We start from the raw sequence: 226,621 nt of genomic DNA on the forward strand, positions 1-226,621 counted from the left end.
CGCACCGTGACGGCCGCGCGAACCGGGCGCAGTCGCGGCCACGCGAACCACGCACCGCCGCGGGCACCCGATCCGCGCGCCGGGCGCACACCCCGCGTGGGCGGCGGCGCGGCACCTCCGCGCGCCGTTCGCGCACAGGGGCTGCGCCCGTGTCCCTTTGGCGCTGTAATGGCCAACGTGGTCGGTGAGGGCGCTGCGGGACGCAGCACGAGAACGCTGCGCGCCGAAGGCGCCCTGGGCGCGCTCGCGGCCGACCCCCACGCGCCCGACCGGCTGCGCCGCATCCTGGAGCAGGCCCTGGTCTTCGCCGGGGCCGCGTTCGCCGGCTTCTACACCCTCGGCGAGGACGGCGAGCTGCTGTGCCTGGCGGAGGCCGCCGGGGTGCCGCGCACCCTGTGCGGGGTGCGCGACTGCTACTCCGCCGCCGGCCGCGGTCCGGTCGCCGAGGCGCACCGCGGACGCGCGGTGTGGCTCGGCCCGGAGGACCTGGCCGCCCAGTCCCAGTCGCGGCGCACACCCCGCCGGGAGTTCCACCTCGCCGCCCTGCCCGTGCGCCACGACGGCGGCGGCTGTCTGCTCGCGGTGAGCGAGCGGCCCGGTGGCTTCGACGCCGACGACCGGACGTGCCTCGCCCTCGTCGCCGACGCCGTCGCCTTCCCCGCGCCGCCCGTCACCGCCGAGGGTGCGGACCTGCCGCCGGGCGGCTTCACCCTCGCCATGGACACCGGCCGGCTCCGGGTGCACGACGACGTCCTTGACCTCTTCGGACTCGACCCGGACGACTTCGACGGGCGGGTGGAGACCCTGCTGGGCCTCGCCGTCCCGGAGGACCTGCCCTCGCTGATGTCCGTGGTGGAGGCCGACCACATGACCATCGGCGACCGCGAGCTGGAGTTCCGGGTGCTCCAGCCCGCCGGCTCTCCCCGGTGGCTCCGGCTGCGCGGCCGGCTCGAGCACGGCGGTGAGGGACACCCGGCCCGCCTCGTCGGCACCGTCGCCGACGCCATCTCGCTGCGCGCCGACGTCACCGACGTGGCCCGGGTGCAGCGCCTGGCCGCCGCCCTGTCCACCGCCGTCACCGTGCGGGACGTCGGCAAGGCCGTGGTCGCCGCGCTGCGCCGCCCGCTGCGCGCCGACCGGATCGCGCTCGCCGAGCTGGAGAGCGACCGGCTGGTCGTCACCGTCCTCGACCCGCCCGAGCCGGAGGCGTGGCCGCAGGTGTGGCGGTCGGAGTGGCGCACCGAGTGGCCCGACGCCCCCGTGCGCACCATGCCGACCCTGGCCGCGGCGCTGCGCGAGGGGCGCCCCGCGACATGGCCGGCCGGCTCCCCGCTCGAACCGGCCCTCGCCGAGGTCGGCCCGGGCGGTCTGGCCGTGCTGCCGCTGCCCGCCGGCAACCGCATGGCCGGCGCCTGCCTCGTCGGCTGGGACGCGCCGCACGACATCGGCGCGGACGAGCGCACCCTGCTCACCGCCGCCGCCAACCTGGCCGGGCAGGCCCTGACCCGGGCCCGCGCCTTCGACGCCGAGCACGAGCTGGTCGGCATGCTCCAGCGGCAGCTGCTGCCACGCCGTCTGCCCCGGCTGCCGGGCGCGGTCGCCGTCGCCCGCTACCTGCCCAGCACCGCGGGACTGGAACTCGGCGGCGACTGGTACGACGTCATCCCGCTGCCCGACAACCACGTCGCCCTCGTCATCGGGGACGTGCAGGGCCACAGCGCCGGCGCCGCCACCCTCATGGGGCAGATGCGCACCGCCCTGCGCGCCTACGCCGTCGAGGGCCACCCCCCGGACGTGGTGGTCTCCCACGCCAACCGGCTCCTCGTCGACCTGGAGACCGACCTCTTCGCCACCTGCGCCTACGTCGACGTCGACATGGAGGCGGGCGCCGCCTGGTGCGTGCGCGCCGGGCATCTGCCGCCGGTGCTGCGCCACCCGGACGGACGCACCGAGATCGCGGAGGCGGAGGGCGGGCCGCCGCTCGGCGTGGTGCGGCAGTGCGAGTTCCCCATGAGCCCGCTGCGCCTCCAGCCCGGCACACTCATCGCCCTCACCACGGACGGCCTGGTCGAGACGCCCGACTCCGACATCGACGCGGGCATGGAGCGGTTCGCCCGGCAGGTGGCCGCCTCCGACCCCGCCGACCTCGGGCCGGTGGCGGACGCCCTGCTCGGCAAGGCGCTCCGCAGCGACGACGTGGCGCTGCTGCTGATGCGCTACGACGGCATGGACACCCGCCCGCTGCGGGAGAGCTGGACCGTGTGGCGGGTCCCGCAGGCGGTCGGGCACGCCCGCCGCTTCACCCGGCGCACGCTGCGTTCCTGGGGCGTCACCGAGGAGATCGACGCGCCGCTGCTCGCCGTGTCCGAGCTGGTCACCAACGCCCTGGTGCACACCGACGGCAAGGTCCGCCTCGACCTCACCCTGATCGGCGACCGACTGCGCCTCGCCGTCGCGGACGCCTCGCCGCGCTCGCCGGTGCGGCCCACCAGCATCGGCTGGGAGGCCACCGGGGGCCGCGGCATCCTCCTCGTCGAGGCGGTGTCGGCGGCCTGGGGCACCCTGCCGGTCAGCGGCGGCAAACAGGTCTGGGCGGAGTTCACCGTACGGCGCTGACGGACGGCAGGGTTCGCCCTCCGGCGGGTACCCGGTCCCCTCACCCGGGACAGCCGAGGGAAGGTGCACGCCATGACCCAGTACGTCCGCGACATCATGACCGCCGCGCCGGTGACCGTAGGACCGCAGACCTCCGTCGCGCAGGCCGCCCGCCTCATGCGGGACCACGACCTCGGTGCCGTGCTGGTCACCGACGACGGCCGGCTGCGGGGGCTGGTCACCGACCGGGACCTGGTGGTGCGTTCGGTCGCCGAGGGCGTCGACCCGGAGGAGACCACCGTGGTCCGCGCCTGCAGCGAGGACCTGGTGACCGTACGGCCTGACGACGAGGTGGACCTCGCGGTGCGGCTGATGCGGGAACACGCCGTGCGCCGCGTCCCGGTGGTCGACGGTGAACACGCGGTCGGCGTCCTGTCGTTGGGGGACGTGGCGATGGAGCGCGACCCGGACTCCGCCCTCGCCGACATCGCCGTCGCCCGCCCGCACACGTGAAGTCACCTTGTCCTCGAGCGAGTCGTACGTCTTCCATTGCGCGGGGTTTGACCGGCGCGGCACCGGGGACCCGGCCCGCCGGTGACCGTGGAAGGAAGATGATGTGACGTGATCACGAAGAGCACCGACACCCCCCGGACCCGGCGTCCGGAGACCGGCTGGGCCCGCGCACGGCGACTGCGCGACCAGGAGCCGCTGCGGACCTGCCTGCCGGCGGTCGACCGGCACACCACGCCGGCCGCCTGGGCCGAGGAGAACATCGTGCGGGGCGAGGACTGACCCCCGCAGGGGGCCACGCCGCCCTCTCGCCGTCACCGGGCCCGCATCCCCAGGGTGCGCGGCCCGGCGGCGTGCGAGCCTCCCTGACCGCACCCGGCGTCTAGGCTGCGAACCGTGCGTCTGCTCCTGATGTCCGACACCCATCTGCCGAAACGCGCCAAGCAGCTCCCCGGGCCGCTGCTGGAGGAGATCCCCCGTGCCGACATCGTCGTGCACGCGGGGGACTGGGTCGACACCGGCACCCTCGACCTGCTGGAGAGCCGCAGCCGCTCGCTCCTCGCCGTGTACGGCAACAACGACGGCCCCGCGTTGCGCGCCCGGCTGCCGGAGGTGGCCCGCGCGGAACTCGGCGGGCTGCGCCTCGGGGTGATCCATGAGACCGGCCCCGCGCAGGGGCGGGAGAAGCGGTGCGCCGCACGCTTCCCCGACCTGGACGTACTCGTGTTCGGGCATAGTCACATCCCGTGGGACACCACGGCTCCCACGGGACTTCGTCTGCTCAATCCGGGGTCCCCGACGGATCGCCGCCGGCAGCCCCACTGCACCTATATGACCGCCGCGATCACCGACGGCCGGCTCACGGAGGTGGCCCTCCACCCGCTGCCGCCGCGCTGACGGTCCGGGCCGCTTCGCCTCGGTGGAAACGGCCCGGGCGCTGCGAGTAGATGCGACTCTTCCACGGACCTCCTTCCAGCGATCGGAGGTGATACGTGGCGACTACCCGTACCCGCCGGGCTCACACACCTCGCACGGAATTTCCGGCGTTCCGGCGCCGACGGCACCCGCCGGCGCCGGAACGGCGGGTCAGCCGGCCGACGGGCCGGTCCAGCCCTCCCGCACGTGCCCGAGACGCACCCGCTGCGGGTGGTCGCCGACCGGGACGGACACGGTCTTCTCGCCGGTCGCGAAGTCGATCGCGGTGACCCGGTCGGCGCCGCTCTCGGAGACCACGCAGGACTCCCCGTCGCCGCTGACGGTCGCCCAGTACGGCTTCGAGGCGGGGACCAGCGGACCGTGCTCGAAGGTGTCGCGGTCGACGACGGTCGCGTAGTCGTCCATGGTGCCCGCCACGCACAGCTTGGCGCCGTCGGGCTTCATGGTGATGCCGTGGTGGCGCGAGTCGTTGACCCAGGTGGTGCGGTCCTCGCTGGTGTCCGGGTTCTTCGGCAGGGTCTTGACGCGGCTGATCCGGTCGGTGGCGACGTCGTACTCGAAGAAGCCGTTGAAGAACGACACCTGGAAGTACAGCTTCGACTCGTCGGGGGAGAAGGCGGCGGGGCGGACCGCGTCGGAGTGGTCCGCGAAGCCGGCCGCGTCCAGCCGCTCCCGCATGTCGATCACCTTGACCTGCTCGAACGTCCGGGCGTCCGTGACGGTGATCTTGCGGTCGCCCTTCGTCCAGTCCAGCCAGGGCGCGTCCAGGTCGGTGTTCACCTCGCCGATGGACATGTTCCAGATGTACCGCCCGTCGCGGCTGAACACGTTCTCGTGCGGCTTGTCGCCTGTGGTGAACCGGCCGGCCTCCTCGCCGGTCTCGATGTCCAGGACGTGCACGGTGTTGGAGGTCGAGGCGGAGACGGCGACGCGCGTGCCGTCCGGGGAGACCGCCATGTGGTCCGAGCGGTAACCGGAGACCGGGAAGCGCCAGTTGACCCGTCCGGTGGCCAGGTCGAGGGAGACGACGTCCGCGAAGCTGGGCCGGGAGACCACCACCGAGGTGCCGTCCGGGGTGGAGTACATGTCGTCGACGAACTGGTCGTGGCCCTCGCCGACGGTGTTGCGGATGGCCATGAAGTAGATCCAGCGGATCGGGTCGGCGTTGATCTCGGCCATCCGCTGGTCCTTGTCGGGGATCACGTTGATCCGGCCGATCCGCCCGAAGTCACCGCCGGACTCGATGACGTCGGCGGTGCCGTCCCAGTTGTTGCCCACGAACAGCACCTCCCGCAGGTCCGCGGAGGGGGCCTGTCCGGCGGCGCCCGCGACGGCGCCGGGGGCGGTGAGGGTCAGGGCGACGGCGGCGGCGAGGGTGCACAGATGCCTGCTGCGGATCGGCATGGCGGGGTCTCCTCTGCGGTGGGGCGCCATGATCGGGACATGCCAAATGAGGGGAGAGGAATCTGAACAGGCGTGCTTTCAGATTGAACTTACTGAAAAGTAGGGACGGTCGGGGGTTCTCCACAAGACCGCGGACACGACAAAATTGCCGGGCGCGGGGAGAGGAGAACGGGTGGCGGGCAGACTGAGCGCACCGAGCGGCCGGTACGCCGGGAAGTCCGCCGAGGAGCGGAAGGCCGAGCGGCGCCGGCGCTTCCTCGACGCGGCCCTCGAACTCTTCGGCGCCGGACCCGGCTACCGCGCCACCACCGTCGCCGCCCTCAGCGAGGCCGCCGGGCTCTCCACCCGCCAGTTCTACGAGGAGTTCCGCACCCTGGAGGACGTCCTCGCCGCGCTGCACCTCCAGGTCAACGACTGGGCCGAGGCGGCCGTGCTCGCAGCGGCGGCCGAGACGGCGAACGCCCCTCTCGCCGAGCGCGCCACCGCGATCTTCCGCGCCTACGCCGCCGACGTCACCCGCGACCCGCGCCGCATCCGCATCGCGTTCGTCGAGATCATCGGGGTGAGCCCGCGCCTGGAGGAACAGCGGCTGGCCCGCCGCGCCCGCTGGGTCGACCTGATCTGCGCCGAGGCGGACGCCGCCGTCGCCCGCGGCGAGGCCGCGCCCCGCGACCACCGCCTCGCCGCGACCGGCTTCATCGGCAGCGTCAACGGGCTGCTGCACGACTGGAACGCGGGGTGGGTCGAGGCCACCCTCGACGAGGTCGTGGACGAACTGGTCCGCCAGCTCCTGGCGATCCTCCGCCCGCCGGGGACGCCGGGGACGCCGGGGACGCCGGGGACGCCGGGGACGCCGGGGACGCCGGGGACGCCGGCGCCGCCCGCCTGACGGCGTCTCAGCCGGCCGGTGCGAGGTCCCCCGCGAAGACGATCATCTGGTCGATCAGTCCCCGCCGGAGATGGACGACATCGGTCCCGGCGAGCCGGGGACCACCACCCGGAGTGGCGAACACCCACCGGTACCGGGCCCACTCGTCGGGCATGTCCACCCCCGAGCAGCGGACCATCGTGCCCGGCCCCGCCGGGTGCCGCCGGATGTCCGGGGCGGCGTCTGCATGCATGCACCCAGTCGTACCAGCCCGGCTCACGCCCCCGCCCGGGTCCGGGGGGTGAGGAGGCCGGTGAGGCCGATGCGGGCGTAGAAGTCGGCGCGGACCCGGTCGGCCATGTCGCTGACCTGCTCCGAGCCGTCGTCGGCGGGGTCGATCGTCACCCGGAACGGGCGCTCGCCCTTCGGCGCGTCCACGACCGCCGCGATCGTGCGGGCGACCTCGCCGGCGTCCGCGTCCGGCGGCGAGAGGGCCGCGAGCCGCTCGCCGACCTCGTCCATCAGGCCCGCGTACAGCTCGTCGTACGCCTCGGCCGTCGCCGTGTCCGCGGGGTGCATGGCGTGCGCGAAATGGTTGGTGCCGGAGGTGAAGGAACCGGGCACCACGATCGACGTGTCGATGCCGAAGCGCGACAGCTCGACGGCGTAGCTCTTCGCCAGGTGGTCCATCGCCGCCTTGGCGCCGAAGTACGGGGCGAGATACGGGGGCGTCCCGCCGAAGGTGCTGGAGGAGCCCACCCACACCAGCAGCCCGTCCCGGCGCCGGCGCATCTGCGGCAGTACCGCCCGGTTGACGCGCTGCGCGGACAGCACGTTGGTGTCGTAGATCTCGGCGAGCTGCTCGGGGGTGAACGCCTCGGCGGGGCCGAGCACCATGTGCCCGGCGTTGTGCACGACCACGTCGACGCGGCCCGCCTCCTCGGTGACCGTCACGACGGCCGCGTCCACCGACTCCTGGCTCGAGACGTCGAGTTCGACGGTGCGCAGGTCGACGCCGTGCTCCTCCGCGTACGCGCGGGCGTCGGCGACCGCCGGGGCGTTGCGCCCCGTGGTGTGCCGCATGCCGGCGTACACGGTGTGCCCGGCGTCGGCGAGGGCGCGGGCGGTCAGCGCGCCGAAACCGCTGGACGCGCCGGTGATCAGAATGACGTACGAGGACATGAGGTGCTCCGTCGGAAGGAGGGGCGGGGTCAGGGGAAGACGATGACGCTGCGGCCCCGGGCGGTGCCCGCGTCCATCGCCTCCAGCACGGCCGGGGCCTCGTCCAGGCCGATCGGCGTGACGTCCGGGAGGATGCCGTGGGCGGCCGAGAAGGCCAGGGTGTCGCGCAGGTCGTGCGGCGAGCCGGACGGGGACGCGCCCACCCGCAGCCGGTTCAGCACCATCGGCTGGGTCGGCAGCACCAGCGGCTCGGGACCGTACCCGCACAGCATCAGCGTGCCGTCCGGGGCGAGCCCGCCCAGCGTCGCCGCGGCCGCCTCCGTGGACGGGGCCGCGTTCAGCACGAGGTCCGCGCCGCCCGCCCACTCCTTGAGCGCCTTCGCCGGGTCCGACTCCTGCGCCGCGACGAACAGTTCCGCGCCGAGCGCCTTCGCCGCGTCCTCCCCGCGCCGGGACCGGCCCACCACGGCGACCCGCGCCCCGAGGGCCACGGCGTACCGCACAGCCAGCGCGCCCACGCCTCCCGCGCCCACCACGGCCACGCGGGAGCCGGCCCGCAGCCCGCCCTGGCGCAGCCCGTTGAAGGCGGTCAGCCCCGCACACATCAGCGGCGCGGCGGCCACCGGGTCGAGCCCGTCCGGGAGCGGGGTGACGAACCCGGCCTTCATCAGCACGTACGGGGCGTAGCCGCCGTCGGCGACGATGCCGGTGATCACCTTGCGCGGGCACAGGATCTGGTCGCCGCGGACGCAGTAGTCGCAGTGACCGCACGAGTCGTACAGGAACTGCCCGCCCACGACGGCGCCGACCTCCGGGAAGGTGACGCCGGGGCCGCTGGCCGCGACCACGCCGGTGATCTCGTGGCCCGGCACCACCGGGAAACGGGCGAACGGGTAGTGGCCGCGCAGCAGATTCAGGTCGGTGAAGCAGACCCCGCACGCGGTGACCTTGACGAGTACCTCGCCCGGACCTGGTTCGGGGATCTCCAGGTCCTGGAGGGCGAGCGGGGCATGGGCCCCTACGGCGACGGCGGCACGCATCATGACGGACACTCCGTAAGAGGGGGGGGGACGGGCGGGCGCGGGATCGGTGGCGCCCGCGCTACGCACTCCAGCGTGACCTGGGCTTTCCCGCAGGTCCAATGCTTCCTTCGGCGCCTACGATGACGTCGGCGCATCGGTGCAGGCGGCAGGGGAGGCAACGGCATGGACGGCGGAGACACGGAACTGGACCTGCGCCGGCTGCGCTCCTTCGTCGCCGTCGCCGAACGGCTGCACTTCGGGCAGGCCGCGGCCGCCCTGCACGTCACCCAGCCCGCCCTGTCCCGGCAGATCCAGCAGCTGGAGCACGACCTCGGCGTGACCCTGTTCCACCGCAGCAGCCGCGAGGTCGCCCTGACGCCCGCGGGCGAGCAGTTGCTCCAGGACGCGCGGGATCTGCTGGCCGCCGCCCGCGCCGCGCGGAACCGCGCCCGGCGGATCGCGGCGGGCGAGGGCGTGCTCAAGGTCGGCTTCATGCTGAGCTCCGACATCACCGCGCCGCTGCACGCCTTCTCCGCGCGGGAGCCGCGGGTGCGCATCGAACTGGTCCGGCTGCGCTGGTGGAGCCAGTCCGCCGACCTCGTCGACGGCACCGCCGACGTCGGCTTCGTGCGCCTGCCCGTCGACGCCGGGCGGCTGCGGGTGCTGCCGCTGTACCAGGAGGGGCTCTGCGCCGTGCTGCCCGTACGGCACCCCTTGGCCGGCGAGGACACGGTCGGGCTGCGCGCCCTCGCCGACGAACCGCTGCTGCGCTACGCGGGCGCGTCCCCCGCGTGGTCCGCCGTGTGGAACGCCGACCCCCGCCCCGACGGCACCCCGTGGCTGCGGGGCCCGGACGTGCACGACATGGAGGAGATCCTGGCGTACGTCCGGGCCGGCAGCGGCGTGGTGATGGTGCCGGAGTCGGTCGCGGCGGTCTTCCCGCGCCCCGACATCGCCTATGTACCGCTCACCGACGTGCCGCCCGGCACGGTCGCGCTCGCCTGGGACGGCGAGCGCGCGTCCCCGCTCGTCGACACCTTCGTGGACGCGACGAGGTCGACGGCGGCGGATGTCACTCGTCCCACGCCTGGATCAGCACCTGCCCCGTGATCTTGCCGTCGCGCAGTGTCAGCATGGACTCCGAGAGCACCCGCATGCCGTCCGCGTAGCGGCAGCTCTCGCAGTAGGCGGCGTGATCGCCCTGCACCACGCACGCCTCCAGCGCGTGCGTCATGTCGCGGCTGTAGACGTCGTCCAGCATCGCGGCGATCTCGTCCTTGCCGTGCAGCACCTTCGGGTGGCTCGGCCCGCTGACGTGATCCACGACGCGCAGCTCCGCGTCGTCCGCGTAGAGCGACTTCAGCGTCTCCGGGGTGTCCGCCTCGATGCCCCGGCGCAAGGTGTCGGTGCCGAACACGGGCTGTGCCGCGGTCGTCATGATGACCCACCTCCTCGGAGGCCCTGGCCCACGGAACCGGGCCCTCGGGCCTCACCTACGAGCCTCCTCCCGGGGCCCGCCCGGGGCAAGCCCGGCGCCCGGCCGGCGGGGGGAGCGCCCCCGCGCGCCCCCGCGCCCCGCCCCGCTCAGCCCACCGTCGCCAGGAACTGCGTGGCCGCCAGCTCCGCGTACAGCGGGTCCGCCGCGACCAGTTCCCGGTGCGTGCCGACCGCGCGGACGCGGCCCGCGTCCATCACCACGATGCGGTCCGCCGCCGTCACCGTGGACAGACGGTGGGCGACCACCAGCACCGTCGTGGTGCGGGCGACGTCCGCCACGGTGTCCCGCAGCGCCGCCTCGTTCACCGCGTCGAGCTGGGACGTCGCCTCGTCGAGCAGCAGCAGACGCGGGCGGCGCAGCAGGGCGCGGGCGATGGCCACCCGCTGACGCTCGCCGCCGGACAGCTTGGTGCCGTGATGGCCGACGAGGGTGTCGAGCCCGTCCGGCAGCCGGGCGACCAGGCCGTCAAGGCGGGTCGTCTTCAGCACCCGCGCCAGCGTGCCCTCGTCCGCGTCCGGGTTGCCCAGCAGCAGGTTGTCCCGCAGGGAACCCGACAGCACGGGCGCGTCCTGCTCGACGTACCCGATCGCCGCCCGCAGCTCCGGCAGGTCCCAGTGCGCGAGGTCGCGGCCGTCGACGGTGATCACGCCGGACTCGGGGTCGTAGAACCGCTCGATGAGGGAGAACACCGTGGTCTTGCCCGCTCCGGACGGGCCGACGAACGCCGTCAGGCCCTGCGCCGGCACGGTGAACGTCACCCCGTGGTGGACGTACGGCAGGTCGTCGGCGTAGCGGAACCGCACGTCCGTGAAGGTGACGGCCGCGGGCGCGGCGCCGGGCGACGGCAACGCGGCGGGCGGCGCCGCCGGTTCGGCCGGCAGCCGCAGCGCCTCCTGGATGCGGGCGAGCGCGGCGCTGCCCGTCTGGTACTGCGTGACCGCGCCCACGACCTGCGAGATCGGCGACATCAGATAGAACACGAACAGCAGGAACGCCACCAGCGTCCCGATGTCGACGGCCCCGGTCGCCACCCGCGCCCCGCCCACCGCCAGCACCGTGATGAAGGCGAGCTGCATCGCGAGCCCCGCCGTGTTGCCCGCCGCGGCCGACCACTTGGCGGCCCGCACGCTCATCCGCCACGACTCGCGCGCCGCGTCGTGCAGCGCCCGCTCCTCCCGCGGCTCGGCGCCGGACGCCTTCACCGTGCGCAGCGCGCCCAGCACCCGCTCCAGCGACGCCCCCATCACGCCCACCGCGTCCTGCGCCTGCTTCGACGCCCGCCGGATCCGCGGCACGACCACCCCGAGCAGCGTCCCCGCCAGCGCCAGCACGCCGAGGGTGACCGCCAGCAGCACCGGCTCCACGTACCCCATCAGCGCCACGGTGGCGACCAGCGTCAGCCCGCCCGTGCCCAGCCCGATCAGCGAGTCGGTGGTCACCTCCCGCAGCAGCGTGGTGTCGGAGGTGACGCGGGCCATCAGATCGCCCGGCTCGGTCCGGTCCACGGCGGCGATCCGCAGCCGCAGCAGATACGACGACAGGGTGCGCCGTGCCCCGAGCACCACCGACTCCGCCGCGCGCCGCAGCACGTACGAACCGACCGCGCCCAGCACCGTGTTGCCGATCACCAGCGCCGACATCAGCAGCAGCGCCCCGGTGACGGCACGGTCGTGCGCGAGGTCGTCGATCAGCTCCCGGGCCACCAGCGGCAGCGCCAGCCCCGTCGCGCCGGTCGCCAGCGACAGCAGCGCGCCGCCCAGCAGCGCCCAGCGGTGCGGCCGCACGTACGACAGCAGCAGCCGCCAGGCGGGCGGGCCTGACCGGTCCTCGGTGATGCTCACATGCCCCCCTCGGCGTCGGACGGATGTTCAGGCTACGTCGCCGGGGCGGACGCACCGCACGGTGGGCGGCGGAGCCGATCATTCCCGCGTAGGGTCGGGGACGACGGGGGAGACGGACCCGGCCGACGAAGGAGTCAGCAGCATGGCGCAGGAAGTACGCGGCGTGATCGCACCCGGCAAGGACGAGCCGGTACGGATCGAGACGGTCGTCGTACCCGACCCGGGACCCGGCGAGGCGGTCGTACGCGTCCAGGCCTGCGGGGTGTGCCACACGGACCTGCACTACAAACAGGGCGGCATCAACGACGACTTCCCCTTCCTCCTCGGCCACGAGGCCGCGGGCGTCGTCGAGTCGGTGGGCGACGACGTCACCGACGTGGCGCCCGGCGACTTCGTGATCCTCAACTGGCGTGCCGTGTGCGGCAACTGCCGCGCCTGTCTGCGCGGACGCCCCTGGTACTGCTTCGCCACCCACAACGCCAAGCAGAAGATGACCCTGACCGACGGCACCGAGCTGTCCCCGGCGCTCGGCATCGGCGCCTTCGCGGAGAAGACCCTGGTCGCCGCCGGACAGTGCACCAAGGTCGACCCGGCCGTGGCCCCGCAGGTCGCCGGACTGCTCGGCTGCGGCGTCATGGCCGGCATCGGCGCCGCCATCAACACCGGCAACGTCGGCCGGGGCGACTCGGTCGCCGTCATCGGCTGCGGCGGCGTCGGCGACGCGGCGATCGCCGGCTCCCGGCTGGCCGGCGCGGCGAGGATCATCGCCGTGGACATCGACGACCGCAAGCTGGAGACCGCCCGCTCCATGGGCGCCACCCACACCGTCAACTCCCGTACGACCGACCCCGTCGAGGCGATCCGCGAGCTCACCGGGGGCTTCGGCGCCGACGTCGTCATCGAGGCCCTCGGCCGCCCCGAGACCTACCGGCAGGCGTTCTACGCCCGCGACCTGGCCGGCACCGTCGTCCTGGTCGGCGTCCCCACCCCGGACATGAAGATCGAACTGCCGCTCCTTGACGTCTTCGGACGCGGCGGCGCCCTCAAGTCGTCCTGGTACGGCGACTGTCTGCCGTCCCGCGACTTCCCTATGCTGATCGACCTCCATCTCCAGGGCCGCCTGGACCTCGGGGCGTTCGTCACCGAGACCATCCAACTGGACGAGGTGGAGAAGGCGTTCGAGCGGATGCACCAGGGCGACGTGCTGCGTTCGGTGGTGGTGCTCTGATGGCCGCCCGCATCGAACGCCTCGTCACCTCGGGCCAGTTCAGCCTCGACGGCGGCACCTGGGACGTCGACAACAACGTGTGGATCGTGGGCGACGACCACGAGGCCGTCGTCGTCGACGCCGCCCACGACGCCGACGCCATCGCCGAGGCGGTGGGCGGCCGGCGCCTGACCGCCATCGTGTGCACCCACGCCCACAACGACCACATCGACGCCGCCCCCGCCCTCGCCGAGCGCACCGGCGCCACCATCTGGCTGCACCCCGACGACCTGGGGCTGTGGAAGCAGACCCACCCCGACCGCGACCCCGACGCCTGGCTGGCCGACGGGCAGGTCATCGAGGCCGGCGGCGCCGACCTCACCGTGCTGCACACCCCGGGCCACGCGCCGGGCGCCGTCTGCCTGTACGACCCGGGACTCGCGACCGTGTTCACCGGCGACACCCTCTTCCAGGGCGGCCCCGGCGCCACCGGCCGCTCCTTCTCGCACTTCCCGACGATCATCGGCTCCATCCGGGACCGGCTGCTCACCCTGCCGCCCGACACCAAGGTGCTCACCGGCCACGGCGACCCGACCACCATCGGCGCCGAGGCCCCGAACCTGGACGAGTGGATCGCCCGGGGGCACTGAGCGGGACCTCCCTCCACGCGCCCGGACGCACCGGCGTCCGGGCGCGCCTGCCTCCGTGGGCGTCGGCGTCCGGGCGCGGCCGGGTGAACCCGAGGGCGTCCCGGGTGATCTTCATGGAAAAGGCGACAGAGGATGTCCGGCTTACCCGTCAGGATCTTCGTCGACGGACGGAACACGGGCACGGAAGGCCGGAGAACATGACACAGCCGTTGCGGGACAAGGTCGCGCTGGTGGCCGGGGCGACCCGGGGAGCCGGACGGGGCATCGCCGTGGAACTCGGCGCGGCGGGCGCCACGGTGTACGTCACCGGCCGCACCACCCGCGCCCGCCGCTCCGAGTACGACCGGCCCGAGACGATCGAGGACACCGCCGACCTGGTCACCGAGGCGGGCGGCCGGGGCATCGCCGTGCCCACCGACCACCTGGACCCGGCGCAGGTGAAGGCGCTCGTCGACCGGATCGCCGCCGAGCAGGGCCGCCTCGACGTCCTGGTCAACGACATCTGGGGCGGCGAGAAGCTCTTCGACTGGGAGGCGCCCGTCTGGGAGCACGACCTCGACAAGGGACTGCGGCTGCTGCGCCTCGCGGTGGAGACCCACGCGATCACCAGCCACCACGCCCTGCCGCTGCTGCTGCGCCACCCCGGCGGACTGGTCGTCGAGCTCACCGACGGCACCGCGGACTACAACCGCGACCACTACCGGGTCTCCTTCTTCTACGACCTCGCCAAGTCCTCCGTGCTGCGCATGGCCTTCGCCCTCGGCCAGGAACTCGGCCCCCGCGGCGCCACGGCCGTCGCCCTCACCCCCGGCTGGATGCGTTCGGAGATCATGCTCGACGAGTTCGGGGTGCGGGAGGACAACTGGCGCGACGCGCTGGAGAAGGAGCCGCACTTCGCCATCTCCGAGACCCCGCGCTACGTGGGCCGCGCCGTCGCCGCGCTCGCCGCCGACCCGGAGGTGGCCCGCTTCAACGGCGCGTCCCTGTCCAGCGGGAGCGTCGCCCAGGAGTACGGCTTCACCGACCTCGACGGCAGCCGCCCCGACGCCTGGCGCTACATGGTCGAGGTGCAGGACGCGGGCCGCCCGGCCGACGTCACCGGTTACCGCTGACCCACCGAGGCGCCGGCGGGACTCGGCGCGGGCGGGGCGAAAAGCACTTGCCGTGGTGATCGTCGTGGCGGCACCGTCGCCCCATGACGACGGACACAGGGCGATTCGCGGGGTACGGGGTTCTCGTCACGGGGGCGGCGCGCGGCATCGGCGCCGCCACCGCGGCTCGGTTCGCCGAGGAGGGCGCGCGCGTCCTGATCGCGGACGCCGACCCGGAGGCGGGGGAGCGCACGGCGGCGCGGCTGCGCGAGCGGGGACTCGCGGGGGAGGCCGTCGCCTGCGACGTGGCCGATGGCGCGTCGGTGGAGGCGGCGGTGGCCCACGCCGTGCGCCGCTTCGGCTCGCTGGACGTGCTGGTGAACAACGCCGCGCACTGCACCCCGGACGCGCCCCGCTTCGAGGACGAGCCGGAGGAGGAGTGGGCGGCGGACCTGGACGTCACCCTCACCGGCGCCTACCGCTGCTGCCGCGCCGCCCTGGCGCACCTGGAGGCGTCCGGGCGGGGCGCGATCGTCACCGTCGGCTCGGTCAACGGGCTCCAGGACTTCGGCAACCACGCCTACAGCGCCGCCAAGGCGGGCCTGATCTCCCTCACCCGCACCCTCGCCGGGCACGCGGGCCCCCGGGGCGTACGGGTCAACCTCGTCGCGCCCGGTACGGTCCGCACCCGCGCCTGGGACGGCCGCTCCGACGACCTGGCCGCGATCTCCGAGGTCTACCCCCTGCGCCGGGTCGGCGAGCCGGAGGACATCGCGGCGGCCGTGACCTTCCTCGCCTCCCGGGACGCCGCCTGGATCACCGGCGCCACTTTGGTCGTCGACGGCGGCATCACGGCCGTCAACAACGGCTTCCACCGGACCATGGACCACGACGGGCGGTGACCCGCTCCGCACCCCGGGTGGCGGCGCGTGACACGACTCACGCCCGGGGTGCCCGCCGTGTCGGACATAACGGTCCGGTCGCGCGTACAACCGATTTCCCCCGTTCGCCGTCTACCTGGCAGAGTGCGCGGGCCAGCGCACGTTTCCGCGGGAAAGGCAGAACGACCATGGGGGACATACGCAGACGGGGTGTCGTCGCCCTGGGGGTCACCGCTCTGGTGGCTCCGCTCACCCTCGCGCTCGGCGCGACGTCGGCGCAGGCCGCCAGTTGCACCACGTCGGCGGGGCCGTACCAGAAGAAGGTCGAGAAGTTCCTCGGCCGTCCGGTCGACGGCAAGCAGTCCGCCGCCGACTGCAAGGCCATCCGGGCCTTCCAGAACAAGCACGGCATCCGGCCCAACATCGGCTACGCGGGCCCCGTGACCTGGGGCGTGATGGACCTGATGAACAAGCAGAAGGCCGTCGGGAAGAACCCGAACAAAGCGGGCAAATGCCCCACCAGCAAAGGGCGCATCGCCTGCGTCGACCTCACCCTTCAGCTGAGCTGGATCCAGGACGGCAAGAAGCTCGTCTACGGCCCCGTCCCGGTCCGCACCGGGCGCAACGGCTACGAGACCCGCACCGGCCTGAAGAAGGTCTACTGGCGCAACATCGATCACGTCTCGACCATCTACGACGTGCCGATGCCGTACAGCCAGTTCTTCGACGGCGGCCAGGCGTTCCACTCGGTGGGCGTCAGCATGTGGAACCCGCCCGGCTCCCACGGCTGCGTCAACATGACGAAGACCGCCGCCAAGAAGTACTGGTCGCTGCTGAAGAAGGGCGACGACGTCTACGTGTACGGCCGCAAGCCGGGCACCTGAGGTCCCCTGGCGCCCGGCCCGCGGGCCGGGCGCTCCCGCATTCCCGCAAGGCCCCCTGGGGGTTCCCCCAGAGGTGTGAACTCGCCCACGTTGCACGGCAGATGGACGTGATCAGCGACACTGTCCGAATTGCCCGATGAGCGTGCGATTACTCACAGCGTCTTCACGTCGGGGGACGTATGCTTCACGGCATGTCCACCAGTGTTGAACCCTCCTCCGAGCGATCGGCTGCCGAGGTCAACGAGGAGATCCGGGCCCTGTGGCTCCGGTCGGGCGGGACACTCAGCGTCGAACAGCGCGAGGAGTACCAGCGCCTGGTCCAGGAGTGGGCCTCGGCCCTCCCGCAGGCGGCCACGGCGGCCTGACGACCGGCCTCGGCATCACGATCGGGCACCCGTGACCGCACGGGTGCCCTTCATGTCTCACCCCCAGCTCGCCGAGTACTGCCTCCGGTACGCCTTGCGGTCCTGCTCGGCCTTGATCCACCGCGACGCCACCAGCGCGACCAGGCTTCCGCCCATTACCAGCAGCCCCGGACCCACGTTCCGCGGGTCGGCCAGCCGCGACACCAGCGTCGACGGGTCCGGCAGGATGCCCCGCACCGGTGTCGAGGAGCCCGGCGTGGCCGCGTCCGGCGCCGTCACGCCCTGCGCCTGAGACGGTGCCGGGGAGGGGCTCCCGCCCCCGCCCTCCGCCCCGGGCGCCACGATCATCTTCAGGTCCAGGTCCGCCAGCGCCTTCGTCACCGGCTGGAAGTACGTGATGCCGCCCGAGCGGCAGTCGCCGCTGCCGCCGGAGGTGACGCCGAGCGCGATCCCCTCGGAGAACATCGGCCCGCCGCTGTCCCCGGGCTCCGCGCACACGTCCGACTCGATCAGCCCGCCGACCGTGCCCTCCGGGTAGTTGACCGTCACGTCCAGCGCGGTCACCTCCCCGTCGCGCAGCCCGCTGGTGCTGCCGCTGCGGAAGATCCGCTGCCCCACCGTCGGGTCGGCCACCCCGGTGATCCGCACGCCCTTGTTGCCGCCCACCGCGACGACCCCGGCGTTGTCACCCGCCTTGCCGCCGTCGTACGCGATCAGCGAGTAGTCGTCGCCGGGGAAGCTGCCGCCGACGGTGGTGCCGACCTTCTGCCGGGCCCCGCTGTCGGAGAACCACACCGACCCCTGCGGCCCGCAGTGCCCGGCGGTGAGGATGAACTCCCGCTCCCCGTCGGTGACGTTGAACCCGGCCGAGCAGCGGCCCGCCGTCGACAGCACGGGCAGCCCGCCGGCCAGGCGGGTGGTGAAGGCGCCCTCGATTCGCTCCATCCGTACGAAGTCACCGATGCCGTCGGCCACTTCGGTGAGCGACGACCAGTCGTCGGCGGACACCGTGCTGTCCCCGCGCACCACCACCTGGTTGGACCGGTAGTCCTTCATCCAGGCCGTGCCGGGCACCCGCGGCGCCGAACTCAGCGTCCTCGTCGCGGAGTCGAAGTCGTCCATGCTGTGCCGCACCATCTTCGGTTCGGCACCCGCGGCCCGCACCTCCTCGGCCGCCTCCTCGTCGGTGACCGCGACGACCGTCCGGCCGTCCTCGCCGACCCAGGTGCCCGCCGTGCGGGACGTGCCGAGCCGCTGCACCAGGGCGGCGCCCGGACCGGCCGCGGCCCCGTCCCCGGGGGAGGCGGTGGAGAACGGGACGGCGTCGGGCGTGCCGGGCTCACTCGCCACGGCGTGCGTGACCATCGTGCCGCCCAGCAGGAGTCCGCCGACGGCCGCCAGCCGTGTCACTCGCCGGACCACCCGTCGTCGTGCGTGCCTCATGCATGGCTCCAGAACCTCGACAGCGCGGTGCGCGCACCGCGGGGGCCTCCCTCGAGCAGAGCGCCCCTTGTCCATACGGCCCCGGAGCCCCTCGCGTTCAGCGCGGACCGGACCCCGGCCGGCTCAGTGGGCCGCGCGCGCCGAGGAGTTGGGCACGGACAGGCCCAGCGCCGGCGCCGTACGGCCGTCGCCCCACACCGACGCCGGGTCGACGTAGGGACGCAGCAGCGCCGTGAGCCCCGGGTCGCCGCTGCCGCGCAGCGCGTCGCCGGCCGCCTTGCGGGCGATCCCGGCGAGGAAGTCCGCCAGCTGCACCCGCGGGTCGTCCCGCGCGACGACCAGCCGCACCTCCGCCAGCGCGACCCCGGACCGGCGGGCGGTCTCCTCGATCCACGCGATGCGCTCGGGCGTCAGCAGGTTCTGCCGGTCGTGCACCAGCCGCACCGGCCGCCGCCCCGGCCCGCTCCAGTACGCGGCCGTGGCGACGATCGCCGGGAGCAGCGGATTGAGGACCGGGATGCGCACCGACGGGCCCTCCAGCAGCCCCGCCCGGTAGGCCTCGGCCCGCCCGCGCCCCGCCGCCAGCCGCTCCAGCACCGGGCCCGCGTCCGTGCCGGCGTGCGCCCGGCGCAGCTCGTCCAGGGTCGCGAAGAACAGCGGCACGGAGGACCCCGGCTCCGCCCCGTTACGGGTGCGCAGCAGCCGGTTCGCCGCGGACAGGAACCGCTGCCGGTCCTCCGGGCCGAGTGCGTCCCGGACCGCGCGGTACGCCTCCGCCGCCGCGCCCCGGTCGTCGAGCAGCACACCGGCCAGCCGGTCCACCACGAAGAACGACTTCTCCGTGAGATGCACGCGCGCCGCGCCGTGCAGCGGCCCGCCCGGCGCGAGGAACCACTCCAGCACCGCCCGGTGCTTCTCCCGCAGCAGATGGGTCGCCTTGTACTCGGTCGCCGGGGAGCGGATCCGGTCGCGGATCTCCCGCAGCGCGCCCGCCGCGTCCGCCACGGGGACGTGGACACCGGCGTGCGCGAAGACGTCGGTGTTCCCGCCGGTCAGGTTCTCGCCGTCCGACCCCGACTCGTCGCAGGCGATCTCCCGCACCGCCCCGTCGCCGTCACCGGGCGGCGCCCCGAAATTCCGATGTGGGTCCACACCACGCCCCCTATCGTGTGCTTCATGACCAGGATCCCGCACGATACGTCCGGTGAACCGAATCCCCTCAAGGCCTTTTCCCTGGATCAGCTGCGCCGCCGCACCAGCATGAAGTGGCGTACGTACCCCGAGGACGTCCTCCCGGTGTGGGTGGCCGAGATGGACGTGGCGCCGCCCGGACCGGTCGTGCGGGCGGTCACCGAGGCGATGGAGTCCGGCGACACCGGATACCCGGCCGGGACCGCCTACGCCGAGGCGCTGGCCGCCTTCGCCGACAAGCGGTGGGGCTGGTCCGGGCTCGCCGTGGAGCGCACCGCGATCGTGCCGGACGTGATGCTGGGCGTGGTCGAGATGCTCCGGCTGGTCACCGGGCCCGGCGACCCGGTTGTGATCAACCCGCCGGTCTACCCGCCCTTCTACGACTTCACGCGCCACGCGGAGCGCCGTGTCGTCGAAGCCCGGCTCGGCACGGACGGGCGGCTCGACCTCGACGTCCTGGAGCGCGCCTTCCGCGAGGCGACCACCGGCGGCGGGCGGGCCGCGTACCTGCTGTGCAGCCCGCACAACCCCACCGGCACCGTGCACACCGCCGAGGAGCTGACCGCGGTCGCGGCGCTCGCCGAGCGGTACGGCGTACGGGTCGTCGCCGACGAGATCCACGCGCCCCTGGTGTTCGGCGGCACCCGCTTCGTGCCGTACCTGAGCGTGCCCGGCGGCGAGCGCGGCCTGTCGCTGATGTCCGCGTCGAAGGCCTGGAACCTGGCCGGGCTCAAGGCGGCGCTCGCGGTCGCCGGGCCCGCCGCGGGCGACGACCTGGCCCGCATGCCGGAGGTGGTCGGCCACGGACCGAGCCACGTCGGCATCCTCGCCCACACCGCCGCCCTGCGCGACGCCACCGGCTGGCTGGACGCCCTCCTCGACGGCCTCGACGCCAACCGCCGGCTGCTCACCGCGCTCCTCGCCGAGCAGCTGCCGGCCGTCCGGTACCGCCCGGGCGACGCCACCTACCTCGCCTGGCTGGACTGCCGGAACCTCGGCCTGGGCGACGACCCCGCCGAGGCGTTCCTCCGGCACGGACGGGTGGCGCTCACCGGCGGACCGCCCTTCGGCGCCGGCGGCGCGGGCCACGCCCGGCTGAACCTCGCGACCTCGCCCGAGGTGCTCACCGAGGCGGTGCGGCGCATGGCGGCCGCCGTGCGCGCGGCGGGCGGCGCCCGTGCCTGACGCCTGCTACGCCCACCCCCGGCTCGCGGCCGTCTACGACCCGCTGGACCCCGACCGCGGCGACCTCGACGCCTATCTGCGCATGGCGCGGGAGTTCGGCGCCCGCCGGGTGCTGGACATCGGCTGCGGCACGGGCGTGTTCGCGCTGCTCCTCGCGGACCAGGGCATCGACGTCGTGGGCGTCGAACCGGCCGCCGCGTCCCTCGACGTCGCCCGCGCCAAGCCGGGCGCCGGGCGGGTGCGCTGGATCGAGGGCGACGCGACGGACCTGCCGCCGCTCACGGCCGACCTGGCCACCATGACGGCGAACGTCGCCCAGGCGATCGCGGACCCCGGCGACTGGCACGCCACCCTGCGCGGGGCCCGCTCGGCCCTGCGCCCCGGCGGCCGCCTGGTCTTCGAGACCCGCGACCCGGCCCGGCGCGCCTGGGAGACCTGGACCCGCGAGCACTCGTACGTCCGCGCCGACGTGCCCGGCGTCGGCGTGGTGCAGGGCTGGCACGAAGTGACCGCCGTGGACGGCCCGTTGGTGACCTTCCGCACGACGTACGTGTTCGCCTCGGACGGGGAGGTGCTGACCTCGGACTCGACCCTGCGGTTCCGGGAGCGCGAGGAGGTCGAGGCGGACCTCGCGGACCACGGCTACCTGCTGGAGGACGTACGGGACGCACCCGACCGCCCCGGCCGGGAGTTCGTGTTCGTGGCCCGCCACCCGTAAGGCCGGACGACTCCCGGCGGAATATGCCGCAGCGGGCCTAGACTTCACACATGGACGACGCGTTGCGGGACCGGCTCGGGGCGGGCAAGTACCTGCTGCTCACCAGCTACCGGAAGAACGGCACGCCCGTGGCCACCCCGGTGTGGGTGGTGCGCGACGGCGACGCGCTGGGTGTGTGGACCGCCGCCGACTCGTGGAAGGTCAAGCGCGTCCGTGCCCGCGGGGACGTCCTCGTCGGCCCCTGCGACGTGCGCGGCAACCCGACCGGCGACCAGGTCCCGGCCACCGCCGAGATCTGCGACGCGGCCACGACCGCCCGCTACCGGCAGCTGATCGCCCGCAAGTACGGCCTGATGGGCCGCCTCACCCTGCTGGGCAGCCGGCTGCGCCGGGGCGTGGACGGCACGGTGGGCATCCGCGTCACGCTCTGAACCCACGTCTGAACACGAGGGCCGGACCGGTCAGGTCGAGGCCCGCAGGGGCTCGTCCACCAGCTGGAACACCGGCTCGCCGCGCACCGGGTCCTCGGCCGTCGACAGCCGCACCCGGTCGCCGCTGTGGATGCCGATCGGCGGGCCCATGACCCGGCCCCGCACCACGAACCCCTCCGCCATCTCTATCAGCGACACGTTGCGCGCCGCCGGGGTGTTGCGGTGCAGCACCGTCGAGTGGCGCACCGTGCCGAGGCCCGCGCTGCGCTCCGTGCGCAGGTCGCTGCCCTGACAGACCGGGCACAGCAGCCGGTGGTACATCGCCGTGCCGCACCAGGTGCAGCGCTGGAAGAGCATCGCCTCCTGGTCGCTGCTCCGCGCTCCGGGCCCCTGCGGTTCGAGCAGGCGCGTGGAGCCGGCTGCCTGCTGAGCGACGCTCCCTGAGAAGTGGTACACGCTGGTCAACTCCCTGCACTCGGCCGGACGTCCACGTGCCCGGTCGCCCGGGCACGCGCCTGCCCGGTGGCCGTGCCACCGCGCACGGCCACAGAGTATGGCACTGAGTGCCACGCGTAAAGGCACTCAGTACCCCCTTCTGTGGGGTCGGGGCCCTTCCCCGGGGAACGCCGTCACGTGCACGGCACGTGACAGGTCTGCACCCGCCCAGGCCGGGCATACGGGCAACACCCCTAGGAAAAGGAGCCTGTTCATGGTCGGCATAGTGGCGGCGGTGCTGTTCTTCATCGCCTTCCTGATCAACGCGGCGGACATCACGACCAACGACGTCTTCTCCTCGGTGAACGTGATGCTGCTGGGGCTGACCGCCCTGGCCCTGCACGTCGCCGGCATCGGCGCGGGCCGGCCCCGCAGACGCTGACACGCCCCGGCCGGGGTGCGGAGACGGCCGACCTGGGAAACGGTGGCGGGCAGAGCGATGAGCTGCGCACGGCGACGGGGTCTCCCCTGTGTACCGGCCGCCACCGGGCCGGCCCCGCCGCACCCCCCGAGGAGAACCGCATGACCGCCACCTACACCTTCGACGTCTTCTCCAGCCTCGACGGCTACGGCGCCGCCGGCGGCGACTGGACCGGCTACTGGGGCAAACAGGGCCCGCAACTGCTCGACCACCGGCTCGCCCAGCACGCGGAGGAACAGCGCATGGTCTTCGGCGCGAACACCTACCGGGCCTTCGCCCGCATGCTGGCCGAGAGCACCGACGAGTCGGACGTCCGCGACCCCTGGGTCACCCGCATGCGCAACCTGCCGGCGATCGTCGTCTCGAACACGCTCCAGGAGCCCCTGGACTGGCCGGACGCCACGGTCGTCAAGGGCGACGCGGTCGACGTCGTGGCCCGCCTGAAGGAGGAGTCCGACGTGCCGCTGCGCTCGCACGGCAGCCTGTCGATGAACCGCGCCCTGATGGCGGCCGGCCTGGTCGACCGCCTCCAGGTGACGGTGTTCCCGGTCGTCACCGGCCGCACCGGCCTGGACCGCATCTTCGAGGGCGCGGCCGACTTCGACCTCGAACTGCTCGAACACCGCACCCTGGACGACCGCGTCCAGGAACTGATCTACCGGCCCACCCTGCACTGAGACCGCCGCCCGGAGCAGCGGCCCGAGCCGCGCGGGCCGGGGCGGCGCACGGCCCGAAAGGCCCCCTGCTTCCGCGCGCGGCCCGGCGCTACAGTGGTCGTCACTGCCGGCGCGGGGAAGGGGACCTGTCGTGACCGGAACCGCACCCGCGACCCAGGCGGTCCTGCTCCACCCCGACCGGGCGACGCGTCCCGCACCGCGCACCGGCGTCACCCGGATCGGCGTCACCGGCCACCGCGCGATCCCGGCCGCCGCGGAGCCCGTCGTACGGGCAGGGATGCGCGCGCTGTTCCACGGCGACGGACCGTTCCGATGCGACGGAGGCGAGGGTCCGTTCCACGGCGACGGAGGCGGCGGCCCGTTCCACGGCGACGGAGGCGGCGGCCCGCTGGAGGCGCTCACCAGCCTCGCCGCCGGAGCCGACCAGATCTTCGCCGACATCGCCCTGGCGAACGGGGTGCCCGTGACGGCCGTGATCCCCGGCACGGACTACGAGGCCGGCCTGGGCGACGCCGCGACCCTGCGCGCCTACCGGCGCATCCTGCGGTCCTGCGCCAAGCAGGAGCGGCTGCCGCCCGAGCCGACGCGCGAGGCGGCGTACCTCGCGGCGGGCCGGTGGATCGTCGACCACGCCGACCACCTGGTCGCCGTCTGGGACGGCCTGCCCGCGCGCGGAATCGGCGGCACCGGGGACGTGGTCGAGTACGCGCGCCGGAGCGGGGTCCCGGTGACGATACTGTGGAAGCCGGGCGTCGTACGCGACTGACCCCCGGCGTCGGCGCCTTCAGCGCCCTCACCGTCCGAAGGTGCCGAGCCAGTCCGAGTGCTGAGGGGAGACCAGCCGCTCCGCCTCGGCCACCGCGTCCGCCCAGCCGCTCTCCGTCACCGTCGTCGTCATGGCCACCCCCAGGGTGTCCAGGTCCTGCTCCACGAGCGAGTGCGCGTACGTGAGCGGCCGGTGCCGGCGCAGCTCCTGCCACGCCACGCCCGCCGCCGCGGCCGTACTGAACAGACCGGTCAGATCCCAGCCTTCCAGCATCCCGAGGGCCCGCAGCACGGCCGCGGTGAGGGCGAGCAGGGTGAGCAGCGCCGTGACCGACGACCACAGCGCCGCGGCATGCCGCGCCTGGGAGGCACGCCTCTTGTACCAGAGCTGCTGCTCCAGCAGCCGGTCCCGGAGGTAGATGTCCCGGCGCACCTCGAACGGCTTGGACCGCACCGCCCGCATCGTCGCCGTGATCTGCCCCGCGCCCCGGGTGGCGGGCCCGTTGCGGGGATCGACCCAGCCGACCTTGCGCAGCTCACGCAGCCGCGCCTCCAGCCGCTCCTCGAAGAGCGCTTCGGGGTGCGGCACGCGGGAGTGGAAGGGGCCGCCGTGCACCATGTACTGCCACGCCAGCGACTTCAGCAGCTCCGCCGCCGCCCGGTGCGCCTGCCAGTGGGTACGGGCCCGGCGCCGGGCGATGTGCAGACCCAGGGCGATGCTCGCGGCGTACAGGACCGCCGCGGCCACGGCGGGAGCGCGGCTGTCGAGACGTTCGGCCAGCATGGCGGCCGTGGTGGCGGCCAGCAGAACGAACAACTGCGTCCGCACGACGCGGAAGGACTCACTCTGACGGGCGATCGCCCATTGATCACTTGACTGGAACAGCGGCGGCAGGTCTCCGTCGCTGACCATGGTGCTCGGCCCAGGAACAGCGGCGCTCATCGACCACCCCCGAAGTCTTCGGCCGCGCCGGAGAGTCGAGTATGAATGGGAAGCGGCTCGGATGGCCATCCTTGTGACATGCGGCTGAGGTAGGGTCCGCCTCGAACCGTGCTGTCCCCTCATCAGTTGTCCGAGGACCAACCATGGCACTGGACCTCAGGTCCCCCTGGACCGGGGACAAGCCGGTGCCCATGGAAGGAGACATCGGAACGATGAACGAACCAATGATCGCCGAGCGCAGCCCTGCGTCCCGTCGACGCCTCACTCCTCTGGCGGCGATCGACTCGCGCGCCGCCGCCAGGACGGCCGCACGGGTCAAGGGCGGCGACGGCCGGCACCAGACGAAGCCGGTCACGTTCAACTCCGGAGTCTGAGCTCCGCTCGGATTTCGGACCGGACAACCGGAACACCGCCGTACGAGGTAGGTCCCGCCCGGTTCTTGTTCGCCGGGCGCGGCCCCTTTCGCGGTATCCGAGGGCCCCGACTGTGGAAACATCCCGTCAAAATCGCGAACTGCGGGAGAAATGACACACACTCCTGGGGTGGCGCGTAAGCACTGTGAGAATGGCGCATTCCGCGTGGCGGGCCGTAGTCTGTCGTGAATGAAGGCCCCCGCGGGCGCTCCGCTCCGCCAACTCGTGCTCAAGATTCACAGTCGCTGTGATCTGGCCTGCGATCACTGCTACGTGTACGAGCACGCGGACCGCAGCTGGGAAGCGCGGCCCAAGGTGATGGCCGAGGAGACGGCCGCGCAGACCGCCCGCAGGCTCGCCGACTACGCGCGCTCGCATCAGCTCGATACCGTCAGCGTGATCCTGCACGGCGGCGAGCCCCTCCTCGCGGGACCGGCCCGCATCCGTGCCATCTGCGCCGAGCTGCGCACCACGGTGGGTGCCGTCACCGATCTGGACCTGGCCATCCACACCAATGGCGTGCAGCTGAGCCGTCGTCACCTGGACGTCTTCAACGAGTTCGACGTCCGCGTCGGGATCTCGCTCGACGGCGACCGTGTCGCCAACGACCGGCACCGCCTCGACCGCCGGGGGCGCAGCAGCTACGACCGGGTCCTGCGCGCCGTCGCCCTGTTACGGACGCCCGAGTACCGCCATCTGTTCGGCGGGCTGCTCTGCACCGTCGACGTGGAGAACGACCCCCTCGCCGTCCATGAGGCGCTCACCGCGCTCGACCCGCCCCGCATCGACTACCTCCTGCCGCACTCCACGTGGGACACCCCGCCGCCCCGCGGCTCCTCGGGCTCGCCGACGCCCTACGCCGACTGGCTGCTCGCCGTCTTCGACCGCTGGCTGGAACAGGGGCAGAAGGTGCCGGTCAGAACCTTCGACTCCGTGCTCAGCACCCTGCGCGGCGGACCCAGCCTGACCGAGGCCATGGGCCTGGCGCCCTCCGACCTGGCCGTGGTCGAGACGGACGGCGCCTTCGAACAGGCCGACTCCCTCAAGGTCGCCTACGACGGCGCCCCGTCCACCGGGTACGACGTCTTCCGGCACGGCTTCGACGAATTCGTCCGGCACCCCGGCGTCCAGGCCCGACGGCTCGGCATCGCGGGCGTCTCCGAGACGTGCCGGCGATGCCCCGTCGTGCAGTCCTGCGGCGGCGGCCTGTACGCCCACCGCTACAGCAGCGAGCGCCTGTTCGACAATCCGTCCGTCTTCTGTGCCGACCTGCGCGCCCTCGTCGACGGCATCGCGGAACGCATCACCGAGCGGACCTACTTCCCGGGCGTCGCCGACCTCGGCGAACTGCGTCTCGCCCTGCTCGAACGGGACCGCGAACTCCTCGCCCACCTCAACGACCGCCTCGCGGGAGACGCCGACTGGGACGGGACCTGGCAGAGCCTGCTCCACCTGGACGCCGACGAACGCACTGCCGCTCACCTCGACCGGGTGCTGGCCCACAGCCATGTACGCGCCTCGCTGGCGCAAGCCCCGGTCGGCGCCGAGGTCACCGCCCGTGTCGCGGCCGTCGCGGTGGCCGCCGCCGTGCACGCCCGATCGTCCCTGCGCCTGTCCTGGCTCCACCACGACGACGTGCTGCACCTGCCGACGCTCGGCACGTTGAACCTGCCTTCCCCGGTACGCATCCAGGCGGAGGTGGACGGCGCACGGCTCACCGTCACCCTGCCGGACGGCACGCGGATCACGGTGAAGGGTGACGCTCCCGCCCCCGAGTGGCGGCCGTCGGTCCACGTGGACATGCCGGGACGCGAGCAGGTGCTCGTCGACGACACCGACCCGTGGCGCGACCGATTCCATGCCGAGGTCGCCGAGCCCTTGGAGCTTGCCGCGCTGGCCGCCTTCGCGGAACAGTTGCGCACGGCCCACCGCATCCTGTCCGAGCAGGACCCCGAGTGGGCCGACGGACCCAACGCCCTGCGCGCCGACACCGTCACCCCGCTCGCCCCCGGCGCCGGAGTGCGGCTCGACACCGACGGAACCGGCGCCCTCGGTGTGGCACTCGACGCGGATCCGGCCGACATCGCCGATGCCCTGCCCCGGCTGGGCCGTCTCGCCCGGCTGGCGAACCTCCGCCGGGCCACGGACGTCCATGTGCCGGGCACCCGGTCCGGAAGCCTGCTGACCGACGCCGTCGAGGCACTGGCCCACGGCGACAGGACGCGGGCGGAGGCCGCCCTCGAGAACCTGGCCGGCCCGGCGGCCCGGGACCTGACCGAGACCGGTGCCGCCCTGGTCGAGGAACTGCGAGCGGAGGCGGGGCTGTCCCGTGGCTGACCGGGCAGCGCTGCGGACCCTGTTCGAAAGAACGGGCGTTCCCCGGGGCGGCGTGCTCATGGTGCACGCGTCCCTCAGCGGCACCGGCGCGGCCCCCGAGACGGTGCGCGACGCGCTGCTGGACGCCCTCGGCCCCGGCGGAACGCTCGTGGTACCCGCCTTCACCCCGGAGAACTCCGACACCTCCCGCGCCCACCAGCAGCTCATCGAGGGATTGGACGAACGGGAGGTGCGCGAGTTCCGGACGGCGATGCCGCCCTATGACCCGGACTTCACTCCCTGCCCGACGATGGGCGCCCTCGCCGAATGCGTACGGACCACACCCGGCGCCGTGCGCAGCGCCCACCCGCAGACCTCGCTAGCCGGACTCGGCCCGCGCGCGGCCGAGTTGCTCGACGCCCACCATCCCCACTGCCACCTTGGCGAACGCTCCCCGCTCGCCCGGCTGTACGAGGCGGACGCCCACGTCCTTCTACTGCGCGTCGGTTTCGAGGTGTGCAGCGCCCTCCACCTCGCCGAGTACCGGACGACGCCGCCGCCTCCCCGCCGGACCTACCGGTGCGTGGTCGAAAAGCAGGGCAACTGGGTCGAGTACGAGGACGCGGCCCTGGACGACAGCGACTTCGGGGCGATCGGGGAGCGGCTGCCGAGTGATCTTCTCGTGCGGCGGGAATGGTCGGGGCGACCGGTCACGCAGTTCCGTATGCGTCCGGTCGTCGACGACGCGGTCCGTCAAATGTCCTGTCGAGTCTCACGATTGGCGTGAAACAGCCGGTTCGCACGGGGTAGTTGTCGGGCACATTTGTTGACCTCGGTCGGTGCCCGGACGGCGGGGGGCGGCAACGGGTGGGGGGATGCGTTGAACGTACCCGGAAGGGAACGGAGCCGGGCTTCGGACGACCAGCCCTATTTCTTCCTCAGTTACGCGCACACCCCGCGTGTGGGCAACGGCGGCGGTGACCCCGACCACTGGGTGTGCGTGCTCTACCAGGACCTGTGCAACACCATCATGCAGCTCACCGACCTGCCGGCCGACGTGCCCGCCGGGTTCATGGACCGCGAGATGAGCTCGGGCGACGGGTGGCCTCACGTCCTCAGCGAGAACCTCGCCCGGTGCCGGGTGTTCGTGCCGCTGCTGTCCCGGCGCTACTTCGCCAGCGAGATGTGCGGCCGCGAGTGGTACGCGTTCAACGAGCGGCAGTTGCAGGTTCAGGCCGTCGACGGCAGGGAGGTGTCCGCCATCGTGCCCGCCTTGTGGACCGGGGTCGACTACACCCAACTGCCGGACTCCGTACGCCACATCCACCTCGACCACTCCTCCTTCGGCGACCGCTACGCGACCAACGGCATCTACGGTCTGATCAAACTGAAGCGGCTGCGCGACGAATACGAGGAAACCGTGCACACGCTCGCCCAGCGCATCGTCCAGGTGGCCGAGCAGACCGCGCTCCCGCCCAGCAGACCCCGCGACTACGAACACACGCCCAGTGCCTTCCGGCCACGCGGTGCAGGGCCCCGGCGTATCCATCTCACCGTGGCCGCGCCCACCCGCCACACCCTCCCGGAGGACCGCGACCCCGGGCCCTACGGCGACGACGCCCAGGACTGGAACCCGTACCACTCGGAGTCCACGCGGCCGCTGCCCGCCATCGCCCAGGAACTCATCCGCTCGCTGGACTACCGGATCACCGTCTCCTCCTTCGACGACGAGGACACCGACACCACGCCCGGGGAGGCCGGCCCCGGTCCGGACGGCAAGGCGGAGGCCCGCCCCGGCATCCTGCTGGTCGACCGCTGGGCCCTCACCGACGACGAAAGGCGCCGTCGGCTGCGGGACTTCGACCGTGTGTCACGCCCCTGGATCAGCGCGATCGTGCCGTGGAACCGGGCGGACCTCCAGTGCCACAGCGAGCGGGGGAAGCAGCTGACCGCGACCCTGGAGGAGACGCTGCCGCACATCCTGGAGCGCGGCAGACGCACCGACTGCCGTATCGCGGTCAACGGCGTCCCCACGCTGAAGGCGTTCACCGACGTGCTCCCGCACGTCGTGGCGCACTCCACCCGGCAGTACCTCAAACACGCCGAGGCCCATCCGCCGCCCGGCCCGTACGTACCGAGGCCACGGCTCATGGGCCCCGTCCAGCCGCCGTACCCGGCAGGCGAACCCGACGACGAAGGAGAAGCATGACGGCCGCGCGGGACGGACGCATCATCACGTTCTACTCGTACAAAGGCGGCACCGGGCGGACCATGGCCCTGGCCAACACGGCGTGGATCCTCGCCGCCAACGGCAAACGCGTCCTGGCGGTCGACTGGGACCTGGAGGCGCCCGGACTCCACCGCTTCTTCCATCCGTTCATGGACCTCAAGGCGCTGGCGGCCACCCCCGGCGTCATCAACATCATTGAGGACTACGCCTGGGCCGCGACCACGGGCCCCCGCGAACGGCCCGACGACTGGCACCTGTCCTACGCGAGCGTCGAACAGCACGCGCTGTCCGTGAACCCCGAACGCTTCGACCTGACCTTCCCGGACGGAGGTTCGCTGGACTTCCTCTCCGCCGGACGCCAGGACCGGGCGTACTCGACCACGGTGACGTCCTTCGAGTGGGACAACTTCTACGAGCGTCTCGGCGGCGGGAAGTTCCTCGACGCCCTGCGCGCCGACATGAAGGCGACCTACGACTACGTCCTCATCGACAGCCGCACCGGCCTGTCCGACAACGCGGACATCTGCACCATGCAGATGCCGGACGTCCTGGTGGACTGCTTCACCCTCAGCGACCAGTCCCTCGAAGGCGCGGCCGCCGTCGCCCGGAACGTCGAGGAGGGCTACCGGCCACGCCGCATCAGGGTGCTGCCCGTGCCGATGCGCATCGACGAGGGCGAGAAGGAGAAGGTCGACGCGGGCCGGGCGCTCGCCCGGGCCCGGTTCGAGGGGCTGCCGAAGGGATCCGACGGGCGGGAACTCGGTCCCCAGGAACTGAGCGCCTACTGGGGGAACGTCGAGATCCCCTACCGCCCCTACTACGCCTACGAGGAGACCCTCGCCACGGTCGGGGACGAGAGCGGCATCGCCAACTCCCTGCTGTCCGCCTTCGAGCGGCTGACCGCCGTCATCACCGACCGCGAGGTCACCTCCCTGCCGCCCCTCCCCGAGTCCGTGCGCATCCGCTGCCGCGACGCCTACGTCAGACGGCGGCCGCACGCGGCGGCCGCCGGTTTCCTCGTCGCCTACGCCGCGGAGAACCGCACCTGGGCCGACTGGGTCCGCCACCTGCTGCGCAGGGCGGGCTGCGACGTCACCCTGCACGACATCTCGACCGGTCCCCTGGCCCCGCCCGACCCGTCCGTGCGCACCGTGGTGCTGCTGTCCAAGGTGTTCGAGAAGTCCCGGCACGCCGCCTCGGCACAGCACGCCCTCACCGGCTGGTCGGACGACACCGGCCGCCCCCCGGTCGTCGCGGTGCGCGTGGACGAGGTCCAGCACCTGCCGGAGAGCTTCGTCGACCTGCTCCGCCTCGACGAGGGGGAGTGCGTGACCGCCCTGCTGCGCGCCCTCGACCTGCCCCTCCAGCCGGTGGAGTCGGCGTCCTCCGCACCCCGCTTCCCCGGCAACACGCCGGCGATCTGGAACGCGCCGCAGCGCAGCGCCACCTTCACCGGCCGCAACACGATCCTGGAGCGGGTGCGCAACCAGCTCGGCGGAACCGGCGGACCACCGCAGCCGCAGGCCCTGTGGGGGCTCGGGGGAGTGGGCAAGACCCAGCTGGCCGTCGAGTACGTGCACCGCTTCATGGCCGACTACGACCTGGTGTGGTGGACGTCCGCCGAGCACATCGACGACGTCGTCGCCTCGCTCGCCGAACTGGGGGCGCAGATCGGCGTCCCCGCCGGCGACGACATCACCCTGGCCTGCCAGGAGACCGTGCACCGGCTGTCCCGCGGACTGCCCACGAAACGCTGGATACTCGTCTTCGACAACGCCGACTCCCCGGAGCAGCTGGCCCGCTACTTCCCCAAGGGCGGAGGCGGCCACATCCTCGTCACCTCCCGCAACCAGGGCTGGGCCCAGCAGGGACTGGCCGAGCAGATCGACGTCTTCCTGCGCGAGGAGAGCGTCGAGCACCTGATCCGCCGGACCGACGGAGGGCTGACGCCCGAGGAGGCCGAGCGGGTGGCGGAGGCCGTCGGTGACCTGCCGCTCGCGGTGGAACAGGCGGCGGCCTGGCTCGCCGAGACCGCCACCCCCATCGAGCACTACCTGGAGCAGTTGGCGCGGCAGACCACCGAGGTCCTCGCGCTGAGCCAGCCGGCCGACTACCCGAAGACCGTCGCCGCCACGTGGAACGTCTCGATCGCCCAGATGGAGGAACGCTCCCGCGCCGCCGTCAGGCTGCTTCAGCTGTGCGCCTTCCTCGGCCCCGAACCCATCTCCGCACAGCTGCTGTACAGCAAGGAGATGATCGAGGCACTCAAGCCGTACGACCCCGCGCTCCAGGAGAGCCTGCTGCTCGGGCGGATCATCCGCGAGATCGGCCGGTTCGCCCTCGCCAAGGTCGACCAGAAGACCAACAGCATCCAGGTGCACCGCCTGGTCCAGGCGGTCATCCGCTCCCAGATGTCGCAGGAGGAGCAGGAGGACGCCCGCCGCGTGGTGCACCAGGTGCTGGCCGGGGCACGCCCCGACGGCGACGAGCCCATCGACGACCCCGAGACCTACAAGCGCTTCGCACTCATCTGGCCGCACCTCACGGCCTCGGAGGCCCGCAGCAGTGAGGTGACCGAGACCCGCAGACTGCTCATCGACCGCGTCCGCTACCTGTGGAAGCGCGGCGACTTCCCCGCCGCGAGGCGGCTCGCCGAGGACGTGCTCGACCACTGGCGGACGATGCTGGGAGAGGAAGACATCCAGTACCTGTACCTGCGCTGCCAGCTCGCCAACATCCGGCGTTCGCAGGGACGTTACGTGGAGGCGCTGGACATCGACGAAGAGCTGCTCGAGAAGCAGACCCGGGTGCTCGGACCCACCCACCCGCACACCTACGTCACCATGTCGTCGCTCGCCATCGACCTCGCCGCCCTCGGCGAGTACCACAGGGCGGTGGAGCTCGCCCGCCAGGCGCACCATGGCTTCGGCCAGATCTTCAGTGAGTCCCACCGGCGCACCCTCAGCGCGGCCAACAACCTCGCCCTCGCCCTGCACATGATCGGCAAGTACGGCGAGGCGCGCAGGATCGACCAGGACACCCTGGACCGCCGCATGGACGTCCTCGGACCCGAGCACCCCTACACGCTGGCGTCCGCCGACCGTCTGGGCCGTGACCTCAGAGAGGTGGGCCAGTACGCCGAGTCCGTGGCGATGCTGGCGCGGGCCTACGACGCCCACAAACGCATCCTGGGCAAGGAGTTCCCCGGAACGCTGCGGTGCGCCAAGTCGCTGGCGGTGTCCCTGCGCAGGAACGGCCAGCTCGAGGACGCCCGCCGGCTGACGACGGCCACCCGGGAGCAGTACCGCGCGCAGTACTCCGCTGCGACGCCGGACTCACTGGCCTGCGATCTCAACATGGCGGCCGACCTGTTCGCGGCCGACGAGCGGGAGGCGGCACGCGAGGTGGCCCTCGAAGCACTCGCCGAGTACGTGAAGGTGCCGGGCGAGGCCCACCCCTACACCCAGGCGGCCCTCAACAACCTCGGCATCTACCACTGGGGTTGCGGCGACCTCGAGGACGCAGAGGCCGTGTTCCTGAAGGTGCTGACCCGGATGAGGGAAGTGCTCGGTGAGGAGCACCCCCACACGTTGTTCGCGGGTGTCAACTACTCCAACGTGCTCTTCGACAAGGGGCTGTTCGAGGAGACCCGGGCACGGGAGGAGAACGCGCTCACCGTGCTGCGGCGCGTCCTGGGCGAGCACCATCCCGAGACCTTGGCCGTGACCGCCAACCTCTCCCTCACCCTGCGGGCGTTGGGACGTGAGACGCAGGCACGGGCACTGCGGGACGAGGTGCTGACCGAACTGCGTCGGCTGCTCGGCGAGGACAACGGCATCACCCGGCTGGCCATGCGCGAGCAGCGCATCTACCGGGACCTCGAACCCCTGGCGGTGTGACGGGCGATCAGTCCGACAGCAGCCACTCGAGAACCCGGGGGAGGGCCCGCAGCGCGGCGAAGTGGGCCGCCGACGGTTCCAGGACGGCCGTGGCGCGCGGGATGCGCTCGGCCAGCCACGCCGAGTGCGACGCCGGTGAGAAGACGTCCTCCTGCCCGTGCCACAGCAGCACGGGCACCTTGATCGACGCGGGGTCGAAACCCCACGGCCCGGTCAGGGCGAGCGCGTCGTCGATCCAGCCGTACGGCGACGTGCCCAGCGCCTCGCGGTAGTTGCGCAGCAGCATCGAGCGGACGGTGTTGTCGGAGACGATCAGCCGGTCGTCGGCGGTGAGGTCCGCGCGCAGTTCCTCCAGCAGCCGGGCCGGGTCGTCCCGTATGCGGGCCGAGCGCGGAATGATGCCGGCGGCGAACCGCTCCGGATCGCTCACGGCCGTGCGGAACTCGGTGACGTTGGACGGCGCCATGCCCGCGAACCAGTTCAGTCCCCGGGCGTCGCGCGGCGCCAGCCCCACCATCGCGGCCGCCCTCGTCACCCGGTCGGGCATCAAGGCCGCGCAGGCCAGCGCGTGCGGGGCGCCTCCGGAGCGGCCGGCCACGGCGAAGCGGTCCAGGCCCAGGGCGTCGGCGACGCGGGCGACGTCCTCGGCGACGTCCGCGACCCGGCGGCCCGGGCGGCGGTCGGAGCCGCCGTAGCCGGGCCGGTCGTAGCTGATGAGCCGCGCGCCCCGCTGGTACAGGAAGAGGGAGCGGGGTCGGGGGCCGACACGGCTGCCCGGCATGCCGTGCAGCAGGAAGACGGGGCGTCCGCGGGGATCCCCCGCGATCTCGATCCGTAACCGCCGTCCGTCCGCCGTCCGCACATGGTCGGGCACCGCAGCAGCTCCCCCTCCCCGGATCCGCGGTCGAGGACCCGGCTGCCCGGACTCTGCCCGTGGCCGGTGCCGGCGAAACGACGGACAGGGGGCGGCGGGCCGGCCCCCGCCGCCGTTCCTATGATCGACACACACCGCCCCGAGGAGCCCCGATGCCCGCCACCCGCCCCCGCATCCTGTACGTCACCGATCTGGCCTACCCGGCCCGGGGGCGGCGGTACTGCGACGAGGACATCTTCCTCACCTCCCGGCTGCGTGAGGAGTTCGACCTGGCCCTGTGCCATCCCCGGGACGCCGCCGCCCTGATGGAAGGGTTCGACGCGGTCGTCGTCCGGAACAGCGGGCCCGTGCTCGGGTACCTGGACGCCTACGAGGAGTTCCGCGCGCGGGCCCTCGCCACCGGCACGCCCGTCTACAACCCGCTCACCGGGCGCGGGGACATGGCCGGCAAGCAGTATCTGCTGGACCTGACCGACGCGGGACTGCCGGTGATCCCCACCGTGGGCCGGCCCGAGGACCTGCACCGGCTGCCCCGCGCGGAACGGTACGTCGTCAAGCCGCGGCTCGGCGCCGACTCGCACGGCCTGCGGATCGTCCCCGCCGCCGAGGCGTCCGCGCCGCCTGCCGGCGGCGACGTCGGCGACGTCCTTGTCCAGCCGTACGTCGACTTCGCCTACGAGGTCTCGTTCTACTTCGTCGACCGGGACTTCCAGTACGCCCTCCACGCCCCGGACCCGGCCGCGCGCTGGCGGCTGGAGCCGTACCGGCCCACCTCCGCCGACCTGGACTTCGCCCGCCGGTTCGTCGTGTGGAACACCCTCGACCACGGCATCCAGCGGGTCGACGCCTGCCGGGCTCCCGGCGGGGAGCTGCTGCTCGTGGAGCTGGAGGACCTCAACCCCTACCTGTCGCTGGACGCCCTCGACGACGCGACCCGGCACGCGTTCGTCGCCGCGCTGACGGCGTCCCTGCACCGCTTCCTGCGGGCAAGCGAGGGCGCCCGCGGCTGAACCGGCCGGGCCCCGGTCACGTATCTCTCGCCGTAGGCGGCTCAACTCCCGCGTCAGGCACGGAAGGAGAGCGATGTGACCACCGCACCGGGGTCCGGGCCCCCCGAGGGGCCGCCGCCCCTCGAACCCGTCCGCGTGCTGCGCGCCCGCCGCACCGACGCGCTCGCGGAGCTGTTCCGGGACATCGAGCGCGGGGACGGGGAGCACGAGGAGGTGTCGCCGCCCCGGTCTCCGGCCGGGGCGGAGGACGTCACGCAGGAGCTTCCGCCGGTGCCGGCGTTCTCGCGGCCGTCACGGCTGCGCAGGGCGGCGCCGGCGCTGGTGGTGGCCGTCGCCGCGCTGGCCGGGTTCGGCGGGGCGCTGCTGTTCGCCGACCGCCCCGCCGACGACCGCGCCACCGCCCCGGTCCCGCCGCCCACGACCGCTGCTCCCACGCCGCCCAGCACGGCCGCCCCCGTCGAGGACGGCTTCCTGCGCGAGGGCGACTTCGGCCCCGAGGTGGCCGCACTCCAGGAACGCCTGCTGCGCATTCCCGACGTCTACCGCGACGGCCCGACCGACGGCCGCTACGACGCCACCCTCCGCGAAGCGGTCGCCCGCTTCCAGCTCTGGTACGGCATCCGCGGCGACGAGACAGGCGTCTACGGCGACGACACCCGCCAGGCCCTGGAGTCCCGCACGGGCGGGGCGGGGGGTGGGGGCATGGCGTAGACCGGGGGGAGCCCTCTCACAAGTCCCGCGGCACGCGAATGTCCAGCACGCACACGTCGTCCCTGCGCTCGTCCTCCAGCATCACGTCCAGGAGGGTGCTCAGGGAACCGGGGGTGTCCTCGGGGTGGGCGGCTGCCGCGTCGGCGAGGCGGGCCAGGCCGATGTCGATGTTCTCCGGGGCGCGTTCGACCAGGCCGTCGGTGTACATCAGCAGCCGGTCGCCCGGTTCGAGGCGGTGCTCGGTCTCGCCGAAGTACGGATCCGCGGTCGCGCCCAGCAGCATGCCCCGGGGGCGGCGCAGGTATGTCGCCGTGCCGTCGCGCAGCAGCAGGGGCGGCGTGTGGCCGGCCTGCGCCCACACCAGCCGGCGGTCCGCCGCGTGGTAGCGGGCGATGACCATCGTCGCCGTGCCGTGCGCGTCCCGGGAGTGCAGCAGCAGCGAGTTGAGCCGCGACAGCGCGCCCGTGAGCGACGAGCCGGTGCTGACCATGCCCTTCGCGGTGAAGCGCAGCTGCGCCATCGTGGCGACCGCGTCCACGCCGTGACCGGCCACGTCCCCGATGACGAACAGGGAGTCCCCGTCCGGCAGCTCCACCGCGCTGAACCAGTCCCCGCCGACGTGGATGCCGGCCTGCGCGGGCAGATACGCCACCTCGACGCGCAGCCCGGACAGATCGATCACCTTGTCGGGCAGCGGCAGCAGCGCGTTCTGCAGCCGGGCCACGAGGATCCGCTCCGACTGCAGCACGTCGTGCTGGGTGAGGATCGCCCGCTCGCTGTCCACCAGAGCCAGTTCCGCACGGCGCCGCGCGGTCAGGTCCTGCACGACCCCGTGCACCTCGAACGGGGTGCCGTGGCCGTCCGCCACCACCTCGGCGACCAGCCGCAGATGCCGTACGCCGCGCCCGCCGCGGATCCGGAACGACGCGTCGAACGGCCGCCCCTCGCGCAGCAGGGCCTCGACCGCGGCCCGCAGCGCCGGCCGGTCCTCGGGCAGCGCGAGGTCGGGGAGGGCGTCGAGCAGGACCGGACCGTCCGCCGGGTCCCGTTCGAGGATCGCGAAGACCTGCGCCGACCAGGACGCCTCGTCCCGCGCCAGGTTCCAGTTGGCCCAGCCGACGTTGCCCAGCCGCTGGAGTTCCGCCAGCCGCTGCTCCTGCCGGTCCGAGGAGTCGTGCCGCAGCCAGGCGACGACCAGCGCGTCCTCCAGGCGCGTCACCCGCACCGAGTAGGTGGCCAGCTCCAGGACGCCGTCCACGGACTCCTGGTGGGCGAACGGCTCGCTCTCGTACGGCCCGCCGCCCGTCAGGGCGTCGAGGCAGCCCTGCCACACCGGGAGGTCCGTGAGGTCGGGCCGCACCTCGCGCAGCCGCCGCCCGGTCGGGTCGCCGGAGGAGCCGCCGAGGAGGTCGGCCGCGTGGGCGGTGGCGGCGTCGACGCGCAGGTCCTCCACCTCGCCGGAGGACGAGGTGACAGGAGTCAGCAGCATCGCCGGGACCGGCAGCGCCGCGAACAGCGACCGGACGGCGTTCGTCTCGGCCTCGTGGACCTGGGCCGACGACGAGGTGAAGCTGCGCAGCCGGCCCGCGCACAGCCGGACGACGCCCCGCAGATGCGCGCGGTCACGCGAGGTGAAGGCGCCCGGGCGTCCGCGCAGCACGCCGATGCACACGTCGGAGCCGTCCCCGGCGCGCAGCGGCAGCCATGCCCGGGACTGCCAGCGCTCGGGCGGCTCACCGATCAGCAGATAGCGCGTGCTGTCCTCGGAGAAGTCCTCCAGCCAGCGCGGCTCACCGGTCTGCAGGGCGTCCACCACGGCCACCCCGCTGAAGGGCGGCACGTGACGCCAGCGGGCGGCCAGCCCGTCGTCGACGCCGGCGTACCCGGACAGCTCCAGGCCGCCGCCCGACCGGCGGACGTAGATCATCACCGATGCCGCGTCCAGGTCCGGGGCGAGGTGGTCCAGAAGGCACTGGGCCAGGGCCTGATGTGTGTCCACGTGGACCAGGACGCGGCCGAGGCGGCTCAGGGCGTCGGCGACGTCGCCGGGCGCGGCGAAGGGCGCCGGGGCGTCGTCGGCGGACGGAGCGGAGGTGGCGGACGCGGCGGCCGTCGCGGCCCCGGTGTCTTCCCGCGTGCCGGACGCGTCCGCGTCGTCGCACGGGCGGGAGGGCGTCAGCTCGCCCAGGGTGACCCAGCACTCCTCCAGCGCGGTGCGGCCGGCGGCCTTGGCCCGCCGGTGCAGGATGTCCTCGGCGGCGTCCGCGGTGCAGCCGGCCAGAGCCATCACGACGCCCTTGGCGCGCTCCACGACCACCGTGGTGGCGGCCTGCTCCCGCAGCCGGTCCATCTCGGCGCGCTGCTGGGCGACGACCCTCGCCAGTTCGACCACGTCCGGGACCGTGCCGGACTCGACCGGGGCAAAGCGATCGCTCTTCACGCACCGAGCATCGCACACCCGCGTGTCTTCGTTGACCTGCTTGTCGTCCCCGATCGGGGACGGGGACGGGAGGCGGCGGTCCGGGCGCGCCCGCGCGGGTCCGGTGCGTGCCGTACGGGGGCGGAACCGGCCCGGGCGGGCGCGTACGCAGGGTGTACGGGGCCGTGCGCTCCGTGCGCGGGCCGCGCGGGGACGGGAGCGCGGCCGCCGGGCCGGAGCGGTCAGCGGGCGCTCTCGCCGAGGGCCCTGGTGACCGCGCGCACGCTCCGCGCGATGTGCTGGAGCTGCATCAGCTCGGCGGCGTACAGCTTGATCGTGTGTTCGATGGCGCCCTCGTGCAGGCCCAGCCGGGGCAGGTCCGCGCGGGCGGTCTGCAGCGCGGTGCGCGCCACCCGTATCTCGTTCTCCACCTGGATCTGCGCGTGCCGGGCGAGCAGCACGGGGTGCCGGACGAACGCCGGGTAGCTCGCGTAGCGCGCGGGCACCAGCTCGCGCAGCCATTTGACGGCCGAGCGTTCCCAGTCGTAGCTCCCGGGGGTCTTGACCTGGCAGGGCCAGTCGGGTCCGAGGCGCGTGGACGTCACAGGCATGTTCTTCGCTTCCGGGTGTACGGCGTCGCCGGCACGGGCGACGAGGTGGGGCGGCCCCGGTCTAGGGGATGACCGGGACCGCCACGGTTGGCCGGGCAGGGGAAGCCCGGCCGAACACCCTGGCCGCCGCTGCGGGTGGAGGCCGACGGCCCCGGGCGTTCGTGCGGGTGGGTGCGGTGAGTGGAACGCGGTCCGGGAGCGGCCCGGCCCGCGATCCGTGAGCAGTATTTATATATGCCGTCTGCTTGGCAAGACGCATGAAAACATTCATGCCGTATCGAAAGCGCGTGAGGCGTGCCAGGACGCCTGGAATCGGGTCCCTGCCGAAGCGGGGGCTCAGTCCCGCAGGAAGAACTGGTGCTCGTCGGCGACCTGCTCGTAGTCCTCGAGCCGGGCCTGCGTCCGCTCCGGGTCGGCGTCCGTCATGGCCTGGAGCAGCGCCGCGCACATCACGCCGGGCGCCGCGTACGAGTCGAAGACCAGGCGGGAGCCGGTGCCGGTCGCGAAGACGACGTCCACCTCGTCCACCAGCGGCCCCAGCGCCAGGTCGGTGATCAGCGCGACCTTCAGCCCGGCGCTGCGCGCCACCCGCACCGCCGTCAGCGTCTCCTGGGCGTGCCGCGGCATGGAGAACGCCAGCACCCACGTCCCGCCCGCTTCCCGCGACTGCAACAGGGCGTCGTAGGCCACGCTGCCGCCGAGCGTCACCAGCCGCACGTCCGGGTGGATCCGGCGCGCGGCGTACGCGAAGTACTCGGCCAGCGACACGGAGATGCGCAGACCCAGGACGGTCAGCGGGGTGGAGGCCGACAGCGCACGGCCCGCCTCGATGACGCGGTCGGTGTCGGCGAGGTCGCGGCGCAGGTTCTCCAGGTTCTCGATCTCGGCGTCCACCGCCGCCTGGAGTTCGTTGCCCCGGTGCTCCTCGGCCGGGCCGGCGCCGCCGGACCGGGTGCCGAGGGTGATCGACTGGAGCTTCTCCCGCAGCGCCGGGTAGCCGCTGAATCCGACCGCCGACGCGAAGCGGGTCACCGAGGGCTGGCTCACCCCGACCCGGTCCGCGAGATCCGTGATCGACAGGAACGCCGCCTCGGCGATGTGCTCGATCAGGTACTGCGCGATGCGCCGCTGCCCGGGGGAGAGCCGGGGCTTGTCGAAGAGGGCGCGGAGCTGGGCCGTGGGGGACAGCTCCGTCTCCTCACCCGCCTTGGCCGAGGTGATCGCGGATGCCTGTGCGCGTGCCTGCTGCGGCGATGGCACCGGTGCGCCTCCCTTGTCTCCCACGATGGTTCAACATAGCCCAACCCCTCGCCCGACCAGCGGGGTCAGGGACGGGGACCGGCCACGGAAGATCACCCCCGCCTGCCGGGGGATATCCCCGCCCGCTCAGGGAACCCGGCGATTCGACGCCGTACAGCGGCACAGCCGCACAGCGACGTCGCACACCCCCGCAAGACGAGGAGCACCGCGGACATGACCGTCCCCGAGGAGAACCGGCCCAAGACGCACGACACCGACGAGACCCTCGAGCAGCGCCGCGAGGGGGGTGACGCGCAGGCGCAGGGCGGCACCGGCCGGACCATGCGCGAGGCGCTGGAGGAGGCCGAGATCAAGCCCGACGACTACGAGGAGCGGTAGGGCATGCCGCTCGGATCACGCCGCGGGCACGGGGACCGGCCGGTCCCCGGCCGCGCGGCCTGGTCCGAACGCCATGCCCGCCGCGGCCCCCGCCCCCGTCCCGACGCGACCGAGTTTCGGCAGGTGACAGCATGAGCGCCCTCAGCGCGCTGGAAACGGCACTGGAGAACCGATGGGAGGCCCTGTGGGCGCGGATGTCCGGGCGTGATCCGCTCGAACTCGTCGACGCGCTGCGGCGCGAGTGCGACAGCAACGCGGTCGTGTGCCGCGCGGGGCGGGTGATGGTCCCCAACGCCTACGACGTCGAACTGTCCGCCCCCGTGCACGAGGAGCTGACCCGGCGCGGCGACAGCGTGGGCCAGGTGCTCACCGACCGGCTGGCCCGGCACGCCGCCCGCAACGGCTACGAGTGGGCGGGCCCGCTCACCGTGCACGTCCGCCGCTCCGCCGAGGTGCTCAACGGCCGCTACCGCGTGGCCAGTACGGTGATGCGGCACGTGAGCGCGGTCGGCTTCCGGCGCGCCGCCCGGCCGGCGGACGGCTGAGTCACCCGAGGGCACCGGGCCCTGCGGTCGCCGCGCCCTCACCGCCGGTAGAGCGTGATCGAGTGACCCACCTCGTCGATCCGCCTGCTGCTGTCGAGGAGTTCGGCCAGCCGCCCGGTCGCCTTGGCCGCCGCGGAGTCCGACACCACCAGCACTCCGTGGACCGCCTCCGGCGCCACCCGGCGCGGGTCGCGGGCGTCGATCCCGTAGTACGCGGGCACCCCCGCCCCCTTGTAGACCAGCCAGATCCGCTCGCCCCGGTACCGCTCGTCCAGCCGGTCGGCGAGCCGCCCGAGGTCCTGGCCCCAGTCGACGTTGGAGTCGTGGAGCCGGTACCGGGTCCGCTCCGGCCCGCCGAACGCCTCGTTGGAGTACGGCAGATAGAAGGGGAACGTCCGCAGCGAGCTGACCGCGACGAACAGCGCCAGCGCGGCCGTCACCGCCGGCGTCCACCGCCACCGCACCAGGACCACGCACCCGGCGGCCACCGCGAGGAACATCGGCAGGAACACCGCGTACCGGGTGCCGAAGTCCCGCGACCCGTACATGGCCGCGGCCAGCAGCACCGCGGGCGCGGCCAGCAGGTACGGCGCCGCGGGCCGCAGCGGGCGCAGGACCGTCACCGTGACCGCGCCCGCCGTCCACAGCGCCAGCGCGCCCAGCGGTGTCTTCACCAGCAGCGCGGCCGGCAGATAGTACCAGAGCGACCCGGTGTAGAGCCTCCCGAAGAGGAAGCCCTGCCAGGGCCGGTTCTCCAGGCCGAACTGGAGCCGCATGCCGTCCCGGAACGGCTCCGGGAGCGGCAGGAGTTGGACGGCGAGGCCGCGCAGTCCGCCGACCGAGGGGATGTGCTGCGGGGGACCCCAGCGCAGCCGGGGATCGACGGCCAGGTACGCCACCCACACGGCGGCGCACGCGGTCAGCGCGAACACCGCGCCCCCGGCGACCGCCCGCATCACCCGGCGGGGAGCGGCGCACCACACCGACACGGCGGCGACGAGCACCAGCACCGGCAGCGCGGGCAGCACGCTCATCTTCGTGGCCAGCGCCGCCCCGAACGCCCCGCCGGCGAGCGGCACGTACAGGCGTGGCCGCGCCCGCGCCCGCCACAGCAGCCACGCCGACGTCAGCACGAACCCGGCCGCCGGCACGTCCAGCGTGGCCAGCGAGCCGTGCGCGATCACGTCGGGGGAGAGGGCGTAGAGCGCGAGCGCCACCGACGCGCCCGCGCGCCCGGCCAGTTCGCGCGCGAACGCGAACACCACCAGCCCGAACCCCAGCGTGAGCGCGATCACCGGCAGGCGCGCCCAGAACATCACGTGCCACGGGTCGTTGCCCGACTCGTACAGCAACCGCCGCCCCAGCGCGGTCTGGTCGCCGGCGAACCCCGGCTCCAGGCGCGGATCGGCGACCGCCACCCCGGCGGCGATCACCAGTTTGCCGAGCGGAGGATGCTCGGGGTTGAAGCGGAGGCTGTGCTCGTCCAGGTAGACCGCGGCCGTCCCCACGTACACGGGCTCGTCGATCGTCGGCGTCTGCCGGACGGCGGCGGTCACCATCGCCACGGCCATCTGACCCAGCAGCAGGGCGACCAGCGCGTGCACCCACCACCGCCGCGCCCACACCGTCACCCGACGCCTCACGCGCCCCGCTCCCGGCACCGAGGGGCGCCCCGGCGCGGGTCGCCCTGCCGTCTCCACGGACGTCACGTCAGCTGCTCCACCGGCACCACCAGGTCCGCGCGGTCCCGGGTCGCCGCCACCAGGGCCGCGTTGCGCTCGTCGGAGCGCTCCACCCAGGCGACCGCCTCCGCGTGCGACTTGCCGAACCGTTCATGACGGGCGATCAGCCGCCGCACCCGTCGCTCCTCGTCCGCCGCGCAGAACCACACCTCGTCCAGCAGCGGGCGTACCCGCGCCCACGCCCCGGTGTCCAGCAGCAGGTAGTTGCCCTCCGTGACCACCAGGCGCGCGGCCGGGAGCACGGGGATCGCCCCCGCCAGCGGCTGTTCAAGCTCCCGTTCGAAACCAGGCGCGTACACGACCTCGCCGGCCGCGTCCTCCTCCCGCAGGCGCCGTAGCAGGGCCGCGTACCCGGCCGCGTCGAAGGTGTCGGGGGCGCCCTTGCGGTCCCGGCGGCCCAGCCGTTCCAGCTCCGCGTCGGCCAGGTGGAAGCCGTCCATGGGGACGTGCGCCGCCCACGGCTCCCCGGAGCCGTTCAGCTCGCGCACCAGGCGTCCGGCGAGCGTGGACTTGCCCGCGCCGGGGCTTCCGGCGATGCCGAGGATCGCGCGCCGCCCGTCCCGGGGGAGGGCGCGGGCGCGGCGGAGAAGGTCGTCGAAGGTCGGCTCCACAGAGCAGAGTGTGTCACCCGGAAGGCCGCACCCCGCCACCCGTGCGGCCCGCGCCGCTCCCTGTTCCGCCTCGCACGGGGAACCGTGACGGTATGACGGATCTGGGCCTGCCCGACGGCATCGAGGCGTGCCTCTTCGACCTCGACGGCGTGGTGACGAACACGGCCGTGGTGCACGCCGCCGCGTGGAAGGCGATGTTCGACGCCTTCCTGCGCGAGCGGGACGGCGAGGGCTTCACGCCCTTCACCGCCGCCGACTACGACGCGTACGTGGACGGCAGGCCGCGCGCCGACGGGGTGCGCGCCTTTCTCGACTCCCGGGGCGTCCGGCTGCCCGAGGGCGCCCCTGACGACCCGCCGGCCGCCGCCACCGTGCACGGGCTGGGCAACCGCAAGAACGAGCTGCTGCTGGAGAGGATCCGCACCGACGGCGTGGAGCCCTACGACAGCACCCTGCGCTACCTGCGCGCCGTCCGCGCCCGCGGCCTGCGCACCGCGATCGTCTCCTCCAGCGCCAACTGCCGTGACGTGCTGCGCTCCGTCGGCGCCGCGGACCTCTTCGACGTACGGATCGACGGGGTGGTCGCCGCCGAGCGCGGCCTGCCGGGCAAGCCCGCGCCCGACACCTTCCTCGCCGCCGCCCGCGAGCTGGGGGTGGAGCCCGCCCGGGCCGCGGTGTTCGAGGACGCGCTGGCCGGCATGGACGCCGGACGCGCCGGAGGGTTCGGCCACGTCGTCGGCGTGGACCGCGTCGGACAGGCCGCCGCCCTGTACGCGCACGGCGCCGACCGGGTCGTCGGCGACCTGTCCGAGCTCTGGGGCGACGCGTGACCGCGAGGCGCTGACGGTGGGACAGGGGCGCACCTCTACGGCGCGCGGCCGAATAGCGCCTGCGCCGCCCACCGCTCCGGGTTAGCTTTGGCCATGATTCCCCCTTATCCGTATTCCTCAAGACGTGGGGCCCATGTGGCTCTTGAGAGACGTCACTCCACACCGGCGGCAGCGAAGGACGGACGATGACCCACGGCGCCGGCGCCCCGCCGACCGTCACCCGGCGGAGCGAGGACCGCTCACGGCCGGCCGGCCCGCGGCCCGCCCACGACACGCGGGCGCTCGCGGTGCTCGCCGCCGTCTTCACCCTGGCCCAGCTCGCCCTCGTCCGGCCCACCCTGGGCCTCGGCTGGGACGAGATCGTCTACACCAGCCAGGTCACCACCCACCACCCGGCCGCCTTCTTCAGCGCCCCCCGCTCCCGGGGCGTCTCCCTGCTGGTCGCGCCGGTCGCCTTCTGGTCCGACTCCACCGTGCTGCTGCGGATCTACCTCGCGCTGCTCTCCGGACTCGGCCTGTACCTCGCCCTGCGCGCCTGGCGCGGCCTGTTCCCCACCCGCGTCCTGGTCACCGCCGGCGCCTTCTTCGCCTTCCTGTGGGTGACCCTCTTCTACGGCCCGCAGGCCATGCCCAACTACTGGGTGGCGATCGGCGCGCTGATCGCCGTGGGGGCCTTCCTGCGCCACCGCCGGGCCCCCTCGTCCACGTCCACGCTGTGGGCCGTGGTCGCGGGGGCCGCGCTCATGGCGTGGATGCGGCCCACCGACGCCGTGTGGGTCTCGATCCCGCTGCTCGTCCTCGCGGCGGCGTGGCGGCGTCCCCGCCTCCTCGCGGCGGTCGTGGGCGGTCTGCTGGCCGGCGGCGTGCCCTGGGTGATCGAGGCGTACGCGTCCTTCGGCGGCCTCACCGAGCGGCTGGCCGAGGCGTCCCGCATCCAGGGCGGTCTCGGCCTGCACATGGCCGTCGACGACCAGCTCCGCAGCCTCGGCGGACGCGCCCTGTGCCGCCCCTGCACCGGGGAGATGCCCCACCCGGTGATCACCCTGTGGTGGTTCGTGCTGCCGCTGCTCGCGGTGCTCGGCCTGGTCGTCGCCGTCCGCGCCCGCCGCGCCCTGCGCACGGTCGTCCCGCTGGCCTGCGCCGTCACCGCCGCGCTGCCGTACCTGTTCACCATCGAGTACGCGGCGCCGCGCTTCCTCCAGCCCGCCTACGCGCTGCTCGCGCTCCCCGTCGCCGACGCCCTGTGGTACCTGGTGACGGCGCCGCGCGGGCGGTGGCGGCCGGTCCTGAGAGGGGTGGTCGCGGTGGGCCTCGCGGGCCATCTGGCGGTGCAGCTGACCGTGCTCGTGCACACCGTGAACCGCTCCGACGCGAGCCGGCAGGACTGGGCGCGCACCGCCGAGGGGCTGCACCGGCTCGGCGTCCGCCCGCCCTGTCTGGTCACCGGCCACGAGTCCATCCCCATCGGCTACTACACCGGCTGCTCCTCCGGCGCGACCGCCGGCAACAACGAGAACATGACCGCCGAGGACATCCGGCGCACCGCCGAGAGCGTCCCGGTCGCCGAGATCACCCGCGTCGGCGGCAGGCCCAACGCCTACGCGCGGACCTGGCCCGTCCACCGGGTCGAGGACTACGAGATCCGCGTCGCGCCCGGCCCTCGCACGCCACGGGAGTGAGATCCGGCGCCTTTCCCGCAGGCGGGGCGGCTGACGGGGTTAGACACCGGCTGACGGGAAACGCGAACCGCACACCTAGGACGGCGCGAGCCGACGCAGCGCGACAGGGAGGACGCCATGGGCTCCGAACCGATGGGGGACGACGTCTACCAGCCCACCGGGACCAACGAGCAGCAGGAGGACGGCGCCCCGCTCGACATGCAGGACGCCCTCGACGAGCGGGACTACGACGACATGCTCGACGAGGGCTACTCGCCGCCGGAGAAGGCGGCGGGCGTCACCAAGCACGGCGTCACCGCGGCCGAGCAGCACGACGGCGAGACCCTGGACGAACGGCTCGCCCAGGAGGTGCCGGACGCGAACGCGGCGGCCGGCGACGGAGTGGGCGACCTGCCGGGCGGCGAGGGCGAGCCGGTCGACCCGGAGGCGGGCGGCGCCCGCGCGGGACGCCTGGTCGCACCGGACGAGGGCGCGCACACCGACGTCACCAAGGAGTCCGTCGCCGACGACGTCGGCATCGACGGCGGCGCGGCGGGCGCGGAGGAGGCCGCGATGCACGTCGTGGAGGACGAGACGGAACTGCCCGACGACCGTTCCTAGGGTTCGTCCGGCGGACCAAGCCGGAGCCGCGCGGGCCGCCACGCCCCTCTGGGGTGTGGCGGCCCTGCTCGTCGCCGCCGAAAGGCCCGCGTCACCGGCCCGGCCGCCGGATATCCTCCCCTGATTCGATCACTGAGGTGACCCAGGGGAGGGCCCATGGAAGACCGTGCGGAGACCGCGGAGGGGGAGCGCGTCGAACTGGAGTACCAGGTGACGCGCGAGGACATGAGACAGGCGCTCGGAGCGCGGGCCAAGGCGTCGGACCGGGGCCGGCGGATCCGGCAGTTCGCCCTGATCGGCGCGGCCGTGTTCGTCGGAGCGTCGGTGGTGCCGCTGGCGGACGGGGAGACTCCCGACACGCAGTCGCTGGTGATCGCCGGCGTGCTCGTCGTGCTGCTGCTCGTGGCGCAGCCCTGGCTCACCGCCCGCCAGTTCCACAAGATCGCGTCTCGGCACGGGGCGTGCCGTGCCACGGTCGACGACGTCGGTGCCACAGTCAGCAACGCGGGCGGCTCCAGCCGGCTCAACTGGACCGCCGCCCCGTACTACGCCGAGACCCCGGACACCTTCGTCCTGCTCAGCGGGGACAAGGACCTCTCGTGCCTGACCGTGCTGCCCAAGCGCGGTGTGCGGGAACCGGAGGGCGTGGACGGCATACGGGCCCTGCTGGACCGGCACATCCGAAGGCTCTGACCCCGCAGGGCCTGCCGCCCGCGGCCTGACGAGCCCCGGGCGACACCACCCGCACAACGCCGTCGGGCCCGGTGCACGCGCGGTGCACCGGGCCCGACGGCGTCCCGCTGCCGAGGGAGCGGGGACCGGGCCGTGCGGTGGCTTACGGGAGGATCTTCTCCATCGCGGCGGGACCCTCCTCGTCGAGCTTCCGCCGGGCCCACTCGAGGTTCTGCGGGGTGAGGTCCTTGCCGCTGGCGAGAACCAGGTCTTCCGGCGACACCTCGCCGCCGGTGCGGGTGTGGAGCAGGCTGTCCGGGGTGGCGCGGTCCTCGCTCTGCCGGGACGCGTCGGGCTGGGACGTCGACATCTTCGGGCTCCTCGGGTCCGGATCGCTGGTACGGCCCGGCGCCGGGCGCCGGGTCCCGTATTCAGCCTTCACCGCGGAGGCCCGCCGTGCATCCGGAACGCCCTGGGCGCCCACCGCGGGCGCCCGGGGCCGTCCGGGTGCGGGGCCTCCCCGTGCATGCCGGGGTACCGTGCCCCGCCCCCGGGAAACCTGCTCCCCGCGCTCACTCGAAGGACGTGAGCGTCAGCCGCAGGCCGGTGGGCGCCGTGTCCTGGATGTACGAGGCGAAGTCCGCCACGTCGTCGAACGCGAACCCGTACGCCTTGCCGTCCTCCGTGGCCGCGTGCATGGCCTTGGAGTAGTGGTTGGTCAGCTCGGTCAGGTAGAACTGCGCGGGGTCGGCGGTCGGCTGCTCGGTGTGGCTGAGCAGCGTCGAGCGGTTGAAGCCCGCGCCCAGGATCGCGGCGACCGGACCCGTGGTGCCGTCGTTGGGCGCGGCCAGGGCGCCGTCGCAGAACAGCACGTCGCGGGTGGACGGCTTGCCGAACGCGACCTGGGCGGGCCCGTCGAAGGTGAACTGGTCCCCGCGCACCCGCCCGGTGAACGTGCCGGCGTTGGTGGTGACCTTCAGGTCCCGCCCGGTGTAGGTGCTCCACACCTCGTCGATGTACGGGGCGAAGTAGTCCTTGGCGAACAGCCCGGCGTCCAGGCCGTGGCCGGGCGCGATGATCCGGGTGTCGTCCACCACCAGCTTGTCGAAGCCCTCGGCCCCCTTGACGGCGGCGAACGCGGCCGCGCGGCCCCCGGCCCGGACCGTGCCCGTGGTCTGCTCCTTGGAGCCGGTGAGGCGGATGCTCAGCGGCACGCTGAACATGTCGACCATCGTGGTGTTGCAGAACATGCCGGCGGAGTTGAAGGTGAACTCCGCGCAGTCGTGCAGCACGCCGAAGTTGGGGTCCGAGGAGACCCACCCGGCCGGGAACTGGAGCGCGGGCGCGCCGTTGCCGTCCGCGACGGCCTTGAACTTCAGCTTCTCGCCCAGCGCGACGTAGATCCGGCCGGACATGTACGGCAGTGACAGCGTTGTCTCGGTGCCGGAGAGGCTGATCGCGTAGTCGGTGAAGCCGTCCGCGCCGTTGTCGGCCAGGTCGATCGGGGCGAGCGTGCCGTCGGGGGTGAGGCGGACCTGACGCCCGTCGGCGTTGCCCACGACGTACACGTGCACGGAGGCGTTGTCGAAGGAGCCGCTGTTGTTGACGATCGTCAGCGGCAGCGTGCCGGCCGCCTTCGTGCCGGACCCGCCGTCACCGGACTGGTCGGCGAGGGCGTGGGGGGCGATCGCCGCGGCCGCGGGGAGCGCCACGGCGGCTCCGCCGAGGGCGAAGAGCAGCTTGCGGCGGCCGAGGGTGCGCTGGTGCCGAGGAGTCATGTGGGGGGTCTCCAGAGTGCTCGTGCGGATTGCGGTGGGGCACACCGGCCGACCGGTCCGGGAGGCGAGTGAGAGCGCTCTCAGACCGTGCGTCGGGACCGGCACGCGGCACCGATGGTAGGGACCGCGGCCGGGTCCGCCAACGCGTCCGACTTGTCCCCAACACCCTCTGACCTGCGCCTACTTGAATGAACGACAAACCACGCACGATCGCTTAACCGGTCCTTAAGGATCGTTTAAGCCGGCCCGGACGGCCCGGACACGCAGCGCACCGGCCGCACTCCGCAGGGTGTCGGGCGACTGCTCCGCGGGGTGTCGGGGCGAGTGCTCCGCAGGGTGCCGGGCGCGCGGGCCGCCGTGTCGGCCACGCGGGCCGCGCCCGGCTCTCAGCGGGTGCCGCTGTGCAGCAGCGTCTCCGCGGTGGCGAGGATCCGGGTCACCGTGCAGGCGAACCGCACGTCGCACGGGTGCGGCCGGCCGGAGCCGGCCGCGGCGATCAGCGCGTCCGCGGCCCGGCCGAACGCCGCGACGGCGTCATGCCGGGCCTGAGGCAGCGCGGTCACCCCGGACACGCCCCGCAGCTCCACCATGGCGCCCGCGGCGGCCGGGGGAGCGGTCAGGCTCAGGGTCGTACTGCTCGACGCCCCGCCCGCGTGATCGAGGACGAGATGCACGGTGTCGCCGGGTCCGTACGCCGCCGCCGTCACCCGGCGCGGCTCGCCCAGCACCGGCAGCAGCACGGACAGGGCGTGCGGGCCGACGTCCCACAGCGCGCCCTTCTCCTGCCGCCAGGGCGAGGCGGCGAACGGGTTGTCCTCGACGGTGAACACCGCGCCCAGCCACTGCGCCCGCCCGGTGAACCACCCGCCCACGCGCGCCTGTTCCTCGATCCAGGCCTGCGGCTCGGGCTGGAAGCGGGTGGTGAAGAAGACCACGGAGGCCACCCCGGCCGCCTCCACCGCGTCCACGATCGCGCGCCCCTGCGCCACCGTCGTGGCGAGCGGCTTGTCCAGCAGCAGATGGCGGCCCGCCCGCGCGGCCCGCACCGCCAGCTCCGCCTGCACGGCCGGCGGCAGCGCCACGGCGACCGCGTCCACGTCGTCGAGCAGCGCGTCGACGTCCTCGTACGCCCGGACACCGTGCACCGCTGCCAGCTCCCCCGCCGCCTCGGGCCTGCGGCCCCACACGCCGGCGAAGTCCAGGCCGGGGTGTCCGCTCAGCGCGGGGGCGTGCGCCGCCCGCGCCCAGGGTCCGGTGCCGAGCAGTCCGATCCGCATGCCGCCGCCTCTCCCCGGGCCTCCGTCCGCCACCGGGCCGTCGTCCACCAACGGGCCGATGTCCGCGTCGCGCCCTGCCGGCGCGTGCCCGGCCTGCACGATGATCCCCGCCGTGACGCCGTGTCAACCGCCGGACCACCGCGCCCGGCCCGGTGCTCAGCCCTCCGGCGTGCTGATGTTCACCATCCACGGGACGCCGAACCGGTCCGTGCACATCCCGAAGATGTCGCCCCACATCTGCCGCTCCAGCGGCACCGACACCTGGCCCCCGTCGGACAGCTTCTCCCAGAAGCCGCGCAGCGTGTCCTCCTCCTCGCCGCTGAGGCTCACGGCGAAGTTGTTGCCGGAGGCGTACTCCATCCCGGGAGGCCCGTCCGAACCCATGACGGTGAAGCCGTCCGGGGTGGTGAGCATGCCGTGCATGATCTTGTCGGCGTATTCCTCCCCGGCGCCGCCGATCTCGCCGAAGGTGTGCATGTTCAGGTCCCCGCCGAAGACCTCCTTGTAGTACTCCATCGCCTCCCGGGCGTTGCCGTCGAAGTTGAGGTACGGATTGAGGAGCGGGGCCATCGGAACCTCCTGTGGGGGCGAAGGATCGGTCTCGCGGCAGCGTAACGCCGGGGGTGGGCGGGCGCGCGGTGAACAGGTCCGGGGCGGACGGGGCCTATTCAGCGACCGGCCCGATCAATCCGTTCGGATTTCCCTGTTGGATTTCCGGGCACCCGGCGGCGAGGCTGGAACGCGTTTTCCGCGATCGCCAGCACGACAGCCGGAAGGGGCTCCGCGCACATGCACACGCGTCGAATCGGTGAGGTCGAGGTCTCCGCGATCGGACTGGGCGGGATGCCCATGTCGATCGAGGGACGGCCCGACGAGTCCCGTTCGCTGGCCACCCTGCACGCCGCCCTGGACGCGGGCGTCACCCTGATCGACACCGCGGACTCCTACCACCGGGACGCCGGGGAGGTGGGGCACAACGAGAGCCTCATCGCCAAGGCGCTCTCCACCCACGAGCGGGGCGGCGACGTCCTGGTCGCCACCAAGGGCGGGCATCTGCGGCCCGGCGACGGCAGCTGGACCCTCGACGGCAGCCCCGAGCACCTGAAGCGGGCCTGCGAGGCGTCGCTGCGCCGGCTGGGCGTGGAGGCGATCGGCCTCTACCAGTTCCACCGGCCCGACCCCCGTGTCCCGTACGCCGAGTCCGTCGGCGCGGTCCGTGACCTGCTCGACGAGGGGAAGATCCGCATGGCGGGCATCTCCAACGCGAATCCCGAGCAGATCCGTCAGGCCCAGGAGATCCTCGGCGGGCGCCTCGTCTCCGTGCAGAACCAGTTCTCGCCCGCCTTCCGCTCCAGCGAGCCGGAGCTGGAGCTGTGCGACGAGCTCGGTGTCGCCTTCCTGCCCTGGAGCCCGTTCGGCGGCATCTCCCGGGCCGGTGAACTCGGCTCCTCCTACGCGCCGTTCGCGCGGGTGGCGCAGGCGCACGGGGTGAGCGCGCACCAGGTGTGCCTCGCCTGGATGCTCGCCAAGTCGCCGGTCGTCGTGCCGATCCCGGGAGCGAGCCGTCCCGAATCGATCCAGGACTCCGTGCGCGCCGCCGATCTCGTGCTGAGCGCCGAGGAGATCGCGGAGCTCGACGCGGCCTGAGCGGCCGTACCACCCGCGCCCGGCGCCCCCGACGGGCGCCGGGCGCCGTTCGCGCGCCGTCCCGGGGGCGGATCCGCGCCGGGTCGGCGCCTCTCAGGGCGCTCCTCAAGGCGCTTCTCAGGGGGAGGACCACCGCCCATGGCATCGCCGCAGATGAGACCGCTCGACCACCGCTACCGGGGCGAGCATCCGGTGCGCACGCTCGGTTACCTGTTCCGCGCGGACCGCGGCCGCCTGGCCGCGGCCGTCGTCGTCTTCACCGTCAAGCACAGCCCCGTCTGGCTGCTGCCGCTGATCACCGCGTCGATCATCGACACCGTCGTCCAGCACCAGCCGGTCTCCCGGCTGTGGACCAGCACCGGCTTCATCATGGTGATTCTGCTGGTCAACTACCCGCTGCACGTGCTGTACGTCCGTCTCCTGTACGGCAGCGTCCGCCGCATGGGCACCGCCCTGCGCTCCGCGCTGTGCACGCGCATGCAGCAGCTCTCCATCGGCTACCACTCCCGGGTCAGCGCGGGCGTGCTCCAGGCCAAGGTGGTCCGGGACGTCGAGACCGTCGAGCAGATGGTGCAGCAGACCGCGGAGACCGGGCTCGGCGCGCTCACCGTGCTGACCGGCGGACTGGTCATCATCGGCGTGCGTACCCCCGAGTTCCTGCCCGTCTTCCTCGTCGTCGTGCCCGCCGCGGCCCTGCTCGTCGCCCGGCTGAGGGCGCGGCTGCGCACCCACAACGAGCACTTCCGGCACGAGGTGGAGACCCTGTCCTCCCGCGTGACCGAGATGACCCGGCTGATCCCCGTCACCCGGGCCCACGGCCTCGAGGGCAAGGCGCTGCGCCGCATGCACGGCACCCTCGACCGGCTGCTCACCTCCGGGATGCGCCTCGACCTGGTCAACGGCCGGTTCGGCTCGCTGGCCTGGGTGGTCCTCAACGTGGTCGGCGTGACGGTGCTGGCCGGCGCAGCCCTCGTGTCGTACTACGACGTGTGGGGCGTCACCGCCGGCGACGTCGTGATGCTCAGCGCCTTCCTGACCACGCTCACCAACTCCACCACCACGCTGGCGGGTCTGGCCCCGGTCATCACCAAGGGCCTGGAGTCCGTGCGCTCGGTCGGCGAGGTGCTCCAGGCGCCGGAGCTGGAGGACAACGAGGGCAAGGCCGAACTCACCGCGCTGCGCGGCGCGGTGACCTTCGAGGGCGTCGCGCACGCCTACGACGGGGACGGCCGCCCGGCCGTACGGGACTTCACCCTCGACGTGGCCCCGGGCGAGACCGTCGCCCTGGTCGGCGCGTCCGGGGCGGGCAAGTCCACGGTGCTCAACCTCGTCATCGGGTTCATCCGCCCCACCTCCGGCCGGCTGCTGGTCGACGGCGTCGACATGAACACCCTGGACCTGCGCACCTACCGGCGCTTCCTGTCCGTGGTGCCCCAGGAGTCGATCCTGTTCGACGGCACCGTGCGGGAGAACGTCGCCTACGGCATGGACGACGCGGACGAGGAGACGGTCCGCGCCGCGCTGCGCGACGCCAACGCGCTGGAGTTCGTCGACCGGCTGCCCCAGGGCCTGGACACCCTCGTCGGGGAGCGCGGCGCGCGGCTGTCCGGCGGCCAGCGCCAGCGGCTGGCGATCGCCCGCGCCCTGATCCGGGACCCCAGGGTGCTGGTGCTGGACGAGGCGACGTCGGCGCTGGACACCCGCTCGGAGGCGCTGGTGCAGGAGGCGCTCGCCCGGCTGCTGCGCGGGCGGACCACGTTCGTCGTGGCGCACCGGCTGTCCACGGTGCGCGGGGCCGACCGGATCGTCGTGATGGCCGACGGGACCGTCCAGGAGGTCGGCACGCACGAGGAACTGCTGCGGCGGGGCGGCGCGTACACGGCGCTGCACAGCGGGCAGGTGGCCTGAGCGGTTTCCGCCCGAACGGTCGTCCGCCCTGACAGTCCGGTCGCAGAGCGAATGTTTTCGGTCAATTTCGATCAGCCGGGCGCGGGAAGTGCGTGCTTTCGTCGTCTTCGGGCATACGCAGCGAAAACACGAGAGGGGCGCTACGTGCTCGTACCGGATCCGAAGGTCGTCAGGCAGCTGCTGACGCGGTATGCGACGCTGCGGATCGCGCAGGCGGAAGGACGGACGGCGGCGGTCGCCGGGGAACTGGAGGACGTCACCCGCCGGCTCTGCGCGACGATGGGCACGACAAGCATCCACGACGCCGTCGCACGCGCCGACGACCTGCTCGCCCGGGCCCGGACGGATTGTGGCCGGTCACCCGAGGCGGACGGGGAGGGCGGCCTGTCGCTGGCCGTCTGAGCCAGGGGACCGGCCGTCCACGCGGACGGCCGCGGCGCGCCCGCCCCGGAACGACCTGCGATAGGCGTCCGGGGTCGTGCCCACCACCTTGCGGAACCGCTCGCGGAACGCGGTGGGGGAGCCGAAGCCGGCCTGCTGGGCGATCCGGTCGACCGTGTGGTCGCCGGACTCCAGCAGGTACTGGGCGCGCCGCACCCGGGCCCGCAGCAGCCACTGGAGCGGCGTGGTGCCGGTCTGCTCACGGAAGCGGCGGCTGAAGGTGCGCTCGCTCATCCCGGCCCGCGCCGCCATCGCGGCCAGCGTCACCTCGCGCGCGAGGTTGTCCTCGATCCACTCCAGCAGCGGCTCCAGGTCCGAGCCGCGCGGCACCGGCGGATGCTCGTGCACGATGAACTGGGCCTGCCCGCCCTCGCGTTCCAGCGGCATCACCGACATCCGCGCGGCGTTCGCCGCCACCGCCGACCCGAAGTCACGGCGGATCATGTGCAGGCACAGGTCCAGCGCGGCGGCGGCGCCGGCCGAGGTGAGGATCCGCCCGTTGTCCACGTAGAGCACGTCCGGCTCCACCTCCACCCGCGGATACGCGTGCGCGAACTCCTCGGCGGCCGCCCAGTGCGTGGTGGCGCGCAGCCCGTCGAGCAGGCCCGCCTCCGCCAGCACGAAGGCGCCGACGCACACCGACGCGATCCGGGTGCCCGACGCGGCGGCCTCCCGCAGCGCCGCGAGCACCGCGGGGGAGGGCGGCGGGGAGCCCGGGGCGCGCCCCGGCACGATCACCGTGTCGGCGTCCGCCAGCGCCTCCAGGCCGCGGTCGACGCGCAGCGCGAAGCCGCCGTCCGCGGCGACCTCCGGCCGCTCCGCGCACAGCCGGACGCGGTACGGGCGCCGGCCGTCGGGCAGCCGCGTGTAGTCGAACACCTGCATGGGGGCCGCCATGTCGAACGGCACCACACCATCCAGTACGAGGATCGCCACGGAGTGCATGGACGCCAGGGTAAACGGGTTCCCGCCAGCAGGTCCGACCTGGGTCGGTGCTCGATATGCCTGGTCAGGTCGGTTGGCGGGAATCCGTGGAGAACTGTCGATCCAGCCGCTGTCCGGCCGCCCCGACGGCCTTTAGCGTGATCACGGCATCCGCCGATCGCGGACCCCGTCGATCCCCTGTGCGGGCGTCCCGCCGTCACGTCAACGAAAGAGCCCCGGTGACCAAGCTGCTCCTGTCCCTCCACGTCCTGGCCGCCATCGTCGCCGTCGGTCCGGTGACCGTCGCCGCCAGCATGTTCCCGCCGGCCGCGCGCCGCGCCGCCCCGGCGGACGGGACGGACCCGGGCCCGCGCGCGGCCGGCACCGTGGAACTGCTCCACCGCATCTGCCGTGTCTACGCCGGACTCGGCGCGCTCGTGCCGGTGCTGGGCCTCGCCACCGGCCTCGCGATGGGCGTTCTCGGCGACGCCTGGCTCGTCACCTCGGTCTTCCTGACCGCGGTGGCCGCGGGCCTGCTCATCGCCCTTGTGCTCCCCCGCCAGGGCGAACTCGTCGCGCAGGTGACCGAGCGCCGGCCGGTCGACCCCCGGAGCACCGTCCAACTCGCCATGTTCACCGGCGTGTTCAACCTGCTCTGGGCGACCGTCACCGTCCTGATGATCGTCCGGCCCGGTTCCACGACGGGAGCCTGACGTCCGGAACGCCCACTTCACCCCCGTTGGCCGCATACACTCGGCAGTCGCGGCCCCGAACCGGGGACGCCGAGCAGAAAGGCACGTTGTCGGGTGTTCCAGGATTCCCCCATCTACGACCGACTCATCGCGGAGTGCGGCGACGTGCCCGCACAGGTCCGCCGCGAGGCCGAACGCGTGAGCAGGGAACTGGAGTCGGTCATGCGGCCCCTGCGGTCGCCCGGCTACGGCTCCGGACTCGACCTGCCGCAGCAGGCCCCCGGCAACGGCTGGCAGCGCGCCGCCCTGCTGCCCGGACCCAGGCCGCACTGATCCCGGCCGCACCGACCCTGGCCGGACTCACCCCGCACCCGCGCCGCTCCGCCGCTCTCTCGGCGCGGCGGCCGGCGCTCACCGCGCCGTGGTGATCGAACCGTCCAGCTCCGCGGGCTCCTCAGGCACGGGGCGGGACAGCCACTCCGCGATGGTCCGCGCGATCGGCTGTTCCGTCTCCACCTCGACGAACCCGAACTGCCCCGACTGGTTGCACTCCAGGAACCACCAGGTCCCGTCCGCGTCCTCGGCGAAGTCGAACGCTCCGTAAGCCAGTTGGGCCCGGCGCAGATAGTCGAGCACCGCGTCCGCGGTGCGCGGCGGGACCTCCACCGGCTCCCACGGCGGCCCGGGCGCGGCGAACCGCACGTCCACCACCTGCGGGTCCGCGTCCGGCACCGTCGCCTTGCGCGCCGCCAGCAGCACGTCGCCCACCGCGGTGAGCCGGATGTCCGCCCGCTTGGCGATACGCCGCTGGAGCAACGTCGGCCCGTAGGCCACCGCCGAGAAGTCCGTGTCCGGCGCCACCCTGCTGGTCGGCACGGCCCGCGGCGGATCCTGCGGATGCGCCCCCGACACCGGCTTGACCACCAGGTCCGGGAAGCGCTCCGCGAACTCCCGCGCCGCGCGCGGGAACGTCGTGATCACCGTCGCCGGCACGGGCAGCCCGCAGCGCTGGGCCAGGCGCAGCTGCCACGGCTTGTGGCGGGCCTGCCGCGCGGCGTCCGGATGGTTCATCCAGCGCGCGTCGCTGCCGCGCAGCATGCCGTAGAGGGCCTGCGACGCCTCCTCGGTGAGCCAGGCGGACGGCTGCGGGGCGCGCTCGGCCGGCGTGCCGGGGCGGCGCACCCACACCGACCGCAGCCCGCCGATGCTCACCAGCCGTCCGCCGACGGACAGATGGCCGCGGAACCGGCCGTGGACGTACTCGCCGGACAGCGAGACGCCCCCGGTGAGGTCGGCCGGGTCGAGACGGACCACCGGCACTCCTGCGCCGTTCAGATGGACCACCACCATGTCGGCGGTCACATCCTCCTCGCAGGTGAGGATCAGCACGGTCATGTTGACGGTCCGCGTTCAGTCGTCGAAGTGGGTCTTGGAGCCGGCGGTGGACGTGGTCGTCCCCAGCTCGCGCAACAGGGCGTGGTCGCTGGCCGCGATCCGCCCGTCACCGAGGACGTTCAACTGCAGTCCGGAGTCATACGCATACGGAGTGGCAACGGCCAACTCCACCGCCGGACGGGCGTAGTTGAGCGCGAACGGTTGCATCGTCTCTCCCTCGTCGGTGCTGCGCCGATCAGGCAACGGCCTTCTGTGCGCCGCCGCTTGGTCCGCCGACTTGCGTTGGCTTCCAGAGACTTATACGAATCGAACGGGTGGTTGGTTTCCTCACGGAGCGTAATCATCGGCGGGTTGTCGGCCCGGCCGCCGTCCGGACACTTCGGGCGCCCCCGCGCCGAGGGAGCCACGCATGGTGCGCAGAGCGAGGAGCAGGACGCCGATGTCGTCCAGGTACACCGGATCGGGCAGCAGATCGGCGGGCAGCACCAGGTAGAGCACCGCGCCCCAGAACACCCAGCGGGGCCCGGTGGGCAGCCCCGCGCGCCGCAACTCCCGCCGCGTGCGGACCAGACGGACCAGCACGGCCACGGCGCCGGCCAGCAGCAGGGCCGCGAGGACGGCGACGCCCCACACCACGGTCGTTGTGTCCAAGATCACTGCCCTCCTCCCGGTGGCCGCGTGCCGCGGCCCCCTCCCGCGACACGGTCCTCGAGGAAACGGATTCCCGCTCCGGGCCCCGGTATGGCGGCGGGGTCCGGCCATGCGCGCACGCGACCGTTGCCCCGTGAACACCACCCGAAACACGCAGTCGTCGCAGGTCATCCCTGCGGCTCAGTCAAGTGGCAGCACCCGGAGGGGGAGCCTAGTAATGGTGATCAGTCTTCCCCTGGAGTCGATCATGACCACTTTCTCCTCGTCCTCCTCCGGCGAACCCGGCATACCCGTCGACACGGCCGCGGCCCCGCCCGCCGGCACGACGGGCGCGGCGACCGGCGCGCACCGGGCCGGACCGGCCTGGGCACGCCACCTGACGGCGGACCACACGGCCCCGGCCGACCCTCGGTACGCGTCCGGCGCGGGCGCGGACACGGCGCCTTCGCGCGAGCCGTCCGGGGCGGACCGCCCGTCCCGTCCGGCCGGCGCGGGCCACTCCCGCGACCCCGTGCACGGCCGGCGTCCGCGCGACCCGGTCGACCGGCCCCGCGGCCCCGCCGAACCGGAGCGGCCCCGGGACCCGGTGGCGACGGTCGACCTCGTGGACCCCGTGGACGCCCCGGGAGAACCGGGGGAGCCGCACCGCCCGCGTGACGCCGAAGTCTTCGCCGGGCCGCCGGGCGCCGCGTCCGGGACGACCGGGCGGGTGTACGCCGATCCGGTCACCGACCTGGTGCACGCCGCCGTGTCGGACCGCCCCCTCGAAGAGGTCGTCGACCTCATCACCGCGCTCGAACGGTCGCCCGAGCACACCCGCGCCGTCGTCGCCGCGCTGCGCGCCGCCGGTGTCGACCGGCCCGTGGAGGACGTCACCCGGCTGGTCGCCCTGCTGACCCGCCCGCCCCGCGACCCCGCCGGCGCGGACGAGACGATCCGCGCGGCGGCCGCCCACCGCTCGGTGGAGGACGTCACCCTCCTCGTCGCCCTCCTGCACAACGAGCCCCTTCCGCCGCACTGCCGCGAGGAGGTCCTGCGCGCCGCCGCCACCGGCCGTTCCGTGGACGAGCTGGTCGAACTGATCGACCGTCTGGCCGCCCACCGGCCCCCCGAGCACCTCCTGCGTGCGGCCGTGGCGCAGGCTCGCACCGTTCAGGAGACGGACGCGCCCGGGAAGCTGCCGCAGCACCCCCGCCCCGAGCCGGAGCGCGCCCCGGCGTCCCGTGGCGGCGCGCCGCGGATCGGGCGCCGTCGCCCCGCCGTCCGCCGGACCCGGCGGCCGGTCCGCCGTCCCCGCAGCACGGCCCGCACCCGCGCCTCACGGCCCGTCGCCCGGCCGGCGATCTGGACGAGCTGGCTGGCGGCCGTGGCCCTCGCGGTGTGCGCGGTGACCCACTTCCCGCTGCGCCATGACGGCGTGTCGCTCGACGTGCACGCCCTCGCCGTCGGCGTGTCGGTGCTGTGCACGGTGCTGGCGCTGATCCTCGTCGTACGCCCCGCGGTGGTCGTGCTCGCCGCCGGGGTCGTGGCGGCGACCGTGCCGGCCGTCGCCCACGCCTACGGCGGCCCGTACTCCGAGGCCGCCCTGCCGAGGGCGGTCGAGCTGGCCCTCGCGCCGGACTGGCTCGCCACCTCGGCAGCCGTCGCGGCGGCGCTGCTGTCACTGGTGGCGCTGGTGGTCCGCGTGGCCGCCCCGGCCCCGGGCACCCGCTGGTCCCCGTGGCCCCCGGCGGAACCCCATCACGCCACGGACTGACGCCGGAGCCGTACCGGGCGGTGGACGGGGGGTGTCACCTGCGGCGAGGTGTCACCCCTTGTCCGAAGGCTCCGCTCCCGGCTCGGGCGTCGGCGCCGAGGCGGTCTCCTCCTCGGAGGACCGGCCGCGGCGCGACCCGCCCGGCTTCCAGCGCTCCAGCGTGCGCGTCAGCTGCTGCAACGGCGCGGGCGTCCGCGGCCGGGGCGGCTGGGCCGGGGACGGCGCGGCGCCTCCCGTCTCCCGGTACGCGGCCAGCGCCTCGTGGGCGCGTTCGGCGGCCTCGCGGTACAGGTCGCGGGACTTGGTCATGGCGTCCAGCGCCTCGGCGTACATCGCCACCAGCGCCCGCTCCCGCTCCAGTTCCTCGGCGAGGGTGAGCAGGTGCCAGTCCTCGCGCAGCGCGGTGAGCGCCTCCTCGGCCGGCCCCGGCAGTTCCCTCGGCAGCGCGTCGTGCCGCAGCACCGCGTCCACCAGGTCCGTGGGCTCCGTGCCGTCGAGGAACACCGCGCGCACGGCGAACGCGTCCGGCTCGTACCCCTGGGGGACCGGTCGGCCGGGCAGCACCGCCGCGCCGCCACGGGGGACCTCCACGCCGAACTCCCGCAGCGCCCAGTTCGTCACCCGCGCCTGCTGCGGGGCGGCCCGGTGCTCGACGACCCGGTGCCGCAGCCCCGGCGGCAGCCAGTGCGCGAGCGGGACGTGACCGCGCTCGTCCGGGGTCATCGCCTCGTGGACGACGACGTGGACGTACCAGGGGTCGCGCGCGCAGTCCCGCAGCCGGCGCCGTACGTCCTTGTCGTCCTCCGGCAGCGGGTTGATCTCGCCGGGACGCAGCCCGGACGCCGGGTCGTGGTTCCAGGCGGCGTCCGGCTCCGGCGGCCAGAACAGGGTGACCGGGGACGGCCAGGAGGGGTCCCAGGGGCGTTCCGCCTCGGCGACCAGGAGCCAGTCGCGCTCCTGTGCCCTGCCCTTGGCGGGGGAGAGGGCGAGCCGGGCGCGGACCGTGACGCCGACGCCGTCACCGAAACGCGTACGGGACTCGAACACCAGGTCGGGCTTGGTGTCGTCCGCCGGGAGTTCCAGGAAGTCGTCGATGCCGCCGGAGGCCCTGAGGGCGGCGAGGCTGCGCCGGAGCGTGTCGTCGGCCCCCTCCCCGACGTAGCGGCCGCGGGTCGTCCGGACGGTGGGAGGGACGGTGGGGCGGGCTGTGGCAGAGATCGGCATGGGTCCAGTCGTCAGCGGGGGCACGTGCTGCTCCCAGTATCGTCGCCCGCGCCGTGCGACCTGACTCCGGGTTCCGCCGTACGGCGGCCCGGTCCCCGGGCGGTCCGCCCGGACGGCCGACGCTCCGGGCCGCGCGCGGCGTGACGCGTGTGGGGTGACGCGTGTGGGGTGTGCGCGGCGCGCACGCGGTGGCGGCCTTTCACCCGTGGCCGTCCCCGGCACCCGGTCGCCACACTGGTGCGCGCGGGCGGGGGCGGTCCGCCATCCGCATCGGGGCCGGCCCCGCCCGTACATCTGTTCCTCGTGCGCGTGACGGAACCGCCCGTGCGAGCCGTGCGTCCCGCCCCGTACCGAGGGCGGAAGGCGCGGACCTTATCAGCGCCCCGACGGTCATGTCGCATATTCCACGGGAAATCGCCAAAGCCCTCACCTCGGTCGAGCACACACCGTAGCGTCGACGTCACGTTCGCGGTACAGCCGTGCGAGGAGGGGGATCCGGCGTGCCCGGAATCGACGAGAGTCTGCTGGAAGCCATGCGACTGCCCGGGGCCCGTGGCGCCCTGGTGGTCGACTGGATCAGCGGGCTCGCCCTGGGCGCGGTGGGGGAGGCGCCGGGCGGCGACGTGGAGGCGACCGCCGCCGAGACCGCCGAACTGGCCCGCCTGGCGATGGAGAGCGGCGCGCTCGCCCCCGCGCACGGCGGCCAGGGCGAGGACCCGCCCGTCGAGGACCTGATCCTCACCACCGCGGACGCCTTCCACCTGCTGCGGTTCGTCGTCACCCCCTTCGACAGCACGGTCTTCCTGTTCCTGTCGCTGGGCCGCGCCGACGGCAACCTCGCCCTGGCCCGCATCCGGCTGGCCGAGATGGCGGACCGGTTGGTGCTCGGATGACCGTGGCCGCCACCCGCGCGGACGGATCCGCCCCCGCACTGCTGGACACCCTCGCCGCCGACCGGGCCACCGGGGCGCTCACCACACGCTCCGGCGTCTTCTACCTCGCCGCCGGACACGTGGTCCACGTCGAGTCCGCCCACAGCCCCGCCCTCGGCGACCTGCTCACCCGCAGCGGCGCCCTCGCCCCGGCCGGCTGGTGGGAGGCCGTCGAGCGGGCCGGGGCCCGGCAGCGGGTGGGCCGCCAGCTCGTCGACAGCGGACGCCTCACCGCCGGCGCCCTCGAACTGGCTCACACGGGCGCGCTGTTCGACGCCGCGTACTTCGCGCTCGCCCACGACGGCACCGCCCTGCGCTTCCGCCCCGGCGTCGCGCACTGGCTCGGCGCGGTCCGCCCCGTGCCGGTCGCCACCGTGCTCCGCGAGTCCTGCCGCCGCCGCGCCCTGCTGGACCGCATCTGGCCCGACCCGGCCGTCGACACCGCGCCGCTCACCCGGACCCCCGACGCCGACCCGGCCGACCTGCCGCCCCGCAGAGGCCGCGCGCTCGCCCTGGTCGACGGCGGACGCACCGCGGCGCAGATCGCCGCCGCCCTCGCCCACCGCACCTTCCACACCCTCGTCGAACTGCGCCGGCTGGCCGCCGACGGACTGGTCGCCCCCGCACCCCCCGCGCCCGCCCCGCCCGTCCACCCCGTCCCCGGCGCGGGCCGCGCCGAGTGGGACGAGCCCGACACAGCGCTGCTGAGACGGCTCCTGGACGCCTTGGAGGCACTGTGATCCGCACGCGCCGGCAGCGTGCCGAAAGGAGACTGCTCATGGCCGTCGAGACCGACGTGCTGGACGAACTGCGCCGGCTCCGCACCCGCGTCCCCGGACTGGCGGGCTCCCTCGCGGCCACCGTCGACGGACTCGTGCTCGCCCACGACGTGCCCCGCACCGAACCCGAGGGGCTCGCCGCGCTCACCGCCGCCGCGCTCGGCGTCGCCCACCGCATGACGGACGCGGCCGGCCGCGGGGACTTCCGGGAACTCCTGGTCCGCGGCGCCCACGGCTACATCGCCACCTACGCGGCCGGCGCCACCGCCGTGCTCACCCTCCTCGCCGACGACCGGGTGAACGTCGGCCGGCTCCACCTGGAGGGCCGGCGCGGCGGCGCCCGGATCGCGGAACTGGTCGACGCCCGCATCGGCCCCGGCGGCGGACGCCACGCCGACCGGCCCGCCACCCGCGACGGCGCCCCGGACCCGGCGGACCGGGCCCGGCCCATCGGCACCCTCCCCGTACGGACCCCGCAGCGTCCCGCCCACCGGCCTCCCCGGACCGGCGGCTGACCGCGGCCGGCCCGCACCCACCGACCCCACCACCGGCCGGACGCCCGCGCATATCGCCGGCGCCGGCCCGCACCACCCTTCACGAATGGGAAAGGACACCACTCATGGCCAACACCGAGACCTCGCTCAAGGAATGCCTCAGCTCGATCGACGGCGCCACGGCCGCCGCGCTCGTCGACTACACCAGCGGCATGGCCCTCGGCACCCTGGGCGGCGGCAAGGACCTCAACCTGGAGGTCGCCGCCGCCGGCAACACCGACGTCGTGCGGTCCAAGCTGCGCACCATGGAGCTGCTGGGGCTCAAGGAGGAGATCGAGGACATCCTGATCACCCTCAACAACCAGTACCACCTGATCCGCCTGCTCAAGGGGCGCGGCGGCAACGGCCTGTTCCTGTACCTGGTGCTGGACTCCAACCGGGCCAACCTGGCCATGGCGCGCCATCAGATGCGCCGCATCGAGAACGAGCTGGAGGTCTGACACCCCGCCCGTCCGCGGCCCCGCCGCCCCGCCGCCCGGCCGATCGGCGCGCGGGGCCGCGGGGCGCTGCAATCGGGCGGTCCCGCCGGTCGCGCTGCCCGCCCGATGACGTACGGTCACGGTGACTGGACCGTCACCGGTGCCCGGCCCCCGCAGGACGCCGGGCGGACGGTGCCGCGGTACGGGGACAGGAGGCACACGGGTGACAGACGCCGGGCGGGACACGGCCCCGGAGCGGGACGAGGACGCGCGCGTACGGCTGCCGCAGCTCAGGCTGGACGAACTGCTGGAGGAGCTCCAGGCGCGCATCGACGCGGCCCGCGGCACCCGCGACCGGGTGCGCAGCCTCCTCGAGGCGGTCCTCTCCGTCGGCCGCGAGCTCGAACTGGAGCAGGCGCTGCGCTCCGTCGTGGAGGCCGCCGCCGCGCTCGTGGACGCCCGGTACGCCGCCCTCGGCGTGATCGGCCCGGACGGCAAGCGGCTGTCCGCCTTCCACACCGTCGGCGTCAGCGACGAGGAGATCGCCCGCATCGGCCACTTCCCGGAGGGCCACGGCATCCTCGGCGAGCTGATCCGCCACCCCGAGCCGCTGCGGGTGGCGAAGCTGTCCGAGCACCCCGCCTCCTACGGCTTCCCGCCGCACCACCCGCCGATGAACACCTTCCTCGGCGTCCCGATCCGCGTCCGCGACCAGGTGTTCGGCAACCTCTACCTGACCGAGAAGCGCGGCGGGGTCCAGTTCGACGAGGAGGACGAGTCGGTTCTGTCGACCCTCGCGGTCGCCGCCGGCGTCGCCATCGACAACGCCCGCCTCTACGAGGAGTCCCGGCTGCGGGAGCGCTGGCTCCAGGCCAACGCCGAGATCACCCACGGCCTGATGTCCGGCAGCGGGCGCGGCGAGGCGCTGCTGCTGGTCGCCGAGCGGGCCAGGGAGATCACCGGGGCCGCCCTCGCCGTCGTCGCCGTGCCCATGGAGGGCACCGGCTCGCTGACCGTGGAACTCGCCCTCGGACAGGACGCCGAGACCCACCGCGGGCTCGTCGTGCCGGTCAAGGGCAGCCTGCTGGGCCGGGCGTTCGCGTCCGCCGCCCCTGTCACGTCGGCGGACATCGCTCACGACGAACGGGTGTTCCAGGGCCCGCAGACCTTCACCGGGCTGGGTCCGGCCGTGGCGGTGCCGATCGGCGGCGACGACGGCGTGCGCGGCATCCTCCTGCTGGTCCGCGCCGCCGGCGCCCCCGTCCTCACGGACAAGGAGACCGAGCCGCTGCGGGGCTTCGCCGCCCAGGCCGCCGTGGCGATGGAGCTGGCCGAGCGCCGCCAGGACGCCGAACAGATCGCCGTGCTCGAGGACCGCGACCGCATCGCCCGTGACCTGCACGACCTGGCCATTCAGCGGCTGTTCGCCACCGGCATGACCCTGCAGAGCGCCGGCCGCCTCATCGAGCACAAGGAGGCCTCCGAGCGCGTGCTGCGGGCCGTCGACGACCTCGACGAGACCATCAAGATCATCCGCTCGACCATCTTCGGCCTGCGCTCCCGGGCCTCCACGGGCGGCGCCGGGACCGGCCTGCGCGCCCGCGTCGTACGGCTCGTCGGGGAGGCCGCCCCGCTGCTGGGCTTCGCGCCCAGCGTGCGGATGGAAGGCCTGCTCGACACCCATGTGTCCAAGGAGGCCGCCGACCACCTGGTGGCCGTGCTCTCCGAGGCCCTCACCAACGTCGCCCGGCACGCCCGCGCCGGACGCGCCCAGGTGGCCCTGGAGACCGACGGGCGCGAGGTGCGGCTGACGGTCGCCGACGACGGCGTGGGCCTGCCCCCCGGCGGCCGCCGCAGCGGACTGCGCAACATGGCCGAGCGCGCCGGGCAGCTCGGCGGCGCCTTCGACGTCACGGCCACCCCTGGCGGCGGCACCACCCTGGTGTGGCGGGTGCCGGTCGGCGAGGGGTAGTCCTCCGTCCCGGGCGGTGTGTGGCGCGCCGCGGGCGCGGGTACTCGGTGCGCCGTTCCGGTCGCGGCGGGACCGCCCGGCCCCGCGGCCGGGAGGACTCGCCGCCGGTGACGGCGCCGGGCCGGACCACCCCCGGCCCCCGGCGCCCACGCACGGGCCGCACGGCCGCGTGCGCGGCGGTCGTCGGCGGGAGGAGCGGCGAAGTGACGGGCTGGACCTGGCGGTACGAGGGCTACGACCCCGCCGACGAGCGGCTGCGGGAATCGCTGTGCACCCTCGGCAACGGCTACTTCGCCACCCGGGGCGCCCTGGCGGAGTGCGCGGCCGACGCCGTGCACTACCCGGGCACCTACGCGGCCGGCGTCTACAACCGGCTCGTCTCCGCGGTCGCCGGCCGCCAGGTGGAGAACGAGGACGTCGTCAACCTCCCCAACTGGCTGCCCCTGCGCTTCCGGCAGCCCGGCGGCGACTGGCTCACCCCCGACACCACACGCGTCCTCGACCACGCCGTCACCCTGCACCTGTCCTCCGGCCTGATGGAGCGCCGCACCCGGTTCGGGCTCGGAGCGGGCGGCGCGCTCCTGGTACGGCAGCTGCGGTTCGTGCACATGGCCGACCCCCACCTCGCGGGTCTGCGCACCGAGTTCACCGCCGAGGACTTCTCCGGGCCGCTCGAGGTCGAGGCGGCCCTCGACGGCGGCGTCACCAACGCCGGGGTGGCCCGCTACGCCGACCTGGACGGCCGCCACCTCACCCACGTGGTCACCGGCACCTCGCGGCACGACACCGTGTGGCTGCGCTGCCGCACCCGGACCTCCGACGTCCGGATCGCCTACGCCGCCCGGCTGACCTCGCCCGCGTCCGTCGCCGTACGCCACGACCGGCCCCGCGCGGTGCAGACGACCCGGCTGGAGCTGGAGGCGGGGCAGACCCTGACCGTCGACAAGGTCGTCGCCCTGCACACCTCCCGCGACCCGGCGATCAGCGACCCGCTGCACGCCGCCGTCGACCGGGTGCACCGGGCCGCCCCCTTCGACGCGCTGCTGGCGCCCCACCTGACGGCCTGGCAGCAGCTGTGGCGCCGGGCGGAGCCGGACGTGCCCGACGAGGCGGGGCGCATCCTGCGGCTGCACCTCTTCCATGTGCTCCAGACCCTCTCCCCGCACACCGCCGACCTGGACGTGGGGGTGCCGGCCCGAGGCCTGCACGGGGAGGCGTACCGGGGGCACGTGTTCTGGGACGAGCTGTTCGTCCTGCCGTACCTGAACCTGCACTTCCCGGAGGTCTCCCGGGCCCTGCTGCACTACCGCCACCGGCGCCTGGAACGCGCCCGCACGGCCGCCCACGACGCCGGGCGGCGGGGGGCGATGTACCCGTGGCAGTCGGGCAGCGACGGCCGTGAGGAGACCCAGCAGCTGCACCTCAACCCCCGCTCGGGCCGCTGGCTGCCCGACCACTCCCATCTCCAGCACCACGTGGGCTCGGCGATCGCCTACAACGTGTGGCAGTACTGCGAGGCCGCGGGCGACGAGGAGTTCCTGCACACCAAGGGCGCCGAGATGCTGCTCCAGATCTCCCGCTTCTTGGCCGGCTCCGCCTCCTACGACGACCGGCTGGGCCGCCACCGCATCAAGGGCGTGATGGGCCCCGACGAGTACCACGACGCCTACCCGGACGCCGTCGAGCCCGGCCTCGACGACAACGCCTACACCAACGTCACCGCCGCCTGGGTGCTGGCCCGCACCCTGGAGGTGCTGCGCCACCTGCCCGAGCCGCGCCGCCGCGAGCTGGCCGAACGCACCGGCCTCGACGAGGCCGAACTCGACCACTGGGACCACATCTCCCGCACCCTGCACGTCCAGTTCCACGACGGCGTCATCAGCCAGTTCGAGGGGTACGGCGAACTCGCCGAGCTGGACTGGCGGGGCTACCGGCGCCGGTACGGCGACATCCGGCGGCTGGACCGGATCCTGGAGTCCGAGGGCGACACCGTCAACCGCTACCAGGCGTCCAAACAGGCGGACGTGCTGATGCTCGGCTACCTGTTCTCGCCGGAGGAACTCCAGGGCGTCTTCCGGCGCCTGGGGCTGAACCTGGACGAGCGGACCTGGCGGCGCACGGTGGACTACTACCTGCACCGCACCACGCACGGCTCCACGCTCAGCGGACTGGTGCACGGCTGGGTCCTGGCCCGGGCGCGCCGCGCGGACGCCTGGAAGTTCTGCCAGGAGGCCCTCCAGTCCGACATCGCCGACATCCAGGGCGGAACCACGGGCGAGGGCATCCACCTCGGCGCCATGGCCGGCACCCTCGACCTGGTGCAGCGCGGCCTGACCGGCCTGGAGACCCGCGGCGGGGCCCTGTGGCTCGACCCGGTGCCCCTGCCGGAGCTGTCCTCCTACGGCTTCACCGTCCGCTACCACGGCCACTGGGGCGTGCGGCTGCGGCTGGAGAGCGGCTCCCTGGAGATCACCGTGCCCGCCGCCGGACGCTTCCCGATCGAGGTGCACCTGCCGGGTCACCGCGCGGTGCGCGTGGACCCGGGCGAGACGGCCCGGCTGGCCCTGCCGGACTGACGACGCCGGACGCCCGGCCGGTGCGATGCCGGCCGGGCGTCCGGCGGACGGGCCCCTGCCCGGGACCCACGGGGTGTCAGGCGCCGCTCTCGCGGAGCATGTCCTCACGCTCGACGATCTTCACGCGCTCCCGGCCCTGCGGCTCGCCCAGCGCCTTCTCCGCCGCGTCCAGGCGGTACCAGCCGTCCCAGGTGGTGTAGCGGATGTTGCGCTCGGCGAGGAACGCGTCCACCGCCTCCGGGGCCGGGGAAGCGGGCTCGCCCAGCCGGCCGGCCGCGTGGTCGGCCAGCAGGTTCGCCACGGTCTCGTTGGCGTCGCCCTTGGTGTGCCCGATCAGGCCCACCGGACCGCGCCGGATCCAGCCGGTGACGTAGGTGGACGGCAGGTGCTCGCCGGTCTCCTGGATGACCCGGCCGCCCTCGTCCGGGACGGTGCCCGAGTCGATGTCCCAGGGCAGCTTGGGCAGCTTGTCGGAGAGGTAGCCGACCGCGCGGTACACCGCGGTGACGTCCCAGTCCTTGAACTCGCCGGTGCCCTTGACGTTGCCCGTGCCGTCCAGGGCGGTGCGCTCGGTGCGCAGGCCGACGACCTTGCCGTCCTCGCCGAGGATCTCGGTGGGCGACTCGAAGAAGTGCAGGAACAGCTTGTGCGGACGGTCGCCGACGTCGCGGATCGCCCAGTTCTCCAAGGTCTTTGCGACCATGTCGGCCTGCTTGTTGCCGCGCCGGGTGGCGATCGAGCCGTCGTCGTAGTCGATGTCCTCGGGGTCGACGATCACCTCGATGGTGGGGGAGTGGTCCAGCTCCCGCAGCTCCATCGGGCTGAACTTCGCCTGCGCCGGACCGCGGCGGCCGAAGACGTGGATCTCCTTCGCCCTGTTGGCCTTCAGGCCCTCGTGGACGTTCGGCGGGATCTCCGTGGGCAGCAGCTCGTCGGCCGTCTTGGCGAGGATGCGCGCCACGTCCAGGGCGACGTTGCCGACGCCGAGGACCGCCACCTTCTCCGCCTCCAGCGGCCAGGTGCGGGGCACGTCCGGGTGGCCGTCGTACCAGGACACGAAGTCCGCCGCGCCGTAGGAGCCGTCCAGGTCGATGCCCGGGATCGGCAGCGCGCGGTCCGCCGTCGCGCCGGTGGCGAAGATCACGCCGTCGTAGAAGGCGCGGAGGTCGTCCAGGTGCACGTCGGTGCCGTAGTCCACGTTGCCGAACAGCCGGATCTGCGGCTTGTCGAGCACCTGGTGCAGGGCCGTGATGATGCCCTTGATCCGCGGGTGGTCGGGGGCGACGCCGTAACGGATCAGTCCGAACGGCGCCGGCATCCGCTCGAAGATGTCGATGGACACACCGGGTTCGGCGGCCACGTCGGACTTGAGCAGGGCGTCGGCGGCGTAGATCCCGGCGGGGCCGGATCCGACGATGGCTACCCGCAGGGGGCGGGACATGGTCAGGTTCCCTTCGAGCGATGACAGGCGTCTCGGGGGGAAGCCTAAACTGAGGCTTGCCTTACCTGGTACGCGGGTCCGGTCTATGGGCTCATAAGCCGACCTTATGCCTGGTCCCAGGGTGATCTTATGGCACGGCGTCAGACGTCCGGCGGCAGGTTCTGCTCCGCCCAGATCACCTTGCCCGCGGGCAGATAGCGGGTGCCCCAGCGCTCGGCGAGCTGCGCCACCAGGAAAAGACCGCGCCCGCCCTCGTCCGTCATGGTCGCGTACCGCAGGTGCGGGGCGGTGCTGCTGCTGTCGTACACCTCGCAGATCAGATGACGTTCGTACAGCATCCGCACCTGGATGGGCGGGGCGCCGTGCCGCATCGCGTTGGTCACCAGCTCGCTGAGAATCAGCTCCGTGCCGAACGACAGCTCCTGAAGCCCCCACTCGGCGAGCTTGCGCACCACCGCCGCCCGCAGCTCGCCCACCGCCGCCGGGTCCGACGGCACCGGCCACTCGGCGATCCGCCCGGCGGGCAGCGCCCGGGCCCGCGCCACGATCAGCGCGATGTCGTCGGCCGCCTTCCCCGGAGGCCGGGACTCCAGCACGGCCCGGCACGTCTCCTCCGGGGACTTCCCGGCGCCGGCCAGCGCCTCCCGCAGGCGCTCCAGGCCGACGTCGATGTCATGCTCGCGGTCCTCGACCAGCCCGTCGGTGTACAGCACCAGCCTGCTGCCCTCCGGCAGCTCCAGCTCCGCCGACTCGAACGGCAGCCCGCCCAGACCCAGCGGCGGGCCCACGGGCACGTCCGGGAACTCCACCTGCCCGTCCGGCCGCACCAGCGCCGGCGGCGGATGACCCGCGCGCGCCAGGGCACAGCGCCGCGACACCGGGTCGTACACCGCGTACAGGCAGGTCGCCCCGATGACCGGGGCGACGTGCTCGTCCTGCGCCTCGTCCTGGTCGATCCGGCCGACCAGCTCGTCCAGCAGCGCGAGCAGCTCGCCCGGCGGCAGGTCGAGCGCGGAGAAGTTGTGCACCGCCGTGCGCAGCCGGCCCATGGTGGCCGCCGCGTGCAGCCCGTGCCCGACGACGTCCCCCACCACCAGTGCCACCCGGGCCCCGGACAGCGGCAGCACGTCGAACCAGTCGCCGCCCACCCCGGCCTGCGCCGGCAGATAGCGGTAGGCGATCTCCAGCGCGTTCTGCTCGGGCAGCGTGCGCGGCAGCAGGCTGCGCTGGAGCGTCACCGCCATGCTGTGCTCGCGCGTGTAGCGGCGGGCGTTGTCGATGGACACCGCGGCCCGCGCCACCAGCTCCTCCGCCAGCGCCAGCTCCTCCTCGTCGAACGGCTCCGGCTTGCGCGTACGCCAGAAGCTGACCACGCCCAGGACCAGCGCGCCGGCCCGCAACGGCACCGTGATCAGCGAGTGGACGCCGTACTCCACGATCTGCGCGGAGCGCTCCTTGTCCTGCGCCTGCCAGCCGGGCGCCTCCTCCAGCCGCGGCTCCAGCACCGCCCGGCCCGTGGCCAGGCTGCGGCCCTGCGGGGACGACTCGACGAAACGGAACTGGTGGTGCTTCGGATACAGCGGCGCGTCGTCGGCGATGCCGGCCCAGGCCGTGCGGCGCAGCGCGGCGGCCGCGTCCGGCTGCCCGCCCGCCAGCACCGACTCGAACAGGTCTACGGTGACGAAGTCGGCGAACCGGGGCACGGCCAGGTCCGACAGCTCCTGCGCCGTCCGCGCCACGTCCAGGCTCGTGCCGATGCCCACGCCCGCGTCGTAGAGCATGTTGAGCCGCTCGCGGGACTCCTCCGCCCGGCCGGACAGCGCGCGCAGCTCCGTGGTGTCGCGGACCGTGGTGACGCTGCCCCGGTGCCGGCCCGCCGGGTCGGTGGGGCGCTGGTTGACCGCGAGCAGCCGGTCGCCCACCGGCAGCACCTCGTCCGTGGCCACCCGGCCCGAGGACAGCAGCTCCGTCGTGGCCGGATCCAGACCCTGGTCCCGTACGTGCCGGCCCTCGGCGTCCTCCGGGAGGCTGAACAGACGGTGCGCCTCGTCGTTGGCGAGCAGCAGCGTGCCGTCGCCGTCCAGGATCATCACGCCCTCGCGCACGGCGTGCAGCACCGCGTCGTGGTGTTCGTACATCCGGGTCATCTCGTGCGGGCCCAGACCGTGGGTCTGGTGCAGCAGACGTCTGCTGATCAGGGCCGCGCCGACGGTCGCCAGGGCCAGCGCGGCGAGCGCCGCGCCCAGCACGAGCGGCAGCTGCGCCTCCGTCGCCCCGCCGACGTTCTCCAGCGTGATGCCCGCCGACACCAGGCCGACCACCGTGCCGTCCGGTTCCTCCACCGGCACCACGGCCTGCACGAGCCTGCCGATGGTCCCCTCGATCTCCTCCACGACCGGCTCGCCCCGCAGCGCGGGCTCGACGGTGCCGACGAACTGCTTGCCGATGCGGTCCGGGCGAGGGTGCGTGTAGCGGATGCCGTCGGTGTTCATGACGACGACGAAGTCGACGTGCGACCGCTCACGGGCCGCCTCGGCGCGAGGCTGGAGCACGGCCGTGGGGTCGGGGGAGTTCAGCGCCTCGATCGTGCCGGGGGCGTTGGCGAAGGTCTCGGCGACGGCGAGGGAGCGGTTGCGGGCCTCCTGGGTGCTGTCCCGCTGCACCTGGAGCACCAGCGCCACGACGGCGGCGACGACCAGGAGCAGCACCATCACGAGGAGCAGGACGAACACCTGTCCGGCGACGCTGCGCCCGCTCAGCACCGACCGCAGCCCCGCCATCGGATGCCACCCGGAGCGGCCGCTCTCCTTCCGCCGGCGCCGCACGGACGCCGCCGCGCCGGACCGCTGGGGCGACCGGGTCCGGGATCGACCCATGAGTCGGACCATGTGCCATGTCTACACTGCCGCGCGGATCGAGGCGAGGCCGCTGCCGCGGGGATGGGAGACGCGGGTGTGCAGTCACCCCCCTCGGTGAGCCGCGGGCGCTGTCCGCGCCGGGTGGGCAGGGGCTGCCGCCTGCGGTGCGTCGTCGGGTGCGGTGCTGTGGGGGTTGATCGCGCAGTTCCCCGCGCCCCTTCAGGGCGTTGTCGCGCCCGGGTGGGGGGGGCTGCCGCCTGTGGGACGGGCGGGTGCGGGTTGTGGGGGTTGATCGCGCAGTTCCCCGCGCCCCCAAGGGGGCGCGTCATGTCGCGTTGGTTGGCGAGGGCACCGCACGCGGTGCTGGAGTGCGCGGGTCGCGCGCGGCCTTTCCCCCCTTGGCCGCGCGCGACCCTCCCCCCGACGCGCGACTGGTCCCCCGAGCAGTCGCGCGTCTTCTCCGCCGGGCCCGCCCCGTGTGCGGGCAGGGGCGGCCCGGAGTGTGTGGGGCCGTGCTCAGTCGGCCAGTGCCCGGGCCAGCTCCGTGCTGGCCCGGGCGATCTCCGTGTCCGGCTCGGCCAGCAGCCGGTTCAGCTCACCGCGCCGGGCGCGCACCGCCTGGCGCGCGGCCCGCTCCCACACCACCGGGTTCTCCCGGCGGTTCAGCAGCTTGGGGTACGCCGCGGCCGTGCTCTCCCATTGCCGGGCGTCGGCGATGGCCTTGAGGAGCTGGATGATCCCCGCCCGGACGGTGACGTGCGGCAGCTGGGCCAGCTCCCAGAGGAACGGCACCGTCGCCGCGGTCGCCTGTTCCGTGACGAAGCCGTACTGGCAGATCCGTTTCCGCAGATCCTCGAGGGCGGCCCGGGCGGTGCCGGCGTCGCCCCAGGCGATGCCGTTGAGCAGCAGGGGAATGGCGGCCGCCGATCCGGTGGAGTCCTGCATGTCGGCCCATGGCACCTGGGACAGGGCCGTGAGGGGCGTGGACCGTGCCACGTTGGTGGGGGGCGTGTGGCGCACTGGGCGCTCGCTGCTCGGCTGTTCCGTAGAAGCGCTGCGCATGGCGTGGGTGCCTTTCCGCGGCAGTCGTGTCAGGTGGGCGGACGGGTGGACAACCGGGCCCACACCGTCTTGCCTGCCGGGACGGCGGGGAACCAGCCCCACGCCTCGGACAGGGCGTCGACGATGCGCAGCCCCCGGCCGTGCTCCTCCAGGTCGGCGTCGCCGCCGGGAGGCCGCCGCACGGGCGGGCGGTCGTCGGGATCGGTGACGGTGAGCAGCAGGTGCGCCGGCTCCAGACGGAACCCCAGCCGTACGTCCGGCTCACCCGGGCAGCGCGACGCCGCGTGCGTGACGGCGTTGGCGGCCAGCTCGGTCATCACGAGCGTGGCGTCGTCGCTGCACCGGCGCAGCGACCAGTTCCCGAGGGTGTCGCGGGTGAAGGACCGCGCTCGCGCGAGGCCCTCCCTGCTGCAGGCGATGCTCACCGCCGCGTAGGGGGCGGCGGCGGGCACCGTCGGCAGTGGGGTCCCGTCCTCGTGCGGCACCGCGGGCAGCGGGCCGAACGACCCGGCACCGCGACCTACTGCCGGTAAGACGGCCGAGGCCGGCGGCCGGAGCGTCAAGTGCACAGGTGATGACACGTCATCTCCTCGATGCGACGTCAGGACGGGGCGCTCCCACGGGGGTTGACGCCACGGCTATTATCCACGCTGTCAGCGCTCGCGTGCAATTGCACGGGAAATTGCGCGAGAATTTTCGCCAGGTACGGCGACGGCCGTGCGGGGCGGGACGAGATCAGCAGCGAGGAGACAGCGGTGCCTGGAGTGCGGAACGGAGTGCGGGCCAGCCAGTTGGACGCCCGCTGGATCAAGAGCCGGCACAGCAACGCCGAGGGCAACTGTGTCGAGGTCGCGCCGCTGTCCGGCGGTGACGTCGCGATGCGCAACTCCCGCGATCCCGACGGCCCGGCCCTGGTGTACACCGCCGCCGAGCTGGCCGCCTTCCTGGCGGGAGCGAAGGACGGCGAGTTCGACCACCTCGTCCGGTGACGGGCCCCCGCGCCCGGTGATCCCGCGCGGCCGGCGCCGGACCCTGTGGACCGGCGCCGGTGAAGCGGAGTCCAACTGCCCCACTTCGCTCGGCATTTCGCATCCGCATGCGGTGAGGCAGCATCAGATGCGATAGTGTGAATCGCCCTTGTGCCGGTCTGCTGGGAGTCAGGATGTCCGCCGCGTCGCATCGCATCTCCCGTCTGGAACCCTATCTGGACAGGCCCGAGCCCGCGCCGACCCTGCTCAAGATGCTGGTGGGCGTGCAGCTGGCCGGTTTCCGTGAGGACGCCGGACTGTCCCAGGACCAGGCGGCCCGCTCCGTCGGCTTCAGCGGGGCCAAGCTGTCCCGGATCGAGTCCGGCAAGGGCCGCCGCCCGCCGACCGAGACCGACGTACGCGCGCTGCTCGAGCTCTACGGCACCGACGACTACGAGGCATCCGTCCTCCTCAAGCTGCTCCAGCGGGCCGGCGAACCGGGCTGGTGGCAGCGGTACGACAAGCGGCTGATGCCCGAGTGGTTCGACCGCCTGGTCGGACTCCAGGAGGCCGCGGCCACCATCCGTACGTTCGAAATCCAGTACGTCCCCGGACTGCTCCAGACCGCCGACTACACCCGCGCGGTCGTCGAGCGGGGACTGCCCAACGCCCCGGCGAGCGAGGTGCAGCGCCGGGTCGAGCTGCGCATGCGCCGGGCCCAGCTGCTGCTCCGCGAGGACGCCCCGCAGCTGTGGGCCGTCATCGACGAGTCCGTCCTGCTGCGCGTTCTCGGCGACCGCACCGTGATGCGCGAGCAGCTCGACCACCTCGCCGAGATGGCCGCCCGGCCGAACGTCACCCTTCAGATCGTCCCGCTGAACGTCACCAACGCCTCGGCGCCCGCCATTCCGGTGACGTATCTGCGCTTCGGCGGCCTCGACCTGCCCGACGTGGTCTACCTGGAGCACATCAGAAGCGCCAACTTCCTCGAGGATCTCGACGAGACCGAGGAGTACCGGATCGTGCTCGACCGTCTCGCCGACGAGGCGCTCACGCCCCGCGAGTCCGTCGAGATGCTGCGCCGCACGATCGAGGAACGCTACGCGCTCTCCTGACGCGCGCGCCGCCTGCGAGTCGGTCACCTGCAGTGTTGCGCCGGACGCGCCGACGCCCCTCCCGGTCCCACGAAAACCGGGGAGGGGCGTCTCGGTGTCAGGGGTTACGCGGGTATGCGGCCCACGCCGCCGAACTCGATCCACTCCTGCGTGAGCTGACGGGGCGCCACCTCGGTGTCCGGACGCCAGGTGGAGACCTCGACCAGGCCAGGCTCCAGGATCTCCAGCCCGTCGAACAGCGCCTCCACGTCCTTCTCCTGGCGGACCCGGCCCCAGTGCCCCTGGGTCACCTGATCCATGAAGGCGGTGACGGACTCGCGGACCTTCTCGTCCTCGCTGACCAGCTGGCACATCACCATGATGCTGCCCGGTGCGAGCCGCTCCCGCACCCGGTCGGCGACGGCCTGCGGGCCGTCGGTGTCGCTGTCCGGGATGCAGTGGAAGACCGAGTTGAACAGCACGCACACCGGCTCGTCGAGGTTGATCAGCCGCCGGGTCTCGGCGTGGCCGAATATCCCTTCGGTGTCGCGCATGTCCGCCTGGATGACCACCGTGCGCTCGTCCTGCTCCAGCAGGGCCCGGCCGTGCACCAGCACCATCGGGTCGTTGTCGACGTACACGACGTGGGTGGTGGGGTCGATGCGCTGCGCCACCTGGTGCACGTTGTCCTGCGTGGGCAGGCCGGAGCCGTGGTCCAGGTACTGCCGGATCCCGTACTCCTGGGTGAGCGTGCGGACCACGCGCTGGAGGAAACGGCGGTTGTTCAGGGCCAGCCGGCGGGTGCTCGGCACCACCTTGTCCAGCTCCTCGACCGCGGCGCGGTCCGCGGCGTAGTTGTCCTTGCCGCCCAGGTAGTAGTCGTACATGCGCGCGGCCGTCGGCACGGTTGCGTCGATCTCGGTGGACAGCTGCTTACCGGAATGCATCGTTCCCCCTGCGGAGTGCCGCGCCAACTGGACTGGCTGGACAGGAAATACATCCTAGGGAGGGCCGTACGGCCCTTGCCAGCCCGTCGGCGCACAAGACCCCGAAGGAATGGTGAAAGAGTGTCAGATGGTCACTCATGGTGACGGAGTGTGCGTGGAGCGTGAGAGTCTGGCCGGAGAAGAGCCGGGTACCCGCCCCGCGACATCCCCGCACCGTGGAGGCCGGACCATCGTGGACAGCTCGCCGGAGAGGATCGCCGACCCCTGGGGCGTACGCACCCCTTACACCCCCGGCCACCCCTGGCCGGTCCGCACCGACCTGCACCTCGCGGACGGCGTGACGGAGGAGGACGTCGAGCGGTGGGTGCCGTCCGCGTCGATCCTGCACTCCAACGGCGACGCCATGGACATCGCCGTGCGCGGCGGACGCGTCGTCGGCGTCCGCGGCCGCGCGGCCGACCGGGTCAACCGCGGCCGGCTCGGCCCCAAAGACCTCTACGGCTGGCAGGCCAACCACGCCCCGGACCGCCTCACCCGCCCCCTGGTACGGGAGAACGGCCGCCTGGTCGAGACCGACTGGGACACCGCCCTGGAGCGCATCGCCTCCCGCACCCGGACCCTGCTCGACGAACGCGGCCCGGGCTCCGTCGGCTTCTACACCAGCGGACAGCTGTTCCTGGAGGAGTACTACACCCTCTCCGTCCTCGCCCACGCCGGCGTCCGCACCAACCACCTCGACGGCAACACCCGGCTGTGCACGGCGACCGCCGCCGAGGCACTCAAGGAGAGCTTCGGCTCCGACGGCCAGCCCGGCTCGTACGAGGACATCGACCACGCCGACACGATCGCCCTGTTCGGGCACAACATGGCCGAGACGCAGACGGTGCTGTGACTGCGCGTCCTGGACCGGCTGGAGGGCTCCGACCCGCCCCGGCTGCTGTGCGTCGACCCCCGGCACACCCCCGTCGCCCGCCGCGCCGACGTCCATCTGGCGCCGCGCCCCGGCACCAACGTCGCCCTGCTCAACGCCCTGCTCCACGAGATCATCCGCACCGGCCGGATCGACCGCGCCTACCTCGACGCGCACACCGTCGGCTACGACGAACTCGCCGCCGGCGTCGAGCGGTGCACCCCGCGCTGGGCCGCCGGAATCTGCGACGTGCCGGCCGCCGAGATCGAACGCGCGGCCGACCTCCTCGGCGACGCGCGGCGGCTCACCTCCACCGTGCTCCAGGGCGTCTACCAGTCCCACCAGGCGTCCGCCGCCGCCGTGCAGGTCAACAACCTGCACCTGATCCGCGGCATGCTGGGCCGTCCCGGCTGCGGACTGATGCAGATGAACGGCCAGCCCACCGCCCAGAACACCCGCGAATGCGGCGCCGACGGCGACCTGCCCGGCTTCCGCAACTGGCAGAACGACCGGCATGTGGCCGAACTGGCCGAGATCTGGAACGTCGAACCGGACGGCATCCCGCATCACGGCCCGCCGACCCACGCCATGCAGATGTTCCGCTACGCCGAGCAGGGCTCGCTGCGCATGCTGTGGATCTCCGGCACCAATCCGGCCGTCTCCCTGCCCGAGCTCGGCCGGATCCGTGCGATCCTCACTCAGGAACGCCTGTTCATGGTGGTGCAGGACCTGTTCCTCAACGAGACCGCGCAGCTCGCCGACGTCGTGCTGCCCGCCGCCACCTGGGGCGAGAAGACCGGCACCTTCACCAACGCCGACCGCACCGTCCACCTCTCCGAGAAGGCGGTCGAACCCCCTGGCGAAGCCCGCGCCGACCTCGACATCTTCCTCGACTTCGCGGCCCGCATGGACTTCCGCGACAAGGACGGCGGCCCGCTGATCCCCTGGCGAGACCCGCAGGAAGCCTTCGCCGCCTGGCAGCGGTGCAGCGCAGGACGCCCCTGCGACTACACCGGCCTCAGCTACGACAAGCTGCGCGGCGGCGGCATCCAGTGGCCCTGCACCGAGGACGCCCCCGACGGCACCGCCCGCCTCTACACCGACGGCTTCGACCACGCCCACCCCGACCGGTGCGAGAGCTACGGCAAGGACATGGTCACCGGCGCCACCGTCACCCCCGTCGAGTACCGCTCCCTCAACCCGGACGGCAAGGCCGTGATCAAGGCCGCCGAGTACCTCCCGCCGCACGAGGACGCCTCACCCGAGTACCCCCTCCAGCTGATCACCGGCCGCACCGTGTACCACTTCCACACCCGCACCAAAACCGGCCGCGCGCCCGAGCTGAACGCCGCCGCGCCGGACGTCTGGGCCGAGATCTCCCCGGCGGAGGCCGCCGCACAGGGCCTGGCCGACGGCGACCTCGTGCGCGTCACCACACCGCGCGGGGTGATCGAGGCCCGGCTGCGGACCGTGGCGATCCGCGACGGCGTGGTGTTCGTCCCCTTCCACTACGGCTACTGGGACACCCCCGAGGGCCACCGCCCGCCCGACGGCCGCCCCGGACGCGCCGCCAACGAGACCACCGTCACCGACTGGGACCCGCTGTCCAAACAACCCCTGTTCAAGACGGCGGCGGCCCGCGTCACCCTGGCCGCCCGGCGCGGCACGCCCCGGCGGCAGGACGCGGACGGCACGGACACGCACGGCGCGCGCACGGACGGCACGGACACGCACGGCGCGCGCACGGACGGCACGGACACGCACGGCGCACGCACGGACGGCACGGACGCGCACGGCACCGACACCGGGAGCACGGCATGAGCGGCATCGGCATCACCCTGCGCGCCCTGCACGACGGCGAGCGCGACCTGGAGACGGACCTGCTCGCCGTCGCCGAGCGGCACCGCACCGAGCACGAGGTGCACCACATCGCCACCGACGTCGCCCGCTGGTCCCGCGAGCACGCCGCCCGGCTGGCCGCCCTCGGACCCGACCACGGGGTCGACCTGTCCGGCCCCCGCGACCACACCGCGCCCGGCGCCCTCACCGCCCTGCGCGAGAAGGCCGCGCAGGCCCTCGGGCGCCGCCCGGAGACCGGGCTGCTCCTCCTGGAGGACCTGCGCGACCTGCACCTGGCCGCCGTCCGCAACTCCCTGCACTGGGAGATGCTCGCCCAGACCGCGCAGGCCACCCGCGACCGGACCCTGCTCGACCTCGTCACCGACTGCCATCCGCAGACCCTGCGCCAGATGCGCTGGACCAACACGATGATCAAGGTGCTGTCGCCACAGCTCCTGGTGAGCGTCTGACCCGCCCCGGGACGGCTTTCGCGGCGCGCCTGCGCGACCGTTCGTGCCCCGCTATCGTCGGTTTCGTCCCCACGGGACGCCGGCCGCCGACGCGCGACGGCCGGCCACGCCGGATCCCCGGGAGGCGGGCACCATGGACGGCTACTACGACCTCGGCTCCTACGGACGGCCCGTGTCGACGACCTCCCCCGAGGCCCAACTCTGGTTCGACCGCGGGCTGATGTGGACGTACGCCTTCAACCACGAGGAGGCGGTGGCCTGTTTCCAGAAGGCCGCCGACGCCGACCCCGGCTGCGCGATGGCCCACTGGGGCATCGCCTACGCCCTCGGCCCCAACTACAACAAGCCCTGGGAGGCCTTCGACGCCGAGGACCTCACCCGCACCGTCGAGCGCACCCACGCGGCCGTCGAACGCGCCCACCAGGCGGCGGCGGCCCGCGCCACCCCCGTCGAGCGCGCCCTCGTCGAGGCGCTGCGCGCCCGCTACCCGCGGGCCCACCCCGAGGAGGACTGCTCGGTCTGGAACGAACCGTACGCGGACCGCATGCTCGCCGTGTACGAGAGCGCCCCCGGCGACCCCGACGTGGCCGCACTGTGCGCCGACGCCCTGATGAACCTCACGCCCTGGCAGCTGTGGGACCTCAAGACCGGACGCCCCGCCGACGGCGCCCGCACCGTGGAGGCCAAGGAGGTGCTCGACGGGGCCCTCGCCACCGAGGCGGGCGCCGCACACCCCGGCGTGGTGCACCTCTACATCCATCTCATGGAGATGTCCCCGACCCCGGAGGCCGCCCTCACCGTCGCCGACCGGCTGCGCGGACTGGCGCCCGACGCCGGACACCTCCTCCACATGCCCTCGCACCTGGAGGTGCTGTGCGGCGACTACCGGCGCGTCGTCTCGGACAACACCGCCGCCATCGCCGCCGACGAGACATACCTCCGGCGGGCCGGCGCGATGAACTTCTACACCCTCTACCGCTGCCACAACCACCACTTCCGGATCTACGGCGCCATGTTCGCCGGACAGTCCCGGGTGGCCCTCGACGCCGCCGCCCGGCTGGAGGCGGCGGTGCCCGAGAAGCTGCTCCGGGTGGAGAGCCCGCCCATGGCGGACTGGCTGGAGGCGTTCCTGGCGATGCGCTTCCACGTGCTGATCCGGTTCGGCCGCTGGGACGACATCCTCGCGCTGCCGTTCCCGGACGACCCCGAGCTGTACTGCGTCACCACCGCGATGCTGCACTACGCCCGCGGCATCGCCCTCGCCGTCCGGGGCGACACGGACCGGGCCGACACCGAGCGGGAGCGGTTCCGCGCGGCCGTGGACCGGGTGCCGGACAGCCGGATGCTGTTCAACAACACCTGCCACGACATCCTCGCCATCGCCTCGGCGATGCTCGACGGCGAACTCGCCTACCGCAAGGGCGACCACGCCACCGCCTTCGCCGCGCTGGAGCTGGCCGTCGAACTGGACGACACCCTGCCGTACGACGAGCCGTGGGGCTGGATGCAGCCCACCCGGCACGCCCTCGGCGCGCTGCTCCTCGAACAGGGGCGGGTCGCCGAGGCGGAGGCCGTCTACCGGGCCGACCTCGGGCTGGACGACACCCTGCCCCGGCCGCTCCAGCACCCCGACAACGTCTGGGCGCTGCACGGCTTCCACGAGTGCCTGCTGCGCACCGGCAAGCACGGCGAGGCCGCGATCGTCGCCCGGCAGCTGAGGCAGGCCGCGGCGCTGGCGGACGTACCGATCCACGCGTCCTGCTTCTGCCGTCTCGACACGCGCGGACCGGACGCGGGGGAGCACGTCCACGGCGGCGGGGAGCACGCCTGTCACTGACGCGGCGCCGGCGGACCCGGGGGATGCGCGGGTCCGCCGGCGCCGGCGGGGACGGCCGTGGCTCTCAGCGTGACGCCACGACGGCCTGGAACGACTTCATGCAGGAGAAGCAGTGCCGGTCCGTCGTGTCGCGTCGTGGCGATTCCTCCTCCTTCTCCACCCCGCACAGCGTCGAGGTCTTGTCCGGGGTGAGAACGTGCCAGACCGGCTCCCCCGAAGTGTCTGCACCGCACCACATCTCGTGCATTCCCAGCTCCCTCCGGGTAGGCATGGAGGCCGCTTCCATACCAGCACGGCGGGCGTCCGTCCGGCTCGTCCGGCGGGCCAGTCGGGTGACAGCGGGTCCCGGCATGCATACGCGGACGCGCGGACGGATCCTGGAGGGATGAGGAAGCCTCCGATCGTGGTACACCCGCCGCTCGGCTCGGGCGGCCGGCGCGTCACCGTGCGCGGAGAGATCGTCGGCCTCGCCTCCTCCGACCGGGACGTCGTGGAGTTTTTGCGACGCGTGGGGCTGCCGGAGGGCGAGCGCCTGCTGGACGATCCCGCCTGGGTGAAGTGGGTCGGCGGCCGGGCCCACGTGTACGACGCCGCATGAAGGGACGGCGCCCCGGAAGCCGGAGCGCCGTCCCCGCCACCGTCAGCGCCGACTCCGACGGTGAACACGCCCGCCCGGGTACCCCGCCCGGGCCCACACATGCCCCGAAGGGGCGCGGGGCACTGCGCGCTCAACCCCCACCGGCCCGCGGGCTGCCGCCAACACCAGCCCCCTCAGGGACCCCCGCTCAGCCGCCGCGTGACGGCCCGCAACAACTCATCCAGCACCGCCTCATGCCCGCGCCCCCGCTCCCGCCCCCGCCCTCGAGGCCGGGCCAGCCCCACCCGGGTAGGTGAGAGCCCGCGAACCGGCCGGAACACCACACCCGGGTGTGAGTAGAAGCGGGCCGCCGACGCGGGGGCCAGCGCCACGTTCCCGCCGGCCACCGCTCCCAGCCACTCGTCGGGACGGCTGGTCACGGCGCCGACCCGGACGGGGTGCTCGTCGTCCCGTTCCTCCGCCCCCAGCCAGTGATCTTTCCAGGCCCCGGCGTCGGCCTCGGCGGCGACGAACGGCTCGTCCCACAGCTCGCGGAAGTCCACCGTCTCGCGGGTCGCCAGCGCATGCCCGGCCGGCAGCAGCACGCCACGCTCCTCGGCGAACAACTCCCGCACCGCGAAACTCTCCTGACCTGGGAACGGCAGACGCACCACCGCGGCGTCGACCTCCCCCCGGGCCAGGCCCGCGCTCGGGTCCGACCAGTCGAACTGCCGTAGCTCCACCCGCCACTCCGGCCGCGCGCGGCGGAACGCGGTGATGACCTCGGGGACGGCTCCCACCGCGCCCGCGTCCAGGAAGCCGAGCCGCAGCACCCGCGCCGCCCGGCCGGTCGCCCGCACCGCCTCGTCCCATCCGTCCAGCAGCGGGGGCACCCGGGAGGCGAACTCGCGGCCGGCCTCGGTCAGCGCCATCCCCGACCGCGAACGCGCGAAGAGCCGTACGCCGAGATCGTCCTCAAGGCGCCGGATCTGCTTGGTCAGCGCGGGCTGCGAGACGAACAGCCTCTCCGCGGCCCCGGTCAGGCTGCCCTCCTCCGCCACTGCGGCGAAGTACCGGAGCGCACGCGTGTCCACATCCATGCCTCCAGGTTATAGAAGCAGGTATTGGACGGTGCCCGGACACCTGACAACCCTGGAGACATGACCGCTACCCCACTCGCACTCGTCCTCGTCACCGTGCTCACCGCCGCCGTCAACGTGGCCATCGCGACCGCCGACCTCGCCGGGGCACGCTTCGTGATCGCCAACTCGGCGCAGGTGGGTGTTCCGCGAGCGTGGCTCCCGTGGCTGGCCGTCCTCAAGCTGGCCGGCGCGGCGGGCCTCCTCCTCGGCACTTTCGTCACCGCGCTGCGCCCTCTCGGCGTGGTCGCGGCCTGCGGTCTCGTCCTGTTCTACCTGGGCGCGATCGCCTTCCACCTCCGCGCCCGCGTCCTGCACAACCTCGCGTTCCCCGGCTTCTACCTCGCCACGGCGGCCGCCTCACTGACCCTGACAGCAACGTCCTGACGCCCCAGGGCCGCGAGAAACCGGGCGCTCAGCCTCCCAGGGGCGCGGGGAACTGCGCGCCCAACCCCCACCGTCCCGCGCCCTGCCACGGCGCCCGGCCACCCCGGGGGCGCGGGGAACTGCGCGCTCAGCCCCCACGGCCCCGCGCCCTGTCACGGCGCCCGGCCACCCCGGGGGCGCGGGGAACTGCGCGCTCAGCCCCCACGGCCCCGCGCCCTGTCACGGCGCCCGGCCACCCCCTAGGGGCGCGGGGAACTGCGCGCTCAACCCCCACCGTCCCGCGCCCTGTCACGGCGCCCGGCCACCCCGGGGGCGCGGGGAACTGCGCGCCCTACCCCCACCGCCCCGCGGCCTGACGCGACCCCCGGCCCCCCAGGGGCGCGGGGAACCGCGCACTCACCCCCCACCGGCCCGCGGTGAACACCCCCCACCCACAACACCGGTGATTTCACCGATCCCCACCCACCCCCACCCCCCCGACAGTGGCACCGCCAGTCAAAAGGCACCGCCCCCGGCCGAGGCCCGGCTCCCCAGCCCTCGCAGTGATCCCGAGCCCCGGCCGCCCGGGCGACCCGCCGTGACAGAGAGGACCACTCGTCGTGCACCAGCACCCCCACACCAGCCCGCGGACACGCACAGGCACCCGCACGCGCCTCCGCACCGGCCGCCTCGCCGGCCTCACCACCGCGCTCGCCGCCGTCATCGGCCTCAGCACCCTCACCGGCCCCGGCGCACACGCCGCCGCCGACAACCCCTACGAGCGCGGACCGGCGCCCACCGAGTCCAGCATCGAGGCCCTGCGCGGCCCGTACGCGGTCTCGCAGACGTCCGTCTCCCGGCTCTCCGCGACCGGCTTCGGCGGCGGCACGATCTACTACCCGACGACCACCGCCGACGGCACCTTCGGCGCCGTCGCCATCTCACCCGGTTACACCGCGCTCGAGTCGTCCATCTCCTGGCTGGGCCCGCGCCTGGCCTCCCAGGGTTTCGTGGTGTTCACCATCGACACGAACACCACCCTGGACCAGCCCGCCTCCCGAGGCGACCAGCTGCTGGCCGCGCTGGACTACCTCACCCAGCGCAGCTCCGTCCGCAACCGCGTCGACAGCAGCCGACTGGGCGTCATGGGCCACTCGATGGGCGGCGGCGGCTCCCTCGAAGCCGCCAAGGACCGGCCGTCCCTCCAGGCCGCCATCCCGCTGACGCCCTGGAACCTCGACAAGACCTGGTCCGAGGTCCGTACCCCCACCCTGATCTTCGGCGCCGACGGCGACACCATCGCGCCCGTCGCCAGCCACGCCGAGCCCTTCTACAACAACCTCCCGTCCTCCCTGGACCGGGCCTACGTGGAGCTGAACAACGCCACCCACTTCACCCCGAACTCGTCGAACACGACGATCGCCAAGTACAGCGTGTCGTGGCTGAAGCGCTTCATCGACAACGACACCCGGTACGAGCAGTTCCTGTGCCCGCTGCCGCGGCCGAGCCTCACCGTCGAGGAGTCGCGGGGCAACTGCCCGCACACCTCCTGACGACACCCACCGGTGGCGGTCCGCGCACGGCGCGGGCCGCCACCGCCGTTGTGCGCGGGCACCGCGGGCCGCCGCCGTCCATGGGCCCCCGCACAGTCCGGGGTGTACGGCACCACGTGAAAGCCGCTGGTGACACGGCTGTTCGCCGTTCAACGGGCGACGGACGTCCACCTTCCGCGTGACCTTACGCGTGAGTAAGGTCACGAAAATGACCGGACACACGACCACGCGTCAGCGGCTGACCGCCGAGCTGCTGGACGCGCTGCGCACCGACGGCGGCGTCCGTGTCGTGACCGGTGAACCCGGTTGCGGCCGCACCACGTTCCTCGACCACGCCGCCCGCCTCTTCCGCGCGGGCCCGGTGCGGCACCTCCGTGCCGGCCAGGCGCACGAGCTGGACGACGTCCTCCGGACGGCCACGGCGGCCCGCCCGCTCCTCCTGTGCGTGGACGACGCCCACCTGTGGGACGCGCCGGCACGCGCCGCGCTCGCCCGCACCGCCGCGCGGATCCGGGAGACGGGGGTACGGGCGGCCCTCCTGGTCACCGTCCCCGCCCATCGCCGCGTGGCCCGCGAGCTGGCGGACCTGCCCGTCCTGCGCCTCGGCCCGCTCACCCCCGCGGACGCGGCACCGCTGGTCCGGGACGCCGCGGACGGCGCCGTCGACCCCGCCGTACGGGAGGAACTGATCACGGCGGCCGAGGGCAACCCCGCGCTGCTGCTCGCCCTGGTCCGGCGCCTGTCGCCGGCCCAGCTGAGCGGACGGCGGGCGCTGCCCCCCTTGCTGGTCACCGGTGAGGTGCTGGCCGAGGTGGCCGGCGACCGCCTGCCCGACGACCCCGGCGGCCTGCTGCTGACCACGGCCGCCGCCGCACGGGCGACGGGGGAGGAGGACGCGGACGAGGAACTCGTCCTCCGCGCGTGTCCCTCCGCGTCCGACGGCCCCCTGCCCGACCTGCTGACCCGAGGCGAGGGCCGGCTCCGCTTCCGCAGCGCGCTGATGTTCCGCGCGGTGTACGCCACCGCGCCCCCCGGACACCGGCGCGCCGCGCATCTCGCCCTGGCCGAGGCCGCGACGGAGGCGGACGGCATCCTCCCGCTCCTCCACCGCTCCTGGGCGGTCACCGGCCCCGCCTCCGCCGTGGCGGCCGCACTGACCCGGGCGGCGACCGACCCGGCGTGCACGGCGCCGCCCGCCCTCCGCCGCAGGGCCCTGACCCGCGCGGCCGAACTCACCCCGGACGGGACGGGACGCGCCCGCCTCCACCTCGCCGCCGCGCAGCAGGCACTCCTCGCCGGCCGCACAGCCGACGCCCTGCGCCTGCTGGAGCTGGCGCGCGGCCGTTCCGCGCCCGCGTCGGTGCGCGGCGGCGCGGAGCTGCTGCGCGGCGCGCTACTCCTGGCCGACGGTCCGGTGGAGGACGCCCGGGAGTCCTTCCTGCTGGCGGCGGACCTGTTACCCCCGCCCGCCGCGGCCCGCGCGACGCTCGCCGCGGCGGACGCGGCCTGGTCCGCGGGCGACCCCGCCGCCTGCCTCTCGGCCCTGGCCCCCACCCGCACACCCCCGGCCCTCCCTCTGGCCGAGGCCTGCGTCCGCGTCCCGAGAAGCGGCACACCGACGGCCTCGGACGCCTCTGCGGCACGGGCGGACGCAACGGCATCCCGCACGGCGTGCACCCCGCCCACGAACCCCCCGCCGGACGGCGACCCCTCCCGCGACCACCGCGACGGCCTGCGCGCCGTCCTCCTCGCCCGCTTCGACCTGGCCGCCGCCCCCCTCCGTCGCGTCGTCGACCACGGCCTGCGCGGCAGCGACCCCGACCACCTCCTCCGCTCGGCCGCCGCGGCCCTGATGCTCGGCGACGTCACCTCCGCCCGCCGCGCGGGCGCCCGCGCCCTCGCCGCCGCCCGTACCTCCGGCTCCGCCGCCCTCGAACCGCGCGCCCTCGAATACCTGGCGTACGCCGAACTCCGCGCAGGCCGCCACCAGCTCGCCCGCACCCACGCCGAGGAGGGCCTGCGCACCGCCGCGCGCGCCGGGCAGCGCAACACCGCCGCCCACCACCACGCCGTCCTCGCCCTCGCCGCGTCCATCGAGGGCGAGGCGGACCTCGTGACCGAGCACGCCGAGGCGGCCCTGCGCACCGCCCGCCGCCACGGACTCGCCCAGGCCGCGACCCTCGCCCACTGGGCGGCCGCCCGCGCGGACCTCGGCGCCGGCCGCCCCCGCGAGGCTGCGCAGCGGCTCGGCCCGCTGGTACAACCCGGCGCCCGCCGCGGCCACTTCGCGGTATGGATGCTCGCCGTCCCCTGCTTCGTGGAGGCGGCCGCGTCCGCCGGCCGGCCCCAGCACGCGGCGGCGGTCGTGGAGAGCTTCGCCTTGTGGGCGGCCTGTGGCGCCGACCCGCAGGCCCCCTCCCAACTCCTGCGCTGCCGCGCCCTGCTGGCCGCCCCGGACACCGCCGACGAGCTGTACCGCCGCGCCCTGGACCGGCACGACGACACCGCCGGCGACTTCGAACGCGCCCGCACCGAACTGCTCTACGGCAAGTGGCTGCGCCGCAGACGCCGGCTCCGCGAGGCCCGCACCCGCCTGGAGGAGGCGCGCCTGGGGTTCGAACGCTGCGGCGCCCGCCTGTGGGCGCAGCAGGCCGCCGCCGAACTCCGCGCCGGCGGCGCCGCCCCCGCCGCGGCCCCTGCCGCGCCCCCCTGCCTCGCCCGTCTCACCCCGCAGCAGCTGCGGATCGCCCGGTACGTCGCCGAGGGCGCCACCAACCGTGAGGTGGCCCTCAGCCTCTCCGTGAGCACCCGCACCGTCGACTACCACCTGCGGAACGTGTTCGCCACGCTGGGCCTGCGCTCCCGGGTCGAGCTGGTGCGTCTGGTCGAGCAAGAGGAAAAGACCGGTGCACGACTCTAGGGACCGACCGGACGGTATGCCATCCTTCGGGGCAGGACGAGTCCGACGGCGGCCGGCCCGTGGGCTCCCCGTACCTGCCGGGCGCCGGTACGGGGCCGCCGCACGGGCACCGCCGGGAAGCCCGACCCTGGGGGGAATGCGCGATGCCTCACGCCGTACGGCCACGAACCCTGCTGCGTCCCGGACCCGTGCCCGCACCCCGGTCGCGGACGCCACGCGTGCGGTCGCTGATCGACGCCGACGCGCTGCGCGTGCTGCACCGGGCCGCCCGCGTCCTGCTGGACGACCTGCCGCAGCTCACCGACCGGCTGGTCGCGGTGCTCGAGGAGCAGGAGCCGGCCTACCGCACCGCCGTCGAGGGCGACGCCGCCGCCACCTGGCAGGAGGTGCACCGCTCGCTGCGGCACAGCATCAACTCGCTGCTGGACCCGCGGGGCGCCCGCGACGGGGCGCGCCGCTGCTCCTGGAAGATCGGCGCCACCCGCGCCGAGCAGGGCCTGCCGCTGGACGCGGTGCTGCACGCCTTCCGGCTGGGCGGCTCCCTGGTCTGGCAGGGCCTGGTCGACGAGACGTCCCGGACGGCGCCTGAGGACGTACGGCTGCTGGTGCACGTCGCGTCCGACGTCTGGGACTTCGTCGACGAGCACTGCACGGTCGTCGCCGACGCCTACCGGCAGACCGAGCGCCGGCTGGCGTGGCGGAAGGAGAACAGGGTGCGACTGCTCGCCGCGGCCCTGCTGGACGGCACCAGCAGGATCGCCGACCTGCCCGAGGCGGCGGAGGCGCTCGGCCTGCCCGAGCAGGGCCGGTACGCCGTCGTCGCCGTCGAGGGGACACGGTCAGCCGGCTGTGCGGGCGCCCAGGCGGTCCTGGCCCCGGATGTGCGCGTGCACTGGCACACCGGCGCGGACACCGATCACGGCATCGTCCTCGTCGAGGGCGACGCGGCGGCGATCCTCCCGGACGAACAGCCTCCCGGAGTACGGGTGGGCGTCAGCGGCACGGTCGACGGACTGGCCGCCGTGGGGGAGGCGCGGCGGCTGGCGGACACGGCGCTGCGGCTGTGCCCCGAGGCGGGCGGCACGGTCCGGCTGACCGAGCACCTGCCGGCGGCGCTGGTCGCGTCGAGCCCCGACCTCGCCGCCGCGCTGACCGACCGGCTGCTCGGCCCGCTGGCCGCCCTGGACCCCGCCGAGGCCGAGGTCCTCCTCGACACCCTCGCCACCTGGCTGGCCTGCGACGGCTCCGCCCAGCGGGCAGGCCGCCGCCTCTACTGCCACCGCAACACGGTCCTCAACCGCCTCCGCCGCTACGAACAACTCACCGGCCGCTCCCTCTCCCGCCCCGCGGACCTGGTCGAAACGACCCTGGCCCTGACAGCCCGCAACCTCCTCCACCCCTGACGCGCCCCAAGGGGCGCGGGGAACTGCGCGCCCAGCCCCCACCCGGCCGCACCCGCGCGACAACCGAAAGCGGCTCGCCCCTCGGGCGTTCAGGGGCGCGGGGAACTGCGCGCCCAGCCCCCACTCCGCCGCACCCGCGCGACAACCTAAAGCGGCTCGCCCCCAGGGCGTCCAGGGGCGCGGGGAACTGCGCGCTCAGCCCCCACCCGGCCGCACCCGCGCGTCAACCGAAAGCGGCTCGCCCCTCGGGCGTCCAGGGGCGCGGGGAACTGCGCGCTCAGCCCCCACCCGGCCGCACCCGCGCGTCAACCGAAAGCGGCTCGCCCCCAGGGCGTCCAGGGGCGCGGGGAACTGCGCGCCCAGCCCCCACCCGGCCGCACCCGCGCGACAACCGAAAGCGGCTCGCCCCCAGGGCGTCCAGGGGCGCGGGGAACTGCGCGATCAACCCCCACCACCCCGCCTCCACGCGACAGCCGGAGGCGACTCGCCCCTGGGGCGCGACACAACCCGCCCGCCCGCCTGGGCACCCGCACAACCGACCCCCACCCCCGTTGGGAAACCGCAGCGTGCGGTGCCCCACCGCTGTACCCCCTCCGCACCCCCGTGCTGTCGTAAGCACCCCTCGCCCCATCCCCCGAAGCCGTCGCCGCCCCGCGCGACGACCCCGAGGAGCCGTGATGCCCGAAGCACCACCGGACAACCCGCCCGCACTCCACGTCGAGGACGTCGACGTGACGTACGGCCGCGCGCTGTCCGCCCTCCGCTCCGTGTCCCTGACCGTGCCGCCCGGCGCGGTCGTCGCCCTGCTCGGCGCGAACGGCGCCGGCAAGACCACGCTGCTGCGCGCCGTCTCCGGCACCCTCCGCCTGCACCGCGGCGCGGTCACGGCCGGCCGCATCCGCTACGGCGACACGGTGCTCGACGGCAAGGACCCGGTCGCCGCGGTCCGCGCCGGAGTTGTCCAAGTGCCCGAGGGGCGAAGGGTGTTCGCCGGACTGTCCGTCGACGAGAACCTCCGCTCCGGCGGCCTCGGGCTCGGACGGCGCGGACGCGCCCAGATCCAGGAGGCCCGCGACCGCGTCTTCACGCTCTTCCCCCGGCTCGCCGAACGCACCCACCAGCCGGCGGGACTGCTGTCCGGCGGCGAGCAGCAGATGCTCGCCATCGGCCGCGCCCTGATGGCCGCGCCCCGCCTGCTGCTCCTGGACGAGCCCTCCCTCGGCCTCGCCCCGCAGATGGTGTACCGGATCGCCGAGGTGATCCAGGAGATCAACGCGCAGGGCACCGCCGTGCTCCTCGTCGAGCAGAACGCCGGCATGGCGCTGTCCCTCGCGAGCCACGCCCATGTCCTCGAGGTCGGCGAGACCCGCCTGTCGGGCCCCGCCGAGGAACTCGCCCGCACCGACGCCGTACGCCGCCTGTACCTGGGCGAGACGGCGCAGGACCAGGGGGCCGCGTGAACGACCGCACCACCACCGCACCGCCCGAGCTCGCCGTACGGGACGTGACCGTGCGCTTCGCCGGGCTCACCGCGCTCGACGGGGTGTCCTTCACCGTCGCCCCCGGCTCGGTGCACGCGCTCATCGGGCCCAACGGCGCCGGCAAGTCCACGTGCTTCAACGTGCTGTCCGGGCTGTGCCGGCCCGCCGCCGGCACGGTGACGCTCGGCGGCACGGAACTCACCCGGCTCGCCCCGCACCGCATCGCCGCGCTCGGCGTGGCCCGTACCTTCCAGAACATCGTCACCACCCAGGGCACCGTCGCCGACAACCTGATGCTCGGCCGGCACGCCCTCACCCGGGCCGGCTTCACCGCGAGCGCCCTGCGGCTGCCGGGTGCCCGGCGCGAACAGCGCGAGCACCTCGCCCGCGTCCGGGAGATCGCCGAACTGACCGGTCTCGGCGCCCACTTCGACGCGCCCGTCGGCCTCCTGCCGTACGGCGACCGCAAGCGCGTCGAACTCGCCCGCGCCCTCTGCCTGGAGCCCCGTGTGCTGCTGCTCGACGAACCCGTGGCCGGGATGAACGCCGCCGAACGCGCCCGCACCGCCGAGGTGGTGGGCGAACTGCGCGCCGAACTCGGCCTGTCCGTCGTGCTGGTGGAGCACGACATGGGTCTGGTGATGCGCCTCGCCGACGAGGTCACCGTGCTGGACTTCGGCCGGCCCATCGCGCACGGCACGCCCGACGAGGTCCGCCAGGACCCCGAGGTGCTGCGCGCCTACCTCGGCACCGACGCGACCGGGGAGGACGCGGCATGACGGATCTCCTGGACAGCCTGCTGGGCGGACTGGCCCTCGGCGCGGTGTACGCGCTGGTCGCCCTCGGCTTCGTCGTCATCTTCAAGGCCTCGGGCGTGCTCAACTTCGCCCACGGCTCCCTGCTGCTGTTCGGCGGCTACCTGGTCGCCGTCCTCCACGACGACCTGGGCTTCGCCGGGGCGCTCGCCCTCGCCGTCCTCGCCACGGCCGCCCTGGCCGGGGCGCTGGACCGGTTCCTGCTCCAGCGCGGCGGGCAGGACGCCCACTCCGCGCACGTGCAGACCATCGTCACCATCGGCATCGACATCGTGCTGCTCACCGAACTGGCCCGGCGCATCGGCGGCGATCTGCTGACGCTCGGCGACCCGTGGGGCGACGCGGTGACCGAACTGGGGCCGCTGACCGTCGCGGACAGCCGGCTCGCCGCCATCGCCGTGTCGGCCGTGGTCATCGCCGGGGTCTTCGCCCTGTTCCGGTTCACCTCCTGGGGCCTGTCGCTGCGGGCGGCGGCCGAGGACATGGAGGCCGCCGCGCTGATGGGCGTACGCCTCGGCCGGGTACGGGCGGGCGCCTGGTGCCTGGCGGGCGCGCTCGCCGCGCTGGCCGCGGTGTTCCTCGCCGCGTTCCCCGCGCCGGGGCTGGAGCGCACCACCGGCCAGATCGCGCTCAACGCCTTCCCCGCCGCCATCCTCGGCGGACTGGCGTCCCCGACGGGCGCCCTCGCAGGCAGTCTCGTCATCGGGCTGACCGAGGCGCTCGTCGTCGGCTACCAGTCCGAACTGCACGTCCTCGGCGAGGGGTTCGGCGACGTCGCCCCGTACGCCGTGATGCTGCTCGTGCTCCTCGTGCGGCCCAACGGGCTGTTCGGCGCGAAGGGAGCGGCCCGTGTCTGACCGGATCACCGCGCTCCTCACCCGCCGCCGCGCCACCCTGCTCACGGTCGCCGTGCTGCTGTGCCTGCCGCCGTTCTACCTGGACGCCTTCTGGCTGCGCATCGGCCTGTTCTCCATGGCGGCCGCCATCGGCGCCACCGGCCTCGCCCTGCTCAGCGGGACCGCGGGACAGCTGTCCCTCGGCCACGCCTTCTTCCTCGCCGTCGGCGCGTACGGCTACACCTGGCTGGCCGGCGACCCCGGGCCCGGGCTGCCGACGGCCCTCGCCGTGCCCCTCGCGGTGCTCATGGCGGGCCTCGCCGGCGGGCTGTTCAGTCCCGTCGCCGGCCGGGTCAAGGGCATCTACCTGGGCATCGCCACCCTCGCCCTGGTCTTCCTCGGCCACCACGTCCTGCTGACCGCCGAGTCGGTCACCGGCGGCTTCAACGGCCGCTCCGTGCCCCCGCTCTCGCTCGGCGGCTTCACCTTCGACGCGGCCGACGAACTGACCGTCCTCGGCGTGCCGTTCGGCGCGGAGGAACGGCTGTGGTTCCTGGGCCTGGCGCTGTTCGCGGTCACCTGGTTCACCGCCCGGGGCCTGCTGCGCTCCCGCCCCGGCCGGGCGCTGGCCGCCCTCCGCGACAGCGAGACCGCCGCCGCCGTGATGGGCGTCGACGTGGCCCGGCACCGCTCCGCCGCCTTCGTGGTGTCGTCGATGTACGCCGGCCTCGCCGGGGTGCTGCTGGCGCTCGCCTTCCGCCGGGTGGTGCCCGACTACTTCTCGCTGGTGCTGTCCGTCGACTACCTCGCCATGATCGTCATCGGCGGCCTCGGCTCGGTCGCCGGAGCCACCGCCGGCGCCGTCTTCGTGACCGCCCTGCCGCTGCTGATGACCCGCTACGCCGACCAGCTCCCGCTGGTCGCCGCACCCGGCTCCGCCGAGGGCGCGGTCGGCCCCACCGAGGCCGCCCGCTACCTCTACGGCGCCGCCATCGTCCTCGTCCTGCTGTACGCGCCCGACGGGCTGCACGGAATCGCCCGCCGGGCCCGTGACCGTCTGCGGCGCCGCCGCACCCCGACCCCCGACCCCGCCGTTCCCTCGCCCCCGCCGCCGGCCGCGGCCGCACGACCCAAGGAGCACACCCTGTGAACACCGGACACACCCGCCGCCCCCGGATCCGCGCCGCCTCGGCCGTCCTCGCCGGCACCCTCGCCCTGCTGCTCGCGGCCACCGGATGCAGCTCCAAGGCGGAGGACGGAGACAAGGGCGACGCCGCCGACGGCGTCCGCACCGGGCCCGGCGTCGACGACGACACCATCAGACTCGGCGCCCTCACCGACCTGACCGGCCCCTACGCCACGCTCGGCAAGAGCATCGTGCAGGCCCAGCAGATGTGGGCCGACGAGACCAACGCCAAGGGCGGCATCTGCGACCGCAAGGTGGAGATCGTCGTCAAGGACCACGGCTACGACGTGCAGAAGGCCGTCACCGCCTACGCCGACATCGCCCCCGACGTGGTGGCGCTGCCGCAGGTCATCGGCTCCCCGGTGGTCGCCGCCCTGCTGGACGACATCGAGCGCGACAAGATGCTCACCTTCCCGCAGGCCTGGGCGGCCTCCCTGCTCGGCAAGGACGCCGTCCAGGTGCTCGGCACCACCTACGACGTCGACATGATCGCCGCGGTGGACTTCCTCACCCGCACCAAGGGCCTGAAGAAGGGCGACACCATCGGCCACGTCTACTTCGAGGGCGACTACGGCGCCAACGCCCTGGAGGGCTCCACCTGGGCGGCCGAGCAGGCCGGGATGAAGGTGGCCGGGCAGAAGATCCAGGCCACCGACTCCGATCTGTCGGCGCAGGTGTCGGCGCTGCGCAAGGAGGGCGTCAAGGCCGTCCTGATCAGCGCGGGACCCGCCCAGACGGCCTCCCTGGTGGGCGTCGCCGCCTCGCGCGGGCTGAAGGTTCCCGTGGTCAGCAACGCCCCCGGCTTCGCGCCCCAGCTGATGGAGACGCCGGCCGCGCCCGCCCTCGCCGCCATGCTGAACGTGGTCAGTGCGGCGCCCGCGGTCAGTTCCGACCTGCCCGGGGTGAAGACCATGGTGGCGGCGTACAAGAAGAAGTACCCGGACTCGCCCGTCGACTCCGGCGTGCTGTCCGGCTACAACGCCGCGAAGCTCATCGGCGCCGACCTGGCCAAGGCCTGCGAGGCGGGCGGCCTGACCCGGGAGGACGTCGTCAAGGCGCACCGCTCGCAGTCCGACGCCGACACCGGGCTCGGCACGCCGCAGGACTTCTCCGACGTGAACCGTCCCGCGAGCACCGAGACGTACGTGCTCAAGCCGGACGCGAAGGCGGTCGGCGGCGTGGTGAACGCCGAGGACGCGCACACCGCCCCCGGCGTCGAGGAGTACCTCTCCGGCCGCTGAGGCATGGATGACGCCCCGGCGCGCCTTCCACGAGGGAGGCGCGCCGGGGCTCAGCCGGCCGCGGCCTCCGGGTCACGGTCGGAGGACGGCCAGAAGTAGGGCAGGTCGTCGGGCTCGTCGGGGAACAGCCCCCGGTAGACGTCCGGGTCCTTGCGCACCAGCGCCGAGCGGTGACTGCGGTGCACGGCCTCGTCGCCGAGCCACGGCGGCAGCTCACCGGCCCGGGCCAGCTCGTCCTGGTCGCGCACCGGCGCCCCGGGCCGGACCGAGGCCAGGTCGGCGACCAGGGTGGCCGCACAGCTGTCCTGGTGACCCCGCTCGCGCCAGACCCGGCAGATCTCCAGGCCGTAGCGCACCAGCGCCTCCTCGTAGCCCGTCCACATGCGCACCGCGGGATGGCGGCGCCAGCCGTAGCCCGGCACGATCAGCCCGCGCAGCACCTGGAGCGCCTCGACCCGCTGCTTGCCGAGCCGCTTGCGGTCCAGGACCAGCGCGGTTCCGCAGAAGTCGGGGTAGGGGAGGAAGGTCTGCACGGGGGCCGTCCGGGAGGTGGGGGGCCGAGCGGGTCTGCTGCACCTCAGTTCCCAGAACCGGGCGGGGCACACCTCACTCCGCCCGGCCGCGGGTCAGCCGAGCGCGCCGAGCCGGGCGTCCCGCCACAGGTCGACGCCGCCGTCCGTGGCGAGCGCGTCGATCTCGGCCAGCTCCTCGGCGGTGAAGTCGAGGTTGTCCAGCGCGGCCACGTTCTGCTCCAGCTGCTCGGGGCGTGAGGCGCCGATGACCAGCGACGTCACCCGCGGGTCGCGCAGCGCCCAGGCCAGCGCCAGCTGCGCCAGGGTCTGCCCGCGCCGGGCCGCGACGTCGTTCAGCGCCCGCAGCCTGCGCAGCATGTCGTCCGTCAGCCAGCCCGCGTCGAACGAGGTGCCCGCCGCGGCCCGCGAGTCCTCCGGCACGCCGTCCAGGTAGCGTCCGGTGAGCAGCCCCTGCGCCAGGGCGGTGAACCCGATGACGCCGAAGCCCTCCTCGTCGGCCACGTCCAGCAGCCCGTCCGTCTCGATCCAGCGGTTGAGCATGTTGTACGACGGCTGGTGGATCAGCAGCGGGGTGCCCAGGTCACGCAGGATCTCCGCCGCCTGACGGCTGCGCTCGGCGTCGTACGAGGAGATGCCGACGTAGAGCGCCTTGCCCTGCCGCACCGCGGTGTCCAGGGCGCCCATGGTCTCCTCGAGCGGCGTGGTGGCGTCCAGCCGGTGCGAGTAGAAGATGTCCACGTAGTCCAGGCCCATCCGCTTCAGGGACTGGTCCAGGGACGCCAGCAGGTACTTCCGGGAGCCGCCGCCCTGGCCGTAGGGGCCGGGCCACATGTCCCAGCCGGCCTTGGTGGAGATCACCATCTCGTCCCGGTAGGGCGCCAGGTCGCGCCGCATCAGCCGGCCGAAGTTGATCTCGGCGGAGCCGTAGGGCGGGCCGTAGTTGTTGGCCAGGTCGTGGTGGGTGATGCCCAGGTCGAAGGCGCGCAGCGCGATGGCCCGCTGGCTCTCGAAGGACCGGTCGTCACCGAAGTTGTGCCAGTAGCCGAGCGACAGCAGGGGCAGGTCCAGCCCCGAGCGGCCGGTGCGCCGGTAGCGCATGGCGCCGTCGTAGCGGTCGGGGGCGGCGAGGTGATTCATCGGTGCGGTCTCCGGTGGTCGTGCGGGGTGTCCCGTGGGACGGTGTTGCTCCTGGGCCCACAGTGCCCCCGAGTGATCCGGAAGTCCAACCGGTACGTCGCATGGGACTGAGCGGCGGGACTTCTGAATCGCCGGGGTCCGGTGATTGACCGGCCGGGCGGCGGGAAGCCGCTCCGGAGCGGCACTCCGACCGCCGCGTATTCCCCCCACAGGAGGTCGACCATGCGGATCCGTACGCTCACCGGCGCCGTGGCCGCCGTGCTCGTCCTGTCCGGACCCGTCGTGGGCGGGCAGGCCGAGGCCGTGAGGACGGCGGACACGGCGGCGCCCGCGGGGGACACCCGGGTGCTCACCTACGACACCAGCCGCGCCGGGGAGTTCGCGTCCGCGGTCGACCGGGGTGCGGCGGTGTGGAACGACAGCGTGGACGCGGTGGAGCTGCGGCCGGTGAAGTCCGGCGATTCCGCGGACATCCGGATCGTCGTCGACGAGGGCTGGCCGCGCTCCGTGCCCGGGAGCCTGGGCAACGGCACCGTGTACTTCGGCCGGGAGGCGGTGGCGGAGGGGCACAACACGGTCCGGATAGCCGCCCACGAACTCGGTCACATGCTGGGCCTGCCGGACCGCAAGCCGGGCCCGTGCTCCAGCCTGATGTCCGGCGCCAGCGCCGGGCCGTCCTGCACGTCCGCCCTGCCGAACGCGGCCGAACGGGCGGAGGTCGAGCAGAAGTTCGAACGCGCCCCCGCCGGGCTGTTCGCGTGACCGATGTGACGGCTGAGGCGATTACCGCTATGGTTGTCTCAGGTCAAGGCGAGGACGAACCTCCGCCGCCCGACCGTGCGTTGGTGGTCCAAGGAAAGACGCCCCGCTTCCTGCGGGGAGATGCAGGTGCAAGGCCTGCCCGGCGCTCCGCTCCACGAGCCCCGTCCCGCAGCAGCGGGACGGGGCTCGTGCCGTTGTGCGGTGTTCACGGCTGCGCGGGCAGCATCCGGCAGGTGGAGCGCGCGGCCTTGCCCGCGAGCCGGTCGGCCAGCCAGTCCACCGCGTCGCCCTGGTCGGTCAGCAGCGGCACCAGGTGGTTGGTGATCAGCTTGTCGCCCAGGTTCGGCAGCCTGACCGCCTTGTAGGTGACGTCGGCGCCCTTCTCGCACCAGTCCACGGCCAGTTGCCGCGCCTGCGCGTGCGGCACGATGTCGTCCCGCACGCCCGTCGCCACCCGGACCGGGCCGGTGGGCCGCAGCCGGCCGAGGCGCTGGTCGTCCAGCACGGCCTGGGCGGCGGGCTCGCCGGCGATGATCTCGCCGACGGACTTCCCGCTCTTCGTCCACCTGCTGCTCCTGGTGAAGCCGTAGCCCAGGATCGCGTCGCCCACGCAGGTGGTGGAGATGTCCTTCAGCGCCTTGCGTCCGGCGTCGTTCAGGTTCGCCTCGACGACGTCCCGCAGCGCCGGCGCTGCCTGCGCGAAACCGTTGATGGACCAGCCCAGCGCACCGGCCAGCGCGCTGCCGTCGATGCCCTTCGTCACCTCCGTCAGATCGGCGGGCGGCGCACCGCTGTAGGTGCCGGCGAGCGGGACGTCGGGCGCGTAGGAGCGCTGGAGTTCGGCCGCGGCGGCACTGGCCCCGCCGCCCTGGCTGTAGCCGTACATCCCCACCCGGGAGGCGGCGGTGACGGACGCGCCGGGCGCGGAGCGCGCCGCGCGGGCCGCGTCCAGCATGGCGTGGCCCTCGTCGACGCGGTTGACGTAGGTGTGCAGCCGGTCGGTGGCGCCGAGGCCGACGTAGTCGGTGACGACGACCGCCGCGCCGGTGGCGAGCAGCCGGTACACGGCGAGGGTCTCGTAGCCGAACGAGACGGTGCGCCCGGTGAGGGTCAGCGGGTGCTCCAGAGCGAGGGAGGCCGCGCACTGGTCGCCCTGGCCCATGGTGCCCGGGCCGACGACGACCAGGGGGCGCGGTCCGGCGCCCTTCCAGTTCGCGGACGGCTCGATGTAGGCGCCGGTGACGGCCACCGGCTCGCCGTTCGAGTCGGTCGAGGTGTACATCAGGCGGGTGGCCGTGCCCGGCAGCCGGCGGCCGCCCAGGCCGGGCAGGCTCAGCCCGAGGCGCAGGGGCTCGTGGCGGATCAGCTCGCCGTTGCCCGGCGGGAGTTCGGCGGGCGGGGTGTAGAAGGCGGGGATGGTGACGCCGCGCGACACGACGGGGTCGGCCGCCGCGGCGGGCGACGCGGACGCGCACACGCAGGCCGTCGTCGCGACGACGGTGGTCAGCACGCTGCTGATACGGCTCACGGCTTGCTCCTCGCTGCGGCTGCGGAAGATGAAGCCGAAAACTAACAGCGCTCACTTACCGCTGGTAACCCACGAGTAAGTTACGGACCGGTAACTCTTGTGAACGCCGGACCGTCGAGCGTCCGCACAGCGCAAGGAGCGGGCCCCGCCGGGGAGTTCGGCGAGGCCCGCTCGTGTGCGAGGTGTGTCAGGCCGTGTGCAGCGTCAGCCCGTAGCGGTTGAGGATCTCGTTGACCGGCTGGAACCAGGTCTCGCCCCCGCCGGAGCAGTTGCCCCAGCCGCCGGAGGTGACGCCCTGCGCCTGGTCGCCGCTGATGAACGAGCCGCCCGAGTCACCGGGTTCGGCGCAGACGCTGGTCTTCGTCATCTGGTGCACCGCGCCCTGGCTGTAGTTCACGGTCTCGTTCTTGGCCAGCACGTTGCCGCAGTGCCAGTGGGTCGTGGAGCCCGAACGGCAGATCGAGGCGCCGATCGGGGCCTCGTTCGAGCCGCGCACCAACTGGTCCGACACGGTGCCCCAGCCGAGCACCACCGGCACGGTCCACCAGCCGCTGCCCACGTTCACCCAGGCGTAGTCGTTGTCCGGGAACGAGGAGCCCTGGAAGTTCCCGATGTACGAGCCGTCCCAGCCACGCACCTCCTGGCCCGCGCCCCCGCAGTGCCCGGCGGTGACGAAGCCGCCGTGCACCGAGAAGCCTATGGAACAGCGGACGTTGCCCGTGTAGTACGGGTCGCCGCCGACCGTGCCCGCGGCGAACGTGGACGGGACGTCCGTCACCGTCCGCACGGTCACCGGGCCGGCCGCGCGGGCCTTGCGCACGAAGGCGCGGACATCGTTGTCGGCCTGCCGGTCGTCGACCACGTTCACCACGACCGCGTTGGCGGCCGGGTCCACGGCCCAACTGGCCACACCGGCCGGGGCGTCGAGACGGTCGAGGCGGGACTTGGCCGTGTTCAGCTGCCGTTCGGTGTGCGCGACGGTGCGGACGGCGGCACCGGACTTCCGCAGGGTGCGTACGGTCGTGGCGTCGGCGTCCGGGGTGACGGCGACGGTCAGCTTGCCGCTCCGCGCGTCGAACCAGGAGCCGCCGTAGGCGGATCCGGCGGTCTTGCGGGCCTTGGGCGCCAGCGCGGTGGCCCGGCTCTCGGCGGCCAGCCGGTCCTCCGCCTCGGCGCGGGTCAGGCCGAAGTCGCGCTGCATCGCGTCGAGCAGCCCCAGGGAGGCGGGCGCGGAGGTGTCGGCCGCGGCGGAGGCGGGGGCCTCCTGCGCCGAGGCGGGGAGTGTGCCGGCTGCGGCCCAGCTGCCGATCAGCAGCGCTGCGGCCACGGCCGCATGCGTGAGCCCGGTGCGTCGTCTCATGGAAGGTCGCCCTTCGTCGTTCCAGCAAAGGTGGGGGTGGAACACACGCGTCTGAGAGCGCTCTCGAACGAGTCGGGGCGAAGCTTAGCGAATTGATCATGGCAGGTCTATGCCAAGTTTCCGGCCGGGTGGCCGACGGCCGGTCCTGGGACGTCCCGGGAGCCGCTACTCCACGGGGACGCGCACCGTGAGCAGGGCCACGTCGTCGTCGTTGCCGGCCGGGCGGGTCCGCTCCAGCACCAGGTCGGTGAACCGGGCCGGCGAATGCTCCGCCAGGGCGGCCGCGTTCTCGCGCAGCAGCTCCAGCCCCTCGTCCAGGGACCGGCTCGGCTCCTCGATCAGACCGTCCGTGTAGAACAACAGCGTGGCCCCGGGCGGCACTTCGGTCTCCTCGTCGGGGCGCGGACGGTCCAGGCCGGTGCCGAGCAGCATGCCGTGCCCGCCGGTGAGGAAACGCGCCTCGCCGTCCCGGGTGACCAACAGCGGGGGAGGGTGGCCCGCGTTGGTCCACGACAGCGTCCACCGTCCGTCGTCCGTACGGGACATGCGGGCGAACAGCAGGGTCGCCATGGTGACGTCGGTGATGTGCGCGGCCGCCCGGTCCAGTCCGGAGACGATGGCGCTGGGCGGGTCCTCCTGCGCCCACGCGTAGGCCCGCAGCACGTTGCGCATCTGCGCCATGCCCGCCGCCGCGTCCAGGTCGTGCCCGACGACGTCCCCGACGGCCAGCGCCGTCGCCCCGTTCGACAGCACGAACGCGTCGTACCAGTCGCCGCCCACCTGCGAGGCGTCCGGCGCGGCCAGGTACCGGGCGCTCATCTCCAGGCCTGGCACGTGCGGCAGCTGCGGCAGCAGATGGCGCTGCATGGTCTCGGCGACCGTGCGCTGACGCTCGTAGAGCCGGGCGTTGTCCAGCGCCAGACCGGCCCGCCGGCAGATGTCCTCCAGCAGCGGCAGGTCGTCCGTGGTGAACGCCTCCGGCTGCTCGGCGCGGCCCAGGGTCAGGGCGCCCAGCACCTCGCGCACGCCCCGTATCGGCGCGACGGCCGCCGAGTGGATGCCGGACTCGGCGAAGAGGCGGCCCTGCTCCGCCGCGAGCGGGGAGGAGTCCGCCGCCGCGTGCGGGGAGGGCCCGGCCAGTGCGGGGGAGACCCCGCGCAGCGCCCGCGCCAGAGGCAGCAGCGAGTCCTCCGGGACGGGGGAGAGGGGCCCTTCGAGGTCCTCGCGCCGCAGCAGGTCGCCGTGGACCGCGTGGACCACGGTCGACCGGTGCACCCGGCCGTGCTCGGTGACCAGGTCGACGACCGCCCAGTCGGCGAGCTGCGGCACGACCAGCCGCACCAGCCTGCGCAGCGCCTGCCCGACGTCCAGGGTGGCGGTCAGCTGGGTGGTGGTCTCCGCCAGCAGGGCCAGCCGCTCCAGCTCGGGCAGCGGGCTGCCGAACCGGGTGCCCGGGGTGCGGGTCTCCTCCGGGTCGCGCGGCGCGTGGAACAGCACCAGCGTGCGGGCCGCCCCGTCGTCCGTGCGGCACGGGGTGACCAGCCAGGACACCGGGACGAGGGACCCGTCGCCGCGTTCGAACCACTCCTCCTCCGACTGCACCGTGCGGCCCGCCATGTAGGCCTGGCGCATCCCGCACTGGGCGCGCGGCAGGGTGGCGCCGTACCGGCTGCGGTGCAGCAGCTCGTGCGCGTCACGGCCGAGGAAGTCCGCGGCCGGCCGCCCCAGCAGCTTCTCGGCCGCCGCGTTCACGGCCACGACCGCGCCCTGCGCGTCCACCACGTACGCCCCGGTGTCGAAGGACGCCAGCAGCGAGACCGCCGACGCCGGAACGGTGGGGGCCACTGCGCCGCCCGCCGTGTCCCGCGTGTCGTCGTCCCTCATCCCGCGCCCCCCGTCCGCCGGGCGGCGCGCTCCCGCTCCGTCACGTGACGCACCTCCCGTGCTCCGCTCCGTCCGGGCGCCCCCGCCCGGCCGGCTCCGCGGGCGGGCGCGGCCCCCGGGTACCCGGAGACCCGCACCTGTCTCTCCCCGCCCTGCCGTCTCGTGTGCCCCGTCACGCCTCGCCCCTCTCCGCCCGTTCCGCCTTGTCGGCCGAGCGCGCGGCGGCGGCCGCCTCGCGCTCGGCCCCCGCCAGGTCCTCCGCCGCCGCCCGGTCGCGTTCGCGCGCCTCGCCGAGCCCGGCACGCGCCCGCTCCCGTTCCGTACGCGCCTGCGCGAGCTGCTCCTCCAGGGCGGCCACCCGCTCTCCGGCCTTCCGCTCCCGCTCACCGGCCTCCTCCAGCGCCGCCGCGGCAGCCTCGCGGGCCCCGCGCCGCTCCCGCAGCCGCTCCTCGGCGGCCCGCAGTTCCTCCCGGGCCCGTGCCGCGCGCTCCTCCCGCTCCGCGCGCCGCCGCTCGGCCGCCGCGTCCTGCTTCCGCGCCGCCGTGTCCCCGCGCGGCGTCCGGGCGGGCGCGGGCCCGGGGCGGGGCGGCGCGGCGGCGACCGCCTCCGCGCCGAACTCCGAGGGCGGGGTCAGCACCCCTTCCACCCGCCCCGCCTCCCACACCGCGGCCGCCTCCGGGTCGGCGAGGACGGCCCGCAGCGTCGTCTCGACGTCCCGCTGCACCGCGTCCGACAGCGGATGGCCCGCCTCCCGGGCCAGCGCCGCCGCCTGCCGCGACATCTCGGAGACGATGCGCCGCCGCTGCGCCGACAGCTCCTTCAGACCGCCCGGGTCGAGCGTGGCGTACGCCTCCCGCAGCGCCCGCCCCAGCTCCAGGAACCGCCGCGCCTCGTCGGGCCGCGACCGCCGCAGCAGGTTCGCGGCCCAGCCGGCGAGGGTGGGGCGGCGGGCGGCGTGGATACGGCGGGCGTCCTGGGCGCGGCGCTCGGTCCGGGCCCGCGCCGCGCGTTCCTCCCGCCGGGCGACGAAGTCCGACGGCGGCAGCGCGTACAGCTCGTCGAGGACCGCCTCGACGTCGTCCCCGGGGGCGGGCCGCCCGTCCTCGCGCCGCATGATCCCCACACAACACCGAACCCGGCGGACCCGCACATCGGGACGGACCGCCCGCCGGGCGGTCCGGGACCGGGCGTTCACAGGCGCTCGCCCGCCACTTCGTGGTCGTCGGGATCCGGCCCGGCGCCGCGCGCCTTGGCGCGGTGCAGCCGCAGCCGGTCCAGGCGGGAGACGACGGGCGTGGCGCTCACCCCGTGCAGCACCACCGAGGCGAGCACCGTGAACGTCACCACCGCCCACAGCACCTCGGCCGGCACCCCGAAGTCGTGCGAGGCCAGCGCGTACGCCAGGTAGAACAGGGAGCCGATGCCCCGGACGCCGAAGAACGCGGTGACCACCCGCTCCCGCGGGCCCGCCGCCGCGCCGAGCTGGGCGACCCACCCCGTCACCGGGCGGACGACGAGCAGCAGCGCCACGCCCACCAGCGCGCCCTGCCAGCTGAGCGGGGCCAGCCCGCCCTGCGCGACGAACGCCCCCAGCAGGAACAGCAGCACGGCCGTCAGCAGCCGCTCGATCTGCTCCACGAAGTCGTGCATCACCGTGTGGTACCCGTGCGAGCGCTCCGCCGCGCGGATCCGGCACGCGGTGACGAACACCGCCACGAAGCCGTACCCGTGCACCAGCTCCGTCACCCCGTACGCGAGGAACGTCGCGCCGAGCGCCACGAACCCCTCGCTGTGCTCCGACAGCCGCATCGCCCGCCACTTCGCCCGGAAGAACAGCCGCCCCAGCAGCGCCCCGACGGCCAGCCCCGCGGCCACGCCCGCCGTGCACTTGTAGAGCACCTCGACCAGCAGCCAGTGGCCGACGCCGCCGCCGGTGACGTTCCCGCCGGCGGCGGCCAGGGCCATCGCGGCGGCGACGAACGGGAAGGCGAGCCCGTCGTTCAGCCCCGCCTCACCGGTCAGGGTGAAGCGGACCTCGTCCTCGTCGTGCTCCGCGTCCGTCGGCTCGCCGACGCGCACCTCCGAGGCGAGCACCGGGTCGGTCGGCGCGAGCACCCCCGCCAGCAGCAGCGCGGTCGCCGCCGGCCAGCCCAGCAGGCCCCAGGCGAGGGCGGCGACGGCGGCCATGGTCAGCGGCATCGTGATGCCGAGCTGCCGCCACACCCCCTGCCAGCTGGCGAACCCGAAGGGCCGGTTCAGCGCCAGGCCCGCGCCCATGAGGGAGAGCACCACGCAGATCTCCGCCAGGTGCTCCACCCACACCCCGTCGGCCACCGGGTCGATCTCCGGCAGCGGAAGCGGCAGCAGCTGGACGGCGACGCCCAGGGCCAGGAACACCAGGGGCAGCGACAGCGGCCTGCGGGCCAGCAGCCGCGGCAGCGCGGCCGCGCCCAGGGCCACCACGCCGAGGAGCGCGAAGAGGAAGTCTGCTGTGGTCACCGCTGACATGTGCCCCCGCCCGCGGCTCCGTACGCAGCGGGCGTGCGGGAAGTGCGGGGACCCTCGTCACGTACGCCCGTGTCGGTACGCGGGGTTACTCCCGCCGTGGGATGTCCGCGCGGGGCCGGCCCGGCACCGTGGACGGCGTGAAACTCCACCGCCCCGCACGCCGGGCCTTCCTCGTCGTCCATGTCGTCGCCTCCGCCGGCTGGCTGGGGCTCTCCGCCGGGCTGCTCGCCCTCGGCCTGGCCGCGAACACCACCGGGTCGGCCGCCACGCTGGAGGCGGCCGTGCGCTCGATGAAGCTGTTCGCCGACTGGCTGCTGCTGCCGGTCGCCCTGCTGACCCTGGCCAGCGGCCTGGTCCTGTCCCTGGGCACGCCCTGGGGGCTGGCCCGGCACCGCTGGGTGTGGACGAAGTTCTGGCTGACCCTCGCCACCACCACGGCGACCGTCTTCGCCCTGCGGCCCGGCGTGAACGAGGCGGTCTCGGCGGTGTCCGCGGGGCACCCGCTGCCGGACGGCGGCGACGTCCTCTTCGGGCCGATCGTCTCCCTGTCCGCCTACGTCTTCATGACGGTGATCTCGGTCCTCAAGCCCTGGGGCCTGACCCGCCGCGGCAGGCGCCTGCGGGAGTCGACCCGCAGGCGGACGCCCGCCGAGCCCGCCCGCGTCTGACGGGCGGGACCGGCGGGCGGACGCCTCCTCGGGCGGGGAGCGTCACCGTCGGCGGGCCGCGTCACCTCACAGCGTGCGCTCCAGGCGGTCCGCCGTCAGCTGGACGAACCGTGCCGGGTCCTTGGGGCGGCCGCCCTCCGCCACCACCGCCAGGGCGTACAGCAGCTCGGCCGTGTCGGCGAGCTCCGAGCGGTCCTCGCGCTCCCCGTACGCCTCGTTCAGCCCCTTGACCAGGGGGTGGTCCGGGTTGAGCTCGAGGACGCGCTTGCTGCGCGGGACCTCCTGGCCCATGGCCCGGTACATGTTCTCCAGCGCCGGAGTGAGGTCGTCCGCGTCGGCGACCAGACAGGCCGGGGACCGGGTGAGCCGCGTCGACAGGCGGACCTCCTTGACGTCGTCGTCCAGCCGCTCCCGCATCCAGCCGAGCAGCCCCGCGTACGCCTCCGCCTGCAGCTTCTGCTCGTCCTCGCTCCCGTTGTCCTCGCGCGCGTCCAGGTCGATCTCGCCCTTGGCGACCGACCGCAGCCGCTTGCCCTGGAACTCGCCGACGGCGTCCACCCACACCTCGTCGACCGGGTCCGTGAGCAGCAGCACCTCGATGCCGCGCTCCCGGAACGCCTCCATGTGCGGGGAGTTGACGATCGCCTCGCGGGACTCTCCGGTGACGTAGTAGATGTCGTCCTGGTCCTCGGGCATCCGCTCCACGTACTGCGCGAGCGTGACCGTCCCGTCGTCCTCGCGCGTGGAGGCGAACGACGCCACCGCGAGCAGCGCGTCCCGGTTGTCGGGGTCGGTGACCAGGCCCTCCTTGAGCACCGCGCCGAACTCCCGCCAGAACGTGGCGTACTTCTCCGGGGCGTCGGCCGCCATGCTCTTCACCGAGGACAGCACCTTCTTGGTGAGCCGGCGCTGCATCATCCGGATGTGCCGGTCCTGCTGGAGGATCTCGCGGGACACGTTGAGCGAGAGGTCCTGCGCGTCGACCACGCCCTTGACGAACCGCAGGTACGCCGGCAGCAGCGCCTCGCAGTCGTCCATGATGAACACGCGCTTCACGTACAGCTGAAGGCCGTGCCGCATGTTCTGCTGGTACAGGTCGTGCGGGGCGTGCGACGGGAGGAACAGCAGGGCCTGGTACTCGAAGGTGCCCTCCGCGTGCAGCTGAATCGTCTCCAGCGGCTCCCGCCAGTCGTGGCCGATGTGCTTGTACAGCTCGTGGTACTCGTCCTCGGACACCTCGTCGCGGGGGCGCGCCCACAGCGCCTTCATCGAGTTCAGCGTCTCGGGCGCGGCGGTCTCGCCGTCGTCCCCTTCCCCGTCCTCGGCGTCCTCGGCGGCCTTGGCGTCCTGCGCGGTCCGCTCGCCGACGAGCCTGATCGGCCAGGTGATGAAGTCCGAGTAGCGCTTGACGATCTCCTTGATCTTCCACACCGACGTGTAGTCGTGCAGCTGGTTGTCCGGGTCGGCCGGCTTGAGGTGCAGCACGACGGAGGTGCCCTGCGGCGCGTCGTCGACCCGCTCCAGCGTGTACGTGCCCTCGCCGCGCGAGACCCACCGGGTGCCCTGCTGCTCGCCGGCCTTGCGGGTCACCAGGGTCACCTCGTCGGCGACCATGAACCCGGAGTAGAAGCCGACGCCGAACTGCCCGATCAGCCCCTCAGCCCCGGCCGCGTCCTGCGCCTCCTTGAGCTCCTTGAGGAACTGCGCCGTGCCGGAGTTGGCGATGGTGCCGATGAGCTCGCCGACCTCGTCGTACGACATGCCGATGCCGTTGTCCCGCACGGTGAGCGTCCGGGCGTCCCGGTCGATCTCCAGCTCGATGTGCAGGTCGGAGACGTCGGCGTCGAGCGCGTCGTCGCGCAGCTTGGCCAGCCGCAGCTTGTCGAGCGCGTCCGAGGCGTTGGAGACGAGCTCACGGAGGAAGACGTCCTTGTTCGAGTAGACCGAGTGGATCATCAGCTGGAGCAGCTGACGGGCCTCTACCTGGAACTCAAACGTTTCGGTCGACATGGTTCGCGATTACCTCACTGGTCCGTGAAACGCCGGATAGTGGCGCGATCACTGTAGTCAACGCGGCGTCAGCTCCCGGCCCTTCCGCCCGCCCCGCCGTCTGCCCCGCCGCCCGGCGCGGCCGGGGTCACCGCCGCGTCCAGCAGGGGGCCGAGTTCGCGGACCGCCGTCGTCAGGGCGCGGACGCTGCGCTCGGCCCGGGCGATCAGGAGCGCCCCCTCGAGGGAGCTGATCATCAGAGTGGCGAGCGGCCGGGCGCGCTCCTCGGGCACGCCCATGTCCGTCAGGGCGGCGGCCACCGCGCCGGTCCACCGGGCGAAGGCGTCCGCGGCGGCCTGCCGCGTGGAGTCGGCGGTGCGGGCGCGGTCCACCGTGGCCGCCGCGACCGGGCAGCCCCCGTCGAACCCCTCGGTCTCGTACTCGTCGGTCCACTGGCGGACCATCTCGGCGAACAGACCCGACGGCGTCGGCTCGGGCAGCGCGGCCACGAAACGCGCCACCCGGTTCCCGGCGTACCGGCCGGCCCAGCCGACGGCCTCGTTGACGAGCTGCTCCTTGCCGCCGGGGAAGTAGTGCTGGAGCGAACCGCGCGGCGCCCCCGCACGGGCGGCCACCTCCCGCATCCCCGTCGCGCCGACCCCCTCGCGCCGGATCAGCTGGGCGGCGCTGAACACCATCCGCTCCCGCGGCCCCCGCTCGGCGGCCCCTGCCATCCCGGCCTCCCCACGTCGTCCGCGTCCGCCCGCATCCTGCGCGGCCCACCCTATGACCGTCGTCATAGAGGCCGCTACTATGACAGCCGTCATAATGCTGATGCACGGAACCGGGCGGCCCGGGGAAACGGTGGTGCGCCATGCGCGTGGGCTTCGTCGGACTCGGAGTCATGGGCCGGCCCATGGCGCTCAACCTCGCGCGCGCCGGAACCCCGCTCGTCGTCTGGAACCGCACCCCGGACCGGTGCGCGCCCCTGCGTGACGCCGGCGCCGAGGTGGCCGCGAGCCCCGCCGAGGTCTTCCGGCGGGCGGACACCGTCCTGCTGATGCTGGCCGACGAGGCCGCGGTCGACGCGGTGCTCGGCCGCGGCGCCCCCGGCTTCGCCGCCCGCGTGGCCGGGCGCACCGTCGTCCACATGGGCACCACGTCCGCCGCGTACTCGGCGGCGCTGGAACGCGACGTACGCGCCGCCGGAGGCGCCTACGCAGAGGCCCCCGTCTCCGGCTCCCGCGTCCCCGCCGAGGAGGGGCGGCTCGTCGCGATGCTGGCCGGCGACCCCGCCGTCGTCGCGTCCGTACGCCCGCTGCTCGCCCCGATGTGCCGGGAGAGCTTCGACTGCGGGACCGTGCCGGGCGCCCTGCTGATGAAGCTCGCCGTCAACCTGTTCCTGATCACCCAGGTCACCGGGCTCACCGAGGCGTTCCACTTCGCCGACCGGCACGGACTGGACCGCGCCCGCTTCCTCGACGTGCTGGACGCCGGACCCATGGCCAGCTCCGTCTCCCGGATGAAGGCGCCCAAGCTGCTCGCCCGGGACTTCGACGTCCAGGCCGCCGCCGCCGACGTGCTGAAGAACAACCGCCTGATCGCCGAGGCCGCCCGCGCGGCCGGGGTGGCCTCCCCGCTGCTCGACGCGTGCCACGCCCTCTTCGAGGAGACCGTGGCGGGCGGACACGGCGGCGAGGACATGGTGGCCGTGCTGCACGCCCTGGAGGCCCGCACCGCCGCCACGCCCGCGCCCGTCGCCCGTCCCGCCGGGGGCCGAGCCCGGCCCGCCGACGGCGGACACGCCCGGCGTGCGAGCATGGGCGGATGAGCATCCGCCGCAGGAACAACGTCCGCGTGACCGGAGCCGCCACCGGACGTCCCGTCGTCCTCGTGCACGGCTTCGGCTGCGACCAGAACATGTGGCGACTGGTCGAGCCGCTTCTCGCCGAGGACCACCCGCTGGTGCTCTTCGACTACGTCGGGGCCGGCCGCTCCGACCTGTCCGCCTGGCAGGAGGACCGCTACTCCTCCCTCGACGGCTACGCCCGCGACGTGGTGGAGGTCTGCGAGGAGCTGGACCTGCGCGACGCGGTCGTCGTCGGCCACTCGGTGAGCGCCATGACCGGCGTGCTCGCCGCGGCCGCCGCCCCGAAGCGCATCGGCGCCCTGGTGATGGTGTGCCCCTCGCCCCGCTACATCGACGAGGACGGCTACCGCGGCGGCTTCTCCGCCGAGGACATCGACGAACTGCTCGAGTCCCTGGAGTCCAACTACCTCGGCTGGTCCGCCACCATGGCCCCGGTCATCATGGGCAACCCGGACCGCCCCGAGCTCGGCGAGGAGCTGGCCAACAGCTTCTGCGCGACCGACCCCGACATCGCCCGGGTCTTCGCCCGCACGACGTTCCTCTCCGACAGCCGCAAGGACCTCGAGACCGTGACCGTCCCCACCCTGATCCTGGAGTGCGAGCAGGACGTCATCGCGCCCCGCGAGGTCGGCGCCTACGTCCACGCCGCCGTGCCCGGCAGCCGGCTGGTCACCCTGGACGCCATCGGCCACTGCCCCCAGCTCAGCGCGCCCGAGGCCACCGCCGGCGCCATCCGCGCCTTCCTGTCCGCAGACAGCCGTTGAACCCCGGCGGCGTGGCCGACCCGGGCGCGGAGGCGCCCGGCACCCGCCCCGCGTTCAGCGCCCTCCTGGAGGACTCGGCGGAGGACCTGTACGAGTCGGCGCCCTGCGGCTACCTGTCCACCCTGATGGACGGCACCATCGCCAAGATCAACGCCACCCTCCTCGGATGGCTCGGCCTGACCCGCGAGGAGGTCGTCGGCCGCAAGCGCTTCAGCGACCTGCTCACGGTCGGCGGCCGGCTCTACCACGAGACGCACTTCGCCCCGCTGCTGCGCATGCAGGGACACCTCGGCGGCGTCGCGCTGGAGATGCGCACCGCCGCGGGACCCCGCCTGCCCGTGCTGGTCACCTCCACCCTCAAGCGCGGCGCCGACGGCGAACCGCTGCTGATCCGCACCACCGTCTTCGACGCCACCGACCGGCGCGCCTACGAACAGGAACTGCTGCGCGCCCGCCGCGCAGCCGACGAGGCCCGCGAACAGGCCGAGGCCGACCGCGCCCAGCTGCGCGAGGCCCTGGCCGTCCTCCAGCGCAGCCTGCTGCCCGCCACCCTGCCCGACCTCCCCGGCGTGGAGACGGCCGGCTACTACCACACGGCCTCCCCGATGGAGCTCGGCGGCGACTTCTACGACCTGTTCGCGCTCGACGACACCCGCACCGCCTTCTTCCTCGGCGACGTCTGCGGCAAGGGCCCGCAGGCCGCGGCCCTGACCTCGATCACCCGCTACACCCTGCGCGCCGCCATGATCCAGGACGCGGACCCGGTGGAGGACCTGCGCGTCCTCAACCGGGTCCTCATGGAGCGCTACACCGGCGACGACCCCCGCTACTGCACCGCCGTGGCCGGCGTGTTCGAACGGGTCGGGGACACCCTGCGGGTCCGGCTCGCCTCCGGGGGCCATCCCCCCGCGCTCGTCCTGCGCGCCGACGGCGCCGCCGAATACCTCAGCACCCGCGGCGGCATGCTCGTCGGAGTGCTCCCCACGGCGCAGTTCACCGAGGTGAGCACCGTGCTGCGGCCCGGCGACACGCTGCTGCTGTACACCGACGGCCTCACCGAGGCCCGGGTCGGCCCCGGCCGCCGGCTCTACGGCTACGAGGCGCTGCTGTCGTTCGCCGCCGCGCGCGCCCCCGCGGGCAGCCGCGCCCTCGTCGACGCCCTCACCGGTCTGCTGCGCGACTTCGGCGACGGCCTCGACGACGACACCGCGCTCCTCGCCTTCGGCGTCCCCGCCGCACCCTGACCCGCGTCCCCCTCGGCGCACCCGTTTCCACGGAACGAACAGAGCGACCCGCATGGAACCCCTGACGATCGTCTCGTCCCGCACGCCCGCCGGCGCCCTGCTGGAGGTCTCCGGCGACCTCGACCACAGCAACGCGCAGCAACTGCGCCGGGCCGCCGCGGGCGCGGTCCTCTCCGCCGGGCTGCTGCTCGTGGTGGACCTGGGTGAGCTGGGCTTCTGCGACTCCAGCGGCATCTCCGCGCTGATCGCCGTCCGCAACCACGTGGTCGCGGCCGGCGCCGGACTGATCCTGGTGGCCGTGCCGGAGACGCTGCGCCGGCTTCTTCAGCTCACCGGCCTCGACCAGGTCTTCGACCTGCGCGACAGCCACGGTTCCCAGGCGGACTGACCGCCCGCCCCACGGACGGCGCACCCCCGCGCACGCCCCGCCGTCCGGGTCGGTACACCGTTGACGAGGGCCGTTCGATTGCTTGTGCGCCATCCGGGGCACCCGGGATGTGCCGAAAGCGCCGCCGGTGGCTCCCGAGCCGTCGCGGGGCCGGCACAGGACTACGGGCAAGGGGAAACCGGCGGTGACGGTGCGTATCGGAGCAGAGGAAGAATTCCACGTCCTGGACGCGGAGAGCGGGCGACTCGTGCCACGGGCCGGGCTGCTGTTGGAAAGACTCGGCACCACCGGTTTCAGCAGCGAGCTGCAGCAGTCGGCGGTGGAGAGCAACAGTGAGGTCCACGACACCCTCGACGGGCTCTACGCGGACCTGTCCGGCACCCGGCGCCGCCTGGCCGCCGCGGCCGCCGCGGAGGGCCTGGCCGTCGTCGCCGCCGGCACCGTGCCGCTGGCGCGGGTGACCCCGCGCGACGTCACGGCCGACGCCCGCTTCCGGCGGATGGCGGACGAGTACCGCAGGGTCGCCGACGAACAGCTCATCTGCAGCGCCCAGGTGCACGCCGACGTGCCCGACCGCGACACCGCGGTCCGCGCCATGTGCCTGGTGTCGCCCTGGCTGCCGCCGCTGCTCGCGCTGTCCGCCAGCTCCCCGTACTGGCTGGGCTCCGACACCGGCTACGCCTCCTGGCGCACCATGCTGTGGCAGCGCTGGCCCACCGCGGGACCGGCCGGCTGCTACCGGGACGCCGCCGAGTACGACGCCGCCGTCGCGGAACTGATCGGCTCCGGTGTCATCAGCGACACCGGCATGCTCTACCAGGACGTACGCCCCTCCGCCCACCAGCGCACGCTGGAGCTGCGGATCGGCGACGCCTGCCCCCGCGCCGAGACGGTCGTGCTCATCGCCGGACTGTTCCGGGCGCTGGTGCGCGACGCCTGCCACCGCCTGGAACGCGGCGCCGACCCGCGCTGCGACGGGCACCACGAGTGGCTGCGCGCCGCCGCCTGGCGCGCCGCGCGCTCCGGCCTGGAGGGCCCGCTGGTCGACCCGTGGACCCGCCGCGCCGCCCCCGCCCACCTGGTGCTGCGCCGCATGCTGCACCGGCTGCGCCCGGCGCTGGAGGCGTCCGGTGACTTCGGCACCGTGCGCGACCTGCTCGACGAGGCCCTGGCCGCGGGCAGCGCCGCCCACCGGCTGCGCCGCACGGTCCGGGAGGCCGATCTGCCGGCCGGCATCGACCTGCTCGTCACCGAGACGCGCGGCGGCCGTCTCCCGGCCCGCGCCGGCGCCCGCCGCCCGCGCCCCCAGGTCACCGCCCGGCACACGGCAGGCCGCCCCCGCACCCCCCTCCACCCGGTCACCACACCGGGCACGCCGGGCTGATCCGGCGCACCGGCCCGCGCCCCGCAGGCGACGGGCCCGCCACCCGATCCCGAACCAGGAGAGTGATCACCACCCCATGTCCAGGACCAGCCACGCCGTCACCCAGCAGGACACCGCCCCCAGGGACCGGGAACCGAGGGAAGGGGGGAACCTCTGATGTGCGGCCTCAGCGGGGAGATACGGCTCGACGGCGGACGGCCCGACATCGCTGCGGTGGAGCGCATGACCGACCGGCTCGCACCGCGCGGCCCGGACGGACGCGGCCTGTGGTCCCAGGGCCCGGTCGCCCTCGGACACCGCCGGCTGAAGATCATCGACCTGTCGGAGTGCGGCGCCCAGCCCATGACCGACCCGGGCGCCCGCCTCACCGGCGTCTTCAACGGCTGCGTCTACAACTACCGTGAGCTGCGCGACGAACTGCACGCCCTCGGCCACCGCTTCTTCTCGCACTCCGACACCGAGGTGGTGCTCAAGGCGTACCAGCAGTGGGGCGCCGACTGCGTCGACCGGTTCCACGGCATGTTCGCCTTCGTGATCGTCGAGCAGGACACCGGACGCGTCGTCCTCGCCCGCGACCGGCTCGGCATCAAGCCGCTCTACCTGTCGGCCACCTCCGAGCGCCTGCGGTTCGCCTCCTCGCTGCCCGCCCTGCTGGCGGCAGGCGGCGTCGACACCTCCCTCGACCCCGTGGCCCTGCACCAGTACCTCAGCTGGCACGCCACCGTCGTCGCGCCCCGCACCGTCCTCAACGGCGTGCGCAAGCTGCCCCCGGCCACCGTGCGCGTCGTCGAGCCCGACGGCACCCACCACGACCGCCGCTACTGGAACCCCCTCCACACCCGCCGCCCCGCCTACGCGGACCTCACCGCCGACGACTGGACCGACGCGGTCCTGGACGCCCTGCGCACCGCGGTGCGCCGCCGCATGGTCGCCGACGTGCCGGTGGGCGTGCTGCTCTCCGGCGGCCTGGACTCCAGCCTGATCGTGGCGCTGCTGGCCGACGAGGGGCAGCGGGACCTGGCGACCTTCAGCGTCGGCTTCGAGTCCGAGGGCGACGAGGACGGCGACGAGTTCCATTACTCCGACCTTGTGGCCCGGCAGTTCGACACCCGCCACCACCAGCTGATGGTGCCCTCCGACCGGGTCGCCGGCGCCCTCGACGGAGCCGTCCGCGCCATGAGCGAGCCCATGATGAGCCACGACGTGGTCGCCTTCCACCTGCTGTCCGAGCAGGTCGCCAAGGAGGTCAAGGTCGTGCAGAGCGGACAGGGCGCCGACGAGGTGTTCGCCGGCTACGACTGGTACCCGGCGATGGCGGACGCGCCCCGCGAGCGGGCCGCCGAGGCGTACACCGACGCCTACGCCGACCGCTCCCACGCCGACATGGCGCACGTGCTGCGGCCCGAGATGCTGCCCGACCGCGACACCTCGGCGGAGTTCATCCGGGAGCACATGGCGCGGGACGGCGCCGACACCGCCCTCGACGCGCAACTGCGGCTGGACACGCTGGTGATGATGGTCGACGACCCCGTCAAGCGGGTCGACAACATGACCATGGACTGGGGCCTGGAGGCCCGGGTGCCGTTCCTCGACCACGAGCTGGTGGAACTGGCCGCCGCCTGCCCGCCCGAGCTGAAGCTCGCCGACGGCGGCAAGGGCGTCCTGAAGGCCGCGGGCCGCCGGGTCCTGCCCCGCGAGGTCGTCGACCGGCCCAAGGGCTACTTCCCGGTCCCGGCGATCCGCCACATGGCCGGACCCGTCCTCCAGCGCGTCCGCGACACCCTGACCGCGCCCGAGGCCCGCGCCCGCGGCGTGTTCCGCGAGGAGTACGTGGAGCGGCTGCTGGCCGCGCCCGACGCCCACCGCACCCGTCGCGGCGCCAACGCCCTCTGGCAGATCGCCCTGCTGGAGACCTGGCTCCAGACCCACGGGATCCGATGACGGCGACCCGGAACCCCGGCAGCGCGCTGTACGCCCCGGAGTCCGCCCCCCTGGCCGACGCGGCGGCGCCGTACGATCTGCCGCCCCCGGCGGTCCACGGCTGCTGGTACCCCTCCGCCGACCCGAGCGGCCGGCACGTCGCCTTCATCTGCGACCGGGCCGGGGTGCCGCAGCTGTGGACCGGCCCGGTCGACGGCGCGGAGGTGCGCCGCCTCGACGCCGACCCGCACCCCGTCACGGAGGTCTCCTGGTCGCCGGACGGACGGTGGATCGCCTACACCACGGCGCCCGGAGGCGGCGAGCTGACCCGGGTGCTGTGCGTACGCCCCGACGGCAGCGGACGGCATCTGCTGGCCGGCGGCGAGTCCGGCACCTCCGCTCGGCTCGGCTGCTGGCAGCACGACGGATCCGCGATCGCGGTGACCGTCACCGAGTCCGCCCCGCCCGGGCAGCCCGACCGGTACCACGCGGAGGCGCCCGGGCCGCCGGGCACCGAACACGCCCCGCAGTGGGCGGGCCGCGACGGCCGTGCCGTCCTGCTGGACCCGGCCGGAGGACGGCTCGGTCCCGCCGACGGCGGCGTGCGGCCCGGCTCCGGCCGGGAACTGGAGGGGCGGACCCTGTCCGCGTATCTCGTCGACCCGGAGGGCAGCGCCGCGCCCGTCCTGCTGTTCAGCGAACGCGGCGCGGCCAACCAGCGGGTGTGCGACCTCAGCCGCGACGGCCGTCTCGCGCTGGTGTACCGGGGCCCGCGCGGACGCCGCGAGGGCCTCGTCGTCCGCACCGAGGACTCCGCCGTCACCTGCGCCTTCCCGGTCGCCGACGGCGACCCCTGGGTCGGCGGCTTCTCCCCTTCCGCCGGCACGCTCTGGCTGCGCAGCGACGCCGGACGCGAGTACGCGGCCCTGCTCGCCGCCCACCTCGGCCCGCGCGGCGACCTGCACTCCACCCGCGTCGTCGCCGAACGCGAGGACTGCGGCCTCGAACTTCTCGCCCTCGGCCACGACGCCCGCAGCGCCGTGCTCGCCTGGAACCGGCACGGGGTCAGCGACCTGGAACTGCTCGCGCTCGACTCCGCCCCGCCCCATGGCACGGGCGCCGCGCCCCCGCCCTCGGCCGGCGACGCGCGCCGTGTCGAGCTGCCCCACGAGGTCGTCACCCGGATCGCGCCCACCGCCGACCCCGACGCGCCCGTGGTCGCGCTGTCCGGGTCACGGCGCCACCCCGGCGTGTGGTGGCTGCCGCACGGCGCGCCCCTGCGCACCCCCTGGTCCTCCCGCGACGAGGACGCCTTCCCGCCGGGACGGACCCCGGTGCGTCCCACACCCGTACGGCCCGTCGCCCGTGACGGCCTCCAGCTCGGCGGCTGGTACTACCGGGCCCCCGGCCGGTCGCCCGGCGAACCCGCGCCGTGCGTCCTGCACCTGCACGGCGGGCCCGAGGAACAGGAACGCCCCGTCCTCGAACCCCTCTACCTGGAACTGCTCGGCCGCGGCCTGGACGTGTTCGCCCCCGACGTCCGCGGCTCCTCCGGCCACGGCCGCAGCTTCGTCGACGCCGACCTGGGCGCCGGACGCTTCGCCGCCTTCGACGACGTCGCCGACTGCGCGGCGCACGTCGTCGTCCAGGGCCTCGCCGACCCCCGGCGGATGGCCGTGATGGGCCGCTCCTACGGCGGCTACCTCACCATGGCGTCCCTGGTGTGGCACCCCGGCCTGTTCCGCACCGGCGTGGCCGTCTGCGGCATGTCGGACCTGACCACCTTCTTCGCCGGGACCGAGCCGTGGATCGCGCAGTCCGCCGCGCACAAGTACGGCCATCCGGAACACGAGCGGGACCTGCTGCGCGCCCTGTCGCCCATGAGCCGGGTCGACGCCCTGCGCGCCCCCGTCCTCGCCGTGCACGGCGAGCACGACACCAACGTGCCGCCCGGCGAGTCCGAACAGTTCGTCCGGGCCGCGCGCGAACGGGGGCTGGAGGCGCAACTGCTCCTGCTGCGTGACGAAGGTCACGATTTCCGCCGCGCGGACAACCGCCGCCTGTTCCGGCGCACCGCAGGTGACTGGCTCGAGCGGCACCTGGCCGACTGACCTGTCGGACGTAGCTGTCACACTTCTTGGGCGTGCGGGGGAGCGATGCGGGTAGTCGCGCGGGTGTGATCGAGTAAAGGCGGACCGGATGGAACCAGTTCCTGTCGAGGGGGAGACGGTGCCAGGCGTACCGCGGCTGAGGGCGTCCTACGCCCTGGACGCGGAGGGCGCGTGGATAGCGCAGGCACGTCACCTCGCGGCCGAGTTCCTCGGCCGGGCCCGGACGGAGGACGGCCTGCCGGTTCCGGACCGCGTCGTGGAGATCACCCAGCTCGTGGTCAGCGAGCTGGTCACCAACGCCCGCAAGTACGCGCCGGGCCCCGTCGGCCTTGACCTGAGGGTCTTCGGCGACGCCGTCGAGGTGGCCGTCCACGACGCCAACCCGGAGGCGCCCCGGCCCCGGAACTCCGACCCCGGCCGTGTGGGGCAGCACGGCCTCGAGATCGTCATGGCCGTCGCCGAGGCCCTCGACGTACGCCAGGAGGCGGAGGGCAAGAGCATCACCGCGCGCATCGCCCTCTCCGCCTGACCGCCTCCTGCGCTCAGCCGCCCGCCCGGTCCCCGGCGTCGTCGTCCGGCACCCGTTCCAGGTGGAGCAGGGCGCTCGCCCAGTCGCCGCCCGGCAGACGCAGATCCAGCCCGTACTCCGTCAGCACCGTCGCGTGGTGCACCGCGCCCGTCTCCGTGTCCCGGAAGCGGGCGCCCGGCGGCAGGCCGCGCAGCCGGAGCGGCACCCGCGGCGCGCCGTGCCGGGGACTGGCGCCGAAGGCCAGCACCACCGCCTCACTTCCGTCGGCGGCCACGTACTGCACGGCCGACGGGCCGTCAGCGTACGGGTCGCCGATCCGGTACTGCTCGCCGTGCTGCACCAGGTGCCGGATCTCCTTGTAGCGGGCCACCAGCCCGGCGGCCTCGGCCAGTTCCTCCTCGCTCCAGCGGGTGAGGTCGCCGCCGACACCGAGCAGCCCGGCCATCGCCGCGTGGAAACGGAAGCGCAGCGGCACGGACAGCCGGGTGAGCTGGTTGGGCACGTCGGTCACCCAGGCGGACATCACCCGCGCCGGATACACCTGGGAAAAACCCCGCTGGATGCCGAGCCGGTCCACGGCGTCGGTGTTGTCGGACGTCCACGCCTGGTCGGTACGGGCCAGGATGCCCAGGTCCACCCGGCCGCCGCCCCCGCTGCACGTCTCGATCCGCAGCTCCGGGTGCGCCTCCCGCAGCCGGTCCAGCACGCCGTACAGATGGTGCACGTGGCCCGTCCACAGCCGGTCGTGGCCGTCCTCGCGCCCCGGCCAGCCGGACTCGCCGAGGACGCGGTTCATGTCCCACTTGAGGAAGTCCACGCGGTGCTCGGCGACCAGCCGGGTGAGCCAGGCGAAGGCCCAGTCGGCGACGTCCCGCCGGGCGAAGTTCAGCACGAGCTGGTGGCGCAGCTCGGTGCGCGGGCGGCCCGGCAGGTGCAGCACCCAGTCCGGGTGCTCCCGGTACAGGTCGCTGTCGGGGTTGACCATCTCGGGCTCCACCCAGACGCCGAACCGCATGCCGAGCCGGTGCACGGCGTCGGACAGCGGCCGCAGACCCCGCGGGAAGCGGTCCGGGGCCGGGGTCCAGTCGCCCAGACCCGCCCGGTCGCTGCGCCGCGCGCCGAACCAGCCGTCGTCCACCACGTACAGCTCCACCCCGAGCCGGGCCGCGCGCTCGGCGAGCGCGAGCTGGCCCGCCTCGTCCACGTCGAAACCGGTGGCCTCCCAGGAGTTGTAGAGCACCGGGGCCGTCTCGCCGGCGTGCCGCAGCACATGAGCGCGGACGTACCCGTGCCACGCCCGGCTCGCCGCGCCGAAACCGCCGTCGGTGAACAGCCCCGCCGACACCGGCGTGGTGAACTCCTCGCCCGGTCCGAGCGGCACGCACGTCCCCTCGTGTCCCACGCCGCCGGTCAGCCCCGCCCGCCCGTCCGGCGTGCGCTGCACGGTGATCCGCCAACTGCCGCTCCATGCCAGCGCCGTGGACCACACCCGGCCCCGGTCCTCGTCGGCGGTGCCGTCGTCGAGCATCGTCCAGGGGTTGGCGTGGTGGCTGGTGATGCCGCGCCGGCTGGTCAGCACGGTCTCCCCGTGCGGCAGCCGCTCGCGGCGCAGATGCGTCTCCGCCGACCACTGGCCGGTGACATGGCTCAGCCGGTAGTCGGCCAGAGGCGGCAGCGTCCACGCGGCGGAGTCGGCGCGCAGCAGGTCCACGCGCCGGTCGCCGTCGTTGCGCAGCACGGCCCAGCGCTCGATCACGTCCGTGTCCGCGCGGACCCGGTAGTGCAGCGCGACCGACAGCGGGAACACCCGGTCCCGGAACTCAAGGACCAGCTCCGCGCCGCCGGGTACGGAGTCGTCCACCCGGTGGCCCACCGGCTCCCACTCGAAGGCGCGGGAGCCGTCCGCGTACCGCACCTGGAGCGACGGCGGCCCGTAGCGGGTGCCGCCGTCCACCGGCAGCTCCTCGCCCACGGCCGGCCGCCCCTCGAAGCTGCTCGGCGGCTCCTCGAAGGGCCCCGCGAGCGAGTCCGCCTCCGCCGGGGTGAGGCGGGGGCCCCACGCCACATGGCAGGGCGCACCGGTGTCGTCGATCCGCAGCGCGTACGACGAGCGCGGGGTGGTCAGCAGCCAGACCCCGGTGGCCGGGGAGCGGGTGATCAGCGGCATGGTGCCTCACGATAGACGCATCCCCCGCACACTCCGTGACCCGCCCGGATCTCGGCCGTCGCCCTGGCGCACGGCCCGCCCACCCGGGGGCCTCGCGCGGTCCTCGCGTCGCCGCGGATCTGGTACGGGAACCGCTCACGGAGGCCGAGGGGTCCGGCGTTCCGGGCGGCGTCGCGGTCGCCGGGAACGCGGACCGCGCGGAGGGACACCGTCCGCCGCGGCGTCCGCACCCGCCCGCTGCCGTTCGCGGAGTGGGCCCGGGGCGCTGCCGCCACGCCCCGGCCGTCCCTCGTCGCACGGCGGTACCGGCAGATGAACGGCCGATGAAGGTGTGCCCCAGGCGGTGCCGGGGTGGACGCGGGCCGCTAATCTCACTAAGGGTCACGACATCACCACGGGTCACGTCGGAGGCGACGCTGAACACCACGACGCTCCACCCTCGAAGACTCCCCCTGAAGGGGACCCGGCTGCGCGGGCTGTCCGTCCTGGCCCTGCTCGCCGCCCTCCTCGGTCCCGTCCCCTCGGCGGCCGGGACCGCACCGCCGCCCCGGCACGACGTGGTCACCTGGGCGACCAGCGCCTTCCGGCTGGGCACCGGCGTGCCCGACCGCGCCTACCGGCTGGTGGTGCACACCAGCGCCGGCGGCGACCGGATGCGGGTGCGGTTCTCCAACGCCTTCGGCGACCGGCCGCTGACCTTCGACAGCGTGTACGCCGGGCTCCAGAAGGAGGGCGCCGCCCTGGTCCCCGGCAGCAACCGCCGGCTCACCTTCGACGGGCGCGCCTCCGTGACGATCCCGCCCGGCGGCCTCGTCCTCAGCGACCCGCTCCCCGGCCGGGTCCGCGCCGGCGCCGACCTGGTCGTCAGCCTGCACAGCCCCGACGCGGGCGGCCCCGCCACCGGACACCGGCTGGCCATGCAGACCTCGTACCTCACGCAGGGCGACCACACCGCCGACGAGTCCGCCGCCCCCTGGACGCGGACGATCACGTCCTGGTTCTACCTGGACGCCGTCACCGTCCGCACCCCCGCCCGCACCGGCGCGGTGGTGGCGCTCGGCGACTCCATCACCGACGGCTGGGAGTCCACCACGGACCTCAACCGCCGCTGGCCCGACTACCTCGCCCGTCGCCTCCAGCACTCCCTCGCCACGACCGTCCGGGGCGTCGCCAACGCGGGCATCTCCGCCAACAAGGTGCTCGCCGACGGCGCCTCGCCGAGCGCCCTGAACCGCCTCGACCGCGACGTGCTGTCCCACCCCGGCGTGCGCACGGTCCTGCTGTTCGAGGGCGTCAACGACCTCAAGGCGCACACCGGCGTCACGGCCGAGGACCTGATCGACGGCTACCGGAAGCTCACCGCCCGCGTCCACGCGGCGGGCCACTGCGTCGTCGCCGCCACGATCGCCCCGTTCAAGGGCTGGTCCGAGTGGGACCCGGAGGCCGAGGCGGTACGCCAGGAGGTCAACGCGTTCATCCGCACCGGCGGGCTGTTCGACGCCGTGGCCGACTTCGACCGCGCGGTGCGCAGCCCCGACGACCCCGAGAGCATCCGGCCCGCCTACGACAACGGCGACCACCTCCACTTCACCGACGAGGGCATGCGGGCGATGGCCGACACGGTCCGCCTGAAGGACCTGGAGTGCGCCTCGGGCCCGGGGAGCTGACGCCGCCCGGCGCTCCCCGGCAGGACCACGCGACCCGGTGTCCGGCGCACCGGGCGCGACCGGAACAATGCAGGTCCCGGCACGGTTCTCACTGAGGAACGCCGCAGCACACCTGGGAGAAGGGCGACACGATGACAAGGACCGAGGAGAAGGCGCTGCTCGCGGGCGGATGCTTCTGGGGCATGCAGGAGCTGATCCGCACGCTGCCGGGCGTGCTGAGCACCCGGGTGGGCTACAGCGGCGGCGACGTCCCCGACGCGACCTACCGCAACCACGGCACCCACGCCGAGTCCATCGAGATCACCTACGACCCCGCGGTCACCGACTACCGGACGATCCTGGAGTACTTCTTCCAGATCCACGACCCGTCCACGAAGAACCGCCAGGGCAACGACATCGGCATGAGCTACCGCTCCGCGATCTTCTACTACGACGACGAGCAGAAGCGCGTCGCCGAGGAGACCATCGCCGACGTGGACGCCTCCGGGCTGTGGCCGGGCAAGGTGGTCACCGAGGTGACCCCGGCCGGACCGTTCTGGGAGGCCGAGCCGGAGCACCAGGACTACCTCCAGCGCTACCCGGACGGCTACACCTGCCACTTCCCGCGGCCGGGCTGGCGCCTGCCGAAGCGCGCGGCGTCCTGAGCCGACGGCACGACACGACAGGGGGCGCGCCCGCCCGGCGGGCGCGCCCCCTGCTTCGTGCGCGACGGCGGCCCCGCGTCACGCCACGCGCGCGATGAGCTCCTGGAGGTACAGGCCGCGTGCCGCGTCCGGGGCGGTCGCGACGCCGGTGCGCACCGCCGTGGCGAACTCCCGGCGCAGCACCGGCCAGCACTCCTCGTGGTCGATCTCGGCCGTGTCGTACACCAAGGGCGCCCCGGCGCCGAACAGTTCGACGCGGGTGACGGCCCGGGGCACGTTCACCGCGCCGGACAGCGACGCCTGACTGACCGCGCCGTTCTCGTGCTCGCAGGTCAGTTCCAGCCAGGTGCGCGAGTCGCCGGTGCCGCGGATCGCCTTGACCGGCCCGACCGCCGCGTCCAGCAGGTCCAGCAGATGCGGGCCCAGGTCCAGCAGCGCGCCCTGCTCCAGCCGCCAGCCGGTCGCGAACTCCCCGCCCAGGAAGGCGCCGTGGAGATAGCAGGAGCGGGCGCCGGACACCTCGGCGTCCCGCGCGGCGGCGAGGAACGCCCGGGTCACCGGGTGGTACCGCTTGGTGAGGACCAGCTGCGACACCACGCCCGCCTCCGCCACGGCGTCCGCCACGCGCCGGGCCGCGTCCAGGTCCGGGCCGAGCGGCTTCTCCAGCAGCAGCGCCTTGCCGCGCCTGGCGGCCAGGGGCGCCAGCTCGGCCTGCACGGCGGGCGGCACGGCGAACGCCACCGCCTCGCACCGGTCGAGCAACTCCTCGAAACCGCTGGCCACATGGGCTCCGTACGGGGCCGCCGTCTCGTGCGCCGCCTCGGCGCGGCGGGCCCAGACGGCGGCGAGCCGGGTCTCGGGGCCGGCCGCGAGCACACGGGCGTGCATGGCACGGGCCCAGGGGCCGGCGCCGACCAGGCCGACGTCGACGGGCCGGCGGGTCCAGGGGGAGGGAGGCAAGGAGGTCACGGTCGTCCTGACTGCGGCGAGAGGATCCCGGCGAGCCGGGCGTCCGCACGCGCGGGGGAGTAGAGGTGCTCGACGACCGTGGTCGCGGCCCCTATGAGGCCGGCGTGGTCGCCGAGACGCGAGGTCACGATCTGGAGGTTGGCCGTGGTGCGGGGCATGGCCCGCTGGTAGAGCAGTTCGCGCACACCGGTCATGAACGGCACCCCGGACAGGTCCCCGGCGAGCATCAGCACCCCGGGGTTGAGCAGCGTGACGACGGTGACGAGCACCTCGCCCACCCGGCGGCCCGCCTCCCGGGCGAGCCGGATCGCGTCCGGATGCCCTTCGGCGAGCAGCCGCCTGACGTCGGAGCCGGACGCGGCGTTGCCGTCCGCCCCGGACAGCTCCTTGGCCAGGGCCCGGCCGCTGGCCACGGCCGCCAGACAGCCGTACGAGCCGCACATGCACAGCGCGTCGGCGCGGTCGTGCACCCGGATGTGCCCGATGTCGCCGGCGCCGCCGTCGATGCCCCGGTAGACGTGCCCGTCGACGACCACGCCGGCGCCGATGCCGGTGGAGACCTTCACCAGCACGAACGCGCCGCAGTCCCGGTGGCTGGCCTGCTGCTCGGCCAGCGCCATCAGGTTGGCGTCGTTGTCCACCAGGACCGGCACCGGGCCGCCCTCCAGGCTCGCGCCCACGTGCCGCGCGTAGGCCTCCTGGAGGCGTACGCGGATGGGGTAGCGGTCCCAGCCGGGCATGATCGGCGGCTCGACGACCTGGCCGGCCTCCCAGTCGACCGGTCCTGGCACCGACAGGCCGATCCCGCAGACGCGGGAGGCGTCGGCGCCCGCCGCGGCGATCAGGTCCGGGAACCAGCCGGACACGTGGTCAAGCACGTGGTCGGGTCCCTCGGTTATGTCCAGCGGCCCGGTGTGCTCGGCGAGGATCGCGCCGGCCAGGTCCAGGACCGCCGCCCGGGCGTGCCGGGTCTCCAGGTCCACGGCCAGGACGGAGGCGTGCGTGGGGTCGAAGACGATCCGCTCCGACGGGCGGCCCCCGGTGGAGGCGCCCGTGGTGTGCCGCAGCCAGCCGGCCCGGTTGAGCAGGTCGAGCCGCTGCCCCACGGTGGACCGGGACAGCCCGGTGGCGCGTTGCAGGGCTGCCCGGGTGTTGGCGCGGCCGCTGCGGATCAGGTCCAGCAGTCCGCCCGCGCTGACCGGCTGCGGCGTCGTCACACGTTCCCCCATGCGTCAGCTCTTGTCGGCGCCGCTGGTGAGGCCTTCGGTGAGCAGCCGTTCGGCGGCGAAGAACAGGAATACCACGGGGATCGTCAGCACCACCGATCCGGCCATCAGAACCGTCTTGGGCACCTCGATGCCGTTGGAGAGCTGCGCGAGACCGAGCGACACGGTCCACTTGTCGGGGTCGGCGGCCAGGAACAGCAGGGCGAAGAGGAACTCGTTCCAGGCGATCATGAAGACGTACAGGCCGGTCGCCATGAGCGAGGGCAGGGCGAGCGGGAGGATCACCTTGCGCACGGTCTGGAGCCTGCTGCACCCGTCCAGCGCCGCCGCCTCCTCGATCGAGTACGGGATGGTGACCAGGTAGTTCTTCAGCATGTACACCGACACCGGCACCGTCTGCGCCACGTAGACGACGGCGAGGCCCACCAGGCTGGAGGACAGCCCCATCCTGGCGAAGATCACGAACAGCGGGACGGCGAGCAGCGTCGCCGGGAACAGGTAGACGGCCAGGAACAGGGCGCTGACCTGCCGGTGCCCGAAGAACTTCAGCCGGCTGACGGCGTAGGCGCCGGGCACCGCCGCGGCCAGCGTCAGCAGCACCGTGCCCAGCGACACCAGGGCCGAGTTGAGCAGGAACCGCGTGAAGCCCTGGCCGCCGGCGTCGGTGGAGCGCATGACGTCCTGGTAGGTGGACACCGTGAGGTCCTTCGCCGACAGCCACAGCGAGCCGGGGTCCAGCAGCAGCGCGTCGACGGGCTTCAGGGACAGCAGGAGCATGTAGTAGAAGGGCAGCAGGGTGATCACCGCGAGGAACGCGATCACCAGCCACTTCAGGACGCCGAGGACGCGGTCCTCGACCTGGGCCCGGGACAGGGCGGTCTTGCCGGTCACGCTTCCTCCTGGACCTTGTTGCCGAAGAACTTGAAGTAGAAGCCCAGCAGGATCATCAGCGAGGCGGCCAGCACGAGCGCCTGGGCCGCGGCGGCGCCGACGTCGTAGCGGGCGGTGAGGAAGTCGTAGACCCGGACGGCGGCGACGTCCGTGCCGGCGCCGCCGCCGGTCAGCAGGTAGACGTCGTCGAACTTGTTGAAGGTCATGATGAACCGCAGCACGCACAGCAGCGCGATCACCGGCATCAGCTGGGGGAGCAGGATGTGCCGGAACCGCTGGAGCGGCGTCGCCCCGTCGACGGTCGCGGCCTCCTCCAGGACGGCGGGCACGGCCTGGAGCCGGGCGAGGATGAACAGGAACGCGAAGGGGAAGTACCGCCAGCACTCGAACGCGATGACGGTGAGCAGCGCGAGCGGGATGTCGAAGTGTGCCCCTAGGAAGCTGACTTCGTACTCGCGGGTGGAGAGGAAGGCGATCGGGTCGTCCCAGCCGAACAGGCGGCGGCCCCAGTCGTTGACGACGCCGTACTGCGGGCTGAGCGCGACCTCCCACACGAACGCGACGGCCACCACGGGCGCCACGTACGGCAGCAGCATCGCGGCCCGCAGCAGGCCGCGCCCGCGGAACGGCTTGCGCAGCGCGAGCGCGGCGACCAGCCCGAGCAGGACGGAGCCGGCGGTGCTGCCCGCGGTGTAGATGAAGGTGGTCTTCAGGCTCGACCAGAAGCCGGCCGAGGCGAACACGTCGCCGAAGTTGTCCAGCGACCAGTTGCCGAACAGGCCCATGCCCTGGATGTCGACGAGCTTGGCGTCCTGGAAGGCCAGCAGCACCGTCCAGGCGATGGGCAGGACGACCACCACCAGGACGACCAGGAAGGTGGGGGAGACGAAGGCCAGGCCGGCGCGGTTGGCGCGGCTGCGGGCGGTCGCGGGGCGGCGGCCCGGCCGGCCGGGGCCGCCCGTGAGCCGGGGGGTCGGGGTCCGGCGCTGCGGTGCGCCGGCGGGGGCTGTTGTCATGGAAGGACCTTTGCGGCGTGCGTGCGGGCGGCTGCTACTGGAGGGACTGCTGAAGGTCGGAGATCTCTTCGTCGGCCTCGCGTGCCGTCTCCTCGGGCGAGGACTGCCCGCTGGTCATGGCGCCCACGGCCTTGGGCACGGGCAGCTCGCCGTTGGTCGCGCCGACCAGGGCGCCGTCGCCCTGGGTGATGCCCCAGCGGCGCAGGTTGGTGATGCCCTCGGCGAGCCGGTCGAGCAGTTCGGGCGGGTAGACCTCGTCGAACGGCTTGCGGGTGTCCACCCCGATCTCGCTGTTGCGCCAGGCGTCGAGGTAGCGGTCGGGGTCGGTGCGCGTGCCGCGCCGGACCGGAATCTTGCCCTCGGGCGCCATGCCGAACCACGCCTCGTAGCCGTCGCTCGTCATGTACTGGATGAACTCGCGGGAGGCGGCCGTCTCGGCGGTCTTCGTCGTCACCCAGGAGGTGATCTCGCCGAACTGCGCGGGCTCGGCGGCGTCCGGGCCCCGCATGGCGGTCACGATGCCGCTGTGGTCGGCCAGGTAGCCGGGGTCCTCGCGGCACTCGGCGCAGCTGGGCAGCGCGTCCTTGCGCAGCCCGGCCAGCTCGTCGAGCAGGAACGAGGACCAGACGATCATCGAGGAGCGGCCCGAGAAGTAGGTGGCGCGGGTGGAGTCCACGGTCTGCGTGCCGGGGGCGCCGTACTCGCGGGCCAGCCGGTCGTAGGTGCGGAACGCGGTCTCGCACTGCGGTGAGTCGAGGGCCACCTCGTGGTGGTCGTCGACCAGCTGGCAGTCGTTGGCGAGCGCGATGCTCTCGAAGCTCTGCGAGGTGAAGACGTCGCCGGGGTCGGTGGCCGCCGAGACGCCGTCGTGGCCCTTGGTGGTGAGGGCCTCGGCGGCGGTCAGCGCCCGCTCGTAGGTGTCGGGCGCGGCCAGCTTCGCCGCGTCGAAGTCGTCCTGACGGTAGACCAGAAGCTGGAGCCAGGAGTCGGACGGCACGCTGAGGCTGGTCGCGCCGTCCGAGGTCAGCTCGAGGGCGTTGGCGTTGAAGGTGTCGCGCCCGTGCCCGTCGATCACCTGCTCGGGGATGGCCGTGTTCAGCAGGCCGTTGCTGTACATCTGCCAGACCTGGCCCATCGGCACGGCGCCGATGACGTCGGGCAGTTCGCCCGCGGCCGCGGCGGACATGATCAGCTGGGGCAGCTGGCCCTCGTCGACCGTGACGAGCTCGACGTCGACCCCGGACTTCTTCTCGAACGCGGCGATCGTCTTCCGCGTCGCCGCGGCCCGGTCCGGGAGGTTCTCCAGGGACCACACCTCGATCCTGCGGTCCGGGGCGCCGGGCCCGGTGCCGTTGGTGGAACAGCCGGCCAGCAGCCCGCTTCCCAGGGCTGCCGCGACGCCGACCGCGGTCATCCGCGACCGCAGGGTCCTCAAGCGCATTGCACGTCCTCGCTCCGACTTACGTCTACTGACAGCGCATCTCAGCATCACTTTTGCTTGTTGACAAGACATAAGTTCGGGATATCGTCGACGCAACCCGCCCACCGCACCCTTCGGAGAGTCATCCGTGGAACGCGTCGTCCAGTTCACCGGCCCCCGTCACGTGGAGATCGCCGAACACGCGAGAGCCGCTCTCCCGCCGGGCCGCCTGCGGGTGCGCACCCGCTACTCGGGCATCTCGGCCGGCACCGAACTCACCGCGTACCGCGGCACCAACCCGTATCTGACCCGCACCTGGGACCCGGAGGCCCGCCTCTTCCGCGAGGGCGCGGCCGGCATCGAGTACCCGGTGGCCGGCTGGGGCTACTCCGAGGTCGGCGAGGTCGTCGAGGTTTCCCCGGAGCTGGACGGCATGCCCGGACTCCCGGTCACCGGTGACCTTATATGGGGCATATGGGGACATCGCAGCGAAGGCATCGTCCCCGCGGAGCGTGTCGTCGGTCACACCCTCCCGGCCGGACTCGACCCGCTGGCGGGCGCCTTCGCCCGGGTCGGCGCCATCGCCCACAACGCAGTCCTGGCCGGCGACATCCACCTCGGCGAGGACGTCGCCGTCTTCGGACAGGGCGTCATCGGCCTCCTCACCACCCGACTGGCCCAGCTGAGCGGCGCCCGCGTCACCGCCGTCGACGCCCTCGACGTCCGCCTCGACACCGCCCGCCGGTACGGCGCCCACGCCACGCTCAACGCCCGCACCGACCAGGTCGCCGAACGCGTCCGCGAGGCCACCGGCGGACTCGGCGCCGACCTCGCCATCGAGATCAGCGGCGCCTACCCCGCCCTGCACGAGGCCCTGCGCTCGGTCGCCGTCGGCGGACGCGTCGTCGCCTCCGGCTTCTACCAGGGCGACGGCATCGGCCTGCGGCTCGGCGACGAGTTCCACCACAACCGCGTCCAGCTCGTCTGCTCCCAGATCGGCGGCGTGCCGCCGCAGCTCTCCGGCCGCTGGAGCGTCGACCGCCTCCAGCGGACCTTCCTGCGGCTGGTCGCCGAGGGCCAGGTCGACGTCACCTCCCTGGTCAGCCATGTCGTCCCGGCCGCCGACGCGTCGGACGCCTACGTCCTGCTGGACGAACGGCCCGCCGAGGCCCTTCAGGTCGTCCTGGAATTCTGAGAGCCCGAAAGGCCCCCCACATGCTCAAGACCGCCGTACAGGAGCAACTCCTGCCCGGAGACACCCTCCAGGCCAAATGGGAGTTCGCCCAGCAGGCCGGCTACGACGCGATCGAACTGCGCGGCAAGGGCGACCTGCACTTCGCCTCCCGCCGCGACGCACTGAGGCAGGCCCACAAGGACGGCGTCGTCATGCCGACCGTGTGCGTCGACATGCTCCACTTCATCGGAGCGTTCGACGAGGACCTGCGCCGCGACGCCCTCACCCAGATGAAGTCCCAGCTCACCGTCATCGCCGAGATCGGGGGCACCGGCGCGCAGACCCCCGCCTCCTACGGCATGTTCTCCCGCCGCCTGCCGCCCTTCGAACCCCCGCGCAGCGAGGCCGAGGACCGCGAGATCCTCCTCGCCGGACTGACCGAACTCGGCGAGCACGCGCGCCGGGAAGGTGTCACGCTCTTCCTCGAACCGCTCAACCGCTACGAGGACCACATGGTCAACCGCCTCGACCAGGCCGCCGACCTGATCCGCGCCACCGGGCTCGACTCGGTCCGGATCGGCATCGACAGCTACCACATGAACATCGAGGAGTCCGACCCCGCCGCCGCGATCCTCGCCCACGCCGACCTCATCGGCCACGCACAGGTGTCCGACTCCAACCGCTTCCAGCCCGGCGCCGGCCACCTCGACTGGCGCGCCTGGCTGACGGCCCTGCACACCATCGGCTACGACGGCCACCTGGCCCTGGAATGCCGGCTCACCGGCGACCCCGTGGACGCCGTCCGCTCCGTCCCCGCGTTCCTGAAGAGGTCCGGCGCGTGAAGACCCTCCTCGACCGGCAGACCCCCCTCGGCCGGCCCGCGCCCACCGCGCCCGCAGACCACCTGACACTGCGGCGCGGTGCGGCGCGGGTCCTCCTCGGCAACTGGACCGGCACCTCCACCGTCCCCTCCCGCACGCTCTACCCCCACCAGTGGAGCTGGGACTCGGCGTTCGTCGCGATCGGCCTGCGCCACCTCTCCGTGCGCCGCGCCCAGCAGGAACTCGAGTCCCTGCTCGCGGGCCAGTGGGCCGACGGACGCCTCCCGCACATCGTCTTCAACCCCGAGATCCCGTACGGCGCCTACTTCCCGAGCCCCGACTTCTGGCAGTCCTCCCGGGCGGGACGCGCCGTCGGCGCCCCCGCCGCGCCCGAGACCTCCGGCATCGTGCAGCCCCCGGTGCACGCCCTCGCCGCCTGGCTGGTGCACTGCGCGGACCCTGCCGAGTCCGCCCGGCGCGGCTTCCTCGCCCGGGTGCTGCCCCGCCTCACCGCCTGGCACGACTACCTCCTGGCCCGCCGTGACCTCGGCGGCGGGGGACTGGCGGCCGTCGTCCACCCGTGGGAACCCGGCATGGACAACAGCCCCGCCTGGGACCGCGCCCTCGCCCGCGTCGAACCGGCCGCCGGCGCCTTCCGCCGCGCCGACCTCGACCACGGCGACCCCGCCGACCGGCCCACCGACCTGGACTACGGCCGCTACGTGCGGCTCGCCTCCACCTACCGCGAGGCCGGCTACGACGACCGGGCCACCGGCCACCGATTCGCCCTGGAGGACCCCGGCTTCAACGCCCTCCTGGTCACCGGCGAACTCGCCCTCGCGCGGATGGCGGACCACCTCGGACGAGACGGCGCCCGCCACAGCGAGCGCGCCGCCGAGCTGACCCGCCGGCTGGTGGACCGCCTGTGGGACGACACCGCCGGCGTCTTCCGCGCCCGCGACCTCGCCGACGACACCCTCGTCGACCACCGCGGCGTCGCCGGACTCCTCCCGCTCGTCGTCCCCGGACTGCCCGCCGACATCGTCCGCGCCCTGACGGACACCCTGGACGGCCCGCACTTCCACGCCCCGGCCACCGGTCTCGTCCCCAGCGACGACCTCACCGGGGCGACCTTCCACCCCACGCGCTACTGGCGCGGCCCCGCCTGGTTCAACACCGCCTGGCTCGTCGAACGAGGGCTGCGCACCCACGGCCGCCACGCACGCGCCCGCACCCTGCGCGAGGCCCTGGTCAGGGAGGCCGGACGCACCGGCTTCGCCGAGTACGTCGACCCGCTGACCGGCGAGGGCCGCGGCGCCCGCCAGTTCTCCTGGACGGCCGCCCTGGCCCTGGACCTCCTGCACACCGACGGCCACCCGGACGCGCCGGCCACCGGCCCCGACGCGGTCCTGCCGCTCACCGGCCCCGATACAGCCCTGCCGCTCACCGGCTCCGACACCGCCCTGGCGCCCACCGACCAAGAGGAGTACGCCCGATGACCGGCATCACCGGGCACGTGCAGCTCGTGCGCGACGGCACGCTCGCCCGGCTGGGCCCGGCCGGCGACATCGACGGCGTCGGCGGCACCGCGCCGGACGGACTGTTCGCGCACGACGCCCGCCACCTCAGCCGCTGGCAGCTCCGCGTCGCCGGGGCCGCGCCCGTCACACTCCGGCCCGCCGAGGAGGACCCCGCGGGCGCCTCCTCCGTCAGCGTCCTCACACCTCCCGGCACCCGCGAGGCGCCCCCCGCCTACACGGTGTTCCGCGACCAGAGCGTGACCGGCGGCGCCCTCACCGAGCGCCTGACCTTCGTCAGCAACCTCCCCGAGCCGGTGACCGCCGAGCTGGAGCTCACCGCCGACGCCGACTTCGCCGACCTCTTCGCACTCCGCGCCGACCGGCGGACGTACGAGCGGCCGGACACCGAGCACACCGCCCGGCCGGTACAGGGAGGCGTACGGTTCGAGCACCGCAGGGACGAGTGGCACGCCCGGACCGTCGTGGAGTGCGCCCCCGCCCCCGACTCCGTACGCGAGACCCCGGACGGCGGCACCGCCCGCACCCTGCGCTGGCGGCTCGCCCTGGAGCCGCACGGCCGGGCCGAGCTGCGCCTGATCGTCCACGCCCGCCCGCACGCACCGCTCCCGCCCGTGCCCCGCCCGGCGGGACGGACCAGGCGGGCACTGCCGCCCGGCGCGTCCGACCTGGACCGCGCTTTCGATCAGGGCATGACGGACCTCGACCTGCTCACCGTCCACGCCACCGGCGTCGACGGCGAGGACCTTGCCGTCCCCGCGGCCGGCAGCCCCTGGTTCCTCACCCTGTTCGGCCGGGACTCCCTCCTCACTTCACTCTTCCTGCTGCCCCACCTGCCGGGGACCGCGGCCGCCACGCTCGGCGCGCTCGCCGCCACCCAGGGGCAGACCTACGACGCGTTCCGCGGCGAACAGCCCGGCCGCATCGTGCACGAGGTCCGCAAGGGCGAACTCGCCCACTTCCGGCAGATCCCGTACGGCCGCTACTACGGCACCGTCGACGCCACGCCCCTGTTCCTGGTCCTGCTGCACGCCCACCACGAGGCCACCGGCGACCGCACGCTCGCCGAGCGCCTGGAGCAGCACGCCCGCCGCGCCGTCGACTGGATGCTCACCGACGGCGGACTCGAGGAGCGCGGCTACCTCGTGTACACCCCGGACCCCGGCGGCCTGGTCAACCAGAACTGGAAGGACTCCCCGGGCTCCATGTGCTTCGCCGACGGCACCCCCGCCGAAGGCCCCCTCGCCGTCAGCGAGGTCCAGGGCTACGCCTACGACGCGCTGCTGCGCACCGCCCGGCTCGCCAGGGACGTCTGGGACGACCACGCCTACGCCCGCCGCCTCGACGACCTCGCGGCCGGACTGCGCGAACGCTTCCTGCGGGACTTCTGGATGCCGGAGGCCGCCTTCCCCGCGCTCGCCCTGGACGGCGCGGGCCGGCAGGCCGACGCCCTGGCCTCCGACGCGGGCCATCTGCTGTGGTCGGGCATCCTCGACGACGAACGGGCCTGCGTCACGGGGCGGCGGCTGCTGCGGCCGGACTTCTTCTCCGGCTGGGCCGTCCGTACCCTCGCGAGCGGACAGGCGCCCTACCACCCGCTGTCGTACCACCGCGGCAGCGTCTGGCCGCACGACAACGCCCTGATCGCGCTGGGCCTCGCCCGGTACGGCCTCGGCGACGAGGTGCGCGCCCTCGCCGACGGGCTCGCCGCGGCAGCCGCCCGCAGCGGACACCGGCTGCCCGAGGTGTTCGCCGGCTACGACCGCCGGGACGCCCCGGCCCCGGTGCCCTACCCGCACTCCTGCTCGCCGCAGGCGTGGGCGGCGGCGACCCCGGCGGCCCTGCGCACCGCGCTCGCCCAGGTGTAGCGAAAGGGGCCCCTCTCGCCGAGAGGGGCCCCGCCGGGGGAGAGGATCAGCCGAACTGGCCGGGCTGGTAGTCGCCCGCGGGCTGCTGGTTGATGACGTTGATGCGGTTGTAGGCGTTGATGATCGCGATCAGCGAGATCAGCGCGGCGAGCTGGTCCTCGTCGTAGTGCTTCGCGGCATTGGCCCACGCCTCGTCGGTGACCCCGCCGGCCGCGTCCGCGATCCGGGTGCCCTGCTCGGCCAGTTCGAGCGCGGCGCGCTCCGCCTCGGTGAAGACGGTGGCCTCGCGCCAGGCGGCGACCAGGTTGAGCCGCAGCTGGGTCTCGCCCGCCGCCGCGGCGTCCTTGGTGTGCATGTCGGTGCAGAAGCCGCAGCCGTTGATCTGGCTGGCGCGGATCTTCACCAGCTCCTGGGTGGCGTGCGGCAGACCGGAGTCGCCCGCCGCCTTGCCCGCCGAGTTGATGTGCCGCAGCACCTTGCCGGCGACGGGGTTGGCGAAGAAGTCGATACGCGCGTTCATGTGCTCTCCAGGGTCGGTCCGTCGATACGGTGTCGCTTCACTGACGGAACGGCCCCGCGATGTGTGACAGCTCTGCTCGTGTGACCTACGTCTCATCGCCCCGTGGCCCCGTACGGCACGGCGTCCGCCGGGCACCGGACCTGCCGATAACCTTTCCGGGTGGACGGGGAGCGGGGGTGCCGGGTGGGCGAGCGTCGGGAACGCGACTGGACGGCGATGACGCCCGGGGACTTCGACCGCGAGGCCCCGCTCTGCCTCAACGTGGGCACCGGCCCCGTCGTCGTCCCCGCCGAACCCGACGAGTACGGCACCGAGCCGCTCTTCGGCGACGAGGTCCCGCAGCGCCGCCCCGCCCCGCGCGGCACCCCGCGCAGGACCGCCGCCCCCGACGCACAGCAGGGGATGCTCTTCTGACCCCGGACCCGCCCCCGCACCGCGCCTGAGGCGCGGCGGCGTGAAATCGACGCGCCCTGAAACCCGTGTGCCTTGGAACCGGTCAGCGGGGTACGCGGCGGGGGCGGTCGGATCACCGGGAGGGAAGGTGCGCGGGAACCCGCACGGCGTGACGCGAGGGCCGGGGGCCGAGGTCACTCCATCGGCGGGCGTCCCCTGCGCGGCACGACGAGCCGTGAGACGTTGACGGAGGTCGACGTCCCTTGCGCACCATGCGTCCCGAGGTCACCCGCAGTCGGCACAGAAGGCAGCACGGCCACCCCGTCGTGGCCGGTCCGAAGCGGAGGAGCATTCATCCATGAGCGAGGCCAATCCCGTACGGCGTGTCGCCAAGAAGGTCGCCGAGACCCTCCAGGGCGGCACCTCGGCCCCCGCCGACGGCATTCCCGGCCGCCCGGCCCCCGAACCGCCCACCGTGGAGCGGCCGGTGGAGCCGCGTGAGCCGCTGCCGCCCAAGCCCGACCAGAGCGGCCCCGACACCGTCTCGCCCACCGGCTCCCCCACGGGCGCGGACCAGGCGCGCATGGCCCAGTCCGGCGCCCATCTGACGAACGCCCAGGGCACCCGGCTCCCCGACACCGACCACTCGCTCAAGGCGGGCCCGCGCGGCCCGGTCCTGCTCCAGGACCACCATCTGCGCGAGAAGATCATGCACTTCGACCACGAGCGCATCCCCGAGCGCGTGGTCCACGCGCGCGGCGCCGGCGCGCACGGCGTCTTCCAGAGCTACGGCACGGCCGCCTCGGTGACCAAGGCCGGGTTCCTCGCCCCGGACGTCGAGACACCGGTCTTCGTCCGCTTCTCCACGGTCGTCGGCTCCCGCGGCTCCGCCGACACCGTGCGCGACACCCGCGGCTTCGCGACGAAGTTCTACACCAGCGAGGGCGTCTTCGACCTGGTCGGCAACAACATCCCGGTCTTCTTCATCCAGGACGCCATCAAGTTCCCCGACGTCGTCCACGCCGCAAAACCGCACCCCGACCGGGAGATCCCGCAGGCCCAGAGCGCCCACGACACCTTCTGGGACTTCGTCTCCCTGCACACCGAGGCCACCCACCACACGATCTTCTTCATGGGCGACCGCGGCATCCCGCGCTCCTACCGCATGATGGAGGGCTTCGGCGTCCACACCTTCCGGCTGGTCGACGCCGAGGGCGGCACCACGCTGGTGAAGTTCCACTGGAAGCCCAAGCTGGGCGTGCACTCCCTGGTGTGGGACGAGGCGCAGCTCATCAACGGCAACGACCCCGACTTCCACCGCCGGGACCTCGCCGACGCCATCGAGGCGGGCGCCTACCCGCAGTGGGAGCTGGGCATCCAGACCTTCCCCGACACCCCCGACCAGACCTTCGAGGGCATCGACCTGCTGGACCCGACGAACATCGTGCCGGAGGAGCTCGCCCCGGTGCAGCCCGTCGGGCTGATGACGCTCAACCGCAACCCGTCGAACTTCTTCGCGGAGACGGAGCAGGTCGCCTTCCACGTCGGCCACCTCGTGCCCGGCATCGACGTCACCGACGACCCGCTGCTCGCGGGCCGGCTGTTCTCCTACCTCGACACCCAGATCACCCGGCTCGGCGGCCCCAACTTCCCGCAGCTGCCCATCAACCGGCCGCACGCGCCCGTCAACGACATGCTGCGTGACGGCATGCACCAGACCGCCGTGCACCGGGGTGTCGCCCCGTACCAGCCCAACTCGCTCGACGGCGGCTGCCCGTTCACCGCGGGCGCGGACATGGGCGCCTTCGTCGAGACGCCGGTGACCGTCCCCGAGGGGCGCAAGGTGCGCGAGGCGCCTGAGTCGTTCTCCGACCACTTCAGCCAGCCGCGCCGCTTCTGGCTCTCCATGAGCCCGGTGGAGCGCGAGCACATCATCGGCGCGTACGTCTTCGAACTGGGCAAGTGCTACGAGGAGGCCATCCGCGTACGCACCCTCCAGGTGCTGGCCAACATCGACCCCGAGCTGTGCTCCCGCGTCGCCGACGGCCTCGGCCTGCCCGCGCCGGAGCCGACGGTGCCGCTCGCCGACGTCGAGCCGAGCCCGGCGCTGTCCCAGATCGGCGGGACCTGGCCGGTCGACGGCCGCGTCATCGGCATCCTCACCGGCCCCGACGGCGACCTGGAAGGGGTGCACGCGGTGCGGGACGCCGTGCTGGAGGCGGGCATGGTCCCGCTGGTCGTCGCACCGACCGGCGGCACGGTGGGGGAGGGCGAGCGGGCCCTGACCGCGCAGCGCAGCCACGTCACGGCGCGGTCGATCGAGTTCGACGCGGTGCTGGTCGCCGGGCCGCCGGCGGCGGGTCCGGACGCGCCCGGGGCGACGGACGGCAAGGGAGCCCCGGGCGCCCCGCCGGCCGCCCCGGACCCCCGGGTCACCCAGCTCCTCCAGGAGGTGTTCCGCCACGGCAAGGCGATCGCCGCGTGGGCGGGCGGCGAGGCGGCGCTCGAGGCGGCGGGGGTGCCGGCGGTCGCGGCTGGGGTGGTGGTGACGGACTCCGGCCCGTCGGCCCTGACGCGGGTACGCGAGCTGCTGGCCTCCCACAGGGTGTGGGAACGCTTCACGGCGGGCGCCTGAGTTCCGCCTACGGTCCGGGGGCGGACGGCACACCGGCGAGTGCGGGCCGGTGGGGCCCGCTCGCGCAGTTCCCCGCGCCCCTGAAGGGCGTCCCGCCCCCGCCGACACCCAGAACCGCACCCCGCCCGCACCCGCACGGGGCGCTGGCGCCCCCTTTGGGGGCGCGGGGAACTGCGCGCTCAGCCCCCACGGACCCGCACCCGCACGAGGCGCTGGCGCCCCTTTGGGGGCGCGGGGAACTGCGCGCTCAGCCCCCACGGACCCGCACCCGCATGGGGCGCTGGCGCCCCTTTGGGGGCGCGGGGAACTGCGCGCTCAGCCCTCACGGACCCGCACCCGTCCGGGGCGCTGGCGCCCCTTTGGGGGCGCGGGGAACTGCGCGCTCAGCCCCATGGACCCGCACCCGTCCGGGGCGCTGGCGCCCCCCTAGGGGCGCGGGGAACTGCGCGCTCAGCCCTCACAGACCCGCACCCGCACGGGGCGCTGGCGCCCCCCTAGGGGCGCGGGGAACTGCGCGATCAGCCCCTACCGACCCGCACCCGCGGACAACGCTCGAGCCCCGAGCTGGAAGGCGTACGGGGCGCCGGCGCCCACCCGCACCCCGCCCGTCCCCGGCGGACACAGCCGTACAGTGGAACGACGGCCGTATCCGCCGGGCGCGGGCACCCGCACCACCCCCCTCCACCGCACCGGGAACCCCGATTCACATGCGCCACCCACCCTCCCCCACACCCTCCCCCCACGGCTCGCAAGAGCCCCTCTTCGGCATCGACGACCTCCCCCGCCCCGCCGAGCCGGTGCAACCAACCCCCTCCTCCCCCTTCCGCGACTCCCCCCAGGCGCACCGCCTCCTCGCCGTCAAGGAGATCCACGCCGAACCGGCCGCCGCCGCATCCCCCCGCGGCCGCGAGATCCTCGCCCGCTTCCCCGAGGCCCGCCTCGTCGAGGTCCCCTCCCACTGGCGCATCCCCGACCTGCACGGCAACGAGGGCAGCGCCGACCGCTGGATGCGGATCAAGCGCGAAGCCCTCGTCCTCGGCGTGCGGAAGAAGCTCACCACCCGCCCCAACGGCCGCTCCGCGGACTGGATCGCCCCCGGCCCCTCCAACGGCTGCGCCCTGTCCTGTGTGTACTGCTACGTGCCCCGCCGCAAGGGCTTCGCCAACCCGATCACCCTGTTCACCAACATCGACGCGATCGTCGCCCACCTGGGCCGTCACGTCGCCGCGCAGGGCCCGAAGACGGAGCCGAACCAGTGCGACCCCGAGGCGTGGGTGTACGACGTCGGGGAGAACGGCGACTGCTCGGTCGACGCGCTGATCTGCGACAACACCGCCGACCTGATCCGCGCCTTCCGCGACTGGCCCACCGCGAAGGCGTCGTTCGCCACCAAGTTCGTCAACCCGGACCTGCTGGACCTTGACCCGCGCGGCCGGACGCGCATCCGTTTCTCGGTGATGCCGGCCGACGACTCCCGCCTGCTGGACCTGCGCACCAGCCCGGTGGACCGGCGGATCGCCGCCGCCGCGGACTTCCTCGACGCGGGCTACGAGGTGCACTTCAACCTGTCGCCCGTCGTCGTCCGCCCCGGCTGGCAGGACGCGTGGGACGAGCTGCTGCGGCACATGGACGACGTACTCCCGGAGCGGGTCAAGCGCCAGGCGCTGGCCGAGGTCATCATGCTCACCCACAACGCGGACCTGCACGAGGTCAACCTCCGCTGGCACCCGCGCGGCGAGGACGTGCTGTGGCAGCCCGCCCTCCAGGAGACCAAGCGCTCCCAGAACGGCGCGCTCAACCTCCGCTACCACGGGGGCGTCAAACGCCAGGCTCTCGCGGAGCTCCGCGAGCTCATCGCGCGCCGCACCCCGTGGCTGGGCGTGCGCTACGCGTTCTGAGCCCCGCCGCCCCCACCCGCCTCACCCCCTGTCAAGACGAATTAAGGCTAGGCTAACCTTGCCTGCGTGATTCCAGGTGAAGAGGCGTCCCCGCTCCCGCGCGGGCATGAACTGGCGGCCACCGGCGTGACCGTGGCGTACGACGGCACGGACGTCGTGCACGACGCGGAGCTGACGCTGCGCCCCGGCGAGGTGACCGCCCTCGTCGGACCCAACGGCAGCGGCAAGTCGACCCTGCTGCGCACCGTCGCCCGGCTCCAGCGGCCCCGGCACGCCGCCCTCACGCTCGACGCCGCCACCGACGCGCTCGCGCTCGGACCGCGCGAGTTCGCCCGCCATGTCGCCCTGCTGCTGCAGAGCCGGCCCACGCCGAGCGGCCTGAGCGTGCGCGACGTCGTGGAGTTCGGCCGCTACCCGCACCGCGGACGCTGGGGCGGCACCGACCCGGGCGGCCGGGCCGCCGTCGACCGCGCCCTCGCCCTGACCGGCGTCACCGACCTCGCCGACCGCGGCGCCGAACACCTCTCCGGCGGACAGCTCCAGCGCGTCTGGCTGGCCGGCTGCCTCGCCCAGGAGACCGGCGTCCTGCTCCTCGACGAGCCCACCACCTACCTCGACCTGCGCTACCAGGTCGAACTCCTCGACCTCGTCCGCGATCTGGCGGACGGCCAGGGCATCGCCGTCGGGGTCGTGCTGCACGACCTCGACCAGGCGGCAGCCGTCGCCGACCGCGTCGTGCTCCTGTCCGACGGACGCGTCGTCGCCGAGGGAACACCCGAGGACGTCCTCACCCCCGAGCGGCTGACCGAGGTCTACGGCATCCGCATCGAGGTCGACACCGACCCCCTCACCGGCCGGCTGCGCACCCGAGCCATCGGCCGTCACCACACCAGAAGCGAAAGGGTTCGCACCACCTCATGAGACGCCTCCTGCGCACCGCGCCCCTGGCCGCCGCCGCTGCCCTGCTGCTCGCCGCCTGCGGCACCACCGAACCCGCGGCCGACGAGAACCCGAAGGCGTCGGCCGAGCCCATCACCCTCACCGACGCGTCCGGCGCGAAGGTGGAACTCGACGGCCCCGCCCAGAAGGTCGTCGGCACCGAGTGGAACGTCGTCGAGCACCTCCTCTCGCTCGGCGTCGAGCCGGTCGGCGTCGCCGACGTCAAGGGCTACAAGACCTGGGACAGCGCCGTACCGCTCACCAACGACGCCAAGGACATCGGCACCCGCGGCGAGCCCAGCACGGACACCATCGCCGCGCTGAACCCCGACCTCATCGTCGCCACCACCGACCTCCAGCCGAACGCCGTCAAGCAGCTGCGGAAGATCGCCCCGGTGCTCGAGGTGAAGTCCGCGGACGCCTCCGACCCGGTCGGGCAGATGCTGGAGAACCTCGACCTCATCGCGAAGGCCACCGGCACCACCGAGCGGGCCGCCACGCTGAAGAAGGACTTCGACGCCAAGCTCGCCGAGGGCGCCAAGGCCCTCGAGGACGCGGGCCTCAAGGGCGCCGGGATCGCCTTCGCCGACGGCTACGTCGTCTCCAACCAGGTCTCCCTGCGCCCCTACACCTCCGGCTCGCTCATCGGCGGCGTCAACGAGCGGCTCGGCCTGAAGAACGCCTGGAAGCTGAAGGGCGACGAGGCGTACGGCCTCGCCGCCACCGACGTGGAGGGCCTCACCTCCCTGGGCAAGGTGCAGTTCGTCTACATCGGCAACGAACAGGACGCCTCCAGCGACCCGTTCGGCAAGGAGCTGAAGAACAACTCCGTCTGGACGTCGCTGCCGTTCGTCAAGTCCGGCGACGTGCACCGGCTGGACGACGGCATCTGGATGTTCGGCGGCACCGGCTCGATGGAGCGCTACGTCGACGCCCTCGTCGCGGCGCTGACGAAGTAGCGCGATGGCCGTCACCGCCACCTCTCCCACCGTCCGCCCGGAGTCGGCCGCGCCGTCCCGGGCGGGCGCGGCCGCGGTGACGACCGCGCTCGTGCTCCTGGTCGCCGCCCTCGCCGTCGTCGACATCACCCAGGGCACGGCCGCGGTCGGCCCGGCCGAGGTCCTCAAGGCCCTCACCGGCAGGGCCGACCCGGCCGACGCGTCCGTCGTCGTCGCCTCACGGCTGCCGCGCATGGCCGCGGGCCTGCTCGTGGGCGCCGCCCTCGGCATCGCGGGCCTCGCCCTCCAGGCCGTCAGCCGTAACGTGCTGGCGTCCCCGGACACCCTGGCCGTCAACGCCGGCTCCTACTTCGCGCTCGGCGTCGTCGCCGTCACCGGCCTGTCGCTGCCGCTGCTCGCCTCCTCGGCCGTCGCCTTCGCGGGGGGACTCGCCGCGGCGGCCGTCGTCCTCGGCCTGTCCGGGCTCGGCGCGGGCACCGTACGGCTCGTGCTGGCCGGCACCGCGCTCGCGCTCGGCCTGACCGCCGTCACCGAAGGGCTGCTCCTGCTGTGGCCGCAGGAGACCGAGGGCCTCTACCAGTGGAACCAGGGCAGCATCGGCCAGAACGGCTTCGACGGCGTGCTCCAGATGCTGCCCGTGGCCGTCGTCGGACTCGCCGGGCTGCTTCTCGTCGCGCGCCGGGTGGACGCGCTGGCGCTCGGCGACGACACCGCGCGCGGCCTCGGCGTGCCGGTGCGGGCCACCCGCGTCACGGCCGTCGTGCTGGCGACGCTGCTGTCCGCCGCGGCCGTCACCCTCGCCGGCCCGATCGGCTTCGTCGGCCTGTGCGCCCCGGCGCTGGCCCGCCCTCTCGCCCGCCGGTTCCGCGGCCTGCGCCGGCTGCGCGCCGGCGCGGCGGTCGCCGGGCTCGTCGGCGCCGCGCTGGTGCTCGGCGCGGACGTGCTGCTGCGCGCGCTGATCGACGCCGACACCGCCGTCGCGGTGCCCACCGGCGTGGTCACCAGCCTCGTGGGGGCGGCGTTCCTGGTGGTGACGGCGGCCCGGCTGCGCGACACCGGTGGCGCCGCCGAGGCCGACAAGCTGACCATCCGCAGCCGCACCGCCTTCCTCGTTACGCTCACGGCGCTGGTGCTCGCCCTGGCCGGCGTCGCCGTCGCGGGGCTGCTGCTCGGCGACCACAAGCTGCTGCTGGGCGACGTGGCCAACTGGGCGCAGGGCCGGGCCGGGCGGACCGTCTCCTTCGTCCTGGACACCCGCACCCCGCGGGTGCTCGCCGCGCTCCTCGCCGGCGCGGCCCTCGCGCTGGCCGGCACGCTCGTCCAGGCCGTCACCCGCAACCCGCTCGCGGAGCCTTCGGTCCTCGGCGTCTCCGGCGGCGGCGCGCTCGGCGCGGTCCTCCTGGTGACCACCGTCCCGACGGCCGGGGGATGGAGCGTCTCCGCGGCGGCCTTCGCGGGATCGGCGCTCACCGCCGTGCTCGTGTTCGGGCTCGCGGCGCGCGGAGGTTTCCGGCAGAACCGGCTGGTGCTCGTCGGCATCGGCGTGGCGTCCGGGACGACCGCGGTGATCAGCCTGCTGATCGTGCTCACCGACCCGTTCAACGCCACCAAGGCGCTCACCTGGCTGTCGGGCTCCACCTACGGCCGCGGTCTGCCCGACGTGCTGCCCCTCGCGGCGGTGCTCGCCGTCGGCGTGGCGGTGGCGGGCGTACGGCACCGGGAACTGGACCTCGTCTCCCTGGACGAGGACACGCCCCGGCTGCTGGGCCTCGGCCTGGCGCGCAGCCGGCTCGGCTTCCTGGTGCTGAGCGTCCTGCTCACCGCGACCGCCGTGGCCGCCGCGGGCACCATCGGCTTCGTCGGCCTGGTGGCCCCGCACGCCGCGCGCGCCCTGGTGGGCCGGCGGCACACCAGGGTGCTGCCGGTCGCGGTGCTGCTGGGCGCCGTGCTCGTGTGCACGGCGGACCTGCTGGGCCGCACCGTCATCGCCCCGGCGCAGCTGGGGGCCGGCCTGATGACGGCGGTGATCGGGACGCCGTACTTCCTGCACGTGCTGGTGCGCGCCCGCCGCTGACGGGCGCGAGGAGGTCATCACGGGCCTCGCGGCGGGGAGTCGTCCTCCCGGCCGCGAGGCCCGCGCCGTCCCGTCGGCGGGACGGTCAGCCGAAGGCCTTGACGGCCTGGTAGTAGGTCCACGCGGTGCTGTTGCAGGCGGTCTTGGTCGCGCCGCCGTAGCCGTTGCACACGCGTTTGAGGTCCTCGTAGAAGGCGCTGTCGATCCGTGACTTGTTGGCGCTGAAGGAGCCGGCGGCCTTGTAGTTGCGGTAGCCGAAGTCGTGCCGGGCGCAGGCGCTGGAGAACGGGAAGCCGAAGGGGTTGTCGGGGGAGGAGGAGCAGTAGTCGGTGGACCAGTCGAACTGGTACGCGGCCCAGGCGCCCTGGTTGGCGCGGGCGGCGGCCCACTGGTTGTAGCTCGACGCGCTGGTCTGGGTCCAACTGGCGAGGACCTGCGGCTTGTCGGCGGGGGCCGCGTCGGCGGCGGTGGCCGTGCCGAGGACGCCGACGAGGGCGAGGGCCGGGGTGGCGAGTGCGGCGGCGAGTCTTCGGTGCATCCCACACCTCCATGAGACTGCGGCCCGACCACCGGACCGCAGGTTCATGACAATTTCTTCCCGTCCCAAGGGTCGGTTTACACCGCAACTACATGAACTCCTGTCGACGAAAGCCCCTGGTAGAGGGATGAAATCCATTTCAGGCGCAGGATAGGGTGGAGTCCTCACGGTGAAAGGGGCGTACACAGGTGGTGACGATCCAGGACGTGGCCCGCGCCGCGGGCGTGTCCCCGGCCACGGTCTCGCGCGTGTTCAACGGCGGCAACGTCACGGCGGCGCGCGCCCGGTCCGTGCGGGAGGCCGCCGCGGAGCTCGGGTTCGCGCCCAACCGGGTCGCCCGCTCGCTGCGCAAACAGCGCTCCAGCGTGATCGCCCTGATCATCCCGGACATCGAGAACCCGTTCTTCACCTCGCTGGCCCGCGGGGTCGAGGACGCCGCGCAGCGCACCAGCCTGTCGGTCGTCCTGTGCAACTCCGACGAGGACACCGAGAAGGAACGGCGCTACCTCGAGGTCGCCCTCGGCGAGCAGATGGCGGGCGTGATCGTGGCGGCGTCGTCCCGGGAGGAGACCGACCTCGGGCCGCTGGCCGCCCGCGGGGTGCCCGTGGTCGCCGTCGACCGGCGGCCCCGCGACGCCGAGGTGGACGCGGTCAGCGTGGACGACCGGCACGGCGCCGAGACCGCCACCCGCCATCTGCTCCAGGCCGGTTACCGCAGGATCGCCTGCATCACCGGCCCCGCGGGCGCCTCGACCTCCGAGGAGCGGCTGGCCGGCTACCACGCCGCCCTGGACTCCGCCCGCGAGGAGGGAGCGGCCGGCGGCGGGCCGTACGTCCGCCACGCCGACTTCCGGGTCGACGGCGGCCGGGACGCGATGCGCGAGCTGCTGGCCCTGCCCGAACCGCCGGACGCGGTGTTCGTCGCCAACAACCTCATGACCGTCGGCGTCCTGGACGCCCTCGGGGAGGTCGGCCGCACACCCCCGCGCACCGGCGTCCTGTCCTTCGGCGACGTCCCGTGGGCCTCCCTGGTCAGGCCCTCCCTGACCGCCGTCGAGCTGCCCTCCTACGAACTGGGCCGCACGGCGGCCGACCTGCTGCTCCAGCGCATCGAGGGCAACACCTCCCCGCACCGCACGGTGGTCCTGCGCACCACTCTCCAGATCCGCGAGAGCACCGCCGGGCCGCGCGCCGCCGCCCGGCCCTGAACCGACGACGAGCGGCGCCGCCCCGGCCTCAGGCCGGGGCGGCGCCGCTCGCGTGTGCCGGGACTACTTGAGCCCGGACGTCTTGACCGACTCCACGATCTGCCGCTGGAAGGCGAAGAACAGCAGCAGCATCGGCAGCGCGGCCACCGTGGACGCCGCCAGGATGTAGTTCCAGTTGGAGGAGTACTGCGTCTGGAACGAGGCGATGCCGAGCTGCACCACCGTCAGGTCCTGGTCGTTGGTGACGACCAGCGGCCAGACGAACGCGTTCCAGTTGGCGAGGAAGAAGAAGATCGCCAGCGCCGACAGGATCGGCCGCGACAGCGGCAGGACGATGTTCCAGTAGACCCGCCAGTGACCGCAGCCGTCCACGATTGCCGCCTCCTCCAGCTCCTTGGGCAGCCCCAGGTAGAACTGGCGCAGCAGGAAGATGCCGAAGGCGTTGAAGATCGCCGGGACGATCAGGCCGGCGTAGCTGTCCAGCAGCCCCAGCTCACGGGCGACCAGGAACAGCGGGATCAGCACCACCGGCGCGGTCACCAGCAGGGTCGCGAAGATCGCCCCGAACAGCTTCTCCCGCCCCGGGAAACGCAGCCGGGCCAGCGCGTACGCCGCCATCGAGTGGAAGAACAGCGCCGCGACCGTGATCACCGCCGAGACGAAGAAGCTGTTCCACAGGTAGCGGGCGAACGGCACCTCCGTGAAGACGTACACGAAGTTGTCGAAGGTGAACTCGCGCGGGATCAGGTTCCCGTCGGTGACCGTGGACCGCGTCTTGAAGGACGACGAGACCATCCACAGCACCGGCAGGACGCTGATCACCGACACGGCGACCGCCAGCACCGTCAGCGCCGCGCGGGACGACGGCCGTCCGCTCCGGCCGGCCGCGCCGCCGGTCCGTGTCGTCAGGGTGTCACTCGCCATCGTCGAACCTCCCGCCCCGGGTGAACTTGAAGATGACCGCGGAGACGACGACCATGATCAGCACCAGGAACGAGCCCATGGCCGACGCGTAGCCGTACTCACCGAAGCCGAAGGCCTGCTGGTAGATGTAGAAGATCGCCAGCGACGTGCCGTTGGCGGGACCGCCGTTGGTGAGGACGAAGATCAGGTCCAGGCCCCCGGTGATGGCGGCCACCGTCGACATCAGCAGCACGAAGAAGCTGGTGGGGCGCAGCAGCGGCCAGGTGATGGCGCGGAACGTGGTCCACGGTCCCGAGCCGTCCAGCTTCGCGGCCTCGTAGTACTCCTTGGGGATCTCCTGGAGACCCGCCAGGAAGATGATCATGTAGTAGCCCATCATCACCCACACCATGACGGCGATGACGCAGCCGAGGGCGAGGGACGGGCTGCCGAGCCAGGACTCGCCGTCGAGGCCGGCCGCCCGCATGGCCCGGTTGACCGCGCCGGTCTGCTCGTCGAGCAGGAACTTCCACAGCACGCCCACCACCACCAGGCTGATGACGTACGGCATGAAGAGCACCGTGCGGTAGACGCCCATGCCGGGCAGCTTCTGCTTGACCAGCAGTCCCAGCGCCAGGCTCACGCAGAACAGCACGGGGACGAGGATCACCACGTACAGGCCGGTGATCTTCATGGAGTCCCAGAAGAGCGGGTCGTGCAGCATCCGCTCGTAGTTGCCGAGCCCGATCCACTTGTAGCTGCCGAAGCCGCTGACCTGGAAGAAGCTCAGGACGACGGACAGCACCATCGGCACGGCGACGAACACCAGCAGCCCGAGGACGTCGGGGGCGAGGAACAGGCCGGCGGCCAGCCACTCGCGGTGCCTGCGGCTCAGGCGCCGTCCCGGCGAGGCGGCGGGCGCCTTCGCCGGGGCCGTGGCGGCGGAGTGCCGGTCCTGTGCGGCGACGCTGCTCATATCAGGCTCGCCCCCTCGTAGCTCTTGGTGTAGGCCTCGATGGACCGGGCCGCCCGCTCGGCGGCGCCGTCGACGCCCTGACCGGCCAGCATGGTCCCCTGGATGGCGTCGGAGATCGCCTTGTAGACGACCGGGGGATAGCGCGGCTCCGCGCGGCCGCCCGGGAAGATCTCGTCCTTGAACTGCTTCATGACCTCGGAGTCGTAGCCGCCCTTGGCCGCCCCCCGCTCCAGGGCCGTGGCGCGCGGCGCCACGTCCGACTTGGCGCCGGTGCACCAGTCGACCATCCGGTTGACGGAGTCGTCCTTCATGGACCCCAGCGCCCAGACGCAGAACTCCGCCGCCGCCTCGGGGTCGCGCCCCTGGGCGTTGGCGCAGAACGACCAGCCGCCCAGCGTGGTGACGTACTCGCCGCCGTCGGGGACGGGCAGCTTGAACACGCCGTACTCGTAGTCGGGTGCGAACGCCTTGAAGCTGGACACCTGCCAGATGCCCTGCTGCCACATGCCGACGTTCCCGGCCTTGAAACCGCCGATCACGTCGCCGGCGGCGGGCAGGGTGCGGGGCGTGATGCCGTGCCGCACCGCGTCCTGCCAGAACGCCAGCGCCTGCCGGGTGGCCCTGGAGTCGAAGGCGACGCCGCCCCGCTCGTCGAGGACGTCGCCGCCGCCCTGCCACATCCACGGGTACCAGGTGAAGTTCTGGTAGTAGCCCGGGTTGGTCTCGAAGACCAGGCCGGCCGTGGTCCTCGACCGCAGCTTGTCGCCGATGTCGAGCATCTGGTCCCAGGTGGTGGGGATGTCCGCCTCGGACAGTCCGGCCTTCTCCCAGAGGCTGCGGGAGTAGAACATGGCCAGCGGCTCGATCTCCATGGGGAGCGCGTAGACCTTGCCGTCGACCTTGCGGCTGTCCAGGGCGGAGCCGAAGTCGTCGACGGCCGCCTGCTCCATGTACGGAGTGAGGTCCGCCAGGACGCCGCCGTTGTAGTAGCGCAGGAAGTCGCCGGGGGAGAGCAGGAAGATGTCGGGGCCCTCGCCGGTGGCGAAGGCGGACGGCAGCTTGAACCCGTTCAGATAGGTGGGCTGCGGCAGATGGACGAGCTCGATCTGCCGTTTGTGGGTGGCGTTCCACCGGTCGACCATGTCGACGAACCACTTGGACTGCGCGTTGATCGCCGGGTCGGGCGAGCGCTGGGGTCCGTAGAAGTTCCAGAACTGGAGTGTGCCTCCCTTCGCCTGTGCGGTGCCGCAACCGGTGAGCAGCGCGGGGGACACCGCCGCGGCTCCCGCACCCGCCAGGGCGGTGAGGACGCGGGCGGCGCGGGACGCCGGGGGACGTGGCCGGGTGCCCGGCTTCGTTGCCGTGCTGGAGCATGCGTGCGCTCCTGTCGGAGTGGGATGGGGCCGTGTGAGAAGGAGCGGAGCCTGGGGGGCGGGCCGCGGCCGGCCGGCCCTCGTGTGCGGAGGGCCGGCGCGCCCGGCGGACGGCTGCGCGATGACCGGCGTGCGACGCCGGTGGTCCGTGGGCGACGTGCCGTACGACGACGGTCAGTCGACTTCGAGGGTGAGCAGGTCCGGCGTGGCCGGGAGGGACGCGGAGCTGGGGGCGTCCAGGTAGAACAGCGAGGTGGAGGCGATGTCGTCGCTGGTGTGCCGGTAGCGGTGCGGCAGCCCGTTGCCCTGGCCGGGGCCGATGCCGAGGCTCTGCACGGTGACGCGCAGGTCCTCGGCGAAGTGGATCGGGTCCAGGACGTGCCAGCGGTACATCCCGAACCGCTGCTGGCTGCGGTACAGCCCGTCGGGGCGCAGGATCTGGTTCAGGCCCAGGTACGGCGTGGTGTACGCGGTGTAGCCCTGGCCGGGGACGTCGAAGTTCCAGGCGCCGCCGAAGTAGTCCTCCGTGCCGGTGCCGCAGAGGGTCGGGAACTCGTCGTCGCCGTCGAGGTAGAACTTCAGCTCGCCCTCGCCCCACCAGCCCGGGCTGTTCACCCCCCAGGCCATGTACGTGCCGACGTAGCTGCCCGAGCCGGTGACGCCGTCGAGCAGCGTGTGCACCTGACCGAAGGGCACCGGGTGGCTGCGCCGCCACTGGGCGTGGAAGTACGTCGCGTCGTCGGCGACCTCGTCGAGCTCGTAGTCCACCTGGTAGTAGAGGGTGACCTTCTCCGCCGTCAGGTTCTCCAGCGTGATGCGCGCCTTGCGGCGGAACGGCATCGGCCAGTACGCGTTGAAGCCGCCGTTGGGGTTGGCGGCGACCGGCACGGACGACACCTGGCTGAAGACGTTCCAGCCGTTGCAGAAGAAGTCGCCGAGCGGCACCTCGACCGCCGGGGTCTCCTCGCCCTCCCAGTACATCCGCAGCAGGGTGCCGCGCCAGGCGGAGTGCGGGTCGGTGGTGCACCACAGATGGCGGATCGTGCCGGGACCCTCGATGTCCGCGAGCACCGCCGTCCCGCCGGCGGCGATGTCGATGCTGGGGGAGATCTTCCAGCCCGGTCCCAGCCGGCTCGCCGCCACGGCCCCGGTGCCCTCGGTGGCGCGGCCGCCGCCGGACTTGGCGCCGGTGAAGTTCTCGGCGCTGATGGAACGGCTCACGGCGCGCGTCCTGCGTGCGAGGCCGTCGAGTCCACAGGTCGTCATCGTGGTGTGCCTTCAGTGGTGAGGGGTGGTGCGTCGCCGGACCGGCGGTCGTGAGCACCTCTGAAATCCATTTCACCGAAACGTAGGGCGGGCTCCGGGGGTGTCAAGGGGCGAGACGTACGAGGGTTCGAGTGGCGTTTCGTTCTGCCCTGACGTGCGCTTCCTGCGCCGATGCCCCGCCGGTGCGCGTCCTCTTGACGGTGAAATCGATTTCTGCAAGCGTGCGGGCATGCCTCGTAACGCAGTAGTCGGTGTGGACATCGGCACCTCGAGCAGCAAGGGCGTCCTCGTCGGACTCGACGGCACGCTGATCCGGTCCGCCGTACGGGAGCACACCCCCGACCGGCCGGGTCCCGGCCGCTTCGAGATGGACGCCTCCGTGTGGTGGGACGAGTTCACCGCCCTCACCCGCGAACTCACCGCCCCGGGCGACACCACCGTGGTCGCCGTCGGCGTCAGCGGCATGGGCCCCTGCGTCCTGCTCACCGACGAGCACGACACCCCCGTGCGCCCCGCGGTCCTCTACGGCGTCGACACCCGCTCCGTCCCCCAGATCGACCGGCTCGAGCGGCAGCTGGGCGCGGACGCCGTGGTCCGGCGCTGCGGCTCCGCCCTCACCACCCAGGCCGCGGGACCCAAGATCGCCTGGATCGCGGAGGAGGAACCCGAGCACTACGCCCGGGCCCGCCGCCTCTACATGCCCAGCTCCTGGCTGGTCCGCCGGCTCACCGGCGCCTACGTCCTCGACCACCACTCGGCCAGCCAGTGCACCCCGCTGTACGACACCCACGCCGGCGACTGGCACGCGCCCTGGGCCGCGGAGGTGGCCCCCGGCATCGACCTGCCGCCGCTGCGCTGGTCCGGCGACGCGGCGGGCACCGTGACCGCCGAGGCGGCCCGCGCAACCGGCCTTCCGCCCGGTATCCCGGTCACCACCGGGACGATCGACGCCTGGGCCGAGGCGCTCAGCGTGGGCGCCCAGAACATTGGCGACCTGATGCTCATGTACGGCACCACCATGTTCCTGATCCACACGGTGCCCGAGCCGCTCACCAGCCCGTCCCTGTGGGGGACCGTCGGCGCCCTGCCCGGCACCCGCAACCTGGCCGGCGGCATGGCCACCTCCGGCGCGGTCACCAACTGGCTGCGCGACCTGTTCGCGGACGCCGACCACGCCACGCTCACCCGGCAGGCCGCCGAGGCCGGTCCCGGCGCCAACGGCCTGCTGATGCTGCCGTACTTCTCCGGCGAACGCACCCCGGTCATGGACCCGGACGCCCGCGGCGTGATCGCCGGACTGACCCTCTCCCACACCCGCGGCGACCTCTACCGGGCCGCCCTGGAGGCCACCGCCTTCGGCGTCCGCCACAACGTCGAGGGCATCGAGGCCGCCGGCGGCGACATCCGCCGCGTGGTCGCCGTCGGCGGCGGCACCCAGGGACCGCTGTGGACGCAGATCGTCTCCGACATCACCGGACGCCCCCAGGAACTGCGCGCCGTCACCATCGGCGCGAGCTACGGCGGCGCCCTGCTCGCCGCGCGGCTCGTCGCCGACGCCGACATCGACGACTGGAACCCGGTACGCAACACGGTCACGCCCCGCGCCGAGAACGCCGCGCGGTACGAGGAGCTGTACGGGCTGTACCGGCGCCTCTACCCGGAGACGAGGGCGACGGTGCATGCGCTGGCGTCGCTCCAGGAGCGCTGAGCGGACCTCGCGCCACGGGAGCGCCCCGACCTCTCCGACCCACCTGACCCCGGACCCGTCCGACCCCCTGAGGCACCTGACCTCGGACCCGTCCGAACCCCTGACCCACCTGACTTCCCTGACCCACCGCCCGACCTCCGTCCCCACCCCGGGACCGGACGCACTACCCACGGAGAACGCATGACCGCGTACACCCTGCCCGAGCTCCGCCGGCCGCCGGCCGCCGAGCCGAAGACCGTCTACACCGTGGCCAGCGGTGACCTCCGCCCCGCCGCCAACACCACCTGCTGGCCCACCCAGGAGAAGCTGGAGAACGACCTCGCCGCCGCCGTCGCCGGCCTCGGCTGGACGGTCCGCCGGGGCCACCCCTTCGACGAGGCCAAGGGACACGGCTTCATCGACAGCCAGCGCGCCGGCATCGAGGTCTTCAAGGACCTGCCCAGGAACGCCCCGCTGATCGTGGTCGAGGCGGTCTGGCAGTACAGCCACCACGTCCTCGCGGGCTTGCGCGACCACGAGGGGCCGATCCTCGTCGTCGCCAACTGGAGCGGCGAATTCCCGGGTCTGGTGGGCCTGCTGAACCTGGCCGGCAGTCTCACCAAGGCCGGCCGCGCCTACTCGGTCCTGTGGAGCCCGGACTTCACCGACGACTGGGCGCGGGACGGACTGCGCACCTGGCTGGAGACGGGCGAACTCACCCACGACAGCAGCCATGTGCGGCCCCTGCCCCCGCTCCCGCAGGACGAGGAGACGGCACTCGGCGCCGCCCTCGCCCGGCAGCTGCGCGAGGAGAAGGCGATCATCGGCGTCTTCGACGAGGGCTGCATGGGCATGTACAACGCCATCATCGACGACGAACTGCTCAACCCCCTCGGCATCTACAAGGAACGCCTCTCGCAGAGCGCCCTGGTCGCCGAGATGACGAAGGTCACCGACCAGGAGGCCCGGGCGGTCCGCGCCTGGCTCGACGCCGCGGGCATGACCTTCCACACCGGCACCGACGAGGCCACCGAACTCACCGACGCCCAGCTGCTCAGCCAGTTCAAGATGTACATAGCCGCGCTGCGCATCGCCGACGACTTCGGCCTCGACGCGGTCGGCATCCAGTACCAGCAGGGCCTCAAGGACACCGTCCCGGCCAGCGACCTCGCCGAGGGCCTGCTGAACAACGTGCAGCGTCCGCCCGTCCGCAGCCGTGACGGCGCCCGCGAGCTGTACGCGGGCGTGCCGCTGCCGCACTTCAACGAGGTCGACGAGGGCGTGGCCGTCGACTCCCTCGTCACCAACCGGATCTGGACGGCGATGGGTCTGGACCCGGCGACCACGCTGCACGACATCCGCTGGGGCGAGGAGTACGACGGCCGGTTCGTGTGGGTCTTCGAGATCTCCGGCTCGGTGCCCGCCTCCCACAACGGCGGCTACGACAAGTCGTACAGCATGCGCCAGCCCCCGATGTTCTTCCCGCTGGGCGGCGGCACCCTCAGCGGCGTCTCCAAGCCCGGGGAGATCGTCTGGTCGCGCGTGTTCCTGATGGACGGCCGCCTGCACGTCGACCTCGGCCGCGCGAGCGCGATCGAGCTGCCGGAGGAGGAGACGCGGCGCCGGCTGGAGGCCACCAACCACCAGTGGCCGATCATGCACGCGGTCCTGCACGGCGTCACCCGCGACCAGTTCATGGCCCGCCACCGCGCCAACCACCTCAACGTGGCCTACGCCCCCGACGCGGAGACCGCCGACAAGGCCCTGCGCGCCAAGGCCGCCCTCTTCGCCGAACTGGGCGTCGAGGTGCACCTGTGCGGCGACGTGACGCTGTAGCCGCACCGCACCGCACCGCACCGCACCGCACCACAACGCGCCGGCGGCTGAGACCGCCGGGCCCCGGGTCCGCCCGCCGCGTGACGGCGGCGGGCGGACCGCCCGCACGTACCGGACATCCCTCGAGGAGTACGAGGAGTACACCGTGCGCACGTCCAGACTTCCCCGAGTCCTGCTCGTCCTCGCGGCCGGTCTCGCCTCCGTCACCGCGACGACCGTCCCCGCCGCACCGGCCCCCGAGGACACCCCGCGGGCCCCGGCCGCGCGGGCGGCGCCCGCGAACCCCGGGCCGAGCACCTTCTTCTCCACCGTGTCCGTCGACCCCGCCGCCACCGTCGGAGCCCCCGCGATCGGCGACAACCGGGAGCACGGCGACCTGTGGCCCTCCTGCTGGTCGGACGACGACCACGTCTACACGGCCTACGGCGACGGCGTGGGCTTCGGCTCCACCTGGCACGACATCGGCGTGGCCCGGATCAGCGGCATGCCCGGCGGCCTCACCGGCACCCAGCGGGCCACCGGCGACCAGGTCGGCCGGATCTGGGGCGACCCCACCCAGTACTACCGCAAGCCCACCGGCATGGTCTGCGTGAACGGTGACCTCTACCTCGCCGTCCAGGACCTCAAGCAGGGCACCCTGGACCACGCGCCCACCGCGACCGTCGTCAGGTCCACCGACAAGGGCGCCACATGGACGTCGGACAGGAGCACCCCGATGTTCTCCGGCGAGAAGTTCACCACGGTGATGTTCCTGGACTACGGCAAGGACAACGCGCACAGCCCGGACGGCTACGTCTACGCCTACGGCCTCGACCACAACTGGCGGGACACCTTCGACCCCGACCCGGACCCGGCCGACCTGTACCTGGCCCGCGTCCCGGCCGGCTCCGTGCAGGACCGCTCCGCCTGGCGGTTCTACGCCGGTGACGCGGGCGGGGCCCCGACCTGGACCGCGGACATCGACGCGCGCGTCCTGGTCCTGCACGACGACCGCCGCCTCTACCAGAACGTGGGAACACCCGGCCGGGTCAGGGACCTCAGCGTGATCAGCCAGGGCGGCGTCGTCTACAACGCGCCGCTCGACCGGTACCTGTACACGTCCTGGACGGAGTACACCTTCGAGTTCTACGAGGCGCCCACGCCCTGGGGCCCGTGGAAGCACTTCACGCCGAAGGACTTCGGCGGCTATCCGTGGACGCACACCAAGCACGGCGGCTACGCGACCACCATCCCGTCCAAGTACATCAGCGCGGACGGCCGGTCGATGTGGCTCCAGTCCAACGTCTGCCCCTGCGGCGGCGGTTACCCGGCGGGCGACTTCTACGCCTACACCTACTCGCTGCGCCGCATGTCCCTCACCCCGTCCGTCCCGACCACCCCGGACAACGGCCCCGACGCCGCACGGAACCTCGCCCGCGAACCGGGCACGGTCCCGGTCGAACGCGCCACCCACTTCGGCGCTGACCTCTACCGCGACGGTGACCGGAACCAGAACGAGGACGACTGGAACGACGAGCGCAAGACGGCCAGCTGGTGGGGCTACACCTGGCCGCGCGCCTACCACCTCAACCGCGTCGCCTACACCACCGGCCGGATGTTCGACGACGGCGGCTGGTTCGGCACCGCCCCCAGGATCCAGGTACGGCGCGGGGGAGTGTGGACCGACGTCACCGGCCAGACCGTGAGCCCCGCCTACCCGGCCTCCCCGGCCGCCGGCACCCACCGCACGTACGTCTTCGACTTCGACACCGTCACCGGCGACGGCGTCCGCGTCATCGGGGGCAGCGGCGGAACCCAGACCTTCACCTCGATCGCCGAACTGGAGGTGTACCACCGCTGAAGCGCGGAGGAGAAATCATGTGACGGGGTGCGGCGCGGCGGGCTACGCTCACCGCGATGACCACCTACCCCGTGCACCGAGGGGAGGTCCCGTCCACGCAAGGTGAGTGCTGATGCACCCACACCCCGTGGACGAGGACCCCCGACTCTCCCTCTGGCGGCGCGTACGCGAGTACGCCGTACCGCCTGCCATGATCGAGGCCGCCACCGCCCGCCGGCGTTCCGGCGACTGGGCGGGCGCGTGCGCCGCCGCGCGCGTCGACGTCGACCTGCGGCTGCGCGACCTCACCCGCACCCACGGCCGCGATCTCACGGCCCGGATACGCGCGGACCTGCGCCACATGGCGCCCGACCTGCTGCGCTGGCACATGCCGAGATCCGCCCCCGACGGCCTGCTGCGGCCGGGCCTCACCGTCCCCCTCGCCCGCTACGACCCGGACGGGCCGTACGGCCCCCGCCCGGTGACTCTGGTGGTCCGCACCCCGCCCGCGTGGGCGGCGGGCGGCCAGCGCATGAGCCTCGCGCTGTGGGACGGCGACCGGCTCCGGGACGGCTCGCGCGACCATCCGCGCCCCCGGCCCGGCCGGCGGTTCCGGTTCGACCTCCACCGCCATCTGTGGGACGCCCGCCGCGCGCACGAACTCCGGCACCGGTCCGGGGCGGACGGGCCGGCCGATGGTGACGGGGCGCCGTCCGGGCTGCTGCCGCCGGGGCACCACCACGCCGTGGACCGCTGGGCCGACGAGGCCCGCGTCCTGCTCCGCGACGAGGGACGCACGGAAGGCGGCGTCGTCGTGCGGATCGACGCCCGGCGCCGGCTGGTACTGACCCTGCCCGGCGACGGACGCGGTCCGCGTGCGGTGCCGGCCGAACTCGCCGGGAAGGACGGCACGTTCGGGGCGCAGCCTCTGCTGCCGGATGCGGCGACCCATGTCCTCCCCGACCTCGCCCTGCTCAGGGCGGGCGCCATCGACCCCGGGAGGCTGCATCCGCTGGTGGCCACCGCCCTGGCGCCCGGCCACCCCGCCGCCCCCCGAACACCGCCCGCACCGGACGCCACGCGGCCGCACGTCGTGATCTGCCGGGGCATCCCGCACCGCGTCGCCCTCGTCGACGGCGTACTCGTCCCGCTGGACCACACGCCCGACGAGATCCGCCGGGAGGAGCTGCTGGCCGAGCTGACCGGCACCCCGCTGCCCTGCCTCCGGTTCGTCGACCGCGCCCACCGCGGACCGGACTGCCTCACGGGCGTCCGCGAACGCCTGGACCACGGGGACGTCGACGGTGCGCTGGCCGTCGTCGAGCACCTGCTCGGAGCTGACGCGCGCCTGCGCGACGGACCGCTCAGGGACGCCCTCGACACGGCCGCCTCGCGACAGCTCGCCCACGGCCTGTACCGGGCGGGTCTGCGCGGTCCCGCCGACCACTGGGTACTGCCCGCCCCCGCCCGGCCCCGTGACCGCCGCTCCCGTCCGCGCCACGCCACAAACCTCTGACCACACTCCACCGGCGCCCCTGGCCACCGGTGCGCCCACCGCCCCCGCCCCGCGCTGCCGACCGCCGACTCTCTCCCCCAGGTGATGCCTCATGCCCACGCCCCTGTCCGCCCCCTCCCGTCTCGACGTCGCCGCCGACCTGCTCACCCTCCTGCGCGACACCACCACCGAGCCCCGCCCCGACGTCCAACTGGAGGCGCTCACCCTCGCGGTGTCCGCCGACCTGCCCGTGCTGCTCTGGGGCGAGCCGGGCATCGGCAAGACCGCCGCGCTCACCCAGCTCGCCACCGCCCTCGACCTTCCGCTGACCACCGTCATCGCCAGCGTGCACGAGCCGTCCGACTTCTCCGGGCTGCCCGTCGTCGGCGAGGACCCCGTTGAACAGGGCGTCCCCATGGCCCCGCCGGACTGGGCCGTGCGCCTGGTCCGGGCCGGCCGGGGCCTGCTGTTCCTGGACGAGCTGTCCACCGCGCCGCCCGCCGTGCAGGCGGCCCTGCTGCGGCTGGTCCTGGAGCGGCGGGTCGGCGCGCTGCGGCTCCCGCCCGGCGTGCGGATCGTCGCCGCCGCCAACCCGCGCGCCTCGGCCGCCGACGGCTGGGAGCTGAGCCCACCGCTGGCCAACCGCTTCGTGCACCTGAACTGGACCCACGACCCCGACACCGTGATCCGCGGCCTCGGCGGGATCTGGCCGCACGCCACCCTGCCCGAACTCGACCCCGGCCGGCTGCCCGAGGCCGTGGCCCACGCCCGCCGGGCGGTGTGCGCCTTCCTCACCGCCCGGCCCCCGCTGGTGCACCGGCTGCCGAACGGCGAGACCCGCCGCGGCGGCCCCTGGCCCTCCCCGCGCAGCTGGGAGATGACCCTGCGTCTGATCGCCTTCGCCACCGCCGCCGGGTCCTCCCGCGACGTCCTCTCCCTGCTGGTCCGCGGCACCGTCGGCGACGGACCGGGCCTGGAACTCCTGGCGAGCCTGGACCGGCTGGACCTGCCCGACCCCGAGACCCTGCTCGCCGACCCGGCCGGCGCGGACCTCCCCGAGCGGGGCGACCTGCGCCAGGCCGCGCTGGACGCGGTGGTCGCCGCCGTACGCGCCCGCCCCGGGCGGGACCGCTGGGACGCGGCCTGGGAACTGCTCGCCCGCGCCGCCGCCACCGGCGCGCCCGACCTGGTCGTCGTCCCCGCGACCACCCTGGCCGCCCTGCGCCGCGAGGACTGGGACGTCCCCCCGACGATCGAACACCTCCGCGGCGCCCTGACGCTGTCCCGACGCGCCGACCGGGCCCTCGCCCGCACGCGGACCGCGGCGACCCGATGACCACGCACCCCCCGCGCACCGCGGCCCCCGCACTCGACCTCGACAAACTGCTCGCCGCCCGACTGCTGGCCGTCCGCGCCCGCCCCTACCTCGCCACCGCCCTCTTCGCCCTGCACCCCGTCGAGTCCCGCGGCGTCCCCACGATGGCCGTCGACCGGTACTGGCGGTGCTACGCCTCGCCCGCGTACGTCGCCGCCACCCCGCTCGGCGAGCTGGCCGGCGTCTGGGTGCACGAAGTGTCCCACCTGCTGCGCGACCACCACGGACGCGGCGACCGCGTGGCCCGCGCGCGAGGCGTCGACGGGCCGGGGGAGCGCCTGCGGACGAACATCGCCGCCGACTGCGAGATCAACGACGACGTGTACGGGGACGGGCTGCCGGTTCCCGACGACGTCGTCCTGCCCGGGACGCTGGGCCTGGAGTCCGGGCTGCTGATGGAGGACTACCTCTCCCGGTTCCGGCTGGGCGCGCACACCCGGACCATGGTCTGGCTGGACTGCGGCAGCGGCGCCGACGGCCTTGCACGGGAGTGGGACCTGGGGCCGGACGGGGCGCACGGCCTCACCGACCAGGAACGCGACGCGGTCCGCTTCCGGGTGGCCCGGGGCATCGTCGGCCGGCCCGGCAGGACGCCGAAACGCTGGCGGCGCTGGGCCGAGGAGGTGTTCCATCCACCGCAGCCCTGGCGGGAGCTGCTTGGCGCGGCACTGCGCTCCGCCGTGTCCGCGTCCGGCTCGGGCGACGACTACAGCTACGGACGGCCCTCCCGGCGGTCGGCCGGTGTGCCGGGCGTGGTGCTGCCGAGTCTGCGGCGCACCCCGCCCCGCGTGTCCGTCGTCGTCGACACCTCCGGCTCGGTCAGCGACGCCGAACTGGGCAGCGCCCTGCTGGAGGTGGCGGCGATCTCCCGGGCCGTCGGCGGGCGCCGCGACCTGGTGTCCGTGGTGCCCTGCGACGCCGCACCCCACGAGGTGCACCGGCTGTGCCGCGCGGAGGGCATCCCGCTGGTCGGGGGCGGCGGCACCGATCTGCGGACCGGTTTCACCAGGGCACTCACCGCCCGGCCCCGGCCCGACGTGCTCGTCGTCCTCACCGACGGCCAGACCCGCTGGCCGTCGTCACGGCCCCCGTGCCGCACGGTGGTCGGCCTGTTCCCGCGCCCCGGCCGGGGCGCCGACGAGGAGAACCCGGAGTACGTGCCGGACACCCCGCCCGCGTGGGCACGCGTGGTCACCGTCGGAGACCCGAACGGTGCAGCGGCCCGGTGAGCCGCCCACCGGGCCGCTCGGCACGCCGGCGAGGGCCGGCCCGTCACGTCGGTGATCGTCCACCGGCCGTTCACACACGAGCCGGGGCGGTGAGGTGGGCACCGCCGCACCCTCGGGTGGCCCGACCGCCGACCTCGGGGAGCCGCCCGGTGGCCGCGCCGACGAGGGCCCGGGTGACGTCACCGGCGCGGACGCCATCCATGGCGCGGCAGGGCGGGTCGGCCGCCGCGAGGCTCGGCCACCGGTACGTCGTCCGGCACGGTCGGACGCCGGTCGCCGCGGCTGAACCCGTGGCGCTGACGCGTCCCGCGGTGCGGCCGGCGCCGGGAGGAACGGCCTCCGGAACGGCGCAGGCCGTTCCGGAGGAGGGGCCGCCGCCGGTCAGGAGGCGGGCTGTCGCAGGACGGCCACGGCGCGTGGGCCGAGGGTGAGGCAGCCCTCGGCGTCGGTGTCGCCCAGCAGCACCTCGCCGTCGAGCCCCGGCACCGGGACGTCCTCGTCGGTCCGGTTGACCAGGAACAGGAACCGTTCCCCGGGGCTCCGGCGCACCACCGATTCCACCGATCCGCGTGCCCCGGCGGGCAGTTCGCTTCCCACGCCGGCCGGCTCCAGCAGGCGGGGCAGCAGCGACACCAGCCCGTCCACGCCGAGCCGGGTGGAGACGTAGGCGGCGGTGCCGCGGCCGGAGGAGCGCCGGGTGACGGCGGGCCGGCCGGCCTGCTCGCCGGTGCGGTAGCGGACGAGGACGTCCGTGTCGTCGGCGGTCACCGTGATCCGGTCGGTCCACAGGGTGCCGGCGGTGGCGTCGTCCAGCTCCACGGCGTCCCCGTCGAGCAGCGGCGCGAACTCCTCGACCCGGATGCCCAGCAGGTCGCGCAGGGCGCCCGGGTAACCGCCGAGCCACACGTGGTCGTGCTCGTCGACGATCCCCGAGAAGTACGTCGTGATCAGGTGTCCGCCCTGCTCGGTGTACCGGGTGAGGGTCTTGGCCAGGTCGGCCGGCACCACGTGCAGCACGGGCGCGATCAGCACCTGGTGGCGCTGGAGGTCCGACCGGGTGGTGACAAGGTCGGCGCGGATGCCGAGGCGGAGCAGCGCCGCGTACCAGTCGAGGGCCTCCTGCCGGTACCGCAGCAGCGCGGTCGGGTGCGAGTCCTGCTCGCCGGCCCACCAGGAGTCCCAGTCGTACACGATCCCGACCGCGGCGGGCTCCCGCTCGCTGCCGGCCACCGGGGCCAGCGTCCTCAGCGTGGCGCCGAGTTCCGCCACCGCGCGGAACAGGTCGCTGTCCGGGCCGGCGTGCGGCACCATCGCCGAGTGGTACTTCTCGGCGCCCGCCGCCGACTGCCGCCACTGGAAGAAGCAGACCGCGTCCGCGCCGTGCGCCACGTGCAGCAGGGAGTCCCGGGCCAGCTCGCCGGGGCGCTTGGCCACGTTCACCGGCTGCCAGTTGACGGCGCTGGTGGAGTGCTCCATCAGGAACCACGGCCGGCCGCCGGCGATGCCGCTGGTGAGGTTGGCGGAGAAGGACAGCTCGTCGCGGTCCTGCGGGCCGGGGTGCACGTAGTGGTCGTTGGAGACGAAGTCGATCTCCTGCGCCCAGTCCGCGTAGTCCATGCCCTTGGTGTTGCCCATCACCATGAAGTTGGTGGTGACCGGCACGTCCGGGGTGATCTCGCGCAGCAGGTCCCGCTCGGCGCGCAGATGGTCCTTGAGCGCGTCCGACGAGAACCGCTTGAAGTCCAGCTGCTGCGTCGGGTTGGGGTGCGAGGCGGCGAGACGCGGCGGCAGGATCTGCTCCCACGCGGAGTAGCGCTGCGACCAGAACGCGGTGCCCCAGGCGTCGTTGAGCGCGTCCAGCGTGCGGTACCGCTCGCGCAGCCACTCCCGGAAGGCGCGGGCCGCGTCGTCGGAGTAGTCGTACACGTTGTGGCAGCCCAGCTCGTTGTTGACGTGCCAGGCGACGAGCGCCGGGTGGTCCCGGTAGCGTTCGGCGATCTTCCGCACCAGGCGCAGCGCGTACTCGCGGAAGACGGGGGAGGTGGGCCGCCAGTGCTGGCGGGCGCCCGGCCACAGCGTCTCGCCGTTCGCGGTGACCGGCAGGATCTCCGGGTGGGCGGTGGTCAGCCACGGCGGCGGGGAGGCGGTCGCGGTGGCCAGGTCGACGCCGACGCCGCCCTCGTGCAGCAGGCCGAGCACCTCGTCCAGCCAGCCGAAGTCCCATGTGTCCGCCGTCGGCTGGAGCCGGGCCCAGGAGAAGATCCCGACGGACACGACGTTGACGCCGGCCTCCCGCATCAGCCGGACGTCCTCCTCCCACACGGACCGGGGCCACTGCTCCGGGTTGTAGTCGGCGCCGAAGAGGAGACGGGGGGCGGTGTCACCGTCCGGCCCGGCGCTGCGGGACAGGAGGGTGGAGATCATGGTGGTCCTTCCGGTGGGCGCATCGGGCGGCGCGCGGGGAGCGCGCGCCGCCCGTCAGGTGGTGCGTGGCGCTACTTCTCGACGGTGAAGCCCTGCTCCTCGCCGTACTTCACCGAGGCGTCCTGCCAGGCCCTCAAACCGTCCTCCAGCCGGGTGCCGGAGATGTAGGCCTTGCCGACGGTGTCGTTGAAGATCGAGTTGGCGTACGCCTGGAAGGGCAGGTACGACCAGTCGTCGGCGACGTTCGCGGCGGAGGCGGCGAAGATCTCGTTGGCCTTCTGGCCCCCGAAGTACGCGAACTCCTTGCCGAGGAACTCGGGGGACTTCAGCTCCGCCTGGGTGGCGGGGAAGGCGCCCTCGGAGACGCGGGAGGCGACGCCCGCACCGGAGTTGGCGTACTCCACGAAGGCGTAGGCCAGTTCCTTGTTCTCGGCGAGCGCCGGGACGGTCAGCGCGCTGCCGCCGTTCTCCGCGCTGGCCTTGTCGCCCTTCGCCCACGCGGGCAGCGGGGCCACGCGCCACTGGCCGGAGGCGTTCGGCACGCCGGACTCGAAGTTGGCGGGCATCCAGGCGCCGGTGGACAGGGTGGCGATGGTGCCGTCGCCGAGGCCCTTGTACCAGTCGTCCGTCCAGCTGGTGACGGGCGCGAGCAGCTTCTCGTCGATCAGCTTCTGCCAGACGGTCGTGAACTTCTTCGCGTTCGCGTCACCGAAGTCGATCGTCACCGTGGTGCCGTCGACCTTGTAGGGCCGCGAACCGGCCTGCCACAGCATGCTGGTGGTGAAGCCGGCGTCGCCGGTGTCGTTGGCGATGTACGCCTTCGGGTCGGCCTTGTGCAGCTTGCGGGCCGCGTCCAGGTACTCGTCCCAGGTGGTCGGGACGGCGATCTTGTACTTGTCGAAGAGCGTCTTGTTGTAGAACAGCGCCATCGGACCGGAGTCCATCGGCAGGCCGTAGACCTTGTCGCCCTCGGTGACGGCGTTCCAGGGGCCCGCCGTGTACGTCGAGGCGAGCTTGCCCGCGCCGAAGCCGGACAGGTCGGTCAGGCCCTTGGTGAGGGAGTACTGGCCGATCGAGAAGTACTCGAGCTGCGCGACGTCCGGGACGCCCTTGCCGGCGGATATGGCGTTCGACAGCGCCGTGTAGTGCTTGTCCCCGGAGCGCTCGCTGACCAGGTTGACCTTGACCTTGGGGTACTTCTTCTGGAAGTCGGCGGCGACCGTCTTCAGCGTGGGCTCCCACGACCAGACGGTGACCGTGCCGCCCTTGTCCAGGGCCGCCTGGATGTCCTCGGCCGAGACCGACTCGGTGCCGGCCCCGTCGTCCGAGCCGCCGCAGGCGGTGGCGCCCAGGGCGAGGGAGGTCACGAGGGCGATGCCGCCCAGCAGGCGGCTGGTCCTTCTGCGCATGAGTGTGGATCCACTTCTTCGTGGGTGGGACAGGGGTGAGGTGGGACACGGAGGGGTGGGGGACACCGGACGTGGGGCGGGTGTGGGCTCGGAGGGCGGCCGGGGGGCCGCCGGATCACTCCTTGACGCTTCCGGCGGCGAGACCCGACTGCCAGTACTTCTGGAGGAACAGGAACGCGACGACGAGCGGCAGGATCGTCAGGAGGGAGCCGGTGATCACCAGGTTGAAGATCACCTCGCCGCCGACGGTCTCCGCCTGGGAGTTCCACGCGCTCAGGCCCAGGGTCAGGGGGTACCAGTCCGGGTCCTTGAGCATGATCAGCGGCAGGAAGTAGTTGTTCCAGGTGGCGACCGTGGTGAACAGCAGCACGGTCACGATGCCGGGGGCGAGCAGCGGGAGCGCCACCGTGAAGAAGGTCCGCGCCTCGCCCGCGCCGTCCATCCGGGCGGCCTCCAGCAGCTCCGTGGGGATCGCCTCGCTGGCGAAGACCCACATCAGGTAGAGACCGAACGGCGACACCAGCGACGGCAGGACGACCGCCCACGGGGTGTCCGTCAGCCCCATCTCGCTGAACATCAGGAAGGTCGGCACGGCGAGCGCGGTGCCCGGCACCGCCACCGCGCCGATCACCGTGGCGAAGACGCCGCGCTTGCCGGGGAAGTCGAACTTCGCCAGCGCGTACCCGCCGAGCACCGCCAGCAGCGTCGCGCCCCCGGCGCCCAGCACCACGTACAGCAGGGTGTTGAGCAGCCAGCGGGTGAAGATGCCGTCGCCGTAGGTGAACGTGTCGCGGATGTTGTCCCACAGCGCGAAGTCGTCCGCGAACCACAGGCCGTTGGAGCTCGCCAGCCCCGACTGGGTCTTCGTGGCGTTGACGACCAGCCAGACCAGCGGGACCACGGTGTACAGGACGACCAGCGAGGTCAGCACGGTCAGCAGCTTGCTGCGCCGGGGCCGGCCCGGGCGGTGCTCCTTGGCGCGCCGCAGACGCGGGGCGTTCCTGGCGCCGCCGGGCGCCGTGGCGGCGGGTGCGGGGGTGGTGACGGGGGTGGTCATCGGGTCACGCTCCCTTGCGCATGCCGCGAAGCTGCACGACGTAGGCGACCACCATCGTGATCAGGCCCATGATGATGGCCACCGTCGCGGAGTAGTTGTGCTGCTGGCCGCTGAAGGACAGCGAGTACGTGTAGAAGTTCGGCGTGTAGTCCGTCGTGATGGCGTTGCGGGCCAGCGGGCGCAGGATGTTCGGCTCGTTGAAGAGCTGGAAGCTGCCGATGATGGAGAAGATCGTCGCGATCACCAGCGCGCCGCGGATGGCGGGCAGCTTGATCGCGGTGATCACGCGCCACTGGCTCGCGCCGTCGATCTCCGCCGCCTCGTACAGGGAGTGCGGGACGACCCGCAGCGCCGAGTAGAAGATCAGCATGTTGTAGCCGACGAACTCCCACGTGACGATGTTGCCGATGGAGGCCAGCACCAGGTCGGCGGAGAGCGGGTCGGGCAGCGTCCAGCCGAAGGCGGAGTTGACGTCCCCGACCAGGCCGTACTTGGTGCCGTACATGAAGCCCCACATCAGGGTGGCGACCACGGCGGGCACCGCGTACGGCAGGAAGATCGTGATGCGGAAGAAGCTCTTCCCGTACAGCCGGCCGCTGTCCAGGGCCAGCGCCACCAGCAGGGCGATGCCCAGCATGATCGGCACCTGGATCACCAGGAACAGCGCGACCCGGCCCAGCGACGCCCAGAACAGCTCGTCCTTCAGCGCCTGCTGGTAGTTGTCCAGACCGACGAACGTGGTGCCGCCGACGAGCTGGTCGCGGAACAGGCTGAGGTAGACGGAGTAGGCGATCGGTGCGAGGAAGACGAGGGCGAACACGGCCGCGAACGGGCCGATGAACCCCCAGCCCTTCCACGAGCGCCGGTCCCGTCTCGCCGGAGGCGGGGCCGGCCGCGGCTCTGCGGCCGCCGGCGGTTGCAGCGTCGTCATGTCGTCCCTCGCTGTTCGGCGTTCCGGTAACCAGCGGCTCGGCACCCGGCACGGAGCCGGGCGGCAGGTCGCCCGGTCGGATGTTTGCGTAAACATCACTCGGCGGGGAAACGCGCTGAGCTGCTATGTTTACGTAAACATCCGGTGGCGGCATGTCTACACTGCCCCGATGACGACGGTCAAGAGTCCTCAGAAGGACCGTGACAGGAGAGACAGGAAGGCGGGGGGCGGCGCGTGGAGACGGTCGATGAAGCGGCGGTGAACCCGGGCGGCCCGACGGCCGCGGCGGCGGGCGCCGGCCAGGGGACGGGCGCCCTCGCCGCACGGCGCCGCGGCCGTGTGCGCGCCACCGCCTCCATGGCGGACGTGGCACGGCTGGCGGGGGTCTCGGCCCAGACCGTCTCCCGCGTCTCCAACGGCTACCCCGGCGTGACCGAGGAGACCCGCCGCCAGGTGCTCGCCGCGATGAAGGAGCTCGGCTACCGGCCCAACAGCGCCGCCCGCGCCCTGAAACGCGGCGAGTTCCGCACCATCGGCGTCATCACCTTCACGCTCGCCACCACCGGCAACGTGCGCACCCTGGAGGCCATCGCCAACTCCGCCGCACGCGAGGGGTACGCGGTGACGCTGCTGCCGGTCGCCGTGCCCACCCAGGACGAGGTGCGCGGCGCGTTCTCCCGCCTCGAGGAGCTCGCCGTCGACGCCGTGATCGTCATCATGGAGGTGCACCTCCTGGACGCGGCGACGGTTCAACTCCCGCCGCACGTGCAGGTGGTGGTCGTCGACTCCGACGCCGGCGACCGCTACACCGTCGTCGACACCGACCAGCACGGCGGCACCCGCGCCGCCGTACGCCACCTGCTCGACCTCGGCCACCGCACCGTGTGGCACCTGGCCGGACCCGACGACTCGTTCGCCGCGCAGCGCCGCACCGACGCCTGGCGCGCCGCGCTCACCGAGGCGGGGCGGGAGCTGCCGCCGCTGGTCCGCGGCGACTGGTCCGCGGAGTCCGGCTACCGGGCCGGCCTCCAACTCGCCGCCCGCGAGGACTGCACGGCCGTCTTCGCCGCCAACGACCAGATGGCGCTGGGCCTGTTGCGGGCCCTGCACGAACACGGCAGACGGGTGCCGGAGGACGTCAGCGTGGTCGGATTCGACGACATCCCCGAGGCGTCGTCCTTCCTGCCCCCGCTGACCACCCTGCACCAGGACTTCGCCGAGGTGGGGCGGCTGTGCGTGGAGGCGGTGCTGCGGAAGATGCGGCAGGAGGGGCCGGAGCGGGGCACGACGCTGGTGCCGGCGCGGCTGGTGCTGCGGGACAGCACGGCGCCGCCGCCGGAAGGTCGCTGAGGGGCACCGAGGGACGCTCGTCGCCGACGCGCCGACGCGCCGACGCGCCGACCGGTGAACCTGCCCTGTCGGCACGCCCGTTGGTGTGCCAGACTCATGATCGTCAGGGAGCGATCCGCCGTACTCACGGGAACGGACACGTCATGCCGACGGGCACACCCCCCAACCCGCCCCGGACCGACACCAGCAGGGCCCAGCCCGCGCGGGTCTACGACTGGCTGCTGGGCGGCAAGGACAACTACCCGGTCGACGAGGCCGTCGGGCGCAAACTCCCGCCCCAGGCGAAGGACGCCGCCCGGCAGAACCGCGCCTTCATGCACCGCGCCGCCGCCTGGCTCGCGGACCAGGGCGTCGACCAGTTCCTCGACATCGGCACCGGCATCCCCACCGAGCCGAACCTCCACCAGATAGTGCAACGCGTGGTCCCCGAGGCGCGGATCGTGTACGTCGACAACGACCCGATTGTGCTGCGTCACGCCGAGGCGCTGCTCGTCAGCAGCCCCGAGGGCTCCACGGACTACGTCCAGGCCGACGTGCGCGACCCCGCCGCGATCCTGCGGCACGCCCGCGACGTCCTCGACTTCACGCGCCCCGTCGCCCTGTCCCTGATCGCCCTCCTCCACTTCCTCCCCGACGACCAGGACCCGCAGGGCATCGTGCGGGAGTTGGTGGACGCGCTGCCGCCGGGCAGCCACCTCGTGCTGTCCCACGCCGCGTCCGACCTGCACGCCGACCTGGCCCGCCAGGTCACCGAGGAGTACGCCCGGGCCGGCATCCGCCTCGGCTTCCGCACCCACGCCGAGGTCGCCCGCTTCTTCGACGGCCTCGACCTGGTCGAACCCGGCCTGGTGACGGCCCCGGAATGGTTCCGCGACGCACCCGCGCCCCCGGCGGAGGACAGCGGCATCTACGCGGGAGTGGCACGGGTTCCGGCAGGCGGGACGGCGTAAGTGGCGAGCAGATTCACCGAGGTGGTGGTCGACTGCCACGATCCGGAGCGGCTGGCGGCCTTCTGGTGCGCGGTCCTGGACTTCCAGGTCATCGACCGGACCGCGGACAAGGTCGAGATCGGCTCCTGGGAACCCACGGTGGAGGACGTCCGGGCCCGCCAGATGCCGCCCACCGTGGTCTTCATCCGCGTCCCCGAGCACAAGACGGTCAAGAACCGCCTCCACCTGGACGTCAGCCCCGTCGACCGCAGCACGGAGGCGGAGGTCACACGCCTGTTGGCCCTCGGTGCCACACGGGTGGACGTGGGCCAGGGACCGGACCGCTCCTGGACGGTGCTGGCCGACCCGGAGGGCAACGAGTTCGACGTGCTGCGGAGCCTGGCGCCGGGGGCGTGACCTGGCGCCGGGGGCGTGACGGGAGCGCGTGACAGCGCCCGGGGAGAGGGGAGGGCGACGCCCGTCACAGTGCTCCCGCGATCGCCGTGCTAGTGTCGATCTCTGTTGCAGTCGCGCGGTCATCGACCCGCGGAGCCGGAGGGACCGGCACCGCGTAGGCACCGGCGCCTGCCACGCAGCAAGATCTCACACGGATCACACGGAGAGGTGCACACTCCCGTCGCTGCTTCTCATGGGTCGCGCCCTCACCGGGCGGAACCGCCCCCGCGGCCCCACCCACCCAGGCTCGTTCTTGCAATTCCCCGTGTTCCATCGCGGCGGACATTCCTTGAGACGCGCCACATCAAGGAAGGTTCTCCGTGACACAGGCACGCGCGAACGATCGATCGGCCCGCTTCCGCTCCGCAGGCAAGGGCGCCCCGAAGGGCGTCCGCCGCTCCGGCGCCGCGGGCGGCCGCGGCGGTGCGCCGCGACAGGGACAGGGCAAGGGCAAGGGCGGCGCGGGCCGCAGGACCGTGACGTCGGGGGAGTTCGCGCTGCCCGAGACGATCACCCCCGCGCTCCCCGCGGTGGAGGCCTTCGAGGATCTCGGCCTTCCCGACGCGATGCTGGCCACCCTCGGCAGCGAAGGCGTCACCGCGCCGTTCCCCATCCAGGCGGCCACGCTGCCGAACTCCCTGGCCGGCCGTGACGTACTCGGCCGGGGCCGCACCGGCTCCGGGAAGACCCTCGCCTTCGGCCTGCCGCTGCTCGCCCGGACGGTCGGCCGCCGTGCCGAGCCCCGCAAGCCGCTCGCCCTCGTCCTCGTGCCCACCCGGGAACTCGCCGGACAGGTCAACGACGCGCTGACCCCGTACGCCCGCTCCGTGCGGCTGCGGATCGCCACCGTGGTCGGCGGACTGTCGATCGGCAAGCAGGCGTCCGCGCTGCGCGCCGGCGCCGAGGTCGTCGTCGCGACGCCGGGACGGCTGAAGGACCTGGTCGACCGGGGCGACTGCATACTCGACGAGGTCGCGATCACCGTGCTCGACGAGGCCGACCAGATGACCGACATGGGCTTCATGCCCCAGGTCACCCGGCTGCTGGACCAGGTGCGCCCCGACGGCCAGCGCCTGCTGTTCTCCGCGACGCTCGACCGCAACGTCGACCAGCTCGTCCGCCGCTACCTCAGCGACCCGGTGGTCCACTCCGTCGACCCGTCCGCGGGCGCGGTGACGACCATGGAGCACCACGTGCTCCACATCGACGACGCGGACAAGCGGCAGACGACAACGGAGATCGCGGCGCGCGACGGCCGGGTCATCATGTTCCTCGACACCAAGCACGCGGTGGACCGGCTGACCAAGCACCTGCTGAACAACGGCGTGCGCGCCGCCGGCCTGCACGGCGGCAAGTCGCAGCCGCAGCGGACGCGGACGCTCACCCAGTTCAAGGACGGTCACGTCACCGTGCTGGTGGCGACGAACGTCGCGGCGCGCGGCATCCACGTCGACGACCTCGGTCTGGTCGTCAACGTCGACCCGCCCGGCGACCCCAAGGACTACCTCCACCGCGGCGGCCGTACGGCCCGCGCCGGCGAGTCCGGCAGCGTGATCACCCTGGTCACGCGGGACCAGCGGCGTGACGTCAGCCGGCTGATGTCCCAGGCGGGCATCACCCCGCGCATCACGGAGGTACGGCCGGGCGACGAGGAGCTGACCCGGATCACCGGCGCCCGGACGCCCTCCGGCGTCCCGGTCGTCATCGCGGTCCCGGTCGTGGAACGCCCCCGCCGCACCGCCTCGGCCCCGTCCCGCAACCGCAGCCGCCGCCGTGGGGCGCCGGGGCGGCAGGGGCAGGCCCAGGCCCAGGGGAACACGGGCAGGGGCGGTACGGCCAAGGGCGGCGCCCAGACCGCCCAGGACCGCGGCGCCGGCGGCCGCACCCGCCGCACCGACGAGGCGGCGCCGCGCCGCAAGCCGCGCACGAAGCCTTCGATGGACCGCGCGGCCTAGGAACACCTGTCGACCGGGCGCCCAGCCGTCCGGTCCCGAACGGCGGTGGCCGGCACGACGCCGGCCACCGCCGTTTCGTGCACCCCCCGGCGCCGCGCGCAGGGCTCAGCCCTGGCGGCCCGGCAGGCTGGCCAGGGCCTGCGAGCGCTGGGCGACCAGGTCGTCGTACGTACCGTCCCGCTCCGCCCAGCGGTGCATCTGGACGCCCTTGACGAGGATCTCGCGGGGCGTGGGCTCCTGCGCGAGGAGGTCCATGACCTCCGTGGCGAACTCGTCCAGCGGCAGCGCGTGCGGGTTCACCTTCTCCTGCCCGGCCGTCGCGACGGCCGGCGGCACCAGCTCGACGACGTCGACACCCGTGCCGGCGAGCTGCGCGCGCAACGCCTCGGAGTAGGCGTGCACCCCCGCCTTCGAGGCCGCGTAGCTCGGCATGGGCGGGAACGGCAGGAAGGCGATGCCGGAGGTCACCGTGACGAAGGTGCCGGCGCCCCGCCCGATCAGATGCGGGGTGAACGCGTCGACGACCCGGATCGTGCCGAGCAGGTTGGTGTCGACCGTGGCCGCCGTCGCCTCGAAGTGCGCCGGGTCGCGCAGGTCCTCCATGCGCATGACGCCGGACATCGTGATCACGGTGTCCAGTCCGGGGTACCGGGCGAGCACGGTGTCACGCGCCGCCGTGACGGAGGCGGCGTCGGTGACGTCGATGCGCACCGTCCCGAAGCCTTCCTCCGCCAGTCGCGCGAGGGCGTCCCCGTCGCGGCCGCCGACGACCACGGTGCTGCCGGCCGCGGCGAACCGCCGCGCCAGCTCCTGCCCGATGCCCGAGGTGCCACCGGCGATGAATACGGTGTGGTCGGAGAGTTTCACAAGATCGTCCCTTCACGGCCGACGTGTTGTCCACGTTCTCGGCGTTCTCTGCGTCTCGGCCACGAGCCTCCACCGCATCCCGTGCGCGTGGCAGAGCCCCCGTTCTCCCTGGTCCTGACAGGACCCCCCTTCCGTCCCGCGCACCGCATTACGGTGGCGGCATGAAGGACGACGCTTCCGGCAACCGGCTCGGCAGTTACCTTCGTGCCCGGCGTGAGCTGGTCACCCCGGAGCAGGCGGGCCTCCCGCCCGGCGGCACCCGACGCCTGCCCGGACTGCGCCGGGAGGAGGTCGCCCTGCTCGCCGGCATCAGCCCCGACTACTACCTGCGCCTGGAACGGGGCCGCGACAAGAACCCCTCACCCCAGGTCCTGATGTCCCTCGCGCGGGTCCTCCAGCTCGACGAGGTCGAACGCACCTACCTCCTCGGCCTCGCGGCGGCCCGCCCCAGGGCGCCCCGCCGCAAGCGGCCCGAGCACGTCCCCGCGCGCGCCCACCAGCTGCTCGCGCACCTCCAGATCCCCGCCTTCGTGGAGGGGCGCGCGTTCGACGTGCTGGCGTCGAACCCCATGGCCGTCGCGCTCTCCCCGCGCCTGCGCCCCGGCCGGAACCGGCTGCGCGACCTCCTCCTCGACCCCGAGGAGCGCGCCTTCCACCAGGACTGGCCGCAGGCGACCGCCGGCATCGTCGCCGCCCTCCGCACCACCATCGGCGACGACACCGACAACCCCCGCTTCGTCGAACTCGTCGGCGAACTCGCCCTCACCAGCGAACGTTTCCGCACCCTCTGGGCCCGCCACGACGTCCGCACCCTCGACGGAGGCACCGCCACCGTCCACCACCCCGTCGTCGGCGACCTGCGCCTCCACCGCGACAAACTCCCCCTCGACGACGTCATCCTCGTCGTCTACTACCCGGACAAGGGCAGCGACAGCGACGAGAAGCTGCGGCTCCTCGCCTCCTTCGCGGACACGGGTTCCGCCGACCCGGCGCAGGGCGGACGCGAGGACGCACGGCAGCCGTAGACACCTGAGGGAGGGCCGTCACCCTTCGGCGGGCGCCGAACCGACCGCCAGCTACCGTGCCCCCATGAGCGACCGTGCCCCCCTGAGCATCTCCTCGGCCCCCTTCCCCGGCCACCCTCCGGTACGAGGCCTGGCATGACCCCGCTCGAGATGCTCGCGGTGTTCGGCGCCGGTGTGGGTGCCGGGGCCCTGAACGCCGTGGTCGGGTCCGGCACGCTCGTGACGTTCCCCGTGCTGCTCGCCGCCGGGCTGTCCCCCCTCACCGCCACGGTGTCCAACGCCCTCGGCCTCGTGCCCGGCGCCGTCAGCGGGGCCGTCGGGTACCGCCGTGAGCTGGCCGGGCAGGGCCACCGCGTCCGCAAGCTGGCCGTCGGGTCCGCGCTCGGCGGGATCACCGGCGCCGTACTGCTGCTCACCCTGCCCGCCGAGGCGTTCGAAACCATCGTGCCCTGTCTGGTCGGGCTGGCCCTCGTCCTCGTCGCCCTCCAGCCCCTGATCAGCCGTACGGTGCGGCGACGCAGGCCCGCGGACCGGCCCGTACGGCCGGACGGCGGGCGGCCGCTGTTCGCCGGGCTGACACTCGCCAGCGTGTACGGGGGCTACTTCGCCGCCGCCCAGGGAATCATCTACATCTCCCTGATGGGCCTGCTCCTCGACGAGCCGCTCCAGCGGCTCAACGCCGTCAAGAACGTCCTCGTCGCCGTCGTCAACACGGTCGCCGCCGTCTTCTTCCTCTTCGTCGCCGACTTCGACTGGACGGCCGTCGCCCTCGTCGCGGCCGGCTCCACCCTGGGCGGACAGCTCGGTGCCGCGACGGGCCGCCGCTTCCGCCCCGCCGTGCTGCGCGTCCTTGTCGTCGCCGTCGGGACCGTCGCCCTCGTCCAGCTCGTCCTGCGCTGAGCGGACAGGAGCGGGCGGCGCGCGCCACCGGGGGCGCGCACCCGTCACGCGGAAGGCTTCGTCACGCCCCTTGTCATCCGGGCGCGCCTGGAGTTCCATCGGGTTAGGAAACTTTCCTAACCATCCACCGGACGGAGTCCCCCCACATGACACCGGCCCCCCACACGGCTTCAGCCTGTCCGAAAACGAAACCGACGCCCCCTCCCACCCGGCGAGGGGCGCTCCTTCTCGCGGCCCTCGCCGGCGCCCTGCTCCTCCTCCTGACCGCCGCCCTCCCCGCCACCGCGGCCCGCCCCACCGGCTACGGTGCGCGGGTGCCGATCACCCACCGCGCAGCCACCCCCGTCGACGCCAACGGCCGCCTCCAGGTCTGCGGCACCCAGCTGTGCAACCAGTACGGCGCCCCCGTCCAGCTCCGGGGCATGAGCACCCACGGCACCCAGTGGTACGCCCAGTGCCTGACCGACGCCTCCCTCGACGCCCTCGCCCACGACTGGCGGGCCGACGTCCTCCGCGTCTCCACCTATGTGCAGGAGGGCGGCTACGAGACCGACCCCGCGCACTTCACCGCCCTCGCCGACCGGCTGGTCCGGCAGGCGAGCGACCGCGGGCTCTACGTGATCGTCGACTGGCACATGCTCGATCCCGGCGACCCCATGACCAACCTCGACCGCGCCACGAAGTTCTTCACCGACATCGCGAGCCGCCACAAGGACCGCGTCAACGTCCTCTACGAGATCGCCAACGAGCCCAACGGCGTCAGCTGGTCCCGCGTCAAGGAGTACGCGGAGCGTGTCATCCCGGTCATCCGCGCCGCCGACCCCGACGCGCCCGTCCTCGTCGGCACCCGCGCCTGGTCCTCGTTCGGCGTGTCCGAGGGCGCCGACGAGTCGGAGGTCGTGAACGACCCGGTCGACGCCTCCAACATCATGTACACGTTCCACTTCTACGCCGCCTCGCACCGCGACGAGTACCTCGCGGCCCTCTCCCGCGCCGCCGACCGCATCCCCGTGTTCGTCACCGAGTTCGGCACGCAGAACTACGCCGGGGAGGGCGCCGACGACTTCGCGATGTCCCAGCGCTACCTCGACCTCATGGCTCAGAAGAAGATCAGCTGGGTCAACTGGAACTACTCCGACGACCACCGCAGCGGAGCCGTGTTCACCCCGGGCACCTGCGCCGCCGACGGGCCCTGGGCCGGCACCGGGTCCCTCAAGCCCGCCGGCGTCTGGATCCGCGACCGGATCAGGACGCCGGACGCCTTCCACTCCGGATGAGCCCCTGGGGACAGCACAGGGCCGGCACCTGTCCCGCAGGTGCCGGCCCGCCCCCCTTGCCGGATCACCTCACGGCAGGATCGAGTCCACGTACCCGCCGTCCACGCGCAGCGCCCCGCCCGTCGTCGCCGACGCCTGCTCCGAGGCCAGGTACACGACCATGTTCGCGATCTCCTCGGGCTCGATCAGCCGCTGGAGCAGCGACTGCGGCCGGTGCCGGCGCATGAAGGCGCGCTGCGCCTCCTCCCACGGCAGGTCGCGGTCCACCAGTTCGTACACGAAGTCCTCCACCCCGCCCGTGTGCGTGGGACCGGCGATCACCGAGTTCACCGTGACGCCCGTGCCTGCCGCCTGCTTGGCGAAGCCGCGGCTCACCGCCAGCAGCGCGGTCTTCGACATGCCGTAGTGGATCATCTCGGCCGGGGTGACGATCGCCGAGTCGCTGGCGATGTTCTGCACCCGGCCCCAGCCGCGCTCGGTCATCCCGGGCAGGAAGAGCCGGATCAGCCGCACCGCCGCCAGCACGTTCACCTCGAAGTAACGGCGCCATTCGTCGTCGCTGATCTCCAGCGGGTCGGCGGCGCCGAACACGCCGAGGTTGTTCACCAGCACGTCCACCTGGGGAAGCGCCTCCACGACCCGCCGGGCGCCCTCCTCCGTGGTGACGTCCGCGGCGACCGGCACCACCTCGGCGCCGGGCACCTCCCGCTCCAGCGCGGCGGCGCCGTCCCGTACCCGCTCCTTCGACCGCCCGTTGACCGCGACCCGCGCCCCCGCTCGCGCGAGCCCGGCGGCGATCGCCGCCCCGATGCCCTGGGTGGAACCCGTGACCAGCGCGGTACGGCCCTTGAGATCGATCTGCACGTCCTCACCTCTCCCGCCGGGATACGACGGCGCGGCCCGGCCCGCGGACCACCGCCCGCGCACGCCGCACCTTTCGACCCGCCCCGACTTCCCCTCGGCCCCGCCGCCGAATCACCGTCCGCCGCCACGCTTCGGCGCGCCTGCCGCGGGCACCCGCCTTCGCGTGCACCGCGCCCGCCCCGCGGGCATACGCTGCACAGGGGGGACCCGGTGAGACGGGACCCGAAAGGCGGGAGACGATGGTGACGGCCGACCAGCCGGACGAGCGACAGGGGCGTGACCACCCGGACGCGCACGAGGGGCCCGCGGAGGCGGACACGGGGAGGAACAACCGGTCGCCCGTCACCGGCGACGACCTGCTGCACGGTCTCGAGGTGGACGCCCGGCGGCCGGAGCGCCCCGTGCTGCTCGACGCCGACGGCACGCCCATCGGGACCTGGCGGGAGAACCATCCGTACGACCGGAAGATCCGCAGGTCGGAGTACGACCGCACGAAGCGCGTCCTCCAGATCGAGCTGCTGAAGATGCAGCGGTGGGTGAAGGACACCGGCCAGCGGATGGTCGTCGTTTGCGAGGGACGTGACGCGGCCGGCAAGGGCGGCACCATCCAGCGGTTCATGGAACGCCTCAACCCGCGCGGCGCCCGCGTGGTCGCCCTGGAGAAGCCGACCGAACGGGAGGCGGGGCAGTGGTACTTCCAGCGCTACGTCGCCCATCTTCCGGCCCGCGGCGAGATCGTCTTCTTCGACCGCTCCTGGTACAACCGGGCCGGCGTCGAGCGGGTCATGGGCTTCTGTTCGGACGAGGAATACCGGCTGTTCCTGGAGCAGACCCCGCTGTTCGAGCGGCTGCTCACCGACGACGGCATCCTGCTGGTGAAGTTCTGGTTCTCGGTGTCCCAGGCCGAGCAGCGCACCCGCTTCGCCATCCGCCAGGTCGACCCGCTGCGGCGCTGGAAGCTGTCGCCGATGGACCTCGAGTCGCTGGACCGCTGGGACGACTACACCAAGGCCAAGGTGGAGATGTTCCGCGCCACGGACACCCCGCACGCGCCGTGGACGGTCGTGAAGAACAACGACAAACGCCGGGGGCGGCTGGAGGCCATGCGCAGCCTCCTCGACCGCTGCGACTACCCGGCCAAGGACCACGAGGCGCTCGGCAAGCCGGACCCGCTGATCGTGGGCGCGGCCGACACCCTGCTGGAGCCCGGCGAGGAACCCGAGGCCCTCTCCCCGACCCCCCTGGCCGGCCCCGGCCACAGCCCGGGCAGCCACCCGGAGGACGACACGGAGCAGCCGGGCGCCTGACACCCGGCCACCGTCGGACGCGTCCGCCGGCCGCACCGCGCCCGTCCCCGGGACGCGGCGCGGCCGCCGTGCGGCTCTGTCCGGCGACGCGGACGAGCCCCGTCCGGCGCGGGCACCGGTCGGTCCGCCCAGTGCTCCGTCCCCCAGCACCCGTGATGCGGACGAGCCCCGACCGGCGACGGGCGCAGGCCCGTCCGCCCAGTGCTCCTTGCCTTGGCGCCGGTCATGCCGAAGCAACGGCCCGCCCGCCCCGGCACCCTCACCGCACCGGAACCGGTGCGCCTCACGCCGGGGCCACCGGCCCTCTCACGCCGAGGCGACCAGCACGCCTCACTCCAAGGCCACCGGTCCCTCATGCTGAGGCGAGCGGCCCCCTCACGCCGAGACGACCAGCACGCCCCACCCCGAGGCCACCGGCCCCCCACGCCAGGGCGACCGGACCCCTCACGCCGAGGCGAACAGCCCCCTCAACCGGCCGCCGCAGGCACCATCACCCCGCCGCCGGCACCGTCACCTCGCCCGCCCCCGAAGCCTCCGCCCCGCCCGGCACCCGCACCGTGAACGGGCGGTCCGTGCCCGAGGCCGTCACCCGCAGCACGTCCCCGTCCCGCCGGACCCGGAACGTCGCCTCCGGGAGGCCCGCCGTGTCCACGACGGTCACCTCGGCCGTCCAGTCGGGCGCGTCCGTCGGGTGGACCAGGAGGACGGGCGCGTCCAGCCAGTCGCCGTCCGGGCGGGAGTCGTCCCCGGCCAGTGGCAGCACCGCGCCCTCACGGACGTACAGCGGCAGGCTGTCGTAGCCGTGACGCTCGGTGCGCCAGCACGGGCCCGTGACCCGCTCGCCGCTCAGCAGATGCGTCCAGGTGCCCTCCGGCAGGTACACCTCCACCTCGCCGTCCGCGCTGAACACGGGCGCGATGAGCAGGTCGGGGCCGAGCATGTACTGGCGGTCCAGCGTGCGGCACGCCGGGTCGCGCGGGAACTCCAGCAGCATGGGCCGCATCATCGGCACGCCGGTGCGGTGCGCCGCCGCCGCCGCGCCGTACAGGTACGGCATCAGCCGGTGCTTGAGCAGGGTGAACCGCCGGGCGACGTCCACCGCCTCGTCGCCGAACTCCCACGGCACCCGGTACGACGTGGAGCCGTGCAGCCGGCTGTGCGAGGACAGCAGACCGAAGGCGAGCCAGCGCTTGAACACCTCCGGCACGGGCGTGCCCTCGAACCCGCCGATGTCGTGGCTCCAGAAGCCGAACCCGCTCAGCGACAGCGACAGCCCGCCGCGCAGCGACTCCGCCATCGCCTCGAAGGACGACCAGCAGTCGCCGCCCCAGTGCACCGGGTACTGCTGGCCGCCGGCGGTCGCCGAGCGGGCGAAGACGACTGCCTCGCCGTGCCCGCGCTCCTTCTCCAGCAGCTCGAACACGGTGCGGTTGTACAGGTGCGTGTAGTAGTTGTGCATGCGCTCGGGGTCCGAGCCGTCGTGCCAGACGACGTCGGTCGGGATGCGCTCGCCGAAGTCCGTCTTGAAGCAGTCCACCCCCTGGTCGAGCAGGGCCTTCAGCTTGCTCTGGAACCAGGCGCGGGCGTGCGGGCTGGTGAAGTCGACCAGGCCCATGCCGGCCTGCCACAGGTCCCACTGCCACACGTCGCCGTCCGGCCGGCGCACCAGGTGCCCGAGCGCGGCGGCCTCGTCGAACAGCGGGGACTTCTGCGCGATGTACGGGTTGATCCACACGCTGACCCGCAGGCCCTTGTCCTTGAGCCGGGCCAGCATGCCCTCCGGGTCCGGGAACACCTCGGGGTCCCACTGGAAGTCGCACCACTGGTACTCGCGCATCCAGAAGCAGTCGAAGTGGAACACCGACAGCGGGATGCCGCGCTCCGCCATGCCGTCGACGAACGAGGTCACCGTCGCCTCGTCGTACGCGGTGGTGAACGAGGTGCTCAGCCACAGGCCGAACGACCATGCGGGCGGCAGCGCCGGGCGGCCGGTGAGGGCGGTGTACCGGCCCAGGACGTCCTTCGGTGTCGGGCCGGCGACGACGTAGTACTCCAGCGTCTGGTCCTCGACGCTGAACTGCACCTGGCCGACGGACTCGGAGCCCACCTCGAAGGAGACCGCGCCGGGGTGGTTGACGAAGACGCCGTAGCCGCGTGAGGACAGGTAGAACGGGACGTTCTTGTAGGCCTGTTCGCTGCTGGTGCCGCCGTCGGCCTGCCACACGTCGACGGTCTGGCCGTTCTTGACGAACGGCGTGAACCGCTCACCCAGACCGTAGACGTGCTCGCCGACGCCCAGGGACAGCCGGCTGAGCACATGATGCGCCCCGTCGGCGGTGGTGGCGTACGCCGTGCTCTTCGCGCCCGCGCGGGTCAGCTCGCGTCCGTCCGCGTCGAGGAAGGTGAGCGCGAAGGGGCCGGCCGCGTCCAGCCGCAGGGTCAGCGGGCCGCTGGTCAGCTCCGTGACCGCGCCGTCCCGGCGCACCTCGCCCGCGCCGCCGGCCTCGCCCGTCAGGGCGAAGTCAGGTCCGGGATGCCGCTTCCCGGCGTGGTGGGTGACCCGCACGCCGACGACGCCCTCGGCGGGGGAGAAGCAGTCGACCGTGACCAGCGGGGCGTTCAGGGTGTCGCCCCGGCGCGTCACCCTTTTCGTCGAGGCAAAGCTGGTGAAGCGCTTCGATTCCGCGCGGACATCTCGCACCTCGGTGGCGTACGAGACCTGGACACCGTCGCGGATGCGCCAGAAGCCGTCGGTGAATTTCATGGTCTTCCTCGGGATGGGGAGGGCGATGGAGGTGCGAGGGGAACCTCTGACCAGGAACTATGACAGGATCCGCGGAACCTGTCACGCCCCGGCGCAGGGAGATCGTGCCGTTCGGGGGCTAGCGCGACCGACTCGCGCTGACGTATTAGTAATCAGGCCGAACAAATTACACCCCGGTGCGGCGCTCGACGAGACCCCGATTGTGGCGGCCCGTTGTCGAAGCGCTTCACCTACCCTTCCACAGAGCCGCCGGCCTCGGCAGACGCCGGGCCGGTCCCACCCAGGGGCACCCACCGTGACAGCACATCCACCGGTTGCCGCACGCCGTCCGCGCCCAGGCGGGCGCGCACGCAGAGCCGTCACCTCGCTCGCCGCCGCCGCGGCCCTTCTCGCCTCCGCGGCGCTCACCGGCTGCGCCGAGCAGCGCGACGACGGCGTGTACACCGTTCTCAACTCCTCGACCGACGAGACCTACCACCGCTGGGACGCCGAGGCGATGGCCCGCTGCGGCAAGCGGCTCGGCGTCACCGTCGAGCAGCAGAGCGTCCCGGCGTCCCAGGTCATGACGAAGGCGCTGCGCATGGCCTCGTCGAAGTCACTGCCGGACGTCGTGCAGTTCGACGCCTCCGAGATGCCGGTGTTCGCCGAGGCCGGGGGCCTGGTCGACCTGCGCACCCTCGGCCTGTCCACCGACCATGTGCCCGACGGCATCGTCGACTTCGGCTCCTACCGGGGCACCTACTACGGGGCCGCCCGCTCCGTGAACACCCTCGCCCTCTTCTACAACAAGGACGTCCTCGCCGAGGCGGGCGTCCGCACCCCCGCCACCTGGGACGAACTGCGCCGGGCGGCACGCGAGCTGACCCGCGGCAAGCGCTACGGGCTGGCGCTCAGCGCGGGCGGGGCCGAGGACGGCGTCTTCCAGTTCACCCCGTTCATGTGGTCCAACGGCGGCGACGAACGCCAGCTGGACAGCCCGGAGGTCGTCGAGGCGCTCGACTTCTGGAAGGCGCTGCTGAAGGACGGCTCGCTCTCCCGGTCCACGGTCAACTGGACCCAGGCCGACGTCAACGACCAGTTCATGGCGGGCAACGCCGCCATGATGATCAACGGCCCCTGGCAGGTCGAGACCCTCAACAGCGACCCGGACCTCAACTGGGGCATCGCCGAGATCCCCGTGCCCGAGGCGGGCGCCGACTCCGTCGCCCCGCTCGGCGGCGCCGTGCTCACCGTGCCCCGCACCGGCGACGAGGACCGCCGGCGCATGGCCGGCCGGATCGTCGCCTGCCTGACCGGCGAGAAGGAACAGCTCAGTTACGCCCTCAACAGCTGGATGGTCCCGGCCGACGAACGCGCCGCCGCCCAGTGGCGGGCGCGGGTGCCCGAACTGGACGCGCTGGCCGACCAGGTCGCCGCCGCCCGCTCCCGCACCGCACAGGTCGGCGCCGGCTGGCCGGCCGTCTCCCTCGCCCTCCAGAGCGCCTTCCAGTCCGCCCTGACCGGCCAGTCCAGCGAGGCCGCCCTCCAGCGCGCCCAGCAGCGGGCCACGAGCGGGAACTGAGGTACGCACCCCATGACCACGTCCACCGTCACCGCCCCGCCGTCCGACGCCGCGCCCCGGAAGGACGCCGCACAGGACCCGGCCCGCGCCCGCCTGCGCCGACGGCTCGCCCGGTGGGGCTTCGTCGCGCCCGCCGTCCTCTTCATGCTGCTGTTCTTCGGCTACCCGCTCGTCCGCAACGTCGTGATGAGCTTCCAGCACTACACGCCGAAGACCTTCTTCACCGGCGAGGCCCCCTTCAACGGCGCCGACAACTGGTCGTCCGTCTTCCAGGACGCCCTGTTCGGCAAGGCCCTGTGGCACACCCTCGTCTTCACCGCGGGCTCCCTGCTCGGCCAGTTCTGCATCGGCCTCGCCCTCGCCGTCTTCTTCAACCGCAGGTTCCCCCTGAACGGTGTCCTGCGGTCGCTGATTCTGCTGCCCTGGCTGGTGCCCATGGTGGTGTCCGGCATCGTCTGGCGCCGCATCCTCGACCAGGACACCGGCGTGCTGAACACCTTCCTCGACACCCTCGGCCTCGGCGGGCACACCCCGTGGCTCACCAGCCCCGGCATGGCGCTGCTCTCGGTGATCCTGGTGAACATCTGGATCGGCATCCCGTTCAACATGGTCATCCTCTACGGCGGCCTCCAGGAGATCCCCAAGGAGCTGTACGAGGCGGCCTCCCTGGACGGCGCCTCCGCCTGGCGCGCCTTCCGCTCCGTCACCCTGCCGACGCTCAAGCCGGTGATCACGGTGGTGCTGGTGCTGGGCTTCATGTCGACGGTGAAGATCCTCGACCTGATCCTCGCCCTCACCGACGGCGGCCCCGCCGACGCCACCCAGACCCTGGGCACGCTCACCTACCAGAACTCCTTCGTGGAGCTGGACTTCGGCGCCGGCGCCGTCGTCGGCAACGTCCTGATCCTGATCTCCGCCGTGTTCGCGGTGTTCTACCTGCGGGCCAACCGCACCGAGGGGAAGTGACCGGCATGGCCGCCCACGCGCCCACCACGCCCCGCCGCCGCTGGGGCTCCACCGTCGCGGGTCTGCTCGTCCTCGCGGTGATGCTGTTCCCGCTGTACTGGATGCTCAACACCGCGCTCCAGCCCGACTCCGGCCTGCTCCAGGTCGACCCGGTGCCCCCGGGCCTCGACCTCTCCGGGTTCACCAAGGCCCTCACCGACCAGGGCGGCAACCTGCTGACCTCCCTGCTGGTGTCGGCCGGCGCCGTCGCGATCTGCCTCGCGATCGCCGCGCCCGCCGCGTACGGCCTGGCCCGCTTCGGCCTGCGCGGCTCGCGGACCATCGTGTTCGGCACCCTGATCACCCAGATGGTGCCGGGCATCGTCATCGCCAACGCCCTCTACACCTCGTACGTCGACCTGGGCCTGGTCAACTCCTACGCCGGACTCATGCTCGCGGACGCCTCGCTCGGCATCCCCTTCTCCATCGTGCTGATGCGTTCCTTCATGGTGTCCATCCCCGGTGAGGTGATCGAGGCCGCCGAGATCGACGGGGCGGGGCCGGTGCGGGTCTTCCTGCGGGTGGTGCTGCCGATGAGCCGCAACGCCCTGATCACCTCGGGCCTGTTCGCCTTCCTGTTCGCGTGGAGCGACTTCATGTTCGCCCTCACCCTCAACACCACGGACGACGTCAAGCCGGTCACGCTGGGCATCTACCAGTACATCGGCGCACACGTCGGGGACTGGGGCTCGGTCATGGCGGCGGCCGTGCTCTCCGCCGTGCCCGCCGCGATCCTGCTCGTCCTCGCCCAGAAGTACATCGCCGCCGGCATCACCGGAGGCTCGGTCAAGTGACCACCGCGCACCTCAGGCCGCCGTGGCGCCGTCCGCGTCCGTCAGCGGGCGCACCCCGGTTGGCGCGGCGGCCTGGGCGGCGGGTTTGCGCAGCAGGAGCAGCGCCGCGTCGTCGTGCAGCCGGCCGCCCACGTGGTCCAGCAGGTCCTGGTGCAGCGCGGCCAGAGTCCGGGCCGGCTCGTCGCTCAGGTGCCGGGTCAGCCCCTCGGTCAGGGGGTAGAACATGCGGTCGGCGTCCCGCGCCTCCGTGACGCCGTCGGTGTGCAGGAGCAGCTGGTCCTCGTCGACGAAGGGCACCACCTGGAGGCGGGGCGTCTCGCCCGACAGGGCACGCAGTCCGAGCGGCGGGGCGGGGTGGTCGGTCTCGACGGCCGTCACCTCGGCGCCGCGGATCAGCAGCGGGGGAGCGTGACCGCAGTTGACCATCTCCAGCCGCCCGGGCTCCGGGCAGCCGGCGACCACGGCGGTGACGAAGTCGTCGCCGCCGAGGTTGCGGGCCAGGCTCCGCTCGATCCGGCTCACCACGTCCAGCAGGTCCGGCTCGTCGTACGCCGCCTCGCGGAACACGCCGAGCACCAGCGCGGCCGTCCCCACGGCCGGCAGCCCCTTGCCCCGCACGTCCCCGACGATCATCCGCACGCCGTACGGGGTGGGGATGAGGGCGTACAGGTCCCCGCCGATCCGGGCCTCCGCGGCGGCCGCGCTGTAGCGCACCGCCACCTGGAACGGGCCCACCGTCTCGGGGACCGGCTGGAGCAGCGCGTGCTGCGCGGTCTCGGCGACGGAGCGCACGGCCGCCAGCACCCGCTCCCGGCGGGCGCGCAGCGCGCTGGCGAGGGTTCCCGCCAGGGTGACGGTCACCAGGGCGGCCAGCACGACGGCCAGATGCGTCAGGTCCATGTTGTGCCGGGCGGCGATGCCCGCGCCGAGCACGAAGGCCAGGGCGCCCACGCCCAGCACGCCCCGGGGCCGGCTGGTGGCGGCGGCCAGGGCGGGCCCGGTGGCGAGCAGCGGCAGCCAGATCCGGCCCGTGCCGGCCGCCATGTCGATGCAGACGATGATGCACAGGATCAGCACGGGCAGCGCCGGTGTCTCGGCGACCCAGTGCGCGAGGGCGCGGGTACGGGGCGACCGAAGGCGCCCGATGCCCGGCGGGTACGGCGGTGTCGGCGAGTGGTCGCGTCCATGCTGGCGGGCGTGACTCATGTGCTGTCCGGTGTCCTCACCTGTGTGCGTGTCGGAAATGCCTGCTCTTCAAGAAAAGGTGATGGTGCCGGGCATCACAAGGACGCCGTTTTCACATAGTGAGAGACAGGCTGCGGGTGACACGGTCGGCGGTCGGCAGCAGCCGGTCGCGGACCTCGTCGATCCGGTCGAGCCGGCTGCGCGGCATGGAGACGCCGAGAGAGCCCAGGGTGCCGCCGCTGTGGACCGGCACCGCCACGCACACCGTGCCCAGCGCGTACTCCTCCAGGTCCGTGACGGCCGGGGCGAGCGGCGTGGTCTCCAGCCGGCGGATCAGCTCCACGGGAGTGGTGACCGTGTGCGGCGTGAGGTCGTTCAGCACGTGCCGCGACAGGTACTCCTTGCGGTCCTCGTCGTCCAGCTCCCGCAGCACGGCCTTGCCCAGGGCGGTGGCGTGTCCCGCGTCCTCGAACCCCACCCACAGGTCGACGCGCGGGGCCCGGGGGCCGTCCACGACCTCGGAGACCCGGATCTCGCCGTCCTCGTAGAAGGTGAGGTAGGCGGCACTGGACAGCTCGTCCCGCAGCGCGGACAGGACCGGCCGGACCCGGGCGAGCAGCGCCTGGCTGCGGCCGCCGCTGTGCAGGGACTGCACCCGGTCGCCCAGGACGAAGCCGCCGTCGTCGAGTTTCCGCAGGTAGCCGTCGTGCACCAGGGTGCGCAGCAGATGGTAGGCGGTGCCCAGGGGCAGCCCGGTCTCCCGCGCCAGCTGCTTGGCCGGCGCGCCCGTCTCGTGCGCGCTCGCCGCCTCCAGCAGCCGGAAGGCCCGCTGCACGGACGAGATGAGCGTCGGGCTCGCACTCATGCGTCCAGCCTGCGCCACCCGTCCGCCGACGGCAAGAAGAGCCCCCGCTCCATCCGGAACGGGGGCCTCCCGAACGCCGGCCGGTGAGCCGGCGGGTCAGCCCTCCTGCTGCCCGGCCTCCGTGACCGGCCGGTCGGTGAGCGCCACGTCGAAGACGTGCATCACCCCCTGGTCGGTCCCCTGCGGCAGGACGACGGCCGCCACCCGTTTCGCCGGGTCCAGCGCCACCGGACGCGTCCCGAACACCTTGGTCTGCGCGGTGTCCGAGCCGCCCGCCGCCCGGTTCCGGCCGGTCGTGGTCACCAGCGGCTCGTTGCCGAACAGGTAGGCGGTCCCGGGCGTCCAGTCGGTGAAACCGACCGGCACGGCCTGCGTCGAGCCGTCGGTGTACTCGACCACCGCGGTGCCCTGCGCCGGGCCGTTGGTGGCCAGCCCCAGGAAGGAGATCCCGGTGGCCTCCCGGCCGCCCAGCTCGATGCGCTGACCGTGCGGGATCCAGTTGTCGGGCTCGCCCGGCCCGGTGTCCGGCCAGGTGAACACCACCCCGGTGTCGCCCAGCGGCAGTCTCTTGCCCGGCGCCGCGCCCGCCGCGGCCAGCCGCTCCCGGGACAGCGAGTTGTCGCTCAGGTCGAGCGACCCGAGGTTCCCGTGGCCGTCCGGGGTGACGCCGATGTTGTTCCGGGCGTCCGTGCCGTCCCCGTACGACGGCGGCAGGTCCCGCGCTGCCGTGCCCCAGGCGCCTGGCCGCGCCGCCATCCGGAACTCGAGGCGGCCGCCGCCACGGGTGAACTCCGACGGGAGCCAGGACCGGGTGGTGGCCCGCCCGTCGACCGTCAGCGCCGCCACGTACGGCGCCCGCTCCGCGCCCGGGGCGTCCAGCGTGATCCGGCGCCGGCTGCCGGCGCTGTCCAGCACCACCCGCTCGAACATCGGGGCGCTCACCACCAGGTCGGCGGTGCCCGGGATCGCGGGGTACAGCCCGATGCTCGCCCACACGTACCAGCTGCTCAGCGAACCGAGGTCGTCGTTGCCCGGCAGACCCGAGGGCGTCGAGTCGTACATCTCCCGCACCGCGCGGCGCAGCACCTCGCCCGTGCGGTCGGGGCGGCCCAGCCAGTGGTGGACGAACGGCATGGTGAAGCTGGGCTGGTTGCTCAGGTACGCGCCCTTCGTGCCGTACACCCCCGCGTCCAGCTCACGGGTGTGCTCCTCCAGGTCCCGCAGGGCCGCCTCGGCGCCGCCCCGCTTCTCGATCAGCGCGCCCACGTTGTGCGGCACCATCCAGCCGTACTGGTACCCGGTCGCCTGCTCGAACTGGTCGCCCCGCTCACCCAGGCCGAAGCTCCGGTCGAAGCCCGTGCGGTCGCGGGGCCGGATGCGCCCGTCGGCGGCGTCGATCAGGTTCTGCCAGCTCTGCGCCCGCACCATGAACCGGTCGTACGTCTCCTCGTCGCCCAGCCGCTTCGCCAGCTGCGCGATGCCGAAGTCGTCCACGGCGTACTCGAGCGTCTTCGACGTCGCCGAGTCGCCCTTGCGGTGCTCGATGAAGCCGACCGTCGCGTACTGGTAGGCGTGCCGGCGCAGCGTGGCGTCGGCGGGCAGGGACTGCGTCGACCGCATCGACTCCAGCGCGGCGCGCCGGTCGTAGTCCGTGCTGCCGAACGCGTCGATCGAGGCGACCACCGGCTGGAGCGAGTCACCGCTCATCTTCTGCTGAAGCTGGTTCAGGTGCGGCCAGTTGGGCCAGGCGCCGGACTGCCGGGCCATGTCGGTCAGGGACTGGTTGATGTCGCTGCCCACCTTCGGGAACAGCAGCGCCACCAGCTGCGCCTGGCCGCGGTACATGTCCCAGCCCGCGTACGTGGCGTAGTGGTGACGGCCCGGCTCGACCCGGTGCAGTTCGCCGTCGTAGCCGCGGTACTCGCCGGTGACGTCGTCGAAGACGTTCGGGTGCAGCAGCGCGTGGTACAGCGCGGTGTAGAACGTCACCCGCTGCTCCCGGGTGCCGCCGTCCACGCGCACGGTGCCGAGGGCGTCCCGCCACACGCGCGCGGCCCGCGCGCGGACGGCGTCGAAGGACGCGCCCCGCGTCTCCGCGGCCGCGTTGCGCGCGGCGCCCTCGACGCCGACATAGCTCAGGCCGGTCTTCGCGGTGATCCGGGCGCCCCGGTCGAACACCAGGTAGGCGCCCGCCCCGTGCTTGACCGTGCCGCCCGAGGCGCTGTCCGCCCCGGGCCGCACCTCGGAGCCCTGCCAGGTGCCGTGGGACCGGACCGGACGGTCGAACGTCGTGGAGAAGTACGCCCGGTAGCGTCCGCCCTCGTCGCACACCGAGGCGGCCTCCACCCAGCCGCTCACGGTGTTTCCGTCGACCGTCACCTCGCTGCCGAACACCCGGTTGTTGGACCCGGCGACGTCGAACAGCAGCGTCGAACCGCCCTCGGCGGGGAAGTCGAAGCGGCTCACCGCGGTGCGGGTGGTCGCGGTCAGCTCCGCGTCGACCCCGTTCGCGAGGCCGACGGAGTAGTAGCCGGGGTCGGCCTTCTCGTCGGCGTGGTCGAAGCCGAGGTAGTAGTCGGTGATCCGGTCGGCGGGCGCGGTGGGCAGGGCGTCCCCGGGCAGCGCGCCGGTGTAGGGGAGCACGGGGAAGTCGAAGCCGCTGAACCGGCCTTCGCAGCCGGTGCCGGACAGCCGGGTCATGCCGAAGCCGCGGATCTGGTCCGCCGTGTACTCGTAGCCGCCCTTCTGGTCCCCGTCCGACGAGCGGTACGTGGTGGGGGAGGACTGCACCATCCCGAACGGGACGGTCGCCCCCGGATAGGTGTTGCCGTAGGCGCTGTTGCCCTTGTTCCGGGAGGTGTCCAGGCGGGTGCCTGTGAACGGGTCGACGGCGTCGAACGCCGCGACGTCGCCCCGGCCCGGGGAGGCGGCCGCCCCGGCGGCCGGCACCAGCCCGGCGACCAGCGATCCGAGGACCAGGGCGGCGGTGAGGAGTCTGCGACGGCCCGGGGGCGGCGCCGGCGCGGGCGGCTCGGTGGCTCTCCACATGACGATGGTCTTCCCTGCCTTCCGTGGTGCTGACAACGTTGTCCGGTCGCAATCCGGTGACGGGTCGCGGCCTACAGTTCAGCGCCTCGGCCTCGCGGGCGGAAGCCCCGGGGGACGAGCGGATGAAATCGAGGGAACGTCACGCACTTCGGTGCGCGGCCGGACCCGCTCCTGGCGGGCCCGGCCGGCGCCGCGGACCCTCAGGGCGCGGGGACCTCGTCCACGAACGAGGTGCCAGCTGACCGGTATCCGTCGATCTTCGCCGCCACCTGGGCGGGCGTCAGCACCTGGTCCTTGACGTGCAGGACGTAGTCGACCTGCTGGTGGTAGGCGCGGGGCGTGGTCGACGGCTGGCCCGCCAGGTCGATCAGCCACTGGTTGAAGTTGATCGACATCGGCCGCTCCGGCAGGTACGCGGTGTCATGGGTGCCGAAGAGGCTGCCGTCGATGTAGTACCTGATGCCCGAGCCGTCGATGGTGACGACCAGGTCGTGCCAGCCGGCGAAGCTGCGCCGGCTCTCGCTGTGCTGGTTGACGGCCTGCCAGGGGTCGGGGTTGTAGGTCTCCCAGGACGTCGTGTAGAGGATCGAGGACGGCTCGCCCCAGCCGCCGTTGGGCAGGTACTCGAAGTCGTACTCGGCGTAGTCGTCGGCCATCGGCGCCTTGAGGTCGTTGATGGTGAAGAACGTCTGCACCACACGGTCGCCGTCCGGTCCGGAGACGGGCGCGTCGGAGAAGCGCACCCGGGCCGCGTAGGTGCCGTACGCGAACTTCATGCTCCGCGTGAGGATCTCGGTGTGCGTGGTGGAGGCGCCGGTGCCCGCGGTGGAGGTCTCCAGGTCCATCACCGAGTTTCCGCCCGAGGAGCTGAAGGTCACCTTCGACGGGTCCCAGGTCGCGCCGGGCACCCCGGGGCCGCCCGCGTTGGAGCGGACGCTCCAGCCGTGCGCCGAGAGGCCGGGGTCGGTGTGCGACGCGTAGTCGAAGTCGTCGAACAGCGTCTGGCCGCCCTCGCCGGGCGGGTCGGTCGGGTCCGTGGGGTCGGTCGGGTCGTCGCCCTCCGGTCCGGCGCCCCACACGGTGGCGCCCGCGAGCCGCGCGGTCACCTTGTCCCAGTCGGCGTACGACGTCCGGGCGGCGCCGAAGGAGTAGTCGTCGCTCTGCCGCAGCGTCTGCCAGTCGGCCCGGTGGAACCGCAGTTGCAGGTCCCCGGTGTCGGCGCCGGGCGCGAGCGTGCCGGCGGACGGGGTGAACCCGATCTCCAGGTAGCGGTCGGCCGTCGCGGTGGGCGTGGGGAGCGTGCCGAATGTGCCAGTGACGGACGAGCAGCCGACGACCGCCCAGGAGCAGGCGAAGCGGTAGGCGGTGCCGGGGGCGTCGGCCTTGAAGTAGTAGCGGACCTTCACCTGGCTCAACTGCACCGGCGCGGAACCGGTGTTGCGGATCTTCAGCCAGGGCTCGCTCTGGTCGGCGGTGGCCCCGCCCGCGCCGGTGCGGTACTGCACGGCGAGCGGGCCGTCCGCCGCGTTGGCGGCCGGGGCGGGGAGCCCGGTGAGGGCGGCGCCGCCCAGCAGGGCGGTGAGGGCGAGTGCCGCGCGGGCGCGGCGGCCGGAGGGACGAGTACGCATCCGTGGTCCTTTCGCGGTGGGGGTGGCGCACGGGGTTGCGTCCGCGCGGCGGGCGTGGGGGCGCCGCCCGGCGCGGGGCTCGCGGTGACGGACCGGTCCTCGGAACTGACCAGTTGCCCGCCAGGCCTTACCAGTTGATGTCGAGAGAAGGTGGCATAGACCAATGTGCGCGTCAACCCCGCGCGCTGAAAAGGGAGTTGACCTTGCCGAGGGGTGCTCCGCCGGTGACCGGACCAGTTAAGGTCGACGGCATACCAGTCGCCCCGCGCGCCGCCCGCGGCCGACGCCGAGGAGAGACCGTATGGCCATCGATCCCGCCGCCTCGGGTGCCGTGCTCAAGCGTGAGCGGGTACGCGACGCGCTCCTCGAACTCATCGAGGCCCGCCGCCCCGGTGACGCCGTCCCCTCCGAGCGGGCCCTCTGCGCGAGGCTCGGCGTCTCGCGCCCCACGGTGCGCGCGGCGGTCGACGAACTCGTGGTCGCGGGGCTGCTGGTGCGCGAGCACGGCCGGGGCATGTTCGTGGCCGCCGAGAAGATCACCCAGGAACTGGTCGCGGGGCACGGCGCGTTGACCGTGCCGCAGGCCAGGGGCGTGTGGACCAGTCGCGTCCTCGAGCTCCGCACCCTCCCGGCGGGCGCCCGCGTGGGCCGCAGACTGCGCGTGTCACCGGCCGCCAGGATCCGGTACGCGGCCCGGCTGCGGCTGGTGGACGGCGCCCCGATGGCCATCGAGCATCTGCATCTCCCCGCGGCCCTGGTGCCCGGCCTCACCGAGGCGGAGCTCGAACAGGGCGACCTCTACGAGCACTTCCGCGACCGGCACGGGGTGCGGGTCGCCGAGGCCGTGCAGTCCGTCGAGCCGACCGTGGTGACCCACGCGGAGGCGGACCTGCTCGACGTGCCCGAGCTGTCCCCTGCCCTGCTGTTCGAGCGCCTCACCACCGACACCGCCGGCCGCCCGGTGGAGTACGTCCGCTCCGTCTACCGGGGCGACCGCTACCGCATCGTGTCCCGGCTCGCGCTGGCCCCGTCGGCCCCGGGTGCGGACGAGACACACGGGGGAGAGGGGCATCACCACCCGGGCTTCCCGCCCGGCGACCTGACCTCCCGCGGCCCGGTGAGCTTCTCGGCGCACGGCGTCGTGCAGCACGACTGAGCCACCCCTGCGAAGCGCGCCGGCCGGGGCCCCGCAAGGGCATGCGGAATAGCAGATTCCCTAAATCGCGCCGCAACGGTTGACAGGTCCATACCAGGGCGGCGACTCTCGCTGAGAGCGCTCTCATCACTGTTCCCGGCCACTCGTCGAACGGAGAACTACATGCTGCGCACCCTCAGACGCCGGTTCACGGCCGTGGCGCTGGGCATCGCCACCGCGCTGGGCGGCGGCTGGCTCGCCGCCGGGGTCCCGTCCCCCGCGCACGCCGCGGTCCCGGCCACCATCCCGCTGACCATCACGAACAACTCGGGCCGCGCCGAGCAGGTCCACATCTACAACCTCGGCACCGAGCTGTCGTCCGGCCGGCAGGGCTGGGCCGACGCGAGCGGCGCCTTCCATGCCTGGCCCGCGGGCGGCAACCCGCCCACACCCGCGCCCGACGCCTCCATCCCCGGCCCGGCCCCCGGCCAGTCCACCACCATCCAGATCCCCAAGTTCTCCGGCCGCATCTACTTCTCCTACGGCCGCAAGATGGAGTTCCGCCTCACCACCGGCGGTTTGGTGCAGCCGGCCGTGCAGAACCCCACCGACCCCAACCGCGACATCCTCTTCAACTGGTCCGAGTACACGCTCAACGACGCCGGACTGTGGCTCAACAGCACGCAGGTCGACATGTTCTCCGCGCCCTACACGGTGGGCGTGCGGCGCGGCGACGGCACCACGCTGAGCACCGGCAAGCTGCGCCCCGGCGGCTACAACGGCGTGTTCAACGCGCTCAGGGGACAGTCCGGCGGCTGGGGCAACCTCATCCAGACCCGCTCCGACGGGACCGTGCTGCGCGCCCTGTCCCCGCTGTACGGGGTGGAGACCGGCGCCCTCCCGGCCTCGGTCATGGACGACTACATCAACCGGGTCTGGAACAAGTACACCGGCACGGACCTCGTCGTCACGCCCTTCGGCGACCGCCCCGACGTCCGCTACACCGGCCGGGTCTCCGGCGGCGTCCTGCGGTTCACCGACGGCTCGGGCAACGTGGTCACCACCTTCCAGAAGCCGGACGCCTCGTCCGTCTTCGGCTGCCACCGCCTGCTCGACGCGCCCAACGACCAGGTACGCGGCCCCATCTCGCGCACCCTGTGCGCGGGCTTCAACCGCTCCACCCTGCTCACCAACCCCAACCAGCCCGACCAGAGCGCGGCCGGCTTCTACCAGGACCCGGTCACCAACCACTACGCGCGGATCATCCACTCGCAGATGGCCGACGGGAAGGCGTACGCCTTCGCCTTCGACGACGTCGGGAACCACGAGTCGCTCGTCCACGACGGCGACCCGCGCGGGGCGTCCCTGACGCTCGACCCGTTCAACTGATCACACCGCGTGCCCCACGCCCCGCGTCCGGCCGGTCCTCCGGCCGGACGCGGGACATCTGACGTTCCGTCGGCACACGTTCCTGTGTCCCGGGATCACCACGGCCCGACGGGCCCCATAGGGTGCCACCATGTCTGCCACGTTGAACGCCGGTAAAACGCGCGCCGCGCTGCGCACCTCGGCACGCATCTCGGGGGAACTGCTGCTGGTCCTGCTGGCGACCGGAGTGGCCCTCTGGCTGCTGGGCCGGATGTGGTCGGTGGTCTGGCCGCTCATAGTCGGCCTGCTGCTCACCACGCTCACCTGGCCCCCGACCCGCTGGCTGCTGCGGCACGGATGGCGCCCCGCGCTCGCCGCCTCCCTGGTCACCGTGCTGTTCCTGGGGGTCGGAGCGGGCACCGTGGCGCTCATCGCGGTGCCCGTCGCCTCGGAGGCCGGCGAACTCGGCGACGGCGTCGTCGAAGGCGTGCAGAAGCTGCGCGAGTGGGCCGAGGGCCCGCCGCTGAACGTCGACGACGCCCAGATCACGGGCGCCTTCGACGCCGCCACCGCCCGCCTCCAGGACAGCGCGGGCTCCATCGCCACCACCGCCGTCACGGGGGTGAGCACCGTCTTCAGCGGCATCGTCACCGCCGTCCTGGCGCTCTTCCTGATGTTCTTCTTCCTCAAGGACGGCCCGCGCTTCCTGCCCTGGCTGCGCCGTCAGCTCCCCGGACGGCTCGCCACCGACGTGCCGGTCGTCGCCGCGCGATGCTGGAACACCCTCGGCGCGTTCGTGCGGTCGCAGGCGCTCGTCGGTCTGATCGACGCCGTGCTGATCGGCCTCGGCCTGTGGGTTCTCGACGTGCCGCTGGTCCTGCCGCTCGCGGTGCTGACCTTCGTCTCCGCGTTCGTGCCCATCGTCGGCGCCCTGTTCGCCGGACTGGTCGCCGTGCTGATCGCGCTGGTGTCCAACGGGTTCATGGACGCGCTGCTCGTGCTGGTCGTCATCGTGGTCGTGCAGCAGCTCGAGGGCAACGTGTTCCAGCCGATGATCCAGAGCCGCGGTCTCGGACTGCACGCGGCGGTCGTCCTGCTGGCGGTGACACTGGGCGGCAGCCTGTCCGGGATCGTCGGCAGCCTGCTCGCCGTGCCGGTCGCCGCTCTCGTCGCGGTCGTCTGGAACTACCTGCGCGAACAGCTCACCGACCCGCCGGAGCCCGAGCCGTCAGCGCCGGACCCGTCGGCGCCGCCGTCTCCGGACCCGTCGGCGCCCCGGTCTCCCGCGCCTCAGTCTCCGGCGCCCGGCGCCCCCGCCGCCTGACCGCCCTCCGCCCCGCCCTCCGACGACCTCCGGGAATCCTCCGTGACGTACGACCTCACCGCACTGCGCGCCGACATCCCCGCGCTGGCCGCCGGCACCGCCCACTTCGACGGCCCCGGCGGCACCCAGACGCCGCGCCCCGTCATCGACGCGATGGCCGCCGCCCTCGCGCGGCCGCTGTCCAACCGGGGCGGCCTGCTCCCCGGCGAGCGCCACGCCGACAGCCTCGTCGTCGAGGCGCGCCGCGCCCTGGCCGACCTGCTCGGCGCCGACCCGGCGGGCGTCGTCTTCGGCCGGAGCGCCACCCAGCTCACCTACGACGTCGCCCGCACCCTCGCCGCCGGCTGGTCGGAGGGCGACGAGGTGGTCGTCACCCGGCTCGACCACGACGCCAACATCCGCCCCTGGACCCAGGCGGCCGAGCGCGCCGGCGTCACCGTCCGCCGCGCCGACTTCGACCCGGCCACCGGTGAGCTGACCTCCGGCCACATCGCCGCGCGGCTCACCCCGCGCACCCGCCTGGTCGCGGTCACCGCCGCCTCCAACCTCATCGGCACCATGCCCCCGGTCGCCGAGATCGCGCGACTGGTCCACGAGGCGGGCGCCCTGCTGTACGTCGACGGCGTGCACTACACGGCGCACGCGCCGGTCGACGTGCGGGAACTCGGCGCGGACTTCTTCGTCTGCTCGCCGTACAAGTTCCTCGGCCCGCACCACGGCGCGCTGGCCGCCGCCCCGGAACTGCTGGAGACCCTGCGTCCGGACAAGCTGCTGCCCTCCTCGGACGCGGTGCCCGAGCGGTTCGAGCTGGGCACCCTGCCCTACGAGTTGCTGGCCGGCACCCGCGCGGCCGTCGACGTCCTCGCCGGGCTCGGCGGGCGCACCGACGGCGACCGCCGCGCCCGGCTCGGCGCCGCGTACGAGGCGATCGGGGAGCACGAGGCGCGGCTGCGGGCCCGCCTCGAGGAGGGGCTCGCTGCCCTCGACGGGGTGACCGTCCACTCCCGGGCGGCCCGCCGCACCCCGACCCTGCTGGTCACCTTCGACGGCCGCCGCACCGAGGACGCCTACCGCTTCCTCGCCGGACGGAACATCCACGCCCCCTCCGGCCACTTCTACGCCCTGGAGGCCTCCCGCCACCTGGGCCTCGGCGACACCGGCGGCCTGCGCGTCGGCCTCGCCTGCTACACCTCCGACGAGGACGTCGACCGCCTGCTCGACGGCCTCGCGGACTTCCTGAAGGAGACCCCGGCCGCCCGGGACCGGTGACACGGCAGCCCCGCCGGTACCGCGCGCCTACGGCGGCGCCGGCGGGCCGGACGTGCCATCGTGGACGCATGACCGTCGAAGTCCGTCCGGCCGTGGAGTTCGAGGACGTCCGTGCCGTGGTCGGTCCCAAGTCGCCGCAGGCGAACGTCTGCTGGTGCCTGAGCTACCGCATCCCCTCCGCGCTCAACCGTGAGCTGCGCGGCCCCGCCCGCGGCGAGTACGTCGCCGGCCTGCTCCGCTCCGGCACACCCCTCGGCGTGCTCGCCCACGAGGACGGCGAGCCCGCCGGCTGGGCCGCCGTCGCCCCGCGCGCGGACACCTCCTTCGCCCGCAACCGCAAGATCCCGCACGTCGACGACCTGCCGGTGTGGTCGCTGTGGTGCATCCGGGTGCGCCCCGGCCACCGCGGCAAGGGCATCTCGCACGCCCTCATCGAGGGCGCCGTCGCGTACGCCCGCGCGCAGGGCGCCCCCGCCGTCGAGGCGTACCCCCTCGACAACGGCGACGCCCGCGTCGACCTCACCATGGCCTACCCCGGCCTCCGCAAGAACTTCGAGCGGGCCGGTTTCACCCACGCCGCCGACACCACCTCGGTGCTGTCCGGCCATCCCCGCGTCCTGATGCGGCTCGACCTGCGCTGACCGGGGAAGGCCAGGCCCGCGTACGACCCGCCGCACGGGTACGACCGCCGCACGCGCACGACGCGCCTCACGCGTACAGCGCGGCGATCTCCTTCGCGTACGCCTCCTGCGCCGCCTTACGCTTCACCTTCAGCGACGGGGTGAGCAGCCCGTTCTCCTCGGTGAACTCGCCCTCGACGAGGGTGAACGCGCGGACGGACTCGGCGCGGGACACGGCCTCGTTGGCGTAGTCCACCGCCTTCTGCACGTCGGCGCGCATGCGCGGGTCGCGGACCACCTCGGACATCGGGGTGTCGGCAGGCATCCCGTGAACCGACAGCCAGTGGGCCACCGTCTCCGGGTCCAGGGTGATCACCGCGGCCACGAACGGCCGGTTGTCGCCGACGACCAGGCACTGCCCGACCGGCGGGCGGCTGCGCAGCCGGTCCTCCAGCACGGCGGGGGAGACGTTCTTGCCGCCGGAGGTGACGATGATGTCCTTCTTGCGGCCGGTGATGGTCAGATAGCCGTCCTCGTCGAGCGCGCCGAGGTCTCCGGTGGCGAACCAGCCGTCGCGCAGCACCTCCTCGGTGGCCGCCGGGTTGTTCCAGTACGCCCCGGTGACGATGCCGCCCCTGACCAGCACCTCGCCGTCGTCGGCGATGCGCACCGCCGTGCCGGGGACCGGCCGGCCGACCGTGCCGGGGCGCGGGGACAGCGGCGGGACGACGGTGGCCGCGGCGGTGGTCTCGGTGAGGCCGTAGCCCTCGTAGATCACGATGCCGGCGGCGTAGAAGAAGAGGTTGAGGTCCTTCTCCAGCGGGGAGCCGCCGCTGATGGCGTAGCGCAGGCGCCCGCCGAGCTCCTTGCGGACCCGGCGGTAGACCAGCAGGTCGTACAGCGCCCACGCGGCGTACAGGCCGGGCCCGGGGCCCTTGCCGCGGCCCAGGAAGCGGTCGAGGTGCGCCCGCGCGAAGCGGACGGCGACGCGGTGGGCGCGCTCGAAGGACGCGCCGCGCCCGATCTTCTCGGCGGTGGCCCGCCCGGTGCCGTGGATCTTCTCGAAGAGGTAGGGCACGCCCACCACGAAGGTGGGGCGGAACGACTTGAGCGCGGGCCGCAGTTCGGCCGGCTTGATGCTCGGGCAGTGACCCGTCTCGATGCGGGCCATCAGGCAGGAGATCTGCAGGGTGCGGCCCAGGATGTGGGCGAGCGGCAGGAACAGCAGGGTCGAGGCGGCCTGGCCGGTGACCGCCTTGAAGACGGGGTGCAGCAGCTCGACCGTGTTCGCGGACTCGGCGTGCAGGTTGCCGTGGGTGAGGACGACGCCCTTGGGGCGTCCCGTGGTGCCGGAGGTGTAGCAGACGGTCGCCACCGTGCCGGCGGTGAGGGCGGTGCGCCGCTTGGTGACCTCCTCGTCCGGGACGTCCCGGCCCCGCGCGACGAGGTCCTCCACGGCGCCCGCGTCCAGCTCCCACACCTCCGGCGGCGACGACAGGGCGGCCGTGCCGGTGCGGACCGTGGCGGTGTTGTCCGGGGTCTCCGTGACGACGTGCCGGACGCCGGAGTCGCGGACGATCCACTCCACCTGCTCCGCCGAGGAGGTCGGGTACACCGGCACGGTCTGTCCGCCGGCCGCCCAGATCGCGAAGTCCAGCAGCGTCCACTCGTAGCGCGTCCGGGACATCACGGCGACCCGGTCGCCCGGCTCCACACCGGCGGCGACCAGGCCCTTGGCCACGGCGGTGACCTCCCCGGCGAAGGCCGCCGCCGTGACCGGCCGCCACACCCCCCGCTCCGCCCGGCGCAGCACGACCGCGCCGGGCGCCTCGTCCGCGTTGGTGAACGGGATGTCGGCGATCGTGCCGGCGGCGGGATGCGCCGCCAGGACCTCCGCACGGACCTCCCGGACGAGACCCTGCTCGTCCTTGACGGTCTCGACGTGCGCGCGGCCCGCCAGGTCGGCCCGTCGTTTCGCCCGTTTCAGATCCTTGCGTACGCCCATGACGGCTCCCGGTCGCGGCTGACTGTCGTACTGGTGCTGCCCGTACTTACTTACTCAGGAGTCAACTTACTCGCGCGTAAGAACGAGTCAACGGTCCGGGGGCGATCAGTACAGTCCGTCCGCCGTACGGATCGCCTCGGCCAGCTCCCGCACGTCCGCGTCCTCGGTGCGCCGCGCCAGCGTCCCGGCACGCTCCGACAGCTCCTCGATGCCGGGGGCGCCCGGCAGCGCGCTGTCCTGGTAGCCGGGGGAGCGCAGGGCGTCGGCGAAGTAGGCGGCGGTCGCCGTGACCGTCAGCCGGGGCCGCGCCCGCCACACCGACTCCGCGAGCCCGCCGGTCTCCACGTCACCGGTCTCCTCGTGCGGGGTGCGGCTCTCGGGGTCCAGCCAGCGCACGGTCGCCGTGGCGAGGTGCCCCTCGGCGCCGGGACGGGTGCGCACCGCGTACAGGGCGGTCACCGTGTGGCCGGGGCCGACCTCACCGCCGTCGACCCGGTCGTCGCGGAAGTCCTCGTCGGCCACCCGCCGGTTGTCGTAGCCGACCAGACGGAACTCGGCCACCGTCTCCGGGTCGAAGGCCACCTGAGCCTTCGCGTCACGGGCGGTCAGCTCGATGTTGCGGGGCAGCTCCTCGCAGAACACCTCGCGGGCGTCCTCCTCGTCGGACACGTACACCGTGTGGCCGTCGCCCCGGTCGGCGAGCTGCTCCATGAGGGCGTCGCCGTAGTCGCTGCCGACGCCGACGCCGAACAGGGTGATCCCGTGCTCCCGCCGGGACGACGAGATCCGTTCCAGGATCGAGTCGGCCTGCGTCTCCCCGGTGTTGGCGAGGGCGTCGGACACCAGGACGACCCGGTTGGTGGCGCCCTCGCGGAGCCCTTCGACGGCGGTCTCGTACCCGGTCTCCACGCCGGCGCCGAGGTTGGTGGAGTCGGTCGGCTCCAGGCTGTCGATCGCGTCGTGGATCTCGCCCCGGTTGCCGTCGAGCCGGGTCATCGGCAGCACGGTCTCCGCCTCGTCGCTGAACGTGACCAGGGCGACCGAGTCGTCGTCGCGCAGCCGGTCGGTCATCGTGCCCAGCGCCTCCTGGGCGAGGTCGAGCCGCCCCGGTTCGGCCATCGAGCCGGAGACGTCGATGACGAACGTGAGGGCGGCGGGCGGCCGTTCGTCGTCCGGCTCGGCGGTCCGGGTGGCGAGTCCGACCCGCACCAGCGACCAGTCCTCCTCGTCGGTGCGGGCGCCGTCCACGGTGACCGTGAACCCGTCGCCGTCGGGGCGCGGGTAGTCCTGCCGGAAGCTGTTGACGAACTCCTCGGGCCGCACGGTCGACGGGTCGGGCAGCCGGCCCTCGTCGAGGGCGCGCCGGGCGTAGCCGTAGGACGCGGTGTCGACGTCCAGCGCGAACGTCGACAGGTAGTCGGGCTCCGGGGCCACGTCCCGCGACTCCTGCTCGCCCTCCCGTTCACCGCCCTCGTACCGGCCCGTCCCGTCGGGCGCGGGCAGCGGCGCCTTGCCGCCGCCACCGCCCCCGCCGTCGTAGGAGGTGTCGGCCTTCCGCGCTCCGCTGTCGCTGTCCGCGCTGCATCCGGTGACCATCAGCCCGCAGGCCGCGGTGAGCGCCAGCAGCACCCCGGCCGGCCGTCGTGTCCCGTGCCGCTTCATCCTCTGTACCCCCTGTGTCGGTCGACGCCGCTTCAGTGACTGTGACGGCGCGGCGGGCCGGAACGTGCGGCACGGGGTGTTGCAGGTGCGTCTCGATGAGGGCACGGAGGGGTCCCGCCGAGACCGGTAGGTGATCTTCCGTTGACCTGGGCGAGGCCCTTGAACGTGAACGGCCGGTGCGGTCCGGGGGAGAGACCCCCGGCCCGCACCGGCCGTGAACGGGTCGTTCCTTACGGGTAGTTGACCAGGTTGGCGACGTTGGTGGCGGAGTTGGAGGGGCCGCCCCGGTCGTTGATGACGTGCCGGATGGTGCCGGTGCCGCCGAGGGACACCGTGACCATGTTGCGGAAGCGCACACCGGGCCGGTTCGGCGCGGCGAATGCGCGCTCGGCCGTCACGCTCGGGTTGACGTTGAAGAAGCAGTAGCTGCCCAGCCCGTACGCCTCATGGCTCGTGACGTGGTCGGCGACCTTGTACGCGGCGTAGCCCTGCGTCGAACCGTCCATCCAGGCCGCCTGGTTGGGCGGGTCGTACGGCATCTCGTTCTGGTAGAAGTACGTGCGCCCGCCGTTGCCGTTCCACACCGTCTGGTGCTTCTGGTAGTGCTCGACGAACAGCCCGTACATCGTCACGTCGTCACCGTTGACGACGAGTCCGGTGTCGGCGGGGTTGACCGTCCAGCCGATGCCGTCGCCGTGGTCGCCGCGCCAGATCCACATGTGGTCGCCGATGACATGGTCGCTGTTGACGACCAGGCTGGTGGTGGCCTTGCCCGCGTGGGCGCCGCCGACGCGGAAGTACACGTCGTGCAGCGAGGTCGGGTTCGCCGCGTGGCTCGCGGACGCCCCCTCGGGCCCGATCTCCACGAGCGTACGGGAGTTGGTGGTGCCCGCGTCGAACAGGACGCCCGCGATCTTCACCCCGTCGACGTCGGCGACCGTCATGGCCGTCACCCCGTTGTCCGGGACGAAGGTGGCCAGGCCCAGACCCAGCACCACGGTGTCCGGACGCGTCACCCGCAGGGTCTGGTCCAGGTGGTAGACACCCGGCGTGACCAGCAGGTTCTTGCCCGCCGCCAGGGCCGCGTTGATCTGCGCCGCGCTCGCCGTGCCCGGCTTGACGACGTGGAAGCTGTCCATGCCGAGCGAGGTGCCGGCCGTGCCGCCGTTCGCCCAGGTGGTCCCGGAGGAGTCGGCGCGCAGCGCGGGCACGAACACCCGGTAGGCGCCGGCCGCGTCCACGTACAGATACGGCTTCTCCCGCACCGTCGGCGTCCGGTCGACGGTGGTGTACGGCGGCTGCGGGAAGGTGTTGCCCGGCACGCCCTGGCTGCCGACGAAGACCATGTTCCAGTTGGACCCGTTCCAGCTGCCCAGCTGGGAGTTGCGGGTCAGCCACTGCTGCTGCGACCCGGAGCGCACCTGTCCGTCGATCTTCGAGTCGGCCATGAACCCCCCGCTGGACCAGCCGCCGTCGCTCAGCTCCAGGTCGCCGCGCACATGCATGCGCCGGTAACCGGAGGCCTGCGACACGGCCCAGCGGTCCGTCCCGCCGGTCGGGTTGACCGACAGGTTCTCCGCCCCGCGCCAGAAGTTCTGCGTCGCGTTCTGCGGCGGGAACCAGTCCGCCTCCACATGCACGGCGCCGTTGATCGTCACCGCGTCCGGCGACTGTCCGAGCCCCAGCACCTGCGTGTAGAAGCCGACGTTGACGTCGTTGCTGTACGTGCCCGGCTTGAACGCCACCGCGTACCGCTGCGAGCCGAACTGGTTGGTCTCCTGCTGCCGGAAGATCGAGTCCAGCCGGCTCTGGATGACCGACGACGGCATCGACGGGTCGAACACGGCGACGTTCGGGCCGAGATCCACGTCCCCGGGCGCGCTGCTCACCGGCGTGACCTGGAAGCGCTGCGCCGCCGTGCCGTTGCAGGCGTACTGCACCAGCTGGACGGAGTCGGCGGTCGAGGCGGACGGCACGTCGAGGCACTTGCCGCTGTGCCGGTTGACGAAGTGATAGGCGCCGCCGCCCTCGTCGACCGGCAGCCACTGCTGATTGGCGCCGCCCCCGTACGTCCACAGGTGCACGGCCGCGTTGTCGGCGGCCGACACGTCGCTGACGTCCACCACCTGACGCTCGTCGTTCCGGTTCCCGATGCGGACGTAGCCGTCGCTGGTCGGCGCGAAGCTCCACTGCTGGGCGGTGGTGCCGTTGCAGCCGTACTGCTGGACGGCGGTGCCGTTGACGGTGCCGGCGGCGCGGGCATCGAGACACTTGCCGCTGCCGCTGTTGACGACCGTCGTCCACCCGGAGGGGAGGGCGGCGGCCGCTGTGACGGAGGCGGGGGCGTCTTGGGTGCGGGCGTCGGCGTGGGCCGGGTGGACGGCGAGCAGCAGGGAGGCGGCGGTGACGGCGGCCGCCGCGACCGCGGTCCACCGGCGACGGTCAGGTCTTGCTGGGGGAGTGCCGGGGCGGCGACCGGGGAGGGGCCGCGTGGGTGCGGGCATCGTATCTCCTGATGTCATATTCATGACAGCGAGGCGAGTCATCCGGACCTCGGAGGATCGAGTGACGCGTCAGGTGGGGGGCGGACGGAGCGGTGCACGGGCCGCCGCTCGCGGCGAAACGCTTAGTTCAGTTCGTGATTTAAGGAGTGAGGGAAACGCGTGTCAAGGGGTTGGTCCAGTCCAACTCGGAAACAGGCGGGTGAGTTGACGGCGGACCGGGCTGGGCCGGGCCGTGGTGTGGGAGCCCGGCCCCGTCAGAAGCCCAACGGGTGGCTGGAAAGCCAGTCGGCATGCCGGTCGCACATCCGATCACGTTCCTCGGGCGACGTGAGGAAGACATCGGCGCCGCCGTCGTAGGGGTGACAGAGGCGACGCATCTGAGGATCGGTGACGAGGACTCCCGCCACCTTGTCGTCGGCGACGTCACGGAGCCGCTCGTCGAGGCAGCCGTATCGCCAGGACCGGCGGGCGGCGAAGAGGTGCCAGTAGGAACGGAACTCCGGGTCCGGATCGTCGTTCACCGGCAGGGTCTGCCAGTAGCCACCGTCCGACCGGGAAGACGGAACCTCCGCTGCGGCCGCCCAGACCGGGATGATCACATAGACGTCCCCGCCGGCGAACAACTCATCGAGGACGGTGTTGTACCGCTTCAGGACGACGGCGTATTCGCTCTCGTTCTCCGGGTATCGCTTCGACTCCGGCAAGCTGTGGAAGCGCACCCAGACATCCCGGTACGGGTGGCGGAGCTCATGCGCGACCGGAGGACAGTGGGGCCAGCGCCGCTGCCACAGCTCGGTCAGAACCGCCGGTCCAGTCAGCGGATGGGGAGTTGTCATTCGTAGCCGAGCTCTTCCTGCGCGTACAGGCGCCACCCGTCGCCCCGCTTGACGAGAACGAAGGCGGTGCGTGAACGAACGTCGTAGTACCCGGATTCCGGGTCGTGGCCGTGGATGAACCAGAGCGCCTCGACCCGCGCCGTGTCCGGGGTCGCGCTGACGACGGTCACCTCTTCGAGCGTGGACGCGGCGCCGGATTCGTCGGTCTCGCTGGGGACGTGTGCTGTGACGTACGCGGTGCAAAAGTCAGCAGGGCTCTGGTAGAGCATCTGAACCTCTTGAGTGCGGGGCGCGGCCGGCTCGTATGAGCATGATGACACCGTCGCCACTCACGGCAGTGCAGTGGCTCGGGCCGTCGCCCACCGACGCCTGCCCCAAACGCCTTGTACACCGCGTCCACGGCCACCGTTGGTCAGGCGTACAAGCCGGAGCCGGATCAAGATGCTCAAACGCCAGACGTTCGGCCGCGCCGGCTTTGCGCTCCTACGCAAGCGAGTCCTGCCGGCGTGGCGATCTATACGGGCTCCTCGTACACATTGATCTCGGACGGCCTGCGAGTAAGCACCGGTTCGAGGTGCCTCTCCATGGCGGCGAACCACTCGTCGAGGTCCGCGTTGGCGTCGTGGAAGAACCAGGAGTCGAAGCTCCCCAGGGCATCCAGGTCGGGTTCGCACTCGTAGCGAAGTTCGCAGTGGACCTGTACGTAGTGGTCGTGCTCACCTCTGCCGTCACCGATGTCGAACTGCCGCGTGAGGTCCACTGTGAACCTCGGCTGCCCGCTGAAGGCGTACGTGCCGTATTGGAAGAGCAAGCCGTCTGAATCGGGCGTCGGCGCGGTAGCAAAGCGCTGCCGCGCGAATCGCATGAAGGCTAGCCATGCAGCCCAAGTGGTCAACTTCGTCGCCGACCGCCCGCCCTCCAGCTCGGCATGTAGGAGATCAAGGGCCTTCTCCATCCCCGGTCTGTCGTGCACGCCAGCTCTCCTCGGTGCGTGAACCAGCACCCTATCCTCGTAGGGCCGGATCAAAGCCACTCAGTCACTGCTGCACGGTCCGAGGGAGTCGCCTGCCGTCGTCCAAGGCGGCAGCCTGGGCTTGTCGCGCTGCGCCGATCCTCCACGACATTGGCTGGTGACGCTCCCGCAGCGGATGGGAAATCAAGTTGGCCGGCTGCCGGTGAGCTGCGAAGATGCGTCCGATTCCCATACGGAGGAAGTTTGTTCGTTTTCGTGTGTGCGGGATGCGGTGCCGAGTTGACCATCCCGCTGTCCCAGGTCGCACTGCCGGTCCACGCACGTCAGCAGTACGGGAACGGGGCCCAGCTACCGGTGCTCATGGACTCAGGGACGTATGCCGTGGACCCGGACCCCTGGGGGAGGCCGTGGCGGATGTGGGACGAGATTGATCCGGGCGAGGCTGAGGCACGCGGTGTCTACGCTCCGGTCCGCGCCCTGTCCGACGGCACGACCGGAGCGATCGTCACCGCGCCCGGAGACATCCGTGGAACCCGGCTGATGCCTGAGAAGCGTGGCGGTGCCTGCTGTGGCCTCGACGGGGCCGACGGGCCCAACATGGCCTGCGAGGCATGCGACCTCCCCGTGGCAACGAGGATCGACGATTGCTCCCTCTGGCAGATGGTGCGACTCGGCTCGGATGTCGTGGACCGTGTCCCCGTCGACGGTATCCACGCCACGCCTCTCTCCTGGGCGGAGCTGGTGGAGACGGGGGAGAAGACGCCCCCGTTCGAGCCGATCACCACATGGGGAGGACGAGCGGGATCGAACCACTACTGGTCGTGGAGTCCGCGGTGGGAGGCGGCCGCAGGCAAGGCGCTCGCCCACCTGCTGATCGCTTCCCAGGGGCATCCGGTGAAGGTTCCGGGCGGCCTGACCGCGGACGTGTTCCAGCGCGCGCTCGACACCTTGCTGCCAGCGGACTCCTTGACGCGGGCCGCCGTCCTGGCCGGACCGGGACTACCCTCCCCGAACGCGGGCGTCGACATCCTCCTTGTCCCCGTCCACCCGCAGACGGGCCGGACCTGGACTCCTGCCGACCCGACCGCGCCGGCATACCTGGTGCCCCTGCCGCTGGGGGTGTGGCTGTGGCTGGTCGATCCCGACCCGACCGTGCCGGTTTCCGCGTCGGGCCGCACAGCCCGAGACGTCCTCCGCGACGACCCGCCCCCGCTGCTCCCCAACCAGCTGTTCCGTGCCGACCGGGGAACGTTCCAACACACCTTGGTCCGGCTGCCTGCCGCGCGCAGCCCATGGCTGCGCCCGATCCTCGAAACCCTCACTCAGAACACTTCAGCTGGCCTCTTCTGACCCCCGGCATCGAACAGCATGAGACGCTCGTACCTCCCATGAGGTCGACATCTGCTGTCCATGCACGACGCTGCGGAAGCTTTTCTGCAAGAGTTCGGCGGTCTGACTGTGAACGTCAGCGGACCAGGGATCAGCTGTGCTCACACGCCATTCGAGCTGAACCCCGAGCCGGCCTGGGGCGAGGATGGCCGATTCATGGAGTGGGGCGAAACGATCGGACGCCGTCTCTACCCGCTCCGCGAAATGGACTTATGCCACCGCTAGTTCGCGTTTCGAGCACTGATCCGTAAGAAGCTGTACAGGCGTGTGCTGTGCCGGCCATAGACGACTGACGAACCGCCTCCGCTCATCACAACGGATCCGACGCCAAGAAGCTCCGCATCTCGATGGCAAGACGGCGCATGTCTTCCCCAGGGGCATGGACGGTCGACGTCTCGAAACGCCACCCCTCGTCGTCGAGGAGCCGTTCGTGCAGCCCCCACGTCAACCGGACGTGTGATCCCGCGTGCTCGGCGGCCAGGGTCAAGTCACCTTCCAGCGAGCGCCAGGTCCTGGTGCCGTTCCATCCTCGGAATCCCTCTGCCAGTTCGGAGAGGAAGACGTCGAGGCCGTCACCGTCCCAGGTCTTCACCATGACCTCGAGACGCGCCCACTCACCTTCAGCTGTCACGAGGAAGTCGCGCATCAGGTCATCGCGCACCTCCGGATACGAGCGTGTCAGCTGATGGAAGCGCAGGCTGACCGTTCGATACCCGTCGCCTCCGACGCGGACAACCGGGCTGGTCTCGTCTGCTTCCCTCACGTACGCAGCCTACGGACACGGGACCCCGTGCGACCAGCGGTTTGTTCCCCTCCTGGCCGCCCATCAGTTGCCCAGATTCAACCTCGGCACCTTCCGGCGATTCCCGTACGTCAGCACATGCTCGAGCCCCGCTCGCAACGCGTTCAGGTCGACGCTCGGTGCAATTCCCAACGGGATGATGCGAGAAGGGAGCTGCAGTGCCTCCGCGGCTTCGTTCTTGAAGCTCAGTATCAGAAGGTCAGGCAGCAGCGAAGCTCCCTTGAGGCCGCCGTAATGGACACCCCCACTCTCATTCACGACGCAGTAGCTGTCCGTCCCGTTCCTCACATTTTGCTCATCTGGCTGCTCAGCCACAAAGCGTTGGAGGTCGAAGTAGAAGCCCTTCTCCGCTGCATCCACTCCATCGGCGATGAAGACGGAGAAGACGCCCGGAACTTCCTCTCCGATCACCAGTGTCGAGATGTCCCAATAGGGTGACAGGTTCCTCATGCGCCCCAGCTCTGCTCCGTACCAGCTCGTTGCCGGCCGAAGGTTACTCCCACCTCCCACTCCGCTCCGCCTCCCGCCCTCGCGCCCGACAGGAACCACGAACCCCGCGCACAGCGCAGCGCCGTCCGCCCCTCGGTGTGAGGGGCGGACGGCGCAGCAGGTGTGACCGGTGCCGGTCACCTCACCCGTTCAGCTGCCGCCGCTGTCAATTGACACAACCGATCGTCCCCACCGGGAAGTTGTTGCCGGTGGACGTCGCCGTGAAGCCGAACGACACACTCCCGTCCGGCGCGATCACTCTGTTGTGGTCGACGTTCCGTACCGTCACCGTGCCGTCCGAGCCGGTGCTGAGCGTGCCGTTCCAGGCGCTGCCGATCGTCGTGCCCTGCCCGGGCTTCCACTGCACGGCCCAGCCGTTCAGCGGCGACGTGCCGTGGTTCATCACCTCGACGGAGCCCTGGAAACCGCCGTTCCAGGAGTTGGTCACGCTGTAGACGGCCATGCACTCACCGGTGTGCGGCGGGTCGGTCGGGTCCGGGTCCGGCTCCGTGCCGGGGTCCGGGTCGCCGCCCGAGCCGCGGATGCCGGTGACCTCGCCGTTGCCGCCGTCGAAGACCACGTCGGAGCAGGAGAAGAAGTTCTCCTGGCTGTCCGAACGCACCCACTGCATGAAGATCAGCGCGTCACCGGAGCGGCCCGAGGGCAACTGGAGGTTCCAGTAGTAGTGGCCCCCGTTGGTGCCGGGGGACCCCTGCTGGGGCGGGTTGGTGACGGTCTGGATCAGCTGCAGGTCGTCCCACTTCAGCTGTGAGGTGGGCGACCAGCCGGGCTCGGTGATGTACACCCGGAAGTCGCCGGGGTGTGCCGCCCAGTTGCTGTACTGCACCTTGATCGTCGAGCCGGACGTCAGGTGGGTGCGCGGCCAGTCGGAGCGGGCCGCGTTGTACGCGGAGAAGTCGTACGGCGACCGGTCGCCGGCACTGCACAGCGTGCCGTCCGGGACGTAGCCAGGACCGCGTCCGCCGGCCTGGGAGTCGAGGACGGCGAACCAATTGTAGAGGGCCGTGGCGCCGCTCTGGTTGAGCGCGGCCTCGCAGGCGGGGTTGGTCGGGTCGAGTGCGCCGGTGCCGGTGATGGCGTCCAGCTGGCACAGGTAGGTGCGCGAGCCGGGCATCATCGCCACGCCGTGCGCCTGGGCGTCCGTCTGCCAGAGGAAACTGAGACCGAGCCCTCCGAGGAGGGTCGCCAGTACCGCTGCCAGAGAGACCAGTCTGCTTCTCAGAGCCATGGAGTCTCCTGTCCCGATGCTGAGTTCCTGAGCTGAGTTGCTCGGCGGGTTCTTCAGGGGATGTGCGCGAGGGGTGCGACAGGGGGTGGAACCCCCGCCCGGCCGGGGAGGGCGCCAGCCGGACGGGCGGGGGGATCTGGGGGCCTCCGGGGAGGGTGAAGGCGGCGGCGGTCGCGGCTCACAGGCCGCCCCCGTCATGAGGCGTGCGGGGCGTGCGGGGCCCGCCCGTCGGCTCGAGGAGGGAGAGGGCGGACCCGGAAGCGAGGGGTCGCGGCAGGATGCACCCGCCGTGGCCCGCGGCCCTCAGCCCCTCACGCCGTGCGGCAAGCAGTCCCGTTCAGCTGGAAGCCGCCCGGCTGCGCGAAGCTCCCGCTGTACGTGCCCTGGAACCCGAAGCTCTGGCTGCCGCCCGCGGCGATCCGCGCACTGCCCGCCGCCGCGGTCGCCGTGACCGCGCCCGAGGAGGGGCTGACGGTCGCGTTCCAGGCCTGCACGACGCTCTGTCCCGAGGGCAGGGTGAAGGCGAGCCGCCAGCCGTCCACCGGGGCCGAACCGTTGTTGGTCACCGTGACGTTCGCGGTGAAGCCGCCCGGCCACACGTTCGTCGCGTACGACACCGTGCAGGCGGCCGGGGTGCCCGGCTCGTCCGGGTTCTGCGAACCGCCCGTGTTGACGGTCGACGAGAAGGAGTTGACCGCGAGGCCCGCGCCGTTCTGCCACGGCTCGAAGCCGGCCTGGATACTCGTCAGGTACCAGTCGTTGCCCGCCTTCCCGTGGGCGACGGTCTCCCGGACGAAGTCCATCACGTCGAAGCTCCAGCTGCTGATCGCCGACGGAGCGACGAAGGACAGCACGTCGTTGGTGCCGTTCCCGCCGGACCACACCTCCCAGGTGCGCCCGGCCACGGTGGCCGTGCCGACCTGCGAGCCGATCGGCTGGATCGGCCCCACCCGGTTGAACCAGATCATGATCTCGGTCCGGTTCACCCCGTCGGTGCGGGGCGTCGGGTCCAGCCAGATGTCGTACGAGGCGTTGTACACGGCGTTGTCGACATAGCTGTACGAGATGCTGCTGGGCGCGGAGGAGATGCCGCTGATGCGCGCGGGGAGCGCGGTGCCCGGCGAACAGTTCGTGTAGTGACAGCCGTTGAAGACCGACGGGTACGACTTCGGTGCGCCGTTCGTCGGCACCGAGCCGTCGGCCTGGGTGACGCGGAAGCCGGAGTTGGTGGCGGTGACGCACTGGGTGGCGCTGGTGCCCCAGCGGTTGTTCTGGACGACGTAGCGGCCCTGGATGACCGTCGACCCGAACTCCTCGCAGATCGTGGTGTCGGCCTGGGCGGGGGCGGTCGCGGTCAGCAACGCGGCGAGCGCGGCGAGAGCGGTGAGGAGCGCCGCCGACATGGCGCGCAAGGTACGCGTCGCCGACCCGGCGCGCAGAGTACGCGCCGCCGACACGGCGCGCAGGGTGCGGGGGTGGTGCCGTAACCGTGGCATGTGGGGGACCTCTCGGCAGTGGGGGTGCGGGATACCGGGCGGGAGCGCTGCCATCCATGGGGAAAACGGGAGCGCTCCCGCCTCCCCATTGATGGGAGCGCTCCCAATGGTGTTCCGGGACGGGACTGTAGAAGGCGTCCATGTCCCTGACAACCCTGTGCGCGCCAACCCGTCGAATGTCTTTCGAAGCCGCAGGTCAGCAAATGATCCACTTGGCCTCGGACGACGGGAGCGCTCCCGAAACTTTCGACGCGTGGCGGGGCCGCCACAGGATGCCGCCCCGGCTCAGGCGGAGCCGCGCAGCACCAGTTCCGTACGGTGGATGACGTGCCGCCAGGCCGCCGACGGCTCCTCCATCTCCTCCAGGAGCAGCCGCACCATCGTGTGCCCGATCTCCTCGAGCGGCTGACGGACCGTCGTCAGTTTTGGATCGGTGTGCTGGGCGAGCGGGAAGTCGTCGAAGCCGATCACCGCCACGTCGTCCGGCACCCGCCGGCCCGCCGCCCGGAGCGCTCCCAAGGCGCCCACGGCCATCGTGTCCGACGCGGCGAACACACCGTCGATCTCCGGCGCCCGCTCGATGAGTTCGGCCATCGCGCGGTGCCCGCTGTCCGCCGAGAAGTCGCCCTGGACGGTCCAGGACTCCCGCGCCTCGACGCCGGCCCGCTCCATCGCCTCCCGGTAGCCGCGCAGCCGGCACTGGGCCACGTACATGTCCGGCGGCCCCGTGATGGTCGCGATCGCGCGCCGGCCCGTGGCCAGCAGGTGCGACACGGCGGCCCGCGCCCCTCCGACGTTGTCCGCGTCGACGTAGGTCACGCTCTCGTCGCCCGAGCGCCGCCCCAACAGCACGGTGGGCAGGCCGACTTCGGCCAGCATGTCGGGCAGCGGGTCCGTCGCGTGCACGGACATCAGCATCACGCCGTCGACCCGGCCGCCGCGCGCGTACTCCACGAGTCGCTGCCGCTCGGCGTCCGTGCGCACCAGGGTGAGCAGCAGCTGCACCTCGGTCTCGGTCAGGGCGTCCCCGACGGACCGCACGATCTCGGAGAAGAAGGGCTCGCCGAACTGCCGCCAGTCCGGCTCCGTCATGACCAGCGCGACCGCGTCGGCGCGCCGTCCGGCCAGCGTGCGGGCGGCCAGATTGGGGACGTACCCCAGCTCGGCGATGGCGCGCTGCACGGCACGGCGGGTCGTGTCCTTCACCCCCGCCGCGTTGTTGATGACGCGGGAGACGGTGCCCCGCCCCACACCGGCGAGCGCCGCCACCTCCTCGAGCGTCGGTGAACCCGGACGCCGCCTGAGCATGACCACCCCCACGAGATCACCCGATCCTACGGCCCCAGTCATGCCCGTACCGGCCGTTCCCGCAACCCGCCCGCCGCACACGGCCGTTCACGCCTCGCGCCCGCCGCACACGGTGTGCCCGGATCGCACCCCGGGCCGGCCGCACACGGCATGTCCGGACCCTGGACAGCGACCCCGGCGCCGTGCTCTCATCCCGACTGGGCCTTACAACGTTGTGAAGACCGAACGGCGAGCCACCCGCCCGTCCCGCGCACCCCTCCGCGGGACCACGGACGACGATGAACAGGAGCCCGCGCATGCCCGTCACCAGACGCACCCTCCTCGGGGCCTCGGCCGCAGGTCTCGGCGCGGCCGCACTCGGCGGCCCCCTCGCCGGCGCCGCGTCGGCCGCGCCCCCGAAGGCCGTCGCCGGCCCCCTCCCGGACGCCTTCCGTAAACTCCCCGCCGGCAGCGTCACCCCGCGCGGCTGGCTGGCCGGCCAGCTGCGGCTCCAGCTCGACGGACTGTGCGGCCGCTACGAGGAGATCTCCCACTTCCTCGACTTCGACACCACCGGATGGGTCCACCCCGAGCGGCCCGGCTGGGAGGAACTGCCGTACTGGCTGCGCGGATACGTGCCGCTCGCCGTGGCCACCGGCGACACCGCCGCCCTCGCGAACGCGCGCCGGTGGATCGACGCGGTCCTCTCCACCCAGCAGCCCGACGGCTTCTTCGGACCGCGCGCCCTGCGCACCTCCCTCGGCGGCGGACCCGACTTCTGGCCCTTCCTGCCGCTGCTCCAAGCACTGCGCACGCACGAGGAGTTCACCGGCGACGAGCGCGTCGTGCCCTTCCTCCTGCGGTTCCTGCGCTTCATGAACGCCCAGGGCCCCGGCGCGTTCGACACCAGCTGGATCTCCTACCGCTGGGGCGACGGACTGGACATCGCCGTCTGGCTGTACCGCCGCACGGGGGAGACCTTCCTCCTGGACCTGGCCGCCAAGATGCACACCCTGGGCGCCGACTGGACCGGGCCGACCCCCTCACGCCACAACGTCAACATCGCCCAGGGCTTCCGCGAACCCGCCCAGTACGCCCAGGTGACCGGCTCCGCCGAGCTGACCCGGGCCACCTACCGCGCCTACGACACCGTCATGACCGAGTACGGCAGGTTCCCCGGCGGCGGCATGGCCGGCGACGAGAACTACCGCCCCGGCTTCACCGACCCCCGCCAGGGCTTCGAGACCTGCGGCGTCGTCGAGTTCATGGCCTCCCACGAACTCCTCACCCGCATCACCGGCGACCCCGTCTGGGCGGACCGCTGCGAGGACCTGGCCTTCAACATGCTCCCGGCCTCCCTCGACCCGCAGGGCAGGGCCATCCACTACATCACCAGCGCCAACAGCGTCGACCTGGACAACCGCACCAAGACACAGGGCCAGTTCCAGAACGGCTTCGCCATGCAGGCCTACCACGCGGGCGTCGACCAGTACCGCTGCTGCCCCCACAACTACGGCATGGGCTGGCCCTACTTCACCGAGGAACTGTGGCTCGGCAGCGACGACGGGGGCCTGGCCGCCGCGATGTACGCACCCAGCACGGTCCGCGCCCAGGTCGCCGGCGGCACCACGGTGACCCTCACCGAGGACACCGGCTACCCGTTCGCCGACACCGTCCGCCTCACCGTCTCCACCCCGCGCCCGGTGCGGTTCCCGCTGCGCCTGCGCGTACCCGGCTGGTGCCGCGCACCCGAACTGCGGGTCGCCGGACGGCCGGTGAACGCCCCGCAGGGGCCGGGCTGGGCGACCGTGACCCGCACCTGGCACGACGGCGACGTGGTCACCCTGCGCCTGCCGCAGCGCACCGAGGTGCGCCCGCTGCCGGACCAGCACGGCGCCGTGACCGTCCAGCACGGGCCGCTGACGTACTCCCTGAAGATCGGTGAGCGGTACGACCGTTACGCGGGCGACGACACCTTCCCCGCCTACGAGGTGCACGCCACGACCCCCTGGAACTACGGCCTCGCCCCGCTGCCCGAGCCGGAGTTCACCCGCACCCCCGGCCCCGTCCCCGACAACCCCTTCACCCACGCCACCACCCCCGTCCGCATCACCGCCGACGCCCGCCGGATCACCGAGTGGACCGCCGACGACGAGCACGTCGTCACCCCCCTTCAGGACAGCCCCGCCCGCAGTGACGCCCCGGTGGAACGCGTCACCCTGATCCCGATGGGAGCGGCCCGGCTGCGGATCACCGCCTTCCCCACGGCGTCCCCGGACGGACGGCCCTGGACACCCGAGCCGCCGTACCGCCGCATCGAGAACCGGAACAGCGGCAAGGTCCTCGCCGTGGACGGCATGTCCACCGAGAACAGCGCCCGCGTGGTGCAGTTCGCGAACACCGGCACCGGCGATCATGCCTGGCAGCTCGTCGACCGGGGGGAGGGCTGGTACCTCATCCGCAACGGCCACAGCGGCAAGGTGCTGGGCGTCGACGGCATGTCGACGGCGGACAGCGCACGGGTCGTGCAGTACGAGGACAACGGGACCCCCGACCACCTGTGGACGCTGGTCGACAACGGCGACGGCTGGTACCGCATCCGCAACAGGCACAGCGGCAAGGTGCTGGGCGTGGACGGCATGTCGACGGCCGACAGCGCCCAGGTGGTCCAGTTCACCGACAACGGCACGGCGGACCACCTGTGGCGCTTCCTGTGATCTGAGGGGCGGTTGGCAACGCCCCTCAGGGGCGCGGGGAACTGCGCGCCCAGCCGCCACCCACCCGCACGCGACGGGGAACGGGCGCAACCCCGTAACTGGTGGCGGGCGCCCGCACGACTCCCTCAGGGGCGCGGGGAACTGTGCGCCCAGCCCCCACCCACCCGCACCCGGCCCGGGCGACCCGGAACGGCCCGCGCGGCCCGCGCCCTCCGCACGAGGTCCGCCGCGGCCGCCTCCCACCCGGGCCGGGTGAACTCGAACCCCGCGTCCCGCAGCCGCCCCGGCACCACCCGCCGGCTCTTCAGCAGCAACTCCGTGTCGGAGCGCATCGCGAGCGCCCCCAGCTCCGCCATCCACCGGGTCGCCGGCAACCCCACCGGCACACCCCAGGCCTTCCGCAGCACGCGCATGAAGTCCCGCTGGGGGAGAGGATCGGGCGCGGCGAGATTCACCGCGCCCTCGATCTCCTCCCGCGCGACGAGAAACTCCACCGCCCGTACGAAGTCCTCGTCGTGGATCCACGACACGTACTGCGCGCCGCCCGCTACCGGCCCGCCCAGCCCCAGCCGGGCCAGCCGCAGCAGCACGTCGAACACGCCGCCCCGGTCGGGGCTCATCACCATCGCCGACCGCAGGGCCACCTTCCGCGTGTGCGGGGTCGGCGCCTCGGTCTGAGTCCGCTCCCAGTTCTTCGCGATCTCGATGCTGTACGCCCAGTAGTCGGGCACGCCGCTCTCGCAGCCGCCGATGACGCCCGTCGCCTCGTCGTTCGCGGCGTCGAAGCGGTGCGCGTAGATCGTCGCGGTGCTCATCTGGAGCCACACCTTCGGCGGCCGGCGGGCGGCGGCGATCGCCTCGCCCACGACCCGCGCGGAGTCGACGCGCGAGTCCATCATGGCGCGCAGGTTCTCCGGGGTGTACCGGCAGGAGACGCTGCGGCCCGCCAGGTTGATCACGACGTCCGCGCCGTCGACCGCCTCGGCCCACGGTCCCAGGGTTGCCCCGTCCCACGCGACGTCACGAGGGCGGCGCGGGTGCCTGGTCAGCACCACCACCTCGTGCCCGGCCGTGCTCAGCGCACGGTCCAGGATCGTGCCCACCTGTCCGGTCCCCCCGGGCAGAACGATCTTCATCGGACCCCTCCGACCTCTTCGAGTGCCCTCACCCTACTCCGTTTTTGAACGCGTTCAACACTAGGGTTCGTGAGGGCCGCGAGCACGGAAGGGACGGAAGGGACGGAAGAGGCGGCGGGACGGGCCGGGAGACCTACGCCTGCGAGGCGATCTGGATGAGGTTCCCGCAGGTGTCGTCGAAGACGGCGGTGGTGACGGGTCCCATGTCCAGCGGCTCCTGGGTGAAGCGCACGCCGTGCTCCCGCAGCCGCTCGTACTCCGCCCGCACGTCGTCCACGGCGAACTGGGCGAGGGGGATGCCGTCGGCCACGAGGGCGTCCCGGTAGGGCTTGACCGCGGGGTGGTGGGACGGTTCCAGCAGCAGTTCGGTGCCGTCCGGATCGTCGGCCGGGACCACGGTGAGCCACCGGTCCGTCTCGCCCACCGGCACGTCGTGCTTCGTCATGAAGCCGAGGACGTCGGTGTAGAAGCGCAGGGCCTTCGCCTGGTCGTCGACGAAGACGCTGGTCAGTTGGATCTTCATGAGGGGTCCTTGTCCGGTTCGGGGGTACGGGGATCGAGCCAGCGCTCGGTGATGTGCCGCAGCGGCGCGACGTTCAGATCGTGGAACTTGTACCGGCCCTCCCGCCGGGTCTCGACAAGCCCGGCCGCCTCCAGGACGGCGAGGTGCTGCGACACCGCCTGACGTGAGATGCCGAGCCCGTGCTTCATGCTCAGACGCGCACAGATCTCGAACAGTGTCTGTCCCGACTTCTCCGTCAGCTCGTCGAGGATCGTCCGGCGGGTCCCGTCCGCCAGAGCCTTGAAGAGGTCGTCGGCCATACCCCGACTATAGGCAAGTGTTCACTTGCCTATCAAGCCGGAAGCCGGTCCGGACGCGTACTGCACCGGAGATCGGTCGGGTACCGTGTGGGGCATGTCGAGCCCTGAGGCAGCCAAGGTGGGGGCTTTCGGTCACGCCGTCAGCCCCCTGAACCACTGAGTTCTTGAGCCCTTGCCGTCCCGCCGCGTCCTGCGGCCGGACGCGCGCGCCCGTGGGCGCTGACCGCGGTGACGAGACGTCTTCCTGCTGTGCTTCTCCTCGTCTCGGAGCCTCTCGATGCCTCTCCCGCTTTACCTGCTCGCCCTGGCGGTCTTCGCCATGGGCACCTCGGAATTCATGCTCGCCGGCCTCCTGCCGGACATCGCCTCCGACCTCGACGTGTCCGTCGGGACGGCCGGCACCCTCACCTCCGCCTTCGCGGTCGGGATGATCGTCGGCGCCCCGCTGGTCGCCGCGCTCGCCCGCGACTGGCCGGCCCGGGGCAGCCTCCTCGCCTTCGTCCTCGTGTTCTCGGCGGCGCATGCCGTGGGTGCCGTCACCACGAGTTTCGTCGTCCTGTCCGCGACCCGGGTCGTGGCCGCCGTGGCCAACGCGGGATTCCTCGCCGTCGCCCTGACCACCGCCGCCGAGCTCGTCCCGTCCGGCAGGAAGGGACGCGCGCTGGCCGTCCTGCTGTCCGGCACGACGGTGGCGACGATCGCCGGAGTCCCCGGAGGCTCCCTGCTCGGCACGCTGCTCGGCTGGAGGGCCACCTTCTGGGCCGTCGTCCTCGTCTGCCTGCCCGCCGCTCTCGGCATCCTCAAGCGCATCCCCCCGCGACAGGGGCGGACGGACACGGCTGACAGGCCGTCCGGACCGGCCCTGCGGGCGGAGATCTCACAGCTCAGGAGCCCTCGCCTGATCCTCGTCCTGCTGCTGGGCGCCCTGGTGAACGCGGCGACCTTCGGAAGCTTCACTTTCCTGGCCCCCCTCGTCACCGACGCCGCCGGGTTGGCCACGCCGTGGATCCCGGTCGTGCTGGTGCTCTTCGGGGCCGGCTCGTTCGTCGGCGTCACCCTCGCGGGGAGGCTCTCGGACCGGCGTCCAGGTCTGGTCGTCGCGGCCGGCGGGCCCTTGCTGCTCGTCGGATGGCCGGCGCTCGCCGTACTCGCCGAGCATCAGGCCGCCCTCCTCACCCTCGTGTTCGTGCAGGGCGCCCTGTCGTTCGCGGTGGGGAGCACGTTGATCGCGAGGGTCCTCTACGAGGCGGCCGGCGCCCCCACGATGGCCGGGGCGTATGCCACGGCGGCACTCAACGTCGGCGCCGCCGTCGGCCCCCTCGTCGCGGCGGCCACCCTGGCCCCGGTCGGCAACCGCGGGCCGCTGTGGGCCAGCGGCCTCCTCGTCCTGGCCGCCCTGCTCACCGCGCTGCCCTTCTCCCGGGCCCGACAGTCCTCCCGGGCCCGCCAGTCCTCCCGGGCCCGCTAGTGCTGTGACCGCACAGGTTCGCCGATTGTCCGGGAAGATCGGTGCAGGGTGAGGTGACACCCTCTTGATCCATACTCTGTGGCGGCGGTTTCGGGGAGGGCATGTCCTTGCAGCACAGGAGCGGGATGGCACGAGCAGTCCGGCGAGCGGCGATCGTTGTCGTCGCGGCTGTCCTGATGAGCGGTTGTTCGTCGGACGATCCAGCGCGGGCCGAGGAGCGGCAACGGGACTACTGCACCAAGCTGGGGACCTGGCAGGACACGGCGCACGCCACGACAACCGGCGAGGCGGACGGCGAAGCCGGTGGCGGACACGGTGGCCAGTCGTCCGAGTTCGACAACACCGAATCGGCAGGACATGTGCTCATCGAGGCCGCGAAAAGGCTCGAACGGGCCGGCCTGGAAGACGGTGGCACCCACATCGTCGATGACACCGTCAACGCGGTCGACGGCGACATCGGGGCTGAGGGCCGTGCGGTGTCGTACTGCGACAGCTCAGGCTTCGAGACCTTGGTCGGTTAGGCACGGCTGGTGCTGCGAGCGCAGGGGGTTCGGATCGGGCGTCTCCGGACGTCAAGCCGCTGGAAGCGCCGATCCGGCGAACCCTCCCGGTCGGAGCACTAGCCGCGGCCTCCCGGCGCGGAGTCACGGCGGAAGACGCCCGACAGGGACAGGGACCCGGGGCCGAAGAACACCAGCAGCAGGAAACCCCAGCAGAACAGCGCCGGCGACAGGCCGCCGTTCTGGAGGGGGAAGAGCCCGTCCGGCTGGTGCTCGGTGAAGTAGGCGAAGGCCATGGCCCCGGAGCTGAGGAACGCGGCGGCCCGGGTGAGGACCCCCAGCAGGACGAGCGCGCCGCAGACCAGCTCGATCACCCCCGCGTACCAGAACGGCCAGTCGCCGGCGGGGGTGGCGTCCCGGTCCAGCACGCCGAACAGGGTCGCCGCGCCCTCACTGGTGAACAACAGGCCGATGACGATGCGGAACAGACCGAGGACCAGCGGCTGGTGACGGTCGAGCCGGTCGGTGGCGCCCATGGTGGTACTCCTTGCAGTGGCCGGTGCGCGAGGCAGGGGAAAGGGGGACGGCACGGAGGCCGTCCGCCCTCTACCAACGTGCGCGCCGGGCACGCCGTTCAGCCGTTCCGGCCCTGGAAGGACACAGGTCGGCAACGGTCGTGCGGGCGGCGGCCGGCAGACTCCTCCCTCATGAGCGACAGAGTTGTCCGGGCGGCCCGCCCCGCAGGCGAAAGCGGGCCGCCCGAACCGGACACGACGGGACGGACCCGGCTCCTGGCGGCGCTCGCGGCGCTGGCGACGGTCGGCGCGGGACTGGGCCTGCGGGCCGTGGCGACCGGCGACGTCGCGAAGTACGGCGGCGACGCGCTGTACACCCTGCTGATCCTCACCCTCGTCGTCCTGGTGGCCCCGCGTACGACCCCGGCGCGGGCCGCGGGAGTCGCGCTGGCGGTGAGCTGGGCGGTGGAACTGCTCCAGCTCACCGGCCTGCCCGCGGACCTGTCCGCCCGCAGCACTGCGGCCCGCCTGGTCCTCGGCTCCACGTTCAACGCACCGGACCTGTTCTGGTACGCGGTCGGCGCGACCGCCGGCTGGCTCGCCCTGCGCGCACCGGCCCGCCGTCGGGCGCCTCGCTGAGCGACTCGGTGAGCGGGCACTGACCGCCCAGGAGAATTGACCTCAAGCGCTTCAGGTGGGGGACGCTGGATGCATGACGACGACGGACGGCGACACGGCCTCGGTGAGCATCCAGGAAATGTCGAAGATCAGTGGCCTGTCCGAGGCGACGCTGCGCTACTACGAGAAGATCGGCCTCATCGGGCCCGTTCCCCGCGACGAGAGCAGCGGCCACCGACGCTACGGCGGACCCGCGGCGGAGAGGATCGAGGCACTGGGCTGCCTCAGGGCGACCGGGATGAGCGTCCAGGACATGCGCGACTACCTGCGGTTCCTGGACGGCGGTGACGACGGCGGTGACGGCAACGCCACACGGATGCGCGAGCTGTTCGAACGCAATGTCTCCAGGATCCAGGAGGAGATCGAGCGCATGCACGTCCGCCGGAGGTACCTCGAACTCAAGGCGCAGTTGTGGGGCGCGCGGGAGTGGGGCGATGCCGACGGGGAGAGCCGGATCGTGCCGGAGGTCGCGCGCGCCCGCGAAGGCCTCCGCTGACGCCACTTGACTTGAAGCGCTTGAGGTCCCGGAGGCTCGTGTCCGGACGGCCGGCCGGCCGGCATCACGGCTCGGCCCCTCGCACACGATCCCAAGGACGACTCACATGTTCACCGAAGATCTCGAACGACTCGCGGAAGCGGGACAGCCCGTGCTGGTCACCGGCGCCACCGGATATCTCGGCGGTCACACGGTGGCCCGTCTGCTCCGCGAGGGCATCGCCACCCGTGTGACGATCCGCAAGGAGAGCCAGCGGGACCAGGTGCTCGCGGCGCTCCGGCAGGCCGGTGTCGACCCGGCCGGGAAGCTGTCGTTCGCGACGGCGTCCCTCGACGACGACCGGGGCTGGCCGGACGCCATGGACGGCGTCCGTCACGTGCTCCACCTCGCCTCGCCGTTCCCCCTCACCCCGCCGGAGACGGAGGAGGAGCTGATACGTCCGGCCCGTGACGGTGCGCTCCGTGTCATCGGCGCGGCCCGGGCGGCCGGCGTGGCCCGCGTGGTGATGACATCCTCCTTCGCCGCCGTCGGCTACACGGTGAAGGAGGACAACCACTACTCGGAAGCGGACTGGACGGATCCCGACACCGAGGGCCTGCCCGCCTACCACAAGTCGAAGACCCTGGCCGAACGAGCCGCCTGGGCGTACGCGGCCGACAGGGGCGGCGTCGAGCTGACCGTCGTCAATCCCACCGGCATCTTCGGACCCGTGCTCGGCGACCGACCCTCCGCCTCGGCGGGCCTCGTGCGGGCCATGCTGAACGGCGACATGCCGGTCGTCCCGGTCATGTACTTCGGCGTGGTCGACGTGCGGGACGTCGCGGATCTGCACCTCCGGGCCATGCTCCATCCCAAGGCGGCGGGCGAACGGTTCATCGGCGTCGGCGGACCCGCGCTGAGCTTCTGGACGATGGCGGGCATCCTGCGGGAGAGGTATCCGGCCGCCGCCGGCCGCCTCCCCGCACGCGAACTCACCGTCGAGGAGATGACTCAGCGGGCCCGGACCGAGCCTTCGCTCCGCGAGGCCGCGACGCTGAGGGGCCGTGTCCCGGTGATCGACAACAGCAAGGCGCGCTCCCTCCTGGGCTGGGAGCCCCGCGACACCGCGCAGACGATCGTCGACACCGCGGATAGTCTCTTCCGCCTCGGGCTGACGCGTCCGGGGACCGGCGCGGCCGGAGCCTGAGGGCCCTGCCTCCTCACCGGCTCCGGCGTCCGCCGGGGACGCCGGAGCCGGCGGCTCAGGCCCGCCTGCCGCCCCGCAGCCGAAGCCGCTCACCCCGGAAGCGGGCCCGGAAGCCGCGGTCGTGGGAGACGGCGACCACCGCGCCCGGGTAGGCGGCCAGCGCCGCCTCCAGGTCCTCGACGAGGTTCAGTGCGACGTGGTTGGTCGGCTCGTCGAGCACGAGCAGGTCGGCCGGCCGCGTCACCAGCCTCGCGATCTGGAGCCGTCGTTGCTGTCCCGCCGACAGCGCGGCGACCGGCACCGTCAGGTCCTCCTCGCGGAACAGTCCCAGTGACAGCAGCGTGTCGCGGTGCTCCTCGAGCGGGCCCGGCCGCCGCGCGGCGAAGGCGGCGAGCAGCGGGAGCCGGCCCATGCGGACGGGCAGTTCCTGGGGCAGGTAGCCGATGCGGGCCGGGCGGCGCACCACTCCCGCGTCCGGCTCCAGATCGCCCGCCAGGACCCGCAGCAGGGTCGACTTCCCGGCCCCGTTGTCACCCGTGACCAGCAGGCGTTGCCCGGGCTCGACGGTCAACCGCCCGTCCAGTCGCAGCCGTTCACCGACGCCCACGTCGTCCAGCTCGGCGAGCACGGTGTCGGAGGGAGGCGGATCGTCCGCCGTGGCCGGGGCGGCCGTGAAGCGCAGCGGCTCGGGCGGTGCGGGCACGGGCGCGCGCCGCAGCCGGGCCAGCCGTTCGCGCACCGCCCGCACCTGGCCGCCCAACTTCGCCTCGTGCGAACGGCGGTGCTTGCCGAAGCCCTGCCGCGGGTCGCCGCCCGTGGTGGACAGCCGCCGGCCCGCCGACTCCAGCAACTCCTCGGTGCGGGCGACCTCTTCGAGCCACTCCGTGTGCGCCTGCTCGGCGCGACGGCGCGCTGCCGCCTTCGCCGCCCGGTAGCCGGCCCAGCCGTCGCCGTACCGGCGCACCGAGCGGGTGTCCCGGTCGACCTCCAGGATCGTGGTGGCGATCCGTTCGATGAACGGCCGGTCGTGGGTGACGGCCACGACGGTGCCGCGGTGCGCGCGCAGCCGTTCCTCCAGCCAGTGCACCGCGGACGCGTCGAGATGGTTCGTCGGCTCGTCCAGCAGCAGCAGTTCGGGATCCGCGGCCAGGACGCAGGCGAGCGCCAGCCGGGACTGCTCGCCGCCGGAGAGCGAGCCGAGCAGCCGGTCCCGGGTGACGCCGGCCAGTCCCAGCCCGTGCATCGCCGCGTCCACCCGCGCGTCGGCCCGGTACCCGTCGCGCTGCTCATAGGCGGTCAACAGGTCGCCGTAGGCGGCGAGTTCGGCCTCGGAGGCATCGCCGAGGCGCTCTTCCGCCGCGCGCAGCCGGTGTTCCAGGGCGCGCAGCGGGGCGAGCGCGTGATCGACGGCGTCCTGCACCGTGCGGTCGGGTTCCAGTGCGGGGGTCTGGGTGAGGTGGCCGGCCCCGCCCGGGAAGACCACGGTGATCTCGCCGTCGTCGGGCGTCTCGGCCCCGGCGAGGAGCCGCAGCAGGGTGGACTTCCCGGCGCCGTTCTCCCCGATGACGGCCGCCCGCTCACCGGGCCGGACGGTGAGGGAGATCTGGTCGAGGACGGTGCGGGGGCCGTAGGACTTGGTGACGTCCTTGACGGACAGCTGTGCCGCGAGTACGGGCGTGAGGGTATGGGCGCGGGCGCGCATAGGACTTTCCCTGAGGTGAGAGAGGTGGCAGAGGGCGATGACGGCGGCGTCGGCCGCGCCCGGGCTCAGAGAAAGAAGAAGTGGCGCATACCGCCACCGTAGCAAGACGGATCGTATCGTCTCAAGTCGTATCCGATTTCGGCGACCTCTCTCAGGTCCGGTCCCCGTCCGTCGTGGCCCTGCGCCGCCGGTGCGCCGCCGCCTTGGCGGCGTTGCCGCAGCGCCGCATGGAGCACCACTGGCGGGGCCGGCCCGAGGCCGGGTTGAGGTAGAGCATCCGGCACACCTCGGACGCGCACATCGTCAGCCGCTCCCTGCGCGACTCGTCGGACACGAGCCCGATCAGGTCCCGCGCGACCGCCGACAGCAGGGCGTCCTCGGTGAGCAGATCGCTGCCGGGCGCCGGTCGCACTCCGTCCCGCGTCAACTCCAGCCTCGGGGCGGGCGGGTCACCGGCGGCCAGGTTGTTGACCAGGTCCACGGACGCGGGGGAGGGGCGGTGCCCGTCCAGCAGCGACGAGGCGATGTCGTACGCCGCGTCACGCAAGGCGTGCAGCGACCGCAGCAGCGCGTCCGCCGCGTACCCGGGCGCCGGCGTCAGCCCCACGCCACGGCACCACGCGGCCAGCCGCTCGGCGTCCCCCATCCGCTCCACCGGGCCGACCGGCCTGCGGCCCACCGTCGCCACCAGGTTCAGCGACAGCGAGCCGGCGTCGAACCGGAGATCACGCGCCCGGGCGGTGACCCTCGTGCGCGGTGCTTGCGGTGCCGCTCCCATACGGCGATAGTAACCTTCGAAACGGTTACCAAGGGAGTGGGGCGGCCATGCGGATCGCGATCGTCGGAGCGGGTGGGGTCGGGGGCTACTTCGGGGCGCGGCTCGCCGCGGCGGGCCACGAGGTCACCTTCGTGGCCCGGGGACGCCACCTGGAGGCCGTACGCCGCTCGGGGCTTCTCGTACGCAGCCCCCTGGGCGACGTCCGCACCTCGCCCGGCTCGGTGGTGGAGAGCGTCGCGGACGTGGACGGCGCGGACCTGGTCGTCGTCGCCGTGAAGCTGTGGGACACCGAGGACGTCGCCCGGCAGCTGGCCGCCTCCAAGCTGGCCGGCACGCCCGTGCTGTCGCTCCAGAACGGCGTGCACAAGGACACCGTCCTCGCCCGTCACCTGCCCGCCGAGTCCCTGCTCGGCGGCGCCTGCTTCATCTCCGCCTTCATCGAGGAACCGGGCGTCGTCCGGCACAACGGCACCCTCCAGCGCATGGTCTTCGGCGCCCGGCGCCCCGAGCAGGAGCCGGTCGCGCGCCGGCTCCTCCAGGCGTGCGCCGAGGCGGGCATCGACGCCGAGGTCAGCGAGGACGTCGACCGGGTGATCTGGGAGAAGTACGTCTTCCTCGTCGGCCACTCGGCCACCACCACGGCCGTCCGCCGGCCCATCGGCGTCGTCCGCTCCGACGCGCGGACGCGGGCGCTGCTGCGGGACGTCATGGCGGAGGCCGCGGCCGTCGCCCGCGCGTCGGGCGTCGCGCTGGCCGAGGACTTCGCCGAGCGGCAGCTCGCCTTCTGCGACACCCTGCCCGCGGACATGACGTCGTCCATGCACAACGACCTGGAACACGGCCACCGTCTCGAACTGCCCTGGCTCAGCGGGGGAGTGGCCGACCTCGCCGCCGAACTCGGCGTCCCCGCGCCCCGCAACCGCACGGTCACCGACATCCTGTCCCCGTACGTCGACGGCGCACCGGCGAGCGCCTGACCGACGCCGTTCCCGGCCGGCGGCTGACCGACGCGCTCCCCGGAACGCCGGTCAGCCGGCCGTGGCGCGGTTGAGCCGGACGGACGACCAGAAGGCCGCGCCGATCAGGCTGACCCCGATCAGCCCGGTCACGATGTCGTTCACCTCGTACCGGATGCTGACGAGCAGGACGGCGGCGAGGGCGCCGATCGCGTAGTGCGCGCCGTGCTCCAGGTACACGTAGTCGTCCAGCGTGCCCTTGCGCACCAGGTACACGGTGAGCGACCGGACGTACATGGCGCCGATGCCGAGGCCCAGCGCCATCAGCACGATGTCGTTGGTGACGGCGAACGCGCCGATCACCCCGTCGAACGAGAAGGACGCGTCCAGCACCTCCAGGTACAGGAAGGTGAAGAAGGCGGCGCGGCCCGCCAGCGCGACCCCGGAGCGCCCATTCGCGTCCTCGCCGTCCTCCTCCCCGGCCAGCCTGCCCTCGAAGAACCCCGACAGGCCGTGCACCACCAGATAGGTGACGAGTCCCGCGACCCCCGAGATCAGCACCGTCTGCGCCTTGTCGGCATGGTGGCCGCCGTGCTGGTGGGCCTGGGTGGCGACCGTCATCGACGCCGTCAGAAGCACGACCAGGGCCGCGCACACCGACAGCATGTCGATCCGGCCGAGCCGCGCCAGGGGCCGCTCCACCCGGCCCAGCCACTTGGTCTCCCGGTCCTCCAGGATGAAGTCGAGGAAGATCATCAGCAGGAACATCCCGCCGAACGCCGCGATCGACGGATGCGCGTCGGTGACCAGCTCCTGGTAGCGCTCCTTGTCCGTGAGCGCCAGATGCACGGCGTCCTGCGGGGCCAGCCGCGCGCTCACCGACACGATGACCACCGGGAAGAGCAGCCGCATGCCGAACACGGCGATGAGGATGCCGACGGTGAGGAAGATCCGCTGCCAGAACGCGTTGAGTTTCTTCAGGATGCCCGCGTTGATGACCGCGTTGTCGAAGGACAGCGACACCTCCAGCACGGCGAGGATCGCGACGATCCCCAGTGCCGTCCAGCCGTCGTACAGCACCCCGCCCACCAGCCCGACGGCCGTCACGGCGAACGCCCACCGGAAGGTCTTCCACAGCACCCGGCACTCTCCCTTCTCCCTCGCCCGCTCGGACGACGGATTCGGCTCCAGTGCCCCTTCCCACGGCCTCCGTAACGCACCCGCCCCGCACATCCACCGATCACCGGCACGGCGTCACACGCTCACCGCGCCCCGGCATCCCGGGGCGCGGTGAGCCGTCGTCACCGCCGCCCGCGGCGGGCCAGGCGGCGGAACGAGCGGGCGCTGCCCGTCGGGGCGGGCAGGCGGCCCGCCACCGCGTCGTCGAGCAGGGAGGCGACCGTCTCCGTCGCGCAGGTGCGGTTGGCACCGATGCCGCCGGTGGCGCCGCGTTTGATCCAGCCGACGACGTAGGCGCCCGGACGGCCGGTCACCCTGCCCCGGTCGTTGGGCACGGTGCCCGTGGACTCGTCGAACGGGAGCCCCGCGAGCGGCGTCCCGCGATGGCCCACCGCGCGGAGGGCCAGGCCGGCCGGGATCTCCACCTCGCCCGCGACGCCGGTGACCCGTACGGCACGGACCGACTCCTCCCCGCACACCTCGGCGGGCGCGGACAGGAAGCGGAACACGATGCGCCGGGGGCCGTCCGTCGCCGGCGGCAGGGACCAGTCGACGGCCTCCCGCCGTACGCCCTTCAGCACGGCCGCCTTGTCCCGCGCCGCCGCCGCGTCGATCGCCGCGCCCACGGCCGGGTCGTGGTCGTCGACGAGCAGGTCCACGCCGGGCAGATGCGTCAGGGCGAGCACCTCGGTGCGCGTGTACGCCGCGTGCTCCGGCCCGCGCCGGCCCAGCACCACCACCTCGCGTACCTTGCTGCGCCGCAGCTCCGCCAGCGCGTGCGGGGCGATGGGGGTCCCGTCGAGCGTCGCCGGGTCGGACACCAGCAGGCGCGCGGCGTCCAGCGCGACATTGCCGTTGCCCACCACGACGACCCGTCCCGCCGACAGGTCGAAGGCGTCCGCGGCGACGTCGGGATGCCCGTTGCACCAGGCGACGAACTCGGTCGCGGCGACGCTGCCCGGCCGGTCCTCGCCCGGGACGCCGAGCCGCCGGGCCTCCGGCGCGCCGACGGCGTAGACCACCGCGTCGTGATGGGCGGCGAGTTCGTCCGCCGTGACGCCGGCGCCCACCTCCAGGCCCAGGCAGAGCCGGACCCGCGGATGGGTGAGGAAGCGGGCGAAGCTCTCGCCGGCCTTCTTCGTGGACGGATGGTCGGGCGCGACCCCGTACCGGACCAGACCGCCGGCGACCGGCAGCCGGTCGATCAGCGTGACCTCGGCGGGAGTGTGCAGCAGCAGGTCCCGCGCCGCGTACATCCCGGCCGGCCCGGTGCCCACGACCGCGACCCGCAGCGGTCCGAAGTCCGGCGGCAGCACCCGGTCGAAGGACGGCGCGCCCCAGTCGTGGAACACCGGGCCCCCGACGGGCTGTTCGGGCCGGTGCTCCTCGTCCTCGTACCAGGCCGCGTTGATGCGGGCGTACTCCCGCTGCGCCCCGGTCAGCCGGTCGACCGGGAAGACGGCGTCCACCGGGCAGGCGTCCGCGCAGGCGCCGCAGTCGATGCACGTCTTGGGGTCGATGTGCAGCATCTCCGTGCTGCCGAAGGCGCGTTCCTCCGGCGTCGGGTGGATGCAGTTGACCGGGCAGACGGACACACAGGTGGCGTCGCTGCAGCAGGTCTGGGTGATCGCGAAGGCCATCGTCGTCCGCTCCGCTGAGGGCCCGGGGGTGGGCAGGCCGTACGTGGTCAGATGAGGTGGGCGCGCTTGTAGAAGAAGAGCGCGGGCCGGGTGAGCAGTCCGGCGGAGGACAGGAACTCCATCAGGCCCGAACAGCTCGCCCGCACCATGGACCTGTGATGCTCGTTGGCGCGGGCCTCGCGCAGCGCGCGCTTCTCGTCCAGCCCGGCGTTCGCGTACACCTTGCGGTTCACCATGCTGGTGACGATGACGTACGCGGCGATCGACACGAGCACCGCCTGGACGCGGCGGCGTACCCGCCCGGCGCGGGCGAGGTGCCTGCGGGTCTCCTCGCGCGCGAACATCATGTGCCGCGACTCCTCGACGACATGGATGTTGTTGATGGTGCGGACGAACGGCAGGACCCGCTCGTCGCGCATCCAGTCGCGCTGCATGACGTCGAGGACCTCCTCGGCGACCAGGATGGCCGCGTAGGCGGCCTCTCCGAAGGCGGTGGTCTTGAACAGCCGGCCCAGTTCGACCGCGACCCGGTGCGGGCGGTAGGCGGGGGCGCCGAGCTTCTTCGCGGCCCGGGCGAACATGATCGAGTGCCGGCACTCGTCGGCGATCTCGGTCAGCGCCCACTGGAAGGTGTCGTCCGTGGGGTCCTTGGAGTAGATGTCCCGCAGGATCATCTGCTGGAGGATCATCTCGAACCAGATGCCGGTGCAGGCGACCGACGCCGCCTCCTGACGCGTCAGCTCCTTGCGCTGGGCGTCGCTCATCTCGCCCCAGTACGCGGTGCCGTAGAGGGTGCTCCACTCCGGGCTGGCGCCGTGGAAGTCCTTGTCCAGCGGGGTGTCCCAGTCGACCTCGGTGAGCGGGTCGTAGGAGAGCTGCGCGGACGAGTCGAGCAGCCGACGGGCCACGTCGACGTCGTCGTCCGACGGCTGATCCGGGTGCTGTGCCCGGGAGGTGGTCAGGGCCATTCCGGGGCCTCCTCGAGTCGAGTCCGTACGCCATTACCACGGGTAACCGGCCCGCTTGCTGACGAACTGTATAGCAAGACCCCCCGTGTTCCCACCCCTGTGTTCGTCAAGCTCATGTGAAGGCCCGCACGGTGTCTTCACCGTGCGGGCCAGGGGGTGTGACGTATCGGGCGTCCGGTCAGAGGCCGGTGACCTTGCTGCTCGCCGACACCTCGTGCACCAGGGTGAGCGTGCGGTGGCCGCCCGGCGGGAGCTTCACGTCCCAGCGGACGATGCCGTCCGCGTCCACCGAGTCCGGCGCGGGCGAGCACGCCTCCTCCCGCAGACGCACCTCCACCGCCGAGACCTCCGACACCGGAACGCGCTCCCGGACGACGACCACCCGCTCGTCCCGCTCGTCCGGCGCGGAGAACCGCGACAGATGCATCCGGACGGTCCGGGTGAGCACCGTCCGCTGGGTCAGGCCCGTGGTGTCCCGGGTCTCCTCCGTCTCCCGTACCACCCGGTGGTCGTCCCGGCTGCCGAAGGCCAGCTCCGTCACAGCCCCCGGGGCGGTGAACTCCAGCGTGCCGCGCCCGACGAACCCGCTGCCGCGGATCAGGTCCACCGGCCCGGCCAGCAGCGCGTGCCCCGACCGGTTGTCGCACCGGACGACCTGCGTGACCAGCGGCGACAGCTCCGGCGCGCAGGCGTACTCGCTGCGCGCGGCCGTGGTGAAGGACGACACCGGCACCCGGTGGGCGCGCCCGTCGGACGGTACGGACACCGGGTCGGGCGCGTGCAGGACGCGGACCTCGCCGCCGTCGTCCACGCCCGGCAGCCCCGGCACGGGAGCGGGACCCAGGTCCGCGATCTCCTCCTCCCGCAGATCGACGTGCACGGTGCGGCGCTCCTCGG

At 73.2% G+C, this 226,621-nt stretch carries 194 protein-coding genes and 3 pseudogenes (1 of these 197 running past the window's edge); 112 read left to right on the plus strand and 85 right to left on the minus strand.

Features of this window, described 5'->3' with window-relative positions:
• Nucleotides 1–168: 168 nt before the first annotated feature.
• The 4 genes from ACFOSY_RS13625 (at nucleotide 169) to ACFOSY_RS13640 (ending at nucleotide 4,002) form a co-directional block, all read left to right on the plus strand.
• Nucleotides 169–2,616 carry a SpoIIE family protein phosphatase gene (locus ACFOSY_RS13625; RefSeq protein ID WP_394307040.1) on the plus strand — a complete coding sequence of 816 codons (2,448 nt, stop codon included), beginning with the start codon at nucleotides 169–171 and terminating at the stop codon, nucleotides 2,614–2,616.
• Nucleotides 2,617–2,688: 72 nt separating this feature from the next.
• Nucleotides 2,689–3,108: a CBS domain-containing protein gene (locus ACFOSY_RS13630; RefSeq protein ID WP_394307041.1), complete on the plus strand. Its 420-nt coding sequence runs from the start codon at nucleotides 2,689–2,691 to the stop codon at nucleotides 3,106–3,108.
• A gap of 108 nt (nucleotides 3,109–3,216) precedes the next feature.
• Nucleotides 3,217–3,387, plus strand: a complete 171-nt coding sequence (locus tag ACFOSY_RS13635) for a hypothetical protein (RefSeq protein WP_369160767.1) — start codon at nucleotides 3,217–3,219, stop codon at nucleotides 3,385–3,387.
• A 114-nt stretch (nucleotides 3,388–3,501) separates the two neighbouring features.
• Nucleotides 3,502–4,002, plus strand: a complete 501-nt coding sequence (locus ACFOSY_RS13640) for a metallophosphoesterase family protein (protein ID WP_394307042.1) — start codon at nucleotides 3,502–3,504, stop codon at nucleotides 4,000–4,002.
• A gap of 189 nt (nucleotides 4,003–4,191) precedes the next feature.
• Here ACFOSY_RS13640 and ACFOSY_RS13645 read toward each other — a convergent pair whose 3' ends face one another.
• Nucleotides 4,192–5,445 carry a YncE family protein gene (locus ACFOSY_RS13645; protein ID WP_394307043.1) on the minus strand — a complete coding sequence of 418 codons (1,254 nt, stop codon included), beginning with the start codon at nucleotides 5,443–5,445 and terminating at the stop codon, nucleotides 4,192–4,194.
• Between the two features lie 172 nt (nucleotides 5,446–5,617).
• On the opposite strand from ACFOSY_RS13645, the gene ACFOSY_RS13650 reads away from it, so the two are divergent.
• Nucleotides 5,618–6,334: a TetR/AcrR family transcriptional regulator gene (locus ACFOSY_RS13650; protein ID WP_394307044.1), complete on the plus strand. Its 717-nt coding sequence runs from the start codon at nucleotides 5,618–5,620 to the stop codon at nucleotides 6,332–6,334.
• Between the two features lie 7 nt (nucleotides 6,335–6,341).
• On the opposite strand, the pseudogene ACFOSY_RS13655 reads toward ACFOSY_RS13650, so the two are convergent.
• From ACFOSY_RS13655 to ACFOSY_RS13665, 3 genes and pseudogenes are all read right to left on the minus strand, one after another.
• Nucleotides 6,342–6,545: pseudogene (locus tag ACFOSY_RS13655) on the minus strand (nuclear transport factor 2 family protein); the annotation flags it as partial.
• A gap of 44 nt (nucleotides 6,546–6,589) precedes the next feature.
• Nucleotides 6,590–7,495 carry an SDR family oxidoreductase gene (locus tag ACFOSY_RS13660; protein ID WP_394307045.1) on the minus strand — a complete coding sequence of 302 codons (906 nt, stop codon included), beginning with the start codon at nucleotides 7,493–7,495 and terminating at the stop codon, nucleotides 6,590–6,592.
• Nucleotides 7,496–7,524: 29 nt separating this feature from the next.
• The gene (locus ACFOSY_RS13665; protein ID WP_394307046.1) at nucleotides 7,525–8,538 is read right to left on the minus strand and encodes an alcohol dehydrogenase catalytic domain-containing protein; all 1,014 of its coding nucleotides are present in this window, start codon (nucleotides 8,536–8,538) and stop codon (nucleotides 7,525–7,527) included.
• Between the two features lie 162 nt (nucleotides 8,539–8,700).
• Here ACFOSY_RS13665 and ACFOSY_RS13670 point away from each other — a divergent pair, with 162 nt between their 5' ends.
• The gene (locus tag ACFOSY_RS13670; RefSeq protein ID WP_394307047.1) at nucleotides 8,701–9,627 is read left to right on the plus strand and encodes a LysR family transcriptional regulator; all 927 of its coding nucleotides are present in this window, start codon (nucleotides 8,701–8,703) and stop codon (nucleotides 9,625–9,627) included.
• Here ACFOSY_RS13670 and ACFOSY_RS13675 read toward each other — a convergent pair.
• Together ACFOSY_RS13675 and ACFOSY_RS13680 are read right to left on the minus strand one after the other, a co-directional pair.
• Nucleotides 9,590–9,955, minus strand: coding sequence for a nuclear transport factor 2 family protein (locus ACFOSY_RS13675; RefSeq protein ID WP_394307048.1), 366 nt, complete (start codon nucleotides 9,953–9,955; stop codon nucleotides 9,590–9,592). The two genes, ACFOSY_RS13670 and ACFOSY_RS13675, sit on opposite strands and share 38 nt — an antisense overlap.
• Nucleotides 9,956–10,101: 146 nt before the next feature.
• Nucleotides 10,102–11,856, minus strand: a complete 1,755-nt coding sequence (locus ACFOSY_RS13680; protein ID WP_394307049.1) for an ABC transporter ATP-binding protein — start codon at nucleotides 11,854–11,856, stop codon at nucleotides 10,102–10,104.
• A 142-nt stretch (nucleotides 11,857–11,998) separates the two neighbouring features.
• Between ACFOSY_RS13680 and ACFOSY_RS13685 the strand changes: the two genes are divergently transcribed.
• The 6 genes from ACFOSY_RS13685 (at nucleotide 11,999) to ACFOSY_RS13710 (ending at nucleotide 16,934) form a co-directional block, all read left to right on the plus strand.
• Nucleotides 11,999–13,084 carry an S-(hydroxymethyl)mycothiol dehydrogenase gene (locus tag ACFOSY_RS13685; RefSeq protein WP_394307050.1) on the plus strand — a complete coding sequence of 362 codons (1,086 nt, stop codon included), beginning with the start codon at nucleotides 11,999–12,001 and terminating at the stop codon, nucleotides 13,082–13,084.
• Nucleotides 13,084–13,713: an MBL fold metallo-hydrolase gene (locus ACFOSY_RS13690; protein ID WP_394307051.1), complete on the plus strand. Its 630-nt coding sequence runs from the start codon at nucleotides 13,084–13,086 to the stop codon at nucleotides 13,711–13,713. Before ACFOSY_RS13685 ends, ACFOSY_RS13690 begins: the two co-directional genes overlap by 1 nt.
• Nucleotides 13,714–13,910: 197 nt before the next feature.
• Nucleotides 13,911–14,825, plus strand: a complete 915-nt coding sequence (locus tag ACFOSY_RS13695) for an SDR family oxidoreductase (protein WP_394307052.1) — start codon at nucleotides 13,911–13,913, stop codon at nucleotides 14,823–14,825.
• A gap of 83 nt (nucleotides 14,826–14,908) precedes the next feature.
• Nucleotides 14,909–15,706 (plus strand): SDR family NAD(P)-dependent oxidoreductase, encoded by a 798-nt coding sequence (locus ACFOSY_RS13700; protein WP_394307053.1) that lies wholly within the window; start codon nucleotides 14,909–14,911, stop codon nucleotides 15,704–15,706.
• 167 nt (nucleotides 15,707–15,873) lie between these two features.
• A complete protein-coding gene (locus ACFOSY_RS13705) occupies nucleotides 15,874–16,569 on the plus strand; it encodes a L,D-transpeptidase family protein (protein ID WP_394307054.1) in 696 nt (231 codons plus the stop codon).
• A gap of 179 nt (nucleotides 16,570–16,748) precedes the next feature.
• Complete coding sequence (locus tag ACFOSY_RS13710) at nucleotides 16,749–16,934, plus strand: hypothetical protein (RefSeq protein WP_006132937.1); 186 nt, start codon at nucleotides 16,749–16,751, stop codon at nucleotides 16,932–16,934.
• 57 nt (nucleotides 16,935–16,991) lie between these two features.
• Here the strand turns inward: ACFOSY_RS13710 and ACFOSY_RS13715 are convergent, their stop codons facing one another.
• Both ACFOSY_RS13715 and ACFOSY_RS13720 read right to left on the minus strand, forming a co-directional pair.
• The gene (locus ACFOSY_RS13715) at nucleotides 16,992–18,377 is read right to left on the minus strand and encodes a S1 family peptidase (protein ID WP_394307055.1); all 1,386 of its coding nucleotides are present in this window, start codon (nucleotides 18,375–18,377) and stop codon (nucleotides 16,992–16,994) included.
• A gap of 123 nt (nucleotides 18,378–18,500) precedes the next feature.
• Nucleotides 18,501–19,529, minus strand: a complete 1,029-nt coding sequence (locus ACFOSY_RS13720; protein ID WP_394307056.1) for a hypothetical protein — start codon at nucleotides 19,527–19,529, stop codon at nucleotides 18,501–18,503.
• A 24-nt stretch (nucleotides 19,530–19,553) separates the two neighbouring features.
• On the opposite strand from ACFOSY_RS13720, the gene ACFOSY_RS13725 reads away from it, so the two are divergent.
• Genes ACFOSY_RS13725 through ACFOSY_RS13735 form a run of 3 tightly spaced genes read left to right on the plus strand, consistent with a single transcriptional unit; the run spans nucleotide 19,554 to nucleotide 21,902 of the window.
• On the plus strand, nucleotides 19,554–20,753 hold the full coding sequence (locus ACFOSY_RS13725; RefSeq protein WP_394307057.1) for a MalY/PatB family protein: 1,200 nt from the start codon (nucleotides 19,554–19,556) through the stop codon (nucleotides 20,751–20,753).
• Nucleotides 20,746–21,471 (plus strand): class I SAM-dependent methyltransferase, encoded by a 726-nt coding sequence (locus ACFOSY_RS13730; RefSeq protein WP_394307058.1) that lies wholly within the window; start codon nucleotides 20,746–20,748, stop codon nucleotides 21,469–21,471. Before ACFOSY_RS13725 ends, ACFOSY_RS13730 begins: the two co-directional genes overlap by 8 nt.
• 50 nt (nucleotides 21,472–21,521) lie before the next feature.
• Nucleotides 21,522–21,902, plus strand: a complete 381-nt coding sequence (locus ACFOSY_RS13735) for a PPOX class F420-dependent oxidoreductase (RefSeq protein ID WP_394307059.1) — start codon at nucleotides 21,522–21,524, stop codon at nucleotides 21,900–21,902.
• Nucleotides 21,903–21,932: 30 nt separating this feature from the next.
• On the opposite strand, the gene ACFOSY_RS13740 is transcribed toward ACFOSY_RS13735, so the two are convergent.
• Nucleotides 21,933–22,358 carry a Zn-ribbon domain-containing OB-fold protein gene (locus tag ACFOSY_RS13740; protein WP_394307060.1) on the minus strand — a complete coding sequence of 142 codons (426 nt, stop codon included), beginning with the start codon at nucleotides 22,356–22,358 and terminating at the stop codon, nucleotides 21,933–21,935.
• A 253-nt stretch (nucleotides 22,359–22,611) separates the two neighbouring features.
• On the opposite strand from ACFOSY_RS13740, the gene ACFOSY_RS13745 reads away from it, so the two are divergent.
• The 3 genes from ACFOSY_RS13745 (at nucleotide 22,612) to ACFOSY_RS13755 (ending at nucleotide 24,261) form a co-directional block, all read left to right on the plus strand.
• Nucleotides 22,612–22,779 (plus strand): hypothetical protein, encoded by a 168-nt coding sequence (locus ACFOSY_RS13745; protein WP_006132945.1) that lies wholly within the window; start codon nucleotides 22,612–22,614, stop codon nucleotides 22,777–22,779.
• Nucleotides 22,780–22,919: 140 nt separating this feature from the next.
• Nucleotides 22,920–23,495, plus strand: coding sequence for a dihydrofolate reductase family protein (locus tag ACFOSY_RS13750; RefSeq protein WP_394307061.1), 576 nt, complete (start codon nucleotides 22,920–22,922; stop codon nucleotides 23,493–23,495).
• Nucleotides 23,496–23,625: 130 nt separating this feature from the next.
• Complete coding sequence (locus tag ACFOSY_RS13755; protein ID WP_394307062.1) at nucleotides 23,626–24,261, plus strand: hypothetical protein; 636 nt, start codon at nucleotides 23,626–23,628, stop codon at nucleotides 24,259–24,261.
• 27 nt (nucleotides 24,262–24,288) lie between these two features.
• Here the strand turns inward: ACFOSY_RS13755 and ACFOSY_RS13760 are convergent, their stop codons facing one another.
• Nucleotides 24,289–25,203 (minus strand): DUF4231 domain-containing protein, encoded by a 915-nt coding sequence (locus tag ACFOSY_RS13760; RefSeq protein WP_394307063.1) that lies wholly within the window; start codon nucleotides 25,201–25,203, stop codon nucleotides 24,289–24,291.
• Nucleotides 25,204–25,346: 143 nt separating this feature from the next.
• On the opposite strand from ACFOSY_RS13760, the gene ACFOSY_RS13765 reads away from it, so the two are divergent.
• The 5 genes from ACFOSY_RS13765 to fxsT all read left to right on the plus strand — a co-directional run bounded on the left by ACFOSY_RS13765 (nucleotide 25,347) and on the right by fxsT (nucleotide 34,061).
• Nucleotides 25,347–25,577 carry a hypothetical protein gene (locus ACFOSY_RS13765; RefSeq protein WP_394307064.1) on the plus strand — a complete coding sequence of 77 codons (231 nt, stop codon included), beginning with the start codon at nucleotides 25,347–25,349 and terminating at the stop codon, nucleotides 25,575–25,577.
• 228 nt (nucleotides 25,578–25,805) lie between these two features.
• Nucleotides 25,806–27,953 carry a radical SAM/SPASM protein FxsBH, inactivated beta-hydroxylase extension form gene (gene fxsBH / locus ACFOSY_RS13770; protein ID WP_394307065.1) on the plus strand — a complete coding sequence of 716 codons (2,148 nt, stop codon included), beginning with the start codon at nucleotides 25,806–25,808 and terminating at the stop codon, nucleotides 27,951–27,953.
• Nucleotides 27,946–28,719: an AAC(3) family N-acetyltransferase gene (locus ACFOSY_RS13775; protein ID WP_394307066.1), complete on the plus strand. Its 774-nt coding sequence runs from the start codon at nucleotides 27,946–27,948 to the stop codon at nucleotides 28,717–28,719. The genes fxsBH and ACFOSY_RS13775 overlap by 8 nt, the downstream gene beginning before the upstream one ends.
• Nucleotides 28,720–28,893: 174 nt before the next feature.
• Nucleotides 28,894–30,141, plus strand: a complete 1,248-nt coding sequence (locus ACFOSY_RS13780) for a TIR-like protein FxsC (protein ID WP_394307067.1) — start codon at nucleotides 28,894–28,896, stop codon at nucleotides 30,139–30,141.
• Nucleotides 30,138–34,061 (plus strand): FxSxx-COOH system tetratricopeptide repeat protein, encoded by a 3,924-nt coding sequence (gene fxsT / locus ACFOSY_RS13785; protein ID WP_394307068.1) that lies wholly within the window; start codon nucleotides 30,138–30,140, stop codon nucleotides 34,059–34,061. The genes ACFOSY_RS13780 and fxsT overlap by 4 nt, the downstream gene beginning before the upstream one ends.
• A gap of 7 nt (nucleotides 34,062–34,068) precedes the next feature.
• On the opposite strand, the gene ACFOSY_RS13790 is transcribed toward fxsT, so the two are convergent.
• On the minus strand, nucleotides 34,069–34,935 hold the full coding sequence (locus tag ACFOSY_RS13790) for an alpha/beta fold hydrolase (protein ID WP_394307069.1): 867 nt from the start codon (nucleotides 34,933–34,935) through the stop codon (nucleotides 34,069–34,071).
• A 152-nt stretch (nucleotides 34,936–35,087) separates the two neighbouring features.
• Here ACFOSY_RS13790 and ACFOSY_RS13795 point away from each other — a divergent pair, with 152 nt between their 5' ends.
• Nucleotides 35,088–35,945 (plus strand): hypothetical protein, encoded by an 858-nt coding sequence (locus ACFOSY_RS13795; protein ID WP_394307070.1) that lies wholly within the window; start codon nucleotides 35,088–35,090, stop codon nucleotides 35,943–35,945.
• Between the two features lie 75 nt (nucleotides 35,946–36,020).
• Nucleotides 36,021–36,656, plus strand: a complete 636-nt coding sequence (locus tag ACFOSY_RS13800; protein ID WP_394307071.1) for a peptidoglycan-binding domain-containing protein — start codon at nucleotides 36,021–36,023, stop codon at nucleotides 36,654–36,656.
• A gap of 16 nt (nucleotides 36,657–36,672) precedes the next feature.
• Here ACFOSY_RS13800 and ACFOSY_RS13805 read toward each other — a convergent pair whose 3' ends face one another.
• From ACFOSY_RS13805 to ACFOSY_RS13815, 3 genes are all read right to left on the minus strand, one after another.
• Entirely contained in the window at nucleotides 36,673–39,096 is a 2,424-nt protein-coding gene (locus ACFOSY_RS13805) for a SpoIIE family protein phosphatase (RefSeq protein ID WP_394307072.1), read from the minus strand.
• A 221-nt stretch (nucleotides 39,097–39,317) separates the two neighbouring features.
• Nucleotides 39,318–39,686, minus strand: a complete 369-nt coding sequence (locus tag ACFOSY_RS13810) for a hypothetical protein (RefSeq protein ID WP_394307073.1) — start codon at nucleotides 39,684–39,686, stop codon at nucleotides 39,318–39,320.
• 336 nt (nucleotides 39,687–40,022) lie between these two features.
• Nucleotides 40,023–40,946: a MurR/RpiR family transcriptional regulator gene (locus ACFOSY_RS13815; RefSeq protein WP_394307074.1), complete on the minus strand. Its 924-nt coding sequence runs from the start codon at nucleotides 40,944–40,946 to the stop codon at nucleotides 40,023–40,025.
• A 213-nt stretch (nucleotides 40,947–41,159) separates the two neighbouring features.
• Between ACFOSY_RS13815 and ACFOSY_RS13820 the strand changes: the two genes are divergently transcribed.
• Nucleotides 41,160–41,324 carry a hypothetical protein gene (locus ACFOSY_RS13820; protein WP_394307075.1) on the plus strand — a complete coding sequence of 55 codons (165 nt, stop codon included), beginning with the start codon at nucleotides 41,160–41,162 and terminating at the stop codon, nucleotides 41,322–41,324.
• A 131-nt stretch (nucleotides 41,325–41,455) separates the two neighbouring features.
• On the plus strand, nucleotides 41,456–41,869 hold the full coding sequence (locus tag ACFOSY_RS13825) for a DUF3662 domain-containing protein (protein ID WP_394307076.1): 414 nt from the start codon (nucleotides 41,456–41,458) through the stop codon (nucleotides 41,867–41,869).
• A 38-nt stretch (nucleotides 41,870–41,907) separates the two neighbouring features.
• On the opposite strand, the gene ACFOSY_RS13830 is transcribed toward ACFOSY_RS13825, so the two are convergent.
• Nucleotides 41,908–43,440, minus strand: a complete 1,533-nt coding sequence (locus tag ACFOSY_RS13830) for an ArnT family glycosyltransferase (protein WP_394307361.1) — start codon at nucleotides 43,438–43,440, stop codon at nucleotides 41,908–41,910.
• A gap of 134 nt (nucleotides 43,441–43,574) precedes the next feature.
• On the minus strand, nucleotides 43,575–44,222 hold the full coding sequence (locus ACFOSY_RS13835; protein WP_394307077.1) for a nucleoside/nucleotide kinase family protein: 648 nt from the start codon (nucleotides 44,220–44,222) through the stop codon (nucleotides 43,575–43,577).
• Between the two features lie 92 nt (nucleotides 44,223–44,314).
• On the opposite strand from ACFOSY_RS13835, the gene ACFOSY_RS13840 reads away from it, so the two are divergent.
• The 4 genes from ACFOSY_RS13840 (at nucleotide 44,315) to ACFOSY_RS13855 (ending at nucleotide 48,024) form a co-directional block, all read left to right on the plus strand.
• A complete protein-coding gene (locus ACFOSY_RS13840; RefSeq protein WP_394307078.1) occupies nucleotides 44,315–45,052 on the plus strand; it encodes a beta-phosphoglucomutase family hydrolase in 738 nt (245 codons plus the stop codon).
• 185 nt (nucleotides 45,053–45,237) lie between these two features.
• Nucleotides 45,238–46,731 (plus strand): hypothetical protein, encoded by a 1,494-nt coding sequence (locus ACFOSY_RS13845; protein WP_394307079.1) that lies wholly within the window; start codon nucleotides 45,238–45,240, stop codon nucleotides 46,729–46,731.
• A gap of 117 nt (nucleotides 46,732–46,848) precedes the next feature.
• Nucleotides 46,849–47,331, plus strand: a complete 483-nt coding sequence (locus ACFOSY_RS13850) for a DUF5709 domain-containing protein (protein ID WP_394307080.1) — start codon at nucleotides 46,849–46,851, stop codon at nucleotides 47,329–47,331.
• A gap of 156 nt (nucleotides 47,332–47,487) precedes the next feature.
• Entirely contained in the window at nucleotides 47,488–48,024 is a 537-nt protein-coding gene (locus ACFOSY_RS13855) for a YcxB family protein (RefSeq protein WP_394307081.1), read from the plus strand.
• Nucleotides 48,025–48,166: 142 nt separating this feature from the next.
• Here the strand turns inward: ACFOSY_RS13855 and ACFOSY_RS13860 are convergent, their stop codons facing one another.
• From ACFOSY_RS13860 to ACFOSY_RS13875, 4 genes are all read right to left on the minus strand, one after another.
• Nucleotides 48,167–48,373 carry a hypothetical protein gene (locus ACFOSY_RS13860; protein WP_394307082.1) on the minus strand — a complete coding sequence of 69 codons (207 nt, stop codon included), beginning with the start codon at nucleotides 48,371–48,373 and terminating at the stop codon, nucleotides 48,167–48,169.
• A 202-nt stretch (nucleotides 48,374–48,575) separates the two neighbouring features.
• A complete protein-coding gene (locus ACFOSY_RS13865) occupies nucleotides 48,576–49,781 on the minus strand; it encodes a beta-1,3-glucanase family protein (protein WP_394307083.1) in 1,206 nt (401 codons plus the stop codon).
• 386 nt (nucleotides 49,782–50,167) lie between these two features.
• Nucleotides 50,168–51,058: a Gfo/Idh/MocA family protein gene (locus ACFOSY_RS13870; protein WP_394307084.1), complete on the minus strand. Its 891-nt coding sequence runs from the start codon at nucleotides 51,056–51,058 to the stop codon at nucleotides 50,168–50,170.
• Nucleotides 51,059–51,214: 156 nt separating this feature from the next.
• Nucleotides 51,215–51,628, minus strand: a complete 414-nt coding sequence (locus ACFOSY_RS13875; protein ID WP_394307085.1) for a VOC family protein — start codon at nucleotides 51,626–51,628, stop codon at nucleotides 51,215–51,217.
• Between the two features lie 219 nt (nucleotides 51,629–51,847).
• On the opposite strand from ACFOSY_RS13875, the gene ACFOSY_RS13880 reads away from it, so the two are divergent.
• The 3 genes from ACFOSY_RS13880 (at nucleotide 51,848) to ACFOSY_RS13890 (ending at nucleotide 55,015) form a co-directional block, all read left to right on the plus strand.
• The gene (locus ACFOSY_RS13880; RefSeq protein WP_394307086.1) at nucleotides 51,848–52,705 is read left to right on the plus strand and encodes an aldo/keto reductase; all 858 of its coding nucleotides are present in this window, start codon (nucleotides 51,848–51,850) and stop codon (nucleotides 52,703–52,705) included.
• Between the two features lie 138 nt (nucleotides 52,706–52,843).
• The gene (locus ACFOSY_RS13885; RefSeq protein WP_394307087.1) at nucleotides 52,844–54,613 is read left to right on the plus strand and encodes an ABC transporter ATP-binding protein; all 1,770 of its coding nucleotides are present in this window, start codon (nucleotides 52,844–52,846) and stop codon (nucleotides 54,611–54,613) included.
• Nucleotides 54,614–54,757: 144 nt separating this feature from the next.
• Nucleotides 54,758–55,015, plus strand: coding sequence for a DUF5133 domain-containing protein (locus ACFOSY_RS13890; RefSeq protein WP_394307088.1), 258 nt, complete (start codon nucleotides 54,758–54,760; stop codon nucleotides 55,013–55,015).
• Here the strand turns inward: ACFOSY_RS13890 and ACFOSY_RS13895 are convergent.
• On the minus strand, nucleotides 54,971–55,999 hold the full coding sequence (locus ACFOSY_RS13895; protein WP_394307089.1) for a GlxA family transcriptional regulator: 1,029 nt from the start codon (nucleotides 55,997–55,999) through the stop codon (nucleotides 54,971–54,973). The two genes, ACFOSY_RS13890 and ACFOSY_RS13895, sit on opposite strands and share 45 nt — an antisense overlap.
• A 218-nt stretch (nucleotides 56,000–56,217) precedes the next feature.
• Here ACFOSY_RS13895 and ACFOSY_RS13900 point away from each other — a divergent pair, with 218 nt between their 5' ends.
• Nucleotides 56,218–56,691, plus strand: a complete 474-nt coding sequence (locus tag ACFOSY_RS13900) for a hypothetical protein (protein ID WP_394307090.1) — start codon at nucleotides 56,218–56,220, stop codon at nucleotides 56,689–56,691.
• A 93-nt stretch (nucleotides 56,692–56,784) separates the two neighbouring features.
• Nucleotides 56,785–57,003 carry a hypothetical protein gene (locus tag ACFOSY_RS13905; protein WP_394307091.1) on the plus strand — a complete coding sequence of 73 codons (219 nt, stop codon included), beginning with the start codon at nucleotides 56,785–56,787 and terminating at the stop codon, nucleotides 57,001–57,003.
• A 78-nt stretch (nucleotides 57,004–57,081) separates the two neighbouring features.
• Here ACFOSY_RS13905 and tgmB read toward each other — a convergent pair whose 3' ends face one another.
• The 3 genes from tgmB to ACFOSY_RS13920 all read right to left on the minus strand — a co-directional run bounded on the left by tgmB (nucleotide 57,082) and on the right by ACFOSY_RS13920 (nucleotide 58,716).
• Nucleotides 57,082–58,065 (minus strand): ATP-grasp ribosomal peptide maturase, encoded by a 984-nt coding sequence (gene tgmB, locus ACFOSY_RS13910; protein ID WP_394307092.1) that lies wholly within the window; start codon nucleotides 58,063–58,065, stop codon nucleotides 57,082–57,084.
• A 15-nt stretch (nucleotides 58,066–58,080) separates the two neighbouring features.
• Nucleotides 58,081–58,272, minus strand: coding sequence for a putative ATP-grasp-modified RiPP (tgmA, locus tag ACFOSY_RS13915; RefSeq protein WP_006132986.1), 192 nt, complete (start codon nucleotides 58,270–58,272; stop codon nucleotides 58,081–58,083).
• A gap of 120 nt (nucleotides 58,273–58,392) precedes the next feature.
• Nucleotides 58,393–58,716, minus strand: a complete 324-nt coding sequence (locus ACFOSY_RS13920; RefSeq protein WP_037817306.1) for a YkvA family protein — start codon at nucleotides 58,714–58,716, stop codon at nucleotides 58,393–58,395.
• 247 nt (nucleotides 58,717–58,963) lie between these two features.
• On the opposite strand from ACFOSY_RS13920, the gene ACFOSY_RS13925 reads away from it, so the two are divergent.
• Entirely contained in the window at nucleotides 58,964–60,472 is a 1,509-nt protein-coding gene (locus ACFOSY_RS13925) for a hypothetical protein (protein ID WP_394307093.1), read from the plus strand.
• A 51-nt stretch (nucleotides 60,473–60,523) separates the two neighbouring features.
• Here the strand turns inward: ACFOSY_RS13925 and ACFOSY_RS13930 are convergent, their stop codons facing one another.
• Nucleotides 60,524–61,696 (minus strand): hypothetical protein, encoded by a 1,173-nt coding sequence (locus tag ACFOSY_RS13930; protein ID WP_394307094.1) that lies wholly within the window; start codon nucleotides 61,694–61,696, stop codon nucleotides 60,524–60,526.
• Between the two features lie 500 nt (nucleotides 61,697–62,196).
• On the opposite strand from ACFOSY_RS13930, the gene ACFOSY_RS13935 reads away from it, so the two are divergent.
• From ACFOSY_RS13935 to ACFOSY_RS13960, 6 genes are all read left to right on the plus strand, one after another.
• On the plus strand, nucleotides 62,197–62,589 hold the full coding sequence (locus ACFOSY_RS13935; RefSeq protein ID WP_394307095.1) for a hypothetical protein: 393 nt from the start codon (nucleotides 62,197–62,199) through the stop codon (nucleotides 62,587–62,589).
• Complete coding sequence (locus tag ACFOSY_RS13940; RefSeq protein ID WP_394307096.1) at nucleotides 62,586–63,368, plus strand: hypothetical protein; 783 nt, start codon at nucleotides 62,586–62,588, stop codon at nucleotides 63,366–63,368. Before ACFOSY_RS13935 ends, ACFOSY_RS13940 begins: the two co-directional genes overlap by 4 nt.
• A 38-nt stretch (nucleotides 63,369–63,406) precedes the next feature.
• On the plus strand, nucleotides 63,407–63,922 hold the full coding sequence (locus ACFOSY_RS13945) for a roadblock/LC7 domain-containing protein (RefSeq protein ID WP_394307097.1): 516 nt from the start codon (nucleotides 63,407–63,409) through the stop codon (nucleotides 63,920–63,922).
• 104 nt (nucleotides 63,923–64,026) lie between these two features.
• Nucleotides 64,027–64,401 (plus strand): hypothetical protein, encoded by a 375-nt coding sequence (locus tag ACFOSY_RS13950; protein WP_394307098.1) that lies wholly within the window; start codon nucleotides 64,027–64,029, stop codon nucleotides 64,399–64,401.
• Nucleotides 64,402–64,603: 202 nt separating this feature from the next.
• Entirely contained in the window at nucleotides 64,604–66,352 is a 1,749-nt protein-coding gene (locus ACFOSY_RS13955; protein WP_394307099.1) for a sensor histidine kinase, read from the plus strand.
• Nucleotides 66,353–66,555: 203 nt separating this feature from the next.
• Nucleotides 66,556–68,928: a glycoside hydrolase family 65 protein gene (locus ACFOSY_RS13960; RefSeq protein ID WP_394307100.1), complete on the plus strand. Its 2,373-nt coding sequence runs from the start codon at nucleotides 66,556–66,558 to the stop codon at nucleotides 68,926–68,928.
• A gap of 76 nt (nucleotides 68,929–69,004) precedes the next feature.
• Here the strand turns inward: ACFOSY_RS13960 and ACFOSY_RS13965 are convergent, their stop codons facing one another.
• From ACFOSY_RS13965 to ACFOSY_RS13980, 4 genes are all read right to left on the minus strand, one after another.
• Nucleotides 69,005–70,369: an FAD-dependent oxidoreductase gene (locus ACFOSY_RS13965; RefSeq protein ID WP_394307101.1), complete on the minus strand. Its 1,365-nt coding sequence runs from the start codon at nucleotides 70,367–70,369 to the stop codon at nucleotides 69,005–69,007.
• A 140-nt stretch (nucleotides 70,370–70,509) separates the two neighbouring features.
• Complete coding sequence (locus ACFOSY_RS13970) at nucleotides 70,510–73,245, minus strand: SpoIIE family protein phosphatase (protein WP_394307102.1); 2,736 nt, start codon at nucleotides 73,243–73,245, stop codon at nucleotides 70,510–70,512.
• A gap of 498 nt (nucleotides 73,246–73,743) precedes the next feature.
• The gene (locus ACFOSY_RS13975) at nucleotides 73,744–74,289 is read right to left on the minus strand and encodes a hypothetical protein (RefSeq protein WP_394307103.1); all 546 of its coding nucleotides are present in this window, start codon (nucleotides 74,287–74,289) and stop codon (nucleotides 73,744–73,746) included.
• A gap of 29 nt (nucleotides 74,290–74,318) precedes the next feature.
• The gene (locus ACFOSY_RS13980) at nucleotides 74,319–74,852 is read right to left on the minus strand and encodes an ATP-binding protein (RefSeq protein WP_394307362.1); all 534 of its coding nucleotides are present in this window, start codon (nucleotides 74,850–74,852) and stop codon (nucleotides 74,319–74,321) included.
• Between the two features lie 192 nt (nucleotides 74,853–75,044).
• Here ACFOSY_RS13980 and ACFOSY_RS13985 point away from each other — a divergent pair, with 192 nt between their 5' ends.
• Nucleotides 75,045–75,278 (plus strand): DUF397 domain-containing protein, encoded by a 234-nt coding sequence (locus ACFOSY_RS13985; RefSeq protein WP_006133007.1) that lies wholly within the window; start codon nucleotides 75,045–75,047, stop codon nucleotides 75,276–75,278.
• Between the two features lie 173 nt (nucleotides 75,279–75,451).
• Nucleotides 75,452–76,372, plus strand: coding sequence for a helix-turn-helix domain-containing protein (locus tag ACFOSY_RS13990; protein ID WP_394307104.1), 921 nt, complete (start codon nucleotides 75,452–75,454; stop codon nucleotides 76,370–76,372).
• Nucleotides 76,373–76,476: 104 nt separating this feature from the next.
• Here ACFOSY_RS13990 and ACFOSY_RS13995 read toward each other — a convergent pair whose 3' ends face one another.
• Complete coding sequence (locus ACFOSY_RS13995) at nucleotides 76,477–77,298, minus strand: SAM-dependent methyltransferase (RefSeq protein WP_394307105.1); 822 nt, start codon at nucleotides 77,296–77,298, stop codon at nucleotides 76,477–76,479.
• Nucleotides 77,299–77,530: 232 nt separating this feature from the next.
• Here ACFOSY_RS13995 and ACFOSY_RS14000 point away from each other — a divergent pair.
• The 3 genes and pseudogenes from ACFOSY_RS14000 to ACFOSY_RS14010 all read left to right on the plus strand — a co-directional run bounded on the left by ACFOSY_RS14000 (nucleotide 77,531) and on the right by ACFOSY_RS14010 (nucleotide 82,354).
• Nucleotides 77,531–80,029: pseudogene (locus tag ACFOSY_RS14000) on the plus strand (molybdopterin oxidoreductase family protein).
• Nucleotides 80,026–80,517, plus strand: coding sequence for a hypothetical protein (locus tag ACFOSY_RS14005; protein WP_394307106.1), 492 nt, complete (start codon nucleotides 80,026–80,028; stop codon nucleotides 80,515–80,517). The pseudogene ACFOSY_RS14000 and the gene ACFOSY_RS14005 overlap by 4 nt, the downstream one beginning before the upstream one ends.
• A 133-nt stretch (nucleotides 80,518–80,650) precedes the next feature.
• Complete coding sequence (locus ACFOSY_RS14010; protein WP_394307107.1) at nucleotides 80,651–82,354, plus strand: hypothetical protein; 1,704 nt, start codon at nucleotides 80,651–80,653, stop codon at nucleotides 82,352–82,354.
• 64 nt (nucleotides 82,355–82,418) lie between these two features.
• On the opposite strand, the gene ACFOSY_RS14015 is transcribed toward ACFOSY_RS14010, so the two are convergent.
• Nucleotides 82,419–82,601: a hypothetical protein gene (locus ACFOSY_RS14015; protein ID WP_228679075.1), complete on the minus strand. Its 183-nt coding sequence runs from the start codon at nucleotides 82,599–82,601 to the stop codon at nucleotides 82,419–82,421.
• Between the two features lie 138 nt (nucleotides 82,602–82,739).
• On the opposite strand from ACFOSY_RS14015, the gene ACFOSY_RS14020 reads away from it, so the two are divergent.
• Nucleotides 82,740–82,952: a hypothetical protein gene (locus ACFOSY_RS14020; RefSeq protein WP_394307108.1), complete on the plus strand. Its 213-nt coding sequence runs from the start codon at nucleotides 82,740–82,742 to the stop codon at nucleotides 82,950–82,952.
• Nucleotides 82,953–83,125: 173 nt separating this feature from the next.
• On the opposite strand, the gene ACFOSY_RS14025 is transcribed toward ACFOSY_RS14020, so the two are convergent.
• Nucleotides 83,126–84,031, minus strand: coding sequence for a LysR family transcriptional regulator (locus tag ACFOSY_RS14025; RefSeq protein ID WP_394307109.1), 906 nt, complete (start codon nucleotides 84,029–84,031; stop codon nucleotides 83,126–83,128).
• Nucleotides 84,032–84,091: 60 nt separating this feature from the next.
• Here ACFOSY_RS14025 and ACFOSY_RS14030 point away from each other — a divergent pair, with 60 nt between their 5' ends.
• From ACFOSY_RS14030 to ACFOSY_RS14070, 9 genes are all read left to right on the plus strand, one after another.
• On the plus strand, nucleotides 84,092–84,457 hold the full coding sequence (locus ACFOSY_RS14030) for a DoxX family protein (protein WP_394307110.1): 366 nt from the start codon (nucleotides 84,092–84,094) through the stop codon (nucleotides 84,455–84,457).
• A 599-nt stretch (nucleotides 84,458–85,056) separates the two neighbouring features.
• Nucleotides 85,057–85,989 (plus strand): bis(hydroxyethyl) terephthalate hydrolase, encoded by a 933-nt coding sequence (bdeA, locus tag ACFOSY_RS14035; RefSeq protein WP_394307111.1) that lies wholly within the window; start codon nucleotides 85,057–85,059, stop codon nucleotides 85,987–85,989.
• 208 nt (nucleotides 85,990–86,197) lie between these two features.
• Nucleotides 86,198–88,909, plus strand: a complete 2,712-nt coding sequence (locus ACFOSY_RS14040; protein ID WP_394307112.1) for a helix-turn-helix transcriptional regulator — start codon at nucleotides 86,198–86,200, stop codon at nucleotides 88,907–88,909.
• Between the two features lie 143 nt (nucleotides 88,910–89,052).
• The gene (locus ACFOSY_RS14045) at nucleotides 89,053–90,312 is read left to right on the plus strand and encodes a PucR family transcriptional regulator (protein ID WP_394307113.1); all 1,260 of its coding nucleotides are present in this window, start codon (nucleotides 89,053–89,055) and stop codon (nucleotides 90,310–90,312) included.
• A 677-nt stretch (nucleotides 90,313–90,989) separates the two neighbouring features.
• Nucleotides 90,990–91,772 (plus strand): ABC transporter ATP-binding protein, encoded by a 783-nt coding sequence (locus ACFOSY_RS14050; RefSeq protein WP_394307114.1) that lies wholly within the window; start codon nucleotides 90,990–90,992, stop codon nucleotides 91,770–91,772.
• Nucleotides 91,769–92,572, plus strand: a complete 804-nt coding sequence (locus ACFOSY_RS14055) for an ABC transporter ATP-binding protein (protein ID WP_394307115.1) — start codon at nucleotides 91,769–91,771, stop codon at nucleotides 92,570–92,572. Before ACFOSY_RS14050 ends, ACFOSY_RS14055 begins: the two co-directional genes overlap by 4 nt.
• Nucleotides 92,569–93,465: a branched-chain amino acid ABC transporter permease gene (locus tag ACFOSY_RS14060; RefSeq protein WP_006133030.1), complete on the plus strand. Its 897-nt coding sequence runs from the start codon at nucleotides 92,569–92,571 to the stop codon at nucleotides 93,463–93,465. Before ACFOSY_RS14055 ends, ACFOSY_RS14060 begins: the two co-directional genes overlap by 4 nt.
• Nucleotides 93,458–94,594, plus strand: coding sequence for a branched-chain amino acid ABC transporter permease (locus ACFOSY_RS14065; protein WP_394307116.1), 1,137 nt, complete (start codon nucleotides 93,458–93,460; stop codon nucleotides 94,592–94,594). The genes ACFOSY_RS14060 and ACFOSY_RS14065 overlap by 8 nt, the downstream gene beginning before the upstream one ends.
• Nucleotides 94,591–95,871, plus strand: a complete 1,281-nt coding sequence (locus ACFOSY_RS14070) for an ABC transporter substrate-binding protein (protein ID WP_394307117.1) — start codon at nucleotides 94,591–94,593, stop codon at nucleotides 95,869–95,871. Before ACFOSY_RS14065 ends, ACFOSY_RS14070 begins: the two co-directional genes overlap by 4 nt.
• Before the next feature lie 50 nt (nucleotides 95,872–95,921).
• Here the strand turns inward: ACFOSY_RS14070 and ACFOSY_RS14075 are convergent, their stop codons facing one another.
• Both ACFOSY_RS14075 and mgrA read right to left on the minus strand, forming a co-directional pair.
• A complete protein-coding gene (locus ACFOSY_RS14075) occupies nucleotides 95,922–96,404 on the minus strand; it encodes an MSMEG_6728 family protein (RefSeq protein WP_394307118.1) in 483 nt (160 codons plus the stop codon).
• Nucleotides 96,405–96,497: 93 nt separating this feature from the next.
• Nucleotides 96,498–97,541, minus strand: coding sequence for an L-glyceraldehyde 3-phosphate reductase (mgrA, locus tag ACFOSY_RS14080; protein WP_394307119.1), 1,044 nt, complete (start codon nucleotides 97,539–97,541; stop codon nucleotides 96,498–96,500).
• Nucleotides 97,542–97,763: 222 nt separating this feature from the next.
• Between mgrA and ACFOSY_RS14085 the strand changes: the two genes are divergently transcribed.
• Complete coding sequence (locus ACFOSY_RS14085; RefSeq protein ID WP_394307120.1) at nucleotides 97,764–98,303, plus strand: snapalysin family zinc-dependent metalloprotease; 540 nt, start codon at nucleotides 97,764–97,766, stop codon at nucleotides 98,301–98,303.
• 205 nt (nucleotides 98,304–98,508) lie between these two features.
• On the opposite strand, the gene ACFOSY_RS14090 is transcribed toward ACFOSY_RS14085, so the two are convergent.
• The 5 genes from ACFOSY_RS14090 to ACFOSY_RS14110 form a co-directional block, all read right to left on the minus strand.
• Nucleotides 98,509–99,831 (minus strand): lipase family protein, encoded by a 1,323-nt coding sequence (locus tag ACFOSY_RS14090; protein ID WP_394307121.1) that lies wholly within the window; start codon nucleotides 99,829–99,831, stop codon nucleotides 98,509–98,511.
• 187 nt (nucleotides 99,832–100,018) lie between these two features.
• Complete coding sequence (locus ACFOSY_RS14095; protein WP_394307122.1) at nucleotides 100,019–101,191, minus strand: S1 family peptidase; 1,173 nt, start codon at nucleotides 101,189–101,191, stop codon at nucleotides 100,019–100,021.
• Between the two features lie 165 nt (nucleotides 101,192–101,356).
• The gene (locus ACFOSY_RS14100; protein WP_394307123.1) at nucleotides 101,357–103,075 is read right to left on the minus strand and encodes a SpoIIE family protein phosphatase; all 1,719 of its coding nucleotides are present in this window, start codon (nucleotides 103,073–103,075) and stop codon (nucleotides 101,357–101,359) included.
• Nucleotides 103,076–103,247: 172 nt separating this feature from the next.
• A complete protein-coding gene (locus ACFOSY_RS14105; protein ID WP_394307124.1) occupies nucleotides 103,248–104,189 on the minus strand; it encodes a hypothetical protein in 942 nt (313 codons plus the stop codon).
• 77 nt (nucleotides 104,190–104,266) lie between these two features.
• Nucleotides 104,267–105,583 carry a cation:proton antiporter gene (locus tag ACFOSY_RS14110; protein ID WP_394307125.1) on the minus strand — a complete coding sequence of 439 codons (1,317 nt, stop codon included), beginning with the start codon at nucleotides 105,581–105,583 and terminating at the stop codon, nucleotides 104,267–104,269.
• Nucleotides 105,584–105,684: 101 nt separating this feature from the next.
• Between ACFOSY_RS14110 and ACFOSY_RS14115 the strand changes: the two genes are divergently transcribed.
• Nucleotides 105,685–106,251 (plus strand): DUF2269 family protein, encoded by a 567-nt coding sequence (locus tag ACFOSY_RS14115; protein WP_394307126.1) that lies wholly within the window; start codon nucleotides 105,685–105,687, stop codon nucleotides 106,249–106,251.
• A 66-nt stretch (nucleotides 106,252–106,317) separates the two neighbouring features.
• On the opposite strand, the gene htpG is transcribed toward ACFOSY_RS14115, so the two are convergent.
• Nucleotides 106,318–108,261: a molecular chaperone HtpG gene (gene htpG / locus ACFOSY_RS14120; RefSeq protein WP_394307127.1), complete on the minus strand. Its 1,944-nt coding sequence runs from the start codon at nucleotides 108,259–108,261 to the stop codon at nucleotides 106,318–106,320.
• Nucleotides 108,262–108,329: 68 nt separating this feature from the next.
• Nucleotides 108,330–108,974 (minus strand): TetR/AcrR family transcriptional regulator, encoded by a 645-nt coding sequence (locus tag ACFOSY_RS14125; protein WP_394307128.1) that lies wholly within the window; start codon nucleotides 108,972–108,974, stop codon nucleotides 108,330–108,332.
• Nucleotides 108,975–109,111: 137 nt separating this feature from the next.
• Between ACFOSY_RS14125 and ACFOSY_RS14130 the strand changes: the two are divergent.
• The 8 genes and pseudogenes from ACFOSY_RS14130 to ACFOSY_RS14165 all read left to right on the plus strand — a co-directional run.
• Nucleotides 109,112–110,071, plus strand: a pseudogene (locus ACFOSY_RS14130) (NAD(P)-dependent oxidoreductase); the annotation flags it as partial.
• Nucleotides 110,068–110,874 (plus strand): alpha/beta fold hydrolase, encoded by an 807-nt coding sequence (locus ACFOSY_RS14135; protein WP_394307129.1) that lies wholly within the window; start codon nucleotides 110,068–110,070, stop codon nucleotides 110,872–110,874. The pseudogene ACFOSY_RS14130 and the gene ACFOSY_RS14135, both read left to right, overlap by 4 nt.
• A gap of 11 nt (nucleotides 110,875–110,885) precedes the next feature.
• Nucleotides 110,886–112,118, plus strand: a complete 1,233-nt coding sequence (locus ACFOSY_RS14140; RefSeq protein ID WP_394307130.1) for a PP2C family protein-serine/threonine phosphatase — start codon at nucleotides 110,886–110,888, stop codon at nucleotides 112,116–112,118.
• 52 nt (nucleotides 112,119–112,170) lie between these two features.
• Nucleotides 112,171–112,506, plus strand: coding sequence for an STAS domain-containing protein (locus ACFOSY_RS14145; protein ID WP_394307131.1), 336 nt, complete (start codon nucleotides 112,171–112,173; stop codon nucleotides 112,504–112,506).
• Between the two features lie 184 nt (nucleotides 112,507–112,690).
• Nucleotides 112,691–113,890, plus strand: coding sequence for a carboxylate-amine ligase (locus ACFOSY_RS14150; RefSeq protein WP_394307132.1), 1,200 nt, complete (start codon nucleotides 112,691–112,693; stop codon nucleotides 113,888–113,890).
• A 156-nt stretch (nucleotides 113,891–114,046) separates the two neighbouring features.
• A complete protein-coding gene (locus ACFOSY_RS14155) occupies nucleotides 114,047–115,831 on the plus strand; it encodes an N-acetylglutaminylglutamine amidotransferase (protein WP_394307133.1) in 1,785 nt (594 codons plus the stop codon).
• On the plus strand, nucleotides 115,828–117,921 hold the full coding sequence (locus tag ACFOSY_RS14160; protein WP_394307134.1) for a S9 family peptidase: 2,094 nt from the start codon (nucleotides 115,828–115,830) through the stop codon (nucleotides 117,919–117,921). The genes ACFOSY_RS14155 and ACFOSY_RS14160 overlap by 4 nt, the downstream gene beginning before the upstream one ends.
• Before the next feature lie 88 nt (nucleotides 117,922–118,009).
• Nucleotides 118,010–118,450, plus strand: a complete 441-nt coding sequence (locus tag ACFOSY_RS14165; RefSeq protein WP_394307135.1) for an ATP-binding protein — start codon at nucleotides 118,010–118,012, stop codon at nucleotides 118,448–118,450.
• 13 nt (nucleotides 118,451–118,463) lie between these two features.
• Here ACFOSY_RS14165 and ACFOSY_RS14170 read toward each other — a convergent pair whose 3' ends face one another.
• A complete protein-coding gene (locus ACFOSY_RS14170; RefSeq protein WP_394307136.1) occupies nucleotides 118,464–120,617 on the minus strand; it encodes an alpha-galactosidase in 2,154 nt (717 codons plus the stop codon).
• Nucleotides 120,618–121,174: 557 nt separating this feature from the next.
• On the opposite strand from ACFOSY_RS14170, the gene ACFOSY_RS14175 reads away from it, so the two are divergent.
• Nucleotides 121,175–122,284, plus strand: coding sequence for an SGNH/GDSL hydrolase family protein (locus tag ACFOSY_RS14175; protein WP_394307137.1), 1,110 nt, complete (start codon nucleotides 121,175–121,177; stop codon nucleotides 122,282–122,284).
• A 131-nt stretch (nucleotides 122,285–122,415) separates the two neighbouring features.
• Nucleotides 122,416–122,928: a peptide-methionine (S)-S-oxide reductase MsrA gene (gene msrA, locus ACFOSY_RS14180; protein WP_031065940.1), complete on the plus strand. Its 513-nt coding sequence runs from the start codon at nucleotides 122,416–122,418 to the stop codon at nucleotides 122,926–122,928.
• Nucleotides 122,929–123,006: 78 nt separating this feature from the next.
• On the opposite strand, the gene ACFOSY_RS14185 is transcribed toward msrA, so the two are convergent.
• The 5 genes from ACFOSY_RS14185 to ACFOSY_RS14205 are packed head-to-tail and all read right to left on the minus strand — an operon-like array spanning nucleotide 123,007 to nucleotide 128,471.
• Nucleotides 123,007–123,897 carry a Gfo/Idh/MocA family protein gene (locus ACFOSY_RS14185; RefSeq protein ID WP_394307138.1) on the minus strand — a complete coding sequence of 297 codons (891 nt, stop codon included), beginning with the start codon at nucleotides 123,895–123,897 and terminating at the stop codon, nucleotides 123,007–123,009.
• A complete protein-coding gene (locus ACFOSY_RS14190; protein ID WP_394307139.1) occupies nucleotides 123,894–125,126 on the minus strand; it encodes an ROK family transcriptional regulator in 1,233 nt (410 codons plus the stop codon). Before ACFOSY_RS14190 ends, ACFOSY_RS14185 begins: the two co-directional genes overlap by 4 nt.
• Nucleotides 125,127–125,129: 3 nt before the next feature.
• Nucleotides 125,130–126,014, minus strand: coding sequence for a carbohydrate ABC transporter permease (locus tag ACFOSY_RS14195; RefSeq protein WP_369160942.1), 885 nt, complete (start codon nucleotides 126,012–126,014; stop codon nucleotides 125,130–125,132).
• Nucleotides 126,011–127,030: a carbohydrate ABC transporter permease gene (locus tag ACFOSY_RS14200; RefSeq protein ID WP_394307140.1), complete on the minus strand. Its 1,020-nt coding sequence runs from the start codon at nucleotides 127,028–127,030 to the stop codon at nucleotides 126,011–126,013. The genes ACFOSY_RS14195 and ACFOSY_RS14200 overlap by 4 nt, the downstream gene beginning before the upstream one ends.
• A 34-nt stretch (nucleotides 127,031–127,064) precedes the next feature.
• A complete protein-coding gene (locus ACFOSY_RS14205; protein WP_394307141.1) occupies nucleotides 127,065–128,471 on the minus strand; it encodes an ABC transporter substrate-binding protein in 1,407 nt (468 codons plus the stop codon).
• Nucleotides 128,472–128,598: 127 nt separating this feature from the next.
• Here ACFOSY_RS14205 and ACFOSY_RS14210 point away from each other — a divergent pair, with 127 nt between their 5' ends.
• Genes ACFOSY_RS14210 through ACFOSY_RS14225 form a run of 4 tightly spaced genes read left to right on the plus strand, consistent with a single transcriptional unit; the run spans nucleotide 128,599 to nucleotide 133,851 of the window.
• On the plus strand, nucleotides 128,599–129,645 hold the full coding sequence (locus tag ACFOSY_RS14210; protein ID WP_394307142.1) for a zinc-dependent alcohol dehydrogenase: 1,047 nt from the start codon (nucleotides 128,599–128,601) through the stop codon (nucleotides 129,643–129,645).
• A gap of 20 nt (nucleotides 129,646–129,665) precedes the next feature.
• Nucleotides 129,666–130,466, plus strand: coding sequence for a sugar phosphate isomerase/epimerase family protein (locus tag ACFOSY_RS14215; RefSeq protein WP_394307143.1), 801 nt, complete (start codon nucleotides 129,666–129,668; stop codon nucleotides 130,464–130,466).
• Nucleotides 130,463–131,944, plus strand: coding sequence for an MGH1-like glycoside hydrolase domain-containing protein (locus ACFOSY_RS14220; RefSeq protein WP_394307144.1), 1,482 nt, complete (start codon nucleotides 130,463–130,465; stop codon nucleotides 131,942–131,944). The genes ACFOSY_RS14215 and ACFOSY_RS14220 overlap by 4 nt, the downstream gene beginning before the upstream one ends.
• Nucleotides 131,941–133,851, plus strand: coding sequence for an amylo-alpha-1,6-glucosidase (locus tag ACFOSY_RS14225; RefSeq protein ID WP_394307145.1), 1,911 nt, complete (start codon nucleotides 131,941–131,943; stop codon nucleotides 133,849–133,851). Before ACFOSY_RS14220 ends, ACFOSY_RS14225 begins: the two co-directional genes overlap by 4 nt.
• Before the next feature lie 46 nt (nucleotides 133,852–133,897).
• Here ACFOSY_RS14225 and ACFOSY_RS14230 read toward each other — a convergent pair whose 3' ends face one another.
• Nucleotides 133,898–134,371: a carboxymuconolactone decarboxylase family protein gene (locus ACFOSY_RS14230; protein WP_394307146.1), complete on the minus strand. Its 474-nt coding sequence runs from the start codon at nucleotides 134,369–134,371 to the stop codon at nucleotides 133,898–133,900.
• A 183-nt stretch (nucleotides 134,372–134,554) separates the two neighbouring features.
• Here ACFOSY_RS14230 and ACFOSY_RS14235 point away from each other — a divergent pair, with 183 nt between their 5' ends.
• The 6 genes from ACFOSY_RS14235 to ACFOSY_RS14260 all read left to right on the plus strand — a co-directional run bounded on the left by ACFOSY_RS14235 (nucleotide 134,555) and on the right by ACFOSY_RS14260 (nucleotide 143,269).
• Entirely contained in the window at nucleotides 134,555–134,785 is a 231-nt protein-coding gene (locus ACFOSY_RS14235; protein WP_394307147.1) for a hypothetical protein, read from the plus strand.
• 337 nt (nucleotides 134,786–135,122) lie between these two features.
• Nucleotides 135,123–137,399: a catalase gene (locus tag ACFOSY_RS14240; RefSeq protein WP_394307148.1), complete on the plus strand. Its 2,277-nt coding sequence runs from the start codon at nucleotides 135,123–135,125 to the stop codon at nucleotides 137,397–137,399.
• Between the two features lie 707 nt (nucleotides 137,400–138,106).
• Nucleotides 138,107–139,297 (plus strand): spore photoproduct lyase family protein, encoded by a 1,191-nt coding sequence (locus ACFOSY_RS14245; RefSeq protein WP_394307149.1) that lies wholly within the window; start codon nucleotides 138,107–138,109, stop codon nucleotides 139,295–139,297.
• Nucleotides 139,298–139,363: 66 nt separating this feature from the next.
• Nucleotides 139,364–140,218, plus strand: a complete 855-nt coding sequence (locus ACFOSY_RS14250; RefSeq protein ID WP_394307150.1) for an ABC transporter ATP-binding protein — start codon at nucleotides 139,364–139,366, stop codon at nucleotides 140,216–140,218.
• Complete coding sequence (locus tag ACFOSY_RS14255; protein WP_394307151.1) at nucleotides 140,215–141,195, plus strand: ABC transporter substrate-binding protein; 981 nt, start codon at nucleotides 140,215–140,217, stop codon at nucleotides 141,193–141,195. The genes ACFOSY_RS14250 and ACFOSY_RS14255 overlap by 4 nt, the downstream gene beginning before the upstream one ends.
• Before the next feature lie 4 nt (nucleotides 141,196–141,199).
• Complete coding sequence (locus ACFOSY_RS14260; RefSeq protein ID WP_394307152.1) at nucleotides 141,200–143,269, plus strand: iron ABC transporter permease; 2,070 nt, start codon at nucleotides 141,200–141,202, stop codon at nucleotides 143,267–143,269.
• An 85-nt stretch (nucleotides 143,270–143,354) separates the two neighbouring features.
• On the opposite strand, the gene ACFOSY_RS14265 is transcribed toward ACFOSY_RS14260, so the two are convergent.
• Nucleotides 143,355–143,807: a phospholipase gene (locus ACFOSY_RS14265; RefSeq protein WP_394307153.1), complete on the minus strand. Its 453-nt coding sequence runs from the start codon at nucleotides 143,805–143,807 to the stop codon at nucleotides 143,355–143,357.
• Nucleotides 143,808–143,995: 188 nt separating this feature from the next.
• Between ACFOSY_RS14265 and ACFOSY_RS14270 the strand changes: the two genes are divergently transcribed.
• Nucleotides 143,996–145,015 carry a LacI family DNA-binding transcriptional regulator gene (locus ACFOSY_RS14270; protein WP_394307154.1) on the plus strand — a complete coding sequence of 340 codons (1,020 nt, stop codon included), beginning with the start codon at nucleotides 143,996–143,998 and terminating at the stop codon, nucleotides 145,013–145,015.
• A gap of 63 nt (nucleotides 145,016–145,078) precedes the next feature.
• On the opposite strand, the gene ACFOSY_RS14275 is transcribed toward ACFOSY_RS14270, so the two are convergent.
• The 4 genes from ACFOSY_RS14275 to ACFOSY_RS14290 form a co-directional block, all read right to left on the minus strand.
• Nucleotides 145,079–145,939 carry a carbohydrate ABC transporter permease gene (locus tag ACFOSY_RS14275; protein WP_394307155.1) on the minus strand — a complete coding sequence of 287 codons (861 nt, stop codon included), beginning with the start codon at nucleotides 145,937–145,939 and terminating at the stop codon, nucleotides 145,079–145,081.
• Complete coding sequence (locus ACFOSY_RS14280) at nucleotides 145,929–146,894, minus strand: carbohydrate ABC transporter permease (protein ID WP_394307156.1); 966 nt, start codon at nucleotides 146,892–146,894, stop codon at nucleotides 145,929–145,931. Before ACFOSY_RS14280 ends, ACFOSY_RS14275 begins: the two co-directional genes overlap by 11 nt.
• Nucleotides 146,891–148,168: an ABC transporter substrate-binding protein gene (locus ACFOSY_RS14285; RefSeq protein ID WP_394307157.1), complete on the minus strand. Its 1,278-nt coding sequence runs from the start codon at nucleotides 148,166–148,168 to the stop codon at nucleotides 146,891–146,893. Before ACFOSY_RS14285 ends, ACFOSY_RS14280 begins: the two co-directional genes overlap by 4 nt.
• Nucleotides 148,169–148,441: 273 nt before the next feature.
• Entirely contained in the window at nucleotides 148,442–149,488 is a 1,047-nt protein-coding gene (locus ACFOSY_RS14290; RefSeq protein WP_394307158.1) for a glycoside hydrolase family 172 protein, read from the minus strand.
• 274 nt (nucleotides 149,489–149,762) lie between these two features.
• On the opposite strand from ACFOSY_RS14290, the gene ACFOSY_RS14295 reads away from it, so the two are divergent.
• The 6 genes from ACFOSY_RS14295 to ACFOSY_RS14320 all read left to right on the plus strand — a co-directional run bounded on the left by ACFOSY_RS14295 (nucleotide 149,763) and on the right by ACFOSY_RS14320 (nucleotide 158,974).
• A complete protein-coding gene (locus ACFOSY_RS14295; RefSeq protein WP_394307159.1) occupies nucleotides 149,763–151,241 on the plus strand; it encodes an FGGY-family carbohydrate kinase in 1,479 nt (492 codons plus the stop codon).
• Nucleotides 151,242–151,421: 180 nt separating this feature from the next.
• Nucleotides 151,422–153,056 carry a fucose isomerase gene (locus tag ACFOSY_RS14300; RefSeq protein WP_394307160.1) on the plus strand — a complete coding sequence of 545 codons (1,635 nt, stop codon included), beginning with the start codon at nucleotides 151,422–151,424 and terminating at the stop codon, nucleotides 153,054–153,056.
• A gap of 145 nt (nucleotides 153,057–153,201) precedes the next feature.
• The gene (locus tag ACFOSY_RS14305) at nucleotides 153,202–154,896 is read left to right on the plus strand and encodes a DUF4185 domain-containing protein (protein WP_394307161.1); all 1,695 of its coding nucleotides are present in this window, start codon (nucleotides 153,202–153,204) and stop codon (nucleotides 154,894–154,896) included.
• A gap of 112 nt (nucleotides 154,897–155,008) precedes the next feature.
• Complete coding sequence (locus tag ACFOSY_RS14310; protein ID WP_394307162.1) at nucleotides 155,009–156,391, plus strand: hypothetical protein; 1,383 nt, start codon at nucleotides 155,009–155,011, stop codon at nucleotides 156,389–156,391.
• 91 nt (nucleotides 156,392–156,482) lie between these two features.
• Nucleotides 156,483–157,706, plus strand: coding sequence for an AAA family ATPase (locus ACFOSY_RS14315; protein ID WP_394307163.1), 1,224 nt, complete (start codon nucleotides 156,483–156,485; stop codon nucleotides 157,704–157,706).
• A complete protein-coding gene (locus ACFOSY_RS14320) occupies nucleotides 157,703–158,974 on the plus strand; it encodes a vWA domain-containing protein (RefSeq protein ID WP_394307164.1) in 1,272 nt (423 codons plus the stop codon). The genes ACFOSY_RS14315 and ACFOSY_RS14320 overlap by 4 nt, the downstream gene beginning before the upstream one ends.
• A gap of 381 nt (nucleotides 158,975–159,355) precedes the next feature.
• Here the strand turns inward: ACFOSY_RS14320 and ACFOSY_RS14325 are convergent, their stop codons facing one another.
• From ACFOSY_RS14325 to ACFOSY_RS14340, 4 genes are all read right to left on the minus strand, one after another.
• On the minus strand, nucleotides 159,356–161,398 hold the full coding sequence (locus tag ACFOSY_RS14325; RefSeq protein WP_394307165.1) for a beta-galactosidase: 2,043 nt from the start codon (nucleotides 161,396–161,398) through the stop codon (nucleotides 159,356–159,358).
• 71 nt (nucleotides 161,399–161,469) lie between these two features.
• Nucleotides 161,470–162,807, minus strand: a complete 1,338-nt coding sequence (locus ACFOSY_RS14330) for an ABC transporter substrate-binding protein (RefSeq protein WP_394307166.1) — start codon at nucleotides 162,805–162,807, stop codon at nucleotides 161,470–161,472.
• A gap of 115 nt (nucleotides 162,808–162,922) precedes the next feature.
• The gene (locus tag ACFOSY_RS14335) at nucleotides 162,923–163,864 is read right to left on the minus strand and encodes a carbohydrate ABC transporter permease (RefSeq protein WP_394307167.1); all 942 of its coding nucleotides are present in this window, start codon (nucleotides 163,862–163,864) and stop codon (nucleotides 162,923–162,925) included.
• A gap of 4 nt (nucleotides 163,865–163,868) precedes the next feature.
• Nucleotides 163,869–164,795: a carbohydrate ABC transporter permease gene (locus ACFOSY_RS14340; RefSeq protein WP_394307168.1), complete on the minus strand. Its 927-nt coding sequence runs from the start codon at nucleotides 164,793–164,795 to the stop codon at nucleotides 163,869–163,871.
• Nucleotides 164,796–165,152: 357 nt separating this feature from the next.
• Between ACFOSY_RS14340 and ACFOSY_RS14345 the strand changes: the two genes are divergently transcribed.
• The 4 genes from ACFOSY_RS14345 to ACFOSY_RS14360 all read left to right on the plus strand — a co-directional run bounded on the left by ACFOSY_RS14345 (nucleotide 165,153) and on the right by ACFOSY_RS14360 (nucleotide 169,485).
• Nucleotides 165,153–166,145 (plus strand): LacI family DNA-binding transcriptional regulator, encoded by a 993-nt coding sequence (locus ACFOSY_RS14345; protein ID WP_394307363.1) that lies wholly within the window; start codon nucleotides 165,153–165,155, stop codon nucleotides 166,143–166,145.
• A gap of 143 nt (nucleotides 166,146–166,288) precedes the next feature.
• The gene (locus ACFOSY_RS14350; RefSeq protein WP_394307169.1) at nucleotides 166,289–167,095 is read left to right on the plus strand and encodes an SAM-dependent methyltransferase; all 807 of its coding nucleotides are present in this window, start codon (nucleotides 166,289–166,291) and stop codon (nucleotides 167,093–167,095) included.
• Nucleotides 167,096–167,491 carry a VOC family protein gene (locus ACFOSY_RS14355; protein ID WP_394307170.1) on the plus strand — a complete coding sequence of 132 codons (396 nt, stop codon included), beginning with the start codon at nucleotides 167,096–167,098 and terminating at the stop codon, nucleotides 167,489–167,491. It begins immediately after the preceding gene.
• Between the two features lie 359 nt (nucleotides 167,492–167,850).
• Nucleotides 167,851–169,485, plus strand: coding sequence for a DEAD/DEAH box helicase (locus ACFOSY_RS14360; protein WP_394307171.1), 1,635 nt, complete (start codon nucleotides 167,851–167,853; stop codon nucleotides 169,483–169,485).
• Between the two features lie 105 nt (nucleotides 169,486–169,590).
• Here ACFOSY_RS14360 and ACFOSY_RS14365 read toward each other — a convergent pair whose 3' ends face one another.
• Complete coding sequence (locus ACFOSY_RS14365) at nucleotides 169,591–170,352, minus strand: SDR family oxidoreductase (RefSeq protein WP_394307172.1); 762 nt, start codon at nucleotides 170,350–170,352, stop codon at nucleotides 169,591–169,593.
• 161 nt (nucleotides 170,353–170,513) lie between these two features.
• On the opposite strand from ACFOSY_RS14365, the gene ACFOSY_RS14370 reads away from it, so the two are divergent.
• The 3 genes from ACFOSY_RS14370 to ACFOSY_RS14380 all read left to right on the plus strand — a co-directional run bounded on the left by ACFOSY_RS14370 (nucleotide 170,514) and on the right by ACFOSY_RS14380 (nucleotide 173,554).
• Nucleotides 170,514–171,377 carry a helix-turn-helix domain-containing protein gene (locus ACFOSY_RS14370; RefSeq protein WP_394307173.1) on the plus strand — a complete coding sequence of 288 codons (864 nt, stop codon included), beginning with the start codon at nucleotides 170,514–170,516 and terminating at the stop codon, nucleotides 171,375–171,377.
• Between the two features lie 135 nt (nucleotides 171,378–171,512).
• A complete protein-coding gene (locus ACFOSY_RS14375; protein WP_394307174.1) occupies nucleotides 171,513–172,277 on the plus strand; it encodes a sulfite exporter TauE/SafE family protein in 765 nt (254 codons plus the stop codon).
• 146 nt (nucleotides 172,278–172,423) lie between these two features.
• Nucleotides 172,424–173,554, plus strand: coding sequence for a glycoside hydrolase family 5 protein (locus ACFOSY_RS14380; protein WP_394307175.1), 1,131 nt, complete (start codon nucleotides 172,424–172,426; stop codon nucleotides 173,552–173,554).
• A 69-nt stretch (nucleotides 173,555–173,623) separates the two neighbouring features.
• Here ACFOSY_RS14380 and ACFOSY_RS14385 read toward each other — a convergent pair whose 3' ends face one another.
• Nucleotides 173,624–174,418 carry an SDR family NAD(P)-dependent oxidoreductase gene (locus ACFOSY_RS14385; protein ID WP_394307176.1) on the minus strand — a complete coding sequence of 265 codons (795 nt, stop codon included), beginning with the start codon at nucleotides 174,416–174,418 and terminating at the stop codon, nucleotides 173,624–173,626.
• A 239-nt stretch (nucleotides 174,419–174,657) separates the two neighbouring features.
• Here ACFOSY_RS14385 and ppk2 point away from each other — a divergent pair, with 239 nt between their 5' ends.
• Nucleotides 174,658–175,725 carry a polyphosphate kinase 2 gene (ppk2, locus tag ACFOSY_RS14390; RefSeq protein ID WP_394307177.1) on the plus strand — a complete coding sequence of 356 codons (1,068 nt, stop codon included), beginning with the start codon at nucleotides 174,658–174,660 and terminating at the stop codon, nucleotides 175,723–175,725.
• A gap of 490 nt (nucleotides 175,726–176,215) precedes the next feature.
• Here the strand turns inward: ppk2 and yicI are convergent, their stop codons facing one another.
• Nucleotides 176,216–178,489, minus strand: coding sequence for an alpha-xylosidase (yicI, locus tag ACFOSY_RS14395; RefSeq protein ID WP_394307178.1), 2,274 nt, complete (start codon nucleotides 178,487–178,489; stop codon nucleotides 176,216–176,218).
• Between the two features lie 295 nt (nucleotides 178,490–178,784).
• On the opposite strand from yicI, the gene ACFOSY_RS14400 reads away from it, so the two are divergent.
• The 3 genes from ACFOSY_RS14400 to ACFOSY_RS14410 are packed head-to-tail and all read left to right on the plus strand — an operon-like array spanning nucleotide 178,785 to nucleotide 181,849.
• Nucleotides 178,785–180,050, plus strand: coding sequence for an ABC transporter substrate-binding protein (locus ACFOSY_RS14400; RefSeq protein WP_394307179.1), 1,266 nt, complete (start codon nucleotides 178,785–178,787; stop codon nucleotides 180,048–180,050).
• A gap of 12 nt (nucleotides 180,051–180,062) precedes the next feature.
• Nucleotides 180,063–181,016 carry a carbohydrate ABC transporter permease gene (locus ACFOSY_RS14405; protein ID WP_394307180.1) on the plus strand — a complete coding sequence of 318 codons (954 nt, stop codon included), beginning with the start codon at nucleotides 180,063–180,065 and terminating at the stop codon, nucleotides 181,014–181,016.
• A gap of 5 nt (nucleotides 181,017–181,021) precedes the next feature.
• Nucleotides 181,022–181,849 carry a carbohydrate ABC transporter permease gene (locus tag ACFOSY_RS14410; protein ID WP_394307181.1) on the plus strand — a complete coding sequence of 276 codons (828 nt, stop codon included), beginning with the start codon at nucleotides 181,022–181,024 and terminating at the stop codon, nucleotides 181,847–181,849.
• 12 nt (nucleotides 181,850–181,861) lie between these two features.
• On the opposite strand, the gene ACFOSY_RS14415 is transcribed toward ACFOSY_RS14410, so the two are convergent.
• The 4 genes from ACFOSY_RS14415 to ACFOSY_RS14430 form a co-directional block, all read right to left on the minus strand.
• A complete protein-coding gene (locus ACFOSY_RS14415) occupies nucleotides 181,862–183,055 on the minus strand; it encodes a PP2C family protein-serine/threonine phosphatase (RefSeq protein ID WP_394307182.1) in 1,194 nt (397 codons plus the stop codon).
• A 91-nt stretch (nucleotides 183,056–183,146) separates the two neighbouring features.
• A complete protein-coding gene (locus ACFOSY_RS14420) occupies nucleotides 183,147–183,899 on the minus strand; it encodes an IclR family transcriptional regulator (RefSeq protein ID WP_394307183.1) in 753 nt (250 codons plus the stop codon).
• Between the two features lie 96 nt (nucleotides 183,900–183,995).
• Entirely contained in the window at nucleotides 183,996–186,947 is a 2,952-nt protein-coding gene (locus tag ACFOSY_RS14425; RefSeq protein ID WP_394307184.1) for a GH92 family glycosyl hydrolase, read from the minus strand.
• A gap of 200 nt (nucleotides 186,948–187,147) precedes the next feature.
• The gene (locus ACFOSY_RS14430; RefSeq protein WP_394307185.1) at nucleotides 187,148–188,575 is read right to left on the minus strand and encodes a cellulose binding domain-containing protein; all 1,428 of its coding nucleotides are present in this window, start codon (nucleotides 188,573–188,575) and stop codon (nucleotides 187,148–187,150) included.
• 301 nt (nucleotides 188,576–188,876) lie between these two features.
• Between ACFOSY_RS14430 and ACFOSY_RS14435 the strand changes: the two genes are divergently transcribed.
• The 5 genes from ACFOSY_RS14435 to ACFOSY_RS14455 all read left to right on the plus strand — a co-directional run bounded on the left by ACFOSY_RS14435 (nucleotide 188,877) and on the right by ACFOSY_RS14455 (nucleotide 194,312).
• Nucleotides 188,877–189,731, plus strand: coding sequence for a GntR family transcriptional regulator (locus tag ACFOSY_RS14435; protein WP_394307186.1), 855 nt, complete (start codon nucleotides 188,877–188,879; stop codon nucleotides 189,729–189,731).
• Nucleotides 189,732–189,893: 162 nt separating this feature from the next.
• Complete coding sequence (locus ACFOSY_RS14440; RefSeq protein ID WP_394307187.1) at nucleotides 189,894–191,099, plus strand: glycoside hydrolase family 64 protein; 1,206 nt, start codon at nucleotides 189,894–189,896, stop codon at nucleotides 191,097–191,099.
• Nucleotides 191,100–191,229: 130 nt separating this feature from the next.
• Nucleotides 191,230–192,402: an AI-2E family transporter gene (locus ACFOSY_RS14445; protein WP_394307188.1), complete on the plus strand. Its 1,173-nt coding sequence runs from the start codon at nucleotides 191,230–191,232 to the stop codon at nucleotides 192,400–192,402.
• Nucleotides 192,403–192,444: 42 nt separating this feature from the next.
• Complete coding sequence (locus ACFOSY_RS14450; RefSeq protein ID WP_394307189.1) at nucleotides 192,445–193,671, plus strand: cysteine desulfurase-like protein; 1,227 nt, start codon at nucleotides 192,445–192,447, stop codon at nucleotides 193,669–193,671.
• A 68-nt stretch (nucleotides 193,672–193,739) separates the two neighbouring features.
• Nucleotides 193,740–194,312, plus strand: a complete 573-nt coding sequence (locus tag ACFOSY_RS14455) for a GNAT family N-acetyltransferase (RefSeq protein ID WP_006129768.1) — start codon at nucleotides 193,740–193,742, stop codon at nucleotides 194,310–194,312.
• A gap of 67 nt (nucleotides 194,313–194,379) precedes the next feature.
• Here the strand turns inward: ACFOSY_RS14455 and ACFOSY_RS14460 are convergent, their stop codons facing one another.
• The 6 genes from ACFOSY_RS14460 to ACFOSY_RS14485 form a co-directional block, all read right to left on the minus strand.
• Nucleotides 194,380–196,296: an AMP-dependent synthetase/ligase gene (locus tag ACFOSY_RS14460; protein WP_394307190.1), complete on the minus strand. Its 1,917-nt coding sequence runs from the start codon at nucleotides 196,294–196,296 to the stop codon at nucleotides 194,380–194,382.
• A 105-nt stretch (nucleotides 196,297–196,401) separates the two neighbouring features.
• On the minus strand, nucleotides 196,402–197,958 hold the full coding sequence (locus ACFOSY_RS14465; protein WP_394307191.1) for a vWA domain-containing protein: 1,557 nt from the start codon (nucleotides 197,956–197,958) through the stop codon (nucleotides 196,402–196,404).
• Nucleotides 197,959–198,188: 230 nt separating this feature from the next.
• On the minus strand, nucleotides 198,189–200,462 hold the full coding sequence (locus ACFOSY_RS14470; RefSeq protein WP_394307192.1) for an RICIN domain-containing protein: 2,274 nt from the start codon (nucleotides 200,460–200,462) through the stop codon (nucleotides 198,189–198,191).
• A gap of 254 nt (nucleotides 200,463–200,716) precedes the next feature.
• Nucleotides 200,717–201,298, minus strand: coding sequence for a DUF3885 domain-containing protein (locus ACFOSY_RS14475; RefSeq protein WP_449343581.1), 582 nt, complete (start codon nucleotides 201,296–201,298; stop codon nucleotides 200,717–200,719).
• Nucleotides 201,295–201,567, minus strand: coding sequence for a hypothetical protein (locus ACFOSY_RS14480; protein ID WP_394307194.1), 273 nt, complete (start codon nucleotides 201,565–201,567; stop codon nucleotides 201,295–201,297). Before ACFOSY_RS14480 ends, ACFOSY_RS14475 begins: the two co-directional genes overlap by 4 nt.
• A 245-nt stretch (nucleotides 201,568–201,812) precedes the next feature.
• A complete protein-coding gene (locus ACFOSY_RS14485) occupies nucleotides 201,813–202,271 on the minus strand; it encodes a hypothetical protein (protein ID WP_394307195.1) in 459 nt (152 codons plus the stop codon).
• 243 nt (nucleotides 202,272–202,514) lie between these two features.
• Here ACFOSY_RS14485 and ACFOSY_RS14490 point away from each other — a divergent pair, with 243 nt between their 5' ends.
• A complete protein-coding gene (locus ACFOSY_RS14490; protein ID WP_394307196.1) occupies nucleotides 202,515–203,621 on the plus strand; it encodes a hypothetical protein in 1,107 nt (368 codons plus the stop codon).
• Between the two features lie 60 nt (nucleotides 203,622–203,681).
• Nucleotides 203,682–203,885 carry an SUKH-3 domain-containing protein gene (locus tag ACFOSY_RS14495; protein WP_394307197.1) on the plus strand — a complete coding sequence of 68 codons (204 nt, stop codon included), beginning with the start codon at nucleotides 203,682–203,684 and terminating at the stop codon, nucleotides 203,883–203,885.
• A gap of 85 nt (nucleotides 203,886–203,970) precedes the next feature.
• On the opposite strand, the gene ACFOSY_RS14500 is transcribed toward ACFOSY_RS14495, so the two are convergent.
• The 5 genes from ACFOSY_RS14500 to ACFOSY_RS14520 form a co-directional block, all read right to left on the minus strand.
• The gene (locus ACFOSY_RS14500) at nucleotides 203,971–204,423 is read right to left on the minus strand and encodes a DUF6228 family protein (RefSeq protein ID WP_394307198.1); all 453 of its coding nucleotides are present in this window, start codon (nucleotides 204,421–204,423) and stop codon (nucleotides 203,971–203,973) included.
• A 63-nt stretch (nucleotides 204,424–204,486) separates the two neighbouring features.
• Nucleotides 204,487–204,912: a hypothetical protein gene (locus ACFOSY_RS14505; protein ID WP_394307199.1), complete on the minus strand. Its 426-nt coding sequence runs from the start codon at nucleotides 204,910–204,912 to the stop codon at nucleotides 204,487–204,489.
• Nucleotides 204,913–205,117: 205 nt separating this feature from the next.
• Nucleotides 205,118–206,200, minus strand: coding sequence for a lytic polysaccharide monooxygenase auxiliary activity family 9 protein (locus ACFOSY_RS14510; protein ID WP_394307200.1), 1,083 nt, complete (start codon nucleotides 206,198–206,200; stop codon nucleotides 205,118–205,120).
• A 311-nt stretch (nucleotides 206,201–206,511) separates the two neighbouring features.
• The gene (locus ACFOSY_RS14515) at nucleotides 206,512–207,696 is read right to left on the minus strand and encodes a GH12 family glycosyl hydrolase domain-containing protein (protein ID WP_449343582.1); all 1,185 of its coding nucleotides are present in this window, start codon (nucleotides 207,694–207,696) and stop codon (nucleotides 206,512–206,514) included.
• Nucleotides 207,697–207,981: 285 nt separating this feature from the next.
• Nucleotides 207,982–209,004, minus strand: coding sequence for a LacI family DNA-binding transcriptional regulator (locus ACFOSY_RS14520; protein ID WP_394307202.1), 1,023 nt, complete (start codon nucleotides 209,002–209,004; stop codon nucleotides 207,982–207,984).
• 296 nt (nucleotides 209,005–209,300) lie between these two features.
• Here ACFOSY_RS14520 and ACFOSY_RS14525 point away from each other — a divergent pair, with 296 nt between their 5' ends.
• The gene (locus tag ACFOSY_RS14525) at nucleotides 209,301–211,700 is read left to right on the plus strand and encodes an RICIN domain-containing protein (protein WP_394307203.1); all 2,400 of its coding nucleotides are present in this window, start codon (nucleotides 209,301–209,303) and stop codon (nucleotides 211,698–211,700) included.
• Nucleotides 211,701–211,825: 125 nt separating this feature from the next.
• Here the strand turns inward: ACFOSY_RS14525 and ACFOSY_RS14530 are convergent, their stop codons facing one another.
• From ACFOSY_RS14530 to ACFOSY_RS14540, 3 genes are all read right to left on the minus strand, one after another.
• On the minus strand, nucleotides 211,826–212,836 hold the full coding sequence (locus tag ACFOSY_RS14530) for a TIGR01777 family oxidoreductase (protein ID WP_394307204.1): 1,011 nt from the start codon (nucleotides 212,834–212,836) through the stop codon (nucleotides 211,826–211,828).
• Between the two features lie 133 nt (nucleotides 212,837–212,969).
• Nucleotides 212,970–213,359: a VOC family protein gene (locus ACFOSY_RS14535; RefSeq protein WP_394307205.1), complete on the minus strand. Its 390-nt coding sequence runs from the start codon at nucleotides 213,357–213,359 to the stop codon at nucleotides 212,970–212,972.
• The gene (locus ACFOSY_RS14540) at nucleotides 213,356–213,658 is read right to left on the minus strand and encodes an ArsR/SmtB family transcription factor (RefSeq protein WP_369161032.1); all 303 of its coding nucleotides are present in this window, start codon (nucleotides 213,656–213,658) and stop codon (nucleotides 213,356–213,358) included. Before ACFOSY_RS14540 ends, ACFOSY_RS14535 begins: the two co-directional genes overlap by 4 nt.
• Before the next feature lie 277 nt (nucleotides 213,659–213,935).
• Here ACFOSY_RS14540 and ACFOSY_RS14545 point away from each other — a divergent pair, with 277 nt between their 5' ends.
• Nucleotides 213,936–215,126: a Cmx/CmrA family chloramphenicol efflux MFS transporter gene (locus tag ACFOSY_RS14545; protein ID WP_394307206.1), complete on the plus strand. Its 1,191-nt coding sequence runs from the start codon at nucleotides 213,936–213,938 to the stop codon at nucleotides 215,124–215,126.
• A gap of 125 nt (nucleotides 215,127–215,251) precedes the next feature.
• Nucleotides 215,252–215,647, plus strand: coding sequence for a hypothetical protein (locus tag ACFOSY_RS14550; protein ID WP_394307207.1), 396 nt, complete (start codon nucleotides 215,252–215,254; stop codon nucleotides 215,645–215,647).
• A 98-nt stretch (nucleotides 215,648–215,745) separates the two neighbouring features.
• On the opposite strand, the gene ACFOSY_RS14555 is transcribed toward ACFOSY_RS14550, so the two are convergent.
• A complete protein-coding gene (locus tag ACFOSY_RS14555; protein ID WP_394307208.1) occupies nucleotides 215,746–216,162 on the minus strand; it encodes a DoxX family protein in 417 nt (138 codons plus the stop codon).
• Between the two features lie 171 nt (nucleotides 216,163–216,333).
• On the opposite strand from ACFOSY_RS14555, the gene ACFOSY_RS14560 reads away from it, so the two are divergent.
• From ACFOSY_RS14560 to ACFOSY_RS14570, 3 genes are all read left to right on the plus strand, one after another.
• A complete protein-coding gene (locus ACFOSY_RS14560) occupies nucleotides 216,334–216,780 on the plus strand; it encodes a ribosomal maturation YjgA family protein (RefSeq protein ID WP_394307209.1) in 447 nt (148 codons plus the stop codon).
• Between the two features lie 73 nt (nucleotides 216,781–216,853).
• Complete coding sequence (locus ACFOSY_RS14565) at nucleotides 216,854–217,315, plus strand: MerR family DNA-binding transcriptional regulator (protein WP_394307210.1); 462 nt, start codon at nucleotides 216,854–216,856, stop codon at nucleotides 217,313–217,315.
• A 106-nt stretch (nucleotides 217,316–217,421) separates the two neighbouring features.
• Nucleotides 217,422–218,501, plus strand: a complete 1,080-nt coding sequence (locus ACFOSY_RS14570; RefSeq protein ID WP_394307211.1) for an NAD-dependent epimerase/dehydratase family protein — start codon at nucleotides 217,422–217,424, stop codon at nucleotides 218,499–218,501.
• A gap of 55 nt (nucleotides 218,502–218,556) precedes the next feature.
• Here ACFOSY_RS14570 and abc-f read toward each other — a convergent pair whose 3' ends face one another.
• Together abc-f and ACFOSY_RS14580 are read right to left on the minus strand one after the other, a co-directional pair.
• Nucleotides 218,557–220,203, minus strand: a complete 1,647-nt coding sequence (gene abc-f, locus ACFOSY_RS14575; RefSeq protein WP_394307212.1) for a ribosomal protection-like ABC-F family protein — start codon at nucleotides 220,201–220,203, stop codon at nucleotides 218,557–218,559.
• Between the two features lie 151 nt (nucleotides 220,204–220,354).
• The gene (locus ACFOSY_RS14580; RefSeq protein WP_394307213.1) at nucleotides 220,355–220,981 is read right to left on the minus strand and encodes a CGNR zinc finger domain-containing protein; all 627 of its coding nucleotides are present in this window, start codon (nucleotides 220,979–220,981) and stop codon (nucleotides 220,355–220,357) included.
• A gap of 47 nt (nucleotides 220,982–221,028) precedes the next feature.
• On the opposite strand from ACFOSY_RS14580, the gene ACFOSY_RS14585 reads away from it, so the two are divergent.
• Nucleotides 221,029–221,958 (plus strand): ketopantoate reductase family protein, encoded by a 930-nt coding sequence (locus ACFOSY_RS14585; RefSeq protein ID WP_394307214.1) that lies wholly within the window; start codon nucleotides 221,029–221,031, stop codon nucleotides 221,956–221,958.
• A 51-nt stretch (nucleotides 221,959–222,009) separates the two neighbouring features.
• Here the strand turns inward: ACFOSY_RS14585 and ACFOSY_RS14590 are convergent, their stop codons facing one another.
• The 4 genes from ACFOSY_RS14590 to ACFOSY_RS14605 all read right to left on the minus strand — a co-directional run.
• On the minus strand, nucleotides 222,010–223,077 hold the full coding sequence (locus ACFOSY_RS14590; RefSeq protein ID WP_394307215.1) for a DUF475 domain-containing protein: 1,068 nt from the start codon (nucleotides 223,075–223,077) through the stop codon (nucleotides 222,010–222,012).
• Nucleotides 223,078–223,238: 161 nt separating this feature from the next.
• Nucleotides 223,239–224,756, minus strand: a complete 1,518-nt coding sequence (locus tag ACFOSY_RS14595) for an FAD-dependent oxidoreductase (RefSeq protein WP_394307216.1) — start codon at nucleotides 224,754–224,756, stop codon at nucleotides 223,239–223,241.
• Between the two features lie 47 nt (nucleotides 224,757–224,803).
• Nucleotides 224,804–225,724, minus strand: coding sequence for an AurF N-oxygenase family protein (locus ACFOSY_RS14600; RefSeq protein ID WP_394307217.1), 921 nt, complete (start codon nucleotides 225,722–225,724; stop codon nucleotides 224,804–224,806).
• A gap of 178 nt (nucleotides 225,725–225,902) precedes the next feature.
• A protein-coding gene (locus tag ACFOSY_RS14605) for a mucoidy inhibitor MuiA family protein (RefSeq protein WP_394307218.1) crosses the window boundary here: on the minus strand, nucleotides 225,903–226,621 show its final stretch. It continues 856 nt past the right edge of the window; 719 of the gene's 1,575 nt are visible here — the last part of the coding sequence; its start codon lies beyond the right edge, outside the window; the stop codon is at nucleotides 225,903–225,905.

The sequence above is a fragment of the Streptomyces lusitanus genome (assembly GCF_042647945.1).
GTDB lineage: Bacteria > Actinomycetota > Actinomycetes > Streptomycetales > Streptomycetaceae > Streptomyces > Streptomyces pseudogriseolus.

What these genes read in the sequence shown, in the direction of transcription:
- ACFOSY_RS13625 (WP_394307040.1), top strand. Translation starts at nt 169, where the DNA reads ATGGCCAACGTGGTCGGTGAGGGCGCTGCGGGACGCAGCACGAGAACG.
- ACFOSY_RS13630 (WP_394307041.1), top strand. Translation starts at nt 2,689, where the DNA reads ATGACCCAGTACGTCCGCGACATCATGACCGCCGCGCCGGTGACCGTA.
- ACFOSY_RS13645 (WP_394307043.1), bottom strand. Translation starts at nt 5,445, where the DNA reads ATGCCGATCCGCAGCAGGCATCTGTGCACCCTCGCCGCCGCCGTCGCC.
- ACFOSY_RS13660 (WP_394307045.1), bottom strand. Translation starts at nt 7,495, where the DNA reads ATGTCCTCGTACGTCATTCTGATCACCGGCGCGTCCAGCGGTTTCGGC.
- ACFOSY_RS13665 (WP_394307046.1), bottom strand. Translation starts at nt 8,538, where the DNA reads ATGATGCGTGCCGCCGTCGCCGTAGGGGCCCATGCCCCGCTCGCCCTC.
- ACFOSY_RS13670 (WP_394307047.1), top strand. Translation starts at nt 8,701, where the DNA reads ATGGACGGCGGAGACACGGAACTGGACCTGCGCCGGCTGCGCTCCTTC.
- ACFOSY_RS13675 (WP_394307048.1), bottom strand. Translation starts at nt 9,955, where the DNA reads ATGACGACCGCGGCACAGCCCGTGTTCGGCACCGACACCTTGCGCCGG.
- ACFOSY_RS13685 (WP_394307050.1), top strand. Translation starts at nt 11,999, where the DNA reads ATGGCGCAGGAAGTACGCGGCGTGATCGCACCCGGCAAGGACGAGCCG.
- ACFOSY_RS13690 (WP_394307051.1), top strand. Translation starts at nt 13,084, where the DNA reads ATGGCCGCCCGCATCGAACGCCTCGTCACCTCGGGCCAGTTCAGCCTC.
- ACFOSY_RS13695 (WP_394307052.1), top strand. Translation starts at nt 13,911, where the DNA reads ATGACACAGCCGTTGCGGGACAAGGTCGCGCTGGTGGCCGGGGCGACC.
- ACFOSY_RS13700 (WP_394307053.1), top strand. Translation starts at nt 14,909, where the DNA reads ATGACGACGGACACAGGGCGATTCGCGGGGTACGGGGTTCTCGTCACG.
- ACFOSY_RS13705 (WP_394307054.1), top strand. Translation starts at nt 15,874, where the DNA reads ATGGGGGACATACGCAGACGGGGTGTCGTCGCCCTGGGGGTCACCGCT.
- ACFOSY_RS13710 (WP_006132937.1), top strand. Translation starts at nt 16,749, where the DNA reads ATGCTTCACGGCATGTCCACCAGTGTTGAACCCTCCTCCGAGCGATCG.
- ACFOSY_RS13715 (WP_394307055.1), bottom strand. Translation starts at nt 18,377, where the DNA reads ATGAGGCACGCACGACGACGGGTGGTCCGGCGAGTGACACGGCTGGCG.
- ACFOSY_RS13725 (WP_394307057.1), top strand. Translation starts at nt 19,554, where the DNA reads ATGACCAGGATCCCGCACGATACGTCCGGTGAACCGAATCCCCTCAAG.
- ACFOSY_RS13735 (WP_394307059.1), top strand. Translation starts at nt 21,522, where the DNA reads ATGGACGACGCGTTGCGGGACCGGCTCGGGGCGGGCAAGTACCTGCTG.
- ACFOSY_RS13745 (WP_006132945.1), top strand. Translation starts at nt 22,612, where the DNA reads ATGGTCGGCATAGTGGCGGCGGTGCTGTTCTTCATCGCCTTCCTGATC.
- ACFOSY_RS13750 (WP_394307061.1), top strand. Translation starts at nt 22,920, where the DNA reads ATGACCGCCACCTACACCTTCGACGTCTTCTCCAGCCTCGACGGCTAC.
- ACFOSY_RS13760 (WP_394307063.1), bottom strand. Translation starts at nt 25,203, where the DNA reads ATGAGCGCCGCTGTTCCTGGGCCGAGCACCATGGTCAGCGACGGAGAC.
- ACFOSY_RS13765 (WP_394307064.1), top strand. Translation starts at nt 25,347, where the DNA reads ATGGCACTGGACCTCAGGTCCCCCTGGACCGGGGACAAGCCGGTGCCC.
- fxsBH (WP_394307065.1), top strand. Translation starts at nt 25,806, where the DNA reads ATGAAGGCCCCCGCGGGCGCTCCGCTCCGCCAACTCGTGCTCAAGATT.
- fxsT (WP_394307068.1), top strand. Translation starts at nt 30,138, where the DNA reads ATGACGGCCGCGCGGGACGGACGCATCATCACGTTCTACTCGTACAAA.
- ACFOSY_RS13795 (WP_394307070.1), top strand. Translation starts at nt 35,088, where the DNA reads ATGCCCGCCACCCGCCCCCGCATCCTGTACGTCACCGATCTGGCCTAC.
- ACFOSY_RS13810 (WP_394307073.1), bottom strand. Translation starts at nt 39,686, where the DNA reads ATGCCTGTGACGTCCACGCGCCTCGGACCCGACTGGCCCTGCCAGGTC.
- ACFOSY_RS13820 (WP_394307075.1), top strand. Translation starts at nt 41,160, where the DNA reads ATGACCGTCCCCGAGGAGAACCGGCCCAAGACGCACGACACCGACGAG.
- ACFOSY_RS13825 (WP_394307076.1), top strand. Translation starts at nt 41,456, where the DNA reads ATGAGCGCCCTCAGCGCGCTGGAAACGGCACTGGAGAACCGATGGGAG.
- ACFOSY_RS13830 (WP_394307361.1), bottom strand. Translation starts at nt 43,440, where the DNA reads ATGGCCGTGGCGATGGTGACCGCCGCCGTCCGGCAGACGCCGACGATC.
- ACFOSY_RS13840 (WP_394307078.1), top strand. Translation starts at nt 44,315, where the DNA reads ATGACGGATCTGGGCCTGCCCGACGGCATCGAGGCGTGCCTCTTCGAC.
- ACFOSY_RS13845 (WP_394307079.1), top strand. Translation starts at nt 45,238, where the DNA reads ATGACCCACGGCGCCGGCGCCCCGCCGACCGTCACCCGGCGGAGCGAG.
- ACFOSY_RS13850 (WP_394307080.1), top strand. Translation starts at nt 46,849, where the DNA reads ATGGGCTCCGAACCGATGGGGGACGACGTCTACCAGCCCACCGGGACC.
- ACFOSY_RS13855 (WP_394307081.1), top strand. Translation starts at nt 47,488, where the DNA reads ATGGAAGACCGTGCGGAGACCGCGGAGGGGGAGCGCGTCGAACTGGAG.
- ACFOSY_RS13860 (WP_394307082.1), bottom strand. Translation starts at nt 48,373, where the DNA reads ATGTCGACGTCCCAGCCCGACGCGTCCCGGCAGAGCGAGGACCGCGCC.
- ACFOSY_RS13865 (WP_394307083.1), bottom strand. Translation starts at nt 49,781, where the DNA reads ATGACTCCTCGGCACCAGCGCACCCTCGGCCGCCGCAAGCTGCTCTTC.
- ACFOSY_RS13870 (WP_394307084.1), bottom strand. Translation starts at nt 51,058, where the DNA reads ATGCGGATCGGACTGCTCGGCACCGGACCCTGGGCGCGGGCGGCGCAC.
- ACFOSY_RS13875 (WP_394307085.1), bottom strand. Translation starts at nt 51,628, where the DNA reads ATGGCCCCGCTCCTCAATCCGTACCTCAACTTCGACGGCAACGCCCGG.
- ACFOSY_RS13880 (WP_394307086.1), top strand. Translation starts at nt 51,848, where the DNA reads ATGCACACGCGTCGAATCGGTGAGGTCGAGGTCTCCGCGATCGGACTG.
- ACFOSY_RS13885 (WP_394307087.1), top strand. Translation starts at nt 52,844, where the DNA reads ATGGCATCGCCGCAGATGAGACCGCTCGACCACCGCTACCGGGGCGAG.
- ACFOSY_RS13895 (WP_394307089.1), bottom strand. Translation starts at nt 55,999, where the DNA reads ATGCACTCCGTGGCGATCCTCGTACTGGATGGTGTGGTGCCGTTCGAC.
- tgmB (WP_394307092.1), bottom strand. Translation starts at nt 58,065, where the DNA reads ATGACCGTGCTGATCCTCACCTGCGAGGAGGATGTGACCGCCGACATG.
- tgmA (WP_006132986.1), bottom strand. Translation starts at nt 58,272, where the DNA reads ATGCAACCGTTCGCGCTCAACTACGCCCGTCCGGCGGTGGAGTTGGCC.
- ACFOSY_RS13925 (WP_394307093.1), top strand. Translation starts at nt 58,964, where the DNA reads ATGACCACTTTCTCCTCGTCCTCCTCCGGCGAACCCGGCATACCCGTC.
- ACFOSY_RS13930 (WP_394307094.1), bottom strand. Translation starts at nt 61,696, where the DNA reads ATGCCGATCTCTGCCACAGCCCGCCCCACCGTCCCTCCCACCGTCCGG.
- ACFOSY_RS13940 (WP_394307096.1), top strand. Translation starts at nt 62,586, where the DNA reads ATGACCGTGGCCGCCACCCGCGCGGACGGATCCGCCCCCGCACTGCTG.
- ACFOSY_RS13945 (WP_394307097.1), top strand. Translation starts at nt 63,407, where the DNA reads ATGGCCGTCGAGACCGACGTGCTGGACGAACTGCGCCGGCTCCGCACC.
- ACFOSY_RS13950 (WP_394307098.1), top strand. Translation starts at nt 64,027, where the DNA reads ATGGCCAACACCGAGACCTCGCTCAAGGAATGCCTCAGCTCGATCGAC.
- ACFOSY_RS13965 (WP_394307101.1), bottom strand. Translation starts at nt 70,369, where the DNA reads ATGTCCCGCCCCCTGCGGGTAGCCATCGTCGGATCCGGCCCCGCCGGG.
- ACFOSY_RS13970 (WP_394307102.1), bottom strand. Translation starts at nt 73,245, where the DNA reads ATGGGTCGATCCCGGACCCGGTCGCCCCAGCGGTCCGGCGCGGCGGCG.
- ACFOSY_RS13975 (WP_394307103.1), bottom strand. Translation starts at nt 74,289, where the DNA reads ATGCGCAGCGCTTCTACGGAACAGCCGAGCAGCGAGCGCCCAGTGCGC.
- ACFOSY_RS13990 (WP_394307104.1), top strand. Translation starts at nt 75,452, where the DNA reads ATGTCCGCCGCGTCGCATCGCATCTCCCGTCTGGAACCCTATCTGGAC.
- ACFOSY_RS13995 (WP_394307105.1), bottom strand. Translation starts at nt 77,298, where the DNA reads ATGCATTCCGGTAAGCAGCTGTCCACCGAGATCGACGCAACCGTGCCG.
- ACFOSY_RS14005 (WP_394307106.1), top strand. Translation starts at nt 80,026, where the DNA reads ATGAGCGGCATCGGCATCACCCTGCGCGCCCTGCACGACGGCGAGCGC.
- ACFOSY_RS14010 (WP_394307107.1), top strand. Translation starts at nt 80,651, where the DNA reads ATGGACGGCTACTACGACCTCGGCTCCTACGGACGGCCCGTGTCGACG.
- ACFOSY_RS14015 (WP_228679075.1), bottom strand. Translation starts at nt 82,601, where the DNA reads ATGCACGAGATGTGGTGCGGTGCAGACACTTCGGGGGAGCCGGTCTGG.
- ACFOSY_RS14020 (WP_394307108.1), top strand. Translation starts at nt 82,740, where the DNA reads ATGAGGAAGCCTCCGATCGTGGTACACCCGCCGCTCGGCTCGGGCGGC.
- ACFOSY_RS14025 (WP_394307109.1), bottom strand. Translation starts at nt 84,031, where the DNA reads ATGGATGTGGACACGCGTGCGCTCCGGTACTTCGCCGCAGTGGCGGAG.
- ACFOSY_RS14030 (WP_394307110.1), top strand. Translation starts at nt 84,092, where the DNA reads ATGACCGCTACCCCACTCGCACTCGTCCTCGTCACCGTGCTCACCGCC.
- ACFOSY_RS14040 (WP_394307112.1), top strand. Translation starts at nt 86,198, where the DNA reads ATGACCGGACACACGACCACGCGTCAGCGGCTGACCGCCGAGCTGCTG.
- ACFOSY_RS14045 (WP_394307113.1), top strand. Translation starts at nt 89,053, where the DNA reads ATGCCTCACGCCGTACGGCCACGAACCCTGCTGCGTCCCGGACCCGTG.
- ACFOSY_RS14050 (WP_394307114.1), top strand. Translation starts at nt 90,990, where the DNA reads ATGCCCGAAGCACCACCGGACAACCCGCCCGCACTCCACGTCGAGGAC.
- ACFOSY_RS14060 (WP_006133030.1), top strand. Translation starts at nt 92,569, where the DNA reads ATGACGGATCTCCTGGACAGCCTGCTGGGCGGACTGGCCCTCGGCGCG.
- mgrA (WP_394307119.1), bottom strand. Translation starts at nt 97,541, where the DNA reads ATGAATCACCTCGCCGCCCCCGACCGCTACGACGGCGCCATGCGCTAC.
- ACFOSY_RS14085 (WP_394307120.1), top strand. Translation starts at nt 97,764, where the DNA reads ATGCGGATCCGTACGCTCACCGGCGCCGTGGCCGCCGTGCTCGTCCTG.
- ACFOSY_RS14095 (WP_394307122.1), bottom strand. Translation starts at nt 101,191, where the DNA reads ATGAGACGACGCACCGGGCTCACGCATGCGGCCGTGGCCGCAGCGCTG.
- ACFOSY_RS14100 (WP_394307123.1), bottom strand. Translation starts at nt 103,075, where the DNA reads ATGAGGGACGACGACACGCGGGACACGGCGGGCGGCGCAGTGGCCCCC.
- ACFOSY_RS14105 (WP_394307124.1), bottom strand. Translation starts at nt 104,189, where the DNA reads ATGCGGCGCGAGGACGGGCGGCCCGCCCCCGGGGACGACGTCGAGGCG.
- ACFOSY_RS14110 (WP_394307125.1), bottom strand. Translation starts at nt 105,583, where the DNA reads ATGTCAGCGGTGACCACAGCAGACTTCCTCTTCGCGCTCCTCGGCGTG.
- ACFOSY_RS14115 (WP_394307126.1), top strand. Translation starts at nt 105,685, where the DNA reads ATGTCCGCGCGGGGCCGGCCCGGCACCGTGGACGGCGTGAAACTCCAC.
- htpG (WP_394307127.1), bottom strand. Translation starts at nt 108,261, where the DNA reads ATGTCGACCGAAACGTTTGAGTTCCAGGTAGAGGCCCGTCAGCTGCTC.
- ACFOSY_RS14125 (WP_394307128.1), bottom strand. Translation starts at nt 108,974, where the DNA reads ATGGCAGGGGCCGCCGAGCGGGGGCCGCGGGAGCGGATGGTGTTCAGC.
- ACFOSY_RS14135 (WP_394307129.1), top strand. Translation starts at nt 110,068, where the DNA reads ATGAGCATCCGCCGCAGGAACAACGTCCGCGTGACCGGAGCCGCCACC.
- ACFOSY_RS14145 (WP_394307131.1), top strand. Translation starts at nt 112,171, where the DNA reads ATGGAACCCCTGACGATCGTCTCGTCCCGCACGCCCGCCGGCGCCCTG.
- ACFOSY_RS14155 (WP_394307133.1), top strand. Translation starts at nt 114,047, where the DNA reads ATGTGCGGCCTCAGCGGGGAGATACGGCTCGACGGCGGACGGCCCGAC.
- ACFOSY_RS14160 (WP_394307134.1), top strand. Translation starts at nt 115,828, where the DNA reads ATGACGGCGACCCGGAACCCCGGCAGCGCGCTGTACGCCCCGGAGTCC.
- ACFOSY_RS14165 (WP_394307135.1), top strand. Translation starts at nt 118,010, where the DNA reads ATGGAACCAGTTCCTGTCGAGGGGGAGACGGTGCCAGGCGTACCGCGG.
- ACFOSY_RS14170 (WP_394307136.1), bottom strand. Translation starts at nt 120,617, where the DNA reads ATGCCGCTGATCACCCGCTCCCCGGCCACCGGGGTCTGGCTGCTGACC.
- msrA (WP_031065940.1), top strand. Translation starts at nt 122,416, where the DNA reads ATGACAAGGACCGAGGAGAAGGCGCTGCTCGCGGGCGGATGCTTCTGG.
- ACFOSY_RS14190 (WP_394307139.1), bottom strand. Translation starts at nt 125,126, where the DNA reads ATGGGGGAACGTGTGACGACGCCGCAGCCGGTCAGCGCGGGCGGACTG.
- ACFOSY_RS14200 (WP_394307140.1), bottom strand. Translation starts at nt 127,030, where the DNA reads ATGACAACAGCCCCCGCCGGCGCACCGCAGCGCCGGACCCCGACCCCC.
- ACFOSY_RS14205 (WP_394307141.1), bottom strand. Translation starts at nt 128,471, where the DNA reads ATGCGCTTGAGGACCCTGCGGTCGCGGATGACCGCGGTCGGCGTCGCG.
- ACFOSY_RS14215 (WP_394307143.1), top strand. Translation starts at nt 129,666, where the DNA reads ATGCTCAAGACCGCCGTACAGGAGCAACTCCTGCCCGGAGACACCCTC.
- ACFOSY_RS14225 (WP_394307145.1), top strand. Translation starts at nt 131,941, where the DNA reads ATGACCGGCATCACCGGGCACGTGCAGCTCGTGCGCGACGGCACGCTC.
- ACFOSY_RS14230 (WP_394307146.1), bottom strand. Translation starts at nt 134,371, where the DNA reads ATGAACGCGCGTATCGACTTCTTCGCCAACCCCGTCGCCGGCAAGGTG.
- ACFOSY_RS14240 (WP_394307148.1), top strand. Translation starts at nt 135,123, where the DNA reads ATGAGCGAGGCCAATCCCGTACGGCGTGTCGCCAAGAAGGTCGCCGAG.
- ACFOSY_RS14245 (WP_394307149.1), top strand. Translation starts at nt 138,107, where the DNA reads ATGCGCCACCCACCCTCCCCCACACCCTCCCCCCACGGCTCGCAAGAG.
- ACFOSY_RS14255 (WP_394307151.1), top strand. Translation starts at nt 140,215, where the DNA reads ATGAGACGCCTCCTGCGCACCGCGCCCCTGGCCGCCGCCGCTGCCCTG.
- ACFOSY_RS14260 (WP_394307152.1), top strand. Translation starts at nt 141,200, where the DNA reads ATGGCCGTCACCGCCACCTCTCCCACCGTCCGCCCGGAGTCGGCCGCG.
- ACFOSY_RS14265 (WP_394307153.1), bottom strand. Translation starts at nt 143,807, where the DNA reads ATGCACCGAAGACTCGCCGCCGCACTCGCCACCCCGGCCCTCGCCCTC.
- ACFOSY_RS14275 (WP_394307155.1), bottom strand. Translation starts at nt 145,939, where the DNA reads ATGGCGAGTGACACCCTGACGACACGGACCGGCGGCGCGGCCGGCCGG.
- ACFOSY_RS14280 (WP_394307156.1), bottom strand. Translation starts at nt 146,894, where the DNA reads ATGAGCAGCGTCGCCGCACAGGACCGGCACTCCGCCGCCACGGCCCCG.
- ACFOSY_RS14295 (WP_394307159.1), top strand. Translation starts at nt 149,763, where the DNA reads ATGCCTCGTAACGCAGTAGTCGGTGTGGACATCGGCACCTCGAGCAGC.
- ACFOSY_RS14300 (WP_394307160.1), top strand. Translation starts at nt 151,422, where the DNA reads ATGACCGCGTACACCCTGCCCGAGCTCCGCCGGCCGCCGGCCGCCGAG.
- ACFOSY_RS14310 (WP_394307162.1), top strand. Translation starts at nt 155,009, where the DNA reads ATGCACCCACACCCCGTGGACGAGGACCCCCGACTCTCCCTCTGGCGG.
- ACFOSY_RS14315 (WP_394307163.1), top strand. Translation starts at nt 156,483, where the DNA reads ATGCCCACGCCCCTGTCCGCCCCCTCCCGTCTCGACGTCGCCGCCGAC.
- ACFOSY_RS14320 (WP_394307164.1), top strand. Translation starts at nt 157,703, where the DNA reads ATGACCACGCACCCCCCGCGCACCGCGGCCCCCGCACTCGACCTCGAC.
- ACFOSY_RS14325 (WP_394307165.1), bottom strand. Translation starts at nt 161,398, where the DNA reads ATGATCTCCACCCTCCTGTCCCGCAGCGCCGGGCCGGACGGTGACACC.
- ACFOSY_RS14330 (WP_394307166.1), bottom strand. Translation starts at nt 162,807, where the DNA reads ATGCGCAGAAGGACCAGCCGCCTGCTGGGCGGCATCGCCCTCGTGACC.
- ACFOSY_RS14335 (WP_394307167.1), bottom strand. Translation starts at nt 163,864, where the DNA reads ATGACCACCCCCGTCACCACCCCCGCACCCGCCGCCACGGCGCCCGGC.
- ACFOSY_RS14340 (WP_394307168.1), bottom strand. Translation starts at nt 164,795, where the DNA reads ATGACGACGCTGCAACCGCCGGCGGCCGCAGAGCCGCGGCCGGCCCCG.
- ACFOSY_RS14345 (WP_394307363.1), top strand. Translation starts at nt 165,153, where the DNA reads ATGGCGGACGTGGCACGGCTGGCGGGGGTCTCGGCCCAGACCGTCTCC.
- ACFOSY_RS14350 (WP_394307169.1), top strand. Translation starts at nt 166,289, where the DNA reads ATGCCGACGGGCACACCCCCCAACCCGCCCCGGACCGACACCAGCAGG.
- ACFOSY_RS14370 (WP_394307173.1), top strand. Translation starts at nt 170,514, where the DNA reads ATGAAGGACGACGCTTCCGGCAACCGGCTCGGCAGTTACCTTCGTGCC.
- ACFOSY_RS14375 (WP_394307174.1), top strand. Translation starts at nt 171,513, where the DNA reads ATGACCCCGCTCGAGATGCTCGCGGTGTTCGGCGCCGGTGTGGGTGCC.
- ACFOSY_RS14380 (WP_394307175.1), top strand. Translation starts at nt 172,424, where the DNA reads ATGACACCGGCCCCCCACACGGCTTCAGCCTGTCCGAAAACGAAACCG.
- ppk2 (WP_394307177.1), top strand. Translation starts at nt 174,658, where the DNA reads ATGGTGACGGCCGACCAGCCGGACGAGCGACAGGGGCGTGACCACCCG.
- yicI (WP_394307178.1), bottom strand. Translation starts at nt 178,489, where the DNA reads ATGAAATTCACCGACGGCTTCTGGCGCATCCGCGACGGTGTCCAGGTC.
- ACFOSY_RS14405 (WP_394307180.1), top strand. Translation starts at nt 180,063, where the DNA reads ATGACCACGTCCACCGTCACCGCCCCGCCGTCCGACGCCGCGCCCCGG.
- ACFOSY_RS14410 (WP_394307181.1), top strand. Translation starts at nt 181,022, where the DNA reads ATGGCCGCCCACGCGCCCACCACGCCCCGCCGCCGCTGGGGCTCCACC.
- ACFOSY_RS14415 (WP_394307182.1), bottom strand. Translation starts at nt 183,055, where the DNA reads ATGAGTCACGCCCGCCAGCATGGACGCGACCACTCGCCGACACCGCCG.
- ACFOSY_RS14420 (WP_394307183.1), bottom strand. Translation starts at nt 183,899, where the DNA reads ATGAGTGCGAGCCCGACGCTCATCTCGTCCGTGCAGCGGGCCTTCCGG.
- ACFOSY_RS14425 (WP_394307184.1), bottom strand. Translation starts at nt 186,947, where the DNA reads ATGTGGAGAGCCACCGAGCCGCCCGCGCCGGCGCCGCCCCCGGGCCGT.
- ACFOSY_RS14430 (WP_394307185.1), bottom strand. Translation starts at nt 188,575, where the DNA reads ATGCGTACTCGTCCCTCCGGCCGCCGCGCCCGCGCGGCACTCGCCCTC.
- ACFOSY_RS14435 (WP_394307186.1), top strand. Translation starts at nt 188,877, where the DNA reads ATGGCCATCGATCCCGCCGCCTCGGGTGCCGTGCTCAAGCGTGAGCGG.
- ACFOSY_RS14440 (WP_394307187.1), top strand. Translation starts at nt 189,894, where the DNA reads ATGCTGCGCACCCTCAGACGCCGGTTCACGGCCGTGGCGCTGGGCATC.
- ACFOSY_RS14445 (WP_394307188.1), top strand. Translation starts at nt 191,230, where the DNA reads ATGTCTGCCACGTTGAACGCCGGTAAAACGCGCGCCGCGCTGCGCACC.
- ACFOSY_RS14455 (WP_006129768.1), top strand. Translation starts at nt 193,740, where the DNA reads ATGACCGTCGAAGTCCGTCCGGCCGTGGAGTTCGAGGACGTCCGTGCC.
- ACFOSY_RS14460 (WP_394307190.1), bottom strand. Translation starts at nt 196,296, where the DNA reads ATGGGCGTACGCAAGGATCTGAAACGGGCGAAACGACGGGCCGACCTG.
- ACFOSY_RS14465 (WP_394307191.1), bottom strand. Translation starts at nt 197,958, where the DNA reads ATGAAGCGGCACGGGACACGACGGCCGGCCGGGGTGCTGCTGGCGCTC.
- ACFOSY_RS14470 (WP_394307192.1), bottom strand. Translation starts at nt 200,462, where the DNA reads ATGCCCGCACCCACGCGGCCCCTCCCCGGTCGCCGCCCCGGCACTCCC.
- ACFOSY_RS14475 (WP_449343581.1), bottom strand. Translation starts at nt 201,298, where the DNA reads ATGACAACTCCCCATCCGCTGACTGGACCGGCGGTTCTGACCGAGCTG.
- ACFOSY_RS14480 (WP_394307194.1), bottom strand. Translation starts at nt 201,567, where the DNA reads ATGCTCTACCAGAGCCCTGCTGACTTTTGCACCGCGTACGTCACAGCA.
- ACFOSY_RS14495 (WP_394307197.1), top strand. Translation starts at nt 203,682, where the DNA reads ATGCACGACGCTGCGGAAGCTTTTCTGCAAGAGTTCGGCGGTCTGACT.
- ACFOSY_RS14505 (WP_394307199.1), bottom strand. Translation starts at nt 204,912, where the DNA reads ATGAGGAACCTGTCACCCTATTGGGACATCTCGACACTGGTGATCGGA.
- ACFOSY_RS14510 (WP_394307200.1), bottom strand. Translation starts at nt 206,200, where the DNA reads ATGGCTCTGAGAAGCAGACTGGTCTCTCTGGCAGCGGTACTGGCGACC.
- ACFOSY_RS14515 (WP_449343582.1), bottom strand. Translation starts at nt 207,696, where the DNA reads ATGCCACGGTTACGGCACCACCCCCGCACCCTGCGCGCCGTGTCGGCG.
- ACFOSY_RS14520 (WP_394307202.1), bottom strand. Translation starts at nt 209,004, where the DNA reads ATGCTCAGGCGGCGTCCGGGTTCACCGACGCTCGAGGAGGTGGCGGCG.
- ACFOSY_RS14525 (WP_394307203.1), top strand. Translation starts at nt 209,301, where the DNA reads ATGCCCGTCACCAGACGCACCCTCCTCGGGGCCTCGGCCGCAGGTCTC.
- ACFOSY_RS14530 (WP_394307204.1), bottom strand. Translation starts at nt 212,836, where the DNA reads ATGAAGATCGTTCTGCCCGGGGGGACCGGACAGGTGGGCACGATCCTG.
- ACFOSY_RS14535 (WP_394307205.1), bottom strand. Translation starts at nt 213,359, where the DNA reads ATGAAGATCCAACTGACCAGCGTCTTCGTCGACGACCAGGCGAAGGCC.
- ACFOSY_RS14540 (WP_369161032.1), bottom strand. Translation starts at nt 213,658, where the DNA reads ATGGCCGACGACCTCTTCAAGGCTCTGGCGGACGGGACCCGCCGGACG.
- ACFOSY_RS14545 (WP_394307206.1), top strand. Translation starts at nt 213,936, where the DNA reads ATGCCTCTCCCGCTTTACCTGCTCGCCCTGGCGGTCTTCGCCATGGGC.
- ACFOSY_RS14550 (WP_394307207.1), top strand. Translation starts at nt 215,252, where the DNA reads ATGGCACGAGCAGTCCGGCGAGCGGCGATCGTTGTCGTCGCGGCTGTC.
- ACFOSY_RS14555 (WP_394307208.1), bottom strand. Translation starts at nt 216,162, where the DNA reads ATGGGCGCCACCGACCGGCTCGACCGTCACCAGCCGCTGGTCCTCGGT.
- ACFOSY_RS14560 (WP_394307209.1), top strand. Translation starts at nt 216,334, where the DNA reads ATGAGCGACAGAGTTGTCCGGGCGGCCCGCCCCGCAGGCGAAAGCGGG.
- ACFOSY_RS14565 (WP_394307210.1), top strand. Translation starts at nt 216,854, where the DNA reads ATGACGACGACGGACGGCGACACGGCCTCGGTGAGCATCCAGGAAATG.
- ACFOSY_RS14570 (WP_394307211.1), top strand. Translation starts at nt 217,422, where the DNA reads ATGTTCACCGAAGATCTCGAACGACTCGCGGAAGCGGGACAGCCCGTG.
- abc-f (WP_394307212.1), bottom strand. Translation starts at nt 220,203, where the DNA reads ATGCGCGCCCGCGCCCATACCCTCACGCCCGTACTCGCGGCACAGCTG.
- ACFOSY_RS14580 (WP_394307213.1), bottom strand. Translation starts at nt 220,981, where the DNA reads ATGGGAGCGGCACCGCAAGCACCGCGCACGAGGGTCACCGCCCGGGCG.
- ACFOSY_RS14585 (WP_394307214.1), top strand. Translation starts at nt 221,029, where the DNA reads ATGCGGATCGCGATCGTCGGAGCGGGTGGGGTCGGGGGCTACTTCGGG.
- ACFOSY_RS14595 (WP_394307216.1), bottom strand. Translation starts at nt 224,756, where the DNA reads ATGGCCTTCGCGATCACCCAGACCTGCTGCAGCGACGCCACCTGTGTG.
- ACFOSY_RS14600 (WP_394307217.1), bottom strand. Translation starts at nt 225,724, where the DNA reads ATGGCCCTGACCACCTCCCGGGCACAGCACCCGGATCAGCCGTCGGAC.